Annotated in this window: 190 protein-coding genes, 1 tRNA gene and 2 pseudogenes (1 of these 193 cut by a window edge); 73 read left to right on the top strand and 120 right to left on the bottom strand. The window is 40.1% G+C overall.

Annotation, left to right across the window (positions count from 1 at the left end; all coding sequences use genetic code 11):
• From FTT88_RS00315 to FTT88_RS00480, 35 genes are all read right to left on the bottom strand, one after another.
• Positions 1-71, bottom strand: the 5' end (the start) of a protein-coding gene (locus FTT88_RS00315) for a hypothetical protein (RefSeq protein WP_180113475.1). It extends 145 nt beyond the left edge of the window; only the first 71 of its 216 coding nucleotides appear in the window; the start codon lies at positions 69-71; the stop codon falls past the left edge of the window.
• Between the two features lie 2 nt (positions 72-73).
• Positions 74-1,174, bottom strand: a complete 1,101-nt coding sequence (locus FTT88_RS00320) for a phage BR0599 family protein (RefSeq protein ID WP_180173569.1) — start codon at positions 1,172-1,174, stop codon at positions 74-76.
• Entirely contained in the window at positions 1,171-2,313 is a 1,143-nt protein-coding gene (locus FTT88_RS00325; RefSeq protein ID WP_180173570.1) for a hypothetical protein, read from the bottom strand. The genes FTT88_RS00320 and FTT88_RS00325 overlap by 4 nt, the downstream gene beginning before the upstream one ends.
• Before the next feature lie 64 nt (positions 2,314-2,377).
• Positions 2,378-2,803: a hypothetical protein gene (locus tag FTT88_RS00330; RefSeq protein ID WP_180004830.1), complete on the bottom strand. Its 426-nt coding sequence runs from the start codon at positions 2,801-2,803 to the stop codon at positions 2,378-2,380.
• Positions 2,804-2,812: 9 nt separating this feature from the next.
• Positions 2,813-3,208, bottom strand: coding sequence for a hypothetical protein (locus FTT88_RS00335; RefSeq protein ID WP_180004831.1), 396 nt, complete (start codon positions 3,206-3,208; stop codon positions 2,813-2,815).
• A gap of 121 nt (positions 3,209-3,329) precedes the next feature.
• The gene (locus tag FTT88_RS00340) at positions 3,330-6,827 is read right to left on the bottom strand and encodes a tape measure protein (protein ID WP_180173571.1); all 3,498 of its coding nucleotides are present in this window, start codon (positions 6,825-6,827) and stop codon (positions 3,330-3,332) included.
• 61 nt (positions 6,828-6,888) lie between these two features.
• Positions 6,889-7,404, bottom strand: a complete 516-nt coding sequence (locus FTT88_RS00345; RefSeq protein WP_180173572.1) for a hypothetical protein — start codon at positions 7,402-7,404, stop codon at positions 6,889-6,891.
• Position 7,405: 1 nt separating this feature from the next.
• A complete protein-coding gene (locus FTT88_RS00350; protein ID WP_180173573.1) occupies positions 7,406-7,819 on the bottom strand; it encodes a hypothetical protein in 414 nt (137 codons plus the stop codon).
• A gap of 80 nt (positions 7,820-7,899) precedes the next feature.
• The gene (locus FTT88_RS00355) at positions 7,900-8,565 is read right to left on the bottom strand and encodes a hypothetical protein (RefSeq protein WP_180173574.1); all 666 of its coding nucleotides are present in this window, start codon (positions 8,563-8,565) and stop codon (positions 7,900-7,902) included.
• A gap of 92 nt (positions 8,566-8,657) precedes the next feature.
• Positions 8,658-9,125: a DUF2335 domain-containing protein gene (locus FTT88_RS00360; RefSeq protein ID WP_180004836.1), complete on the bottom strand. Its 468-nt coding sequence runs from the start codon at positions 9,123-9,125 to the stop codon at positions 8,658-8,660.
• A 14-nt stretch (positions 9,126-9,139) separates the two neighbouring features.
• Complete coding sequence (locus FTT88_RS00365; protein WP_180004837.1) at positions 9,140-9,361, bottom strand: hypothetical protein; 222 nt, start codon at positions 9,359-9,361, stop codon at positions 9,140-9,142.
• 500 nt (positions 9,362-9,861) lie between these two features.
• Positions 9,862-10,332 (bottom strand): hypothetical protein, encoded by a 471-nt coding sequence (locus FTT88_RS00370; protein ID WP_180173575.1) that lies wholly within the window; start codon positions 10,330-10,332, stop codon positions 9,862-9,864.
• A gap of 39 nt (positions 10,333-10,371) precedes the next feature.
• A complete protein-coding gene (locus tag FTT88_RS00375; RefSeq protein WP_180173576.1) occupies positions 10,372-11,307 on the bottom strand; it encodes a phage tail tube protein in 936 nt (311 codons plus the stop codon).
• A 65-nt stretch (positions 11,308-11,372) separates the two neighbouring features.
• The gene (locus FTT88_RS00380) at positions 11,373-11,786 is read right to left on the bottom strand and encodes a phage tail terminator-like protein (RefSeq protein ID WP_180173577.1); all 414 of its coding nucleotides are present in this window, start codon (positions 11,784-11,786) and stop codon (positions 11,373-11,375) included.
• Complete coding sequence (locus FTT88_RS00385; protein WP_180173578.1) at positions 11,783-12,157, bottom strand: hypothetical protein; 375 nt, start codon at positions 12,155-12,157, stop codon at positions 11,783-11,785. Before FTT88_RS00385 ends, FTT88_RS00380 begins: the two co-directional genes overlap by 4 nt.
• 38 nt (positions 12,158-12,195) lie before the next feature.
• On the bottom strand, positions 12,196-12,963 hold the full coding sequence (locus FTT88_RS00390) for a hypothetical protein (protein WP_180173579.1): 768 nt from the start codon (positions 12,961-12,963) through the stop codon (positions 12,196-12,198).
• Between the two features lie 73 nt (positions 12,964-13,036).
• A complete protein-coding gene (locus tag FTT88_RS00395) occupies positions 13,037-13,420 on the bottom strand; it encodes a hypothetical protein (protein ID WP_180173580.1) in 384 nt (127 codons plus the stop codon).
• Positions 13,421-13,464: 44 nt separating this feature from the next.
• Positions 13,465-13,857, bottom strand: coding sequence for a glutamate 5-kinase (locus tag FTT88_RS00400; protein WP_218955718.1), 393 nt, complete (start codon positions 13,855-13,857; stop codon positions 13,465-13,467).
• Positions 13,832-14,230 (bottom strand): hypothetical protein, encoded by a 399-nt coding sequence (locus FTT88_RS00405; RefSeq protein ID WP_180118494.1) that lies wholly within the window; start codon positions 14,228-14,230, stop codon positions 13,832-13,834. Before FTT88_RS00405 ends, FTT88_RS00400 begins: the two co-directional genes overlap by 26 nt.
• Complete coding sequence (locus tag FTT88_RS00410; RefSeq protein WP_180118496.1) at positions 14,227-14,601, bottom strand: hypothetical protein; 375 nt, start codon at positions 14,599-14,601, stop codon at positions 14,227-14,229. The genes FTT88_RS00405 and FTT88_RS00410 overlap by 4 nt, the downstream gene beginning before the upstream one ends.
• Before the next feature lie 3 nt (positions 14,602-14,604).
• Positions 14,605-15,081 (bottom strand): hypothetical protein, encoded by a 477-nt coding sequence (locus tag FTT88_RS17210; RefSeq protein ID WP_180118490.1) that lies wholly within the window; start codon positions 15,079-15,081, stop codon positions 14,605-14,607.
• A 50-nt stretch (positions 15,082-15,131) separates the two neighbouring features.
• A complete protein-coding gene (locus FTT88_RS00420) occupies positions 15,132-16,088 on the bottom strand; it encodes a major capsid protein (protein ID WP_180173581.1) in 957 nt (318 codons plus the stop codon).
• Between the two features lie 20 nt (positions 16,089-16,108).
• On the bottom strand, positions 16,109-16,861 hold the full coding sequence (locus FTT88_RS00425) for a DUF6651 domain-containing protein (RefSeq protein WP_180173582.1): 753 nt from the start codon (positions 16,859-16,861) through the stop codon (positions 16,109-16,111).
• 240 nt (positions 16,862-17,101) lie between these two features.
• Positions 17,102-17,476 carry a hypothetical protein gene (locus tag FTT88_RS00430; protein ID WP_078191933.1) on the bottom strand — a complete coding sequence of 125 codons (375 nt, stop codon included), beginning with the start codon at positions 17,474-17,476 and terminating at the stop codon, positions 17,102-17,104.
• 41 nt (positions 17,477-17,517) lie between these two features.
• Positions 17,518-18,642: a minor capsid protein gene (locus FTT88_RS00435; RefSeq protein WP_180173583.1), complete on the bottom strand. Its 1,125-nt coding sequence runs from the start codon at positions 18,640-18,642 to the stop codon at positions 17,518-17,520.
• Between the two features lie 2 nt (positions 18,643-18,644).
• Positions 18,645-20,078 (bottom strand): DUF4055 domain-containing protein, encoded by a 1,434-nt coding sequence (locus FTT88_RS00440; RefSeq protein WP_180173584.1) that lies wholly within the window; start codon positions 20,076-20,078, stop codon positions 18,645-18,647.
• Position 20,079: 1 nt separating this feature from the next.
• Positions 20,080-21,396 carry a terminase gene (locus tag FTT88_RS00445; RefSeq protein ID WP_180173585.1) on the bottom strand — a complete coding sequence of 439 codons (1,317 nt, stop codon included), beginning with the start codon at positions 21,394-21,396 and terminating at the stop codon, positions 20,080-20,082.
• Entirely contained in the window at positions 21,380-21,907 is a 528-nt protein-coding gene (locus FTT88_RS00450) for a DUF2280 domain-containing protein (RefSeq protein ID WP_180173586.1), read from the bottom strand. The genes FTT88_RS00445 and FTT88_RS00450 overlap by 17 nt, the downstream gene beginning before the upstream one ends.
• Positions 21,908-21,950: 43 nt before the next feature.
• The gene (locus FTT88_RS00455; protein WP_180173587.1) at positions 21,951-22,610 is read right to left on the bottom strand and encodes a putative metallopeptidase; all 660 of its coding nucleotides are present in this window, start codon (positions 22,608-22,610) and stop codon (positions 21,951-21,953) included.
• A gap of 43 nt (positions 22,611-22,653) precedes the next feature.
• The gene (locus FTT88_RS00460; protein ID WP_180173588.1) at positions 22,654-22,920 is read right to left on the bottom strand and encodes a hypothetical protein; all 267 of its coding nucleotides are present in this window, start codon (positions 22,918-22,920) and stop codon (positions 22,654-22,656) included.
• Positions 22,910-23,140, bottom strand: coding sequence for a YodC family protein (locus tag FTT88_RS00465; protein WP_180173589.1), 231 nt, complete (start codon positions 23,138-23,140; stop codon positions 22,910-22,912). Before FTT88_RS00465 ends, FTT88_RS00460 begins: the two co-directional genes overlap by 11 nt.
• Before the next feature lie 61 nt (positions 23,141-23,201).
• Positions 23,202-23,690, bottom strand: coding sequence for a recombination protein NinB (locus FTT88_RS00470; RefSeq protein WP_180173590.1), 489 nt, complete (start codon positions 23,688-23,690; stop codon positions 23,202-23,204).
• A gap of 12 nt (positions 23,691-23,702) precedes the next feature.
• Positions 23,703-23,930, bottom strand: coding sequence for a hypothetical protein (locus FTT88_RS00475; RefSeq protein WP_180173591.1), 228 nt, complete (start codon positions 23,928-23,930; stop codon positions 23,703-23,705).
• A complete protein-coding gene (locus tag FTT88_RS17215) occupies positions 23,930-24,202 on the bottom strand; it encodes a hypothetical protein (protein ID WP_257232997.1) in 273 nt (90 codons plus the stop codon). Before FTT88_RS17215 ends, FTT88_RS00475 begins: the two co-directional genes overlap by 1 nt.
• Positions 24,195-24,368 (bottom strand): hypothetical protein, encoded by a 174-nt coding sequence (locus FTT88_RS00480; RefSeq protein ID WP_171406580.1) that lies wholly within the window; start codon positions 24,366-24,368, stop codon positions 24,195-24,197. The genes FTT88_RS17215 and FTT88_RS00480 overlap by 8 nt, the downstream gene beginning before the upstream one ends.
• A gap of 260 nt (positions 24,369-24,628) precedes the next feature.
• Between FTT88_RS00480 and FTT88_RS00485 the strand changes: the two genes are divergently transcribed.
• The gene (locus FTT88_RS00485; RefSeq protein WP_180173592.1) at positions 24,629-24,880 is read left to right on the top strand and encodes a hypothetical protein; all 252 of its coding nucleotides are present in this window, start codon (positions 24,629-24,631) and stop codon (positions 24,878-24,880) included.
• A 27-nt stretch (positions 24,881-24,907) separates the two neighbouring features.
• Complete coding sequence (locus FTT88_RS00490) at positions 24,908-25,069, top strand: hypothetical protein (protein ID WP_180173593.1); 162 nt, start codon at positions 24,908-24,910, stop codon at positions 25,067-25,069.
• A gap of 365 nt (positions 25,070-25,434) precedes the next feature.
• Here the strand turns inward: FTT88_RS00490 and FTT88_RS00495 are convergent, their stop codons facing one another.
• From FTT88_RS00495 to FTT88_RS00535, 9 genes are all read right to left on the bottom strand, one after another.
• Positions 25,435-25,860, bottom strand: a complete 426-nt coding sequence (locus FTT88_RS00495) for an antitermination protein (RefSeq protein ID WP_180173594.1) — start codon at positions 25,858-25,860, stop codon at positions 25,435-25,437.
• 9 nt (positions 25,861-25,869) lie between these two features.
• A complete protein-coding gene (locus FTT88_RS00500; RefSeq protein WP_180173595.1) occupies positions 25,870-26,274 on the bottom strand; it encodes a DUF1064 domain-containing protein in 405 nt (134 codons plus the stop codon).
• Positions 26,252-26,509 (bottom strand): hypothetical protein, encoded by a 258-nt coding sequence (locus FTT88_RS00505; protein WP_180004861.1) that lies wholly within the window; start codon positions 26,507-26,509, stop codon positions 26,252-26,254. The genes FTT88_RS00500 and FTT88_RS00505 overlap by 23 nt, the downstream gene beginning before the upstream one ends.
• 229 nt (positions 26,510-26,738) lie before the next feature.
• On the bottom strand, positions 26,739-27,089 hold the full coding sequence (locus tag FTT88_RS00510) for a hypothetical protein (RefSeq protein WP_180005152.1): 351 nt from the start codon (positions 27,087-27,089) through the stop codon (positions 26,739-26,741).
• Positions 27,086-27,355, bottom strand: coding sequence for a winged helix-turn-helix domain-containing protein (locus FTT88_RS00515; protein ID WP_180173596.1), 270 nt, complete (start codon positions 27,353-27,355; stop codon positions 27,086-27,088). Before FTT88_RS00515 ends, FTT88_RS00510 begins: the two co-directional genes overlap by 4 nt.
• Positions 27,352-28,095, bottom strand: a complete 744-nt coding sequence (locus FTT88_RS00520) for an ATP-binding protein (protein ID WP_180173597.1) — start codon at positions 28,093-28,095, stop codon at positions 27,352-27,354. The genes FTT88_RS00515 and FTT88_RS00520 overlap by 4 nt, the downstream gene beginning before the upstream one ends.
• Entirely contained in the window at positions 28,092-28,985 is an 894-nt protein-coding gene (locus FTT88_RS00525) for a hypothetical protein (RefSeq protein ID WP_180173598.1), read from the bottom strand. The genes FTT88_RS00520 and FTT88_RS00525 overlap by 4 nt, the downstream gene beginning before the upstream one ends.
• 161 nt (positions 28,986-29,146) lie before the next feature.
• The gene (locus FTT88_RS00530; protein ID WP_180173599.1) at positions 29,147-29,422 is read right to left on the bottom strand and encodes a hypothetical protein; all 276 of its coding nucleotides are present in this window, start codon (positions 29,420-29,422) and stop codon (positions 29,147-29,149) included.
• Positions 29,419-29,607: a Cro/CI family transcriptional regulator gene (locus FTT88_RS00535; protein WP_180004867.1), complete on the bottom strand. Its 189-nt coding sequence runs from the start codon at positions 29,605-29,607 to the stop codon at positions 29,419-29,421. The genes FTT88_RS00530 and FTT88_RS00535 overlap by 4 nt, the downstream gene beginning before the upstream one ends.
• A gap of 77 nt (positions 29,608-29,684) precedes the next feature.
• Here FTT88_RS00535 and FTT88_RS00540 point away from each other — a divergent pair, with 77 nt between their 5' ends.
• The 5 genes from FTT88_RS00540 to FTT88_RS00560 all read left to right on the top strand — a co-directional run bounded on the left by FTT88_RS00540 (position 29,685) and on the right by FTT88_RS00560 (position 32,500).
• Positions 29,685-30,353, top strand: coding sequence for a LexA family transcriptional regulator (locus tag FTT88_RS00540; protein ID WP_180113329.1), 669 nt, complete (start codon positions 29,685-29,687; stop codon positions 30,351-30,353).
• Positions 30,354-30,440: 87 nt separating this feature from the next.
• Positions 30,441-30,656, top strand: coding sequence for a KTSC domain-containing protein (locus FTT88_RS00545; RefSeq protein ID WP_180113328.1), 216 nt, complete (start codon positions 30,441-30,443; stop codon positions 30,654-30,656).
• Between the two features lie 53 nt (positions 30,657-30,709).
• Entirely contained in the window at positions 30,710-31,066 is a 357-nt protein-coding gene (locus FTT88_RS00550; protein ID WP_180113327.1) for a DUF1304 domain-containing protein, read from the top strand.
• Positions 31,067-31,122: 56 nt separating this feature from the next.
• Positions 31,123-32,070 (top strand): hypothetical protein, encoded by a 948-nt coding sequence (locus FTT88_RS00555; protein ID WP_180173600.1) that lies wholly within the window; start codon positions 31,123-31,125, stop codon positions 32,068-32,070.
• On the top strand, positions 32,045-32,500 hold the full coding sequence (locus FTT88_RS00560) for a hypothetical protein (protein WP_180173601.1): 456 nt from the start codon (positions 32,045-32,047) through the stop codon (positions 32,498-32,500). The genes FTT88_RS00555 and FTT88_RS00560 overlap by 26 nt, the downstream gene beginning before the upstream one ends.
• A gap of 61 nt (positions 32,501-32,561) precedes the next feature.
• Here the strand turns inward: FTT88_RS00560 and FTT88_RS00565 are convergent, their stop codons facing one another.
• Positions 32,562-33,263 carry a hypothetical protein gene (locus FTT88_RS00565; protein WP_257232999.1) on the bottom strand — a complete coding sequence of 234 codons (702 nt, stop codon included), beginning with the start codon at positions 33,261-33,263 and terminating at the stop codon, positions 32,562-32,564.
• A 174-nt stretch (positions 33,264-33,437) separates the two neighbouring features.
• Here FTT88_RS00565 and FTT88_RS00570 point away from each other — a divergent pair, with 174 nt between their 5' ends.
• The 13 genes from FTT88_RS00570 to FTT88_RS00630 all read left to right on the top strand — a co-directional run bounded on the left by FTT88_RS00570 (position 33,438) and on the right by FTT88_RS00630 (position 40,363).
• Positions 33,438-33,773, top strand: a complete 336-nt coding sequence (locus tag FTT88_RS00570) for a hypothetical protein (protein WP_180173602.1) — start codon at positions 33,438-33,440, stop codon at positions 33,771-33,773.
• A 298-nt stretch (positions 33,774-34,071) separates the two neighbouring features.
• Positions 34,072-35,022: a sensor domain-containing diguanylate cyclase gene (locus tag FTT88_RS00575; protein ID WP_180173603.1), complete on the top strand. Its 951-nt coding sequence runs from the start codon at positions 34,072-34,074 to the stop codon at positions 35,020-35,022.
• Between the two features lie 43 nt (positions 35,023-35,065).
• Positions 35,066-35,305 (top strand): hypothetical protein, encoded by a 240-nt coding sequence (locus tag FTT88_RS00580; protein WP_034171176.1) that lies wholly within the window; start codon positions 35,066-35,068, stop codon positions 35,303-35,305.
• A 346-nt stretch (positions 35,306-35,651) separates the two neighbouring features.
• Positions 35,652-35,900: a hypothetical protein gene (locus tag FTT88_RS00585; protein WP_180122901.1), complete on the top strand. Its 249-nt coding sequence runs from the start codon at positions 35,652-35,654 to the stop codon at positions 35,898-35,900.
• The gene (locus FTT88_RS00590; RefSeq protein ID WP_180173604.1) at positions 35,900-36,463 is read left to right on the top strand and encodes an Nmad5 family putative nucleotide modification protein; all 564 of its coding nucleotides are present in this window, start codon (positions 35,900-35,902) and stop codon (positions 36,461-36,463) included. Before FTT88_RS00585 ends, FTT88_RS00590 begins: the two co-directional genes overlap by 1 nt.
• Entirely contained in the window at positions 36,460-36,771 is a 312-nt protein-coding gene (locus FTT88_RS00595) for a hypothetical protein (protein ID WP_180173605.1), read from the top strand. The genes FTT88_RS00590 and FTT88_RS00595 overlap by 4 nt, the downstream gene beginning before the upstream one ends.
• A 1-nt stretch (position 36,772) precedes the next feature.
• Positions 36,773-37,753, top strand: coding sequence for a YqaJ viral recombinase family protein (locus tag FTT88_RS00600; protein WP_180173606.1), 981 nt, complete (start codon positions 36,773-36,775; stop codon positions 37,751-37,753).
• Positions 37,754-37,771: 18 nt separating this feature from the next.
• A complete protein-coding gene (locus FTT88_RS00605; RefSeq protein ID WP_180173607.1) occupies positions 37,772-38,764 on the top strand; it encodes a recombinase RecT in 993 nt (330 codons plus the stop codon).
• Positions 38,765-38,812: 48 nt separating this feature from the next.
• Complete coding sequence (locus tag FTT88_RS00610; RefSeq protein WP_257233000.1) at positions 38,813-39,109, top strand: hypothetical protein; 297 nt, start codon at positions 38,813-38,815, stop codon at positions 39,107-39,109.
• Complete coding sequence (locus FTT88_RS00615; protein WP_180173608.1) at positions 39,109-39,474, top strand: hypothetical protein; 366 nt, start codon at positions 39,109-39,111, stop codon at positions 39,472-39,474. Before FTT88_RS00610 ends, FTT88_RS00615 begins: the two co-directional genes overlap by 1 nt.
• Complete coding sequence (locus FTT88_RS00620; RefSeq protein ID WP_180173609.1) at positions 39,467-39,787, top strand: hypothetical protein; 321 nt, start codon at positions 39,467-39,469, stop codon at positions 39,785-39,787. The genes FTT88_RS00615 and FTT88_RS00620 overlap by 8 nt, the downstream gene beginning before the upstream one ends.
• Entirely contained in the window at positions 39,784-40,083 is a 300-nt protein-coding gene (locus tag FTT88_RS00625) for a hypothetical protein (RefSeq protein ID WP_180173610.1), read from the top strand. Before FTT88_RS00620 ends, FTT88_RS00625 begins: the two co-directional genes overlap by 4 nt.
• On the top strand, positions 40,067-40,363 hold the full coding sequence (locus FTT88_RS00630) for a hypothetical protein (protein WP_228129707.1): 297 nt from the start codon (positions 40,067-40,069) through the stop codon (positions 40,361-40,363). Before FTT88_RS00625 ends, FTT88_RS00630 begins: the two co-directional genes overlap by 17 nt.
• Here FTT88_RS00630 and FTT88_RS00635 read toward each other — a convergent pair.
• Together FTT88_RS00635 and FTT88_RS00640 are read right to left on the bottom strand one after the other, a co-directional pair.
• Entirely contained in the window at positions 40,356-41,375 is a 1,020-nt protein-coding gene (locus FTT88_RS00635) for a site-specific integrase (protein ID WP_180173611.1), read from the bottom strand. The genes FTT88_RS00630 and FTT88_RS00635 overlap by 8 nt on opposite strands.
• A gap of 296 nt (positions 41,376-41,671) precedes the next feature.
• Positions 41,672-42,625, bottom strand: a complete 954-nt coding sequence (locus tag FTT88_RS00640) for a GlxA family transcriptional regulator (protein ID WP_180173612.1) — start codon at positions 42,623-42,625, stop codon at positions 41,672-41,674.
• Positions 42,626-42,735: 110 nt separating this feature from the next.
• Here FTT88_RS00640 and FTT88_RS00645 point away from each other — a divergent pair, with 110 nt between their 5' ends.
• Complete coding sequence (locus tag FTT88_RS00645; protein WP_180173613.1) at positions 42,736-43,113, top strand: PaaI family thioesterase; 378 nt, start codon at positions 42,736-42,738, stop codon at positions 43,111-43,113.
• A gap of 23 nt (positions 43,114-43,136) precedes the next feature.
• On the opposite strand, the gene FTT88_RS00650 is transcribed toward FTT88_RS00645, so the two are convergent.
• The 8 genes from FTT88_RS00650 to FTT88_RS00685 all read right to left on the bottom strand — a co-directional run bounded on the left by FTT88_RS00650 (position 43,137) and on the right by FTT88_RS00685 (position 51,355).
• Complete coding sequence (locus tag FTT88_RS00650; RefSeq protein WP_180173614.1) at positions 43,137-44,003, bottom strand: tetratricopeptide repeat protein; 867 nt, start codon at positions 44,001-44,003, stop codon at positions 43,137-43,139.
• A 92-nt stretch (positions 44,004-44,095) separates the two neighbouring features.
• Positions 44,096-45,319: a sodium/glutamate symporter gene (gene gltS / locus FTT88_RS00655; protein WP_180173615.1), complete on the bottom strand. Its 1,224-nt coding sequence runs from the start codon at positions 45,317-45,319 to the stop codon at positions 44,096-44,098.
• A gap of 206 nt (positions 45,320-45,525) precedes the next feature.
• Positions 45,526-45,741, bottom strand: coding sequence for a hypothetical protein (locus FTT88_RS00660; RefSeq protein ID WP_180040400.1), 216 nt, complete (start codon positions 45,739-45,741; stop codon positions 45,526-45,528).
• A gap of 106 nt (positions 45,742-45,847) precedes the next feature.
• Positions 45,848-46,858, bottom strand: coding sequence for a hypothetical protein (locus FTT88_RS00665; RefSeq protein ID WP_180173616.1), 1,011 nt, complete (start codon positions 46,856-46,858; stop codon positions 45,848-45,850).
• A 99-nt stretch (positions 46,859-46,957) separates the two neighbouring features.
• Positions 46,958-49,597, bottom strand: a complete 2,640-nt coding sequence (locus FTT88_RS00670; RefSeq protein WP_180173617.1) for a bifunctional aconitate hydratase 2/2-methylisocitrate dehydratase — start codon at positions 49,595-49,597, stop codon at positions 46,958-46,960.
• Between the two features lie 296 nt (positions 49,598-49,893).
• Positions 49,894-50,163: a hypothetical protein gene (locus tag FTT88_RS00675; protein WP_078189189.1), complete on the bottom strand. Its 270-nt coding sequence runs from the start codon at positions 50,161-50,163 to the stop codon at positions 49,894-49,896.
• A 285-nt stretch (positions 50,164-50,448) separates the two neighbouring features.
• The gene (locus tag FTT88_RS00680; protein ID WP_078188547.1) at positions 50,449-50,808 is read right to left on the bottom strand and encodes a hypothetical protein; all 360 of its coding nucleotides are present in this window, start codon (positions 50,806-50,808) and stop codon (positions 50,449-50,451) included.
• 112 nt (positions 50,809-50,920) lie between these two features.
• Complete coding sequence (locus FTT88_RS00685) at positions 50,921-51,355, bottom strand: I78 family peptidase inhibitor (RefSeq protein ID WP_373886697.1); 435 nt, start codon at positions 51,353-51,355, stop codon at positions 50,921-50,923.
• A gap of 299 nt (positions 51,356-51,654) precedes the next feature.
• On the opposite strand from FTT88_RS00685, the gene FTT88_RS00690 reads away from it, so the two are divergent.
• The 4 genes from FTT88_RS00690 to xseB all read left to right on the top strand — a co-directional run bounded on the left by FTT88_RS00690 (position 51,655) and on the right by xseB (position 55,201).
• Complete coding sequence (locus FTT88_RS00690) at positions 51,655-52,302, top strand: LexA family transcriptional regulator (protein ID WP_180105534.1); 648 nt, start codon at positions 51,655-51,657, stop codon at positions 52,300-52,302.
• 15 nt (positions 52,303-52,317) lie between these two features.
• On the top strand, positions 52,318-53,613 hold the full coding sequence (locus tag FTT88_RS00695; RefSeq protein ID WP_180173619.1) for a Y-family DNA polymerase: 1,296 nt from the start codon (positions 52,318-52,320) through the stop codon (positions 53,611-53,613).
• A 123-nt stretch (positions 53,614-53,736) separates the two neighbouring features.
• Positions 53,737-55,017, top strand: a complete 1,281-nt coding sequence (gene xseA / locus FTT88_RS00700) for an exodeoxyribonuclease VII large subunit (RefSeq protein WP_180173620.1) — start codon at positions 53,737-53,739, stop codon at positions 55,015-55,017.
• On the top strand, positions 55,007-55,201 hold the full coding sequence (xseB, locus tag FTT88_RS00705) for an exodeoxyribonuclease VII small subunit (protein WP_180173621.1): 195 nt from the start codon (positions 55,007-55,009) through the stop codon (positions 55,199-55,201). Before xseA ends, xseB begins: the two co-directional genes overlap by 11 nt.
• 71 nt (positions 55,202-55,272) lie before the next feature.
• On the opposite strand, the gene FTT88_RS00710 is transcribed toward xseB, so the two are convergent.
• Together FTT88_RS00710 and FTT88_RS00715 are read right to left on the bottom strand one after the other, a co-directional pair.
• Positions 55,273-59,793: a translocation/assembly module TamB domain-containing protein gene (locus tag FTT88_RS00710; protein WP_180173622.1), complete on the bottom strand. Its 4,521-nt coding sequence runs from the start codon at positions 59,791-59,793 to the stop codon at positions 55,273-55,275.
• Between the two features lie 21 nt (positions 59,794-59,814).
• Complete coding sequence (locus FTT88_RS00715) at positions 59,815-62,556, bottom strand: autotransporter assembly complex family protein (protein WP_180173623.1); 2,742 nt, start codon at positions 62,554-62,556, stop codon at positions 59,815-59,817.
• A gap of 177 nt (positions 62,557-62,733) precedes the next feature.
• Between FTT88_RS00715 and FTT88_RS00720 the strand changes: the two genes are divergently transcribed.
• Positions 62,734-64,053, top strand: a complete 1,320-nt coding sequence (locus FTT88_RS00720; RefSeq protein WP_168377719.1) for an MFS transporter — start codon at positions 62,734-62,736, stop codon at positions 64,051-64,053.
• Between the two features lie 3 nt (positions 64,054-64,056).
• On the top strand, positions 64,057-64,692 hold the full coding sequence (gene coq7 / locus FTT88_RS00725; protein WP_168377720.1) for a 2-polyprenyl-3-methyl-6-methoxy-1,4-benzoquinone monooxygenase: 636 nt from the start codon (positions 64,057-64,059) through the stop codon (positions 64,690-64,692).
• Between the two features lie 69 nt (positions 64,693-64,761).
• Here the strand turns inward: coq7 and FTT88_RS00730 are convergent, their stop codons facing one another.
• The 7 genes from FTT88_RS00730 to FTT88_RS00760 all read right to left on the bottom strand — a co-directional run bounded on the left by FTT88_RS00730 (position 64,762) and on the right by FTT88_RS00760 (position 69,974).
• A complete protein-coding gene (locus FTT88_RS00730) occupies positions 64,762-65,442 on the bottom strand; it encodes a hypothetical protein (protein WP_180173624.1) in 681 nt (226 codons plus the stop codon).
• 77 nt (positions 65,443-65,519) lie between these two features.
• On the bottom strand, positions 65,520-66,098 hold the full coding sequence (locus FTT88_RS00735) for a DedA family protein (protein ID WP_257233001.1): 579 nt from the start codon (positions 66,096-66,098) through the stop codon (positions 65,520-65,522).
• A gap of 162 nt (positions 66,099-66,260) precedes the next feature.
• Complete coding sequence (locus FTT88_RS00740) at positions 66,261-66,710, bottom strand: 2-amino-4-hydroxy-6-hydroxymethyldihydropteridine diphosphokinase (protein WP_078193947.1); 450 nt, start codon at positions 66,708-66,710, stop codon at positions 66,261-66,263.
• Entirely contained in the window at positions 66,667-67,047 is a 381-nt protein-coding gene (gene folB, locus FTT88_RS00745) for a dihydroneopterin aldolase (protein ID WP_168377722.1), read from the bottom strand. The genes FTT88_RS00740 and folB overlap by 44 nt, the downstream gene beginning before the upstream one ends.
• An 83-nt stretch (positions 67,048-67,130) precedes the next feature.
• Positions 67,131-68,429, bottom strand: coding sequence for an AarF/ABC1/UbiB kinase family protein (locus FTT88_RS00750; RefSeq protein WP_078193949.1), 1,299 nt, complete (start codon positions 68,427-68,429; stop codon positions 67,131-67,133).
• A 58-nt stretch (positions 68,430-68,487) separates the two neighbouring features.
• Complete coding sequence (locus FTT88_RS00755) at positions 68,488-69,267, bottom strand: HesA/MoeB/ThiF family protein (RefSeq protein ID WP_180173625.1); 780 nt, start codon at positions 69,265-69,267, stop codon at positions 68,488-68,490.
• Positions 69,268-69,371: 104 nt separating this feature from the next.
• Entirely contained in the window at positions 69,372-69,974 is a 603-nt protein-coding gene (locus tag FTT88_RS00760; protein WP_180022024.1) for a TetR/AcrR family transcriptional regulator, read from the bottom strand.
• A 71-nt stretch (positions 69,975-70,045) separates the two neighbouring features.
• Here FTT88_RS00760 and FTT88_RS00765 point away from each other — a divergent pair, with 71 nt between their 5' ends.
• A complete protein-coding gene (locus FTT88_RS00765; protein ID WP_257220683.1) occupies positions 70,046-71,245 on the top strand; it encodes a multidrug effflux MFS transporter in 1,200 nt (399 codons plus the stop codon).
• 98 nt (positions 71,246-71,343) lie between these two features.
• Here FTT88_RS00765 and FTT88_RS00770 read toward each other — a convergent pair whose 3' ends face one another.
• The 3 genes from FTT88_RS00770 to FTT88_RS00780 form a co-directional block, all read right to left on the bottom strand.
• The gene (locus tag FTT88_RS00770) at positions 71,344-72,987 is read right to left on the bottom strand and encodes an AMP-binding protein (protein WP_180123638.1); all 1,644 of its coding nucleotides are present in this window, start codon (positions 72,985-72,987) and stop codon (positions 71,344-71,346) included.
• Between the two features lie 297 nt (positions 72,988-73,284).
• Positions 73,285-74,421, bottom strand: a complete 1,137-nt coding sequence (locus FTT88_RS00775) for an acyl-CoA dehydrogenase family protein (RefSeq protein WP_180173626.1) — start codon at positions 74,419-74,421, stop codon at positions 73,285-73,287.
• A 318-nt stretch (positions 74,422-74,739) separates the two neighbouring features.
• A complete protein-coding gene (locus tag FTT88_RS00780) occupies positions 74,740-75,510 on the bottom strand; it encodes a 3-hydroxyacyl-CoA dehydrogenase (protein ID WP_180173627.1) in 771 nt (256 codons plus the stop codon).
• Positions 75,511-75,650: 140 nt separating this feature from the next.
• Here FTT88_RS00780 and FTT88_RS00785 point away from each other — a divergent pair, with 140 nt between their 5' ends.
• On the top strand, positions 75,651-76,685 hold the full coding sequence (locus FTT88_RS00785; protein ID WP_180040374.1) for an AraC family transcriptional regulator: 1,035 nt from the start codon (positions 75,651-75,653) through the stop codon (positions 76,683-76,685).
• A gap of 200 nt (positions 76,686-76,885) precedes the next feature.
• On the top strand, positions 76,886-77,239 hold the full coding sequence (locus FTT88_RS00790) for a hypothetical protein (protein WP_078188566.1): 354 nt from the start codon (positions 76,886-76,888) through the stop codon (positions 77,237-77,239).
• Positions 77,240-77,315: 76 nt separating this feature from the next.
• Here FTT88_RS00790 and prmC read toward each other — a convergent pair whose 3' ends face one another.
• A complete protein-coding gene (gene prmC / locus FTT88_RS00795; RefSeq protein ID WP_180173628.1) occupies positions 77,316-78,134 on the bottom strand; it encodes a peptide chain release factor N(5)-glutamine methyltransferase in 819 nt (272 codons plus the stop codon).
• A complete protein-coding gene (gene prfA / locus FTT88_RS00800) occupies positions 78,134-79,222 on the bottom strand; it encodes a peptide chain release factor 1 (protein ID WP_078188570.1) in 1,089 nt (362 codons plus the stop codon). Before prfA ends, prmC begins: the two co-directional genes overlap by 1 nt.
• A 368-nt stretch (positions 79,223-79,590) precedes the next feature.
• On the opposite strand from prfA, the gene FTT88_RS00805 reads away from it, so the two are divergent.
• The 5 genes from FTT88_RS00805 (at position 79,591) to FTT88_RS00825 (ending at position 83,564) form a co-directional block, all read left to right on the top strand.
• Positions 79,591-80,019 (top strand): glycine zipper domain-containing protein, encoded by a 429-nt coding sequence (locus tag FTT88_RS00805; RefSeq protein WP_078193959.1) that lies wholly within the window; start codon positions 79,591-79,593, stop codon positions 80,017-80,019.
• A 289-nt stretch (positions 80,020-80,308) separates the two neighbouring features.
• Complete coding sequence (locus tag FTT88_RS00810; protein ID WP_168377731.1) at positions 80,309-80,836, top strand: hypothetical protein; 528 nt, start codon at positions 80,309-80,311, stop codon at positions 80,834-80,836.
• A 179-nt stretch (positions 80,837-81,015) separates the two neighbouring features.
• A complete protein-coding gene (locus FTT88_RS00815) occupies positions 81,016-82,023 on the top strand; it encodes an LLM class flavin-dependent oxidoreductase (RefSeq protein ID WP_180173629.1) in 1,008 nt (335 codons plus the stop codon).
• A gap of 233 nt (positions 82,024-82,256) precedes the next feature.
• Positions 82,257-82,733 (top strand): inner membrane protein YiaA, encoded by a 477-nt coding sequence (gene yiaA / locus FTT88_RS00820; protein ID WP_180173630.1) that lies wholly within the window; start codon positions 82,257-82,259, stop codon positions 82,731-82,733.
• A 264-nt stretch (positions 82,734-82,997) separates the two neighbouring features.
• Positions 82,998-83,564 carry a flavoprotein gene (locus FTT88_RS00825; protein WP_180173631.1) on the top strand — a complete coding sequence of 189 codons (567 nt, stop codon included), beginning with the start codon at positions 82,998-83,000 and terminating at the stop codon, positions 83,562-83,564.
• A 1,006-nt stretch (positions 83,565-84,570) separates the two neighbouring features.
• On the opposite strand, the gene FTT88_RS00830 is transcribed toward FTT88_RS00825, so the two are convergent.
• The gene (locus FTT88_RS00830; protein WP_078193964.1) at positions 84,571-85,407 is read right to left on the bottom strand and encodes a pyruvate, water dikinase regulatory protein; all 837 of its coding nucleotides are present in this window, start codon (positions 85,405-85,407) and stop codon (positions 84,571-84,573) included.
• Positions 85,408-85,560: 153 nt separating this feature from the next.
• On the opposite strand from FTT88_RS00830, the pseudogene ppsA reads away from it, so the two are divergent.
• The 14 genes and pseudogenes from ppsA to alr all read left to right on the top strand — a co-directional run bounded on the left by ppsA (position 85,561) and on the right by alr (position 101,058).
• Positions 85,561-87,939 (top strand): annotated as a pseudogene (gene ppsA, locus FTT88_RS00835) (phosphoenolpyruvate synthase).
• An 82-nt stretch (positions 87,940-88,021) separates the two neighbouring features.
• Positions 88,022-88,804 (top strand): RDD family protein, encoded by a 783-nt coding sequence (locus FTT88_RS00840; RefSeq protein ID WP_180173632.1) that lies wholly within the window; start codon positions 88,022-88,024, stop codon positions 88,802-88,804.
• 302 nt (positions 88,805-89,106) lie between these two features.
• Positions 89,107-90,174, top strand: a complete 1,068-nt coding sequence (gene cyoA / locus FTT88_RS00845) for a ubiquinol oxidase subunit II (protein WP_078193967.1) — start codon at positions 89,107-89,109, stop codon at positions 90,172-90,174.
• A gap of 3 nt (positions 90,175-90,177) precedes the next feature.
• Positions 90,178-92,166 (top strand): cytochrome o ubiquinol oxidase subunit I, encoded by a 1,989-nt coding sequence (cyoB, locus tag FTT88_RS00850; protein ID WP_067767311.1) that lies wholly within the window; start codon positions 90,178-90,180, stop codon positions 92,164-92,166.
• 4 nt (positions 92,167-92,170) lie between these two features.
• Positions 92,171-92,791: a cytochrome o ubiquinol oxidase subunit III gene (gene cyoC, locus FTT88_RS00855; protein ID WP_078188581.1), complete on the top strand. Its 621-nt coding sequence runs from the start codon at positions 92,171-92,173 to the stop codon at positions 92,789-92,791.
• Positions 92,791-93,117 carry a cytochrome o ubiquinol oxidase subunit IV gene (locus FTT88_RS00860; protein WP_078188582.1) on the top strand — a complete coding sequence of 109 codons (327 nt, stop codon included), beginning with the start codon at positions 92,791-92,793 and terminating at the stop codon, positions 93,115-93,117. Before cyoC ends, FTT88_RS00860 begins: the two co-directional genes overlap by 1 nt.
• Before the next feature lie 10 nt (positions 93,118-93,127).
• Entirely contained in the window at positions 93,128-94,006 is an 879-nt protein-coding gene (gene cyoE / locus FTT88_RS00865; protein WP_180173633.1) for a heme o synthase, read from the top strand.
• A 100-nt stretch (positions 94,007-94,106) separates the two neighbouring features.
• A complete protein-coding gene (locus FTT88_RS00870) occupies positions 94,107-96,224 on the top strand; it encodes a hypothetical protein (protein ID WP_180173634.1) in 2,118 nt (705 codons plus the stop codon).
• Between the two features lie 6 nt (positions 96,225-96,230).
• Positions 96,231-97,019: a DUF3142 domain-containing protein gene (locus FTT88_RS00875; protein ID WP_168377858.1), complete on the top strand. Its 789-nt coding sequence runs from the start codon at positions 96,231-96,233 to the stop codon at positions 97,017-97,019.
• A gap of 157 nt (positions 97,020-97,176) precedes the next feature.
• A complete protein-coding gene (rpsF, locus tag FTT88_RS00880) occupies positions 97,177-97,563 on the top strand; it encodes a 30S ribosomal protein S6 (RefSeq protein ID WP_004696436.1) in 387 nt (128 codons plus the stop codon).
• 12 nt (positions 97,564-97,575) lie between these two features.
• On the top strand, positions 97,576-97,803 hold the full coding sequence (gene rpsR / locus FTT88_RS00885) for a 30S ribosomal protein S18 (protein ID WP_004278792.1): 228 nt from the start codon (positions 97,576-97,578) through the stop codon (positions 97,801-97,803).
• 9 nt (positions 97,804-97,812) lie between these two features.
• Positions 97,813-98,259 (top strand): 50S ribosomal protein L9, encoded by a 447-nt coding sequence (gene rplI, locus FTT88_RS00890; RefSeq protein WP_078188585.1) that lies wholly within the window; start codon positions 97,813-97,815, stop codon positions 98,257-98,259.
• Positions 98,260-98,496: 237 nt separating this feature from the next.
• The gene (gene dnaB / locus FTT88_RS00895) at positions 98,497-99,936 is read left to right on the top strand and encodes a replicative DNA helicase (RefSeq protein ID WP_078188586.1); all 1,440 of its coding nucleotides are present in this window, start codon (positions 98,497-98,499) and stop codon (positions 99,934-99,936) included.
• A 48-nt stretch (positions 99,937-99,984) separates the two neighbouring features.
• A complete protein-coding gene (alr, locus tag FTT88_RS00900) occupies positions 99,985-101,058 on the top strand; it encodes an alanine racemase (RefSeq protein WP_180007907.1) in 1,074 nt (357 codons plus the stop codon).
• Between the two features lie 96 nt (positions 101,059-101,154).
• Here the strand turns inward: alr and FTT88_RS00905 are convergent, their stop codons facing one another.
• The 4 genes from FTT88_RS00905 to FTT88_RS00920 are packed head-to-tail and all read right to left on the bottom strand — an operon-like array spanning position 101,155 to position 104,855.
• On the bottom strand, positions 101,155-101,889 hold the full coding sequence (locus tag FTT88_RS00905; protein ID WP_180010367.1) for a proteasome-type protease: 735 nt from the start codon (positions 101,887-101,889) through the stop codon (positions 101,155-101,157).
• A 17-nt stretch (positions 101,890-101,906) separates the two neighbouring features.
• On the bottom strand, positions 101,907-102,686 hold the full coding sequence (locus FTT88_RS00910; RefSeq protein WP_168377742.1) for a transglutaminase family protein: 780 nt from the start codon (positions 102,684-102,686) through the stop codon (positions 101,907-101,909).
• Positions 102,683-103,285 carry an alpha-E domain-containing protein gene (locus FTT88_RS00915; protein WP_168377743.1) on the bottom strand — a complete coding sequence of 201 codons (603 nt, stop codon included), beginning with the start codon at positions 103,283-103,285 and terminating at the stop codon, positions 102,683-102,685. The genes FTT88_RS00910 and FTT88_RS00915 overlap by 4 nt, the downstream gene beginning before the upstream one ends.
• A gap of 22 nt (positions 103,286-103,307) precedes the next feature.
• Positions 103,308-104,855 carry a circularly permuted type 2 ATP-grasp protein gene (locus FTT88_RS00920; protein WP_180022011.1) on the bottom strand — a complete coding sequence of 516 codons (1,548 nt, stop codon included), beginning with the start codon at positions 104,853-104,855 and terminating at the stop codon, positions 103,308-103,310.
• A gap of 260 nt (positions 104,856-105,115) precedes the next feature.
• Here FTT88_RS00920 and FTT88_RS00925 point away from each other — a divergent pair, with 260 nt between their 5' ends.
• A complete protein-coding gene (locus tag FTT88_RS00925) occupies positions 105,116-106,114 on the top strand; it encodes a YafY family protein (RefSeq protein WP_168377745.1) in 999 nt (332 codons plus the stop codon).
• Positions 106,115-106,954: 840 nt separating this feature from the next.
• The gene (locus tag FTT88_RS00930) at positions 106,955-108,625 is read left to right on the top strand and encodes an FMN-binding glutamate synthase family protein (protein ID WP_078188593.1); all 1,671 of its coding nucleotides are present in this window, start codon (positions 106,955-106,957) and stop codon (positions 108,623-108,625) included.
• A gap of 444 nt (positions 108,626-109,069) precedes the next feature.
• Here FTT88_RS00930 and FTT88_RS00935 read toward each other — a convergent pair whose 3' ends face one another.
• Genes FTT88_RS00935 through FTT88_RS00950 form a run of 4 tightly spaced genes read right to left on the bottom strand, consistent with a single transcriptional unit; the run spans position 109,070 to position 112,834 of the window.
• Positions 109,070-110,113, bottom strand: a complete 1,044-nt coding sequence (locus tag FTT88_RS00935; protein WP_168377747.1) for an alpha/beta hydrolase — start codon at positions 110,111-110,113, stop codon at positions 109,070-109,072.
• On the bottom strand, positions 110,113-111,252 hold the full coding sequence (locus FTT88_RS00940) for a YdcF family protein (RefSeq protein ID WP_180050617.1): 1,140 nt from the start codon (positions 111,250-111,252) through the stop codon (positions 110,113-110,115). Before FTT88_RS00940 ends, FTT88_RS00935 begins: the two co-directional genes overlap by 1 nt.
• A 22-nt stretch (positions 111,253-111,274) precedes the next feature.
• The gene (murB, locus tag FTT88_RS00945; protein ID WP_180005226.1) at positions 111,275-112,309 is read right to left on the bottom strand and encodes a UDP-N-acetylmuramate dehydrogenase; all 1,035 of its coding nucleotides are present in this window, start codon (positions 112,307-112,309) and stop codon (positions 111,275-111,277) included.
• Positions 112,310-112,318: 9 nt separating this feature from the next.
• Complete coding sequence (locus FTT88_RS00950) at positions 112,319-112,834, bottom strand: low molecular weight protein-tyrosine-phosphatase (protein WP_180005225.1); 516 nt, start codon at positions 112,832-112,834, stop codon at positions 112,319-112,321.
• 118 nt (positions 112,835-112,952) lie between these two features.
• Here FTT88_RS00950 and FTT88_RS00955 point away from each other — a divergent pair, with 118 nt between their 5' ends.
• Together FTT88_RS00955 and FTT88_RS00960 are read left to right on the top strand one after the other, a co-directional pair.
• Positions 112,953-114,113 carry an iron-containing alcohol dehydrogenase gene (locus FTT88_RS00955; RefSeq protein WP_168377751.1) on the top strand — a complete coding sequence of 387 codons (1,161 nt, stop codon included), beginning with the start codon at positions 112,953-112,955 and terminating at the stop codon, positions 114,111-114,113.
• 36 nt (positions 114,114-114,149) lie between these two features.
• Complete coding sequence (locus tag FTT88_RS00960; protein ID WP_180022006.1) at positions 114,150-114,581, top strand: thioesterase family protein; 432 nt, start codon at positions 114,150-114,152, stop codon at positions 114,579-114,581.
• 21 nt (positions 114,582-114,602) lie between these two features.
• Here the strand turns inward: FTT88_RS00960 and dnaX are convergent, their stop codons facing one another.
• From dnaX to FTT88_RS00990, 6 genes are all read right to left on the bottom strand, one after another.
• The gene (gene dnaX, locus FTT88_RS00965; protein WP_180173635.1) at positions 114,603-116,822 is read right to left on the bottom strand and encodes a DNA polymerase III subunit gamma/tau; all 2,220 of its coding nucleotides are present in this window, start codon (positions 116,820-116,822) and stop codon (positions 114,603-114,605) included.
• A gap of 60 nt (positions 116,823-116,882) precedes the next feature.
• Positions 116,883-117,614, bottom strand: coding sequence for a hypothetical protein (locus FTT88_RS00970; protein ID WP_180010374.1), 732 nt, complete (start codon positions 117,612-117,614; stop codon positions 116,883-116,885).
• 79 nt (positions 117,615-117,693) lie between these two features.
• The gene (locus FTT88_RS00975; protein WP_180123652.1) at positions 117,694-118,146 is read right to left on the bottom strand and encodes a copper resistance protein NlpE N-terminal domain-containing protein; all 453 of its coding nucleotides are present in this window, start codon (positions 118,144-118,146) and stop codon (positions 117,694-117,696) included.
• 84 nt (positions 118,147-118,230) lie between these two features.
• Positions 118,231-119,517 (bottom strand): serine hydrolase, encoded by a 1,287-nt coding sequence (locus tag FTT88_RS00980; RefSeq protein ID WP_180173636.1) that lies wholly within the window; start codon positions 119,515-119,517, stop codon positions 118,231-118,233.
• A 75-nt stretch (positions 119,518-119,592) separates the two neighbouring features.
• Complete coding sequence (locus tag FTT88_RS00985; RefSeq protein ID WP_180173637.1) at positions 119,593-120,447, bottom strand: MaoC/PaaZ C-terminal domain-containing protein; 855 nt, start codon at positions 120,445-120,447, stop codon at positions 119,593-119,595.
• Between the two features lie 133 nt (positions 120,448-120,580).
• On the bottom strand, positions 120,581-121,972 hold the full coding sequence (locus FTT88_RS00990; RefSeq protein ID WP_180041156.1) for a 3-oxoacyl-ACP reductase: 1,392 nt from the start codon (positions 121,970-121,972) through the stop codon (positions 120,581-120,583).
• Between the two features lie 241 nt (positions 121,973-122,213).
• Here FTT88_RS00990 and FTT88_RS00995 point away from each other — a divergent pair, with 241 nt between their 5' ends.
• Positions 122,214-123,734, top strand: coding sequence for an acetyl-CoA C-acetyltransferase (locus FTT88_RS00995; protein ID WP_180173638.1), 1,521 nt, complete (start codon positions 122,214-122,216; stop codon positions 123,732-123,734).
• Positions 123,735-123,803: 69 nt separating this feature from the next.
• Here FTT88_RS00995 and FTT88_RS01000 read toward each other — a convergent pair.
• Both FTT88_RS01000 and aceI read right to left on the bottom strand, forming a co-directional pair.
• Positions 123,804-124,908 (bottom strand): annotated as a pseudogene (locus tag FTT88_RS01000) (OmpW family protein).
• A gap of 204 nt (positions 124,909-125,112) precedes the next feature.
• Entirely contained in the window at positions 125,113-125,538 is a 426-nt protein-coding gene (gene aceI / locus FTT88_RS01005) for a chlorhexidine efflux PACE transporter AceI (RefSeq protein ID WP_168377760.1), read from the bottom strand.
• A 116-nt stretch (positions 125,539-125,654) separates the two neighbouring features.
• On the opposite strand from aceI, the gene FTT88_RS01010 reads away from it, so the two are divergent.
• The 4 genes from FTT88_RS01010 (at position 125,655) to FTT88_RS01025 (ending at position 129,772) form a co-directional block, all read left to right on the top strand.
• Positions 125,655-126,545 (top strand): LysR family transcriptional regulator, encoded by an 891-nt coding sequence (locus tag FTT88_RS01010; RefSeq protein WP_180165873.1) that lies wholly within the window; start codon positions 125,655-125,657, stop codon positions 126,543-126,545.
• An 89-nt stretch (positions 126,546-126,634) separates the two neighbouring features.
• The gene (tal, locus tag FTT88_RS01015) at positions 126,635-127,624 is read left to right on the top strand and encodes a transaldolase (protein ID WP_180173639.1); all 990 of its coding nucleotides are present in this window, start codon (positions 126,635-126,637) and stop codon (positions 127,622-127,624) included.
• A gap of 73 nt (positions 127,625-127,697) precedes the next feature.
• The gene (gene leuE / locus FTT88_RS01020) at positions 127,698-128,348 is read left to right on the top strand and encodes a leucine efflux protein LeuE (protein ID WP_180145376.1); all 651 of its coding nucleotides are present in this window, start codon (positions 127,698-127,700) and stop codon (positions 128,346-128,348) included.
• A gap of 254 nt (positions 128,349-128,602) precedes the next feature.
• The gene (locus tag FTT88_RS01025) at positions 128,603-129,772 is read left to right on the top strand and encodes a benzoate/H(+) symporter BenE family transporter (RefSeq protein WP_180055162.1); all 1,170 of its coding nucleotides are present in this window, start codon (positions 128,603-128,605) and stop codon (positions 129,770-129,772) included.
• Positions 129,773-130,118: 346 nt separating this feature from the next.
• Here the strand turns inward: FTT88_RS01025 and FTT88_RS01030 are convergent, their stop codons facing one another.
• The 3 genes from FTT88_RS01030 to FTT88_RS01040 form a co-directional block, all read right to left on the bottom strand.
• Positions 130,119-130,679 (bottom strand): TetR/AcrR family transcriptional regulator, encoded by a 561-nt coding sequence (locus FTT88_RS01030; protein ID WP_180041148.1) that lies wholly within the window; start codon positions 130,677-130,679, stop codon positions 130,119-130,121.
• 1 nt (position 130,680) lies between these two features.
• On the bottom strand, positions 130,681-131,025 hold the full coding sequence (locus FTT88_RS01035; RefSeq protein ID WP_078188613.1) for an SMR family transporter: 345 nt from the start codon (positions 131,023-131,025) through the stop codon (positions 130,681-130,683).
• An 81-nt stretch (positions 131,026-131,106) separates the two neighbouring features.
• Complete coding sequence (locus FTT88_RS01040; protein WP_180055158.1) at positions 131,107-132,114, bottom strand: alpha/beta hydrolase; 1,008 nt, start codon at positions 132,112-132,114, stop codon at positions 131,107-131,109.
• A gap of 311 nt (positions 132,115-132,425) precedes the next feature.
• Between FTT88_RS01040 and FTT88_RS01045 the strand changes: the two genes are divergently transcribed.
• Both FTT88_RS01045 and FTT88_RS01050 read left to right on the top strand, forming a co-directional pair.
• Complete coding sequence (locus FTT88_RS01045; RefSeq protein ID WP_078191806.1) at positions 132,426-132,869, top strand: universal stress protein; 444 nt, start codon at positions 132,426-132,428, stop codon at positions 132,867-132,869.
• Positions 132,870-133,010: 141 nt separating this feature from the next.
• Positions 133,011-133,457 (top strand): universal stress protein, encoded by a 447-nt coding sequence (locus FTT88_RS01050; protein ID WP_078188616.1) that lies wholly within the window; start codon positions 133,011-133,013, stop codon positions 133,455-133,457.
• Between the two features lie 49 nt (positions 133,458-133,506).
• On the opposite strand, the gene FTT88_RS01055 is transcribed toward FTT88_RS01050, so the two are convergent.
• From FTT88_RS01055 to FTT88_RS01075, 5 genes are all read right to left on the bottom strand, one after another.
• The gene (locus FTT88_RS01055) at positions 133,507-134,535 is read right to left on the bottom strand and encodes a DUF1311 domain-containing protein (RefSeq protein WP_180173640.1); all 1,029 of its coding nucleotides are present in this window, start codon (positions 134,533-134,535) and stop codon (positions 133,507-133,509) included.
• Positions 134,536-134,656: 121 nt separating this feature from the next.
• Positions 134,657-136,132: an OmpA family protein gene (locus FTT88_RS01060; protein WP_180173641.1), complete on the bottom strand. Its 1,476-nt coding sequence runs from the start codon at positions 136,130-136,132 to the stop codon at positions 134,657-134,659.
• 209 nt (positions 136,133-136,341) lie between these two features.
• Positions 136,342-137,577, bottom strand: coding sequence for a dihydroorotase (locus FTT88_RS01065; protein ID WP_180124589.1), 1,236 nt, complete (start codon positions 137,575-137,577; stop codon positions 136,342-136,344).
• Between the two features lie 9 nt (positions 137,578-137,586).
• The gene (locus FTT88_RS01070; RefSeq protein WP_078188620.1) at positions 137,587-138,603 is read right to left on the bottom strand and encodes an aspartate carbamoyltransferase catalytic subunit; all 1,017 of its coding nucleotides are present in this window, start codon (positions 138,601-138,603) and stop codon (positions 137,587-137,589) included.
• A gap of 369 nt (positions 138,604-138,972) precedes the next feature.
• A complete protein-coding gene (locus FTT88_RS01075; protein ID WP_180026441.1) occupies positions 138,973-139,329 on the bottom strand; it encodes a hypothetical protein in 357 nt (118 codons plus the stop codon).
• 221 nt (positions 139,330-139,550) lie between these two features.
• Here FTT88_RS01075 and rlmKL point away from each other — a divergent pair, with 221 nt between their 5' ends.
• Positions 139,551-141,755 (top strand): bifunctional 23S rRNA (guanine(2069)-N(7))-methyltransferase RlmK/23S rRNA (guanine(2445)-N(2))-methyltransferase RlmL, encoded by a 2,205-nt coding sequence (rlmKL, locus tag FTT88_RS01080; RefSeq protein WP_111884254.1) that lies wholly within the window; start codon positions 139,551-139,553, stop codon positions 141,753-141,755.
• Between the two features lie 41 nt (positions 141,756-141,796).
• Here rlmKL and FTT88_RS01085 read toward each other — a convergent pair whose 3' ends face one another.
• The 9 genes from FTT88_RS01085 to crp all read right to left on the bottom strand — a co-directional run bounded on the left by FTT88_RS01085 (position 141,797) and on the right by crp (position 152,553).
• Complete coding sequence (locus FTT88_RS01085; RefSeq protein WP_162689727.1) at positions 141,797-141,955, bottom strand: hypothetical protein; 159 nt, start codon at positions 141,953-141,955, stop codon at positions 141,797-141,799.
• 123 nt (positions 141,956-142,078) lie between these two features.
• Positions 142,079-142,264 (bottom strand): hypothetical protein, encoded by a 186-nt coding sequence (locus tag FTT88_RS01090; RefSeq protein ID WP_180055150.1) that lies wholly within the window; start codon positions 142,262-142,264, stop codon positions 142,079-142,081.
• A gap of 189 nt (positions 142,265-142,453) precedes the next feature.
• Positions 142,454-143,755, bottom strand: coding sequence for a DUF945 family protein (locus tag FTT88_RS01095; RefSeq protein WP_180063520.1), 1,302 nt, complete (start codon positions 143,753-143,755; stop codon positions 142,454-142,456).
• A gap of 128 nt (positions 143,756-143,883) precedes the next feature.
• Entirely contained in the window at positions 143,884-145,050 is a 1,167-nt protein-coding gene (locus FTT88_RS01100; protein ID WP_180060057.1) for a GNAT family N-acetyltransferase, read from the bottom strand.
• 1 nt (position 145,051) lies between these two features.
• The gene (locus FTT88_RS01105) at positions 145,052-146,602 is read right to left on the bottom strand and encodes a GH3 auxin-responsive promoter family protein (protein ID WP_180173642.1); all 1,551 of its coding nucleotides are present in this window, start codon (positions 146,600-146,602) and stop codon (positions 145,052-145,054) included.
• Positions 146,602-147,438, bottom strand: a complete 837-nt coding sequence (locus FTT88_RS01110; RefSeq protein ID WP_306669391.1) for a hypothetical protein — start codon at positions 147,436-147,438, stop codon at positions 146,602-146,604. The genes FTT88_RS01105 and FTT88_RS01110 overlap by 1 nt, the downstream gene beginning before the upstream one ends.
• 225 nt (positions 147,439-147,663) lie before the next feature.
• On the bottom strand, positions 147,664-150,243 hold the full coding sequence (clpB, locus tag FTT88_RS01115; protein ID WP_180173643.1) for an ATP-dependent chaperone ClpB: 2,580 nt from the start codon (positions 150,241-150,243) through the stop codon (positions 147,664-147,666).
• Between the two features lie 347 nt (positions 150,244-150,590).
• The gene (locus FTT88_RS01120; protein WP_180173644.1) at positions 150,591-151,640 is read right to left on the bottom strand and encodes an NADP(H)-dependent aldo-keto reductase; all 1,050 of its coding nucleotides are present in this window, start codon (positions 151,638-151,640) and stop codon (positions 150,591-150,593) included.
• A 202-nt stretch (positions 151,641-151,842) separates the two neighbouring features.
• On the bottom strand, positions 151,843-152,553 hold the full coding sequence (gene crp, locus FTT88_RS01125) for a cAMP-activated global transcriptional regulator CRP (RefSeq protein ID WP_078188629.1): 711 nt from the start codon (positions 152,551-152,553) through the stop codon (positions 151,843-151,845).
• A gap of 148 nt (positions 152,554-152,701) precedes the next feature.
• Between crp and FTT88_RS01130 the strand changes: the two genes are divergently transcribed.
• Together FTT88_RS01130 and FTT88_RS01135 are read left to right on the top strand one after the other, a co-directional pair.
• Positions 152,702-153,130, top strand: coding sequence for an OsmC family protein (locus FTT88_RS01130; RefSeq protein WP_078188630.1), 429 nt, complete (start codon positions 152,702-152,704; stop codon positions 153,128-153,130).
• 403 nt (positions 153,131-153,533) lie between these two features.
• Positions 153,534-154,280, top strand: a complete 747-nt coding sequence (locus FTT88_RS01135; RefSeq protein WP_168377779.1) for an IS5 family transposase — start codon at positions 153,534-153,536, stop codon at positions 154,278-154,280.
• A gap of 86 nt (positions 154,281-154,366) precedes the next feature.
• On the opposite strand, the gene FTT88_RS01140 is transcribed toward FTT88_RS01135, so the two are convergent.
• The 7 genes from FTT88_RS01140 to efp all read right to left on the bottom strand — a co-directional run bounded on the left by FTT88_RS01140 (position 154,367) and on the right by efp (position 161,777).
• Positions 154,367-154,443 (bottom strand) — tRNA-Val (locus FTT88_RS01140).
• A gap of 32 nt (positions 154,444-154,475) precedes the next feature.
• Positions 154,476-156,488 (bottom strand): DUF3488 and transglutaminase-like domain-containing protein, encoded by a 2,013-nt coding sequence (locus FTT88_RS01145; protein ID WP_180173645.1) that lies wholly within the window; start codon positions 156,486-156,488, stop codon positions 154,476-154,478.
• 3 nt (positions 156,489-156,491) lie between these two features.
• A complete protein-coding gene (locus tag FTT88_RS01150) occupies positions 156,492-157,397 on the bottom strand; it encodes a DUF58 domain-containing protein (protein WP_373886695.1) in 906 nt (301 codons plus the stop codon).
• Positions 157,398-157,409: 12 nt separating this feature from the next.
• Entirely contained in the window at positions 157,410-158,366 is a 957-nt protein-coding gene (locus tag FTT88_RS01155) for a MoxR family ATPase (RefSeq protein ID WP_180009341.1), read from the bottom strand.
• 228 nt (positions 158,367-158,594) lie between these two features.
• Entirely contained in the window at positions 158,595-158,897 is a 303-nt protein-coding gene (locus tag FTT88_RS01160) for a YbdD/YjiX family protein (protein ID WP_078190160.1), read from the bottom strand.
• 13 nt (positions 158,898-158,910) lie between these two features.
• Positions 158,911-161,013, bottom strand: a complete 2,103-nt coding sequence (locus FTT88_RS01165) for a carbon starvation CstA family protein (protein ID WP_180009343.1) — start codon at positions 161,011-161,013, stop codon at positions 158,911-158,913.
• Between the two features lie 194 nt (positions 161,014-161,207).
• Positions 161,208-161,777 carry an elongation factor P gene (efp, locus tag FTT88_RS01170; protein ID WP_067762759.1) on the bottom strand — a complete coding sequence of 190 codons (570 nt, stop codon included), beginning with the start codon at positions 161,775-161,777 and terminating at the stop codon, positions 161,208-161,210.
• 388 nt (positions 161,778-162,165) lie between these two features.
• Here efp and epmB point away from each other — a divergent pair, with 388 nt between their 5' ends.
• Genes epmB through FTT88_RS01185 form a run of 3 tightly spaced genes read left to right on the top strand, consistent with a single transcriptional unit; the run spans position 162,166 to position 167,053 of the window.
• Positions 162,166-163,182, top strand: a complete 1,017-nt coding sequence (gene epmB / locus FTT88_RS01175) for an EF-P beta-lysylation protein EpmB (RefSeq protein WP_180004886.1) — start codon at positions 162,166-162,168, stop codon at positions 163,180-163,182.
• Between the two features lie 14 nt (positions 163,183-163,196).
• Complete coding sequence (locus FTT88_RS01180; RefSeq protein WP_180021984.1) at positions 163,197-164,942, top strand: GTPase; 1,746 nt, start codon at positions 163,197-163,199, stop codon at positions 164,940-164,942.
• Positions 164,924-167,053: an EAL domain-containing protein gene (locus tag FTT88_RS01185; protein ID WP_180173646.1), complete on the top strand. Its 2,130-nt coding sequence runs from the start codon at positions 164,924-164,926 to the stop codon at positions 167,051-167,053. Before FTT88_RS01180 ends, FTT88_RS01185 begins: the two co-directional genes overlap by 19 nt.
• Before the next feature lie 83 nt (positions 167,054-167,136).
• Here the strand turns inward: FTT88_RS01185 and rpmE are convergent, their stop codons facing one another.
• The 5 genes from rpmE to FTT88_RS01210 form a co-directional block, all read right to left on the bottom strand.
• The gene (rpmE, locus tag FTT88_RS01190) at positions 167,137-167,361 is read right to left on the bottom strand and encodes a 50S ribosomal protein L31 (RefSeq protein WP_078190165.1); all 225 of its coding nucleotides are present in this window, start codon (positions 167,359-167,361) and stop codon (positions 167,137-167,139) included.
• A gap of 217 nt (positions 167,362-167,578) precedes the next feature.
• On the bottom strand, positions 167,579-168,049 hold the full coding sequence (locus FTT88_RS01195; RefSeq protein ID WP_180173647.1) for a hypothetical protein: 471 nt from the start codon (positions 168,047-168,049) through the stop codon (positions 167,579-167,581).
• A gap of 56 nt (positions 168,050-168,105) precedes the next feature.
• On the bottom strand, positions 168,106-169,080 hold the full coding sequence (locus FTT88_RS01200; RefSeq protein ID WP_180173648.1) for a bile acid:sodium symporter family protein: 975 nt from the start codon (positions 169,078-169,080) through the stop codon (positions 168,106-168,108).
• Between the two features lie 225 nt (positions 169,081-169,305).
• Positions 169,306-169,707, bottom strand: coding sequence for a lactoylglutathione lyase (gene gloA, locus FTT88_RS01205; protein WP_180173649.1), 402 nt, complete (start codon positions 169,705-169,707; stop codon positions 169,306-169,308).
• Between the two features lie 192 nt (positions 169,708-169,899).
• Complete coding sequence (locus FTT88_RS01210) at positions 169,900-172,044, bottom strand: MFS transporter (protein ID WP_180173650.1); 2,145 nt, start codon at positions 172,042-172,044, stop codon at positions 169,900-169,902.
• 205 nt (positions 172,045-172,249) lie between these two features.
• Here FTT88_RS01210 and FTT88_RS01215 point away from each other — a divergent pair, with 205 nt between their 5' ends.
• Positions 172,250-174,883: a Lon protease family protein gene (locus tag FTT88_RS01215; RefSeq protein WP_373886698.1), complete on the top strand. Its 2,634-nt coding sequence runs from the start codon at positions 172,250-172,252 to the stop codon at positions 174,881-174,883.
• Positions 174,884-175,064: 181 nt separating this feature from the next.
• On the opposite strand, the gene grxD is transcribed toward FTT88_RS01215, so the two are convergent.
• Positions 175,065-175,406: a Grx4 family monothiol glutaredoxin gene (gene grxD, locus FTT88_RS01220; RefSeq protein WP_067762767.1), complete on the bottom strand. Its 342-nt coding sequence runs from the start codon at positions 175,404-175,406 to the stop codon at positions 175,065-175,067.
• A gap of 198 nt (positions 175,407-175,604) precedes the next feature.
• On the opposite strand from grxD, the gene FTT88_RS01225 reads away from it, so the two are divergent.
• Positions 175,605-176,816 (top strand): aspartate aminotransferase family protein, encoded by a 1,212-nt coding sequence (locus FTT88_RS01225; RefSeq protein ID WP_111884225.1) that lies wholly within the window; start codon positions 175,605-175,607, stop codon positions 176,814-176,816.
• 68 nt (positions 176,817-176,884) lie between these two features.
• Here the strand turns inward: FTT88_RS01225 and FTT88_RS01230 are convergent, their stop codons facing one another.
• The 3 genes from FTT88_RS01230 to surE all read right to left on the bottom strand — a co-directional run bounded on the left by FTT88_RS01230 (position 176,885) and on the right by surE (position 179,625).
• Complete coding sequence (locus FTT88_RS01230) at positions 176,885-177,814, bottom strand: LysR family transcriptional regulator (protein ID WP_078190171.1); 930 nt, start codon at positions 177,812-177,814, stop codon at positions 176,885-176,887.
• Positions 177,815-177,906: 92 nt separating this feature from the next.
• Complete coding sequence (locus tag FTT88_RS01235) at positions 177,907-178,737, bottom strand: peptidoglycan DD-metalloendopeptidase family protein (RefSeq protein WP_180040634.1); 831 nt, start codon at positions 178,735-178,737, stop codon at positions 177,907-177,909.
• 114 nt (positions 178,738-178,851) lie between these two features.
• Complete coding sequence (gene surE / locus FTT88_RS01240; RefSeq protein WP_078190173.1) at positions 178,852-179,625, bottom strand: 5'/3'-nucleotidase SurE; 774 nt, start codon at positions 179,623-179,625, stop codon at positions 178,852-178,854.
• 116 nt (positions 179,626-179,741) lie between these two features.
• Between surE and FTT88_RS01245 the strand changes: the two genes are divergently transcribed.
• From FTT88_RS01245 to FTT88_RS01265, 5 genes are all read left to right on the top strand, one after another.
• A complete protein-coding gene (locus tag FTT88_RS01245; RefSeq protein ID WP_168377836.1) occupies positions 179,742-180,116 on the top strand; it encodes an MCR_0457 family protein in 375 nt (124 codons plus the stop codon).
• Positions 180,117-180,342: 226 nt separating this feature from the next.
• Positions 180,343-180,729: an MCR_0457 family protein gene (locus FTT88_RS01250; protein WP_180173652.1), complete on the top strand. Its 387-nt coding sequence runs from the start codon at positions 180,343-180,345 to the stop codon at positions 180,727-180,729.
• 118 nt (positions 180,730-180,847) lie between these two features.
• The gene (gene dacC / locus FTT88_RS01255) at positions 180,848-181,996 is read left to right on the top strand and encodes a D-alanyl-D-alanine carboxypeptidase PBP5/6 (RefSeq protein WP_078191838.1); all 1,149 of its coding nucleotides are present in this window, start codon (positions 180,848-180,850) and stop codon (positions 181,994-181,996) included.
• A gap of 103 nt (positions 181,997-182,099) precedes the next feature.
• Positions 182,100-182,633, top strand: coding sequence for a gamma carbonic anhydrase family protein (locus tag FTT88_RS01260; protein ID WP_180173653.1), 534 nt, complete (start codon positions 182,100-182,102; stop codon positions 182,631-182,633).
• A 46-nt stretch (positions 182,634-182,679) separates the two neighbouring features.
• Positions 182,680-183,987 carry a PD-(D/E)XK nuclease family protein gene (locus tag FTT88_RS01265; RefSeq protein WP_180173654.1) on the top strand — a complete coding sequence of 436 codons (1,308 nt, stop codon included), beginning with the start codon at positions 182,680-182,682 and terminating at the stop codon, positions 183,985-183,987.
• Positions 183,988-184,072: 85 nt separating this feature from the next.
• Here the strand turns inward: FTT88_RS01265 and FTT88_RS01270 are convergent.
• On the bottom strand, positions 184,073-184,425 hold a 353-nt coding region (locus tag FTT88_RS01270; protein WP_180116717.1), incomplete at its 5' end, for a transposase family protein.

Below are 184,425 nucleotides of genomic sequence, written 5' to 3' on the forward strand. Positions count from 1 at the left end.
CCACGCATCATCGCAAAGCTGACAATCAGCGAAACAACCATGGCAACTGCTGCATAAATCAGTAAATTCATCGCTAGATCACCTGCCGCTCAAGTGGGTTGTCGGTCGGCACAAAAGGGAAGCCGCCATAATTTGGCATGTTTCCGTAGGCCTTGCAGGCTGTCGGTGTGCGCATGCAGCCGGGGTAGAGCGTTACATATGGAATTGCATCTTTTGTGGCTTGTAATTCGGTTTCAGTCACAGAAAGCGTTGCTGTTTTGTCTGAAACTACCGTTTCGGCTTGCAGTTTTTCAACTTGCGCCAGTGCTAGCGCATCTATCAAATCTTGATAATTTGGATCATCAGGACCAGCGTTATCAACTACGGTTTGTGCGTCAATTTCAGCTTGTGTTTTGATTACTAAGTCTTCTTGTGCGTTAATCAATTCAGTTTGAGCCGTATCAAAAGCCAATTGTTTTTCATCAATGGCTGCAAACAAAGCTGCAAGCTGAACATCTTCGATCACATATTTAGAGAAGCTGTCATAACGGCGCTTCAGAATCAGCGAATTCTGCTTGCTTTCATCAATAGTGATCAAGACACCGGTTGGATCTGCAATCATTCCAATCTTGAAGTAATTGTCTGCGTACGACTCAAGATCACGCAGCACAACACTCAACTTATCAATGCTTTTGATTGTAGTTTTTACTGCATAATCATCTTTATTCAGTTGACACTCATTACTGAATACGCGATACGGACACGGCCCCTGAATTTTACGCGTAACAGCATTGCGGCCCACTTTTGTATATTCAGTTTCAAACTGCAGCTTGATGCCGTCACTATTTGGCTTCACTTTGACCAAACGGCCTGACCAGAATTGATTGAATGTTGTGCCCTCATACGCAAACATTTCAACAGTCGTCAACTCTTCAAGTTCAGAGCGTGAGAGATTTTGTGCAAGCTCTGACTGTAAAGAAAATTCAATATCCATGACTTCTTTTTCAAGTGTTGTGCCTGATTTGTGCCGACCACGCTTGATGACATGCGGCTCAAATGAATAGCCCAGGTGTTCAATAAATGCATCACCATTGGTATAAGCACGAACCACAGCACCGGTTTTAAACAGATAAAGCTCACGTCGGGCAATCGTTTCGCGACCATTGCCCAGCACTCGCTTAAAAAATTGCATCATGGCTCTATCTCCAAAATTGAAACTGAAGATTCAGTGATATTTCCGCCCTTGTACTGAATATCAGTAGAATCGTTATTTAGGCGATGTAGGCCCAAATAACAGATCATTTGAATGCTTGCCGCAGGCTTATTCAGAGCTGGTGAAATGGTCAGTCTCGTATTAACACCATTTTTTACTGCAGCAGTGATTGTGTGTGCAGTCCAAATGTCATTTGCTTTAATCGCAATATGCTTGCGATGCGCAGCAAACTCCAAATACTGGTTAGATTCAACATCCAGTACAGCAGCTACATTGCCTATGCTTTTTACATAGAAATTACGCTCAAAAGTCGGAAGCCAGAATGATCTAAACATGCCGAGCCGTCTAAACAGAAACTGGCGGTATTCAAATAGTTCTTGTTGATTTTTCATCAATGAGCGCATCGGCTTGCCATATTTTGCATGCAGCCAATTTGTGTGCTGGTCAATCGGGCCAAGGCCAAAATCAACTACAGTTTGGTGCTGCAGCACAGTAACATTCAGTGAATCCCCCTCAAGCAGAAGGCGCTTAAAATATATATCTTGACCCAGAAACTGCACTGGCGCCGGAGCATTTTTATAAGGCGCATCCAGCACCTGAAATTGCAGTTTAGGCTGACTCCAAACCGCATTGATCGGTGCTGAAACGTCGCCCAACAAAAAGCCCACTCGAAGTGGGCATATTGTAAAATTTTGCAGATCTATCGATTGATACAGCTTGAGTCCATCGCTACGCACCTCTTGAATTTCAACAACAATACGCTCATTGCCTTTTTTGATTAATGCAAGCGAATCTGGTCGATAATCATAAATTCCAGTATTACAGGCAATAAAATCACCCGATGCGGCGGGTATGCGCTGCCATTCTATGTCCACTGGCACAGCCCACTTTAAGCGCAGGCCGCCATAAAGCATATTAAAATTCTGAGCCATGGCTTTTCTTAATGCCACATAATCGATATTGAGCAACTGGGCTGCAGTTTCACGCAATGCGGTGCGCTGCTCTGTGCCGTTGTGTGATTCAAACATATATGTACTGAATGCCAGTGATTCAGACGATCCGACCAGCGTGCATTCAGTGAGCAATATCAATTCGCCAAAAAGTGTTGTTTGGATTTTCATATTGATCTCAAAATTTAGGTATTAAAAAACCGCCCAAAAGGACGGTTTTTATCTACTTGACTGTTTAGCAATGCGAATGTCTTGCATTTAGTGTTTTTCTAGCCTCATGCACAACTTTATTCATGTAGGCACTGCGGCTACTTGTATTTTGCTGAAACAATGCTGGTTCAATTTGCTTCTGAATATTTTTGTCTAATGTTTCAAACACATGAACAAATACATCCTCCCCATCTACAACAACCATATTTTTTTTTGGATAAATTTCAAGAACATGTTCTTTTTTATCCGCACTAGTAATGTAACTAACAAACTCTTCATTTTTAAGTAATGATTCAATGTATAAAGCCTCAGCTTGCTTTCGGCTCTTATACATCCTTCTACTAGTTAAAATTGACACAATTGCGAGACCAATCATCACGCCTGTTAGGATAGACATAATAATGCCTAGCAGGTCAGTATTTTGAGCGATAGATAGTAGAATATTTTCCATAAATCCCCCTTACTTTTGACCTAAAATCTTAAACGGCTGCAAGTCAACAACATGTCTATTATATCTTTCAATAATATGCGGAATAACAATCACTGCTAAAGCAATTTTTGATATCAGCATTGTATCAACTTGGAACTGATAAGTATTTTGGATTAATGTTACGCCATAAAGCATTGAGAAAATAATCCCAATCACAATACAAATAATAGCAATAATTGAATTTGTTGAAGATGCACCTATAGTCATTGCATAGATAGCAATAGTGATAGTAAGAGAACTCTTGGTTAATATCCCTGTGATTAACCACTCAACCACCAATGGTAGCAACGGTAGTGACATATGCACAATCAAGCACAGCAAGAACGCTGTCCAAGCATCATTAATTCCAGGGAATCTCTTAGCCATTGAAAATAATATAAGCAAAATTCAGAGCGAATGATACATACATTTACTTATATTTTATACATTTAGCTAAAAATTATTTATCCTGAGCCGCCAATATAGGGAGAAGCCCACAAAAGCGGGCTTACGCAATACCCAGTGCTGCTTTAAAGTCAGACGGATTCGCTTTAATCAAATTGAGTACTGTTTGCCCTCCAACTGGACTGCGGATATACCCACCTACAAGGTCATCACGGTCAACCTGATTGATGATTGTGAGCTGCTGGGCCTGCTGATCTCCCGCACCAGCCCTTACATTCGCCTGAGCCTGCCTTTCTGCTTGCACGTTTGCGCCACGTTCAATCGCATCCACAGTACCCATGCCGACACGGTAAGTGTCTCTAGGGGTTACTAGGCCGCCGTCAGAATACCCTTTAGGTGGTTGTGATGTACGCATTGCCTCAACCACGTTCACACCACCCCAACGCTTGATATCTTCTTGCGACCAAACCACCTCGCCTTTATGTACAATGCCCGCTGGATCAAACTTGCCACCACTACCAGTGAAACCCCCAGTGGCAAAACTCCCCATTGAAACATTTTTAATACTTGCTGCTTGAGCAACCTGTAATGCAGCTGCTGCCGCACCGATTGCTGGAGCTATGTATGGACCAATATAAGGAGTGCCAACAACCGCATCATATGCTTTTGAGTATGCTTGCGGAATATTCAACATAGCTTGTGCTACAGCAAAAGCCTTCTGTGCTGCAAACAACACAGCATATGTTTTAGAGTTTTCATCCACCAGTTCAGCAAAACCACCAAACATCCCCTCCATATAACTTGCTGTGGACTTTGCTTGTAGTTGCAACTTGGCGTTCTGATACTCCTCTTCGTTAATTAAGTCATTTTCACGAGCTTTTTGAAGTACCTCGAATTGCTGGATTAAAGGATTTTCCTCAAAACCCATTACACCCATATAGTCGCGCATAAGTGATTTTGTTAAATCGCTTTCATCTTGTTTTTGATTAAACTGAGATGCAGATAACCTGCGGGCCTTTTCTCCATCAGAAATATTCGCAGTCTTGATGATTTCCTCTCGCTCCAGTTCATATCGCTTTCTAATAACATCCATTTCTGAATACATCGCCTGTTCAGCTTGGAAGATGCGCTGCTCTTTGGCAAGTTTGATGAGGCCGAGTTCGTGTTGGTATTGATCTTCTGCCGACTGAAGGGCTTGATTTTTAAAATCATCATTCATGTCGCTATCAAGCTGAATCATCAAGTTGTTAACTGTCTTTTTCAACTCCAACTTGCGCTCTTCTGATAGGTTCCATGCACTCACATTTTCGGTAAGTTGCGCAACATAAAGTTTCTTCTCTAGTTCAGCGCGATACTTGGCGTTTTCAATATAACCAGCTGTATCTTTAGGGCTGAAGTTTGCTTTTTGAATATCAGCAATTTCATTCTGCAAATCCTTCTCGATTTTTAAAATTCGATCAGCATTTTTGTAGTAAATACTTTCTCTGAGATTGAATTGCTCCTCAGCCAAACGCTCAGTCTCTTTAGCGCCATTTTTTTGCTGAGATAGAGTCGCTTTGGATGCTTTGGCTGACTCTCTTTTAGCATTAGCAATTGCATCCTCAGAGGCTTGTAGTTTTTTATTTGCAGCAATATTCATGTCAATAATCTGAATATCTTTTGCTGAAACCTTCCCTCCATTTTCAAAGGCTGCTTGTGATGCCATTTTTGCACGCTCAATATCCCAACCTTTAGCAATTAGCTTGTTGGTCATAATTGTTTGTGCGGCACCCTTTTGCAGGTTTGAAATATACTTAGACTGTGCATCTGCTGCTGCGTTCGCTGCATCAGCATTGTTATACATAGCATTGGTATTATCATTTACTTTACCAACGGCATTAGATGCAGCATTACCAGATAAAGTAACCTGCTGACCTAAAGTTTTTTGAGCATCTGCATTTTGCTGGGCTTTTACCCTAGCCTCCTCGTAACTCTTAATTAAATCCAAACCTTGGGATTTTTGCTCAGGTGTTAATAGTTTTAGTTTGTTCAATCTCTCGATAGCATCAGCTTGTGACATCAATCCTTTGTGCACCTGATCTGAGATTTCACGGACCTCTTTATTGCCAGCATTCGCGTTTTTAACTGTGCGAATAAATCCATTAAACGACAAGTTCAACTTATTCAATTTGTCGTTCTGGTCTTCAAATGATGCCGCCAAATCATCTTTAGCAACATCAAGCTGAACACCTTTTAGAGCCAAAAGTTCTTCCTTGGTCTTCTCAGCTACCTTGCCTTGTTCTTCAAGTTTTGCATTTGCTTCTGCTGTGCGTTTTTGAAGATACATGTAGCCTGCAGTTAATGCAGCCACACCGATTGTGATTGCACCAATTGGGCCGCCAACCAAACCAAGCAACATTGCTCCGCGTGAACGACTAGCATTTAGTGCATTTTCAGCAGCAGTTTGAGTTACTACGGCTGCTGTGCTCTGCTTAACGGCAATATTGTGTGCAATCTCAGCTTGAGTCAATCGCATGGTTGCCGCTGCACGTGCTTGGCGCGTTGTGGCACTATTAAGCTCCTGACGAGCTAGATTGATTTCAGTAAGTGCTAATGCTGCTACTTGACGAGTACGTTGCACCTCCACCGCAGCCAATTGAACTTGCGACTCTAGTGCTGCCAAATCTGCTGCTCTTCGAGCCATTGATGCGGTGACCGAACCATAAATCGCCACTGTCTGAGTAACAATAGTCTTGGTTAGCAAAGCCACACCGCCAACCACCGCAATGCCTGCAATAGCATCAAGATTGTTAGCTAGTATTTGAATGCCACTAGCTAAGGTCGTTGCAGCACCCGAAGCTTTACCAGCTTCACCTGTAAATTTAGTGACTTCATTGCTTAGCAGCTGAAGCGACTGACCTATTGTTACATCGGTTTTTGCAAATAATTCATCTACTGATTGCTTTGATTTTGTTAGTGCATCAACAAGGACTTCACCAGTAATTTTACCTTCAGCAGCCACAGAGCGGAGTTGCCCGACTGTAATACCCATACCCTGAGCAATTGCTTTGGCTAAAGCTGGCGTTTGTTCAAGAATCGAGTTGAGCTCTTCACCACGCAATGTACCAGAGGCCAACGCTTGACCAAATTGAGTTAATGCTGCTTCAGCTGCTTGAGTGCTTGCACCTGAAATTGCAACAGCTTTCGAAACTGTTTCTGTTAATTCGGCTGTTTTAGCCATATCAATTTTTAGTGTTTTCGCATTATCACTAAAGCGCTGATAAACCTGAATCACAGAATCCCATGATTGGTAGGACTTTTGAGCAATAACGAAAGTATCACTCATTGCTAGATTTAATTGCTCTTGCGAATCTGTAACTAGTTTCAACCTATTTTGCATGCCAGTATAGGCATCCATTTTTGCTACTGCCGCACCTACAGTTAGTAGTCCTGCCATGTGCCCAGCAAGTTGACGGGTAGCTACAGACACACTATCCATAGAGCGCGACGCGTGTGTACCGTTTCTATCAATATTTTCAAGCTCTCTACCAATGGCTTGTGCGTTGCGTAAAGCATTGCGGGAGTCAATCTCAATCACTAAACGGCTTAGTTGTGTGGTCATTTTGCGTTCCTGCAGGCAATAAAAAACCCCGCATAAAGCGAGGTTGGTTTGATTGTATTGACTAGAGCTTTTTGTACTCTTCTAGCATTTCATTGTATTTTTCAGTAAATCCAGTTAAGTCGGTTTCACCATCTTGATTATATTCATAAGGCCATTCTTTATATCGTGTGTAAGCAACTTTCCCTTTTTTCAATTGCTCAATAACTTTTTGCGGGGTGTTGCTCGATCCTTCATAGCCATAAATTGGAGCATTGTTATCAATTTTTATGGCACTTTGAGTGTGTGGAAAGTGATTTCGCCCAACATAAACACTATAGCGACCATCAAAAATACTAACCATTATATTGCTGTGAGATTTATTTAAAGAGCAACTCTTTTTGCCACTAAACTTATCTCTGGAACAACTATAGTTCCAGTCTAAGGGTGACCACTCTGGACGATATGTTTTATATTTTAATTCTATTAGCGCTTCTCTATCTGATGAGGCGTCATTATTGGCATCATTGGACACATATATTTTTTGTGCTTGCAAAGATGCACTTAAAAGAAATAAGACCAATAAAATGATTTTTTTCATACTATTTCACCAAATCCCTTATTGAAACGAAGTCCACTGATTGAGCTTTCTTTAGGTTGTTCGAGAATGCACTAAAAGTAGAATTAATGTCAGCCCTTTTGTGGTAGGTGGATAGCTTTTTCTCCAAGGTGGTTAGTGGGCGCTTTGCTTTAAAATTTGTCGCATAAGTATAAGAGATATGTTGTAGTGCCTCTAGATGCCTTCCCTCTAGCCTTAAAATATTTGCCATATCCTCATGTGGCGAAGAGTCTATAACTAGCGTATGTATTGCTGAGAACCGCTCCCTGTGAGCGTGCTTGAGGTATAATATTTTTTGATTACTCAAATGTCTCCAAGCATCATCAAACCTTTTTTCTTTTATTGCTATTTTGGCTGCTTTTTTTTCACTGGCAGCCTTACCCAAGTAGTCTTCCATACCCCACCCCAAATTTATAATTTAGAACAAGATACTAATTTACTGCACAAAAAGAAACCGCCACTTGGGCGGTTCTACTTTTAGAAGTTATATCGAATGCCGGCTTTGTAGGTAACGCCGTCAACATTTAAATCCGAGCTATTGCTTGAGATACACTGCCCAGCCACACAAGCTTCTGCGTCCTCATTAATAAGCCACTTGTAGCCCACATTCCCAAAAACATCTAGATTATTGTTAACTTTATGCCCCAATTCAAAGTGAATTGGTAGGGTTACATAAGTAAGATCTATTGATACATTGGCATCAAAGTCAGTATCGTAAGCGCTCTCATCTAGCCACGCATACCCAATGCCAGCACCAACCGCAGCATAGTTGTTTTGATTTTCTAAGACCTTATACTGCAACCCAGCCGAAATTTCGTGAAAATCCATTTCTGAAGCATCTTGGAATGCGTACTCCATATACAATGATGTTTTAGGCGCAATATATGTTCCAGCATTCAAAAAGAATCCATTAAAACGCTCATCCCCACCAAATTCGCTTGAGCCAATTTTCGATCCCGCATAACCACCTGCAAGTGACATCTGCCCATTAAATCCAACACCACTGGTGGTTGATTTGTTGTACGTGGTTTCTGCTTTTGAACCCATTGGTAATGGTTCGCCAGAATGCAGTATGATAGCTCTGTCAGCAGAAGCCAAAGATGAAATTAAAGATAAAGTACCGATTGCTAATAATTTTTTCATATTACCCCCTTAAAAGTAAGGTGATAAATTACTCAATTATTTGAAAAAAGTATATACAACTAAAAGAAAAACCACTCCGAAGAGTGGTTTGATTACTGGTTTTGAGGTGGTTTTGTACCCGAATCACTTGTGGATGGCATTTTTCGCAATACAAGGATCATTAAAATAATACCCAATGCAGAGAAAGCAGCTGTAGCTACCCATGGATAACCTCTATACAAAGCGTAGACTGCTACACAGAGAATCCCAAGACCAATGAGAACACCAAATACTAAACCAAGAAAAAATAACTTGGAGTTATTCTTCTGGTTCTCAATATTAGCTGTATTAATTCGGCTGTTTTCCACCATTTGATGGCGAGCCACTTCATGGCTAATCTTTTGCTCATTCTCGACAATTTGCATTAAACGACCAGCTAAACCCGGTTGAATTTCTTCGAAGGCTTTTACGAGTTCAGGGGGTGGATACGGAGAGTAACTCTCGGCCTCTTCGAGAGCTACCGAAACATCATTGCCATTTTTTGTTGCAACGCCACGCTTTGTTCTATTGTGTTGTGACATGAATTAAGAGACTTTTAGATTGAATTAAGTTCAGGGTGGGTGGTTTTGAGTTCACATGAAATCTGCTTGGTTCCGGATGTCATTCTTTTACCAACCACTTCCCAGTGTTTCGAAGCATTACCAACTGGTACATGCTCTTTGATCGAAACAGGCTCAACCGCCTTTACAGGAACACGAGGTGCTAATACAAAAGCAGCTATCATACCTTCTACAAAGTATTTCATACGCTTATTCATTTGATCGCCCTTTTCTTAGTTAATTGTCACAAAACTGTAATGAAAGTTCAGGTGACAAAAATACCCTAATATCTTTTGATATAAGGGCTTATTGGGGCATCTTATGCGATAACGCATAATGGGTCAATACGCTACAGATTACTCTTTGTCAATATTTGTGACCCAACAAGTGCGTTAAATGTTGTCGCGAAGCATCATCAAACTGGCTATTTATCAACAAAAGAAACCAACTCACGTTGATTTCTCCCTCACTCCATCCAAAAACAAATTATCCAAAGCAAAGACACACTCAACAAAGATATGTAGCTCACATGGTGCTTCATACAACTCAAGATACGCATTGATATGGCTACCATCTAGCGGCATAGTCACAGGATGATATGAACGCCCTCGTGCAATCACATTGAATGCACTCAAAATAGCGTGGGCTGTATAACTAAACTCAGGCGCATCATCTAGCTTGCGCCCTTGCTTTTCACGGATCTTCTTTTGAAACTCCGTTAGTCCACCGTCTCCTGCATGCCATTCGTAGAGCTTTGTGACTTTCCCAAAGTATCAGCTTTAACCGCATCCGCTTCCAATTGGATCTTTTCAGCATGCGCTTTTACAAAGACCCAAATTGCCACACCTATATCACCCATGTTTAATAATTTAGTGGCATTTTCAGGTGTATAAGGCTGTTCAGTTTCTTTGCCATTTTCACGGAAAGATACACCATCCCAGTCTTCAATAAGGTGGCAGGCAGCAGCTTCAAGTAATAATTCATGATAAAGCTTATCTTCACCACTGGCTGTTGATACGACGTAGCCTTTTGATGCAACTTGATTTTGTGCACGCTCTAATGCAACACGATATGGTTTATATGCCTCACCACGAATCTTGAAGCGAGCTAATACGTTACCTTCAGCACCTTTGTATTCTTTCCAAAGAGATGTTTCTTTGCTTTTTTCAATTTCCACAACTAAGGTCATTTTCTTTTTCCAAAATAGAAGCCCCTTACGGGGCCATTGTTATGCTGTTGTTCGTGTAATCGTTGGCGCTTCTTTCACATGACGGAATTCCATCGCCATAGTGTGATCATCATTTTTATTGGTATCTGAAAGCCCTTCGTTATCAAGCTCCAGCTTGGTAAAATTGAAGCCGTATGCATTACCTTTTGAATCTTCCATGCCAATTTCAGCTGTCATGGTTTCACGAGATTCAACAAATGGAATCCATTCTTTTGATGTGGTTGTAAGAGCTAGTGTTACATTCATGGTAATAGTGACATTACCTTCTGTGTAACGGTTTGGAATCAAGCTGCCGTTTCCTAGGCATGGCTTAGCAGTAAGATTGTTATTGATAGTAATTGTGAAGGACTCGGCACAAGCCGTTCCAACTGTGGACACACCACTAATTTTAAACTCATTCACGTTGATTGATGACATAAATGGAGTATCTGTGGCTGCAACAGGATTTACTACTGGTGTTGCTGTTGGATTGCTATAGCCGGTTGCACTAATTGAAGCTGTGCCTGTGATTTTCCCTTCTGTGTCGCCTTGAATGGTCAGCTCACCAATTCGACAACCCGTGAAAACTTGAATAAACCCGACTTTTTTGTCGTGCTTAACAATTGTGTATGTTGGTAGTGTGTCACCACCAATTTCCAAAGTAGAAACACTTGGTGTGCCTGAGTCAACAAATAAATTACCAGCAACACCTTCAAAAAACATATCTTGGCTTAAGGCTGATAATTCAAAGTCAATACTACCAGTTGCTTCAGCTGAACTTGCCACAGAACCTTGCTCAAAACGCGAATCTACAATCTCATCAGATTGTGTCATTGATACCGTCTTTTTGAGTGAGTCTGAATTTCGACGCAACGTATGCCACACTGGCACCGCAGGCAAAGTATTAGGTGTTTCTTCTTTCGCAATGTGGATTACCACATCAGTGCCCTTTGACATAGTTGTCTCCTGAATTTAGGCATAAAAAAACCGCCCTAAAAGGACGGCTAAATAAGAATTTGGGTTTAGTTCACTACGTACGAAATATTCACGTTGTACTGGTAATAAAGTTCACCATAAGTGCTTACATCAATAATAGAAGCTTCACGCAACTCCAACTCATCCTTTTTATGGAACTGCATATGTTCAGCCCACTTGTCAGCCATCTGAGATATCAAATCTGTGCCTGTATTTAACGGTGCAAACAATTGGATATAAACAATACCGGTAGTGCGTGTACTTGGTTTAGATCCGATCTCTGAAATAAAACTGCCCGCATTTTTAACGGTGACCTTGGCCCATATCTCATTTGCAGGCGGCTCAAAAGGTTTACCATCAACAAGCGGATTATTTGCTAATTGGATGTTTGGTTTAGGCATTCCAGTGAATGTACCCACACGTGCCAAGATTGCCCGCAAGGCTTGAGTATTTGTCATCATTTGTATTTCTCACAAACATACTGAAATGAAAGTGCATAAACACCATTAGGAGCCTGTTGAGAGTGACCGTTTTCTAGAGCTAGGCCATGCGGACTATTACTTTGGATATAGACCAGGCCACCAAACTTAGCTGAAGCTGCTACTTTAAGACCATGTTTTAATGTTTCTGAGCCTGATTCGTCATAATTTTTTTGGTATGAGTTATCTGGGGAATCGAGAGTGACTTTGTGCGATGCGCGGAACTCACCATCCATTACAGGGGAACGCACAATGACTTGCTGAAGTGTTTCACCCACGATATTTTTTACATGTTGGTCAGCATTCTTGAGCATGTGTGCAGTAAAATCACTCGGTTTGTTTTTCCATGTCATATTTCACCCATTAAATGTAAAACCACCACCTAATTCATTTACCTTATTTTGATCTTTCCGCGCTCGGTTAATTGCTTACCTTTAACTAGGGATTGCATCAAGGAAGGAATTTCAGAAAAATCCACATATGGTGAAATATATCCGCACGTCTCATTATTTAAAAACCCTCTTTGTTTTAATAGTGCGTGATTTGGCTTTTTGAAATATATTTCAACTAACCAGCCTTCAAACAACATTTCAAACACTATATTATTTGGCGTTTTATACATGTGGGGGGCGACAATAATTTGTTGCAATCCTTTTAAGTCAACCAACCCTTCATCATCTCTCACTACGCGCAAGCGAACATTAAAAATTTTCTCACTAACAGCTCTATCATTAAGAAATAACTCACGAAAATAACCGCTCACATCAGACCTTAATGAGATACCTGCATATGATGGATGTTCAGATTCTGCTGCTCTCCACATAATTGAAAGGAAATAAAGCTTAACCCTAAGGTTATCTAGATTACTGAGGAGAACTCCGTTTTTTAAAACAGATTTGGGGATAGTTTGATATTTCCCTCTTAAAGCATTAAGTGAATAATTTTCATATTTGTTATTAAATTTCTGTTCGCAATCACTACATAATTGATATGTATCCCACTGGTCACTTGAATATTTTATTTCATCCATCCTAGGGGACAACTGAAGCATTAAGTTGTTTGCAGCAGGCTTTAAAACTCGATTAAATACACTCCTTCCTATGGCGTGTGATTTTTGTAACTCTTTCCTGTGACCACAAAGTTTGCAAATATCTATCATAAATCCCCCTAAATTTCAGAGGGATGTTAGTGGAAATCATTAAAATTAACCACAAGCAAGGATCATTTTAAGTTTACTTATAGCAAAAATGAGTCACAGTCTTGTTGTCTTTAATACACTCCCAATCAGTAAGCCCAGGATTTTTTACAACAGCCAAAGTCTTACCAGACCTGTAGTAATTTGTTGCTTTAATTGCCTTGCCGTTATTCTTACTAATCCGATAAACCTCACTAGGCAACCCAGCGTCAAACCATTCTAAAACAAACTCGTTTTGATTAATGGAAAAGCTTCTTTCAATACCACCGGCACCACCTGCCGCTCCGATATGACAAGCCTGAATGCTTTGTGGTTTATTATTAACAACATAAAAACATTTAGTTTTACGTAGTGGCTCTTCATAAGCAAAAGCACTTGTAGCTAAACAAACCCCAACAAAACCTAATAATAATTTTTTCATTTTTAATTACTCACAATTGAGTAATTAAAATACCAAAAAAAACTTCAGTTTGACACTTTTCTTAACTGGCAAACCCAAATACTATCCGTTGGATCAGCTCCAATATTTACCACTTTAAAGCGGCCTTTTGATGTGACCCATACATCCCCAATCTGAGGCTTTTGCTTAACCTTATCTTTCAGCACTTCATTTTGAAGTATCGTAGCCTTACAGTCTGTCACCTGATAATCAATAGGCTTGACCATATCTTTCAAATAAGAACCAAATAGCACGCCACGACCAGAATAAGATTCATCACCAATGACTGGGTAAGTCTGCGTCTCGAAATCCATTTCACCAGAGTAAATTATCTTTTCACACGTGAATGAATCCACAGCATCAGCTAACTTTTTATTAAATGCCGCAGCCACTTTAGACTGAATTTTGTTTTTGATCATGACTTTCGCTCTCTTCGTACATAGCAAATAAGTCTTGAGCTATTCGTTGTATTGAATATGCTTCAAATTCAATGCTTGGCTCTTTTTCACCCATTAGGTGTTTTGTACGCTGCCAAATATGCACAGCTTCATGCAACAGTAAACCATGAACAATAATCAGTGATTTATCTTGCGTTTCCCCGAGCTGAACAATGCAGTGCCTGCCGTCATCGTAATAATCGACTTGCGCAGGACAGCCAAGAGATAGAAATTCATCCGAATCATTCATGTCATCAAATAGAAGATCCATATGCATCTGATTACGAGCAAGTGTGTACTTCGAATGCTCAAAAGGCGTGATATACCATTCAGGCACATAGTCGGTGTTAATCATGCTCGAAACACCTCAAACCCGAAGCCTTTAGGCTTTAAATCCAATGACGCAATGTAAGCCCGTGCAATTTGCTCGAACTCAGATACCTCAACACTACCCTCGGCAAAACTTTCGGTGACCTGCACTGTGTCTGCTTTTACGCTTTCACTGGTAGTTTGGCGAGCAATGCCCGCGTAAATCACACCAGCTTGAATGCCTTTAATAATTTCACATGCGGCATCAATCAGGATTGGCTCAATTGGATCAGGAACAAATCCGACTTCGTTTCGCATCCATGTGTTGGCTAATTTAATGAGGCGAGCTTTATCACCAGCTGGTGCAAAATCTGCCCCCATAATCTGCTCAGCCTGTTCTTGGGTAATAAAGCTCATGGGTTATTCCTTTGGTTGTTCTACTTTAGCCGCCTCTTCTGCGGCTTTAGCTGCTTTCAATTCCGCAGCAGTTGGCTTTTTGGTAGGTGGCTGTAATTCATCAATACGCGCCTGCATAGCAGCAACATCATTTTTGAATGCAATGAATTCACCTTGGGCTGTGGCTAGTTGTTCTTTCAACTCCACATTTTCAGCAATAACTTTTACACATTCGGCTTTTGCTTCATCAATCGTGGCTTGAAGTTCTGGTGTGATGCCAACTTTTGCTTCAATGGTGACAATATTGGAATTATTGCGCTTAATCAGATCTAGATAAGCCTTAGGAACATCACCAGCCACTTCTGAGCACGGTTCCAAAGTATCAGCTTCGTGATATGCACTAGCTTTGCGGAGGATATAACCTTCACCTTGAAGTTTTGCCACATTTTCGGGAGAGAAGTCATCCGTGAAATATAGGCGTTTATTAGATTCTTTTTTCATGTTTTCTATTTCCAATCAGGCAAAGAAAAACCCCTTTCGGGGCACTTCATTTAAGCAGACTTAATTAGGACGCCAGCTGTATCTTTCGCGCTTGATGCGATCAGATCCCAGTTAGTTGGAGTGCCAATTGCTGCATCAGTTGGAGATTTTCCACCGGTAGCGGTATCCCATGCGTAACCTTTCACACCTGCACCGAATGTCCACTCAGCTTGGTAGGTGTACTTGATATTCTCTCCACCAGTGCCCGGCACCAATTCAGCATTAAAGTCATTGTTGTCATTCACAACAACAGCACCTTCAACAAGGCCTAGCGAGTTGTAGAATGCAGTGCCAGCATTATCACCTACTAAGGCTGGCGCATCGGTCACCACAAACACACGACCAAACGGATCACGAACCACATTCACACCATCATAACGGAACAGGTTTTCTGAGTTGGCCAGAGCATTGTCAAACAGGTTGTGCATTGTTGTGGAGTGAACAATCCAAGCACGAATTGCGCTTGAGCGGTCACCGAGTTTTGCCGCACCTTTGTTTAGCAAGCGGAAAGATGCTGCATCAGTACCATCACCATGTACCGCATTGAGATTACCTGAAATCGCAGAAGATGCCCCCAAAATACCCGCATTCAGCATATCCGCAAGACGCGCCTTAGCCAGCTGCTCACCAATAGTTAGAGCTGCAAGTTCAGGGTTTTGAAGAATCCAAGAATACTGCTGTTTTTCATATTCAATGGGTGGTGTGCCTGCTGCGACTTTTACAGCTACATCAAGTAATTGTTCTAAACGTTTTGCAGTAACTGTGCCAGTACCATACGCATTACGACGACGCACAATACCAGCAATTGCCTTGAACGATGCTTCAATGTTGAAATCACCACCGAAAGGCTCATTGATCAATTGGATTGCGCCCTGTGATGCTTCGTTGAATTTATTAATGTCCTGTGCCACCGTTTCTGTCATTGCGGCATAGGTTTGCTTGTTAAATACCTGTAAATCAAAAGGCATATGCCTCTCCTTAAATTAATTTATGCTTTTTCGCCCACTTGCTTCATGTAAGCAATCTTTTCTTCTTTGGTTTTGCATTCAGCCAAAGATTTAGGGCCCGATTTGTTTCCATCACCACCCTGAAAACCCGCACCACCAGCTTGAGAACCTTTTAGAATTGAATCCTTGTGCTGGTATCCACCAACCAAGGTTTCTAGGGCTTCATCAAAGTCTGCGATTTCACCCGGGCGAGTGCGTGAATAGATTTTTTGACCATCAGCACCAACTGCCACGACCTTGCCATTTTCGATCTGGAAGTTTTTACCAAACGTGGCTTGAATCATGTCTACCGGTACAGCGATGTTGTCTTGAATGAACTTAGAACGAGCAAAACCACCTCCAATAAGTTCGTTATGCAGTTGGGTTTGGAAGGCATCACGCTCTTGAACAATTGGTGCATATTTATCTTCAACGGCTTTAATTGCTTCGAGTTTGATTTTTTCGACTTCACCAGCATCCACCAGTTTTTTATCGTCGAAGTTTTTCAAAGTTTCTAACGCTTTTTTAGCAGCTGCTGGATCTTCAATGCCTTCGAATGCTTTAAGCGTGGATTCAGCCTTTTCATAGCGTTCACGGTTTGTTTTAGCTTCACCATTCAAACGCGAAATGGTTGCTACGGTTTGGGCTGCATCATGTGCTACTTCTTTGCCATCGTCATGAACATAGATTGGTAAGCCCTGTTCATTCACTTCCGCATATGTCTTGTTATCCACGGTTACTGTTTTAAGTTTCATAAGTCATCCGACCCTATTTCTAAAATGAGCATCCGCTCGTTACGCTGTCCGCATCCGCTTTCAGCAGGCATAAAAAAAGCACCTCGGGAGGTGCTCTATTTGAATTTAGTTTTTGGGGTAATTGCAAAAAAGCAATAACCTTCGAATTTCTAAAGTTTGTTTTCTGCAAGTTAAACTTCTGTTACTGCTTTTGAGATGTCCTTATGACCTAAAGAAAGCCCTTTCGGGTCATGATTTGGATTATTTGCATTTGTTCTCTGGTTGGTTTAATTGCTCACGCAACCATTCAGACTCATCTTGCAGGCTTTCTTTGGTGTATCCCATTGCTCGGACACCTTCTGAAGCTCCCTCATACTCCTTAAATCTACTTAAGACAAAATCATAAAGTTCAATATTCTCTTTCCAACCTTTGCAATCTAGAGCTTTAAGTTTATTGGACCTAGCTAGATCCTCTTGCTCATTCTTTGCCTCTGTAGAAATCACTTGATTTCTGTCCGATTGTGTTTGAACGTATCGCTCCATTAACTTGTAATATTTAAGTTCAAAGTCTTTTTGAGTTGAAGCAAAAGAGGTGCTTGATACAATTACACAAAATAGAAATGCGAAAAGCTTCATTGTTGTTATCTGCCTAGTTAAAATAGTGATGACTATTATATTTAAACACCTAACAATTCAAAGGTTTTTTTATCTAAAACCTTCAACTCATCCAACGTATAACCACGCTTATTCAGCGGATCAGCAAACTTATCAATGCTGTACTCACCTTTTTTATAAAGCTCATACTTAGATTTACCCAGCCAAGTGCGCTGAAAGAACTCATCCGACTGCTCGAAAAACTCTTTAAATGATGTATTTGCATCAAGCTGGCCAATAAGATGTTTGCGCTCATCCTTGGGAATATCTTTGACTTTACGCTCATCCATAACAAAAGGCCGTAATCCACCAATCTCACCATCCTTATTGCAAGGCATATATGTTGTGCGGTTATTTGGATGCACTGGAAATCTTGGCCGCAATGGATCATCGATAGAAAATACGTCACCGTCGATTGATGCGCAGTACTTACAAGTGCGCCCATCCAAAGTGGCTACAACTTTTACATACTCATACCCAAGCGCCTTGTACGTATCGATATAAGTTGCAGTACTAATGTGACTGCGGGCTGTTCTTACTTGACGTTCAATTGATTCACGTGACGACTTAAGTAAGCCATCTTTATAATCTAAAGCCTTCCGCCCCTTGATTCGTTGCACAATCTGCTGATTGGTCTGCCCTTGTGAAATACCATCACGAATTGCACTTTCAACTTTCTTTCGTAGTGTTGCTGCAATATCTGCAAATAGATAATCAACCAAAGCACCACCTGAAAAAGGTGCTTTCTTAATGGTTTTATAAATCTTATCAGCATTAACAACTGCAGCAGTACCAGCAACTAACTTCGCAGAATATGAAGCCTCATAAACCGCCAACTGTAATGCTGATTTATCGAACTGCTCAAACAAGTCCACATCAATTGATTTGAACCACTCATTCAGAATGGTCTTAATATCTTCAATGTTTTTACTTGATTTAGCCTTACTCGAAAAGTTTAGGCTTTTAAGTGCATTTCGCTCTGAGTCTGACAGCTCGTTTAAGATATCTACTAAGCGGTTTAACTGGCTATTGGAAAGATTATTAAACTGAGCTGTAAGTTCATTTACTGCTTGAGATGATGCGCGGTAGAGATAAGCTGAATGTTGGCTCAGCGCATCAACCAAGGCTTTCTGCGCTGAAATGTTCATGTTTAATCCTTATCATCTAGTGAATCAATTCCACCATCTTCACGCTTTTCAATTTTCTTAACGATGTCTTCCCATTTATCTTCTGGGAAAGTACCGGTCTGCTCGTAGTGATACCAGACATACATTGGTAATTCACCTGCAAGACAAGCTTCGTAAATCAATTTTGAGCGTGTTGGGTCATATTTTGGTTTATTGAAGTCCTGAGCAATCGTAAAGCTCAGCTCATCCACTTTTAGATCATGTTCAGGCATCACAAATTTGGCACACCAGCGCAGTGCATTGGTAAAGGCTTCAGATACATTCGCCACAACGAGTGACAAAACTGAATGTTGAACTGAGCTGTCATTGTCTGCCTGAGTCGCTGTTTTATTAGCGGATCCAACTTCAATTAATCGAGCGCCAAGCTCTTTCATTTGGTCCCATTTATCATTCATACGCTCATAAGCCAGTCCATTTTTTTCCGCTTGGACCATCTTTGCATCCGTAGGAATACCAGAGCGACTACCTACACTGGCTCCTGACTCCTTTACCATGGCGTACTGTTCTGGCGTAATATTCGGGAAGCATAAAGTAGGCTGACCAACAATAAATGCCGACTCTTCAACATCAGCAGTACTGGTGTAATAAGACAACTCCATTGTTGCCAACTCATACAGTGGTGCTGTACCAATTTCATCTGAGTTATCTACTGCACCGCAGAATGTGAAAGGAATATAATCCCAAGGCTGACCATGGTAATCAGTTGGAATGTACTTCTCTCCTTCTACCCATTCGCCTTTTTCATTTTTAGTGAAAATTTGAACTGTATAAACAAAGCCACTACCAACTTCTTCAAGCGCCAAAATTCGATACTGATCGCTGGATTCAACCTTAAATCCATTCCGGGTTTTTACCGTCTCAAGCAGCTTCACAAAACTTAGCTTTTTCTGGTTACCAATAATGATGTAATCCCAATCAATAATTGAACTAGCCTGAAGAATATGGATCATCGGAAAAGCACCTTTAGACTTTTCCTCTGCCTTACTGCGACTTGGCGCAACATTTGGAAAATCAACATAAACACCACAGCGGTAGTTTCGGTTAATTAAACGTGTTGCACGTTGGGCACTCTGATAAATAGATCGACCCGCACCATCAGCATTGCGCTCTAAATATTCCAATTCATCGGGTTTGTTGAATACTGGTGATTTGCCATAAGCCAAGCCAATATGGCTCGCCAAAGTACGGCTTGTCACACCAGGAAAGATTGCACGCATCAAATATTCGTTATAGCGATTTGAGCCATCTGGATCATTCTTTGAATTAAACAGAGATGGCTTAGGCAGGTACTTCTCTTTTGCTGCCTTAATAACTTCCTGACCACCACAAACATCATCCAACTTATTCCAAGTCGCAATGTGTTTATCATAGTCGGCATGTGTTGCAGTAATGCTCATATTAGAATCCAAACATTGGTATATCGATGCTCTTCACTTGCTCATTGATTGGGAACAAGTATGCAATCGGGTATGTTCCTGCATCGTTCATATGGTCAAAGCCTGATTTTTTATCCGGCTGTCCATTTTCATCATAGATTTGACGCTCTTGGCATTTAGCAAAGTGTGGACACTTAGAAGCATTCACAAATAACCGGCGCTCACTGAACGTATTGCAAAGCATTCCATTCATAGAGTTAATGCGATCTTTTACAGCTGGGTTTCTTGAATTAACAAATACTTTAAACCCTGCTTTTCGCAGTAGTGCTAAATCTGTATCACTTGCATTATTTGATTTGCGATTTTCCCCAGAAGCATCAGGATAAATCCCGATTTCATGTTTTGGATAACGCTCTTTGATCGCCTCAATCATTGCTGGCGTATCAAACAGATTCACAAATTCATCTACCGCATGCATGGTTTCACCACGACGTACATAAACCACAGCAGCCATTTTGGTGACGTTGAAGTCCATACCTATGTGAAGTGTGTCGTCATCCTGAACTGTTTCATTTGAGCTATTGAGCACCCGGTTAAAGCAGTAATAAATAACGCCCTGATAACTTTCAAAGCTGGCTTCATATTCCTGACTGAATGTCTTTGGATCCATCTTACGTTTAGCAACAATGATTTCCGATTCAGGAATATTCCCACCTTGTAATGAGGTATAGGAAAAGCTTCGGCAATCAGGCTCATGTCCAGGCTGACCATCCATGAAGGTGTCATAGCAATGGTTAAAGCCTTTAGGTGTACCAATCCTTAAGACATGACCACCGACACGCTGTTCACCATGCACAATATACTTACAGGTTGAAAGCATTGGGCGCAGTACTTCTTCCCATGCGGCCCACTTACAGTCTGCCCATTCGTCAATAATCAAAAAGAACAAACCAGATCCACGAAGGTCATCATAGTTATCCAGACCAACCACACGCATGACATGACCACTTTTTAGCGTGATCGTACATTCAGTTTCGTTTGGTTTTCCTGCTCGCCATGATGGTGGAATCGCTTGTTTTAATCGTTTCCAAAAGACACGCTTTGCCTGCTTGAATGTTGGTGCTGCATACCAGATCTCATCCTCGACCGACACATTCCACTTAGCAGCCAGTCGTGCAGCTCGTCGCATTTCAGCTTTTGCCAAAAAGGTTTTACCAAAACGTCGACCACATACAGCATCACGAAAGCGCGCTTCTTTCTGCCAGCCCCATAGGTAGATATTGGCCTGTTTCGGTGTAAGTTGTACTGCGCCCTCTGGGGGCTCAAAGAATTGGCTCATGTGGAATTTCCTCATCAGGGTTTAGGCTGATTTTGTAATCTTCCTCAGGAGGTCGTGATTCAGGAGGTCTTACTTCTTTTTGAAGTTTCTCAAGCTCTAAACGCTTCATTTCAATTTCAATTTGCTCTTTTTCAGATAAACCACTTGGACCAGCACTTTTACCTGACTGAAGCAGCCCTTGCGCCTGTTTAAGCACGTTCTGCCGCATGACCTTGTTCTTACCCCAATCGTCATACATTTTTTGGAGTTCTTTAAAATGGAAGGCTTTGTTGGCAATCGGAATGTCTTCGATATTTGCCTTAAAATCCTTTCGAGTTTTTTCAAAAAGGTCTTTTAATTTCTTACTTAGATTACGGCCAGAGTATTTTGTTGGATCATAGTTTTCACATTGCTGCCTTTCAATTTCGATGCCGAATCTTTGCTTGACAGCATCCGCTACCTGTTGAGGGGTTTCAAAGCAAGCAAGAGACTGAACTATAAAGATTTTTACAGGCTCTTTAAGTGCCGCCATACCTACCCCTGTGTCATGCTACGTCCTGCTAAAAGGTTAAAGATCAAGCCAGCTTCAATAAACACGTACCACATGCATGTGCAATATTTGCCTTGGAAATTGTTGGGCCATTGTTTGCAAGGTCTATCATTTTTTGAACTGACTCAGATGCACCGTAACGCTGGACGACTCCATGGAACTCTTCGACATCGTGACCACGTAAGAACAATCTAGGTTCACCCATTGAGTTGTATTCAAACATCTCAGCCTTGGCATTCCACTTATGCCCAATGTGATAAAGCTCATGCTCTACCAATGCGCAAAAATCCGTATCGCTCATGATCTGACATACACGCGCATCTAGCGTGATGATGTATTTAGGCACATCACCAAACCAGTCGATCAATTGAAGTTCTTGCCGGTCTTTACGCCAACCACCTACATTAATCATCACTCGCTCAGTCTGACCCAATACACGACGGTCTTTTGCTTCGCATTTCGTGTAGGCCCAAAGGAATGAGATTTCAGGAGGCTGAAAGCTTAATAGGTGCTCATGGTCTGGATTGTGGAGTTTCCCCCATGACTCAAGAAAGGTCTCTCTAATCCACGGCCATAAATCATTGTTTGCAGGCTCGAAGTGAAGTAGACCACCAGTTTCAATAAATTCGTCATCTTCAACATCTGTATTTTGATTATCTTGGATTGGCGGGTATGGTCTTTTCATAATCTTCAGCCATTAAAAAAGCCACCTGGCGGCAGCTCTATTTTTAACCCCTAGCCTCTCGACCAGGCTCATCCTCAGGAACTCTATAACGCCAATATCGATCAGGCTTAACCCACACAACATCGTCTTCAGTTTTCTTTTTAAATGCACTATTTACACTTAACTTTAAAACCAAATTACCGTCGGGATTCTCTTTCAGAAGATCCATCAAATCGTTTTTAACCAAGTAATCGACTACATCCTCCTGATAAAGACAACCATCCTTCTCAAGAGCATTAAGCATCCATTGAATCACTTGATCAAGGTTCACTTGAAGCACCCTGTTTACGCACTAAAACAAGACTATCCTCAGGAAAATCACCGTGATCTAATTTTTTACCTGCAAACCACTGGCAGCGGTAACCTCCACGAAAAACATTAGAGGATGGCAAATGCCCAGGATCGAGTTGCTTGACGGACATTTCTGGCCCGCCAGCATTCAATTTAACAATATCCCCGATTTGATATTTAGGTTTACGCTCTTCGCTCATATTTTTCTCTTAAAGTTTCATTTGAATTAGAACCTTAAGATGAAGAATATTTACACAAGAGTCAATCCTCATAACACCACTTCAAATCATCCGGCACAGTTAAATGCACATTCAACTGAGTCACAGCAAAGTCATGCACATAATTCAAATACTCGGTCATCTGCTTAACGCTTAATTTGGTTGTACTGCAAAGTCTTATCACCTGCTCTGCAATCACCCGGTATTCTTCACACTCATTCTGCTTAAGCATTGCAATCGCATTGCAGGTCTCAGAAAACTCTTGATCATCACGACGATAGATATAAATCAAGAACTTTTTCTTAAACTCGTAATGCAGTGAGTCTTTATCCTGACCAGTCTTTTTCTCTATATGGCCAAGCCACATCCAATACAAGCGATTCTGTGCAGTGGATCTGTCATCCTGTTTCTGATCAATCACCACCCTTAACGGCTTACCCTCATTAATCGCTTGAGTGTAATTGGTATGCATGAAGTTAATGGCTTTGGTGATGTCGGCATGTGACTGGATGGGAAACACGGCTTTTTGCATTTCCTACTCCTATTATCTTTTTGTCATTTTATCCAAATCACCAGACCAATATTCATGTTTACACTTCTTGCATACCCAAATACTGCGCGTCCAGCCCATTGCTATAATTTGATCACCATGAACTGTTTTGATTTTCTCGTACTCATGCTTGCAAGTTAAAAGCTGATAAATAACCACCACCATGCCAACTGGTAGCAACGGAATAATCAAGATGTTCGCAATTAATTTTCTTAAGTCCATCAAAACACCTCACCACCTTTTCGCATCATTAACTCGGTTTTAACCAACCACTTCTCAAACATGGCTTCACTTTCTGCCCGATTGCCTAATTCAAACCGATCAAACGCGGCATGGCATTTAAAACAAAGGGGAATTGTGAACTGGTCAGAACTTTTGATTGATCTACCCTTACCATGCTTCGCTGAATTACTGTGGGCCGCTTGTGAGTTTGGATTGCCACACCGCACACATGGCAGTTTTCTGATTTCAGCGAGTCGTTTTGGGCTACGCATATAAAGCTTCACGCAAATTCTTAATCCGCTCTTTCAGCTTAATCATGATTCCATCAATTGCCAGCATCTCATTTCGCGTCAAACCAGTGCGACTCAGATTCTGATATTTCGACAGCTCAGCACTGCAAAATTCTAAGTCGTGTTTTGCCTGTACTTTGTCTGTCATAGGTACCACCAAATAAGAAAAGAAAAACCCCATTAAATAATGGGGCTCCAGAACTAGTTGGTACGCTCAAAGGAAGACCGTCACAACGAAACATATCCACCTATTACGTGATATATGCAATATTATTTTACAAAGAAAATTTATATGTTCTTTTTTGCCATTAACTTTAAGTATCTAAAAATGCTTAAAATTAATACACCCCAATCATGATACTAATTTTCTAAATTTGGGATTTTCAAGAACTACCATAAGGATTAAATATGAAAAAATTACTTGCCATGTTAAGTTTTGCTGGCGTCACCGCTCTTGCCCATGCTGGCTTCACTACAGGACCAAATCCTAACCCATGGAGTGCATGGTATCTTTACCAATCAAATATTGGCAAATACCAAATTGAATGCGTTTATAAACGAGAGCGACTAGGCCCGAATGGGGGTTATAAAGACGTAGAAACTCAAAGACTTTGGACTGCCCGTTATCCATTTGGCAAGTGCCCTGATACTATTCAATAATAAAAAGGCGCTTAGGCGCCTTTTTTAATGGGTGACGGCATTCAATTTAAACCACTACGAATAAAAGGGCCGTCAATAGTTGCCTTGATATTTGCTTACACAAAAAACATTTCTCAGGGCATTAAAAAGGGTGTGGCAATTCGCCACGCCCTTGCCTTAGATTACGATATTGACCAGCTCGGCAACTGATCTACCGCTACTCACAATCACACACACCTAACATGCACGGTCTGCTTTACTTGCTTTCATTCTCTTTAAGGTCGGGTTGCCAAGCCCTAGTTCAATCCTCATTCGGGAAGTTTCTCGAAGGCATGTTCTATGAATTGGCTTTTCACAGGCAACAAAAAAGCCCATCAATTGATGAGCTCCAATGTGCAACGCTTCCTAAGTCGGGAGTGTCACAAGATAAACTTGCTAAACTGACCCGCAACGCTGGTTGCCAGCTTAGGTAAATTATAACAAATTTTTTGTACAAAAAAAGCCCACCGTTTGGTGAGCCTCTTTCAGATCAAGTGCTTAACTAACACTTCGACCACTTATAACACAAATTTAAACTAAGTGTGCTGCACTGTCAAGTCTGCCAATGCTTCTATTTTTCCATCCAAATAAGCAAGGCCTTTATCTATTGTTGATCTGACTGTTGCTTTGCTACAACTATGTGCCCCTGCAATACTTCCGTATGACCAATCCATTTCGTAATTTAATATTAAAAACCAAGCTCTTTCAGCTAAATACTCACGACTATCGTGATGCATCGCCGCTAGTAATTTACTTACCTCTACCGCTTCAAAATCTGAAATTTCACACGTTACAGATACCTTGCTTGACCGTGTTTTAGATTTATCATTTTTGTCAATTAGCACCGCCAATGGAGTGCTTATGTGATTTGGTTTTACTGAGCGTACCCACAATCCATACTGCTCAAGCCATTGGTGAGCTGAGCGTTTCGACCAATCCATTAAATTCACCATTGCATTCATCCCAATCCCTCAAACTTCTCTAATATCGATATCGTGTACTGTTTTCATCAAGTGTTTCTTATTGCGATAACTCGGTAAATTTCTCGTTCCCGGCGACTTCACATCCTCAACAATGAATTTCCCGTTTTCGATGTATGTGAAATCCGCGTAATACCTCAATTCAGGTTTTGCCCTTTTCTCGCCTTCCAATTTCACCTTAGGTGCCAAAACAAATTTGACCTGACACCGTAACTCTGAAATTTCACCCCTCTGCATTCGCGCTGTAAGCTCGATATAGCGCTTGTACTCTTTGACGCTATCAAACTTCATTCCATCCTTTTCAATGCGCTGTGAGTTAAATTTGCTGCGCACTGACTTGGGTTTAGTCTTGGGCGCATATTGTTTACGGTATTCAGCGAGTGAGATGCTGGTCACTGTTGCCTCGCTCTAAAACAATCTTGACAGCTTCAACAACTTGCTCGCACGTCCAACCATCTCTTGGAGACAATCCATTCACCCCATGAAGCATGCCTGAGATTTTTCGCATTGACTTTTCGAAGCGATCTTTACGCACCACTTCACCTGAAGCATCAAATTCAAGATCTTCAAGTTTTGCGTCTTTAAACTGCGGCAGGCGAATATCACGCTCTGTAACGTGGTTTTTACTCATATCTCAATCACCCTCGTCGTCGGCGCTATATGATTAGCAATGTCACTTACATAGTCCGTGCGGTCGTGGTCTGCGATGGCAGAACGTAGATCGGAAATTAAGTAACTTTGCTGCCCTGTCATGTTAGGAAAGCTCAGCATTGAAATGTGGTACTCGTTTCGAGTGATCCAAAAAACCGCCCACTCAGGCGCACCCGCCACAATTTCCCGCATTTGTTCGATTGTTAGGTTCACTGGCATGACTCCACGTCTGCGATGGCTTTACGAAACTTTCCAATATTTACTGTTTTGTCTCTTACACCTGAATTACCCAAAGTCCAAGAGTAAAAATGATCATCGCTTGGCGCATTAGCTACGATTTCTTTTGATTTTTCCAAACCATGAATGCCTACCAAATCACGACTTGCAATCAGATTTTCCAAGTCAACAATAGATATAAATTCACTGTGTGATGGGTATGATCTTTTAACCTCTAAATCCCTTAAATCCAGACATGCAAAGCACCAATTGAGTGGCGTTTCTTCAACAATTTTGGAGGTTTCATCCCAACCATGTTTTTTCACAAATTCGTTTGCTTTCATCCCATCACCTCAAATAGTTGCTTTGCCTTTTTGGTTAAAAAATATCGCGCATCGCTTCTGTGCCACCCAGCATCTAGCACCCGACTCACATATCCTGCACGCTCTAAGCCTTTTAAGTACCTTTGCGCGCTTCTCAGACTTAAATCAGGCAATACTTGTTCTCTTAGTTCAGAGGTTGATGCGACTGGCGTGGTTTGAATGGCTTGCAAAACCGCAATAACGCGCTCAAAAACTGCAATTTGATTTACTTCGGTTTTATCCTTCACACCCCACCTCCTACACGCTGATCCGCCCAATTGCATTCCACTGTGACCAGGCCATCATGCTGAAAACGAGACCATAAACGATCCCCCAAATCCTTTTGCAACTCAGCCATCGTCATGTTCGAAATCAACATCGTTGGCTTTGCTGTGTCATAACGCGCATACAAAACTTTGTGCACAAGCTGCAACCGATTTTCATGACGGTCATGCAAGCCATATTCATCAAGAATTAACAGGTCATATTCGGTGAATCGGTGAATTGCGTTTGATTCATTGTCATCTACTTTTTTCCACGCATTCGCAATCTCATTACCCATATCTTCCGAAGTGATGTAACGCGCATATTTGCGTGATTCCAAGATGTTCCGAGCTACAGCGCATGCCAAATGTGTTTTGCCTGTGCCCGTACGACCCACCATAATCAAATTGCGGTTAACGCCTTGCTTAAAATCTTTTGTGAATGCAGTGCAGTGTTGCTTTGCGCTTTGCTGACCAATGTTTTTTACGATGTAATCTTTGAAGCCGCTATTCGCATGACGAGCTGGTAACTTAGCCCCTTCAAAATGCTTTTCACGAACCATGCGATTTACTTCAACCTCGTGATCCTTGTGAGCTTTGTTTAAAATCTCTGAAGCGCATTGCTTGCAAATTGCTGTTTGTCCAACTCGAACTTTTTGAACCTTGTGAGCTTCACAAAACTCAGTGCTCATATGAATTTTTGTATTCAGGATTGATGCGTTCATACCAAATCCTCCAATTCAACGTTGTCACTGGCAGGTGCGTACTGCTGAACTTCACCCCATGCATCGTTTACGTTTCGTGAATTTTGTTTTGCAGAAATACGGCCTGTAGATTTTTTAACTTCACGCTCGGCCTTAGCCAGTTGTTTTTCAAATTCCTGAAAAATCCACTGTGCAAACTTCCGAAGTTTTTGGTTATCAGTGAGCTGGTGATTGTTTTCATGGTGAGTATTAAAATTCCCAAGATGGAATTGAAAATCTTCCATGCTTAAGATTTCAGAAACTCGTTGAGAATATTTTGTGGTTCTCAAGGCAATCGCCAGTTGTTCAAGATCTGGTTTCCAATGATCGCTTCCTGAAAAATCTGCTTGCGCGTTTGTGTGTGTATTCTCTTGTTCCTGCTCCTGTTCCTGCTCTTGGCTTGCAAGGGGCTTCGAAGGGGCTTCGTTTTTAACTACTTTTTTAACTGTATTTTGACGTTTTTCAGTCATGCAAAAAGCTTGACTGTATTTATCGTAAAAGCTTGCTAGATAAGGGTTTGAAGGTAAAGAGTTGTATTCGTTTTGAACACCAACACTACGCTTATCAGTACTCTTTAATTTGTCAGCAATTTGGAAGCGAGCCATTTCATGCACCCACACCATTTCGGAAGCGTGGTCATAACTGCAAAAACCTGCTTCACAAGCCCATTGAAGCCCCTTCGAAGCCCCTTCCATGCCTAAGCCTGTTTCATGAGCTACATATAAAAGTGGCATGTAGTAAAGCCCCAACATATTGGCGTGAGGGCTAGTCATTAGATACATAGACACCACTAAAGACTCGGGACATTGTCTCAACTGTTTACCAGTCGATCCTGTCCAAAAGTGTGGTGATACTTTTCCGTATTCGCGCATAGCTTCTAAGCTCCTTCGAAGGGGCTTGTAAGGGTTAAACCACTGATGAAATGAATATTTTTAGGGCTTAGACATTTGCCCCATTGGGGCTGTTGTGCTAAATTAGATTTCATATTCAATGACTCCTGTTATTTGAATTACCAAAAGCCTGATCTAGACCATCAGGCTTTTTCTTTGCCTAAATCCTTGCAAATCCCTTCCGATCCCTCTAGAAATTCAACCTCTGTACTTAAATCCCGCAACAAAGCTGATACTCCCAAGCGCTCGAATGATTTTGCTTGTAAATTAAGTACATGCCACTCACCTGCTATTTCTTTTTCAAGTAAATAAGCAAGGTACTGTGCAAGATCTTTTCCTTTGATATTTGAGAGAACCTTTGCACGTTCATGGTTCTCAGGAGACAAGCGAACATGTGTAGATTTTTTATCAAGACTCATAAGCACACCTCTGTTTGGCGCTTAAGTGGAACTTTTCCGCTTGCTAAGTCGCGAATCTGATATTCACGTGCAAGTGGTATTTTATTTTCTGGCCATTGGTAAACAGCTGGCGGCTTGATTCCAAGCATTTCAGCCAACTCAACACCATTAACGCCAAGTAGCTCAAAAGCTTCTTGTCTGGTCATTTCGCACACCTTAAAAATAAGATTTCTTAGTATTTAATCAAAGAAAACTTATAAAAGCAATATGTAAGATAACTTATATGGAAAATCAAACTATTGGTCAGCGTATACGTGCGCTTAGACGCTCAAAAAAATTAACTCAAGCGCAATTAGCTAAGATTGCAGGTGTAAGTTCGCCTGCTGTCACGGAATGGGAAAAGGATAGTTATTTACCTAAAGCAGCTTCTCTTGATGCAATAGCAAATGAATTAGGTGTTTCTACTGAGTACATTCTTACCGGTAAAGGCGAGCCTTGTAGCACTTTTGGAAATGTAACACCTGTTGTGTCAAAGATGGCCCCAGTACTTTCATGGGTTCAGGCTGGCGTATTCACCAGTGTTCAAGCTGTCGATATGTCTCAAGTAGAGGAATGGCTTCCACTTCCTGAAGAATGCACCAACTGTTTTTACTTAAAGGTTCAAGGCATTAGTAACAATCCTGATTTCCTTGAGGGTGACTATATTCTTGTTGATCCTGATGTTTATTACAGTGACATGCAGTCTGGTGACATGATTGTTGTAAGAAGACTTGAAGACGCTACATTTAAAAAATTGGTAATTGAGACTGATGGATCTAGATACCTTCAAGCACTAAATCCAAACTTCCAACCTAATATCATTCCTTTAGATGAGGATTGCCATTTTGTTGGTCAGGTTGTTGACTGTATTCGCTATACATATCGCGCTAAGCGTAGAACAAGAATGAATTAAGACGTATTACCCAAGCATGAATGTGCTTGGGTTATTGGGTTGTTTAATCAAAATAACTGACTCATATCCACTATAGGGAAACATGATATGCAAACAATTGAGATCAATTCCCACAAGATTAGCCGCGTGTCTTATCAGTGGCATCTATTAACAGTGGAAATGAAGACTGGCGAGAGGTTTATTTATAAGCTCCTTGAAGCCAGCACGTTTCAAGATTTTGTTAATTCAAAAGATAAAGATAAATTTTATAAAAGCCATATTGAGGCGAATAAGAAATTTAAGCGGATTCAGCTTTTTGGATAAAAAACTCATTTTGGTTAATTTCATAACCAAAATTACAAAATGGATGTGAAATTATGATTTCGAAAATACTAATTCTTTTGATTGCACTACTACATGTATACATTTTGATTTTAGAAATGTTTTTATGGCAGACACCCAAAGGGATGAAAGCCTTTGGTAATACACCAGAAAAGGCCCAAATAACTAAACCACTTGCTCAAAATATGGGGCTTTATAATGGTTTTTTAGCTGCTGGCTTATTGTGGGCGGCTATTGCTCCAGCAGAACTTCAACAAAGTTTAGCCTTCTTTTTTCTTGGCTGCGTTTTGGTTGCCGGTGTCTACGGCTCAATTACAGCAAGTCGGAAAATTTTATTCATACAGGCCATACCTGCGCTAGTAGCAATAATATCGGTGATTATAGGTTTCTAAAACTGCGAACCCGACGCAGGGCTTTGATCGGGGGTTAGATATTTAGGGGATTTAAAATGGCTATCGCAAAATTACGTGCATTTGAAATAATTAATTCAGACGTTAATAAAAAACAATCGGATCTTGGGGAAAAATTAAGAGTCAAGCTACAAACATCTATAGAGGTTAATGAAAGGCGTATGCTTCTCAATGCAGAAGATCCGCAAAAAGAGGAAGATTTAATATCTGATTTTGCAAAAAATAGCTCTACTGGAGATCCTATTTTCTGCACTATGCTCAGAGTAGCTTTGGGAAATAATGTTCAGCATATTGATGGCACATTGTTTTCTAAGAAACATTTCACAATTGCTGATTTAAATAGCAGTGTCGTGAATGCTGAGGCAATCTATAAAAACCATTATTATTTTTCAGTAAATAATAATTTTCTCATAACAAATATGCCAGGCAATTTAACAATTACCCGCTTACAAACTTATTTAAATTGGTTGTTAAATGATTTGTATGAGGTAAATCCTTTAGTGGCTGAGGATGCGATGCCTGAACTATCAAACATTAAGGATATTACTGTTAGAGATCCAGTTACAGGAGGAGATATTACCCCAAATGCAGCCAAACCCACATTTGGCAAAACATTCAATATTGGGAAAGTTGCATTAGATTTAGTTAAAGGAGCCCTAAACGACACTAAGGACATATCTGACCATCAGCTTGAACAGATGATCTCCGCAAAACTGGTCATTGAGTTTAAAAAGCCCAAAAAAGATGATGATGAGCAAATTAGAAGAGCGTTTGGTGCGCTATTGAAACCTGTAGCTGACTTGGATAACTTTGAATTTCTAACAAGAAATAATAAAAAAATTATCAAAGGTAAAAAAATATTGAGAACAAAAGAGGTTACTATAGAAACTACAGATACAAACCTATTCAACGAGGCTCAGCTATCACAAGAGATGAATAGATTTATTAGAGAATTGGAAAATGAACGTAAAAAAGCTACTGCTTAATGTTTCAATTTTTTTGGCGATTTCAGTTGCTGTAGGCTCTCTTGCGTCAAAATCCCCTGATTCCTCTCTTTTAAATACTATTTATACGGTTGCTGGAATCATGTTTTCAATCGGCATGGGTATCTTATGCACACTCAATCCAGATAGGGTAAAAAATGATGCTTATTACAAAGCAATTAAGTCTAATTTATTAGATGTTAGAAACTCATATCTGGTGTACTTTTTTATAATATCTGGCATGTATTTGACATACCAAATTTTTCCAACTGCTAGCTTTGTTGTGGAAATAAGAAACTTAGAAATAATTTTTAATCTAGCTTTTGCTGCTATGTTGTTAAATATTCTTGGGATTTTATATTTTATTGCCAACTTTATAGCAATACAAAAACTAGGATTGAACATTTCTGATCAAACAAGGGGTCTGGATTAAAACTTCCTGACTAAACTCCTTCCAACCCACCCTGCGGTGGGTTTTTTGCCATTTTTCAAATTTAATCTAAAAATGAATATGCTTGTTCTAATCCATTTTGATCACCGTGATCACGCATATATTCTATATTGTTTTCTTCAATACCATCAGGGTTACCTCTCACATAACCACCTACTTCCGTTCCATCACTGCGCGTATATCCTTCTACTGAATGGTAACCAGAATTTGAGGAAGAATAGTTATATGACTCATCAGAGTAAGACTCATCATCCTCATATTCAACAACTTCGTCATAGTCTTCTTCATAATAGTCATCCTCTACATATTCAATCTGTTCCTTCTTCTCAGTAATATCAACTTTGATATCATTTGCTTGTAAATTTTTATCCTCTTTTAATTCTTTCAACTTGTCTTCTATCCATACAATTAATGGCTTTTTAAAATTATCAACACTTACATCTGACCATTTATTGTTTTTATTGTATAGAAATGAGAAGAAAAATAAAAAATAGAATAAATATATTGATAAAAAAATAATAAGTAAAAAAATCTTTAACCAATATATTTTATTATATCTAAATGCTAAGAAGTAATAACAGATAAGACATGATGCCAGCAAAATTGCACTAAAAAAATTAAATAAGCTCAGTGTAAGACCATCCAAAAATACAAAAAATGGTAGAAAAATAAGAGTAACTAAAATATAGAAATCGTTATTATATGTACTACTATTTCCGTCAGAGAGCATAAGTTCTTCTAGCATTATCAAGGACAACACAAGATATTGTTTTTAAAAAATTTAATCAATGCTATTGGATGATTTATTATCGTGTTTGACGATAAATTTTCACAACCTAGCCACCCCACTCCAAGTGGTGATTTTTCTTTTATCAATTTCCGCTTATAATTCACTCACCAATAACAACAAAACCAAACCATGAAAACAAAGATATTCACTACCCTACTCTTATCTTTGACTTTTACCGGCTGCCAGAAGCAACCAGATGAAGGTGTAGATCCAATTGCCACCGCTACAGCTTTTGAGAACTCAGACAATATTCTTAGCAAATATCTGGAAAAGTTAGATTCAGAGTTCACCACTCAAGATGTGCGGATTAAAATTTTATGCAGGGATTACCCGCGCGAGTATCAAAAAAACTATATGCCTAACTTGTTGAAGCTCTCACCAGGTGAATACTCTGAAGCTGTGCTTTTGGCTGATATGGATTTGGTTTTGGATCACTACAAAGAGAAAGATGCTATTCAGTGCTAAAGCTTTCTTACTTCTGAAATATTAAATCTTTATATTGGACTTAAGACCTCTCATGACCAGGTCTGTAATAACTAAGTAAAGCATCACTAACCCGGCTCTATGTCGGGTTTCCTTTTGTGTTGTAGTTTTTTTAAAAACTCCTCTCTAACTTATGGAATATTCAGCAATTTGGGTTAAAGTGAATTAAATTTTCGAATAATTGGTAAGCGAATCAGCTTCAAATTACAATGAATAATTTTGTAATTTAGAAATTATGGTTTTGTTGCTCCTCTCTTTGTACAAACAGCGAGTTCACTTAATGGATAATATTAGCTTTAAGAACTTTGAAGAAGCAGGTCAAGCTATTTTAAAATTCTTATCTCAACGCTTTGGCTTCAAGTTATGGATGATTACGCGTACGGAGGGTGATGACTGGATCGTGCTACTAAGTGAAGATAATGGCTATAACGTTAAGCCAGGGCAAGTGTTTCATTGGGCAGACTCCTTCTGCTGGCACATGGTGCAAAATAATGCACCTCGCATTGCCCCTTACTCGCCCGACGTTCCGGTTTATACAGATGCGCCAATAAATAAACTTGTCACTATTAAAGCCTATATCGGCCAACCTCTTTTAAAAGAAGATGGCTCCTTGTTCGGCACTCTCTGTGCAATTGACCCTGAACCTCAGTCTAAAGTCCTTGTTGAGGATGCTCCATTATTTGACCTTATAGGAAAGGTGCTCAGTTACACGATTCAAGCTGAATTAAGAGTAACTGAACATATACGTAAAGCTGAACGTTTTGAAATGGAAGCATTGTCTGATCCAATGACTGGACTTTATAACCGTCGTGCTTGGGATCGATTAGTTGAGTTAGAAGAAGAACGGTGTAAACGATATGGTCACCCTACTGCTGTGCTTATGATTGACCTAAATGATCTAAAGATCACCAATGACAATCTAGGACATGCTGCTGGTGATGAGCTAATCAAAAGAATGGCTGTAGCTTTAAAAGGCATAGTACGTAGCAATGATATTGTTGCTCGCTTGGGTGGTGATGAATTTGCTGTACTTAGTATCGAAACTAATCTTCAGAATGCCGAGAAGCTTGTAACAAGAATTCAAAATGCTTTTGCGAAAGCTGAAGTTAGTGCGGCAATTGGTCTTGCAATGCGAAATCCAACATACGGCCTATCAGCAGCTGTCATAGAGGCAGATGAAAAGATGTATCAGGATAAAATCCTAATTAAAGCTAATAATAATAATCAATAAAAATCCGCATACCCGAGCGGCTCTTGGATCGGGTGGAGAACTTATGCTTGAATTAATTGTTATTGATATATCTGAAACTAAACCAAAATCACTCTATGCTAGACAATTCAAAACCCATCCTCGCGTAGGTGAATGGATTGAAATAGATGAAAATGACGAAGGGGTTTTATATGAAGTTGTTAAGGTTGCTCACTCGACAAATGGTGGTGATTCAGATTTATACGTAAAGCCTCTAGGACTAACTTATGAAGTTGTTGGGAATCTTTGTGGTAAAAGTGATTAGCGATATTTAAATGGTTTTCGCTTAAATCATTAGGATTAGTAATTAAAACACCGATAAGTTTCACCCCGGTTAGTGGAGATGAATCCATTACCTCTATTAACTGACCTTCTTTTGTAATACCAATCATTCTAATGACTCCATCCAACCCATCGCTGTGATGGGTTTTCTTTTGTCTATTAAAACACAAAAAATAAGTTTTCAAAGAATTAAAATAAGATTTCTTATAAATACTATTGACTATAAAACTAAGTTTTCTTATATTTATCTCACAGACAACAAAAAGCCCCAGCGTTGCGCAAACAACCTGAGGCGTGACCCACAACCTAACCTCGTGAGTGATTCAATTATGGAACAACAATTTTCACATAGCAATACACCAGAGTTTACTTCTAACAAAAGCCAAACATCTGCGCGTCTTTACCAACACCCTACAGCTGAAGAAATGAAGCCCTCTAAAGCTAAAAAACGTATTGGTGATTTCTTCGCTATCGCCCTGCTCATTTCAATCTTCTTTGGATTGGTGCTAATGGCTTTCTATAAGCACGCAGAACAAATGGATCGTCAGGCTGTTGTGGCAATTAAGGGAGGTGTGTGATGAGTCGTTTAACAAATCAAATTCGTCAGTCAATGCTTAACACTGTTTTAGACCATGCATTTACAGCAAAACAGCAAGCGGCGGATAAGAACAAAATTGCAGCAGGCGAAAAGGTCTACACTGATATTTACGGCCCTTATTTGATCGCTATGGAGAGCCTGCCAAAAGAATTTCTCCCTAAAGCATCTAGCTTCTACATCGCTATTGGTGGTCAAAAGCACAAGGTTGATCTTAGTGAGAGTCGATTGATCGGCAAAGGACATTATGATCGCTATAACAGCGGTGCAAAGCTCTATGTTGGTGATGAGCAAGTTGCTCAGGAGTTTATGAAGGCTGTTGAGGTTGTTGGTGATATTAAATCTCAGCGAGATCAGATGCACAGAGAAGTGAATGCTGTTCTAGAAAGTGTTCACACTTTTAAAAAGCTATGGGAAGTTTGGCCTGAATCAAAATCATTGCTTGAAAAGTTTGAACAAAAACCAGCAATAGCAATTCTTCCTGCTGTTCAAGTTAATCGCTTGAATGCAGCCTTGGGGTTGCCTGTAGATGAGGTGCCAGCATGAACATCAAAGCAAATTTTAACTCTTTTTGTGTCGCTGCTGTTTCTTCAGACGTGAATGTACCTCTCAAACCTGAGCTCTTAGCAACACACCATATTTTGCAAGATGGGCAGATTTGTCTCTTTCGTAATGACACAAAGCCAAATCAAAAGCTAGTTAATGGTGTTTGGGTTGATATGTATGAAGATGCAAATGTAGCAAGTTGGGCTTCTCGAATTAATCAAAAACCAGTGGTTAGAAACACTGTAAAAGTTCAAGCCTCGCCCATTCACCCAATTAAAAACGTGCCTGGCGCGTACCAAGGGGATTGATATGAACACACAAGTTAATGTGAAGGAAATTGAAAACGCTCGTCAAGAATGGCTTGCTTCTCGTCGCCTTGGTGTTGGTGGGTCTGATGTTGCTGCAATCCTAGGTTTAAGCAAATACAAGTCTCCATATCAGTTGTGGTTGGATAAGACCAATCGTGCTGACTTGAATGACTCTGAAAGTGAGCCTGCCTACTGGGGTAACCAGCTTGAAGATATTGTTGCTAAAGAATACGCAAAGCGAAATGGTGTGAAGATCCAACGCGTGAATGCCACGATTAAAAATCCTGAACACGACTGGATGATTGCCAATATTGACCGCGCCATCATTAACCCTGAAATCTCCGGCAACGTCCGCATTAAAGACGGCAAGCTTACAACTGATCGTATTCTTGAGTGTAAGACTGCAAACCAATATTTGGCAAAGCTTTGGGGCGATGAGCAATCGGAACAGGTGCCAGATTACTACCTCACCCAATGTCAGTGGTATATGGGAAATACAGGTGCATCTATGTGTGGACTTGGTGTGCTGATTGGTGGGCAGAAGTTCCGTAGCTATCAAATTGCTTTTGATGCTGAGCTATTCGCAATGCTTCAAGAGGAATGCTCAAAGTTTTGGTTTGAGCATGTGCAAGCAGACATGCCGCCTGCTCCCACGACTTTTGATGATGTTTTACATCGTTGGTCACATCACAACGCTGACCAAGCCTTAACTGCTGATGATGATCTAGTAGAAACCATTGCTGAATATAAAGACCTAAACGCCACGATCAAAGAAGCCAGTGGTGAGTTAGATACCCTCAAGCTACAAATCTGCACCCGCATGGAAGATGCGGAGATGATTATTGCTGAGGAAAAGCGTCTAGCAACATTCAAATACCAAGAACGCAACACCCTGGATAGTAAAGCACTGAAAGCCGCTCACCCGGATATTTACGAACAATTTATGAAGACTTCAAGCACTCGCGTGCTGCGCATTAATTAAGATTTAAGGTAGAAGAATATGAACTCAATTGTTAAAACAGGCCAAAACGCTGCCGTTAATTTCTTAACTCCGAACAACCTTCAAGAAGCAATGCAAATTGCAGAGCTTTTGGCTGGCTCCGACATCGTGCCGAAGGACTACCAGCGCAAGCCTGGCAACATCCTTGTCGCTATGCAGTGGGGTGCTGAAATTGGCTTACAGCCATTACAAGCTATGCAAAACATTGCCGTGATTAATGGTCGCCCTTCTATCTGGGGTGATGCAATGCTTGCCCTAGTTCGTGGATCCGGTCTGCTCGATTTCATCCGCGAGGAAATTTCCGAAGATGGTCAAAAAGCCACTGTAACTGTGAAGCGGAAAAATGAAGAACCAGTTGCTTCAGTATTCACAATGGAGGATGCGAAAAAGGCAGGTCTATCAGGTAAACAGGGGCCTTGGACGCAGTATCCAAAACGCATGTTAAAGCTACGTGCGCGTTCCTATGCCCTGCGTGACGTGTTCCCGGATGTGCTCAAGGGCATGGCAATTGCTGAGGAGGAAAAAGATAAGGAAATTGATATTACTCCCACTGCACCAGAAACCAGTACAACGAAGGCAAATAGCGGATCGTCATCGCTGAAAGCGCGCATGGCCAAAAAGAAAGATGCTGTCGAGTCGGTTGCTACAGAAATTGACCTGACCCCGTACTACCAGCGTATTGATAACGCCACCTCCCTAGATGAGCTTAATCAGATTGGTGCTGATATTGCTGCCCTGAATCTTGGTGAGCCTGCCAAGTCTGAGATTGGGAATGTGTTTAAAGCCAAGCGCGAAGAACTTAAAGCTAGTCAAGCATTCCCTGCTGAATCCATTCAGGCTGTTATTGGTGAGATTAACGACGCTGCTGATTTGGAATCGCTTAACGCAATTATGGCTTCACGATTTGAACCCTTCACGGCTCAGATGACTGAAGGGCAGATCAGTCAGATCAATTCTGCGTATGAAGCTCAAGAAGCAGCTTTGACACCTTGAGCATGGACGATTGCACCCTTCGGGGTGCTATTTAGGAGTGAAAGCAGCATGAAAATTAAAGAAGGTGGCGTGATGGAAAATCAAAAATTATGGGCAGTCAATATTCCCGAAGAACCTGATTCAGAAGAAATTTTATACCCTGTTCCATCAAAAGAATTGGGTGAGCAAGTTGTTCAACGTTTGCGTAGAGAGGCTATTGAAGCATTTGAAACAGTTGGTGAGTGCATTGCTGAAGCGGTCACTCTTGAGGAATGGAATCTTTCCGCTGATGAACATTCTAAATATTTGGAAGAAAACCCTAATTGGTGGAATGAAACTACCTTTTTAGATGATGAGGTGGCGTGATGGATATTAAAGAATCAAAAGAGCTGTCATTTGATACACAGGATTTTCCAAAAGAGGTTTGGGTGTTTGATGCTGACAACCTGGATCAAGGTACTGAAATCAGTCATTTGATGATGTCGCATGCTGAACAGTATACCAAAGATGAGCTTCTGGAAATCTGTCGCCAGGCTTCAATGGTGATTGATCAACTTCGAGCAGAATTAGCCAAAGCCCAAGCGGTGCCGGAAGGTTATCAACTGGTAAAAAAAGAATTAAACGCTGAATTAATGTATGCGGTAGCTGGGACTGATGATATCAATGAGCATCTGTGGGTTGAGCAGATTTATAAAGGTCTATTGAAAGCACAGGAGCCTGCCAATGACTGAAATCCAACAAACAAACATTCAGGTGGCCAACTTCATCATTGATCAGCTGTATAAAGAGAAGCCTTTCAATTTGGTTTTGAATGCAGGTCAGACCGGCTCATTATTCAATATTGCAGCTGCTACCGATCTTAGTCGTGGAATGGGTGGTTTTATTGATAGCTTAGTGATGGCACTGCATAAGCGTGTGAGCAATGGTACTGGTGTGATTCTTAAAGTTGGTGAAGATGCTGATCTGTATTACCACATGCTGTCGTCATATATCGCGAAGTTTGATCAGTATGGCGTGGTGAAGGCGTTGGGAGAGGTTTCATGAATGCAAAAGAATTTATTCAAAAGTTTGGATGGAATGATGCGAGAGTCTGCATTCTAAACTGTGCATGCCCAGAGGATCGATGGTTTATGCGGCGTGGTGACTTGGTTTCAGATCAGGATTTTGATGACCTAAAACACTTAGTCGAGTCCTATGAGTTGGTTGAACAATTTGGCGGGCTAGAGAAAGCAATGGATGCAGTAATCAATCAAGAGGCGAATAGTCGCCCTATGAGTCAATTGGCTCAAGCCATCGCAGATGTAGAAAGTTGTATGGAGGTGAATGATGGGAGCACTTAAGTACACCATTACTGTTGAAGCTGATGTTGAGCCTCAGCTTTATCTTGGACAGAGCATCTTTGGTGGGAAAATTGTTCAACTTAAGATGGAGGATTTGCCCGCTTTGGTTCCAGTGTCGTGGTTGGTTGAGAAATATGGATTAACCAAAACCACAATCATCAAAAAGCTTGAAGGCTATAACCAAGGAACTGAAGGTAAGCATCTTTATGAAACCAAGGTGGCCATGATGATCCTATCAAAGCCACAAAGAAATAAACGCGGATCAAAACGGGTCAATTAGACCCGTTCAGCATCTCACTGATTTCGCTTGCTGTGGGATTATAATAAGTATTAATCAAGATACCGGCAGTCTTGTGACCGGTAATTTTCATTAGAATCTCAATTGGCACCTTTCTCAATTTAACTAATCTAGTAATTCCTTCATGTCGAGTATCATGGAAATGTAGTTCCTTTATATTTGCCTTTTTCACCCTTTTGCTAAACGTATTTTGAAAAGTGCTGCTACTTATCTCAATTAGCTTGTCGGATCCATTGTCTGGAATTAATTTTAATAACTCTTTCGCACTATCCATTAATGGCACATCACGCGAGTGGCCATTCTTGGTGTCAGGCAGATGGATATAGTCTTTATGGATATTCGACCTTTTAATAGATAGTATCTCCCCTTGCCGCATAGTTGTTTCAATAGCGAAAAGAAAAGCCCAGGCAATAAAATGCTGTATCTCGGTTGGGATCTGCCCTCTCGCATAATTATGAGCTTCTAGCACCAAATCAATTTCAGCATTGCTTATGCGTCGATTTCTTGATTTTGGCTGAGATGGTTTGCTAACCATGGAGAACGGATTGCTTTCAATAAGGAAGAGTTCTTTCTGTGCATAGGTAAAGATGGCAGAAAATAAAGATATATCACGAAGCACAGTACCAACACTCACATTTTTTAGTCTTGAGTTGCGCCAGTCGGTCAGAATTTGTGGGGTAATGTCGTGCACTGACATTTCCGAGATAACAGGATAGGTATCAAGAAACTGCTTGATTGAGATTCTAATGGTTCGGCTAGATTTCTTATGCCTTCCAATTTCCTCATAGTACTTATGCATTAATGCGGAAAATGGATAATGTTGTTTGACTTCGCTTTGATTTTTATTTTGCTCAGTTTTCAATTCTAGAATTTTGAGCATGGCCCATTTCTCACACTCCTTTTCAGTATCTCGCGTAGCACTAATGCGCTTACCATTAAACATCAGTTCAATGCGGTATGACTCTCCACGTTTCCTTGCTTTTGGTAGTTTCATTTCTGGCGTAATCTTGGCGTAAATAGTCTTTCATCTTAACTTATTTTTTGTCCAAAGCGTCCAATATGTTCAATTAGAATGGATTTAAGAAGAAGTTTTTAAGGTGGATCATGTTATTCATTTTTATTTAATTTGTTGTTTTATATAGTCTTATTAAAAAACCCTATAGAATATTATTATAATTCAGCTATCTGGGATAGCACTTAACCATGGGGCTTTTTAATGTCCGCATTTTAGGGTTTTCAAGTTTTTGCATCTTTGAAGCTGTGTCACGCTATGCAAATAAAACCCTGTATTCACTGCGCCTTTCGCCATGCTGCTGGCGTCGTTCCATATGCTTTTTTAAACAACCGTATAAAAAAATTCGCATTTTCATAGCCGATTTGGATTGAAATCTGCTGTATGCTCAGTCTTGTTTGCAGCAACAGTACTTTGGCTTTTTTGAGTCGAACCTGCTGTAAATATTCATTAATACTGAGCTGTGTCGCTTGATGAAAGCGGCGTGTCAACGTCCGCTCATTTATACCGACACTGTCTGCCAATTCAGCCAAAGAGATGGTTTGTGCATAATCACGTTCCAATTTTTGCTGCACCTGTTTCACTGCAAGGTCATGGTGATGATGGTGCTGAGGCAACGAAGGCGGAATATACTGCTCTAAATGCACCAATAAATACGATGCGCAGTATTGGGCAAAATTTTCACTATGATGCTGAGCGATCCAATGCAATAGCGCATAAAAGCACCCTTTCAAACTGCTGGCTGTCATGACCCGATCATCACTCAAGTAATCATGCTGCGCTGTAAGTTTTGCCTGTGGGAACTGCCGCTGCAGCCGATTTAAAAACGCCCAATGCATCGTGAGTAGCTGATCATTACACTGCAAATTTTGCGCGAAGAAGTACGCCGCCGTGCTCAAGGCAATAACGGTTGTTTTGTGAATAACCTGATCATTCAGCCATGTACAAATATGTTGAATATCAGAGCTATCTTCAGTCAAATATTGCCCTTCTATACCCGGAATGACCAATACATCAAAGTCTGTGCATTCAGCAATACTTTGGGCTGCTTCAAATTTTAAACCGGTGGCTGAGCTCACTTGCCCCCGATGCAATGCAATACATTCTGTTTGGTAAAAAGGCGGTTCAGACTCCTGCTTTAATAGCGAATTGACGATATGAAAAAAGTCTTGAACCAAACATACATGCATTGCCCAGCAATGCTCTGTCAGTAAAATCGCTACCCGCTGCATATCTTTATCTACTTTAAATTTTGTCTGATTAGAGTGTTATTTTGTCTGTAATAGTAGATTTTAAAGTGTGATTTCTCAATCAAAATGACGACTCATTTAAGGGAAAGCTTATGTCAGAACAATATTTAGATCCTTTTGCCCAGTTTTTAGGGATCGACATTACATTTAAAAGTTTTGAAAAATCAATTGCGGAGTTAAGCATTCAGCCGCAGCATTTAAATGTACTGGGCACAGTGCATGGGGCAGTTATTTTTGCCATCGCAGATGCAAGTTACGCGCGTGCGTGCAATGCAGGCGAAGATTTATTTATCGGCATGCAAACTGAAATCCGCTATATGGGTCAGGTCAAAGGCAAACGGTTCATTGCCACTGCAAAGTTAATTGGCGGCTCAAAAAAGCTAGCGCATTATCAAGTTGAAATATCCGATGAGCTCGGCAGCAATGTGGCTTTTTTCACTGCAACGGCGTTTAAATTAGAAAAGCGGTAATTTAAGAATGATTTTGCCCCATGCTATGGGGCAATTTTTGATTTACGTGATGTACAGCTTGACGTCGAATTATTTAATTCACGATGTGCAAAATTCAACAATTCACAGGTATATACTGGGTCTTGTGCATAAGCCTCATTAAACCAATGCACTGCTTTTTCAAAATCTCGCTGTACGCCTAGCCCACCCAAATAAAAACTTGCTACGCTAATTTTTCCGTTCAAATCATTTGCTTCCGCAGCCTTTAAAAACCACGGATAAGCCTTTTTATAATCAGGCTTTGCATCAATACCTTGATAATAAATCATACCCAAACGGGACTGATATTGAGCCAAGCCTTGTTCAGCCAACAACATCGTTGGCTTTTCAGCAAGCTGCATATTTTGCTTCGTATAGTAATAATAGTCGGCCAATTGTTCGATATCTTCTTGCTTGCCTTTATTTGCAAATTCAATCAATAGACTTTCAAATTTTTTATCATTCCTTGGAATGAGTTCATATTTATTCATGATCAAAAGCATACGCTTTGAATCATCTAAGTTCCTTTCAGCACCGATCTCAAACCATTTTGCGGCTTCTGCATAATCTACTTTTACTCCTACACCTTTGTAATACATCAATCCCAAATTTTGATTTGCTGAGCGATGCCCTAAGGCAGAAGCACGCTTATACAGCGCTATGGCTTCAGGCAGATTAATCTCCACACCTTCTAGCCCCATATGTTTCAGTACAGCCAAATCATAAAGCGCCTGTTTATCGTTATTTTTTGCTTGAACGATGGTCTTTCGGACATCAATTTCGGCTGAAAAGGTTATAGAAAATGGAAGTGCTGTTAATACAAATAGCATGAACAATTTGATGTAAGGTAAATGATATTTTAAAACTTTCATTGTTTATTATTCTTGATCAATAAGATGGTGAAAAATGAAATGCTAAAGCACTCTATCTAGATGCTTTAGCATTTTTAAAGCTATATATAGTATTAACCAAAGAAGCCTATCGTTGCCTGAATGACCACAGCATTGACAATATCTACAAAGAATGCCCCTGTCAAAGGAATAATCAAAAAGGCTTTATGTGATGGCCCATAGGTATTGGTCACTGCCTGAATATTGGCAATCGCTGTCGGTGTTGCACCCAAATTTACACCACATTGCCCTGCACAAAGTACGGCTGCGTCATAGCTTTTTCCCATGATCCTAAAAGTTACAAAGTATAGATACAGTGCTAAAACTAGGGTTTGTACCAGTAAAATAATCACCAGCGGGCCTGCAAGATCTGCCAATAACCAGAGCTGCAATGACATCAGCGCCATGGATAAAAATAATGCCAAGGATGCGTTACCAAATACATCGATACAGCGATCAAACATTTCAATTTTAAAGCCAAGTTCAAGGGTGTTTCTTAAAAATACACCACACGTTAAAGCCCAAACGAAGGTAGGTAATTCAAACCACTGTCCACGAGCAAACTCTGTCATGAAATAAGCAAAGCTGATACAGATGGCAAACATCCCCATCGTTTTGACGGCATCATCTGCGGTAATTAAACGAGTTTTTTCAGGATATTCGAATGGTGCCGTTTCAGATGCAGGCGGTGCTTCATTACGCCCTGATGTCGGTACAAGTTCTTCTGCCAACTGAAAACGGCGGATGAGGAATTTCGCCACTGGCCCGCCCATCATGCCGCCAATCACCAAGCCGAAGGTTGCACTTGCCATACCGAGTACGACTGCACCTTGTATACCATGATCTTGTTCAAAGACTGTACCCCATGCGCCTGCTGTACCGTGACCACCTGTAAGTGTTACGGAACCTGTAATTAAGCCGATGAGTGGATTTAATCCCAAAACTTTGGCCAAACTGATGCCAACGATATTTTGCAGCATGACAAATACAATCACACAGCCTAAAAACAGTACCAGTGCTTTTCCGCCTTCTTTGAGTTTTCCAAGACTTGCGCTCAAGCCTACCGATGTAAAGAACATCAGCATGAATATTTGCTGAATTTTGGCATCAAAATTTACGGTGATATTAAAGTTTTTAAATAATATAAATGTGATAATCGCAGCGACCAAACCGCCTGCTACAGGTTCAGGAATGTTGTATTTTTTCAGGATTGAAATTTTGTGTACGAAGAAATAACCGATAAATAAAACCAAAACCGCCACGACAATTGTCAAAAAAGCATCTAGCTCATAATTCATAATTTAATCTTAAGTGCTCAATTTTATTTACCTTTTTACATAATCATTGGAGTTTTTTCAGCTAGAAAAATGTAAATAAGCTATTTACCCCCCTTCTTCTACTACACATTTTTGAAGTCTAATAAGTGAAATAAATAAAAATGCTCAGCGTATGTGATGTGCTAAGCATTGGTCGTTTATGACTGAAAAACAGGAATTTTGAGACATTATTTGATATCGAATACCCAGTTATGCGCCTCTTTATCACTGGTGGTTTCACAGACATAGTAATCTTGATCCCAAGCATCTTGGTTAAAGATTTCTTTTTTGTGGTAAGTCACCTGTTTGCCATTTTCGACGCAGACAAAGCTTTCACCTTGGTCTTTGACTTGGGTTCCGTTGAGGAAGCCACCAATACAGAGGAATCGGGATTGTTTGGGCACTGATCTATGCTACTGTAAAATAATATTAGTTGTGATTAAACGTTGTATTCTTAGAACTGTAAATAACATTTATAAATAAAAGCCTCCAATTAAGAGGCGATTATTTCTATTTTTGACAGTTATTCAAACTATTTTCTATATAGCTTTTTTCTAATTGTCCTTGTTTAAAGGATTTTAATAACCGTTCCAACCTCACTCTATTCCCAGGATAAGAGCAATACAATTTTTGCACATCATTTATTTTACTCAAAGAAGTAAGTTTACTTAAAGAATCTACGGCACCTTGCTCAACCCTAGCCCAATTTACATTTAGTTTTTTCAAATCATACTTATTGTTATGTACTGTATATAGAATATGATAATAATGAAAATCTTTTTCTGCAGGATTCATTTCCTGTATATCATTAATAATCATTTGAATAGCATCATAATTTTCTCCAAACCACTTTGGCTCAAAACTTTCCATAAATGTATTATAAATAACTCTCTGTTTTGGATATTTTACAATTCCATCTTGATAAGCTCTTAGATAATTTTCTTCAAAACCTAAATCACGTAGCGTCATTAAAAGAATGTAGTAATAAAAAGGATCTTTTGATGCAACATCATAATTTTCCATTAGAAAATTTAAATTCTGCATTGATTTATCAGCAAAATATTGCATATTATTTTGCGATACCTGTGAACTATAACTTCCCCCTCTAACACTCCAAGCCTGTTGCCTAACCCACATTGCATAATAAATATAACCTAATGGTGATTCTGGTTCAGCTTTGATCCATTTCTGTCCTTGAGCAATATTCTCTTTGTAATAATTTGAAGATGTTACACGATGCTTATTTACGATTCTAAGAAAAGAATCTAAATAACTTGTGTGTTTAAATTTACCATCAAAATTATATTCTTCGCTATTTAAGAGTTGATTGGCGTTAGTTGAGATTTCTTTGAATTTTTTTGCTTGGATCAAATCTTCAATGTCAGATTGTACTTCTGAGTTTGTTCGATATGCATTTTCATCAACTAACTTAATATTTGCTAGCTTTGTAAAAGATACCTCGGCAAAAATATTTGATGAACAAAGTGTTAATAGTATAAGTGTAATGTTTTTTAGTTTCATATGTCTAATTTCTAAAATATTATTTTGCTATTTCTATTGCAATTTTATATAAAGAAAATCCCACATGACGTGGGATTTTCTTATTAACTACTTAATCAATTAAGACAATTGAGCAGCAGCAATTTTCTTAGTATCAACGTCTTTAGCAGCGTCAGTATAGTCGCCCATTTTGTCGAAGCTTAAGTATTGGTAGATGTCGGCAGACATGCTATCAATTTGAGCTGCGTATTCTTGGTACTCAGCTGGAGTTGGTAATTTACCAAGTACAGCAGCAACAGAAGCAAGCTCAGCAGAAGCTAAGTAAACGTTCGCACCTTGACCTAGACGGTTCGGGAAGTTACGAGTAGAAGTCGATACACAAGTAGTGTTCGGAGCTACACGTGCTTGGTTACCCATACATAATGAACAACCTGGCATTTCTGTACGAGCGCCAGCCTTACCATAAATGTTGTAGAAACCTTCTTCCATCAATTGACGTTCATCCATACGAGTTGGAGGAGCCAACCATAGACGAGTAGATAAAGAACCACCAGGAACTTTGTCTAGAAGTTTACCAGCTGCACGGAAGTGACCGATGTTAGTCATACATGAACCAACGAATACTTCGTCAATTTTCACGCCTTGAACGTCAGAAAGCAATTTAGCGTCATCTGGGTCATTCGGGCAGCAAAGAACTGGTTCAGTGATTGTAGAAAGGTCGATTTCGTACACTTTAGTGTATTCAGCGTCAGCATCAGCTTTAAGAAGTGATGGGTTAGCCAACCATTTTTCCATGTTCTCTACACGACGAGCCATAGTACGCGCATCGCCATAACCTTCAGAGATCATCCATTTCAACATAGTAATGTTTGATTTAAGGTATTCAGCAACTTTCTCTTCAGAAAGCGTGATAGAACAACCAGCAGCAGAACGTTCAGCAGATGCGTCAGAAAGTTCGAACGCTTGCTCAACAGTAAGGTCAGTTTCCATTTCTGTAAGGTCGATCTCAAGGATACGGCCAGAGAAGATGTTTTTCTTACCTTTTTTCTCTACAGTTAAGTCGCCTTGTTGGATCGCAACGTAAGGAATCGCATGTACTAGGTCACGTAGAGTGATACCAGGTTGCATTTTACCTTTGAACTTAACAAGTACAGACTCAGGCATGTCTAGTGGCATAACGCCAGTTGCAGCAGCAAACGCTACAAGACCAGAACCCGCTGGGAATGAAATACCAATTGGGAAACGAGTATGCGAGTCACCGCCAGTACCTACTGTATCTGGAAGAAGCATACGGTTTAACCAAGAGTGGATAATACCGTCACCTGGACGTAGTGATACACCACCACGGTTCATGATGAAATCAGGAAGCGAGTGTTGCATTTGAACGTCAACTGGTTTTGGATACGCAGCTGTATGACAGAAAGATTGCATAACTAGGTCAGCAGAGAAGCCTAGGCAAGCTAAGTCTTTCAATTCGTCACGAGTCATTGGACCTGTTGTATCTTGCGAACCAACAGTCGTCATCTTAGGTTCACAGTAAGTACCAGGAAGTACACCTTGACCTTCAGGAAGACCACAAGCGCGACCAACCATTTTTTGAGCTTGAGTGAAACCTTTACCAGTAGCTGCAGGTTGAACTGGAGTACGGAATAAAGTTGAAGGTGCAAGACCTAGCGCTTCACGAGCTTTAGTTGTTAAACCACGACCAACGATAAGGTTGATACGGCCACCAGCACGTACTTCGTCTAGAAGAACTGGAGTTTTAAGTTCAGATTCAGCGATTTGAGCGCCATCTTTGAACGCAGTTACTTTAGCAGCAGCGTGATCGATCTTAAGAACGATTTCGTCGCCCATGTTCATGTTTTGAACATCGATTTCTACTGGTAATGCACCAGCATCTTCCATTGTGTTGAAGAAAATCGGAGCAATTTTAGAACCTAAGCAGTAACCGCCGTCTTTTTTGTTCGGGATGTGAGCAATTTCGTCACCGAAGAACCAAAGTACAGAGTTAGTTGCTGACTTACGAGAAGAACCAGTACCAACAACGTCACCTACGTAAGCAACTTGGTTGCCTTTCGCGATAAGGTCTTTGATTTGGTTAAGAGGACCAACTTCACCAGGAACTTCTGGGTTGATACCGTCACGTACGTTTTTAAGCATTGCGTTAGCGTGTAACGGAATGTCTGGACGGCTCCACGCGTCTTGTGCAGGTGACAAGTCGTCTGTGTTAGTTTCGCCAGTTACTTTGAAAACTGTAAGTTTGATTTCTTCAGGAACGTCTTTACGGCTAGTGAACCATTCAGCGTCAGCCCAAGATTGCATAACTGCTTGTGCATTCGCATTGCCCGCTTTTGCTTTATCAGCAACGTCGTGGAACGCATCAAATACAAGAAGAGTTTTCTTAAGTGCGTCAGCAGCTAATTCAGCAAGCTCTGCATCATCAAGAAGTGCAACTAAAGGAGCAACGTTATAACCACCAAGCATAGTACCTAGTAGGTAAACCGCACGTTCTTTAGTTACTAGTGGAGAAGTCGCTTCGCCTTTTGCCAAAGCAGCTAAGAAAGCAGCTTTAACGTATGCAGCTTGGTCAACACCCGCTGGAACACGGTTTTCTAGTAAATCAACTAAAAATGCTTCTTCGCCAGCTGGTGGGTTTTTTAATAATTCAACTAATGCAGCTGTTTGAGCATCGTCAAGTGGCTTCGGTGGGACTCCGAGTGCGGCACGTTCTTCAACGTGTTGGCGGTAAGCTTCTAGCACGGTGTTATTCCTCTTTTTTAAAAAATTATTTACGCATTCCTGCTTTAAATAAAGCTACGCAAATAATATGGACTGCTAAATTTTACTAAAATTCCAGTTAAAAGTTAATGCACTACAAGTGTTTCTTCGTGATGCCCGTTATTTTATAAATAAATGATCCTCATATCGTTTATACATTAAGCAAAATCAATACTTAGAACACGCTTTTCTTGCGCATATTAACTTTTGACTAAAATTAACCATCAAAAAAAGGCAACTAAATGTTGCCTGTTTTTATCAGTATTGGATATTCCACCTTAGTGTACAGTGGTTGCAGTGATATATTGCTGAAGTTCTGCTCGATCGCCTGTAAATCTGAGGCACCATTCGTCCTGACATGTGGTTTGATGTTGATTACTTGCAAAGCTGATATCGACCAAATAGCGTTGAGAAAATTCATCTACTTTTTGGCGTAATGTGACTTTATCTCCAATGCTGAGCACGTAGTTCCCACCACCGATAATTGCTACGCCTTGTTCATCTTCTAGGAGTAGATCTGAGTGATGCATATAACCGATAACGTCCATATTCTACTCCTCTACTGTTTTTTTATTCTCCATTTCATTATTCATTAAAAAGATTTGCTTTTCTATATTTATGATTTAGCAAGTTGTCACAATTTGTATTTCGCTTTGGTTAGGCTATTTTAAATGTTTGAGTATCTCGTGTTTAAAATACCCCTAAGAGAAATAGGCATCGGCGAAATGCATGAACTCCATCATATGGTTAAAAGAATTGCTACCCTTGTAACTACTCGCTGATGAATACAACGGGGTTTGCTTTACGCGCTTTCTCGCATAAAAAACCGTTCCTTAGAACGGTTTATAATCTGGCATTTCAGTATGCGGTGTTGCGATACATTTTTCAGTAAACTCAGCACGAATTTTTTCACGTGCTTTTTCAACATCAGCATTAATCTCAGCTTGCGGCAAGGCATAAACTTCATCAATGATGTTCAGGATAAAGCCTTTGGTGGTTTCATCCTCAATCTTGCTGGCATGCTCAACTGCTTTGTCTTTTTCAATTGCATTTTGACGATCTAACATAATCGTACGTGCAGCATTACCTACACTGCGGCAGTAACCCTGCCACTGCTCTTCAGGGGTTAATGGTTTTTTCTCAGCACAGCCGACCAAAGCCACCATAACGGATAAAGCAAATAACTTTTTCATGAACTTCTCCTTACGAGGGGCAATATAAAAGATCGTAATGGATTTGTCATTTAAATTAGTCGCAGCCGAACAAACAAAAAAAGCCCTTTCGGGCCTTTTTTATGCGTTTGAATTAACCGCAAGTTGCTTGAATAATCTTTTGATTGATTGGATTTACGGTGACGGTGACGCGCTCTACACGATAATCCATTGTTATTGGCTGCCCAGGTTTTACTAAACGGACAATTTGAGCTTGGCTAATCGCCTTGATCTGATCTTCAGTCAATTTTGCTTGACCAATCAGCGTCTTAGCCTTATCAGCTACACATTCAGTTTGGCTACTACGGAATAATACCCACTCTTCAACCACTTGCCCGTTTGGCAGATGGCAATACCCTACCTGACCATTTGCTTCATCACGAATTTCAAGTTTACCTTTTTGCTCTACACAATATTGGCTGGCTGGATTTGCCATACCAATTTTTTCTGGTGTATTTTCAGTTTGCTGTGTTGTACTACAACCCGCCATAAATGCTGTCAGTGCAGCTAAAATCCATATATTTTTCATCATGTCTATTTCTGAATATAAAAATTTAACTTATCAAGTTTATGGCAACTAAACGAGTTGTTTATTGCAATTTTTAGCAATCCTTCTGCTTTCTGCGATTGGGCAGCAATGCAGCCTTTATTCAAAATACAGCACGCCATTTTCTGTGAGCCGATGATGATTTTTGCAATATTTAAAACGACTCAACTTGTCGTAGTTTTGATTTTAAAGGTTTTATTAATTTGAAATTTGACCTGCCCAACGCGTATCCTAAAAAAAGTAATTTTCTTCAAACACGCCACGTTGCGTAGGAGCAAAATATGTCAAAAAAACTGCCAATTTATTTTTCGGACCAAGCTTGGTCGTCTTTGCAACAGCTCATGGGCGAAGATGGTAAACCGAGTCCCACCATCAATGCCCTGCTTGAACAGCAATCTCAAGAACCTCCTAAAGATCCATTTTTGGATTCTTCGCTCAATGTTCAGCCTGTTCAAAAAAATACCCGTATTGAACTTCCCGTTGCCTTGGAACGTATTCCTGCTGGCCCAGCTTTCGCCAATAAAGATGTTTTTGAAAAAGTCTTAGACCTGAACGATTATTTGGTGATTAACCCGCTCGCTACATTTGTTGCGCATGTCGATAGCGAGTCTTTACTCAATGCTGGCTTTGAAATTAATGATACTTTTTTGGTGGATCGAAGCTTAGAAGCCAAACATGGCGATATCGTAGTCGCACTAATTGATAATCGTGAAATCACCTTAAAGCGTTTGATGATCACCGCGAAAATGTCAAAAGAAGAAATTGCCGACATTTTTGGTGACCCTAATAAAGTCTTACCCCAAATTTGGCTAAAAGCAGAAAATCCGGCCTATGCGCATATTATCCCTTCAGATAGCGAATCTATCGTTGTTCAGGGTGTTGTGACCTTTAATTTAAAGCAATTTTATAAGCGCTCATCACACACCTAAACACAAGAATTCGTCATGAAAGCTGCAAATAAAATATTTGCGTTAGTTGACCTTAACAACTGCTACGTCAGTTGTGAGCGTGTCTTTAACCCAAAGCTCAATAATGTCCCTGTCGTCGTGCTGTCCAATAACGATGGCTGTGTTGTATCTCGAAGTCAGGAAGCCAAAGACCTCGGGATTAAAATGGCTGTGCCGGTCTATCAAATTCAGGATTTAATCCAACAGCATCATGTTCAGGTGTTGTCGAGTAACTATGCTCTCTACACCGAAATGTCTAATCGATTTATGAATATTTTAGGCCTGTATGTCGGCCCCGAAGACCGTGAAGTTTACTCGATCGATGAGTGTTTTTTAGATTTCACTGCCTATCAAGAACTGTTTGATTTGAGCCTATATGCCAAAGAAATACGAGATACGATCCTAAAATGGCTAGGTTTAACCTGCTGTGTCGGGATTGGTCGCTCTAAAACGGAAGCCAAAATGGCCAACCATTTTGCCAAAAAAAATGCTTATTTGAACGGTGTGTGCAATTTAGTTGAAATGGACCCTTGTTCCTCAGAACAACTCCTTGCCCAGACACCAGTCAATGAAGTTTGGGGCGTCGGTCGCAATCATACAAAAGCCCTGAATCAGCTTGGCATTCATCATGTTCTAGATCTGATCAACGCACAGCCTAAAGATATTCGAAAAAAATTTAGTGTGGTGATGGAAAAAACCGTCTTGGAACTGCAAGGTCTATCTTGTCTGTCTATTGAAGAAGAAGCGCCGAGCAAACAGCAAATTTTCAGTAGTCGTTCCTATGGTCAGCCGGTCTACGAACTGGAAGATATTAAGGCCTCTATTCGTGTGTATATCGCGCGAGCCGTCGCACGTTTAAGAGCAGATCATTCTCTATGTCGTATGGTGGGAGTTTTTATTCAAACGAGTCGCTTTAATTCTACTGAAAAATACGCACCCTATCTGGCCATTACACTGAATGAGCATACCGATGACTTAATTAGCATCACCCAAGCAGCAACGCGTGCCGTCGAAAAAATCTTTAAAGCGGGATTTAAATATAAAAAAGCCGGTGTGGTGTTATTAGAAATCATTCCACAGCAAAATTTCACCCCAGATTTGTTTTGCGATATGACGCGAAGACAAAGCCGTTTGAAACTGTCCGACACCATCGACGATATTCAAAAAAAATTTGGGCATCATTTTGTCTCGATCGGCTTAACGCAGGACGATGCTGCAACATGGCGGATGAAAAAAAATCTGTGTTCCCCCGCTTACCTGAGTAATTGGAACGAACTGCTTCGTGTGAAATGAAACACTATGTTGTAGCGCCGCTTAGTCCTTCTATTGTTTTAACCGAAATGATCATTTGCAATTGCTGAATATTTATTTAGTATTTAAATGAATATTCATTTGTATCTTCTCCTATTTTAAATTATGTCTGATGTTCAATTAACGCTGAGCGAATACCTATCTGCGGTCAAAGAAGTCATTCAGTTGGCTTTTGATGATGCCGTTTGGGTCAAAGCCGAGATTCGAAATTTAAACATCAAAGGTGGACATTACTATTTAGAATTGGCTGAAAAAGAACAAGAAAGCGATAAAGTCATTGCCAGTTGTAAGGCCACGATTTGGAAATTTACTGCAAATAAAGTTGTCGGAAAATTTGAACGTGAAAGCGGTATTGAGCTCAGTCGTGACTTAAATGTCTTAGTTAAAGTGCGTGCCAAATTTGACCCGCAGTACGGCTTTTCAGTCAATATCGAAGAAATTGATTCGAGTTTTACCTTGGGTGATCTAGCTCGACGTTATCAACAAATTTTAGAAAAACTCACCAGCGAAGGTCTGATTCATAAAAATCGAAACTTGCCTGCGCCATTTGATATTCAGCATGTCTTGGTTATCGCACCTGAAAATGCAGCAGGCTTAGGTGACTTTAAAAAAGATGCAGATGCGTTACAACATGCTGGCGTGTGTGAATTTGTCTATCATGCTGCAACCTTTCAAGGGAATACCGCAGCACAAAGTATCCGAGATGCTTTAGCACTGGGTTTAAGACAATGGGCCAATGACTTTCAAACTGCGCCAGATTTGATCGTGATTATTCGTGGTGGCGGTGCTGTTAACGATCTTGCTTATCTGAATGATTATGATTTGGCTGCACTTTTATCTAAGCGTAGCGTGCCAATTTGGGTCGGTATCGGCCATGAAAAAGACCGCACGATCTTAGATGAAATTGCACATCGCTCTTTCGACACCCCGAGTAAAGTGATTGGGGGGATTCGTAATCATATAGTTGAGCGAACACAAGAAGTTTTAGAGGCCTTACAAAGCATTCAACTACGCTCACAACATCAAATTGCTCTATATCAAAGTCAAAATGATCAGTTACTACAAGTCATAAAGACCTTGGCACAGAGTCAAATCAATGACTCAACTCAGCTATTACAACAATACCAAGATAACACTGCTTATTTTGCTCAGTTACAACTTAAAACAGCTGCACAGAATATTGAAATACTCATGCGTGAGACTTTACTGCAAAACCCTGCTCATGTGCTTTCCAAAGGTTATGCCATCGTCCGGCAGCAAGGTCACGCCATTCGCGCAACGAAAAATCTTCAGCCTTCAACGCATTCACCGATTGAAATTGAAATGCAAGACGGCATCATCACGGCTGACATTCAACATATACAGGTAAAAAATCATGACGACTGATACTCTAAGTTTTAAAGAAGGCTATGAAGTTTTAAAACGTAATGCTGAATTACTCGAATCTCAGCAAGAACCCGATATTGATAATCTTATGAAAATCATTGAAGAGTCGATGCAAGCCTATAAAGCCTGTAAGTCTCGTGTTGAAGCGGTACAACAGGCACTGAATGATACGTTTAAAGATTGATTTCTCAGCTCATCATTTGTATAAAAAACGCAGCCTAAGCTGCGTTTTTTATACTCAAATTTTGACTTCTCTTAGAAGCGCCAATTATAGAACAAGTCGATTGCTCGTTCTAAAGACTGACTCGCTTCCAAGTACAAACGTTGATTCATTTGATAACGTAAGGTCAGTTTATTCACTGGTGTAAATACTCCGACGCCATAACGAATGAATAAGTCAGGTGTGATATAACCCGTCACAGAAACCTGAGTATCATCCCCTGTTCCTTGAGCATCCAATGCCAAACCACTCAAACCAAATGTACGACCAATTTGATTGGTCAATGCACGTGTACCACCCAAGCCCATACTAATACCGGCTGCAGCAATCGTATTGTTCACATCAGAACGGAAACCTTCCGCCTGACTTAAACCTGAACTTCCTTCATTGATACGACCTGTAATTAAGGCATTTAAGGCTTCTTGTTCAGACAGACCTGCATCGTTATACACCTGAATTGCAGGACTTGATGCTGTACCCGTCACACGAACACCAACGGTACTGCCTTGTACGGCTTTATTGGCATCAATATCTAAAGTTGGGTTCGCCAATGGTCCATTGAAACGGGCAATCGCACGGTTCAAGTCAAGACTTTGACCATAAGCTTCGATTTTCACACGCTGAGAAACACCGATTGCACCATTGGCACGCATTGCTGTTTCTAAACCACGTTGTGTCAAATTCAAACGACCAATCAACGGAATTCGGCTATCAAAACCTTGGAAAATCACTTGATTACCAATATTTACCTGTACGTCAGCGCGAATATCCCAAGGACGTGCCGATTTTAAGATCTCAAGTTGGTTATCACCTTCATGTACCACACGTACATCTGAAGATACCCCAACCACTGTTGCAGAAGATTCCGGCATCGAAATCAATGCACGCGGCACATCAATTTTACCTTTTAAGGTTAATTTCTTACTGAAAGGCAGCACATCTAAAGATAAATCAGGCGTTACAACAGCGGTGATCAATGGCGCTTGACGGACTAACATTTCATTACCCGTTAAATTCAACTGGATACGTGGATCATTTTTCCAGTCAATATTTCCGGTTAATTTGCCCACACCACGACCACTATTAAATGCACCATCAATCGTCGCGTGGTTTTGACGTACAGCAGAATACAACTGAATATTGGTCAAGTTCACAGGTAATGAAATCATGCTAATCGAGCCATTTTTCACTCGAATCTCACCATCCATTAAAGGCTGTGACAATGTTCCGCTAATTTTTGCCGCATAAGACACCGTACCGCCCATTGAACGGACATCTTGTATAAATGGTTTTAAGATTTTCAATTGAACTTGGTTAAAGGCCACTTCACCGCGGATCGGTTTATTGGCTTTATACGGATCAATAATAATATTGGCATAACCTGTACCAATATCAGGAGCTTTGGTATCGAGTCGAATTTGTAGCCCTTCAGTGACACTTTTCGCAATCAAACCTACTTCATCATATTTTAAAGTGGATGCTAAATACTGTGGATCTTCAGCCGCTAAACCGAGTAAACCGTCACGAGTCACTAAACGTGCATCAATTTTAGGTTTTGCACCTTTCGCCCAAGACGCTTTCGCATAACCATTCACTTTACCCGTGATCGCCAGGCCTTCAGGCATAAATGCTGCAAAATCATTTAAGTCTAGGTTCTTTGTCACAAAGGATACATTGCCGCGGTTTTTATTCACACGAATCGGCTGATCAAAACATAATTCACTTTGCTGGCTCATCCAACAATGTGCGCCAACAAATAAGTCAGACTGTGCAGTGTTGTAAATAATCGATGCATTTTGACGCTGCACAAGACGGGTACGTAAGGAGTCAAAATCGCCTTTTTGAATCTGACCAAGCCAATTATTTTGTGCATTAAAACCACCAGCTAACTGCACATAAAATTTTGATAATTTATTTTCAGCACTGACTTTTAATAAATGCGCATTACGTGTTCCTGCTAGTGAAATTTGACCTTTCACAATCTCACGGTTGTTACTGCGTAAATTATCCATCGTTGCCGTTAATAAACTTGGTGAAGTCGCAGAAGTTGGCAACTCGCCTTGCACCCGTATTTTTTTCACACTGAATAAATTATTAAAAGCAAAATCATCTATTGCGATATTGGCAGATGCTTGCAGTCGTGGTTGTGCTTGAACATTTAAGTAGCCATAAGCACGTCCACGTAGGCCTGCATAAATTTCATATAATGCCGGTGCATTAATTTTCAATTGTAAATTTTGTGCATTACCTGTGGCTTGAATTTGGTTATTGGCATAAGCCAACAGTAAATTATTCGCTTCAAACTGTTTTGGCATAAAACCAGATTGATTTGAATTAATCACCATCGCCAAGTTACCTTGACCACGGACAGGTTTGTTATTGATCATACCTGCCAAATTCAGACGTTCAATTTGAATACGTTTTAGCGTATCTGACCACACACCACTGGTTTTTAAATTTCCAGATAATTCACCCCGTACATTTGAGGCAAAGTAATGCGGCTTAAAATGCACCAGTGATGCATTGATATCCCAACCAATGGCTTTTTGTAGTAAAACTTGTCCATTGGCAGAAATTTTACCTGCCACGCCATCATGACGTAGCTCGGCTATTTTAATTAATTCAGGTGTACCCGATACTTTGAAAATCAAACTGCCTTTACTTGCGGCAACTTGGCTTGCATTGAGGCCACCATTATAATTCACAGCAAAAGCTTTAAAGCCTCCACCTTGTTTCTCATCATGGAAAGTCAGCGCAGCAGTAGATTTACCTGTTAAATGAACCGTTTCATTTTGCTGTGCTAGTCGGCCTAACAAATCAATATTATTCAGCTGAATAATCTGTTGATTTGGTTTTGCATAACCATTGGCTTTTAATGACCCTGTAATTTGATCGACAGGCGCAGCAGCTACGATGGTTTGCGGATTGAACTGCTGTGCTTGTACATTGGCTTGCCATTTCAGCATACGTTTTTGATCAGGCAACTCTACAACTGCATTACCTTTGAGCTGACCTTTGTCGGCCACATAACTAAAGGCAGGGACATTGAGATTGTTATTTTTCAGATTCAGTTTGGCTTGATATTGTCCAGCAGGCAGAGCACCTTTTTCATGTCTTGACACGGTGGTCGCCACGTTGATGTTCTGCTGACCTTCTGTAAGCGCCAATTGCACATTGCCCGAATCACTACTCAACCATCCAACATATGGCACTGCACGGTCTATATTTTTCCAAGACACATCCATCAGCATCGGCTGAGCTTTATTATTTTTGGCCGGCGCTTGATCGAGTTTTAAATTCCAAGTTTCATATTGGTCAAAATCCACCAACGCCGTCAGGTGCATGCCTTTTTCAAGGGTCCCTTTAGACGCAATCTTACTGTTTAAATTTACAGGTAGAAAATCTTGAACCACCTGCGGGATCAGCTTATGTTTTGGATTAATTTTATCTAAACGACCACTTACATCCCAAGTGACCTGATCTTTCCAACTCACCACGCCACCCAAGTTGACAGCGCCGCCCATTACTTGTCCATTTAGGTTAGTAATATCAAGTTGGTTGACCAAGTCCGTACTCATGAGCGCAGTATATTTACCTTCAGGGATATTGGCACCGCTCAGGTCCGTGTCTAAATCTAAATTAAGACGCTGAATATCCCCTTTGAATTTTGCCAGACCATTTTTAGCAAAAAGCTTTTGCTCCGTCAGTAAAGGTAAATGATAGTTTTTAAATTTGAGTGCACCAAACATTGGAACATGTGGACGCATTGGATGAACCACAGCCCAACCAGTTAAAAGATCTGGGGTATGAGTTGCCACACCAGCTTGAATCGTATCAAGAGATCCTTTAGCCACCACTTGAATATCATGAATGTTCAAGCTTTCACGTAGTGAAGGTAAGTTGACAATCCCCACAGCATTTAGCGGATACTTGCCTTCAAATTTCATATTCCCAGACGCTTGGCGCACAGATAAATAGCCCATATCCATACGGGTATCTTCAAATTTTAATTCCGTCCCTGACCAAAGCGCTTCATTTAATTCAATATCATAAAAATCCACACCTGAACTATGGGTTTTAATCAACATATGATCTAAATCTGCATGATCGACACGAAGTACGAACGGCAAACGGATTACACTAAATACAAAAGGTTTATCGCTAGGTGGGGTCTTGGTAATAATTTGCAGATTTTTAACATCTGCCTTATTTAAATGAATTTCTTTATTAATAATGGCGCGCCAACCGAGTGTAATATCGGCACGGTCAATTTTTACATCGACAGGTTTTAGCGTAACGAGGACATTTCGTAGAATAATGCCCCGCCACAGGTTACCACCTTCATATTCATAGTGAATGATTTGCTGACGTTCCAGAACACGGTCAAGTAAAAACTTACTGCCTTTGTCTGTAGAAAACATGACTGCTAATGCAGCCACCAAAAAGATAAGCACGAACACGAAGGTCAAAATGACACTTCGAAGAATACGACGCTTCTTCGGCAGTTGCTCTACCGGCGTTTCGTTTTCTGGTTCTTGCTGTTCTTGTTCAGTCATAAAAAACACATCACCTAAAAATTATAATTGTGAACCAATAAAGAAATGTAAACGAATTGGTTTGCTGTCGTCAGAAAGTCCGGTAGCGACATCTAAACGAATTGGGCCAATTGGAGAAGCCCAACGTATCCCCACACCTGCGCTATATGCAGTCGGTGTATTGAAGTCTTTATCGTACGCATTACCAAAGTCACTAAAGACCGCAGCACGCCAGCCTTCTTTAAATTGGTAGTTATATTCTAATGAACCCGTTGCCAAGACTTGACCACCAATTTTATAGCCATTTTTTTCGGCAGCTAAACTCTTATAGTCAAAGCCACGAATGGTTTGGTCACCACCGGTAAAGTAGCGTAAGTTATAAGGAACTTTATCAAAGTTCTCTGTCAGAATATAACCTACATCACTGCGCCCCACGAACTGGTGATTATCATTTTCACCCAATGAATAAATAAAGCGCCAGCCCGCATTCAAGATAGCCATATCAACATCCGAAAGTAAGCTTTCACTTCCGACTTCAACTTTATAGGTTTGCTTAATCCCTTTACTCGGATTCACACGTTTATCAGAGTCGGTTCGAGAAATTTCATAGCCAAACATCAAGGACTGTTGTTCATTGTTGGTATTCACCAAGAATGCATCTGGAATGTCATCACTAGGATTAAGTCCGTCATCAGTAACACGGTCTAAACGGTAACGTAAACCAAAAGTATGCTGCCAATTACCACGTGGGTTTTTAATAATCCGGTCAACCCCAGCTACAGCAGATTCAATCGAAAGATTAACGCCTTGACCGACATCGTCACGTTCTTCACGCTCATAACCACCGACTAAGCTGACATAGTCATTTAATGGATGGTTATATGGAATGTTATAGCGACCATCAATCGATTGACGGATTTTGGATACTTCCATGTTGGCGTCAAAAGAATGACCACGTTTGTTTACAATGGCACGACGATACTGGCCACGAACACGTGTACCGGTGTCGGTACCAAAACCAGCACCAATTTCTGCACTATTCAACTTATCTGCATTTAGTGTCACAATCACAGGGACTTTTTTATCTTCACGTGCTTGCGCTTTTAAACGTTCTTGTTCTGCTTGTTTAGCATCTTGCGTATCTTGCAAACTGCGTAATTTAGAGGATTGCTCTACATCATTCACCCCCGCAAATTGGTCTTCATTAACCACTTTTTGCGTCACTTCTTTATTCGACATCACTTCCGTTTTGTCTTTCACTACTTGTGAACTTTCTGACAACTGATTTTGATCGACCAAGGTTTGAATATCCGGGGGCAATTCAAGTGGCTTTTCAATCGGGTCTGGTCGAATTGAATCAACCAAGGTGTAGTTAAAATAGCGAGAGTTGGTCAAGTTATTAGCCAAACCATTCACACGCCAGAAAGTATAGTCAGCACCGTCTTTCCACGTCACCAAACTTTCTAAAATATCGCGATCCAATGGAAACTCTGCATTCGAATCGCTCATTCTAAATTCAACTGCGCCAAGCTTATAACGCTCGCCCGTCTCAAAGCGCAAATTAATATCGGCTGTATTTTGTGGTTGAGCCACTCTTACATCGTGCAAACGCCAGTACGAGTCGAAATAACCGTTATTAGTTGCTGCATCATTAATTCGGCCTTTCGTCGTTTCGTATTTACCATGATTAAGAATGTCACCTTCTTCCTGATCTGGTAATACACCAATCACCTGAAACTGAGCTTGGTTCGCCCCAGCCCCAGAAAATTCAACATTCTGTTTTTCAATTTGCACAGGCGTATTTGGTGTAACCAATACACGAACTTTACTATCAGACACTTTTTCAAATTTGAATTCAGATTGATAGAAACCCACGGCTTGCGCGGCTTGATTGGACAAGCTACGTAATTGAGGCAAAGCTGATGGAAAATCACTAAAGGATTCTTGAGTAAAACTTGAAAGCTTGCCTTTAATATTGGCTTTGAGATCTTCCAGTGCCGCACCGTAGGCTTTACTCGACGTTTGACTGGTATTATGTGCTGATGTAATTTCAACATCCGCACTAATTCGTGGCACTTTTGCCGTGTTCATCTGACGTGGCGGACGTACTTTATATAATAAGCGCTTGAAAATACCCGGCTCTGCATCATCCTCAACTGTTGGGTTATGCAGCTCTTGCAGAGTATTGGCATTTTCATTTCGTGTCGCGGTAATTTCATTATCCGAACGAATTTCACCCATGAGCTGATCAATATTGACTGGCGCTTGGTTAATTTCCGTTAACTCTTTTTGGGTAATATCTGCAACAGCAACTTCTGTTTGCTGTGTTGCACGGTACTCCTGCGCCTGACGTTTGGCTTCTTCAGCAACTTGGAAGATTTCATTCGCCATGTTTTGATCAACAGGTGTCACGGGTAAGTTTTCTAAATCTTCAAACTCAATGGGTTTAAATTCTTGTAGTTGAGTTCCTGCTTGCTGCTGTTCTTGCAGCATTTTCATGCTATCAACAGATTCTTCTGGTTCATTTATATTTTCAATTTTTTCAATTGCTTCAGGCGTCGATAGCCCTTGCTTTACAGCCTCATCCTTGATTTCAGCAACAATCTCTGCTTTTGTATCGGTAGATGTTGGAACCGTTTCTGCGGGAGTTTGGGCGAAACTATGCTGAGCACACAAGGTCAAAAAGATGCTCATATATAGACTTTTATTGCTATGATGCTGTCGTATGCAGTGAGCCATACTGTGATGAAGCATTGTTTTTTTAAACTTGATTTTTGCAGGCATAGCAAACTCTAACAAATTTCATTATGTAATGGACTTAATCAACCAGATGTAGAGCTAAAGATCTTATATCTATTGGTTTTTCGCCATCTCCAAACTCAAAAACATATTACATGATTTTTTTAGAGATTTTACCAATCACTCACATTTCTTAATAAAACTTAATGTAGCAAGACGCTTATGAATAACAACGAACATCTGCTAGGTACACGCCGTTTCCTGCCTATGTTTTTGACCCAATTTTTTGGGGCGCTCAATGACAATGTCTATAAACAGGCTTTATTGTTGGTCATCACCTATGGATTAATCCAACAACAGGCATTACCCATCAGCACGCTAAACAATCTGGCTGCATTATTGTTTATTTTACCCTACTTTATTTTTTCAGCGACAGCGGGACAGATCGCAGATAAGTTTGAACGTTCACAACTTGTCCGTGGCATCAAAATTTTAGAAATTATCATCATGATCATCGGCAGTATTGGCTTTCTGACCGGTCATTTATGGTTATTATTGCTGGCGTTATTTTTGATGGGGATCCATTCGACATTTTTTGGTCCAATCAAATATGCGATTTTGCCTGAAATTTTAAAGCCCAATGAGCTGATGTCAGGCAATGCGCTCTTCCAATCTGCAACATCTATGGCGATTTTATTCGGGATGATCTTGGGTGGTGCTGTGATTGCTTCATCACAAGGCAATTTAATGTGGATCAGCCTGACAGTGATGACCATCGCTATTTTAGGTTATATCACCAGTCGTTTTATTCTTAAGCAAAATGTCACAACACCGGATTTAAAAATCGATTGGAACTTTTTCCGTACCAGTTACCAAACGATGAAATATGCCAAAAGTTTACCGCTGATTTTTACCATTTTATTGGGGAACTCGTGGTATTGGTTTTATGGTGCAACCTACCTCACTCAAATTCCACAAATGACTCAGCAAAACCTACATGCTTCTGAAAATGTCGTTAGCTTGCTATTGACCTTTTTCTCTGTCGGTGTGGGCGTGGGTTCATTGCTTTGTCGTAAATTGGGCGGCACCCAAGTCAATATTAAGATGGTTCCAATCGGTGCTGTAGGTTTAACGGTATTTGCACTGTATTTAGCACTTAGTTTAACGCTTGTCCCGACTCAAACTGGCCCACTTATTACCCTTTCAGAAGTTTTTCATCAAGGTTGGGGCTATTACCATGTCATGATTGCCGTGACTTTATTGGGTATTAGTGGTGGTTTTTACATCGTTCCGCTCTATGCAATGATGCAAGCTTACTCTCCACGCTCACATCGTGCGCGAGTCGTTGCCGCAAACAACATTTTAAATGCGGTATTTATGGTATCTTCTGCTATATTTTCAATTATCATTCTGAGTGTTTTAAAGATTGATATTAAGATACTTTTTTGTATAACCGCAGTGCTCAGTGCAATCTTTTGTATTTGGCTGCTATTACGCATCAAACCTTTGCTTCAAACTACGCAAGTCTCTCTGGAGGATTAATCCATGCGTCAATTTACAGGTGTCGACAAACTTATTCACTCATTTGATCAGGCCTTACGTAGTTTAGTTCCCGGAGCAACGGCTGCACATCGTGAAAACCCGTCTGTTGCTGAAAAAACGCAACTTGCAGTCAGCGAAGCACGCCATGTGGCAGGTCTAATGCGGGTCAACCATAGTGGTGAAGTGTGTGCTCAAGCGCTTTATCATGGCCAAGCCCTCACCGCGAAACTTCCAAATGTACGCCGTGAAATGGAACAAGCTGCGATTGAAGAACAAGATCATTTGGCTTGGTGTGAAGACCGCTTAAAAGAATTAGACAGCCATACCAGTCTGCTCAACCCTGTTTGGTACGGCCTTTCTTTTGGGATGGGTGCATTGGCAGGTATTGCCGGTGATCAATACAGCCTAGGTTTTGTCGCTGAAACTGAGCGTCAAGTGAGCCTGCATTTAGAAGATCACATCCGCCAACTTCCTGAACAAGACGAACGTTCACGTAAAATCTTAGTGCAAATGAATGAAGATGAGCTGCATCACCGTGATACAGCACTCAATGCAGGTGGTGTAGACCTTCCTGTTCCAGTTCGTATTGCCATGACTGGTATTTCAAAGCTGATGACCAAAACCAGTTATTACATTTAATGATTTTCTAATGATTGTCGCTAAGTTTTATAAATAGTGAACAAAAAGCCTGCAAAGATGCAGGCTTTTTTATGAGAAATCTTTTGACTTTAATACAATAATTCCTTCGCCATCAAAACAGTTTATAGGCTGCCATCGACTTGGTGTAAACCAATCAAAATTCAAACTATAACGTTGCTCAGTGGACGGATAACCTGATCCACCTAACTCAAGCAGCCATCCTGCCGGACAAATTTCCTTTTGGTTATTAATCACAACAGTATGATCATGTGCCAATTCCAGCAATAAATGACGATCCAGCTCAAATGCAATAACATCAAATCCAGCTATTTGAATCGGCTGTGGAAAACGAGCCGATGTCAAACCTTGACGAATATCAGTCATCTGTTCCAGAGTATAGTCGGTTTCAAATGATCGGTTAATCCACGTGCCTTCAGGCAGTACAACCTCTCCAAAGTTTAAGGGTTCCTGCAACTGTATATGAATTTTCTTTTGATGCTGCCACTCTGCATAGTCAGAACTAAGATCTGAAATCACGAACAATCCCAGCGTTACTGCAACAAATAAAGGGAAAAACAATACGCCAGATAAACCAATTTTAAGTACCGCATTTACTTTATATGGTCGATTTTTTTGCTTTTTATACCAATTATTCCAACTCAACCAAATTGCAATGACGATAAATAGCACCAAAATCGCAAAGCAAATAATAAGGAAACCTCCCGCACCCGCACCATAACCTAAGCCCATATTGCTCTCACTAAATATCCCTTTAAATCTTTTAATTATGTTTTGACGACTTTATCAGATCAACCACTTTCACTTTATCAATGTTGATGATGCTTACGCCACCACTTCAACACCGTATAGAGCACACGTAAAAATACGATACATAATACAACGGCAATAACGATGTAAATATCTTGATGATAAGGCAGCATTTTCGCCCAAAATAGATGTAAATAATGACTGATTTGGAAGCCAATCGTTGCGACCAACATCGCCCAAATAAAACAGGCAACCAGATTAATCAGCACATATTTCCAAACAGGATAAGCACGCACACCTACAACAATAGGTAAAATGGTTCTAAAGCCCCAAGCAAAGCGCATAAATAAAATGGTCAAAATAGGATAACGTTCAATAAACTGGCTCGCACGATCGAATTTTTGTGCAAATTCTGCATTCGACTGGATAAGTTTTTGCCCATAGCGATCGCCCATTTGATAATAAAACTGATCGCCAATAAAACTGCCTAGCATCGCCACCGCAATCAACATTGGAAAATGAAGTATGTGTTGATGGACGGCATAGGCGCCAATCATCAGCACTGTTTCTCCTTCAAACAATGTGCCAATAAAAATCGCAATATAGCCATAGTGCTGAATCAGATCAGTCCAGTTCATATCATTATTTTGAAGCTAAAAAGATAATGTAATCCTGCGACAGCCTATACGCTAGCGCATACCATGACAGGATTTGAATATTTTTGTTATTGTTTATCTAGCGTATTTAAGGTCAGTTTGAAATATCACTCATGTGCATTGAAAACATTTCGTTTCATTCGCTCAATCCACTAAAACTTTTTGGCAACTCACCATAGGAAATTGATGTGCTGGATGTTCAAACATTTCATTTTTCCAAATGTCGAACATTGGTATTTTAACATCGAGTGCTAAAGGCAGTTTTTTCGGATTAAATTGCATGTGCGCTAAGCTTTCGCCCCACGCGATCAGATCCAGATCCAAAGCGATATTATGAGACGGACGAACACGACCTGAGTCTGCTTCCATTTTTTTCAGTAAGGTGCTGATTTCATCTACAGATAAACTGCTTTTCACCAAACAAGCTGCATTCCAATAATCCGCCCCAATGCCATCACGACAAGGAATCACATAAATTTTGGAAAATTCAACATGACCCAAAGCCTGAATTTGACGTAAAGCCTGTTGAAAATGCGGTTTGGGATTGAAATTACTCGCCAGAGCTAGGGCGAAAATCGTTTCGGTGGCGTTCAAGACGAATTCCTACAGAATTGGCTTGCGCGATAATGGCAGGCTTCCGGATGCTAATCATAATAGATTCAATGCTGTCATAGGTAGCAAAAAGTGCATCAATCACCAGTTTTGCTGCATGTTCGATCAATTTAGGTTGAGCAGTTTGAATGACTTTGGCTGATATTTCGCAAATTTCAGCATAATTCAAGGTATCTTCAAGCTCATCTGACTGAGCCGCCTGCGCTAAACTGGTTTGAATATTGAGGTCGAGCATCAAAGGCTGAATAATCTGACGCTCCCAATTGAAACAGCCGATGACGGTCTCAACTTTCAAACCTTCAATGATAATTGCGTCCATTCTTACACTCAAATTAAAATCTTAAACATCGATAAAATCCTCCTGTTAAAGAAGGAGGATTTTATTTATATCTTGCGGCTAAATTATTGCTTCAATAATAAATTAGGGTCCATAGTCTGCACCATTTGAATACGCTGGTCTGCATAAATATCAGTATATGGCGCAAGGATGCGCATAAAGCGGTCAAAGTACAACATTTGTTTGAATAATAAAGCGAAGTCACGTGGGAAGCGAATACCATGACGCTCTCCGACTTGTACCATATCCATCATGATGTCATTCAAATCGGCAGGATTTGAGGTTAATAATTCCTGTGGATCAGCCAAAAGCACACCGCTAAATAAACGCTCTAAATCGGCAGCTAAGACTTGTGTGTCAATTTTGACAGCCGTCATGCCCATTTTCAGCATGTTTTCAGCCATCAAGTTGTAGTCAGTTTTTTGTAGGGCATCCATAAACGCAATACATGCTGTCCACACTTCAGGTTTCAACTGACCCACGATACCAAAATCGATGAAGCCTACTCGACCATCTTCTAGCAGCATCAGGTTGCCTGCATGTAAGTCTGCATGGAAACTGTTACATAACATCAAGCTGCCAAACCATGTATTCATCGCTGTCACCAAAACTTGCGATGGATCTTTAGCGACTTTCTTGACCACGTCAAAATCGGTCAATGGCACGCCGTATAAACGTTCCATGGTTAAGACACGACGTGTTGAATATTGGTGATAAACCTTTGGTGCTGTTGCGGCTTTGTTTTGAGTTACGTTCAGATAATTCACAAAGTCGTCAAGATTTTGTGCTTCTTCAATAAAGTCCACTTCACGTACCATGCGAACTTTAATTTCTTCAACAATATCTGCAAGTGAAGCAAATTTGACTTTGGGTACAGCTTTTTCAACCAGTTTAGTAGCCCAATGTAAGACATTTAAATCTGTATAGAGAATCGTCTCGACACCCGGCTTTTGCACCTTGATAACAACATTTTCACCACTGACCAATTTAGCTGCGTGTACCTGTGCAATCGATGCAGAAGCCAAAGGCTTTTCATCAATTGAAGCAAATATTTCATCTAAATTACGGCCAGCAAATTCTGAAGCCAATACCTGCTGCACATAACTAAACGGCAATGACGGTGTCTGATCTAAACAACCTTGGAACTCTTCGACATATTCACGTGGAAATAAAGAAGGTGTACTGGCAATAAATTGACCTAATTTAATATAGGTTGAACCCAGTGATTCAAAAGTTTCACGCATTAATTTTGCGTTACTTGGTTTTTCAGTTGCATATTTAAAGCCGGCTTTCGCCGCAACGACTGCGGTCTCACCCATTCGGGCAACCGAGCGAATTCCATCTAACCAGATATTGTTTTTCATAATGTCTTAGAAAAAAATAATTAACGTGAGTGTAGCAAAAAAATAAGGGCTTGCTGCTTTATCTTGCCTGACAGATTGGACAATCGGGATCTTTTTCAAAAGCGAGAATTTTTTGCTTCATTGACCGACCATCCCACAACAAAAGCTTTTGTTTCAGTGCTGTCGTCCCTAAACCCAAATAAAGCAAAGCATGATGAGCTTGCAAACTTGCCATAACATTTGGTGTGGTTGCAAGCACACCCGAGTCTGCACAGCGCAAACTTTCATTGGCATGCTGTTCTTTTGGAAATAGACATTCATAACATGCCGCGTTTCCTTCGACCATAAACAGTTGCCCTTGGAAACCAATCGCTGAAGCACTAATCAGCGCCACATTATTTTCTACGCAGCTTGCATTGACCAAATAACGCGTGCTGAAATTATCACAACCGTCGAGAACCAAATCTTGCTGTGAAATCAATGCCTTTGCATTGCTTTCATCTAATTTTGAGGTATAGCTTTGCACACGGATATACGGGTTAATCGTTTGTAAACGTTTAGCCAAAATTTCAGCTTTATAAAAACCTACATCGTGTTCGATATACGCGATTTGTCGTTGCAAATTACTGATTTCAATGCGATCTGCATCGATCAAAGTGATTTGGCCAACGCCTGCACGTGCCAATAATTCGGCTGTAGTACAACCAATTCCACCACACCCTACGATGAGTACATTGGCAAGTTTTAGCTTCTCTTGCGCATCGATGTCCCAACCATCAAGCAATATTTGACGGCTGTATAGATGCATTTCATCATCACTTAATTCCATGTCTGAATCTAGATCGAGCTGTGCATCCATGTTCTGCTATCTCATTTAAAACATAAAACCGAGGCCATTATAACGAGCAATCCAAAGATAAGGACGAAAATAAATATTCAATTTTGCTATGAAAATTTAGGCATTCACATTTTAAACAAAGCCTGAATACTTTGTTCAATTGCCGTATTTACCTGCTGCATATCGATCTGCTGATTTAAAAATAGTAAATCGACGAAAGGCTTCGAAATGGTTGCACCAAATAACATATCCGCCATGATATCTGCATTTAAGTTCAATACAAATTGGGCACTTGGAATATGACTCACAGTATGAATCAAATGATCTCGGCTTTTGGCGATACCTTTTTCATAAAAAGTATCACTTATTCCATCAACACCAACACGCTCTGCGATCGCCAGTCGGCACAACTTAATATGCCGCTCGGACAGGACATGCTCAGCGATTTTCTTCAACTGATTCTGCAAGGCCAACACACGATCTAAACTATTGGCATCAAAAGCATCTTCAGTCCAGATATAGGACGACTCAACCAATGAAATAAGCAGTTCACGTTTATCAGAAAAATACACATATAGCGTTTTTTTAGACATACCTGCTGCGGTCGCAATTTCAGACATGGTGACATTTTCAAAGCCCTTCTCACCAAAGAGTTGTTCTGCAATAGAAAAAATTTCTGCACGCCGCTGTTCTGCCGACATGACCAAAGGACGGCCTAGTTTTGCCAATGCTGCTCTCTTTGACTTAGGAAACCGATAAGTTTCAGAATGCGCTGCTTTCCACAAGATCCAACCACATTATGACAGCATCAAATACACGTGCAATGCCCATACTCATTGCATTACTCGCAACCATCGGCCCGATAGGTATTGATATGTACCTACCAAGCATTCCCGTTATGGCAACATCTTTAGGGAGTAGCGAAGGTGCGATCCAACTGAGTTTGATGACATTTTTTGTGGGTTTAATGCTTGGCCAGCTGATGTATGGCCCACTATCGGATAAATTTGGCCGTAAGCCGCTTATTTACTTAGGTTTAGGGATTTATATTTTAGGCTCGATCGGCTGCACATTTGCACAAAGCGTTGAACAATTACAATGGATTCGCTTTATTCAAGGTTTAGGTGGTTCAATTGGGATGGTGATTGCCTTTGCGATTATCAAAGATCAGTTTCAAGGCCCGGCAATGGGCAAAATGATGTCAATGGTTTTGGCGATATTAGGCCTTTCACCGGTGGCTGCACCTCTAATTGGCGATGGCTTACAGGCTTTAGGTTCATGGCGAAATATTTTTATTTTTTTAGCCGTATATGCCGCGATTGTATTGGCAGCCGTTGCAATGCTACTCCCTGAAACACGTCAAGTGGAATTGCGTCAACAATTCAAGCTCTCACAAACCATCAAATTATATGGGCAAATTATCAGGGATCGTAAGTTCATCATTTACTCACTCACACTGTGTATTGCACAAGCTGGCTTCTTTGCCTATATCGCTGGTTCAGCCAGTGTATTTATCAGTGAGTATCAGTTGAGTTCTACCCAATTTAGCCTGCTCTTTGCATTCAATGCATTTGGTTTAATTGCTGCTGCAATCTTTAACCCCAAAGTGCATGAAAAATTTGGACCACTGAATGCCTATAAAATCATGAACAGCAGTTTCTTACTCATTATGGCTGTATTGCTCCTTGCACAATGCTCAGGCTATTCAAATCTAATATTCTTCTGTAGCGCACTATTTATCGCCGTTGCACTTTTAGGTTTCATTATGCCTACCGGAAGCCATTTGGCTCTTATGTTTCAGCATAAAAATGCTGGTACAGCATCTGCATTATTAGGTGCTTTACAATTTGGCTTTGGTGCGATCATTACAACTTTAACCGGTAAATTTAGTAATTTTGGCAGCTTAGGTTTAGTCACAATCATGTTTGCTTGTGCACTTATTTCTGCACAGCTTTGCCTCATTAGCTTTCCAAAACATTTACCGATGTCTCAGCATTAAAATTGCAAACTCAAAAATAATTATTATCCAACTTAAATAAGCAAATCAAAAAAGGCTGCATTTACGCAGCCTTTCCTTTAATCTATCTCAGCCTAAACTTAACTGACCTTTTGCATACATTGTGCTTTGGCCACTTCTTGTTGCTTCAACAGATTACGTTGGATTTTTCCACTCGATGTTTTAGGCAACCCATCAACAAATTCAATTTCTTTTGGATAAGCATGCTTGGATAAACGTGATCTTACATAGGCTTGTAGCTTATCCATGAGTTCAGAACTTGCTTGATATTGTGGTTTCAATACCACAAAAGCTTTGACCAATTCAGTGCGCTCAGGATCAGGCTTACCAACAACTGCCGACTCTAAAACCTCTTCGCACTCTAATAATGTGCTTTCCACATCGAAAGGTCCTACACGATAGCCTGACGTTGTAATGACATCGTCAGCACGACCCACAAAATCAATTCCACCTTCTTCATTTAAACGAACAGTATCACCAGTTAAATAGTAGTTACCTACAAAGGCTTTACGGTTATTGCCACCATAGCCTGTGAACCACATGAGTGGAGATTGCGACCAGTCTAATGCCAATGTTCCAATCCCACCACGTTCAATTTCTTGATAGTCTTTATTGAGCACCGCGAAACGATGACCCGGTATAGCAAAACCGGCTGAACCCACTTTTTTGTAGTGTTCTAAGGCATGATGATTTGCAATCACCATTCCAAGTTCCGTTTGTCCATATTGGTCATAAATATTGACGTTTAAGTCGTGATTAAACCATTGAATCACTTCAGGCGTTAGCGGCTCACCTGCGCTACTCACAACCCGTAAATGTGATTTTATGGATGCGTCAAATTTTTCTTTGAAGCCAAAGAACATACGAAAAGCCGTTGGAGAACCGGTCAAATTACTGACTTTATATTTTTTGATGACTTGAAGTGCATGATCAACACTAAAAGCACGTTCATCCATAATAATGCTGTGTCCTAAACTTAATGGCCCTGCAATTCCATAGTACAAACCATAAGCCCAACCCGGATCTGCCAAATTCCAAAATGAATCTTCATCACGCAAATCAACCGCATGTGTCATATACCCTTTAAATGCCAATAACGCTTTGTGTGGCACAGGTACAGACTTGGCTAAACCGGTCGTCCCTGAGGTAAACATCATTAAAAATTCATCGTCAAATGAACGGGGAACTGAGTTAAATGTGGCGTCATGCAATTGCAACTCTGACCAAAAGTCAGGATCTGTCTGAATTGCTTGATCGGCATGTACAGTTAAAATATGCGGTAAATCAATATGATTGAGTTTTGATCGTTGCTCAGTGTTGGTTACAATCAGCTTTGTTCCCGCAGTTTGCACTCGATGTTCAATCGCTTTGGACTCAAATGCAGTAAACAACGGTTGATAAATTGCCCCTATACGCCATGTTGCCAATACGGTGATCAACAACTCTGCTGTGCGAGGTAAAAGACCTGCAATGCAATCACCTGCTTTCAATCCAATGCGCTGATAATAATTTGCCAATTGTGCAGAAGCTAAATCTAATTGCTCAAAAGTCCATTGCTCAGATTCACCATTTTTACCTTCCCAGATCAGCGCAGTTCGATTTTGCCCAACATAGCGCCCACAACATTCATCATAAGCATTGATTGAACTTGGCGTACCGACCAATTGTTCTGTAACCATCTTTTCAAAATTAAAATCACGATATGCTTGTTCTAGTGTCTTCATGACGACAATTCCTATCCAGTTCTCTATGATTCAAAGTGCAAGACTTTGAGGTTTATTCATCTTGTTGTTGTACCGCTGCGTACTAGTGACGATTCCTTTGCCACATCCGCCTTTACTGCTATTCCATACACCGATTGCAATGTCGGTTTTTTAGTTTTGAAACTTATACTTTGTTAAACAATCTATTCTTAGACTGTGTATACCTAGATAACCATGTTTGGATGTCCCCTGCAATTTCCATAACCATCAACGCCATTGCAGGGTTTGAACATCGACCAAAGTCTATTTTTTAATCACCTATCCTTTGGTGACTTCACGTGCAATCACCAGACGTTGAATGTCCGATGCACCTTCATAGATTTGGCTGACACGTACATCACGATAAATGCGTTCAACTGGGAAATCAGATACATAACCGTAGCCTCCATGGATTTGAATGGCATCTGAACACACCCGTTCAGCCATCGTCGATGCAAAAAGTTTCGCCATCGAGGCTTCTTTTAAGCATGGAAAACCGGCATCTTTTAACGTCGCTGCATGGAAAATTAACTGGCGTGCTGCCTCAATTTGGGTGGCCATATCCGCGAGGCGAAATGCCACGGCCTGATGCTGTACAATCTCCACCCCAAATGCCTTTCGTTCATTGGCATATTCAACGGCTGCATCTAATGCTGCTCGTGCCATACCCACAGACTGCGCTGCAATGCCAATTCGACCTGACTCTAGGTTTGATAAGGCAATTTTATAGCCTTCACCCTCTTGGCCTAAAAGACTATCGGCAGGTATCCGACAGTCATCTAAAACTATAGTTGCTGTATCGGAACAATGCTGACCCATTTTGTCTTCTAATCGCGATACGATATAACCCGGCGCATCCGTTGGTACTAAAAAGCACGAAATCCCTTTTTTACCTGCAGATTTATCCGTTACCGCAAAAACCAAGGCTACTTGAGCATGTTTTCCTGTGGTAATAAATTGCTTGGTGCCATTTAACACCCACTCATCACCATCACGCTCCGCTTTACATTCCAATGCACTCGCATCTGAACCCACTTGTGGTTCTGTTAGGCAAAAACAACCTAACCATTCGCCAGTGGCTAATATTTTTAAGTATTTTTCTTTTTGTGCTTCAGTACCATAACGTTGCGTAATGCCACATGGCAGGGAGTTTTGTACGCTGACAATTGTGGAAATCGCACCATCACCTGCAGCAATTTCTTCTAAGGCAACAACCAAAGACACATAGTCTAAACCTGCACCTCCCCATTCGTCCGAAACCGTCATGCCTAAAGCACCCAGCTCACCAAGTTCCTTTAGCTCTTGTGCAGGAAATGCTGCCGTTTTGTCACGCTCAGCTGCCGTTGGTTTCAGTTTTTCTTGCGAATAGCTTCGCATCATGTCCTGAACCATTTTTTGTTCATCATTTAAAATCATGAGACTTCCTTTTCTAAATCTTTTATAGCGCGTATAGCTTTAAATTTTGGATAACTGCGGAATTAAAAATACTTTGGCTGTATAAAGCAAAGTTAGATACACGACGACGTCATTTGCAACTGTCTGAGGCAGGACGCCATTAATCTCTAATGTTTCTGTAATCTGTAAATCAATAAATACTTGATGACGAGTTTTACAAATGACTATGGTTTTGGTTACTTTTGCCGAAACAAAAGTAACGAGATAAGCTACTGTCAACGAAGTTATTCTCGATCAGACTCCGTCGTAGAAGCCTGAATAAGCAGTTTTAATAAATAACTATTTAGGCTGCATACGGATCGCGCCATCAAGACGTATCACTTCGCCATTGAGATAAGCATTTTCAAAAATATGCGTCACTAATTTTGCAAACTCTTGTGGTTTTGCTAAACGTGGTGGGAAAGGCACCATTTTCCCCAAAGCATCTTGTACATTTTGTGCTAAGCCTTTGAGCATCGGGGTTTCCATAATGCCCGGAGCAATAGTCATCACACGAATCGACTCACGTGCAAGCTCACGTGCAAGAGGTAATGTCATTGCAACCACTGCCCCTTTAGATGCTGCATAAGCCGACTGACCAATTTGACCATCAAAAGCAGCAACTGACGCCGTATTCACAATCACGCCACGCTCTTCTTCACCCGCTTTTAATTCATATTTAGCAATCAGTTGTGCCGCATAGCGCAGCATATTAAATGTACCTGAAACATTAATATTTAATACTTTTTGGAACATCGCCAAATCATGCAATCCGTCACGACCTAAAACTTTTGCAGAGGGTGCGATACCGGCACAGTTCACTAAACCATTGAGTTGACCAAATTCCGCTTCAACTTGTGTAAAGAAAGAGCCGACCGCTTGTTCATCGGTAACATCCAATTGAACAAATTTGGCATGATCACCCAGTTGACGTTGCATCGCTTCGCCATGCTCAAGATTCATATCCACAATAATCACTTTGGCACCCAAGCCAATCAGATGTGTTGCTGTCGCAGCGCCTAAGCCCGATGCACCACCTGTCACAACAAAAACTTTTCCTTTAATGTCCATAGCATTTCCCTATTTATGATGTTTGTTTTAAATTCGACTTAAGATGCAGAGTAAACAGAGAATTTATTCAGTACAATTTCCAAATGTTGCATCTTTTCTGATGTATTTGGACAATTCTGAACAAGGACCTATCCGCACATATGCCGAAGCATGGACTCGAATACAGCAAAGGGACGATTTCAATCGACTTGGTGCATGAAGCATTATACGATGCGCAAAAAAAGCAATTTGATATTTCTGCTATTTTACAAAAGGCGGGTATTCCCTCTGAGTTACTGCTATCGAGTAAAACCAGAGTTTCCGTTTCACAATATGCGGCTTTATGGACTCATCTTGCAGATGTGATGGATGATGAATTTTTTGGCATGGATCGGCATGCCATGCGACGTGGTAGTTTCAAACTGCTTTCAAAAATGGTCATGCATAACAGCACTTTGGGAGATGCACTCAAGCAAATTTTGCAGTTTTTAAATCTGGTTTTAGATGAATTGCATAGTGATTTAACCATTGAAGATCACTTTGCTTATATCGTGATCTATGACCAACAAGCGCCTAAACGCATGTTCAGCTATGCAACTTATTTAATGCTCATCCATACGCTACTGTGCTGGCTGAGTGGACAACGAATTTTGTTAAATCAAATCCAATTCAAATGTGATGCGCCGCTTGATGATCACGACTATAAAGTTCGCTTTTGTGAAAATATTCATTACCAAGCCAGTCAAAACTATATACAACTAGATGCCAGTTATTTAACCCTGCCAATCAAACAAGACACACGTTCATGGTATCAATTCCTACAACAAACGCCTGAAAACCTTTTGGTGCGCTTTAAAAACCCGTATGCGCTCAGTAGCCAAATTCGTAAACAACTGTTAGACGTTTCTCCTGCCGAATGGTTAGAGTTTTATGAGTTGGCGGTCAAAATGAATATGTCGGAAGCCACCATGCATCGCCGTCTTAAAAGTGAAGGTGTGAGTTATCAACAACTCAAAAATGATATCCGACGTGATACTGCCATCGATTTTTTAACCCATACCGATAAAAGTTTGCAAGATATCAGTGAAGAACTAAATTTTCATGATCCGAGTGCTTTTCATCGGGCATTTAAAAAATGGACAGGCGTCAGTCCCGGTGCGTATCGACAAAATAATGCGCCTGAATTCAAGGCCTAGAATTTGATATTCGCTATTTATAAATTGAATATTCATCTAATTAATAGAAAATCAATAACTTAAAAATATTCAATAAATAGACTGACCATTCATCCTTGAACGATTGCTACTTTAGTCTAATTAGGTTATTTTTCACTCAATTTAAAGCACTTTGCTTATTTATTTTTCAATTCTCCTGCATCTCCTTGAAAGGCTATCCTATGCTTAAGATGATTGATGTTCTTGAACAACAACTTGTTCAAAACTTTTCAGATTCTCTTTTCACTCAGATTGACGCAATTGATGAACTGTTTCATGAACAGCTTAAAACTGTCGCAGATATCGATTTGCAAAATTTGATCTCACAATTTTTTAGCACTGAAAATGCAGTTGAAGTTGCTCATGCACTGGATATCCAAGCGGATGACATTGAAGCAATTCAAGCAGGTGCAAATCTAAAAGATGAAAATTTAGTGAATGCAACTGCAAAAATTATTGCTTACTGTCTTGCAGTAGAAACAGCAGCTTTAGAACAAGTTGAAGTTTTCGATAGCTTACAAGACTACCCAATGTAAGTATTGATCGAATATCAAAAACAAAAAAATAAAGCGCATTCAATGCGCTTTATTTTTGACTATCTCTAACACCAAATCAGTGTTGCCACTGGCCTAAACTGACACGGTCATTGCCACCATAATCTTTTACAGTCCGAACATTTCGATACCCAGCTTGTAAGAACAAATGTCTGACCGCTTCACCTTGGTCATAACCATGTTCGAGCACCACCCAACCATTCACGGTTAAATGTTTTTTGGCTTGAAGAATGATTTGCTCAAGATCTGCAAGCCCATGATTGTCTGCAACCAAAGCACGTTCAGGCTCTGTCGCCAAATCCTTCATGTGTACATCATCAACATCGATATACGGCGGATTTGACACAATTACATCAAAGAAAGCACGTCCAAAAGGTTTCAACCAAGAACCTAAGACAAACTGCACATGTTCAAGATCATGCTTTTTGGCATTAAACTCAGCAACTTCCAAGGTAGGTTCGTAAATATCCGAAGCTACAATTGACCACTCTGGACGTTCACTGGCTAATGACAAGGCTACAGCGCCAGTTCCTGTTCCTAAATCCACCACACGAGCATCTTCAGGAAGTTCTAAACGGAGTACAGTTTCAACGAGTACTTCCGTATCAGGACGTGGAACCAAAGTATCTTTAGTCACTTTTAAATCTAGCGTCCAAAATGGCTGAGAACCTGTGACATAAGCCAAAGGCTCACCTGCTGCAATACGAGCAAGACTGTCGACATAGAGTTGTTCTTGTTCTGCCGTCAATTCTTGATCCTTTTTCATGATTAAATCAAAAGAATCAATCTTGGTGATGTGCTCTAACAACCACGCATTTTCCTGACGTTCATAACTTTCAGGTTCACCACGATAGGCCAAAGCCTGTGCAATATTCATCAGCCACCATTCTGCTGTGCTAATAACGCCAACTGATCGGCTTGATATTCACGATGCAAACTATCTAGCAATTCAGTCAAATCACCTTCCATCACTGCATCCAACTTATACAGCGTTAGGTTAATCCGATGATCAGTCATACGACCTTGTGGATAATTATAGGTACGAATACGCTCAGAACGGTCACCAGAACCTACTAAGTCACGACGCATTTCAGATGTCGCGGCATCTGCCGCCGCACGTTTGGCATTTTCTAAACGAGAAACCAACAGCGCCATCGCTTTGGCTTTGTTTTTATGTTGTGAACGTTCATCCTGACATTCTACAACTGTACCCGTTGGTATATGGGTAATACGCACCGCGGAGTCAGTTTTGTTAATGTGCTGACCACCTGCACCAGAGGCACGATAGGTATCAATACGTAATTCTGAAGGATTAATTTCAACACTTGTGTCTACATCAATTTCCGGCAAAATCGCAACAGTACATGCCGAAGTATGAACACGACCTTGTGACTCTGTTGCAGGAACACGCTGTACACGATGTGCACCACTTTCAAATTTCAAACGACCATATACGCCTTCACCATTGATGAGGCAAATCACTTCTTTATAACCGCCGTGTTCGCCGTCATTTTCAGACAACACTTCAATACGCCAACCTTGTGATTCAGCATATTTACTGTACATGCGATACAAGTCACCCGAGAAAATTGCAGCTTCGTCACCACCTGTTCCGGCACGGATTTCTAAATAAGCAGAGTTCGCATCATTCGGATCTTTTGGAATCATCAGAATGTTTAAGTCTGCTTCAAGCTGACCGATCAAAGCTTTATTTTCTTTGATTTCCTCAACGGCCATCTCTTTAAAATCTGGATCCGTCATCATTACTTCAGCAGTCTCAATATCTTCTTCAGCTTGACGGTATTTTTTCCAAACTTCAGTGATTTCAGATAAATCACTATGCTCACGTGACAACTGACGGAAACGTTTGTTGTCTGAAATGACTTCTACATCTGCGAGTAATGCATTTAATTCTTCGTGACGGTCAGAGAGCTGATCTAATCGTAAACGTAACGATTCTTTCATTTTTCAAAAAATCTCAATACACAGGCTCTACCGCTAAACTTTCACGGATATGCCAAAATTCAAAATAATGGCGCTAGTGTACCGATAATGGGTCTGAAATGACATATTTATTGTTTTTTGGCCTATCGATGACCCGAAATATTAAAGTGTGAAATTCATCACTCCTACCTTTCTCCACAAAGTCGTACAGATTTTCAGCATTCGACCATTTTTTTCACAATATTAATAAAACTTATACAAACTAGACACTCAAATCACTAAATAAAGTGAAAGCTCTCCATATTTATAGCGAATAGTTTTGTTACATTTACTGCCATCGAAATGATTATGAAAAAGTCCTCGCGTTTATGAAGGACATGGAGTGAACTATGAAACTGAATACTCTTTTAATGACAGCCACTCTAGCAACTGCTTCTATGTTCACTGTGTCTGCAAATGCAGATAGTACAACACGCGTTGCTGCAGCTAGTGCATTAGGTAGTGTTGCAGGTACTGCAATTGGTAAAAACATGGGCGGTAATACCGGCGCTACAATTGGTGCCGCTCTTGGTGGTGCTGGTGGTGCTGCGGTAGCAAGTAATAAACGCAACCGTACAGAATCTGCTATCGGCGGTGCTTTAGGTGGTGGTACAGGTTATACTGTTGGTAAAAGCATGGGCGGTACAAACGGTGGTTACATCGGCTCTGCACTAGGTGCTGCTGGTGGTGCTGCTCTAGGTAATAAAATCTCTAAAGACAAAGCTTACGACAAACACCAAGAACGTAAATACAAAAAACGTTACCGTCGTCGTCACTAATTCAAAAATTAGTGAGTCCTTATTGAATAGTGAAAATAGCACCTTCGGGTGCTTTTTTATGTATCGCCTTTTTTCAAATGATAAATACAACTTTATTTATTGCTCCTGATAAATATTTAGATTTGCCTTCCCTCCAACCAAGTCATCAATCATGTAGAAATAAAGTGCAAAATTTACATTGCAGCAACGGAACACGTATTTTATTTCACATCACGCTCCAAATATTCGCTATGTGTTTTCATATATTGATATCAACAGATAAACATCATGCTTCGTAAGGAGTTTAAAAATGAAAATTAATAAAATTCTATTCAGTGCAGCAATTGCCGCTTCAGCACTTACTATGACTGCAACACATGCAGGTAATAGCACCAATACTGCATTAACATCTGCTTTAGGTGGTGTTGTTGGTGCAGCAATCGGTAACCAAGTTGGCGGCCAAACTGGCGCAATGATTGGTTCAGCAATTGGTGGCGGTGCAGGTGCAGCAGCATCGGCAAACAAACGTGACCGTAATGGTGCCATCATCGGTGGTGCACTTGGTGGCGCAGGTGGTTATACCGTAGGTAAAAACATGGGCGGCACAAACGGTGGTTATATCGGTGCTGCACTTGGTTCAGCTGGTGGTTCTGCACTAGGTAAAAAAGTGTCTGAAGACCGTCGCTATGATGACCGCTATAATGGTCGTTATGATGATCGCTATGACCGTCGTTATAACAACCGTGGCTATCGTACCAATAATTATAGCTATAACGACCGAGGCTACCGTGGAGACAATGGTCGTCACTTAGGTTGGTACAAAAACGGTAAACGGTAATCGATATATTTCAATGGAAAAAAATCAGCACCTTCGGGTGCTTTTTTTGTATATAAAAAAAGTTTAGATATATCTAAAGTTGTCTTTTTACACCGCCCCACAACCATATCGAATTTATTCGATATACATTCAGCTTTTTATATCGTATTATTTCGATATAAAGATCTCTGAGAGAAAACATGCGTACTCTAGCCGATACAAAATTTTCAATACTTGAACTCGCACCTGTTCGAGATGATAAAACCATCGAATTTTCGCTCAAACATGCACTCCAGTTAGCACAGAAAGCAGAACAACTTGGCTATGACCGTCTATGGTTAGCCGAACACCACAATATAGACGGCATCGCAAGTTCTGCAACTGCGGTTTTACTCGGTTATCTCTTAGCAAATACACAATCCATCAAGCTCGGTTCAGGCGGGATTATGTTGCCCAACCATGCGCCTTTAGTTGTCGCTGAACAATTTGGCACACTTGAAACGTTATATCCTGGACGTATTGAACTCGGCTTAGGTCGCGCACCAGGTACTGACCAAACCACCATGCGCGCATTACGCCGTGGCCGTCAGGAAACCGAAGATCAATTTCCACAAGATGTTCTTGAGATTTTACAATACTTCAAAGCACCTGAACCTCACCAGCGCATCATTGCCACACCGGGACAAAATACACATGTTCCTGTATGGCTTCTAGGTTCAAGTCTGTTCAGTGCACAACTCGCTGCACGTTTAGGTCTACCCTATTCATTTGCTTCACATTTCGCACCACGCATGCTTGGACAAGCAATTCAGCTCTATCGTGAAAATTTCCAAGCATCCGAATATTTAGATCAACCTTATGTCTCTATGGGCGTACCAACGGTTGTTGCTGAAACAGATGAAGAAGCAGAATATCTGGCGACGAGTGCTTATCAACGCGTTTTAGGTTTAATGCGTGGTCAAAGTTTAAAACTCAAAGCTCCAGTCGACAGTATGCAAGGCTTATGGTCTGCTGCAGAAAAGATGTCTGTTGATAATTTCTACGCTATGGGACAAGTCGGTTCAAATGCAACCGTTCGAGCAGGTTTAGAAAACCTACTCACCAAATATGACGTTGATGAATTTATTTTCACCTGTGACATTTACGATACCGACAAGCGCATTGAAAACTTCGAACGTTTAATGCAAATCAAAAATGATCTCGCTTAAGACTCTAAGCTTAATAATCTAATCCAAGCGTTTAATCCGTCTAAAGGCAGAATTGTGACTACATGTTTTGTGGTTCTTTAGACGGATAGCAGTCAACAGATAATATGGTTTCGGCTAACAACGACCAAACCTGTACTTAAAAACCATCATTGCCTCAACGAAATAATTGCTTTACTCATTTTCATTCCTGTATAAATATTAAACACAAGCAAAACAATGAGAAAAATAAGCAGATGAGCCAATATATTAATAAACCCACACCCGCATTTATCGCAGCAAGTTGGTGTGCCCTCATTTTAGGCGCTGTAGTGTTTTGCATAGGTTTATTCAATGCAAATATGATGCTGAATGAAAAAGGCTTTTATCTCATTTTATTGCTCTATGGATTATTTTCATCGGTTTCACTACAAAAAATCATTCGTGACCGTTTAGAAGGAATGCATGTCACTGCAATCTACTTTGGACTGTGCTGGGCATCCGTCATTATTTGCCTTGTACTTCTTGCCATTGGCCTTTGGAATGCTGAACTAGCATTAAGTGAAAAAGGTTTTTACATGATGGCTTTCCTAATGAGTTTGTTTGGTGCAGTTGCTGTACAAAAAAATATTCGTGATATGAACTATTTACGTACACATACCGACCAACCCGAACTTAAGCATTCAACCCCGAGTCAACTTGACTATAGCTCACAAAATGATGAACCACTTTAAAATTCGCCACATCTATAGTTCTCAAAAGCTGTTCATGCAGGTCGCTTATTGTTTTTTTCGACCTGCTTGAGTGATTCATAAACTTCAATGCAGAAAAAAATTAGCTCACTCCTAGAAATCTATAAATGACAAGGGCCAAGCAAATCAATTCTAGACAAATTGCATGACTCATCAGACTGAAATAACGCTTTACCACAACTGGCACATCACAGAAGATATTCCTATCTAAGACTCAACTAAAAAAAGAAAAGACAAGGAATAAATATGGCCAACAAGCAGGATGCAACCCACCATATTTTTAATAATCATGTAGAAGATTTTGAACACTTTCGTGGAATGATCATAGGTTCAGAACAGATCAAAGATTATGATTTTAAGAATCAAAAAATCGCCATTATTGGGATAGATCAACATGTGGTCTCTGAACTACATCATCTATGTCAGGTTGCAGATAACATCATGGTCTATCAAATCAAACCGCAATTTGTCTTACCACGCACCGAACGTCTACTGAATAAATTAATCCAGCACCCACTGATTGCAAAAAATCGACGTTTATTTAGCAATCGTATTAAGAGTATTTTGGCGATTCGTTTTTTAGAAGACCAAGTGCCGAACCATTGGTTAAGACATTTACTCAGTCCAAATACCGCAATTCAAAACAAAACCTTCCTAAAATCTGATCATTATTATGCTGCATTACAGCAACCCAACTGCATCTTAAATACTTGGCCAATTGCAAAAATTCAGAGTAATTCAATCACGGCTTTAGATGAGCATACGTTTGAGTGTAATGTCATTGTTCGCAGCGAATCTAGCCCGCCCAAATAAAAGTAATTACATTGCAATTATTTTCACATGACAATTACTAGAATTTATCCAATTGATCAAAATTCACAACACTAAAAGCCATCTTTGGTGGCTTTTAGTAAATCCCCTACGTTATTGAATACTTTCATTCGATAAGGCTAAGGATTCTTAAAAATCCATAAATGAAAATAGCTTTAATCGTGCTACATGCTTTTTCATTTCTCAGACTTAAATCATGCCTCCGACCTACACCATCAGCTACAGCGAGTTTATAGACGTGCAATTTTGAATAGTTATGATCAATTCTTCATAAAAAATTTATATCAAACCAATAATTTTTCAGTCGCTTAATCTGGTCTTACACCACTCTTTTAATCCCTAACTATAAGTTGGAAAATTTATACCGATGCTCATATTCAGCCGACATTTACTTATGTTCTAATCTATATTCAATAGGGAAATAACTGCTAAAAATCCAATTTTAATATCACTTCATATCAGCTTTTAAAGCCTAAATAGTCTCAATTCGAGCACTTTTCACTCACATCAATTAAATAAATGATGCCATTTCTTGAGATTTAACACCTAAAAGCAACTGTTTGATTATTTTTTATTCTATTTTTTGCCTATTTTTTTTGCATTTAAACAAGCTATTTTTGAAAACTTGATCAAATATTAAACTGTATGTGCTAAATCAGGTATATACACCACTCTTATCAAGTAGATTATTCAGGCTTAATTCATAGCTAAAAATACAGCACAGCACGGATTATTTTAAAAGATTCAAGCTGTCAATTAGGCCATATTTTATAAATTTTCAGCCAAAAAAATTCATCAAATTGGTACACATTTGAATGCAGAAATTGCTTAAATTTTAAGTCTAAATATTGAGGAAAATTTTCATCAATATTTTAAATATTTATCATTCATTAAAAGTATGACAAGCCAGAAATTAATACTATTTTTATATAATTTATACAGAAATTCATTATCATCAAAAGAGCCACCGAAGTGGCTCAATTTACACTTAACCAATACGACGTTTCAGTCCAGTCATTTGTAAAACACGAGTTGAAATTTCTTCAATCGACATTTCCGACACGTTTAAGTATTTAATTCCTTCTGAAATATAAATACCTTCAATCGCACGTAATTCCATCTGGCACTGACTAAAACTAGCATAACGACTATTGGCCTTACGTTCTGAACGAATTGCTACAAGGCGCTCTGCATCAATCATCAAGCCAAATAACTTATGCTTATGTTCACGTAAAACTGCAGGTAAACGGTTGTCATCCAAGTCTTCTTCTGTCAAAGGATAGTTCGCTACACGAATACCAAATTGCAAAGAAAGGTAGATGGAAGTTGGTGTTTTACCCGAACGTGATACCCCGATTAAAATCAAATCAGCTTTATCATAATGACGAGTACGTGCCCCATCATCGTTATCTAAAGCAAAATGCACCGCATCAATACGTGCTTTATAAGACTCAGAATCTGTTACTGCATGGGTTTGACCGACTAAAGTCGTAGGCGCAGTACCTAACTCGTCAGACAGTTTACTAATAAGCCCTTCAAAAACATCAAGATTTATCGCATTTGCAGTATTAATAATGTCACGTACATACGGGTCTACAAGGGTATCAAACACCAAAGGCTTTTGACCGTCTTGCTGCGCTCTAAGATTGATCTCTGCAACCACATTTGTAGCAGCTTCTTCAGAGGTAATATATGGAATAATATGAATGTCAAAATCTACATGAGGGAACTGGGCTAACAGTGAATGACCAAGCGTTTCTGCGGTAATCGCTGTCCCATCCGAAACAAAGAAAACACTACGCTGAATCTGTTTACCTTCTGACATTAAAATTCTCCTCCAAAATTTGTCTTAGTGCTATATAATCTTTATAGTAAACCATCTTACATGACTGTCACTTAGTAAATTTAGAATGCTAAGTAATTTGTTATAATTTCATGCCAAGATAGTGATTAATACTGCAAAAGTGGAGTAACAACTTTGGAAGCGCGCGTAATTGGTCTAGAAAAATTAGGGAAACACGACGTAGAACTCGTGGGTGGTAAAAACTCATCATTAGGTGAAATGATCAGCCATCTAGCAAATGCTGGTGTATCTGTTCCTGGTGGTTTTGCTACTACAGCTCAAGCATATCGTGAATTCCTCGAGCAAAGTGGCCTAAACGCTAAAATTAACGCTGAACTTGCTGCACTCAATGTTGACGATGTAAATGCACTTGCTGAAACTGGTGCAAAAATCCGTCAATAGATTGTAGACACTCCGCTTACAGCTGAACTTGAAACAGAAATTCGTGAGGCTTTCACAGCTCTTTCAAACGGCAACCCTGATATCGCGGTTGCCGTTCGCTCATCTGCAACAGCAGAAGACTTACCAGATGCTTCATTTGCTGGCCAACAAGAAACTTTCTTGAACATCCGTGGTATCGACAACGTCCTTATTGCGATTAAAGAAGTATTTGCTTCACTTTATAACGACCGCGCAATTTCTTACCGTGTACACCAAAACTTCGCACATGACGTCGTTGCGTTATCTGCAGGTGTTCAACGCATGGTTCGCTCTGAAACAGGTGCAGCTGGTGTAATGTTTACACTAGATACAGAATCTGGTTTCCGCGACGCAGTTTTCATCACAGCTTCTTATGGCTTGGGTGAAATGGTTGTACAAGGTGCTGTAAACCCTGACGAATTCTATGTATCTAAACCACTTTTAAATGCAGGCAAACACGCTGTATTACGTCGTAACCTTGGTTCTAAACACCAAAAAATGATTTATGGTGAAGAAGGTGCTGCAGGTAAGTCAGTGGTTGTTGTAGACGTTGAAAAAGCAGATCGTCAACAATTCGCTTTAAATGACCACGAACTTCAAGAACTTGCTAAACAAGCATTGATCATTGAAAACCACTATGGTTCAGCAATGGACATCGAATGGGCGAAAGATGGCGATGATGGTCAAATCTATATCGTTCAAGCACGTCCTGAAACTGTGAAGAGCCGCCAAAACGTTGGCACCATGGAACGTTACCTACTTAAGCAAAAAGGTAATGTAGTTTGTGAAGGCCGTTCAATCGGTCAACGTATTGGTTCTGGTCGCGTTCGTATTGTGACTTCAATCAAAGAAATGGACAAAGTGCAAGACGGCGACGTACTTGTATCTGACATGACTGACCCAGACTGGGAACCAGTAATGAAACGTGCTGCTGCGATTGTCACTAACCGTGGTGGTCGTACTTGTCACGCTGCGATTATTGCACGTGAACTTGGTGTTCCTGCAATCGTAGGTTGTGGTAATGCAACTGAAGTATTAACTGATGGTCAAGAAGTGACTGTGTCTTGCGCTGAAGGTGACACAGGCTTTATTTACGAAGGTTCTTTGGACTTTGAAATCCAACGCAACTCTATCGAATCTATGCCTAAACTTCCGTTCAAAATCATGATGAACGTAGGTAACCCTGACCGCGCATTTGACTTTGCTCAAATTCCTAACGAAGGTGTTGGTCTTGCTCGTCTTGAGTTCATCATCAACCGTATGATCGGTGTACACCCTAAAGCATTGCTTAACATTGACAGCCTACCACGTGAAACTCGTGCTGCTGTAATGTCACGTACTGCGGGTTATGCATCCCCTATCGAATTCTATGTTGAAAAACTAGTTGAAGGTATTTCTACTCTTGCTGCAGCGTTTGCTGACAAACCAGTGATTGTTCGTATGTCTGACTTTAAGTCAAACGAATACGCAAACTTAATCGGTGGTAAGTTATACGAACCTGAAGAAGAAAACCCAATGCTTGGCTTCCGTGGTGCAAGCCGTTATGTGTCTGACAACTTCCGTGACTGCTTCGAACTTGAATGCCGCGCACTGAAAAAAGCACGTGATGAAATGGGCTTAACTAACATTCAAATCATGATTCCTTTCGTACGTACTGTTGCTGAAGCGAAACGAGTTATTGAATTGTTAGCGCTTAACGGTCTTAAACGTGGTGAAAATGGTCTTAAAGTGATCATGATGTGTGAACTTCCAACTAACGCATTGTTGGCTGAACAGTTCCTTGAACATTTCGACGGTTTCTCTATCGGTTCTAACGACTTAACTCAGTTAACACTCGGTCTAGACCGTGACTCTGGTATCGTTTCTCACCTATTTGATGAACGTGATCCAGCCGTTAAAGCACTTCTATCAATGGCAATCCATGCTTGTCGTAAAGCTGGCAAATACGTAGGTATTTGTGGTCAAGGTCCTTCAGATCACCCTGACCTAGCTAAATGGTTAATGGAACAAGGCATTGAGTCTGTTTCGCTTAACCCAGACTCAGTATTAGACACATGGTTCTTCCTTTCTGAAGAAAAAGCTCAACAAGCTTAATAAACTGTGTTAAAAAAAGACCCACATGTGGGTCTTTTTTTTTATTTATACTTTTACAGACGTTTTTTGAGATTTTAGTTTTATGCAGATTTACTTGGCACGAAATAACCAACAAGCTGGTCCCTACACCTTAGAACAACTTAACAAAATGCTCGCGAGCCAACAAGTGTTACTCACGGACTTGGTTTGGCACCAAGGTATGACCGAATGGAAAGCTTTGGGTGAACTCACTCAAGGTCAGTTGGTTTATATGCCTGCAGGATATACTGCACCAACAGCATTCGAATCAAATCAAACTGCAACTACGCCATCAAATACCTATGCACAGCCTCAAGCGGTACAAGAGCAAACTAGCCTAGCTAGTATTCCTAAACGTGTTTTGGCGAAAATCGTCGATTTACTGCTTTGGATACCAGCAACTTTTATCTTAACGGCATTTTTTAGTCCAAGTGAAAAGACACAATTTGCAAATCTGAATGAACAGTTTATGCAAGCTGTGATGACCCCAAATGCTGACCCCAATGTTTTACAAGCACTACAAACACAAATGGTTGAAATGTTTCCCAACCAAGCTTGGATTGCAATGTTTGCGTATCTCTTCATTATGCTTTTCATTCAAGCATATTTGATTGCTAAATCAGGTCAAAGCATTGGTAAAAAAATCACCAAGATTAAAATTGTAGATGCCGAAACCAGTCAACCTGTAAACCTCATGCGTGGCTTCACTTTACGCAGTGTTTTATTTATTTTCCTGAACTTTTTATCAATGCCATTAAGCGTAATCATTGATTCCGTTTTTATTTTCGGCAAGAAGCGTCAAACCTTGCATGACAAATTGGCAAAAACCAAGGTAATAAACCAATAATTTTCACTTTTATTCAGGGATGATTTTTTCATCCCTTTTTTGTGCATTATATTGAAATTAAAATAAAATTTAGATAAAAAAAATACAATCCCGACTAGCAAAATAGGGTTTTAATACAGTCATTTAAAGCATCTTTATGTATAGCTTAGTTTGCCGATATCAGGCATAATGCCCTACAACGTAGCGGTGTCGCATCATTGTGACTGTTTTTTCATGTCTGAAAAAATCACAATCATGCGACACTTTATTCGCTATCCCAAATTTTAAATTTAGGGAATGGGACTCTTCACCGAGGTTGTAAAATGAGACAAACAATTTTAGCTGTATTGTCTTTATCTGCGATCGCTGCACTCTTAACTGGGTGTGGTGGTGATATGGTACTTCTAAACTCAAAAGGTCCAGTTGCTGAAGGTCAGTCAAACCTCATGCTTACTGCGATCTACCTAATGTTGTTGGTAGTTATTCCATCAGCACTTATGGCTCTTTGGTTTGGTTGGAAATATCGCGCGTCAAATAAAGATGCAGACTATGCACCTACTTGGGCACACTCGACTGCAATTGAAGTTGTAGTTTGGGGTATTCCCGTAATTATTATCGCTATTTTAGCTTGGTTAACTTGGTGGGGTTCCCACAAGTATGACCCTTACCGTCCACTCGAGTCAGATAAAGCTCCTTTAACTGTTCAAGTTATTGCTGAACAATTTAAATGGATCTTCATCTACCCTGAACAAGGCATCGCGACTGTAAACGAGATCCGCTTCCCTGAGAAAACTCCTGTAAGCCTTCGTTTAACATCTAACTTCACAATGAACTCATTTTTCATTCCGGCGTTAGGTGGTCAGATTTATGCTATGGCAGGTATGCAAACTCACTTGAACTTATTAGCTGATGAAACTAGTCCTGCTGAAGGCTTCCGTGGTTTCTCTTCTAACTATTCAGGTTATGGCTTCTCACAAATGCGCTTCCGTGCACATGCTGTGACTGATGCTCAGTTTGCTGAATGGGTTTCTGCTGTTAAAGCTGGTAATGGTTCTTCAGTTAATCCTGAAGCGGTTCAAAAAACTGTTTTAGACCAAGCTGAATTTGCAACCTTACGTGACGGCAACCGTTCTAAACACCAGATCGAAGTTTTAGTTGCCAAAGCAACTACTCCTGAAGAGAAGGCTCTAGCTGAAGCAATGAAGCCTTACCCTACTAAGCCACACCCAGTGACTTACTATTCTTCAGTTGAACCTAAATTGTTCGAATCAGTGATTAACAAATACATGAGCAACTACCACGGTGCTGATCATACAGCTACTGTTGGACACGAAGCTGCTGCTTCTGAAGCTCATGCAGGCGTTGAACATGCGACTGTTGCAGGGGAATAAGACATGAGCTTATTAGGTAAGTTAGGACCAGATGCTATTCCACACGATCCAATCGTGTTGGTTACTGTTGCAATGATGATCCTTGGCGGTATCGCAGTTGTTGCTGGTATCACCTACTTTAAAAAATGGGGCTACTTGTGGAACGAATGGTTCACATCTGTAGACCATAAAAAAATTGGTATCATGTATATCCTCGTGTCAATTGTCATGCTTGTGCGTGGTTTTGCCGATGCGATTATGATGCGTCTTCAACTGTTCCTTGCAAAAGGTGGCGGTGAAGGTTACTTACACCCAGAACACTATGACCAGATCTTTACTGCCCACGGCGTAATCATGATCTTCTTCGTAGCAATGGGTCTAGTTGTTGGTTTAATGAACGTTGCTGTACCACTTCAAATTGGTGCGCGTGACGTAGCATTCCCATTATTAAACTCTCTAAGCTTCTGGTTATTTGCCGGCGCTGCGGGCTTAATGATGGCTTCTCTTGCAATTGGTGAATTCGCTGCAACAGGTTGGATGGCTTACCCTCCACTTTCTGGCATCGAATACTCTCCAGGTGTAGGTGTAGACTACTATATCTGGGCACTTCAAGTTTCTGGTCTAGGTACGCTTCTTACTGGTGTTAACTTCTTCGTTACCATCATCAAAATGCGTGCGCCTGGCATGAAACTTATGGACATGCCTATTTTCACTTGGACTGCATTAGTTACTGTAGTGCTTATCGTTGCAACTTTCCCAGTTTTGACTGCGACTATTGCAATGCTTTCACTTGACCGTTACTTCGGCTTCCACTTCTTTACAAATGACATGGGTGGTAGCCCAATGTTGTATGTAAACTTGATTTGGACTTGGGGTCACCCAGAAGTTTACATCTTGGTATTACCTGCTTTTGGTATTTACTCAGAAGTTACTGCTGTGTTCTCACGCAAAGCGTTGTTCGGCTACAAATCTATGGTGTACGCAACTGTAGCAATTGGTGTTCTTTCACTGGTTGTTTGGGTTCACCACTTCTTTACAATGGGTGCTGGTGCCAACGTTAACGCGTTCTTCGGTATCATGACCATGATCATTGCGATCCCAACTGGTGTGAAAATCTTCTCTTGGTTATTCACCATGTACAAGGGCCGCATCACCTATACAACTCCAATGCTTTGGACACTTGGCTTCCTTGTGACTTTCGGTATTGGTGGTTTAACAGGCGTATTAATGGCAGTTCCACCAGCGGACTTCTTAGTACACAACTCTTTATTCCTTATCGCTCACTTCCATAACGTAATTATTGGTGGTGTTGTGTTCGCGATGTTCGCGGGTATCATTTTCTACTGGCCAAAAATGTTTGGTTGGAAACTAAATGAAACTTGGGGTAAAGCAGCGTTCTGGTTCTGGTTCTTCGGTTTCTACTTTGCATTCATGCCACTTTATATCCTTGGTTTCATGGGTATGACTCGTCGTTTGAATACATATGACAACCCTGAATGGGATCCGTACTTAGCGATCGCTTTATTTGGTTCTGTATTGGTTGCTATCGGTATCTTCTGTTTTGTTATGCAAATCGTTGTTGGTTTCCTTCAACGCAAAGACAACATGGACGTTACTGGCGATATCTGGGATGGTCGTACTCTTGAGTGGGCTACTTCATCTCCTTCACCATTCTATAACTTTGCTTATCTTCCAAAGATCAATGGTATTGATACTTTCTGGACTGACAAAGAAAATGGTGTTGCTTACGCTAAGCCAACTACATACGAAGACATCCATATGCCTACAAACCGTGCGGCAGGTTTCGTAATTGCAATGTTTATTACAGTTATGGGCTTCGCATTAATCTGGCATATCTGGTGGTTAGTCGTTGTAACTTTCATTGCTTCAATTATCAGCTTCATCGTTTCTTCTTTCACTAAGAAAGTTGACTACTATGTTCCAGCTGCAGAAGTTGAACGTATTGAAAATGAACGCTACGCGCTTCTTGAAAAACATTTGAAGAAGGACTAAGACAATGGCTGAAGTACTTCATCACGACAACCACGGACATGACGAACATCATCATCACGATGATACTGACATCACTGTCTTTGGTTTCTGGACTTACTTGATGAGTGACTTGGTTCTTTTCGGGACACTCTTCATCGCGTTCGCTGTATTAAGTAGCCACGTTCCAGTGGGTACGCCAAGTGCACAAGAGCTGTTTGGTGAATCTTTAGGTTTCGTTTTAACTGAAACTTTCGCCCTTCTTATCTCTTCTGTAACTTTTGGTTTTGCTGTTCTTGCAGCATACAAGAAAAATGTTGGTCAAGTTTTAACTTGGTTAGCAGTTACTTGGGTATTTGGTGCAGCCTTCATTGGCATGGAACTTTATGAATTCAATCATTTAGTTCATGCTGGTCATGGCCCAAGCACAAGTGCGTTCTTATCTGCGTTCTTTACTTTAGTTGGTACGCACGGTATTCACGTAACTTCTGGTTTGGTATGGATGCTTGTGTTGATGTTCCAAATCAAGAAATATGGTTTGACACTTCCAAACACTCGTCGTCTTGCTTGCCTAAGCTTGTTCTGGCACTTCCTTGACATCGTTTGGATCTGCGTATTCAGCGTTGTTTACTTGATGGGAGTTATCTAATGAGTCACGATCATAACTCTGCTGGTGCAGCTCACGGTAACGTTAAACAATATACAATCGGTTTTATCCTTTCTGTTCTACTTACCGTAATTCCATTCGGTATGGTAATGGCAGGTGGTTTTAGCCGCGGTCTATTGGTTGCCGTAATCGCGATTACTGCGGTTGCTCAGGTTCTTATTCAGTTAGTGTACTTCCTGCATATGAACTCTTCTTCAGAGCAACGCTGGAACGTGATTGCATTTGTTTATACAATCCTCACAATTGCTATCCTTTTAGTAGGTTCTGTGTGGATTATGAACTACCTTCACTTCAACATGATGATCTAAACTGGTCGTCATGCTGAAAAAGTATTTATTCCTGACTAAACCAGGAATTCTCTTTGGTAACTTTGTTACCGCTTTGGGTGGCTACTTTGTAGCTGCCCAAGGTTCTGTAGATTTCCTTCTGTTGCTTCTTACCCTCTTAGGCACCCTCTTTGTGGTCGCTTCTGGATGTGTTGTCAATAACGTTATTGACCAAGACATCGACTCAAAAATGCAACGCACACAAAATCGTGCGATGGTTAAAAAATCAATCTCGATTCCTGTTGCTTTAGTTTTTGCTTTAGTTTTAGGTGTAATTGGTTTTAGCATTTTATGGTTCTGGGTAAATGCTTACGCTTTTCTTTTTGCTGTTATTGGTTTTGTCGTATACGTTGGTTTTTATAGCTTATGGACAAAACGAACAACAATCCATCAAACCATTATCGGCAGTCTTTCTGGCGCAGCGCCACCTGTAATCGGGTATACGGCTGTTGCAAACCAGTTTGATTTAGGTGCATTACTGATTTTTATTGGTTATGCATTTTGGCAAATGCCTCATTCTTGGGGAATTGCTGTTTACCGATTTGATGATTACAAAAATGCAGGTATTCCAATTTTACCTGTAGCTCGTTCAATTCACCGTACCAAAGTTGAGTCTTTGGTTTATGTGTTTTTGTTCTGCATGACCATGAATGGTTTATACTTTTATGGTTATGCCAATTGGATTTATATGATTATCCTGAATGCCTTAAGTCTGTATTGGATTTATTTAACCATTCAAGGATTCAAAGCTGAAGATGATCAAATTTGGGCAAAACAATATTTCATGTTTTCAGTCAAATTGATCACAGTGATTAGTTTAATTTTTAGTTTCACTTCCACTGCCCCTCTAAAGCCAATTGTATTTTTTTAAAAAGATAGAGTTTTACTCTATCTTTTTTATTTCTAGGCATCTTCAATCAACTTTCCCTACTTGATATCATTGCACCTACAATTATAAATAACTGTGCCTTATGTCTTCTCAACAAAAAATTCTTCGCTCTGCTCTTTTCACATCATTTATTCCTTTTGGCATTTTCTTTAGTGCACACAGTCATGCAGGTATGGATGTCTATTGTGAACCTTCGACAGAAATTCAGACCAATGCCTATACTGCATGCAATGAATTGCCTGCGCTCACGCCGGCAAATGACAATCAAACCAATATGCTGCTGTTGCTTAGCGATTTAGGTATTGCCAAATTTAATATTCAAGAAGAAAAATCCACTTTATGGACAACTAGCTATAGCAAAGTTCCTTTTGAAGTTTCCAGTCTTTTAGTGAATAGCCACAATAAATTGCCAAATGCGCGCAAACCGCTAAAAGCACCAGATTTAAGTTATAACGAACATTGCAATAGCCTGCAAAATGGTGCGCACGCGTTTATTCAACAAGTCAAAACGGACACTAAGCTTTCAAGCAGTGAAAAAGACATGTTGATCCATGAGCGTGAAAAAATTAATAATTGTGAAAACACATTAGCTTTACTGAGCGTGAATCCAAATTGGTCTGCCGCTGCACGTCAATATGTATCCTATCTAAATGCAACGATCTCTTTTTATAATGCTAACTTTTCCACAGCGACTAAGATATATTCAGTACTAACCAATGTTGATCAAGCGTGGTTAAAAGAAACTTCTCAATATATGCTGATTCGTAGCACCTTAAATGAAGCCTATCAAAGTGGTGTTGGTGAATATGGTGATTTAGTACATGACAAACTCAATCAAAACTTATTAACCACTTTTTTTAATAACATTACTCAGTACTTTAAGCTCTATCCGCAGGGTCAATATGCAGCAAGCGCACGCGGTTTATTAAGACGTGGTTTTTGGCTGAGTGGTAAACACGATTTACTGATCAATGAATATGTCTGGCAAATCAATCATCCAACATCTAGCGTCTATAATTTAGAATTGCCAAATCTACCTTATGAATTAGATCGACATGTTTTTCAAAGTAATAGACTCAATGTCAAAAATTTGAAAGATCCATTTTTTCTTAGCATTTATGACCTTATGCATATGCGCAAAAAAGAAACGGCAGATGATGTGGTCATTTCATGGGCTGAGTTAAACGCACAGAAAAATTATTTTAAAGATTCACCAGAACTGTTCCAGTATTTGCAGGCAAATCACTTATTTTATGTGCAAAACAAAGCACAAGAAGCACTCAAATATCTGCCACAACGAGCACCGAGCAGCATCAACAGTTATCTACAGTTGAGTCAGTTACTACTTAAAGGCCGTATTCTGGAAGCTAGTGGGCGAAATCAGGCCACTCAAAAATATTGGGAAAACCTACTTTCCATCAGCAAAACCGCCGAACAACGTGGATTGGCTGAACTTATGCTGTATCGTTACTATGCTCAACAGCAAAATACTGCACAATTTATTGGTTCTTTAGCCAAAATCAAGCAAGCTTATCTACAGCAACAATATTTAGTCGATGCAGCGAATGAACAAAGTTTAATGTCTGTGGTCAAAAATAACGTAGCCACACAAGATCAAAAAAATGTAGCGCTTTATACCCTACTAAATAAGTCATTGGCTTATCAAAACTTTGATTTATTTAACCAAGCGTACCGTGAATTACCAAGCAACGCGGCTCAATTTAATACTGAACAAAACACTGCGGAGAAGTTTCGCAATCAGCCATCATTTGCAAATTTCTTATGGAAAGGTGCAAGCGTGAGCAATTCGATTAAATGTCCTGACTTGGCAACTTTGACCCAACAATTGCAAGTCAACCCAAAAGACTTGAGCCTTAATTTATGCTTAGGTGAATATGCGCGTAGTTCACAAGCCTATACCATACTAAATCTCAACTACCTGCCTGATCATTCACTGCAAAGTTTCAAGGGGACTTATTTTGCCCGTGGCGATGTATATAAAAACATTATTAAAACAGGGACAAAATCTGAATTAACGGCTTATGCGCTGTACCGTGCCATTCAATGTTATGCGCCAAGTGGCAATAATGAATGCCAAGACAAAGATGTAAATAAGTCGGTTCGAAAACAATGGTTTGATCAAATCAAACGCGACTATCCAGAAACCAGCTGGGCTAAATCTCTAAAATATTATTGGTAATTGATGATGATTTTGCAGGTGATCAAGTGGTCAAGAACATTTCGACTTTTGCTTATCTTGAGTATAGGTTTGTGCTCTGCTTGCACACCTGCCCAATCTGGAAAAACACAACAGGCTCAAACCAAATTACAGCAACGTGTTGATGCAGCACATTATTCAAGTTTTTGGATTTGGGGCAATATTTCTAGTAGCCCCTACTTACAGCAAGCCACGGAGCTCTATATTTTACAAGGTGAATTGAATTGGAATAAACCTTTAAAACGATCCGAGTTTATCCCTCAAGGCATTCAAGTCCTCCATAAACCACAGCAGAAAATTTGGATTGTAATCCGTAGCCATCATTTACAATGGTCAAATAGCAATATTCAGCAAATTTTGCAGCGGCTAAAACATTGGGAAAATAACGGCAATCAGATCCAAGGCTTACAAATCGATTTTGACGCAAAAACTAAAAACATTCATCAATATGCCTTATTCCTTGAAAATATACGAAAGCAACTACCTCAAAAATATCGTTTAAGCATTACTGGTTTAATGGATTGGACAAATATTCAAGATCAGCAAACGCTCAGTGTTTTGCGACGCAATATTGATGAGATCGCTATTCAAACTTATCGTGGTAGTGTCACGATCGAGAATTACACGAGCTATTTGAATAAAGTCTCAAAATTGAAACTACCTTATAAAATAGGCCTTGTACAAAATGGCCTTTGGCAAGCACCCAAACATTTAATTCAAGATCCTTATTTCAAAGGTTATGTGGTGTTTTTATTGCGTACCGCTAATCGGCCTTAAACCATAAATAATTCATGCATTTTAAATCCATGCCTTGTATTTCAAACCTAAACGCTCTAGAATTCACGCTTCGCAATTATTGCGACACAACTTTGGTTGTGACTCCTTGCTTCAATCAATTAATGATTGGGGCTGCCTAAACCGTAAGGAGCTGACAATGCGTCACTACGAAATCGTACTATTGGTACATCCAGACCAAAGCGATCAAGTTGTGGGTATGGTAGAACGTTACCTAACTCACATCAAAGAAGCTGAAGGTCAAATCCACCGTCTTGAAGACTGGGGTCGTCGTCAATTGGCTTACCCAATCAACAAGATCCACAAAGCTCACTACATTCTTATGAATGTTGAGTGTGGTCAAACTACTCTTGATGAGCTAGAAGAATTGTTCCGTTACAACGATGCAATCATTCGTAGCCTTATCATCCGTCGTGAAAACGCTATCACTGAAGAGTCACTATTGGCTAAGAGTGCTGAAGAAAAACGTGCGCGTAAAGCTCAACGTGAAGAAGCACAACAAGCTCAAGACTCTGCTGAAGCATAAGGAGAACATAACATGGCACGTTTTTACCGTCGTCGCAAGTTCTGCCGCTTTACAGCTGAGAACGTTACGTACATCGACTACAAAGATATCGACACTTTAAAACAGTACATCACTGAAAACGGCAAGATTGTTCCTAGCCGTATTACAGGTACTAAAGCTCGTTACCAACGTCAATTAGCGCTTGCTATCAAACAAGCTCGCTACTTGTCTTTGATCCCTTACACTGACAATCATAAGTGAGGTTGAGCTGTGGATATTATCTTATTACAACGCATTAAAAACCTTGGTAAATTAGGCGATAAAGTTTCAGTTAAAGCTGGTTACGGCCGTAACTTCCTTATCCCTCAAGGTAAAGCAGTTGCTGCTACTGAAGCTAACACTGCTGCATTTGAAGCTCGTCGTGCTGAACTTGAGAAACAAGAAGCTGAAGTATTAGCTGCTGCTCAAGCACGTGCTGACCAATTGAACGAAGTTAACATCGTAATCACTGCTAAAGCTGGTGACGAAGGTAAACTATTCGGTTCTATCGGTACTCGTGACATCGCTGACGCGTTAACTAATGCTGGTCTTGTTGTAGACCGCGCAGAAGTTCGTTTACCAAATGGTGCGCTTCGCAACACTGGTGAATTCAACATTGCAATCCAATTGCATCATGATGTTGTTGCAGAAGTTCTAGTTACTATCGTAGCTGAGTAATTTCTTGCAAAGAAAAGAGCATGCTTACGCATGCTCTTTTTTTATCTGTAAAAAATAGTGCTCCACTTTTTTACATTTTCAACTCTTCATTCAATTCAATGTGTGACGAATTAATCGGAAATACTTGTTCGCATTTCTGTAGAAAACGCCTATCATTTCAGTTTAATGAAGAGTTGAAAAAACTGTAATTAGCACCCATTTCCATCACATTAAATGGTTTCAGCATCAGGGATTTTTATGTCACAGGCGAATGCCAGCAAGCCAAACTCTACGCCAACAGCAAAAACGACAGAACAAAGTTCGTTGAAAGAGTTTCGTACCCCACCCCATAACCTTGCGATTGAACAAGCTGTGCTTGCTGCACTGATGACCGTTGCAGAATCATTTGAGCAAGTGGGTGATGTACTGACTGAAGCTGATTTTTATGCGACCCGTCATAAATATATTTTCCGAGCAATCGATCAACTATCAAAAGATAGCTCACCTTATGATGCGGTCTTAGTCAATGACTGGCTAATTAAACAAAACTTGCTCGATGCTGCTGGTGGCGAAGAATACCTGATGCAACTGATGTCAGATTCACCTTCTAGTTTCTATAACCTTGAAACTTATGCTGCAAAAATTAAAGAGTTTTCAACTTTACGCAGCATGATTAAAGTCAGCTCGGAGATTTTACAAAATGCCTATGACACCAAAGGTCGTACGGTCAGTGAAATTTTAGATCTAGCAGAAACTAATATTTTCTCTATTGCCGAGCAACACAACAACAACGCCAAAGCTCAAGGCCCTAAAGCCATTAACTCTGTCGTTGCTAGTGTATTTGATAAGTTGAATGAACTTTCTCAAACTGAAGGCAGTATCACGGGTTTAACCACTGGATTTGTAGAACTTGATAATAAAACCTCAGGTATGCAAGCAGGCGATTTGATTATTGTGGCGGCCCGTCCATCGATGGGTAAAACTACTTTTGCCATGAACTTGGTTGAAAGTGTGCTGTTTAATAACAACCTGCCCGCTCTGGTTTATTCCATGGAGATGCCTGCAGACTCAATTGCCATGCGTTTGATATCCTCGTTCGGTCGTGTACACCAAGGGCATTTACGTGCAGGTAAAATGGATGCAGATGAATGGTCGAAAGTAACCAGTACCATTGTGCATCTCCAAGAAAAGAATTTGTATATCGATGACTCGTCTGCACTACCTCCAACGGAAGTACGTGCCCGCGCGCGCCGAATTGCCAAAATGCACGGCGGTAAACTTGGCTGCATCATGGTCGATTACTTGCAGCTTATGAAAGTACCCGGTATGGGCGATAACCGTGTTGGCGAGATCTCAGAAATTTCCCGAAGCTTAAAAGCACTGGCTAAAGAAATGCACTGCCCAGTAATTGCACTGTCACAGTTGAACCGATCACTGGAAAACCGTCCTAATAAACGCCCAGTGATGTCCGACTTACGTGAATCAGGTGCAATCGAGCAGGATGCCGATTTGATCATGTTTATTTACCGCGACGAGGTTTATAACAAAGAATCTAAAGAAGCGGGTACTGCAGAAATTATTATTGGTAAACAGCGTAACGGTCCAATTGGTACTGTGCGTCTTGCCTTTGAAGGTCAATACACCAAATTTAGTAACCTCTCCCCTGAGTTTTATGCTCAGTATGATGATGAAGAGTAAAGACTTTTTATCATCCATTAATTCATCGACCCTGTAGGAGTATTTAGGGTGCGCCAAGCTACAGTTTATATTGATCAACAAGCACTTCAATATAATTTAAACCGTGTCAAACAACTTGCCCCAACCGCTAAAATTGTAAGTATGGTGAAAGCCAATGCTTATGGACATGGAGTTAAAGACTGCTTAGCAGCCTTAAAAGACAGTGATGCCTTCGGTGTTGCCTGCCTAGAAGAAGCCTTAGAAATTCGTGAACTGGGTTATGAACAACCCATTACGTTGATTGAAGGCATTTTCTCAGATGATGAAATGCAAATTATCATCGATAAAAAAATTGAATGTGTGGTGCATCATCAGCAACAACTAGATTGGTTACGTGCGCATAAAGAGGCCTATATCGCTCAAGGTCTGAAAGTTTGGGTCAAACTCAACAGCGGTATGAACCGTTTAGGTTTTAAAGTGCCTGAAATTATTGATGTCATTAATGCTTTAAAGGCGGAAGGTTTTACTTGCGTACTGGCGATGCACTTTGCCAATGCAGACGCAGAAAATCATCCTTTAAATGACCAACAACGTGAACAATTCTTACACGTAAAAGAAGCTTGTGCGCCAATCATGGGTTCGTGCTGTAACTCGGCTGCGATTTTCAAATGGCCAGAACTGAATTTTGATTTTGTTCGCCCAGGCATCATGCTATATGGCGCGACACCTTTCTCAGACCGTTCTGTAGAAGCATTAGATCTTAAACCGGTGATGACCTTTACCGCTGAAGTGATTGCTTTAAATACCATTCAAGCTGGTGAATCTGTGGGTTATGGATCGACTTTCGTTGCAGAACAAGAAATGAATCTTGCGATTGTGTCGATTGGTTATGGTGACGGTTATCCACGTGCCTTCCCTAAACAAAACTATGTATCCATCCATGGACAGAAAACGCGTGTGATTGGCCGTGTTGCCATGGATATGATTGCGATTGATATCACCGGTATGCATGCACCGATAGGCACTGAAGTTGAGCTTTGGGGCAAAGATCGTCTGGTTGATGACGTTGCAGAAGCGAACGGAACCATTGGCTATGAATTATTATGCCGTATGAGCGCGCGCCCTGTACGTAAATTAGCTTAATTACGCCAAATCAAAAAGCCCAGATCAAATCTGGGCTTTTTTTTATCTCGCTTTTTTTATTCACTTTTTAAATTGATCGATTTGTTGATCAAATGGTTATTGAAAATAGTCAGCTGTTGGTTTTGCCAATTCAATCAAACCCTGACGCAATGCTTCTGACCAGCCTTTACTGATCATGGTGAAATATGGGTCCTCTTCATAAATGCGCTTACCATTTGGTATTTCTAAACTGTCCTTTTTATAAACCAAAGCATCTAAAGGCATACCTACAGATACATTTGAGCGTATCGTTGAATCAAAAGAAATTAAGCTACAACGCATTGCTTCATCGAGTGGCATATCGTAACGCAAAGTTCGGTCGAGTATCGGCTTGCCATATTTGCTTTCGCCAATTTGAAAATATGGGGTATCAGGTGTTGCACAAATAAAGTTGCCTTGTGGATAGATGTTATATAACTGCATATCCGCACTGCCAATTTGACCGCCTACCAATAAACTACAGTAATAATTACTTTGTTCTAAAGTATCTGATGTGACATCTGAGATGACTTTTTTTAAGGTATGCCCGACCAATTCAGCCACTTCGAACATCGTATTTACACTATATAAATTCGGCTCTTGTTTGACCTCTAGCTGATTTTGTAAATGCCCAATGACCGCTTGTGTTGTGGCTAAATTTCCAGAGGTTTGGATGGTAATAAATCGCTCACCCACAATACCAAAGGAATAAAGTTTGCGAAAAACTGAAATATGGTCAACACCTGCATTTGTCCGTGTATCACTGATAAATACCATGCCATCTTTTAACCGTAATGCACAACAATAGGTCATTTTTATCCCTCAAATGATTAACAACTCAGCACTTGTACAATTGAGCTCATAGACTCAATACCACCTTTATCACGAACGCCTCGAACTGGAGCTACATCCCAGTAGTCCCGCCCAATCGCAACATAAATATGTGATTGTGGTGTAAATAGCTGATTACTGACATCAAAACAATACCATTTATTTTCGATATAGACTTCTACCCAAGCGTGACTGGCAAGGTGGCTACTATTCGGCACAAATAAATACCCAGAAATATAACGTGCAGGAATACCCAAATAGCGACACATTGCGATCATGACATGGCTATGATCCTGACATACCCCTTGCTTATGATGAAAAGCATCAATCGCTGAAGTATGTACCGATGTTTGATTCGATACATAGGGAATATGCGCCAATATCGCTTCAGCCAAACGAATCAGATTGGCACGATTGATACGAGGGACATAGCAATCGGCAAAACTTTTCATGTGAATATCGTACTGCGTACTCGGCGTTGGCTGTAAAAACAATTTCGGGTTTAAATCATCCGCATTTGAATCATTTGAACTCAAATTCATCTCTACGATGCCCTGCGCCATAATGGTCATTTGCAGATAAGGTTCGCGCTGCGTTGTGGTCAACCACACATTACCAAAAGTATCCAATTGCATATCACGCTGCCCCGGCACACTCACATCCCAATTTTGCACCTGTTGGTGTGCATTGGTGGACGGGGTCATTTTGATATATTGAATGCTTCTGTTTACCACATCAGTGTAAACATAATGGGTCTGATGGTTGATCATGAGCCTCATACAGCCACCTCAAACATATTTTGGATATGATCACTGAAATGGTAGAAGTTTTGGCTATTCGGCTGCTGTTTAAGTGCCAACCATGCCTCTTGCACGCTTTCCCATCCAAACTGAACCAAAGCCATGACAATATGTTCAATCTTCGCTAGGGTGTGTTGAATGTCCTGCTGCATGCGTAACTGGCGATCAAGCTGCTCTATGGCTTGTCCTAAACTAAAAAATAAAAATACATCTTCAGATTCGGACTCTAAAACATCTTGGCAATCTGTTACCACGTCACAGATATAACCTGGGTTATCACTCGCATTACGAATTAAACGGCTGAGTTCTGCATAACTTTTTGCTGAAAGTACACCCCTTAAGTCCTGAATATTACTTTGCGCATATTGAAATTGGCTGGAAAATGACGCCGGCTGCTCCGCATTTAAAACTAACTCATTCATTGAGTCGGCATCAAATGCTGGCAAACAAAAAGCATGTGCATAGTTCAATGCCGTATCAACATCTTGAAAAGGGAAAATACTGCATAAATATTGAGTACGTGCTAAATAACGCCCCAACCAAAAAATATGTTCTGCATTACTGTTTAATAAAATCATGTTTTGCTCCTTCACTGGAGTGCTATGAGCGTAAATCGTCTACTACCCACGTATCTTTAATGCCGCCGCCTTGAGAAGAATTCACTACCAATGAACCTGCTTGCATCGCGACACGAGTTAAGCCACCCGGTACAATTTCAGTTCGATATGGTGAACTCAGTACAAATGGGCGTAAATCGATATGGCGTTCCGAAACACCCGCCTCACTTAGGGTTGGGCTGACAGATAAATTTAAAGTCGGCTGTGCAATATATAAATGTGGTGCTGCGGCCACTTTATCTTTAAAGCTATTTAATTCTTGTAAAGAAGCTTGTGGACCGATCAGCATGCCGTATCCACCTGAACCCTGTGCTTCTTTGACCACCAATTTTTCGATATTCGACAGCACATAATCCAAGTCGTTCTGCTCACGACATTGATAGGTCGGCACATTTTTCAGGATCGCTTGTTCGCCTAAATAGAAATGAATCATTTTATCCACATATGGATAAATCGATTTATCATCTGCTACGCCTGTTCCCGGTGCATTTGCAATGACCACATTATGCTGCATATACGCTGACATGAGCCCCGCTACGCCCAAAGTACTGTCAGGTTTGAAACATAATGGATCGAGGAAAGCATCATCCACACGACGATAAATTACATCAACCTGTTGTCGACCTTTGATGGTTTTCACATAAACCTTATCGTTTTCTACATAAAGGTCACGCGATGTCACTAAGGGTACATCCATCTCCCTTGCCAAAAAGGCATGTTCATAATACGCACTGTTAAAACGCCCTGGGGTTAAAACCACGATAAACGGGTTATCGACGTAGGCATTTTCTGCAAGAATTTCACGTAAAAGCTGCGGATACTGCTCAATCCCCATGATGTTGCTTTGCTGGCAAAGTTCAGGCATCAGTTTTTGACTGATCTTACGGCTTTCTAGCATATACGACACACCAGACGGTGTTCTAAGATTATCCTCAAGGACGTAAAATTCGCCTGATTGATCTCGGATGATATCAATGCCACTGATTTGGCTATAAATTTTACCTTTTAGCCCATGCATATACATTTGTGGCAAATAGGCTTCATGGGTTAAGACTTGCAGTTCAGGAATAATTCCTGCTTTTAAAATATCTTGTTGATGATAGACATCATGTAAAAACAGATTGAGTGCTTTCACGCGCTGTGCGCAACCTAGAGATAAATTATTCCATTCCTTTCGTGCAATCACACGCGGAATAAGATCATAAGGTATGGTGCGTTCAATGCCCTCATCTTCGCCATACACTGTAAAAGTAATGCCTTCATAGAGAAAATGTTGTTTTGCAACCTGATTTAGTTGCTTCAATTCATCAAGCGTATGCTGTGATAACCACTGCTCTATCCGTTGGCATGATTCTTTAGCTACCGTTTTGCTGTCGCGCATTTCATTAAAAAAATCCGAATTGAATTGATTAAACAGCGCATATCCTCGAGCAAGTGGTAAAGTTTTTAATGTAGAGACAGAAGTATTAACCAACTTTGCCTCATAACCCTCAATTCCATTTGAAGTTGTATTACGATTTTCTTTCAGCATAGCAACTCCATGTTTTTGTCATGTTTTGTAAATCAGATAAAGCAATATATATGCCATCAATACATATGCTGCTTCTCTTTGATTATTTACGCATCATTTTTGCAAAGTGGTACAGCATGTAACTGCTCAAGTTGTGTCAAATTGCGTTATTAAAATCATCTTAGTTTTTTTAGATGAAGACTTGCTTAACGCAGGAAGATTTCTTATTGTGTCCCACAGCATCATTTTATTCATTTAAGTCCAAGTTCAAGCACTAGATTATGTCTTCACAAGAAAAAGAAACGTCGAACAGCCTCTATCGTCAGTGGCAAATTCTTTCACGACTGTCCACAGGTAAGTGGATGGGTACCCGTGAATTACAAGAAATACTGAACCGTGAAGGCATTGATATCAGCCTACGCACCATTCAGCGTGACTTAAATCAAATTTCTCTACGTTTCCCAATTGAGAGCAGTAAAACAACGCCGCAAGGCTGGCGTTGGCGTTCTGATGCACCGATTCAAAGCCTGCCTCATATGACCAGCTCACAAGCGGTCACCTTTATGATGGTTGAGGAGCATCTAAAGCATTTGCTTCCGCCAAGCTTAATTGAAGAAATGAATCCTTGGTTTGACCTCGCACGTCGAAGTCTGTCGTCGCAAAATAATGTCCGTCAGTGGATTAACCGCGTGCGGATCGTGCCAGCTACTCAGCCATTGATTCCTCCTGTGGTTGAAAAAGTCGCACAGCAATCGATTTATGAAGGCTTACTACAAGACAAACAACTGGAATGTCTATATCAAGGTCGTGGACAACAAAGCGAAGAAAAGACCTATATTTTAAATCCACTGGCGTTGGTCCAAAAAGGTGCAATTATTTATTTGGTGTGCACACGTCATGACAAAACAGACATCCAAACCTTTGCTTTACATCGTTTTAAATCAGCTACAGTCTTAAATTCACGTGCATTACACCCTGTCGATTTTGATATTGATGCCTATATTGACTCTGGAGCGCTTGGCTTCCGTGTGGACTTCAATAAGCCGACTGAAATGATTCAGCTCAAATTAACCATGTCGGAATCAGAAGCAGTTTATTTTGAAGAAAGTCAGCTAAGTAAAGATCAAGTGATTCAAAAAACCGAAGATGGCTGGGTTGAAGTTAGTGCAACAGTACCATTTACCTCTCAGTTAACATGGTGGCTGCGTAGTTTTGGGAAAAAGATTCAGAAAATTGAACCTGAAGAAGTCGCTATAGTTGTACAACAACGCAATGATTAAACCGATCTAAGGTTTTCTACTATCTTAAATACTAACTAATGTTACGCACATAAAAGTAATTTCGCATTTTAAAAATGATTTTTAAGTCTATTCGACGGAGTCTTACATCTAGGGTTTAAATAAAGGAATTAGCCTTCGGCTGGAGGTACTTTTGTTTCGGCAAAAGTACCCAAAACCATTGTCATCCGCAAAACTCGTTCACTAACGTCTACTTATTCAAAGTATCGCAAAAACATTTTTAAATAAATGTAGTCCTGTCTCAAACACTTGCGGATGACCTTACCGCGTATCATTCTTTTATTTGAGGTGACAACTTCTAACGCATAATGAATATCTAGTACATTATTTATGCTTAGATTTTCCCTTAAAATATCAACACATAAAAAAGTCCCAACGCTAGGACTGGATAATTTCTTAGAATATTTTTGTAATTTTAGTCGTTTAGGTCAAAGGAACTACAGCATAAGTATCTGCTGAATACCTTATGCCGTAGCGCTAATTTCTCATGGCTATAATCAATTACTGACATAGGCAGGCTAGGTCGGCATTATTATAACGAATAGATTTCATAGTCATATTCAGCACCTCGTGTTTAGAAAGTAAAATCACTTTAACCTCCATTTTGTACACTGTGAAATAACAAGAACCGCGCTACTTTTCATAAATTTTCTTAAAGAACATTCCTGCTTTTCTTATCTGATTTGGATTTAAATGAAAAATTCATCCAACTTCAGTGCTGCTTTTTATAAATGCTACACTGAATCAACAAATTAAAGCTTGAGCATTGTGCATAAACTCGGCAAATTATGAGCAAATGAGCTGAATAAGATTTTTCAAAATATGGCCAGTCCAGCGCAAACTATTCGCCACAAGCTACTAAATACTTTTTTTTCTCGGCATTCCATTTGGTTTGCTTGTATTTTTATCTTCCTACTCATTTCGAGTTTTCATTTAGGTTATTCCCCTCGTTATATTCAATATTTTATTCCACAAACCTTATTGAATAGTATCTGGGTCATTACTGGGCTTTTGAGTTTATTGGGTTTGTATGACGTCATACAAAACAAACATTCGATCTTAAAAAATTACCCCATCATGGGGCACTTTCGTTTTCTATTTGAAGAATTTCGACCTGAAATTCGCCAATATTTTATTGAATCTGATCAAGATGCACTGCCCTTTTCTCGTATGCAACGTAGCTTGGTCTATCAACGTGCAAAAAACCAAAATGCAGATAAACCATTTGGTTCAATTGTTGATGTTTACCAAAATGATTACCGCTTTATCAATCACTCCTTGTCACCTTGCATTCCTGCCATTCCTGAAACATTCCGTATTAACATCGGTAATGAACAATGTAAGCAACCGTATAGCGCATCGATATTAAACATTTCTGCGATGAGCTTTGGTAGCTTAAGTGCCAATGCCATTCGTGCCTTAAACTTAGGCGCAAAAATGGGCAATTTCTACCATGACACCGGTGAAGGTAGTATCAGTCCGTATCACTTAGAAAATGGTGGCGACATTGTCTGGGAACTCGGTAGTGGTTACTTTGGCTGTCGTACGATTGATGGTCAATTCGACCCTGTACGTTTTGCTGAACAAGCCAAGCACCCTCAAGTCAAAATGATTGAGATCAAATTATCTCAAGGTGCAAAACCAGGCCATGGTGGCATTTTACCTAAAGACAAAATTTCCGAAGAGATTGCTCAAATCCGTGGTGTCAGCCGTGAACATGACTGTATCTCTCCATCTAGCCATCCTGCCTTTAGCACCCCTATTGAAATGATGCAATTTATTCAGCAATTGCGCGAGCTTTCCGAAGGTAAACCTGTAGGCTTTAAACTGTGTATCGGGCAACCATGGCAGTTTATGAGTATCGTAAAAGCTATGTTACATACGGGGATTACACCTGATTTTATCGTGGTAGATGGTTCTGAAGGTGGGACTGGCGCAGCACCGATAGAACTGATTGATAATATGGGGACACCCCTGCGTGAAGGCCTACTCTTTGTCAATAACACCCTAATTGGTGCAGGCTTACGTTCAAAAATTAAAGTCGGTGCCAGTGGAAAAATTATTAGTGCCTTTGATATTGCCAGTACCATGGCAATTGGTGCAGATTGGGTGAACTCAGCTCGTGGCTTTATGTTTGCAGTCGGCTGTATTCAAGCTCAAAGCTGTCATACCAACCAATGTCCTGTTGGCGTTGCAACGCAGGACAAAGACCGTCAAAAAGCTATCCATGTTCCGACCAAAGCAGAACGTGTTTTTAATTTCCACAAAAATACCTTGCATGGCTTATCTGAACTTATTGCCTCAGCAGGTTTACAACATCCATCAGATATCCGTGCGCACCATCTAGCGCAGCGCATTAATAACCGTGAAATTAAAAACTATGCACAGCTACATTTTTGGTTAAAAGATGGGGAGCTACTCAGCTGTGAAAATAAAGATGAGGAAAACTTCTATTTCCGTATGTGGAATATGGCCCATCTAGAAAAGTTCTAATCCTTACCGCATAAAAAAGAGGCGACTACGCCTCTTTTTTTTCGTCTAGATCAATAACACTGATTCATTTATAAACGTCCTGATTAGTAACTAATGTTACGCAGTAACACCAGAAGCGCAATTTGATTCAAATAAAAGAACGATACGCGGCAACGTCATCCGCAAGTGTTTGAGACAGGACGACATCTAATCAAAAAAGTTTTTGCGATAGTTTGAATAAGTAGATGCTAGTGAACGAGTTTTGTCAGTGAGGTGCATTGCACCGCAAGATGGTTTCCTTGCGAAGCTTTGCTTCTCATTTTGCCTAATGAGAAACAATGTTTCGTAAGAGTACCTCCAGCCGAAGGCTAATCCTTTTATTTAATCTCTAGATGTAAGACTCCGTCGAATAAAATTAAAAATCATTTTAAAAATGCGTAATTACTTTTACGTGCGTAACATCAGTTAGTAATAAGACTTACTGTTGGATTGAGCATGCAAGAATGCCGGGATCAAACCTGTTAATGCAGCACGAATATCGGCACGTTCATTAATCAGCTGATGTGAACCTTCTTCAAGCATGAGAAGCGTCTGTAAACGGAATTTACGACGTATAAACTCAATGTTATAACGCCAATCCACCGTTTGATCCTGTGCGCCTTGAGCTAACCACACTGGAATACGACACGCAGGTCGTTCTTCCATTTCCTGCATCCATTTTGACATGGCCAAAATCCAATCCATCCCCATCATTCGAGGTTGTAGAGGATCCTTTAAACGTACAAAACGTAAAAACTCAGGGTTGTGATTATTCCGTCTAAAATGACGTGGCACTTCACGTTTAATACGACGAATAATGCCTAATCCAACCGAGTTATGCCACCATGCCGTTTTTGCAGGACGAATCAGCGGAGATAATAATAAAACCCGTTCGACATAAGGGTTTTTGCGATGTTCAGCAAAATCTAACAGATGATGCAGCCAAATCGCACCACCCGTACTCTGCCCAATCCCTAACCACGGTGTCGGTAATTGAGCTGCATGTTTCACATAACGATATACCGCTTCCAAAACTTGTTGGTAATGGTCAAAGTTTTGAATACTGGCTGGCGAGCCATTGCTTAGACCATGCCCCGGTAAATCATAGGTCAAAACACTAAAACCTTGATCTAAGAGCTCACGAATAATCGGCTGATATATTCCACTATGCTCTAAATAACCATGTAATAAAAATACAGTGCCTTTAATGACATCTGTTTCAGCCTTTAGTTTCGGTTGAAACACTTGTACATGTAGTTTGAACAAAGGCATTTCTACATAGCCTTGCCAATGTTCGCAGTTCAAGGCATCTAAGCCGTAGAGTCGTCGATAAGATTGTATTTCGACACTAGGCTCAAACGGCCGATTTAAATTTAGCGGTTCTAATAATTGTGGGGTTAATTCTCGACTTGGAACAGGAAGATCTAATTGTTTAAGGATCGAAGGATTAAGAAATGGGATATCTGACATTATGGGACCTCCCGACAGTCACTTGAGCCAAACCAAACGTCACGTAAGGTAGCTAATAATTCATAATTGGCACGACGACTATGGTCATAATTTTTTTCACTTGGTCGCCATGTGGTTAATGTCGTTGGCATAGGTGCAACAACAGGAATGGTTTCGATACCATTTAATGCAAATAAACGCCGTGTTCGAGGCATATGATATTGGTCGGTGATTAAAATAACCGTCGGTGCGCCGCCTTTTTTCTGTAAAAGTAACGAACTAAAGCGTGAATTTTCGCAAGTATTCATACTCCGGTTTTCAAGCAATTTCGCATCGACATCATATTGCTTTAACCAAGCTTGCATATACGGTGCTTCCACACCACTCAGTACAATCGGTAGCTTATGTGTGCGTTCGACATCGAGTGTTTTTTCCAGTCGAAGTCGTGTGTAGTCATTCACCACGATATCTTTATCATTTTTATCTAAAGTTAAGCCACCACCTAACACCACGATCGCATACGGATCTGCGGTTGGCTGCTTCAGGGTTTTATCTTTCATTTTGGCTAGATCAAGATAGGTTTCATCATCGATCGGTTCCGCTTCTGAAGCAGCTTGTTCAATTTCATGAGTTTTTAAGAACTCTGTATATTGCGTCATGAGTCCTTTATTTTCCGCACTATTGAGTTCGAGCAGCTCTTTCATTTTTTGAGCAGGATTTTCCGCCATTGCTTCAGAGGATGCCGCCTCGGATGCAGAAGGATTCAGCAAAGGAACTTTCGGTATGTCCTTTTGATTATCACTTATTTCTTTTTCATGTTCTTCTTCAATGAGCTGCTGTAAAGCCTTATAACGCGCTTGTATAAGGGTCAAGTCTTGAGGCTCATCAGACTGTATGGCTTGCTCCATGAGTTTTAAATACGCTTGGCGCGCGATCCATAAGTCAGAACCCGGCTCATAATTATCATCATCACTCAAAGCACCGAGTTTTTGACTTTGCGCTGCGAGCTGATTGACTTCTACAGGAACGAAATAATTTAAACTTTTAACGATCAATTTAGAATAAAACGGCGTATAGATAAAAATCATCAGACAGCCCAAAAGTACAAATAGCACTGCGGCAATTTGTACTAAGCGAACCATCCAATGTGTTTTATGCATAAATCTAAAACCTATGTTTTTATTAATCTGCGTGAGATCGAATCAAGCCATTTGTATCAAATAATACAGGCTCTGGATGTAGTTCAATATTAAATTTTTCAAAAACATCATGTTGTACAGCTTTGTAAGTTGTACGCACATCTTGCAGCGTGGCGTCTTGGTAATTGACCAATACCAAAGCTTGCTTATGAAACATTCCCACTGAACCCACAGATTTCCCTTTCCAACCCGCTTGGTCAATCAACCAGCCCGCTGCCAGTTTTACCGCATTATTCGGTTGTGGGTAATGGGGTAAATTTGGAAATTGCAGCGCAATTTGGTCAAAGGCTTGCTGGCTAATCACAGGATTTTTAAAGAAACTTCCGACATTTGGAAATTCTTTGGGATCTGGAAGTTTAGTTTGGCGGATATGAATGACTTGCTGTTGTAGGTTTTCTGCACTTAAGTCTTCGCTTACAGCCTGCTTTAAATCACCATAATTTAATTTTAAATCGGCGTGTTTTAAAAGTTTAAAAGTGACATGCGTAATAATAAAACGCTCTGGCTCATCTTTAAAAATACTATGGCGATATGAAAAATGACAATCGGCAGCGCTAATACTACTTTGCTGTTTTTTTACACGATCATAGACCTGTACAGATTCAATAAATTCACCCGCTTCAACACCATAAGCCCCGATATTTTGGACAGGTGAAGCCCCTACTAAACCGGGTATCAATGCTAGATTTTGTAAGCCATAAAACTGGTGTGCCGTCGTCCAAAGTACAAAGTCATGCCACACTTGCCCTGCACCCACTTTTAAAGTTTGGGTTGCGGCATCGTCTTGTACATATTCAATACCTTGAATATCCATATGCATCACTAAAGCATGTATTTGCTCAGGCAACAGCATATTACTGCCTCCTGAAAGTACCAATACATTTAATTGCTCAGCTTTGGCAAAGTCGAGCGCTGCTTGGATATCTTCTACCGATTGAACACGTACATAATGAGATGCTACAGCATCGAGACTTAATGTATTAAATGGCTTAAGCTGAACCTGTGTTTGAATTTGCATTCTTAAACCTTAATTTTTTTGCTGTGCTTGTAACTGAGTTTTTAAATAATTGACCCAAGCCTGACTGCTAGATTCGCATTGATCTAATACATGTTCAAACCCTGCATCACCACCATAGTACGGATCTGGTACTTCTTGTTGCGGATATTGGTGATCATGTTGACTCATCAAAGACACTTGGGCACGTAGCTGACCCAATTGTTGCTGCGCTTTTTGCATGAGGTTTTGAATATTGTCTAAATTTTCGTAGTCCATGGCCAAGATCAAATCAAATTTAATAAAATCATGAACCGTTAACTGACGTGCGCGTAATGCAGATAAGTTATAGCCACGTAATTTTGCATGCTGTTGACTACGAAGATCAGGCGCTTTACCCGGATGATAATTGCTCGTACCCGCAGAATCGACGTGAATATTGAGTTGCGCTTCATCACAAAAATGTCTAAAAACCACTTCAGCCGTAGGTGAACGGCAAATATTTCCTAAACAAACACACAACACCTTATATGGCGTGCTGGATGACATAACAACCTCAAGACTACTTTTATTTCAAGCGTCTTATGTTAAGTTATTTACAGGATGAATCCTATATCAACACTCAAGAATAATGTTTATTTGGATATAAAAAATTAGGGATAAGCCAATGAGTCAATTTCAGTTTCAAACCGTCAGCAATATTATTTCAGGCTTAGGCTCTATTTCCCAACTGAGAGAGGTCCTAGACGACTTTCAAGCCAAACGTGTCATGCTTGTGACCGACCCCGGTATGTTGCAACAACAATTACATTTACCCATTTTGGATATTTTAGAAAGTATCCATCAAGATTATGTGATTTATTCCAGTATTCAAGCTGACCCTGCAGAACATATAGTTTTAGATGCAGTTCAATTTGCCAAGAATGAAAAAGTGGATTTGATTATTGGTTTTGGCGGTGGCAGTTCAATGGATGTAGCTAAAATTATTGCGATCTTGGCTCATCCTAAGCAAACACAGCAGATCAGTGATTTATATGGTGTAGCTAATGCAAAACGACCACGCTTACCGCTCATTTTGATTCCGACAACGGCAGGGACCGGCTCTGAAGTCACACCAATCTCTATCGTCACTACAGGTGAAACCACCAAAACAGGTATCGTCTCCCCTGTACTGTATGCCGATGTCTGTATCCTCGATGCGAACTTTACATTAAATCTTCCCGCACATATTACCGCAGCGACAGGTATCGATGCCATGGTGCATGCCATTGAAGCCTATACGTCAAAAATTAAAAAAAATCCGTATGCGGATATGCTCGCCAAACAAGCTTTGCGTTTATTAAATAAAAACTTAGCACTGGTTTTACAAGATGGACATAACCTCGAAGCGCGTCAGCACATGCTAGTCGGTTCAATGCTTGCAGGTCAGGCCTTTGCTAATGCACCAGTTGCAGCGGTGCATGCACTCGCCTATCCACTCGGTGGACACTTTCATCTCTCGCATGGTCATACCAATGCACTGGTTCTCGCTGAAGTGTTAAAGTTTAATGCACCTCAGGCCAAGCAGCATTATGCAGAACTTATGAGTTGGCTAGACCCATACAGTACGGGCTGTACCGATGGTTTATGTGATTTATTTATTGATCATATGCAAAATCATTTAGATCAGAGCGGTTTGGTGCTTAAACTCAGTCAACTCAATGTGCCTGAAAATATGCTCGATCGTTTAGCAGAAGATGCGCTATTACAAACACGACTATTACAAAATAATCCGCGAGAACTGCAGTTTGAAGACGCTCGCCAGATTTACCAATCAATTTATGCCTAAAGTTCACTCATTTTTGAAATAAAGAAAATACCAACGATGAAACCTGAAACTAAACACCGCCAAAACTATCGTTTTTTATTTCCAATCCAAACGCGTTGGGCAGACAACGATATGTATGGCCATGTCAATAATGTCACTTATTACAGCTATTTTGATACCGCTGCAAATGCGCTATTGATTCAACATGCCGGTTTTGATTTGCGAAATACCCCGATCATTGGTTTAGTGGTCGATTCAGCCTGCAGCTTTTTACAAGAACTGTCCTATCCAGAAATCATTGAAGTTGGAGTTGCGATTGAAAAAATTGGTAATTCTTCACTGCGCTATGACTTAGCCATTTTTAAACAAGGACAAAATGAGGCTGCAGCTCAAGGACATTTCGTGCATGTATTTGTTGACCGCCAAACACGAAAAAGCACCTCGATACCCGAAGATATGCGAGATGCTTTAACTCAATTTTTACTTTAATTTTTATATCCAGCTTGAAACTTATTTGAGCTGGATATTTTGCAACTCACCATCAAAGCTTTTGAGTAAGTCTTTCACAACAGGCTCAGCATGTAATAACTCATTTGCACGTGCAAAGGCTTTTTCCTTGCGGACATGTTGTAAAGCAAACGGTGTGGTTTCTTCGACATCTTCAAAGCTGATATGGAAACGACATTTTGACCATTGTGCATGAATGGCTTGTTCCAATACATGCTGCAATTGAGTCACTAAAGCTTCGTATCGCTTTGGAATATGGAAAGTCGATTCACCGTCAATCGTACCGCGCATGATGCCATGCTGAGCCAACTCTTGTACCGCAGGTGAAAGTTGACTATTTCGGAACCAATACTCCCACTTTTCGACCGTCCACTCACCTTCAAGGGTTTGAGGCTGTAAAGTCAAAATATCTTGTGGCATCAAGGTAGAAGATGAACCCGTTTGAACAGCATCCGAAGAAACGGAACTTTGCGTAACTTGTGCTGATGCTAGATCAAAACCATTGTCACCTTGAGCACCCGAAACTGATTCATTCACCACATGTTGTGGTTCAATGGCATTGATCAAATGTGGCTGAGCTGTTTCAGGCTCTACACTTTTTGACTCTAAAGCTGTTGGTTCTAAAGGTGCAATATCTTCAAAATTTATAGCGCTCACATCAACTTCTTCAGTTTCAGTACTCGGCGTCGGATCTAAATCAAATAATGTGTCTTCTGCCACGGCATCCATAACAAGCGTGTCATTTTGCTGTGTCGATACAGACTCAACCGGTGCAACCTCTTGCGTATCTAGAGTGCCATTTGCTGTAGATGCTGTAGAAGTTTGGCTTATTGCGTCTTCTTCAGGATCATCTAAAAAATCATCAGATGAAGGTTCATCGACTGCAGGTGCAGAAACATAGCCATCATCGTCATCATAATGTGAATCATCAAAATCATCGAAAGCTGGCGATGTGTCTACAGCGGGTACAGCTTCAGGCTGCTCAACAGTGGCAACCTGTGCAGCAGACTCAACAACGGTATTGGGTTTCTGCAAAGACTGTGTTTGAGTCGGCTGAACTGTTTCGGCCTGATTTTGAGCAAGCTGTGGCTGTGCGGCTGACTCTTGCTGTACGGCAGAGACCAACATTTCGTTTGGCTGTAATGGTCGGAATGCTAATAGACGTAGCACACACATCTCAAAACCTTGCTCTTGCGTGACTGCCAACTGCAAGTCTGCCCGACCTTTGCATGTGACTTGATAATACAACTGCAAATCTTGAGCTGAAATCAACTGCGACAATTGCATAATTTTTTGATTGATCTCAGCGCTATATTTCAACGCTAAGTCTGGCAAGTATTGTAATAATGCCAGTTCATGTAACGTTGAAATCAACTGATCTAATACCAGCGAAACATCCAGCGCTTGTTGACGGAATTGCATGAGTAAAGCACTCACGCGTTCACGCTGATTTTGATGAATGGCTAAAATCAAATCATAAATGATCGTACGGTCAATTAGGCCCAACATGTCTTTAACATCTTGGTGCTGAATTGAACCTTGACCATAGGCAATGGCCTGATCGGTCAGTGACAAAGCATCACGCAGTGAGCCTTGTGCCGACTCAGCAATTTGCCAAATCGCATCTTGCTCTGCTTGAATTTGTTCTTTTTGTAAGATATCTGTCAAATGCGATGTGATTTCATCCACGGCTAAAGGACGCAAAGTAAATTGCAAGCAACGTGAAATGACAGTAATCGGTAATTTTTGTGGATCTGTGGTTGCAAATAAGAACTTCACATGCTCTGGCGGTTCTTCGAGAGTCTTTAATAACGCATTAAATGAATGCGTAGAGAGCATATGTACTTCATCGATTAGATAAACCTTGAAGCGACCTTGCGTTGGTGCATAAGGAACGTTGTCGAGAAGTTCTCGGGTATCTTCAACTTTGGTCCGTGATGCCGCATCGATTTCAATTAAATCAATAAAACGACCTTCATTTACTGCTTTACACGTTGGGCAGACTTCACAAGGCGTTGAGGTTACACCTGTTTCACAGTTCAGACATTTTGCCAAAATACGGGCAATGGTGGTTTTACCCACGCCACGAGTACCTGTAAATAAATACGCATGATGTAACCGACCACGTTCTAAGGCACTGGTAAGTGCGCGTGACACATGGTTTTGCCCCACGAGTTCAATGAAATTTCGTGGACGGTATTTTCGTGCAAGTACTTGATACATGTATGCTCCTTTTTACAGGTGTAAGCATACTGTTTTTTTGTCTAAGAGTGAATGAAGTTCTTAGTCAGTGGAACTAATTCGATCAATATCTTCGAATTTAACGACTTTAATATTTGATTTATTTTCTGAATCATTAAACAAGATTACATTACCTTGAAAACTGTCCAGAACATACCATTTATTTACGTCTTTGATTTTCAATGTAGCTACAGGCGACTTCTTTATATCATTTAATTTTAACTGTGCAGAAAAACAGGTAGCAAATATGGCAAGAATGGTTAACACCAAAAATTTAAGTGGTTTATCTCTGCGCACTTCATCATCGGTAAAAATATTGAGAGTTATACCAATTAGAACAGCACCCCATAGCATTGAAGTTTGACCAATAAAGTTATTTACATAGAGCGTAATTAGCCCACTAACACATACAATAATGACAAATATAGCTTGTAGCAGCTTATGCTTTTTTAAAAACTGTTCGATTTTTTCTTTCAGCTCTGCTTCCGTAATATGATTAGAAACTAAAATTTTCTTTTTAGGCTTACTTTTGCAATATTGTTTAAATAAAAATTTATAGAAATCTAATAGAACACCAACTACGGCTATGACTGAACAACTTAAGACTAATACCTTAATAATTTCAAAAATATAAAATGATGGAGATAAAACAGACATTATCCATATAGCATCTAAAGAGTAATAGAAAAATGCATTCGAAATAACAGAAATTGTGAGGGCTGCTATGGATAAAATTCCAAATAACTCCGTAATTGATAATTCTTTTTTTATCATTATTTATAAAAATTAGACTATAAAGTGGTTTTTTATCATGACTGACAAACTACGTAAAGAAAGAACGATTTAATTATAATTAAGTCTCTGCCCGCTTAAGCAAAAAATCACTCTGCATTTGATAGCGTTTCGCCGTCTGGTCTTCCCGAATTTCAAGTAATTGCTGATCCAAATCTACATACAAAAGATTACGCGTTTGTACATTCATGAGTTCCAGTTGCTGCTTTGATTCATCTTTAAAACGAATTACACCTTTCAGGACTTCAACGTCGTTATGACCACTTAGACTTTCTCGAGTAAGTGTATAGGTTTGGTCTTCATGTAGCTCAAGTGCCACAGCCATACCGGGACAATCTTCACAACGAGAAAGACAGCCCATACACGGCGTTGTACCTTTAAAATCACCCACCCATGCAGCTTGCTGTTTTTCGGCAGTAATCGCTTCTATCTCTTTTGCTTTCGTTTGAGTTGAATCCTGACAACCCAACATTGCCGACGTTGCTACTAAGGGAATCAAAACAACTTTTTTCATAGGGATATCACAGCAGTCTAAAACTGCGAGGGAAAATAGCATATTTTTCACATTTCCCCAATTTCTGTTCTATCCCGAAGTATCTTAAAGCCAGCCCTTACGTCCTTTAAGTGCTTTGTCTGCACAGCGTAGCGTTTCTTGAGTTAAGCCCCATAAGCGATAATCGCCGGTGATTGAACCCGTCGCAAAGTTATGTGTATAAGCAAAACTTAAATCACGCTGCGGATCACACCAAGCCCCAGAACCATTAAACCCAATATGTCCAAAACCTTGACTAGATTTGCCTAAGGTTAAAATTCGATGATATCCCAAACGCCAATTCATTGGTAAAGGCATAATACGATCACGTTTTTTAAATTGAATTTTACTTAAAGATTCAAAAATTTGTGGCGTGATTAAGGTCTGTCCCTGCCACCGCCCTTGATTGGCTAGCATGGCATAGATTTTCGCTAAACTATTGGCACTAAATACGCCTGTTGCTGCAGGAATGATGGCTTGTAAACCCTCATCACTAAAAAATGAAAACTTGCGCATTCCTTTTGGAATCATACCATCTTGAAAGTCTTGCAAATTTTGTCCCGAAAGTTGTAGGAGCTGATCAAAGATTGATGGTTTTCGTGTATCAGTCTTTTTTTTCGTTGTCTGCGCTTGGGTATTTTCTTGTGCAGATGTATCTACAGCACGTTCTACTTGTTTCTTTTTCGGAATCAAGCGAGCAACCTCACTAAGTTGATGCTCTGGTACGCCAAAAAATGCATGATCCAATGCCAAAGGCTCAACCAAATAGTGTTGCATTAGTTCAGCAAGCGGTCGACCTGTGGCCTTTTCAAGTACACCACCGACTTGCCAACCGAAGGTTAACGGTTGATATGCTGCATCAGTTGATGGCTCAAAACGTGGCTTAGCTTGTTCAATCACGTTGAGCATATGTGGCCAATCTGCCATTTCAGATGCCGTTTCAATGATATTACGGATATCGTATAAACCACTTTGGTGACTCAGCATGTGCCTTAATGTGATATCCGACTTGCCATTTTGAGCAAACTCCGGCCAATATGCTGCAACGGGAGTATCGTAATCTAGAAAGCCTTCACTCACTAAAATATGTGCTAGCGTTGCAAGTACGCCTTTACCCGTGGAATAACAGACCGAGGGGGTATTGGACTTCCAAGCTTCTTCGGCTGATTTTTTACCGGTCCAAATATCCACAACTTTTTGACCTTTAAAATACACCACTAAGGCAGCTCCGCCTAAGTGGGTTCGAGCATCCTGCATCCGGCTAAATTGCGCCGCCAAATCTTGAAACGCCTCGTCAACCGTACCTTGAAAATTATTCTTCTGTGCAAATAGATATTCTTTGAGCGCCTGCATCATCATTCCTTTGAATATGAATCGCTTGAGATTAAAACAAAAAAGCCTAAACCGATATCGATTTAGGCTTAAGTCTTAAAGTGCCTTTACACTTCCCGCTACATGCGGCTTTTTGTTCTTACTATTTCGAATAGCAAACTCTGTATCTTTACCCGTTTGTGCAGTAAGGAACTCAACTTGAGAAGGCAAATACATCGGTAATTTAAACCAGACATCCGCTTCATAGGCATCTGGCAAAGTTAAGCTCGACAAGGCTTTGGCTTTACTCCACATACCATGTGCAATGGCTTGTTTAAAACCAAACGCTTTAGCGGTTACAGCATGAATATGAATCAAGTTAAAGTCACCAGAAGTCAACGCATAACGGCGACCGGTATTTTCAGAAACATTCCATTCAGCTTGAACTTGCAACTCAGCTGACTTTGTTTCGGTAGATTTTGCCGCAGCTTTGTTCTCTGTTTTTTGACGTGCTAAATACGTGGTTAATGATTCTACAACCACTTCATCGCCCACTTTTGCAGTGGTAATAAAGTCAAATTGCACGCCTTTATCATGTGGCTGTAATTCACCAAATTTGCATGACAATGACAGTGTTTCATTCACACCAACTTTGCGATATTGCTTCACTTGGTTACGAATATGTACCAAACCTAAGATCGCAAATGGAAAAGCTTCCGTAGTCATCACATGCATTTGCAAACTTTGAGAAAGCACAGCCAAATAAATCGCTGGGATATAACCATTGTTTTTAAAGCTACACACTTCGTTATAAGCTTTTAAATGTTTTTGATCGACCTTAAATGAATCCACCACATATTCAACTTGCGGCAGCACTTTTTCAGCTTTAGGCTTTTTAAAAATCAAGCCTTGAATCACTTTTGGATAGGCTAAATAAGGTTTTGGAAGTTGACTAAAATGGCGAGTATTCATACTAAACCTTTGGAAGTTTTATCTTTATAAAGTTCCCTTCCTTTTAAAGAAGGATATTTTAAATCCCCCTCATCCCCCTTTGATAAAGGGGGACTTCTCCTCTCTTTTTCAAAGGGAGGTCGGGAGGGATTAATTAAGCCCCTAACAAGCTTTGACCACACACACGTACCACGTTACCGTTCAAGCCAGTCGACGCAGTTGAAGCAAACATCGCAATCGTTTCAGCAACATCCACAGGTAAACCACCTTGACTCATCGAGTTCATACGACGACCTGCTTCACGGATTGCAAATGGAATCGCAGCAGTCATTTGCGTTTCAATGAAGCCCGGAGCAACAGCGTTAATTGTTACGCCATTTTTCAATAATGGAGCAGTAAATTTAACCACACCAATTACACCTGCTTTAGAAGCAGCATAGTTGGTTTGACCTAAGTTACCTGCGATACCTGAAATAGAAGATACGCACACAATACGACCATTTGCATTGAAGCCATCATTTTCAAGAAGGTATTCATTTACACGCTCAATCGCAGACAAGTTAATGTTAATCACCAAGTCCCAAAGCTCAGGCTTCATATTGGCCAAAGTTTTGTCACGGGTAATCCCTGCATTGTGCACGATGATATCCAAACCACCTTGAGCAGCTGCCGCCGCTTTGATTTTTTCACCGGCATCGCTTGCAGTAATATCAATCGCGAGCGTAGAACCGCCAATTTCACCTGCAACACGGTCAAGGTCTGCTTGCTGCTGTGGAACGTCTAAACAAATCACATGCGCGCCATCACGTGACAATACATGTGCGATTGCTTCACCAATACCACGGCTTGCACCTGTTACAACAGCTGTTTTGCCTGCAAGCGGCTTATTCCAATCAACATCCACAACATCTGCTTTAGATACACGAATCACCTGACCCGATACATAAGCTGAACGTGGTGAAATTACAAAACGTAATGCAGATTCTAAGTTTGCTTCAGCACCTTCGTCCACATAGACTAACTGTGCAGCAATCCCTTTCTTAAACTCTTTACCGACTGATTTTACAAAACCTTCTAATGCACGTTGTGCAATGGCTTGTTTCACAGTTTTCGCAGTTTCTGGTGTTGTACCAACAACGACAACGCGACCAGACGCCTGAATTTGACGCGCGATTGGGTTAAAAAATGCATATAAGGCATGCAGTTGTTCTGAGTTTTGAATACCTGAAGCATCAAATACCACAACTTTAAACTTAGACTCTTTATCGCCTTCGTTAAATGCGCTTAAGTTCAGACCTGATTTTGCCGCAGCTTGTTGTAATTCAGCATTATTACCTGCATAGCTATTGGCATGAATATTTGCCAAGACTTGTGCAATTGCACCAGACAATGTTGAAGCAGGCGCTGCACCGAATAAAACCGCACCTTTAACTACAGGTGTTGCAGACTCAAAACGCTCTAAAAAAGTCGGTGATGGTAAACCTAAATTTTTGATGACAAATTTACCAATAGGAGATTTTGCAAATGTTTGGTATTGATCAGTCATGTTTATTATCTCTCATACAGATTAATTTTTGATGGATCTGAAGATATCCCTTTAACTTCAAGATGATGTCAGATACTTATATTTCAATAGTTCCATCAGTTTCCATGGAATCATACTTGAGTTAAACCACGGATGGCTTGACCTGAATGCTTTAGCGAATGTCATTTTAGTCAATTTACCCCTTTGGTGAATATGCTAATGTAGCCGTCAAGAAGATCATCAACATGCTTGGAAAAGCCTTATGAGCAAAACAACTCAAGAAAATCCAGCAGTCGAAAGTCCGACTACGGAAACTGTGTCAAATACATCAAAGAGTACGCCACGTACCGCTAAAAGTACGGGCACAGCAACCAAGTCTACAAGTGATGCCGCTAAAACGAGCCGTCCTCGTCGTGCATCTACGCGTAATAAGACACCCGCTTCAACCCCTAAAACAGCTTCAAAATCAACAACTCAAACGTCTGTTCAACAGGATAATACCATGAGTCAAAACACAGTTCGCCGCGTTGCTATTATCGGTGGTAATCGTATTCCTTTCGCTCGTTCTAACGGCGCTTACTTCACTGCATCGAACAGCGATATGTTCACAGCTGCATTAAATGGTCTTGTTGAACGCTTCAACCTTCAAGGTCAACGCCTTGGTGAAGTTGTTGCTGGCGCTGTGTTAAAACATAGTCGTGACTTTAACATGACCCGTGAGTGTGTACTCAATACCGAACTTGCTCCTGAAACACCTGCTTACGATATTCAACAAGCATGTGGTACAGGTTTACAAGCAGCTTTCTTGGTTGCTAACAAAATCGCATTGGGTCAAATCGAAGTGGGTGTTGCTGGTGGTGTAGATACAACCTCTGATGCACCGATCGCTTTTGGTGATGGCTTACGTAAAGCTTTACTTGAATTGAATATTGCTAAAACAGGTAAAGACCGCCTAAAAGCATTAACTAAAATTAATGTTAAAGATTTGATGGATGCACCAAAGAACGGTGAACCACGTACAGGTCTTTCTATGGGTGATCATCAAGCGATTACGACGCTTGAATGGGGTATCTCTCGTGAAGCGCAAGATGAACTTGCTGCATCTTCACATCAAAAAATGGCGGCAGCATATGAAGAAGGTTTCTTCGATGACCTGATTACGCCATTCCTTGGTTTAGAGCGTGACAACAACTTACGTGCAGACTCATCAGTAGAAAAACTTGCGAAGTTAAAACCAGCGTTTGGTAAAGGCGATGCGCGTACGATGACTGCGGGTAACTCGACTCCACTAACTGATGGTGCATCATGTGTCCTTCTTGCCTCTGAAGAATGGGCAAAAGCAAACGGTCACGAAGTTCTTGCTTATTTAACTTTCCAAGAAACAGCGGCGGTTGACTTTGTCGAGAAAAAAGAAGGCTTATTGATGGCGCCTGCGTATGCAGTGCCTCGTATGCTTGAACGTGCAGGTATTACGCTACAAGATTTCGATTACTATGAAATTCATGAAGCGTTTGCATCTCAAGTATTGTCTACACTGAAAGCATGGGAAGATCCAAAATTCTGTAAAGAACGTTTAGGCTTAGATGCGCCATTGGGTTCAATTGATCGTTCTAAATTGAACGTGAAAGGCTCATCTCTTGCTGCAGGTCACCCATTTGCTGCAACTGGCGGTCGTATTATCGCAACTGCTGCAAAACTATTGAACCAAAAAGGTTCAGGCCGTGTACTTGTATCGATCTGTGCTGCGGGTGGTCAAGGCGTAACAGCAATTATTGAAAAATAATCCTTTATGCTTTAAAGCAAAAAGACCGCTCTTATGAGCGGTTTTTTATTTCAGAGCTTCCATAAAACTTTAGAAACGATAACCAACACCTAAATAAGTAATGATGGGATCAATATCGACCTTGGTCGTTGCATGAATTAATTGTTCACCCGTCGTTTGGTTAATCACATCAATCTTGGTTTTGTTATTTAACTTCGCATAAGACACCGAAGCAACTGTAAACCAACTTGGGGTGAAGTCATAGGTAAATCCGAGTGTGACAATTGGAGCAATCGCATCATCCGCATCGACATCGACCACCATTTTTCCAGATGATTCTTTACCATCGAGTGCTGCACCTGCATTATTATCTTTAATGTTTTGAATCATATGCCCTGCAGCAATTAAGTCAGATTCAATGCCTTTATTGAGTTCAATATCATTAAAATAAGCATACATGATCCCTGCGCCCACATAAGGTCTAAACTTATTTACACCCGACTGACCAAATTGGTACTGTGCCTGAAATACCGGCGTCCAAGCTCTCGCACTCGCCGCTTTACCATAAGATGATAAATCCGTAATGGGTACTGCGTAATCTAGTGGCAAACCATCAGGGAATAATAAACCGCCTAGACCACCTGGCTCTGCTAGACCAGATAATGGCGCGGTAATCATCCCCTTTCCCTTGAATATCCACTTTGGGAGGAATACCGCCAATCATCTGTAAGGATACGTTGTCATTGATATAATAATTGACCATCAAACCTAAAGTATCAACATCCTCTGCTTCTAGACCAGTGCCTCCTGCTGACCAATTTTCCAATCCATATAATGTCGATGTCCCTGCAATATCTGGTTTGATATTGCCTTTGCCATCTGTCATGAGTCCATTAATAAAACTATCTTCTAATAATGTTCCTAAAGTCTCCTTTAAATTTACTGTGTTATCACCGTCTTGAATCGTTGCATTTGGGTCAATTGCTTGTAAAAAACCCTCTTCACTAATGCTTCCAACTTTGGCCTGTGTCCCATTTGCCACAGAAGTATTAATGTTAAAAGGATTCGCCTTTCCTTGCGGCATCACGTGTAACCAACCTGCAGATACAGAAAAGCGCTTAAAGTTACCATCTGCAAATGTAAATTGTGTAAGCCCAAGTAAAACAACAGGTGTGACAATTTTTATCAATTTCATATGCTAACTCCTTGTTTTGCATATTTTTTTAATTAATTTATAAAAACATTCTTTGTTCTTATATTTAAAAGTTATGTAATTATTCTAACTTTTTATAGTTAGTTTATGTTTTTATATATTATTATTTGTTAAATATTGCACTATTTTGATGCAAAAAAGGCCTGTATTTATCAGTACAGGCCAATGTGATTTTCTTATTGAAATTTAACGATATTGTGGTTGGTAGCCCAAGTGCGCCTCGATCTGGTCATAGCACCATTGGAAAATAAATGTGTAGACTAAAATGCACATGGTCATACTAAAATCGAGCAAAATCGCCTGCCATAAGGTCATATGCATGGCATAAGCCACCATTGGGATGGTTGCAAGCATTAAGCCGCCTTCAAATCCAATCGCATGTAAAACACGTACACCAAAGGTTCTTTTTAACTTTCTTTTTGCTTCAAATTTTTCAAAATAATGATTAAAAATCATGTTCCAAATCACAGAAGTCACCGCCATCGCAATACCTAGCGTACCTGTCACCTCCATCGGAACTTTAAAAATAAAACTTAACGCAATAGCAATGATCACCAATAGGATGATCTCATAGCTTAGCGCATGAATAATCCTTCTCTTGGAAATCGTCATTTTGAAACACTCTATCATTTGTAAAAAACTTATTTTATTTTTATATTATTGATTAATCGAGTTAGTTTCTTTCAATATTATTGAAAGGTTGTATTCCTTTATTTTTCTGTATGCTCATGAATATTAATCAAGAACAACTGATGATTTTTAAAACAGTCATGGAAACAGGATCATTTTCCGCAGCTGCCAGACAACTCGGCAAAGTGCCTTCAGCGGTCAGCATGTCCATTGCCAATTTCGAAATTGATCTCAACCTTAAACTGTTTGAGCGCGTTGGTCGTGAACCTGTGCCCACAGCTCAAGCGCTTAACCTGTATGAAAAAACTGAACAATTATTGATAGAAATCAATCAGTGGAAACAGCATGCAATTGCGCTGAGTCATGGTTTAGAGTCATCACTGAATATCGTGGTGGTATCAGAACTGCTTCATACGCAGTGGACCGACTATATCTCTTTGCTAGAAGCTCATTTTCCATCTTTGCAAATCAATATTTTTTCTGCGCCTCAAGAAGATGCCCAAAAGATGTTATTACTAGGTCAAGCACAGCTTGCTCTAATGTTTGAACGTGAACAGCTTGAGAGTTATGAACAATTTGTCGAATTGAAACGTGAAGCATTGGTTCCTGTTGCTGCGACAAAACATGGCCTGTCGAAATTTAAGCAAGTCAGTTTTGAGCAAATTTTGCAAAGTCGGCAAATCGTGGTTGCAAGTCGTGATAAAAGTATCAAACCAGAGTTGTTATTTTCCAAACACAGTTGGCGTACAGATAACCACCACTCTGCTTGTTCGATGATTATTCAAGGTCTGGGTTGGGGTGTGCTTCCATTAGAGATGTTTAATGAAAATCCGACGCTCAAAGATCAACTCAAAATCTTAAGCTTTCAAGATTTCACACCCAAATTTGAATATTTCGTCGACTTGGTCTGGAACCGTGAAAAACCACTCGGCTCGGCTGCTCATTTTTTGATTAATCACATCCGAAATTCACGAAAAACTACGATTTAGACCGCCTAATTGGGCGGTTTTTGGTTGGGTTCTAAACAGATTGTGTTATAAAAGTATGTACACCAAGAACATTAAGAACTAGATTTCAAATGACTCAAAATGCGTTAAACCAATTAAAAAGCCTAACAACGATTGTTGCTGACAGCAGTGATTTAGCTGCGATTAATACATTCCGTCCATTGGATGCGACCACAAATCCATCTTTAATTACAGCAGCGGCAAATCAACCTGAAAATATAGAACTGATTGAAAGTGCTTTTGAACAAGCGCGTAAAGAAGGTTATCAAAATGATGAGCTGGTTGAGCGCACCATCGATATTCTTACGGTCAAATTTGGTGTAGAAATTTTAAAATTGATCGAAGGACGTGTATCTACAGAAGTCGATGCAGCCTTGTCTTATGATACTGATGCCACCATTGCAAAAGCCAAAGAGTTACTGGCTTTATATGCACAGTATGGTATCGATCAAAACCGCATCTTAATTAAAATTGCCTCAACGTGGGAAGGCATTCAAGCCGCTAAAGCCCTTGAAGCCGAAGGCATTCACTGCAATCTAACGCTATTGTTTGGCTTACATCAAGCTCAAGCCTGTGCAGATGCTCAAGTCACGCTGATTTCGCCATTTGTCGGCCGTATTTTAGATTGGTACAAAAAAGCTGAAAATGTGGATAGCTACCCGATTGAGAAAGATCCAGGCGTGTTATCAGTTAAGCAGATTTACCACTACTACAAACAACATGACATCAAAACTGAAATTATGGGTGCTAGTTTCCGTAGTATCGATCAAGTGCTTGGTTTAGCAGGTTGTGATTTATTGACGGTTTCACCGAATTTATTGGCAGAATTGGAAAAAGATCAGCGTACCGTTGAAGTGCAATTGTCTAATCATCATGCGCATGCACACTGTCAACACGACATACAAGTGCTCGACAAGCAAACTTTCAAAGCTGAAGTTGAAAAAGACTTAATGTCTTTCCAACTATTACAAGGCGGTATTGATGGTTTTATTAAAGCTCGTGAGCAATTAAGTCGCTTACTGCGTCAAACTTTTGGCTTAGATGCTGAAATAAAAGCTTAAATTAGAAATTTTCAGTTTCCTCTAGAACCGAAGTTGTATACTACAGCTTCGGTTTTTTATTTGAGTGTCTTCAGTGTTTGGAATCACAGACTTAACGACCTTTATTATTGGTACGATATTAATTGTGATTTTACCCGGGCCAAATTCACTTTATGTCATGTCTGTTGCTTCTCGCTATGGCATTAAGGTCGGCTATTTAGGTGCTTTTGGCGTTTATACTGGCGATTTGATCTTAATCTTACTCACTGCTCTCGGCGCTGCATCCTTACTTCATGCCTTCCCTTGGTTATTCTTATTATTAAAAATTGTGGGTGCGCTGTATTTAAGTTATTTAGGTATCAAACTTTTCAAGGCTGCCTACCAAACTTGGAATGCCGTTCAAACGCCAGAACAACTCGACACCAAACAACTGAGTTTGAGCGAACTGAAACCGTTTAAGACTGCATTAACCATCAGTATTTTAAACCCTAAAGCCATTCTTTTTTACTTATCGTTCTTTGTACAATTCGTCGATCCTGCATATCCATATCCTGCGATTACATTTACCGCACTCGCGATCGTGCTGCAAATTATCAGTATGAGCTATTTAACGATTTTGATCTTTTCGGGTGCAAAACTGGCTACCTATTTTAGCCATCGTTATAAATTTACGGCATGCTGCGTGACAGCGGTTGGTCTTCTATTTTGTGGATTCGGTCTAAAGCTTGCGACATCTACCATGTAACTGACATGGGCAAAGTAGTACTGTTTTTTCTTAGGAAATTCCATATCCCTTTAAAGTTTTGAATGGATAAAACATCCTCAATGTGGGTTGTCGATTCGTTCTATTAAAGTGCCTTTTGTTAAAGTGTCGTTTGTGAATAAATAAAGTATTTCCATAATATCTCGATGAGCACTTTTACTGTACAGGACTTGAGCGTATCATCCTGAAAAATGTCATCTTAAATCTGCGCCAACAATACTCATAGCTCGATCATTATGCAAAAACTACTCCAAGACTTTTCCATTCCAGCCGCTTTTGCAGGTTTTATTACATTCTTAGTCGGGATCAGTGTCTCGGCTGTTTTGGTGATCCAATCCGCACAATTGCTCGGTGCCAACACTGCAGAAATCACCTCTTGGTTTTGGGCTCTAGGTTTGGGTATCGGCTTAAGCGGGCTGATTCTGTCTTGGAAATTTAAATATCCCGTTGCGACTTCATGGTCCACTGCAGGACTGGCACTGATTTTAGCGACTGCAAATGGTTACAGCATGAATGCCGCCCTAGGTGCTTTCTTGGTCTGTGGCCTATTGACAGCAGTACTCGGATTTTTAGGCATTTTTGAAAAAATACTGCGCTATATCCCGCAAAGTCTCACCAGTGCAATGTTGGCGGGCGTACTTCTAAAATTTGGCATTGAGCTATTTGTCAGTTTACAAAATGAATGGGCATTCGTTCTTGGTTTACTGGCGGCTTATGTCCTCAGTAAACGATTATTACCGCGTTATAGCATTGTCATCACAGTGATTATTGGCATCATGCTTTGTCCATTATTACTTGGCTTTCAATTACCGGCGCTTAATTTAGAACTCGCACAGCCGGTTTGGGTTACACCTGAATTTTCGATCTCAGCAATACTGGGTTTAGCGCTACCACTCTTTGTAATCAATATGGCCTCTCAGTATTTACCGGGTTTAGCCATGATTAAAAGTTATGGCTATCAACCCCACGTTAATCAACTGATCGGTTGGACTGGGACAGCCCAAACGCTACTCGCGCCATTTGGATGTTTTAGTGTCAATATTGCTGCGATTAGTGCGGCCATCAGTCTAGATGACCAAGCCCACCCCGATGAGAAAAAACGTTATATCGCAGGTATGACCTGTGGCTTTTTTTATATTTTGATGGGCCTGTTTGCAGCCACTTTGGTGAGTTTCTTAACCGCTTTTCCACTGGTGTTTATTACCGCTTTAGCAGGGATTGCCCTACTTGGCACCATTGGACACAACATCGTCATTGCTTTCCAAGAAGCTAGCGAACGTGAAGCCGCTCTACTCACCTTCTTGTTTAGTGCATCGGGCGTACAGTTTTTTGGTATTGGCTCTGCATTTTGGGGTTTGGTCTTTGGTTTAGTCGTGCATGCTATTTTCAAATATAAAAGAAATTAAGTCCTCAGTTAAATAATTTGCTTCAAATAAAAGAATGATACACGGTAACGTCATCCGCAAGTGTTTGAGATAGGACTACTTCTAATCAAAAATATTTTTGCGATATTTTGAATAATTAGACACTAGTGAACGAGTTTTGCGGTGGGGAGCAATGCTCCGCAAGATGGTTTCCTTACGAAGCGCGCTTCTCATTTTGCCGAATGAGAAACAACGTTTCGTAAGAGTACCTCCAGCCGAAGGCTAATCCATCTATTCAATCCCTAGATGTAAGACTCCGTCGAATAGACTTAAAAATCATTTTAAAAATGCGTAATTACTTTTACGTTTATAACATCAGTTATTTAATCTATTTCGCTCGATACGTTCGGGCGATCAGTTCTTGTTTTAATAATTGGGTTTCACTTTCGTCTTCCACTTCTGTAAAAGCGGTGAGCCAAATACCATCAGCTGCATAACGAACAATTTTGAGTTTTATATCCGAATCGGTCTGATGATGTCGTTCTAAACGTGAGTTCATCCATTCAATCCAATATTCATTAAAAGTTTTATCAGTCAGCATGGTCATCGAAATCGCAGACCATGACTGTTGCAAACCCATGATTTGTTTTTCTAAAGTAATTTCAATATAGGCTCGGGTAAAACGACCGTATGGCTCAGGGTCTTCGTCAATTAATCGGTCAACGACCTCGTCTAATTGAGCCAAAAGCATCACAATCATGGACTCTAAGAGCTTTTGCTTATTTGAAAAATGATGAAATACACCACCTTTTGTAACCCCAACTAAATCCGCAACGGCTTGAATCGACACCCCGTTGACACCTTTATCTGCAGCAAGACGGATTGCATGCTGCAAAATACTTTGGCGTATCAGTTGAGGCTCTTTCTTGCGCTGATGCGGATTATCCATATTAATGTCCAGCTGAAGTTGAAAACAGGTTGATCACGACCACACCTGAAACAATCAGGCCTATCCCTAACATGGCTGGGAGGTCTAAACTTTGACGAAAGATAAAGTAGCCAATTAGTGCGGTTAAAACAATACCAACGCCTGCCCAAATGGCATAAGCAATACCAAGTGGTATGACTTTAATCACCTGAGACAATAAATAAAATGCCAAACAGAATAAAACTGCGACAGCCAATGAAGGCGCAAGTTTGGTAAAGCCTTCTGACTTCACCAAAAATGTCGAACCAATTACTTCTGAGATAATCGCCAATGACAGTAAGCCATACGCCAATGTTACCGAATTCATTATTCATTCCAAAACAAACATACCAACTGGTAGGTATGTTATTAAGTTAAAGATTATTCTGCAAGCATTTTAAGCCTATTTTTAATTTTTAACGGACTGTACGTGTTGTTGCAAAAATTCTAAAGTGCGATCAAAGGTCTGCTGGCTAGCCTTTTTACTCATCATAAATTGATATTCATGTACCAAATATTCTTTCGAATCTGGATAAAATACCGCCGTCACAGGTACATTATTTGCCTTCAATTTTTCTACAAAAGGCTCAGATTGCGTTTTGGTTAAAAAATCTTTATTGCCACCGCTGATAAGTACAGGCGGATAATTTGCATTAATATTTGAGGCTGTTGAAATATGCGTTAAAAACTCGACATCATCTTTTTTGTCTCCGGTATACGCCTGAACTAAGTTATAGACGCCCCACTCGATCAGTCCAATCTCTGCGGGTGCAGTATTTACAAAGCTGTTTAAATCATAAATACCACAATGCAAAATCAGCCCTTTAAGCTGTGAAGGCTTTAATAGAGGTTGAATCTTTGACGCTTGCGCAAAATCTGGATTCGTAACCAAGGCGGCATAATGACTGGCCATATTTGCACCTGCAGAATCCCCTGCCATATACATATTTTGCGAATCAATGCCATATTGTGCCGCATGTAGATTTAAAAACGTCAATGCAGCATCAATTTGGTTGAGCTGTACGGGATAAATGGCTTCAGGTGCAAACTGATATTGAACCGAAACCACATTATAACCTTGGGCTGCGAGCCGTTTAAAATATCCACCTGCATGCTCTTTTGAACCTGAGACCCAACCGCCACCGTGGATCCAAATAATCGTTGGTCTGGGTGCAATAACCGTACTTGTTTCAGGTTGATAGATATCCAAGCTTAAATTTGGATTTTGTAGATATTGAATATTTGACTGCACAATAACATTGTCAGGTGCATGTAGGTTGATAAAGGTCTTTTGGACTTGTGTCGATAAGTTAAATGCACCTGCAATCACTTTGGTACTGCTTTGCGTGTTTTGACAACCAGACAAATGCAACACTGAACACATGCTGAGTACAACCAACCCTACTTTATATGACATATCTAACTATCCAATCGCATCAATTCTGTTATAAATCTAAGATTTAAAACTGTATATAGTTTAGGCTTATTTTTATAAAGTTCATATTGATCTTTTAGGCTCAAAATCCGAGAAAATTAGTCGATTTTATTTTAATATTTTTTGAGCAAAGTCCGAGTTTTTCGCTCAGATTTATTTGACGACTTATCGACATTAATTTATGTAATTTTATGAATTTACAATATTTTTTAGATTAATAAATTGAACCATTCACGACAATGTGTTATCAATAATCTATAGGGTTTAAAAGCAAAATTACAGGAGATTGTTCCATGTCATATCAAAACATTTTAGTACCTGTCGATGGTTCAGAAATCTCGTTTTCTGCAGTTAAAAAAGCTGCAATTATTGCCAAGGCGTTTAACAGCCAACTCACTTTAATCAGCCTTGTTGCTGAAGACCCATTTACCGATGCAGACTTCTATTATTCTTCATCAATCATGAAAGAATATTTCGTACAAGCTTATGCAAATGCAGAATCCGCATTAAAAGAAGCTGTGCAAATTACAACTGAAGTGGGTGTAGAAGCACAAAGTAAGATTATTAAAGGCCAAGTTTCTGCTGAAGGTGTCGTAGAAGCAGCCAATGAAGTCAAAGCCGATTTGATTGTGATGGGTTCACATGGTCGTAAAGGCTTTAAGAAAATGCTACTCGGCAGCTTCGCACAAGATGTACTCAGTAATACTGAATTACCTGTGTTGGTTGTAAAAGCTTAAGATGACTAAGCCCACATCATGTGGGCTTTTTTCTATTCAGCACACCCTTCACCAAAAAGCTTACCCTTTTGTCTAATTCATACAATATCGTGAATAGAGCAAGATTAGATTGATAACATTTAAAATATTAAGGAAGCAGATATGAGTCAATATCAACAAATTTTAGTCCCTGTGGATGAATCTCCAATTTCATATTCTGCTGTTGAACATGCGCTCAGCTTGGCTAAAAGTCAAAATGCACAAGTGACCATTGTTAGTGTTGTTGCTGTTGATCCATTCGTTGGTGTCGATTTCTATGCTGTTGCACCTGCAATCACTGAATATTTTATGCAGGCTGAAAAAAGTGCTCAGCTGCGTTTAGAAGATATCAAACAAACCTTTGTACGTGATGGTATCGAAGTTAAAACTCGTTTGATTCATGGTGTATCGCCAACTGAAGGGATTTTACAAGTGGCTGATGAAATCTCTGCGGATTTAATCATCATGGGTTCACATGGACGCACAGGTTTGAAAAAAGCCATGCTAGGCAGCGTGGCACAAAATATTTTAACGCAGTGCCCAATTCCTGTTTTGATCATCAAGCAATAAACTAAGATTCAAAGAAAAGCCCTCAATTGAGGGCTTTTCTTCTTTTAGATCAATTAAACACGTTATTTAAATACACAATTCGTTCTGTAGTTTTCTGATTAAAACATTTGGTATATTGCAACTCTTGATTTTGCGTATTCATCGCATCATCCCAGTATTGCGAATGCTTTTGATAAGTCTCTTTTTCACTTTCATTTAATGAATAAACACTTTTTTGTGCAAGCACTTTACAGTCGATATCACGCTTTTCAAACCAGTCTGCTTGATCTTGCTGTAACTGCGCCTTTTGTTCATCACTAAAACGATCCCAAGTCTGATTGAGACGATCCACCACTTTGGCATTATCCTGATCTAGCTCTTTTTTTCGAATATCCATTGCCTTTTGTGCAAGGCTCATTTGTTGAGATTGACTCTCCATCCCTTGCTGATAGGATTCTTCGTTTCGCTTATTTTGAGCACTATATGCCGCATATAGCACCGCATGACGTGTCACTGTTACAACGCTATCAATTACGTCATTTTGACTTGGGACACTTAAACTTAAACCATCTTTGTCCGTTTTAGTGATGCTATAGCTAAAGTTCCCTTTAAGCTGATCATTGTCCATGCTTAAGCCTGACTCACCATCTTCGAGTGAATCATTCAAAGTATAATTACCACGTTCTTCACAGCCTTCGTCACATGGTCGTTCAGCAAAGGCGTTTTCAGCACGCTTTTGTAATCCTTTCGGGAAAACCACCAACAGTTGACTGCTACATTCCAATGTTTTGGCTTTATTAGGATCTTCAGTTAAAGTCGTGACATTTTGAATGTTAAATTTTAGATTTTTTACAATCAGATCCATGAGTTGCTGATCGGCTTCATAATCGGACTGACGTATTTCTTTGTTTAATTCTTTGAGATATTCGTTTTTTAAGTGATCTTGCAATTGGTCGATATTGGCTTGTGCAGTACAACTCCAATCTTCCAAAGCAGGCGCTTCCGTTTTGGCTTCAGCATCTTTTTTATTTTTAAAATTATCACAGCCGGATATTAATGCCGCAGACAACATGAGGCTCGTGATGACTATTTTTTTCATTGTATAAGTACCATTATGATTTTATTCTTCGGGCGTATTTTACTCAAAATTACAGCGCTTTGACGAGAAAAATCCCCGCATGTGCAGGGATTTTTTATATATCATCTCATTTAGTACGGTTTTAATTGGCCTTTTCAGTCACGCCTTCATTGGTAACATCTCGTACTTTGCCATTCTCGGTATTTAAAACTTCAAACTCAATACGACGGTTTTTGAATTGACCTTCTTTGGTGCTGTTTTCTGCTACCGGTTTTTCTTGACCATAACCCACCGCTTGAAGCTGTGCAGGATCAACGCCTTTCGACACCAAGTAATCCACCACAGCTTGTGCACGCTCTTGCGATAAAGCTTTATTCGCTTCCGCATTACCCACAGCATCGGTATGACCTTGTACAGTCAGATGTACTTCTGTAGCGCGCTGCATTAACGCTGCCGCTTGATCCAAAATCGATTTATTCACGTCAGGAATATCAGATGAACCTGTCGCAAAATTAATAATTTGTAAGTTCAGCGCAGTCGCAACATCTAGAGCACGAACTTGTTCAGGGTTAATACTCGCTAATGCTTTTTGTGCATCAGTAATACTGTTATCTACTGCAGTTTGTTCACTCACACCTTCTTGAACCAATACCGTCATATTTTTTGCTAAAGGCTTAATTTGATTGGCAAGGTTTTGAGCATCCGCAGGATTTTGCGACAAAATTGATAACTGATTTTCTGTCCAGGTTAAAGTGGTATTTGGCACACCTTTAAGTTTTTGCAGAACCGTTGGAATGGTATCTTGATCAATAAATTGCGTATGGTAACTGGCATCAGATGAAGCACCACAGCCCGTATTAAAGTTAAAGATCTGTTTGACTTGTTGCTGCAAAATTTCAAGATAATTTGAATCACCAGTTTGAATTTGACAGTTGGTTAACTGCCCATCTGTACCGGTGCTAAATTGCAAATGTGCTGGCTGAGATGCAGCAGGCTGTGCAACCGTTGTTGCAGAGGTGGTTGGTTCTTCTTTATTAGTACAAGACTTAAACCAAAATGCGATCAGACCCAATAATATAAGCAGCGCAATAATTGGTAATAACCAATTCGAGCGTTTTTCTTCAACGATAACAGGTGTTGGTTCAACAACAGGCGCTTGGTGTAATGTACGGCCAGCTGCAGTGTTTACCCCTAAACCTGCGAGTAAAGGCACTGCCCATTGTGGTAGTGCCGCCAAAATGCTATCTACATGATTATCAAGTAAATGCGTGATTGCGACAGGATCAGATGAACCCGCTTCATTTTCAAGCACCCCTATGGTTGGGGCGATCGAATGATTCAAGGTCTGCTCTATTTCTGACGCTGGAGCAGCACCGCCACCAAGATGTTGCAGAAATTGATCTTTTAATGTGGGATTCGCCGAGAAAATATCACTAATTCGTGGATTTAACTGTTTTTGAAAGGCATCAATAAATTCAGGTTTGGATCGAAAAATATTTAACAGGAATGGAATAAACTGGCTAATGGCTGAATTTTTTTCAGTTAAATATTGTGTATCACCGTCCAGCACAATCGAGGAGACGTGCTGCTTAATCAGCGCTAATAAATCTATACTCATATTTGTACTCCATGCAGTTGTCATTATTTTCATATGTACTTCAGTTTATATGCTTATTTTTTGATCAAATGTAATAATTTGTTCGGACTTGTCAACGCTTTAATTTCTTCTTTTATTTTCAATCTTCACTAAAAAAGCCAGCCGAAGCTGACTTTTTAATGTCTAATCAAAATTCTGAGAATCAACAAATTTCCATGTTGAGCGTGCGCTTAAACGGCATAAAAAGCGTGAACTACTTTACCTTTTACCGTTTGCTGAATTAATGGTGTGTTCTTACCATTTGATACAATCGTGTCTTTATTAATAGTCCACTCAAGCTCTGGATCGACCAGTACCCAACCCGCTTCATCTGCCCAACGCTGTTGCATATTGGCCACTTTTGCCGGTGCGAGTGTAACTTTCTCAACCCATTCCAGTGGGCTTAATAGGCCTTCTTGAATCAGTTGAATACCAAAAGGTACATAGGTATCAAATGCGGTAAAACCAGGTTGTGTTTCAGCAAAAGGCGCCATTTTCGCAGAGCTGCTCAGCGGCTCATGATGCGTACAGATCGCATCAATCACACCGTCTTTCACTGCTTGGCGGAGCAAGTCTTTATCTTGCTCAGAACGCAGCGGCGGACGAACATGCGCAAGTGAATTAAAGCCGTCAATCAACTGATCCGTTAAATGCAATTGGTGCATGGCTACATCGCAAGTGACCGGCAAACCTTTCGCTTTGCCCTGTTTAATCAATTCAACGGATGCGCCTGATGACAACAGACCAAAGTGCGCACGCACTTTAGTAGCTTCAATCATCAATAAGTATTTTGCAATGGCTACGGTTTCCGCCAATGCAGGAATCATCGGCAAACCTTGACGAGATGCGACAAAACCTTCATGCACACAGCCATCTTTGGCAATCTGCGGCTCTTCGGCATAGAACACAACGGTCATGTTCAGACCCGCAGCATATTCCAAGGTGCGAATCACTACATCATCGTCCATAAATGGCGCATTGGCATTCGATACCGCAGTACAGCCACCTTTTTTCAAACCTGCCATATTCGCCGGCTGCTTGCCTAACAAACCTTGAGTTTGCGCGCCAATCACCTGCAGATAAATGCCGCCGTCCAGCATGGCTTTTTCCACCAGGCCATGAATCAATGCGCCATTGTCCTGCACAATCGGTTTAGAGTCTGGCGGGGTAAACACATGCAAAATACCATTCGCACGCGCAGCCTTACCTTCTGACTTTAAAGTGCCATGCTGCTGCTGACCCGGCTCACGCAAACGCGCACAGAGATCAACCATACTTGGCATCAGCCATTTGCCTTGACCATCAATGGTTTCAGCGGCATTGCTATCGGCAACCAATCGGCCATTTTCAATATAAACCGTCTGTACGCTGTCAGTTTGATTAATTGGATCTAAGACACGTACATTTTCAACTTTAACAATACTCATGACTATCCCTTAAACCGCAATCGCTTCAATTAAACCTTTTTCTTGCAACTGACCTTGCATTGCCAAAGCCAGTACCGCCATACGCACCGCAATACCGTTGGTCACCTGATGTAAAATCACCGACTGAGCACCATCGGCAATACTCGAGTCAATTTCAACACCACGGTTCATTGGTCCCGGATGCATCACGATGCAGTCAGGTTTTGCCAAAGCCAAACGCTCTTTATTCAAACCGTACATTTTGTAGAATTCGGCTTGAGATGACAGCGCAGGAGAATCAATACGTTCATTTTGAATACGTAAAGTAATAATCACGTCGCAGTCTTGAATGCCGGCTTCCATATTGTTGAACAGACGAATGCCTTCGCCATAATCATCAAAACCGTAAGGCAGCAAAGTATTTGGCGCAATGACACGAATGTCTTTACAGCCCAACGTTTGCAATGCAGCGACATCTGAGCGGGCAACACGTGAATGCTTAATATCGCCAATAATGGCAATGGAAATATCTTCAAAATTCTTTTTGGTTTCACGGCGAATCGTCAACATATCCAGCATGGCTTGCGTAGGATGCGCATGACGGCCATCGCCTGCATTGATGATTGCCACATGCGGACAAACATCTTTGGCAATAAAGTGCGGCGCGCCTGACGATGAATGACGAACCACAAAAATGTCGGTCGCCATCGCTTCTAAATTCCACAAGGTATCACGCAGTGTCTCGCCTTTTGATGTACTTGAACGTGCAATATCAATGTTCAATACGTTTGCAGACAGACGTTTTGCTGCCGCTTCAAAAGTGGTTCGGGTACGTGTTGAATTTTCAAAAAACAGGTTCATCACCGTACGACCTTCTAAAAGGTTATTGGTAATCAGCTGATTTTGGTCATTAAAAAAGGACTGTGCAGTGTCCAATATTTTTGTGAGAGTTTCTTTAGAAAGGCCTTCGATGGTGAGGAAATGTTTTAAGTTACCATCTTGGTTGAGTTGAATCTGGCTCGGTGTATGCAATGCCGCCAAGTGCATGAGAGATTCCTTATCGTTAAGTTAACGCATTATACAGAGAATCTTGGCAAATGGCAGTTGAAGTTTTCAACGTTCAATGCAAACTCATGATGTTATTCAAAATGAATTTTCAAATTCCTATCTATCATTTCAATTAGATAAATTAAACGTTTTAATTTAAACTTCACCTTTCCCCTTTCAAAAAGCCTTCAAACAGGACTTCTATCTGTCCTTATTTTTGATTGAATTGAATACTTTCAAACAGATAAAGTTCAGCTATGAACAACCGCCTTCTGCACAGTTCAACAGCTCTTGAAACATGGAAAGATGGTTGATACTTCAGGCGGTGTGCAGCAGGAAATTTATGCTGCTGCTCACAGCGGGATTGAATTAACGCAATGCGCCAATATAACGATGTGCAACCTGTGCTTTACAGATGTCTTCCGCAGTCGGTTCGCTCATTAATATTTCTGCCGTTTCAGGCTGTACTGAACTGTCCGTCAGTTCCTCTGCTTCAGAAACGGCAGCTTCATGCAAATTCAACTCGCTGTAAAGCCGCGCAACCAAACGAGATAATTCAGGATCGGCCGTTTCCAAAGCCAAGTTAGAAACAAAGCGTGCGTATTCGACATTCTCAACCACATATAATGCGTCAATAACCCGACCTGACACACGACGTAAGCGCGCATAGATTAAAGTTGCAATTGAAAATGCGTTTGATTGACTATTGATTGCCAGCCCTGTCATAAATACCCCTAATGATATCAATATTATAAAGATCGAATTTTGATCAGGGTTATAGCAATTTTTGTACCATTAAGTGATATTTCTCACAATGTACGCAGAATAAATTTGGTAAAGTCATTCAAATCTACCGATATTTCTCCCGTTTCAGCGCAATATCGTCCGCCCAAATCCACGAAAATACGTTAAAATATGCGATTGCTTTTTTGCCTTTGGAAATTTACATGAATTCGAAACCGCGTCTTTCTACATATTGGGTTACCTGTGCAGATGGACTGGAAACCTTACTCCGCGAGGAAATTGAAGGTTTAGGTGTTCAAAATATTGAACAGTTCCCGGGTCGTCTTGTATTCAAAGGCACACTTGAAGATGCATACCGTATTTGCATGTGGTCACGTTTGGCTTCTCGTGTACTCACTCCAATTCATACACATGAATTAGAGTTCACGCATGATGCACGTGATGTAGCGGAAGAGCTCTATGAAGGTGCAATAAACTTTGACTGGTCACTTATTTTTGCACCACAAAGTACATTTGCCGTTCGTTTACACATCGAACGTGACATTAAAGTCAATTCTCAGTTCGCAACTTTACGTGTCAAAGATGGTGTGGTCGATTCCTTTATGGAAGCTGTGGGCAAACGTCCTAGCATTGACATTAAGCAACCTGAAATTACGTTGTATGTATTAGCTGGCAAAACTGAACATACTTATTGCTTAGATTTATCAGGTGACTCTCTGCATAAACGCGGCTACCGTCGCTACATGACAGATGCACCGATTAAAGAAAACTTAGCGGCTGCTATCTTACAGAAAGCAAAACTTAAACAACATCAACCCGATATTATCTTGGACCCAATGTGTGGTTCAGGGACCTTTATCATTGAATCTTTAATGATTTTGACTGACCGCGCACCAGGCCTTGTTCGTCGTTTTGGTTTTAATGGTTGGAATGGTCATGACCATGAACTTTGGATGTCAATTAAAGGCGAAGCGGCTGAGCGTCATAAAGCTGCACTTGAAAATCCTCTCCCACAATTCTATGCATTTGATGCAGACTGGGAAGCGGTAAAAGCGACCAAACAAAATATTATTGCTGCAGGTTTCGAATCTGTACTTGATCAAATTAAAATTGAAGAACGTACACTTGCAGACTGGCCAGAATTCCAAGCAACAGGTAAGAAAAGCTTTGTTGTCACTAATCCTCCATACGGCGAGCGTTTAGGTGATAAAGCCTCTAACCGCGCACTGTATTTAGGTCTATCGGCATTATTACAAAAGAACTTCCCAAATCAGCCTGCTGCGATTATTGCAGCACAAGTTGAACAGGCCGATGTCCTTGCCTTTAATGATCCGCAAATTTTGCGTTTGATGAATGGTAAGCTCCCAATTTACGTCCGTTTTGGTACAGTCAAACCTGCAGCAGTTCAAAAGCCTTTCCTCGAGCATTGGGAACCTCAACAATTTGAAAAAATTGAAGGTGCAGAAGACTTTACTAACCGTCTGCAAAAAAACATGCAGAATCTTAAAAAATGGGCAGTTAAAGAAAATATTTTCTGCTTACGTTTATATGATGCCGATTTACCAGACTTTAATGTCGCAGTAGATTTGTATGGTGATCGTTTACACGTACAAGAATACGCACCACCGAAAAAAATTGACCCTGAGAAAGCCAAAAAACGCTTTAACTTAGCACTGCAAGCGATTCGTGCAGTGACAGGCTTAGGTCGTGATGCGATTTTCATTAAAACACGTGCCCGCCAAGAAGGTAAAAATCAGTACACCAAACAAAGTACTGCGTCTAAACGTTTTATCGTTCAAGAAGGCAAAGCAAAGATTTTGGTGAACCTAACAGACTACCTCGATACAGGTTTGTTCCTTGACCATCGTCAAATGCGTCTACGTATTGCCAAAGAAGCCAAAGGTAAACACTTCCTGAACTTATATAGCTATACCTCTACAGCGAGCTTACATGCAGCGCTTGGCGGTGCAGCAAGTACGACCAGTGTCGATTTGTCAAATACCTACCTAAACTGGTCTAAAGAGAACTTTGTACTGAATGGTTTGACAGTAGATCATGCAGATGAACAACATCAGTTCTTCTCTAGCGACTGTTTTGAATGGTTGAAAGAAGGTCACGAGCAATATGACCTGATCTTTATTGACCCACCAACATTCTCTAACTCTAAAAAGTTCTATGGTACGTTTGATGTCCAACGCGACCATATGTCTTTGCTTAAACGTGCCATGAACCGTTTAACCACTGACGGAACGCTTTACTTCTCAAACAACTACCGTGGTTTTGAGATGGACGATGTGATCATGGCAATGTTTGACGTTGAAGAAATCAGCAATGAAACCATTGGCCTAGACTTTAAACGTAATACCAAAATTCACCGTGCATGGAAAATCACTCATCCACAAATCTAAGGTTTGACTTTAGAAATTCCTGATCTATGAAATGAAGCACGTCAGTGCTTCATTTCAACCACGACTCCATCTGGATACGTTACTCGAATATTTTCATGTCGCTCTTGCAGCACAATACGGTTAATCGGTGCAACTTCAGGAGATTGTATTAACCCGACCTGATCCGCTGCCCTTTTCTTTTGAAGCAAATAATCACTCATGGTTGAGCCTTCAAGCTGGGTCTCCTGAATGATCTTATTATTACGATTAGATTTATGATTTGAATTGTTCTGCTGCTCTTCTTTGGGTTTAGCTGCTTCACTCTCAATAATATCTAAGGTTTCTTAACTAAATTGTTTTTTACCTTGCGTTTCATTCGACAAACGTTGATCTGAAATTGAAGTACCCGCAAAAACTGTAGACTGAACAGCGATCAGAAAAATGCTACTAATAAGACTGTGTTTTACCCAAGAACATTTAGGCATGGATGAATGAACAAGTTTCCGTCTAAAAAAATAATCGTGTGACATGGTGTCTTTCCTATTGTTGTTTTCATTGGCTAGTTGCCCATTGACGCTAGCAACTTTTCAACTGTTCAACAATGGCTAGGCCGCTGTGTTCCGATAAACTGAAAATCATAATTCTGTAGCCAAAAATACAAAACCGCCAATCTATGACGGTTTTATATTTTTTAAACTTAACTACTCACTACTGGTTGCTTATTTCTTTTGTATGGCTTGACCAAAAAGCTTTTGACCGAACTTATATTGCATACTCATGACCATGTTATCGCCATCGCGCTTGCCTTGCCCTGATGTTTCAAAACCAGCAAACATGGCTTCAGCTTCCTGTCCTGACAAACTTTTGCCCTGTAATTGCAAAAAGTTATTCATGATTGCAGTCATCATATTTTTATCAAAACTTAAGTCTGCTTGAAAATCCAGTAAGCTCGGCACCATTTTAATAAAAGACTCCATTGAGGCATGGTGACCCGGCATGACTTTCCCCACGACATTTGCAGAGGCTTTACCTCCACCAATACTGATCGAGTTATCTTTAGACTCAAAATCAAAACCTTGGCTTGCGATAGCTAAGAAAGCTTGAGTCATTTCTTCACTTGATTCACTCACTGCATCGCATGAATTTTCCACCTGATGCAAAAGTTCACTAAATGCACGAACTTTATCTAGATTGACTTTATGTAATGCCAAATTTAGTGCGAAATCTTTGGTGACTGGTGAACCTGGGAAATCCATCTCATCAGCTTTTAAGTAGCCTTCAAAGTCCACATCATGTTTATTTAGTTCGGTCTCCCAACGCAGTTGCATACCACGCATGCCGCCTGAGAACTTTTGATCTAAACGTTTGATAGAACCCGCTTGGATTTCAACAAAGCCATTTTCAAGATTTTTCTGATTTAGACCTTGATTGGTCTTCATCGAAAAATTTTGCACCATGGTTTGCATTGGACCTTCACTCAACCGAACCACAGGTAAATGGATTGAAAGCTCAGATACCTTAGTGACTTGCCCCGGTAAACTACTGATCCGAATTTGCAATTGGCTTGCATCAGCTTGTACTGTTGCACCTTGTGCAGTCGTTTTAAATGCAGGAATCTGTAAATCTGTTTTACTTTGACCAATCCAATTGACCAACGTTTTTGCCGTTAAGTCCGTGCCAAAAAGCTTGGCATATTCGGACGTACTTTGTTGTTGAACAATCTTAAAATTCGAGTTGATATTATAGCCTTTCAACCCACGTTGAATCTGATCTGTACCCTTCAACACGATCACTTCTTTCGGTTTACACGGGTCTGTTTTCAGGGTTAATACCCAATCGACTGTTCCACCCATCAAGCCCATTTGATAATTGCTGTACTTTACATCAACATCTTGTACAGCTGCGGACCAATTATTCTGTGTATAAAATTGGGCAAGAGATTTATCTGCATATAAATTCCCTCCCACCACTGCTGCTGAAAGCACCGCTAAACTGCCAATTCCCCACATCAACTTCGACATGTCTTTCTCATTCTGATTATTCTTTGCGCAGTATACTGAAGAACTCAGTTACATAAGTACACAATTAGAATGATTTTAAATGATTGATTTGGCAGTTTTAATTGATTTTTTGATCGTTATCACTTCCTCTATATACGCCCAACTTCAAAATAACTAATACGTTTACGATCAAAAGCAGCGTATGGATTGGCTTTAAAACTATGAAAATAGTGCTTGGCTTTTAACACATGTGAGGTCGTATTTTTCATCCACTCAATACGTGGGTCCTTCTCTGCCAAAGTAATACAATAGGTTTCTTTACCACGTTGCTTTGTCTGCTGTTTTGCATGAAAAATCAAACTTGCAAATACGTCCAGATGTTCAGGATGACATAGCGGACTATGCAACATTAAATAATCAAAGGTTCCATGAATTTTTGGCAGTGATAAAACACCACGCACACTGGCATAGGCATTATAAAACGGCTTCATCAACTTTAATGAACGCGAATAGTCGATTACGCGGGTTTGTTTAAAACTCTTTTGATTCCATAAGCCATAGAGTCCAACCAACTGATTGTGCTGATCATAAATCAAATAAAAATCGTCCAGATTTAAGCCTGCCCAAAATGGATTTTGACCATCAACCAACGCATTAAAATCATAGCTAGGTAAAAAATTATAATGGTCTTTCATTTTTAAAATGAAATCATTTGCTTCATCTACACGTTCAGCAGTCAGCGTTTTAAATTGATATTGATTGAAAGTTTTTGGTTTCACTGCCTGTGAAACGGTAAAGGTTCGAATTTCATCATAAAAATATGGCAGCGGAAATCCAGATCTTTCATGATGTAAAATACTGGCAGCGACAATATTGTCGTTTAAAACCACACTTTCAAAAATCGTGTCTTGTGGTATTTCATCATGGAGATAGTCCATCAATAAGCGCATGACTTTAGCACCACGATACGCTGGATTCATTCTTAAATCGGCGACATAACGCATCAGGTCAGGCTGACCATTGATATAACAATAACGCCATCCCAAATTCATCATCGCAATCACGATAGATGGATCTTCCACAGGGACAACCACTTTTAAATCTGGACGATTATACTGTGCGTGGCTGGCATCAAAATAACTGGGGTGACGCGCATAAGATAATGTGATGCCATTGCTTGGCATAGTCTCTGCACTAATTTTCATTAGTTGCTCATCATCTTCGACAGTCGCATTTCGAACCGCAAACTTAGTCTCATTCTTTGAATGATATAACGCCGTTTCGTCGAACGGTGCATCTAACACATCGATATCCATCTCAATACTCAATTATTTTTGTTTTCATTTTCTTAAGCGGCTCAGGCTTAATATTCCCTTCAATCATGCCATTGTTCATGGCTAGTGTTTTGTAGTAGTCCCAAGCATCTTGTACATGTACCACTTCAGGTTCATCCAACTGCCCTAGATCGCGTGCCAATTCATAATGAAAATTATGTTTAAGCAAACGGTCTAGTGCTTGAGCGGATGGTTGTTTATCTACATTGCCTTCACTGAGTAAAATATAGTGTGGTTTTTTAACCGAACATTGTTCAATACCCAAGATACTAATCGGCAAATAATCCGCTTGTTTAAACTCTGCAAGGACTTTAACTGCTGCATTGTGGTCGAGCTTTTCTCCGACCAAATCAACCGTCATTTTTCGACCTAAAAATTTAAAACATGGCACTTGCTGATAAAAGTCGGTGACTTCTAATTCATCATCAATCACATAACGAATTAATCCTGAACCTGTAGTAATCACAGGACTAACGATATCGCCTATTTTCAGTTGCCAAGATGGCACCACTTTTTGGCTGTCTTGCAAAATAAATTCATAAAAATGTGACTGATAACTTAAGGTAAAACGGTTTGCAAATGGAATCGTCACTACGCCTTCAGTTGCCCATAAACCTTTACCCTCAAATGCCACCCCTGCAATTCGTTGCTGTAGCTGTACTGCCCATTGCTCTGCGCTCGCTGTATCCCAACTCGAAACCAGACTGAGTTTAGGCCACAGTTTTTTCCACGCCGTTGCTTGGGTTAAATCCAAGTCTTGTAAGCGATAGCATTGTTGACAAGATTTCGGAACTTGCAGAAAACTCAAACCATCACGTTGCCATTGTCCAGTTTTTAAGACCTGTACAATTTCAGCTTGATGTTCTTGAATAATATCCAGCAATTGCAATGCAAATGTAGGACTCCATACCGAAATCATGCCTAAATGCTTATCTGCAACGAGATACACCGCGGTTGCAAACATGGCATCTTCGGCTGAATTTGCCATCGCAATTTCAGTCGGTACCGATTGAGTAATTTTACTCAACACTCGCTTCGACAGATTAAGCAGCGCACTGTCATCATTTAAATTACTATTTTCTAAAAGCTTTCGCTGGCTTTCAGGCAACCATGAAACCGACCAATAATGCGTTGAATTTTTAAGTTGTGGGTGTGCCCGATATAAATTAGTCAGCCATAAACCAATAGCCTCATCCAGTTCATCTAAAAAAGCCTGAGTATAGGGAATGAATTTAATTGCTTCACTCGACCCACTGGTCGGTTGAAACCGTACAATTTTTTCAGGCCCCAAACTATTTTTGCCACTTTGTCTGGATTGTTCAATTTGGCTTTTCCAATTGCTATAACGAGAAAGCGGATATTTTTTGGCAAATTGCTCATAGCTTAAATTTTGCGAAATGTGCTGCTTTAAAAAATGACTTAATTTTTTACGTTGCACATTTTCCAGCTGATTTGCCTGCTGTGTATAGCGCTGAAATGCTTTACGGCAGGCAATATTCAAAAATTGATGTGCTATAGTGAGAAGCAATCCCATTAGGCCACCTTCGAGTCTGAACCTGTCGCAATATGCAATGTACGTGACTTATAACGTAACTTGCTGTCATGTTTACTCACACTGGTGGTCTTGGTTAAGAATCGATTTACATAACGGTATAAATCGCTCCAGCGTAATTCACCAATGCACGGAAGTTCTGTTCCATCGACCCAAGTTGGGTTCTTATCTTCAAAGAAAGCTATCTTGGTATTATTTTCGCGCATTTCATGGGTGATGGGCGCAACATCTGCTTTGAGTGGTTGATAGTCTTCGCCAAAATTCAGCAGACCCGTTTCGTGGTTATAATATTCTGAGAAGTATTCTTTACAGTACGATTCAACAAAGTCTTTGAGATGAGCATTTTTCTCACCATAGTGTGGATAGTAGCTGTAGTAGTTATTGGCTAAGAGCAGATAAGTTTTAAAGCCTTTAGAGATTAAAATCCAATATATAGGTGTTCTTGGATGACGAAATTTAAAACTAATAATATAACGGAACATTGCTCTAGTTAATGCACGATTTCCCCAATACTCTTTCTCAATAATGGTATCTCCACTGAAAAAAGCATGTCGGGCTTTACCATCAACAACAAAGTCACGTTCCATAACCGTCGAAAATCCGACAATTTGATTATTTTTCGGTTCAATAATAAAAAAAACACCGGTTTTTTCTAAGAAGTCGCGTTCAAAAATTTCATAACGGGTATTGGCATAATACTTTTGATAAATACCATACATGCGTTTGAGTTCTTGAACAGTGATGTCACCAGTATGTTTATATAAACTATAAGGTTCTTTTTTGATCTGCCTAAGCAGTTTAAATTCCATCATAATCATAATTTCCTGTTGCCATTCATTCTTGATGAACGCGCGATATTGTTTTTGTTTTACAGAACACAGCCATCTCGTTGGATGCGTGCGGGCGTCATATTAGTGGGTGAAAATGATGAAATGCAATCAACTTTACGTATTTAAACGAAAATCACGAAAAGCGTAAAATAAAAAAACCCGGCCTAAACCGGGTTTCTGTTTTTACAACTGAACGTGGCTAATTTGTACCTTTTAATTGAGTTTCATCTTGTCAAAACTTAGGTGATCTCCTTCCGCTTGAACAACAATCGTATCGCCCGGTTGGAACGCGCCTGACAAGATTTTCTGTGCCAGTGTATTTTCAACTTGTTGTTGGATGGCACGTTTTAGAGGACGTGCACCATATACAGGGTCAAAACCAGCATCGATAAGTAACTCAAAGGCACTATCTTCAACTGCCAAACTCATGTCTTTGTCAGCCAAACGTGAACGTAAACGATCCAACTGAATATCTGCAATGCCACGAATTTGCGCTTTTTGTAAAGAATGGAAAACCACCAGCTCATCAATACGGTTCACAAATTCAGGACGGAAATGTTCAGATACAGCAGCCATGACCACAGCACGAACTTCGTCTTTCGACGGGTTTTCACCTAATTCACGAACATCGGTTGAACCTAAGTTCGAGGTCATCACGATTACGGTGTTTTTGAAATCAATCACACGACCTTGTGAGTCAGTTAATCGACCATCATCTAACACTTGAAGCAAGATGTTAAAGACGTCTGGATGGGCTTTTTCAACCTCATCAAACAACACCACACTATAAGGTTTACGACGTACAGCCTCAGTTAATACACCGCCTTCTTCATAGCCCACATAGCCCGGAGGAGCACCCACTAAACGGCTCACCGAATGCTTTTCCATAAACTCTGACATGTCGATACGAATAATCGCATCATCACTGTCAAATAAGAAGTTACCTAGAGCTTTGGTTAACTCAGTTTTACCTACACCTGTTGGCCCAAGGAATAAGAATGAACCACTTGGGCGGTTTGGATCGGATAATCCTGCACGAGAACGACGCACCGCATTTGATACTGCTACGACCGCTTCATCTTGACCGACTACACGGTTATGTAAGAACTCTTCCATGTGTAAGAGTTTTTCACGTTCACCTTGTAGCATTTTTGCAACAGGAATACCTGTAGCCGCACTTACCACTTCAGCGATTTCATTTTCAGTGACTTTGGTACGAATCAGTTTCGGTTCTTCATTCACCTCGGCAACTTCTTCTTCATTCAAGCGTTTTTGCAACTCAGGAATAACACCATATTGCAAACGGCTAGCTTCTGCTAAATCACCTTCACGTTGTGCTTTTTCAAAGGCAGTACGTGCTTTATCTAGCTCAATTTGAGCCTGATTCGTGCCGTCAACCAAACGTTTTTCCGCAATCCACACTTCTTCCAAATCACTATATTCTTTTTGAACTTCAGCAATTTGTTTCTCTAGGTGCTCAACTTCAGCTTTTGAGACTGAATCTGCATCTTTTTTCACGGCTTCAAGTTGCATTTTCAATTGAATTAGGCGACGATCTAAACGGTCTAATGGCTCAGGTTTTGAGTCAATTTCCATTTTAATTCGTGATGCTGCTTCATCAATCAAATCAATGGCTTTGTCTGGTAACTGACGATCTGTGATGTAACGGTGCGACATTTTTGCCGCAGCAATAATCGCTGAGTCTAAAATTTGCACACCATGATGGGTTGCATATTTGTCTTTTAGACCACGTAAAATCGCAATGGTATCTTCCACACTCGGTTCATCAACGATCACTTTTTGGAAACGACGTTCTAGAGCCGCATCTTTTTCGATATATTGACGATATTCATCAAGTGTCGTCGCACCTACACAGCGTAGCTCACCACGCGCTAATGCAGGTTTAAGCATGTTACCAGCATCCATTGCACCATCGCCTTTACCTGCGCCAACAAGCGTATGTAATTCGTCAATGAAAAGAATAATTTCGCCATCATATTTGGCTAAATCTTTTAGAACTGCTTTAAGACGTTCTTCAAATTCACCGCGGTATTTTGCACCTGCAAGCAATGAACCTAAGTCAAGTGAAAGTACACGTTTACCTTTCAGACTTTCAGGAACTTCGCCATTGACGATACGCTGTGCTAAGCCCTCAACGATTGCAGTTTTACCCACACCCGGCTCACCAATCAGTACGGGGTTGTTTTTACTACGGCGTGATAAAACCTGAATGGTACGGCGAATCTCTTCGTCACGACCAATGACCGGATCTAGCTTACCTTCTAATGCACGTGCATTGAGGTCTAAGGTATATTTGTTGAGTGAATCACGTTGATCTTCGTGGTTATTACTCATGACTTGTTCACCGCCTCGTATTTGTTCAATTGCATTGCGTAATTTATCTGTCGTTACGCCTACACTATTTAATAAGGTTTTGGTTTTACCCGTTTCAGCTAAACCTAGAATCACCCAATCTGTAGATAGAAACTCATCTCCAGCTTTTTGAGCAAAACTGTCAGCTAAATTCAGCGCCTTGACTGCTTCAGGATTTAGGTTGATGTCCCCTGTAGGCGTCGCAATGGTGGCGGTATCCTGTAGGGCTTGCTGAAGTTTGGTTTTTAACTCAGGAAGATTAGCACCTGCCTGTTGTAACAAGTTTTGGTTCGAAGGCTCTTCAAGCAATGTCGAAAGAATATGGATTCCTTCAATGGCTGTATGGTCTTTCCCCATTGCTAAAGATTGGGCATCGGATAATGCTTGCTGCAAACGGTTTGTGAATTTTTCGAATCGCATTCTTGTTATTCCTCACAACAAATTCTGTACTTGAAGCATATATGGGAGTCATATTTAAAATTTCAAATACATTTTTTAAATATTTTTCAATGAGTTAATTTTAAGATAAAGATAAATCTCAATTATAATATTGGTATAAATAGAATACTTTTCAAGTCATTTATTGAAGAATTTAGTACTTTATTATATTGTTTAAATACATATGTATTTTTAGGCAATTTTCTTGTCAACTCAACTGACTTTCTGACAATAAAATTCAATGATTTTCCACTAGCTTATATCACGTAAATGTCAAAAAAGCCCACATTTACATGCAGGCTTTTGCTTAATCCACTAAAAAGTTCAGCTTAAGGTGCAGGATTTGGCTGCTGGCGATGAATATCTTCAATCCCTTTTAAAATGTCTTCTGATAAATTCACCTCAAAAGCATCAATATTTTCTTTCAACTGATCTAGATTTGTCGCACCAATAATTGTACTGGTGACAAAAAATTGCTGCTTAATAAATGCTAGTGCTAACTGTGTCAACGTTAAACCATGCTGTTCAGCCAATTGTGCATATTGTTCTGTTGCCCATTCACTCTCCGCATTTGAATAGCGGCTGAAGCGTGAAAATAGTGTCACTCGAGCATTGGCAGGACGTGCACCATGACGGAATTTACCTGTTAGATAACCAAATGCTAAAGGTGAATATGCCAATAAGCCCACGCCTTCGTAGTGTGCAATTTCAGATAAACCGATTTCATAAGTACGATTCAACAAACTATATGGATTTTGCACACTGACAATTTTTTCTAAACCATGCTTTTCTGCAAGTTGTAGGAATTTTAACGTTCCCCATGGCGTTTCATTAGATAGTCCAATTGAGCGAATTCGACCTTTTTTCACCTCATGACTTAAAGCAACTAATGTTTCTTCTAAATTGGTAATAGTTTGCGTACTGTTTGCTTCGGCATTGCCATAACCCAATTTACCGAAAAAGTTGGTTGGACGTTGCGGCCAATGCAACTGGTATAAGTCAAGATAATCTGTTTGTAAGCGCTGAAGAGAATGATCCAGTGCAGACTCAATTTCCGAAGCAATAAATTTAGTTTGCCCGTCACGAATATGACTACCGCCTTGTGACGGCCCTGCAATTTTTGAAGCTAAGATTAATTTATCACGTCCACCGCGAGCTGCAATCCAGTTACCAATAATAGTTTCAGTTGAACCTTGGGTTTCAGGTTTCGGTGGGACAGGATACATTTCTGCAGTATCCCAAAAGTTAAGACCACGCTCTAAAGCATAATCCAGTTGCTCGAAAGCTTCTGCTTGGGTGTTTTGTTCACCAAACGTCATAGTGCCTAAACAAATTTCTGGAACTAAAATTCCGCTATGTGCCAATGGTTTAAATTGCATGCCACAAATTCCCTCTTTATTTTAAATATCAATATATAAGTCACGAAGTAGCTTACCTAAGATATCGGCTTTGTTTAAATCATAATTTTCTGTTTATTTGTCAAAAAATGTGCGAAAGGTTGCTTCCGCTATAATAGTGAGAAATGAATAGACATAAAAAAAGCAAACCCCTGAGTTTGCTTTTTTAGATTCGGAAGACTGATTATTCTTCGTCGTCGAAATCATCTGAAGCCAATTGGCTTTTCTCTTCAAGCGATGCATCAAAAATTAGAATCGCTTTACCATCAGTTTCAATCATGCCTTGCTCTTCAAGTGTTTTTAGAACACGACCAACCATTTCACGGGAACAACCCACAATACGACCAATCTCTTGACGAGTAATACGAATCTGACGACCATTCGGCAAAATCATTGCTTCTGGTTGTGAAGATAAATCAATTAAGCAACGTGCAATACGACCTGACACGTCAATAAACGCAAGGTCAGTGACTTTCCGTGTCGTATTTTTAAGACGACGTACAAGCTGTGCAAATACCGCATAACTTAAGTCTGGGTATTGTTTGCTTAATTCATGAAAGTTTTCATAGGTAATCTCAGCAATTTCACATACATCACGCGTACGCACTTCTGCAGTACGCTGTGCATTTGCTTCGAATAGACCCATTTCCCCAAAAAAGTCACCCGCATTTAAGTACGCAACCACAATTTCACGCTCATCATCTTCGCGTAAAATGATAGATACTGAACCCTTAAGAATTAAATACAAAGATTTAGATTCTGAGCCCGCATCAACGATTGTTGTACGTTTTGGGTAACGATTGATATATGCACGTTTTAATAATGCCTTCACCGACTCAGGTAACTGCCCCGGAGATAGCGCATCTGTGCTAAGTTGTGAAAAGTTTGAAGTCATGCTAACAGTTTCCGAATATGGATAATTTATAGATCGCACAAGACCTAAAGTGAACTTGTCACACGTAAGAGTTGAAATTCCTTATCAACTCAATTTATGTTAGTGTACAGGTACTGCGTAAATTTATAGCTTTTTTTAGGGACTTGCAATGCAAACTAGTGTTCATTGGCTAGAGAATGTTGCTTTTGAAGCAAAAACTCAAAGTGGTCACACTGTTATGATGGATGGATCACAAGAATATGGCGGTGAAAACCGTGGTCCGCGCCCAATGGAACTGATTTTAACAGGACTTGGTGGTTGTGCATCTTTCGATATTGTGACGATTTTAAAGAAAGCACGCCAAGACATTACTGATGTTCGTTGTGAATTAAATGCAGAACGTGCCGACACTATTCCTGCTGTATTCACTAAAATTCATTTGCACTTTGTAGTCACTGGTCATGGCGTGAAGGAAAAGCAAGTTGCAAAAGCGGTTGAACTTTCTGCTGAAAAATACTGTTCTGCTAGTAAAATGCTGATGGATGGTGGTGTAGAAATTACCCATGACTTTGAAATTTTAGAAGCTGAAGCGGCATAATATATTTGCTCAATTAAAAGCCGCATAGAATGCGGCTCTTTTGTTTCAAACAATCCGCTAAAGCACACATTGTATAAAGCACTGCTATATAGTCATAAACGCAGAAATATGAGCCAAAGAAGTTTGGCTTAATCACTTAAACAATCAATATCCAAATTGATGTATTTGCACATAGATGCATTTACACCCAATTCCATCTCATGATGATTTTACGACTCAATCCATATGAATCTATTCAAGCCAAATACGATTGAAAACGATTGCGAAGAACACCTTACATATAAGTAGATTTGATTTAACTATAGTCTTAATAACACTTTAATTAGGGTGTGTTGACACTTTTAGCTTAAAAAAATAGCGAAGTAGTAAAATCAAATCACCAAACCCAATTTTACTATTCGCTATGCCTCGTACCATGCTGACAGATCAACACTGGCAAAAGTTGAAAGTTATTCTGCGTAATTTATCCATTCACCACAACTCAAATTTACGCAATTTTATTGAAGCTATTCTCTATAGAATTAGAACAGGCTGTCCGTGGCGAGATATTCCTTCTTGTTTTGGTCATTCAAACTCTATTTTCAAACGTTTTAATCGTTGGTCAAGCAGCGGTAAGTTACTTAGATTATTCAAATTACTAGCCTCATGCCCCGATATGGAGTGGATTTTTATTGATGGCTCTCATGTACGTGCTCATCAACATTCTGCCGGCATAGCGAATCAATCTATTTCTAAAAGTGTAGGAGGAAACTCCTCAAAAATACATTTGATTGTTGATGCACATGGCAATCCTATTGATTTCATGATTACCGATGGAACCACACATGATGTTAAAGTTGCACATGATTTAATATCAACATTAGATTTAAAAGAGACAAAAGTGGTATGCGCAGATAAAGGCTATGATTCAGAATCACTGCGTGAACAGATCAGGAAAACAAGGACTAAAGCGAATATACCAAGGAAAACGAATAGCCAATCGAACAATGACCATATGGACTGGTATTTATATAAAATCAGGCATTTAGTTGAAAATATGTTTTGCAGATTAAAGGAATTTAGAGGAATAGCTACTCGATATGACAAGCTCAAAAGGAATTATCAAAGTTCTGTTGCTTTAGCCTGTATATTTTTATGGCTACCTTTATAGGGTTAATTATGAACAGTAAATGTCAACAGACCCTAATAATTTCAGATAAAAAAAAGCAGAATAATTTTGATTCTGCTTTTTGAATTTGGTAGGTTTAACCAGATTCGAACTGGTGACCTCTACGATGTCAACGTAGCGCTCTAACCAACTGAGCTATAAACCTAGAATGCGTAGAATCATATTCATTTTTATTTTTTATGACAAGCCCTTTTCTGAGTTTTTTAAACTTTGCGTACAAGTTTTAAGCAAAGCCTTAAAATATTGAATATCATGAGAACTTAGCGCGGTACCTACATAAATTTCCTGCTCAAATAACGTAATAACTTGTTCAAATGCCGCCCTTTCCTGTTCAGGTATATTTTCAGCCAAACGTTGTAACCAATGCCTAAAACTTTCTGAAGCCACTTTTTGCTGGCTCAAGGGTAAATTCTTTGCGAAATTGGTAATTTCTCTTTCAAGCGGGCTTAAACTTTTTCTTTTTTTCCGCAAAATCCATATAAAATATAATGCTACAATGCCACCAATACTCAAAATAAGAAGTAACCCACCTGCATAAGCAGAATTTACCCCGAGCTTTTTAAACCATTGTTGCTGTGATTCAGCATTATAACCCACCACTTTGCTTTGCCATTGGTAACTCGCATAATCACTCCATACACGGACTTTTTTCAACATCGAAAATTGTTGATAGGCCCAAGTCGACTGCTGGCTCCCAAAAATTGTCCGATCTTGTTCCATATAATCCTGCATCCCCCCATCGATACGCTGCGGTGCGATCATGGCCGTCGGATCAATACGACGCCAATGTTGATTGATATAAACCTCTGTCCACGCATGTGCATCAAGTTGACGAACTTCCCAACTTTTTCCATCTGGTGCTAATTGACCACCTTGATATCCCACGACAATACGCGATGGAACACCAACATAGCGCATCAACATTGCAAAGCTCGAAGCAAAATGTTCGCAAAAGCCCTGTCTTGATCCGAATAAAAAATCATCTATCCGATTTTGCCCCAATACACCTGGGCTTAAGGTATATGCAAAGCGATTTTGTTTATACCATTGCAAAACTTCGGCAATATAACGCTCGGGATTTTGATGACTTCGCTGCCATAATGTTTGGGCCAATTGTTGTGATTGAACATCCAAGTGTTCAACATAACGAGTATTTAATTTTTCAAGCAAAGCCACATTTTTTATTTGTGGCGGCTCTGCACGTCCTAACCATTTCAGTTGAATCGGCTCCGTGCGTGCTGTTAATCGGTAGGGTGTAATTCGACCATCTTGACCTAATGCAAAACGTGCTTCATTGGGAACGGATTGCTCCAACGACATAATCCACATCACACTTGGGTCGGCAGCCAAATATTGATAATTCAATGTCCGCTTGGGTTTTAACTCGGCTGGATTCAGCTGTATAACGTTCTGGTTAAAAAAATGACTGGTCCATTTAGAACCATCATATTCATCTAATGCCATCGCCCGCCAATACAGCTCTGTACGTGGTGGCAAGGCTTGAATATCTCCAATTATACGAAAAGCCAAACTACTCGACTGTGATAACTCAGCAATATCGCCCGGAGACATGCTATCACTTATCCCTGTTGTGGCTTTATTTTCAGGAATAGGAATGTGCCATAGCGGTGGCAGGCGTGGAAAAAAGAGAAACAGTAAAATAAAAAATGGAACAGCTAAGCCAATAAATTTTCCCACATGCCCAATATCTTGTTTAATCGCCTGTATTTCACCGCTTGAGTCTTGGCTAAAACCAACGGTCTGTAAACGGTACAACCCAATAAAACAGCTCAACAACGCCAATAAAATAACCAATGCCATGGCAAAAGACTGGCTAAACAAAAAACTACTGGCAATCACAAACATCGCAAAGTTATATAAAATAATTACATCACGACGTGTTTTTGTTTCTAAAGATTTAGCAAATAAAAATGTACTGAGTACTGCAACCCCTGCATCAACACCAATAAAGGTTTTATGGCTTATATAAATGCTAAATAATGCTGTCAATGTCAGCACATAAGTTAAAATTTTAGAAAATGGTTTTTTACTGGCGCGGGTATTGAGTAATAAAATAAGCCAAATGACTAAAAATACTAATGATGTCGCCACAGGGATATAAAGCATTTGTGCAATGAGCACCAAGGCTAAAGTGAGTAATATTGAGCGGCGTATGGTATTTTCAATCATCTCTTAAGCCTGCGCCAATAACCGTTTTGCTTCGGAAAAATGCAGTGCTCCAGTGCCTGATGCTAACTCAGCATTAGGTAAATACAGTGCATATTGATCGTGATTTTGCTCAGCCTGCTCGACCAAACCCATCATAAGGCTAAGTTTTTCTTCATGACTTTGAGCTGGCATATGGTGATAATGAATCTCCAATTTCTTTAGATCTTCATATTGTTCAAAGACTTTCACATATAAGCCTTGTCCTCGTGCTGCTTGTTTCCAAGACACCGCATGAAGTGAATCCCCCGTCTGAAAACTCCGTAATTCGCGAAATTCATCAAGATCAGGTTCAAAGTTTTGCTGTTGTTGCTTATTTTCAACGGAATGCCAACTGGCTTGAGGTGCAACCCACGCTGGTTGCTGTACGTACAAATACGTCCAGGCCCGAACCAAACCAAAGGGATAAACACTATAAATTTGTATGGGTGGAATCTGAAAAAAACCGCGTTGGCTGGTTGTAAAATTTAATTGAAAGCCATGCTGTTGCGTATTGAACAATAATTTATGTAGCTGATTTTCAGTTTTAATCCACAAATATCGCGCCTGTTCAGCATCTTGCTTAAAGTAAATTTCGACCGAGAGTAATTCACCTGCTTGCGGTGTATCAACAACATTTATTTGAATCTGCAACGCATGAAGCTGCTTAAAAGTAATATAGAAACTAATACTCAATACGGCGCTAATTAAAAAGCAAAAGCCTAAAATCAAATTATTGGCATAATTCACACCTGCAATAAAAGTGATGAAAATTAATACCAAATACAAGTAGCCTTGCTGATAGATAAAGATCAAGACATCTTTTTGAGTCAGCTGCTTGTGCTGATCGATTTTAAATCGATGTTCAATCCATTGCTGCCACATTGAAGCCAAGGTTCAACTCCTTTATTGAATCGAAACTTGTTCTAAAAGCTTAAAGGCTTCAAGATCTGACAACCCAATTCGATGAGATACCACAGCTGTAAAAACGGCTTGTACATCGTCAGGATTCACATAATTTCGCTGCTCAATCAGCGCATAGGCTTGCGCAGCTTTCTTTAAGGATAAAACACCACGCGTAGAAAGACCATGTCTCCCTTTACGTGTTTCAGCAGCAAGATCCAAAATGTAATCCATCAAACGATCACTCAGATGTATCTGCTCGACAAAGCCTTGTAGTTGTAAAATTTCTGATTCATTAAAGATATGTGCTAATGCCGCAATCAGATCATGGCGTGAAGTTTGTTGGAGCAATAATTTCTCTGCCTGACGCGATGGATAACCTAAAGACAAACGCATTAAAAACCGGTCCAACTGGGACTCAGGTAAGGCATAAGTACCACTTTGAAATAAAGGGTTTTGTGTCGCAATCACCCAAAATGGTTGAGGCAAAGCATAGCGCACACCATCAACCGTCACATACCCCTCTTCCATCGCTTCCAATAAAGCACTTTGGGTCTTTGGACTACAACGGTTGATTTCATCTGCCAATAAAATTTGGGTAAAAATCGGCCCAGATTTAAACTCAAAATGATGTTCTTTTTGATTAAACATATTTACCCCAATCACATCGCTGGCCAGCATGTCATTGGTAAATTGAATCCGTTGAAACTTTAATCCCGCTAAATGTGACAAGGCGCTAGATAATGTCGTTTTTCCTAAACCAGGTAAGTCTTCAAATAGCACATGCCCACCAGCCAATAGACAAGCTAAAGCCAATTTGGTTTGCTGGTTTTTATCCAAAATAATTTGGTTAATTTGTTCGAGGAATGTATTTATTTTCGGGTAAAAAGGCGCAAGGCTCTGCTCACTTAAAAGCGTTGATGTATTATTTTGTTGGCTTTTCTCTGATCCCCAAAACACCTTTTATTCCCCAATAAAAAAGTTAAATGAATGACTAACATACAGGGTTTTATTTAAAAATACAGTGTTTATCTCCAAGCCATACCCAGTTCAATACTTTAAATACATACGCTTGATATTTATTGAGTATACAAAAACGTTGTTTTCGCTTCGACTGATCAAAATTTTGCAATAAAAAAGCGTCCCGAAGAACGCTTTTTTATTGGATTTTTAGCACAAGTCAAAGCATTAGCAAGGACACTTCTTCATGTCACCACCAGCTGATGGATAACGTGCATCTACACAGTGACGATAAAATGTTTTTGCATCCATCGCTTCCAAATCAGGATGATGTTTTGCCATATGTTCCAAATAGTTTTGGTAATCTGGCACACCCACCATCAGGCGGAAGCTTTGCTGTAAACGTTGCCACAACGTCGCAATACGTGACCAATTTTTCGGGTTCAGAATTAGATCCTTCTGCGACATAATGGTCATTTTAATGATTTTATAAATCACCGTTTTTCCACTTTTTGCAAACTTCAGGTTCATTCATATTCCCCTATTAATGTGCTGAATTCGACGGATTAATTTCAGCTGGGTCACGGTAAATCGCTTCTGCTTCATTCACCGATGGATTTGGATTTGCCAAAGCACGACGCACCACACCAATCGCTGCAAATAACATCACAAATGCCACAATCATAAAGAATGCACAAAGACCGGCATTGATTTGATTCGACAATGCAACCGTATGCATTTCAGCCATGGTTTTCGCAGGTGCCAACAATTCATTCTTCGCAATGGCTGCGTTAAAACGATCTGCTTGAGCCAAGAAACCAATCTTTGGATTTTCGTGGAAAATCTTCTGCCAACCAGCGGTCATAGAAGTGATAAACAAGAATACTGTTGGGATAATCGTTACCCAAACATACTTTTGTTTTTTCATCTTGAATAAAATCACTGTACCCAAGATCAATGCCATCGCAGCAAGAATTTGGTTACCAATACCAAATAGCGGCCATAAGCTATTAATACCACCAAGTGGGTCAACCACACCTTGGTAAACGAAGAAGCCCCAACCTGCGACAGCCACCGCTGTACCCAACAGATTTCCGAAGAAATTATGAGAGTTTTTAACCGCAGGAACCACGATACCCACTGTATCTTGCACCATGAAACGACATGCGCGAGTACCTGCATCCACAGCTGTTAAAATGAAAAGTGCTTCAAATAAAATCGCGAAGTGATACCAGAACGCCATCATTGAACGGTTATTGAAAATTTCCGTAATAATGTGAGCCATACCAATCGCAAATGTCGGCGCACCACCTGTACGAGACAAAATCGAATTTTCACCCACTTCTTGTGCAAGTAAGGTCAATGCTTCAGGTGTTACCACGAAGCCTAATGTACGAACTGCTTCCGCAGCGGACTCAACCGTTGTACCAATCACAGCTGCTGGCGCATTAATCGCAAAATATACACCAGGCTCAAGAATCGTTGCACAGACCAAAGCCATAATCGCAACAAAAGATTCCATCAACATGCCGCCATAACCGATCATGCGAATATCTTTTTCATTATTCACAAGCTTCGGTGTCGTTCCTGAAGAAACGAGCGCATGGAAACCTGAAATTGCACCACAGGCAATGGTAATAAACAAGAATGGGAACATTGAGCCTGCAAATACAGGACCTGTACCATCAATAAAATGCGTCACCGCTGGCATTTTCATTTCAGGCAATGCAAACATGATCCCGATTGCCAAACCTGCAATAACACCAATTTTCAAGAAGGTCGATAGGTAATCACGTGGTGCAAGCAGTAACCAAACAGGTAATACTGATGCCACGAAACCATAACCAATCAACCACCAAGTTAGTTCAGTACCTGAAAGTGTAAAGAATGGCCCCCAGTACGGATGCTGTGCAATGTCGCCACCATAGATAATCCCAGCCATCATCAGTACAAAACCAATGATCGACACTTCTGCAATTTTACCCGGACGGATAAATCGCATGTAGATACCCATGAAAATCGCAATCGGTACAGTGGCAGCGATACTGAAGACACCCCACGGACTATTGGTCAACGCTTTTACAACTACCAAAGCCAGCACTGCTAGAATGATGATCATCACGCCAAGTGCACCAAGCATCACGATGATTCCGGCAAAAGAACCCAGTTCTTGTTTTGCCATTTCACCGAGTGAACGACCATCACGACGCGTTGAGATGAATAAGACTAAAAAGTCTTGAACCGCACCGGCGAGAACAACACCCACCAAGAGCCAAATTGTTCCCGGCAAATAACCCATTTGCGCAGCAAGGATCGGTCCGACTAAAGGACCTGCACCTGCAATCGCAGCAAAGTGGTGACCAAATAGAACGCTTTTATTGGTCGGCACATAATCCAAACCGTCAGCTAAGCGATGGGCAGGCGTTAAACGTCGCTCATTCAGTTCAAAGACTTTATTGGCAATAAATAAACTATAAAAACGATATGCAATGCTATACACACAGATTGCTGCAAGGATCAGCCAAACTGCATTGACATGCTCGCCTCGACTGAGTGCTAGTATGCCGAATGAAACGGCACCTAGAATGGCTACAAACAGCCAGATAATCTTCGAAGCCATTCCTGACTTCGGTTGAATGTTTTCCATCTCAATCCCTCATAAATGTTGAAATAAATCAGCTTGATTTTTCTTGTTCGAGGTACTGCTGTTTCTTCCCTTGAAACTCTACTCCTGTTATAAGTTTTTTCATCTAATACTTTGGAATAAAAATTTAAACCAATAGGTATAAAAAAAGGGATGAATCACTTCATCCCTTTCGATAATAGTCTATTTTTAAACCATTATGCACGTTCTAAATAGTCACCAGTACGGGTGTCTACACGAACGCTTTCTTCTTGCTGTACGAATAATGGAACACGTACAACTGCACCAGTTTCAAGCTTAGCAGGTTTACCGCCACCGCCTGAAGTATCACCACGTACACCTGGATCAGTTTCAACGATTTTTAATACAACGAAGTTTGGCGCGCTCACAGTTAAAGGAACACCGTTCCAAAGCATGATTGTGCAAAGTTCATTTGAGTCATCTTTCAACCATTTAGCCGCGTCGCCCATAGCAACTTTATCAGCAGCGATTTGTTCGAAAGATTCTGGGTCCATGAAGTTCCACATTTCACCGTCGTTATACAAGTAGTTCATTTCAACTTCTTGGATGTCAGCAGCTTCTAGTGAATCACCAGATTTGAAAGTTTTTTCTAAAACTTTACCAGTTTTAAGGTTACGTAATTTTACGCGGTTAAAAGCTTGGCCTTTACCTGGTTTTACGTATTCGTTTTCCATGATTGAACATGGGTTACCGTCAAGCATGACCTTAAGGCCTGACTTGAAATCATTCGTAGAATAATAGGCCATGACTGGCTCACTCCAAACTTACTAACTTTAATCTATAGATGCTATGGGCTGTAACATGTCATTTAGCAAGTACTGACTGTAACATTGGCTGCCACATGCACATTAATGTGATATTGCGTATTCTAAATGACCAATGCACCATGTCGCAACGAAAAAATCCCCATTAAAGGGGTCAAGCTGCTTAACTTACACTCAGACATTAAAGAACTTTGTTTATACAATGCCCACAAACAGGTAAAATTGCTGTTTACTGAAACTTAATAAATGTTTCGTAGGCTTCATCCGTTGTGAGCTTTATCGGAATTATTTCAGCTTACACTTAAAAGTTCGACGCATTAATTTCAGCAATATTCCCTACTCACCTTTCTGCATTTTTTAAACAATCGGCATGATAAACTATTTATTTCAAGAGCAAAACTGGCAAACCCAATTGAGTGATTTGATTACAAATCCTCAAGAATTACTCGATGTATTAGAACTTTCGCATGATCAGTTATTATCTGGTGCTCAGTTCGCAGCAGATGAGTTTCGCCTACGTGTGCCGCGCGCTTTTGTCGAAAAAATGCAAAAAGGTAATCCGCTTGATCCGCTTTTACTCCAAGTCCTACCGCATCATTTGGAACTTGAAGAACACGCCGGTTTTGTCACCGACCCTTTAGGTGAAGAGCAGGCTAACCAACAGCCAGGGGTATTACATAAGTACAAGTCTCGTTTTTTACTGACTTTAACCGGTGCCTGCGCGGTCCATTGCCGTTATTGTTTCCGCCGGCATTTTCCCTACCAAGAAAACCTGCCTAAAAATGACGATTGGGCAAACATTAAACAATATATTGAACAACAACCCGATATTAATGAAGTGATTTTAAGTGGTGGAGACCCGCTCACACTATCAAATCGTAAACTTCAAGTGTGGATTGAACGTTTATCGACTTTGCCACAAATTAAATTTTTGAGAATTCATTCACGAGTTCCTATCGTAATCCCCAACCGTGTCGACGAAGAGCTGGTTTCTATTTTAAAAAACAGTAGGCTACGCATTATTCTAGTGGTACACTCAAATCATCCATCAGAGCTAGATGACTTCACGTGCAGCCAGCTTCAACAGCTTGTCAAACAAGGAATCACCGTGCTGAATCAAGCAGTCTTATTAAAAGGGGTTAATGATTCTGCAGAAGTATTAGTCGATTTAAGTTACCGCTTATTCGACGCAGGTGTAATGCCATATTATTTGCATGTTCTGGATAAAGTAAAAGGTGCTCATCATTTTGATACACCAGCTCAGGATATTGATTTAATTTATAAAAAAGTTTTAGAGAACCTACCTGGTTATTTGGTTCCTAAACTTGTACGGGAAATAGCGGGCGAAAAAAACAAGACACCGCTTTTTGGGGCTTCAACTTTTTGAGTTAAATAATAAAGATGACCACGCATACTTCAGATACGTTTTACAATCCGACTGAATTAAAGCTGGATAAATTAAGCTTTTGTCCGACCAATGCTAAAGGTCTGCAAGAGTGGTTAAACGGTATTTCAATTTTACAATTGGGTACCTCATCTAAAGCTTTATTCAATGCCTTACTTGAAATCTCCGAGCTGAAATGCCAAGAGATGTTACGTTTTGATTTGGTTCAAATTTTACATCCGACTATGGAAAGTGTGCTCACAAGCTTAGAAAAACACTTTACCAATCAAAGCCTCATTACCACGGATCGTAATGACCAAATCATTGAATTGGCGATGCTTTTACGCAGTCACTTTGCCAAAATCTATATTGATATTGCCAAACGATGTAATCAGCAGCTTAATCAACAAAAGTTTTCGATTTTTTCATTCGGCCATAAAAAAAGCTTACAAACCGCTCGAATTGCGTCGATTTACTATGCACTGCAACAACTGACACTATTGTTGTATCAACAACATATGTTGTATGCCACCCCGACTGCAGGTCAATGGATTGCGGCACATCAACTGATTGAATGTGCCATTGAACACAATTTCTATCAAAGTAATGTCAATCAGTTACTGGGTACTCAACATCAAATTGCAAATATTGCTCAAGCTTATGCACAATTAATCTTATTAGATATTTTCAATAATCATCAGATTCGCCCTGCTGAAATCCAAGGTTTGTATTTATGTAGCTTTGACTGGGCAAAATTGGTTCAAATCCTACCGAAAGAAACCACGCTTTCACGCTATGTTGTAGACACGAAAAAAGATCACCCACCGATTTATAACTCAAAACAAGATCGGTCTTATCAAGCCAATGTATACATTTCAACGCAAAACTTGCTCGATCATTTGACCGAAACGCAAACTAGAAATGCCAATTATTTATCTAAAAATGAAAAGTTATTTTTAACTCCAGCGCTATATTTCCATATTCATAATATTTTGACCAACAACACTGAACGCCGTCATGAACGTTATGAATATTCTGCGCAAATTAATATTTGCTTTAGCTTAATGGTGGCGCATTTCTATCTCTCTAAAGGTAAAAACTTCCACGAAACTTTAGATTTGGAAGGCAATTATCAATTCCACAATGAAGCCTCTTTTGTCAATTCGCATGATTCAAATATGCCAACAGGCATGACTAATGCGAAAGCGCTAGATCGTGAAGCAAAACAGATTCATACTGCTGACGTATTAGATATTAGTGTGAATGGTTATCGCATTAAATGGACTGGCCCTACCCCAGCCAATTTAAAAACCGGCGAATTTATTTTGATCCAAGAAAATGCTCAAAGCCAATGGCGTGGCGGTGTTGTTCGTTGGATCAAACAATCGACTGAAAAAAGTTTGGAATTGGGTCTCGAAGTACTGGCTCAAGATTTGTATCCATGTTCAGCCCATATTCGTACCGACCGCAATACAACAAATCATCAACCTGCTTTATTGGTACAGACCACACAACTTGATCAAGTGTCTACGACCTTAATTTTACCTGGGGCAAATCTCTTCCGAGAGAAACAAACGATCCACCTTCGCTTAGGCAAAGAAGACATCAAAGTCTATCTCACCAAAGCGCAGTTGGTGACACAAAGCTTTATTCGCTTTGAATATGAATTATTGAATGAAGAGCAAGAAAATGTCGTTAAAGACTATATTGCGAAACAGAGCAATGAGATCAAAAATAACGACTTATGGGAAGCATTAAAGTGAGAAATCCATTACTATCCAAAAAACTAAAACGTACGGAAACTCGATTACTCATTATTGATGATAATCAAATACGTTTTAACCAGATACGTGATTTATTGACAGACAGCGAACATCAAGTTCATGCCATATTACTTGATGATTTACAAAATTTCGAAAAACAGCTGAATCTCAATTGGGACTTGATCATTTTTGGACGTGCTTATGATTTAAAATATGAACAAGCTTTAAGTTTAGTTCAACTATCGAGCCAACCGAATTTACCGATTATTTTACTTAAACCCGAAGACTATCAAGCAGAACAATATGCAAGTTTAGTCAAAAAAGGGATTTATGACATTGTCGATATTGCTGAACCTGAGAGTTTCTATTTTGGTTTAATCCGTGCTTTATCCTTTAGTCGCCTACAACAATCTCAACAACATTTAATGGAAGAGCTCGAAACAGCTCAAATCCAAACTCAGTCTTTAGTTGAAGATAGTCGTAAAGCGGTTGCAGTGATTCAAGAAGGTATTCATATTCAAGCCAATGCTGAATATCTCACTTTATTTGGTCTAAAAAATGAAGATGATGTAATTGGTCTGCCCCTGCTCGATCTATTACAACCTTCTGACCTCAATGACTTTAAACAACGCTTTAAAAAAATCAGTCAAGGACAGCTCGACTTAGGACGTTTTGATCTTGTTTCGCAAAATATCGCAGTGGCTGGGCAAAACCCACTAAAACTCGAATTTATTGCCGCGGCTGAAGAAGATGCTTTACAGCTCGCAATTGAAATTGGCAGTCAAAGCAGCAATGCTGTAAGCAACGCTCCAGTTGAAGCTAGCCCACAAAAACCAAAAGCATTTCAACAACTCAACCGCACCATTGGCCAGCAACCTGCTAATGTAAATGCATTGGTTCTATTTACATTGGCTTCTTGTTCTGATGCGATTTTTCAAAAAGATTGGAATACTTATAAGAGCTATTTCACCAATATTAAAGACTTCTTGAAAGATCAGACTCATGCTCCATTATTTAGTTTAGATAATGGTGCAATCGTTGCCTTATTCCAAGCGGATAATCAGCTCAAACTTGAGTCTAAGTTGATTGGTCTTAACACCCTGAGCAAACCTCAATTACTCAGTGTAAACAATGAAACTTATCCATTAAATTTACGCATAGGATACAGTGTTTTAGACAGCAATATTCGTGATGAAGCACATTTTGATACCTTTATTGCGAAAGCCTTTAATACTGCGCTACCAACCAACCAACAAGCACCTGAAATCGATTTAACTATTCCATTAGAAATTGATATACCAAGTTTGGATTTTGGTACACCAGAAGCACAAATTGCGCCGATTGTCGTTAGTGATGAAGCTCCTGTTATTAAGGCCCTTCGCAACTGCTTAGAACGCGGTGAAATTCATCTTAAATATCAACAACTGTATGATAAAGAAGATTCTCATCTTTATACTTATGAAGTAACCAGCGGCTTTATTTTTGAAAATAAATGGAAAGATATCGCTCAACTACGTGAATTGGCTGAAGACTCAGAGCTATCCATTAAATTGGATCGTTGGATCTTGGTTGAATCGTGTAAACAGCTACACAACTTCATCACTCAGTTCCCTGAAGCTAAATTAATTGTTAACCTGAACAAGGAAGTGCTATATAACGACCGCACCTTCCCTGAGTTTATTTCAAAACTCATTACGATTATTCGTAGTAAATTGAAGAATCCACTGATTTTACAATTTGCAGAAGAAGACATTCAGCTCAATATTGATGCCGCTCAAAAAGCATTTGTTGAACTTCGTAAAAATGGTGCCGAACTGGCTTTACGTAATTTTGGTCATTCGATGTTTAGTGAATCATTATTACGTCAAATGGATGTTCACTGCTTAACACTAGATTCAAGCTTGACCCAAATGCTTGCAAACGACAAGTCATGCCAAGAGCTGCAAGAAAAAATTACCACTTATCATGAAATCAAAACTGTTGAAATCATGCTACGTGAATTAAATGACATGACCCTGTTTGCCAATGCTTGGAATGTTGAGGCTCGCTTTATTCAAGGCGATTATTTCCAGAAGAAACTCGACCATCTCATCGATGTTCAGGACCAATAAAGTTCTGAACATTACCGATTTAAGGTTTATCTTTTTATCGGCACAAAAAAACGGGCATAAAGCCCGTTTTTTCGTTTTGGATATTAACGTTTGATAGAACGTGACATACCAGCAAAACGTTGTTTGAATTTGTCGATACGACCGCCAGTGTCAACGCTTTTCTGTTTACCAGTGTAGAATGGGTGGCAAGCAGAACATACGTCTAGGTAAATAGTTTCTTTACCAAGAGCTGAACGAGTTTCAATTACGTTACCGCATGAACATGTAGCAACTAAAGTTTCATATTTTGGGTGAATATCGGCGCGCATCGTCGATTACTCCTAAGATTTAAGAAGGTTTAGCTGTCATCGCAATTGATCACTCTTGCATCACTACAAGGAAGGCTTAAAAAAGCAGACCAACACCATAACAGACCATTCTTTTGGCCCACCGAGACGGATACCGTCAGAGCTAAGCACAACAAGTTGGGGCAAATTATAGCTGATTTTTTATTGTTAATAAATAGACATTCAAGGCTGAATCGCTCTACTCTTTAGGTTGAGCTTGTTCTAAATATTTTTGATATTGTAATTCGACTATACGCTGAAATTGGGCTTGATCAAAATGATTTAATCTTTCAATAAATGCAGAACAAAACGTCGTAGCATTTACTGACTGTAATGATCTGCTCATGCCCTCTAACATGCTTTCAAGCTGCTGTTTAAATTGTGCATCGACTGACAGATCAATATCTTTTGCCTTTAATGGCTCTACACCCTTAAAACGGATAGCCTGAACTGCAGCAATTAATTTAAGTTTTGCAGTTTGATAAGCCTGATCTAATTCCGTATTCATCTGTGGTTGTCGATCACGACAAAAATCTAGCATGGGCTGTAGGCTGATGAGCGGCATTTTTTCAATGACATCACGGTTACTATTTAAAGATAAATCCTCTTGAGCATGAACGACTGTGTTCAGCCCCAAGAATAAAATGAAAAAGCCTTTTTTAATTTTCATAATTATTTTCTTTTCATCTATATAAGGTATTTTAAAAGAACGTATTCATCTCGCCCTTATTCTTGCCCACGGCTTTGTTTTGCCCAAAGGTTGGCAATCACACCACAGACCATCAACTGAATTTGGTGAAAGATCATAATCGGTAAAACTATCATCCCCATCGGCTGCCCAATAAATAAAATTTGTGCCATGGGCACGCCACTCGCCAAGGTTTTTTTAGAGCCACAAAAGAAAATCGTCTTTTGATCAGCTCGGCTAAAGCCCAACCAACGTGGCACATATAACGCCAATAACATAATAATCGTTAATAGAACTGAGCACGCCACAATCAATAGGAATAAGGTCATACCACTCACTTGATGCCATAGCCCTGCCACCACTGCACTACTGAATGCACCATAGACCACCATCAAAATTGAGCCCTGATCAAATACCTTCACGATTTTTGGCATTTTCTTCATATAAGGAAACACCCAAGGACGGAGGAGCTGCCCTAAAATGAAGGGAATCAGTAATAACAGCGTAATTTGAATAATAGATGCTGTCGGATCGTAGTTATGTTGTGACTGACCAAGAATAAAATAGGCCACCATCACTGGGCTAATAAACATCCCAATAATATTTGAAAATGATGCACTACAGACTGCGCCAGCAACATTACCCTGTGCTACCGAAGTAAATGCAATAGAAGACTGTACTGTCGAAGGTAAAAAACACATAAACAAAAAGCCCCAATACAACTCTTGCCCTAACATCGGCACGAGGATTGGTTTCGCCATTAAACCCAATAATGGAAATAATGCAAAGGTAAAAGCAAAAACTAAAGCATGTAACTTCCAATGCATTATGCCTTCAACCACAGCCTCACGAGATAACTTTGCACCATGGAGAAAAAATAAAATGGCAATTGCAGCCGTGGTAATATAGCCAAAGATTTCTGCAGCTTGACCACTAACAGGCAAAAAAGTCGCAAGTATGACCATTACAAAAAGTAGAATGGTAAAACGATCCAAAGCCAACATTTTCAGCATAACAACATCCTGTACAAATTTCCCTTTAAAGCTCATCGGCAAAAAAAAATGCCCAATAAGCTAAATTTACCATTGAGTAAATTTCATCTTACTGGGCCATGTAAATAAAGCCAGCTTTTCTCCGATATATTCATTATTTTAAACGTTGATAGTGAGCTCAACGCAAAAAAAATTATAAATAAGAATACTCAGCATTACATATGACTTTAAATGAATAATTGCAGATTAATTATTTCGTGCATTTGAGTCTTGTTGGATCAACTCAATTTTATAGCCATCGGGATCTTCAACAAAGGCAATGACGGTCACACCACCTTTCATTGGTCCTGCTTCACGTACCACGTTTCCGCCACGTACTTTAATTTCTTCACAAGCCTTGTATGCGTTATCTACAGCAATAGCGATATGGCCATAAGCATTACCCAATTCATAACTATCTGTATCCCAGTTATGCGTTAACTCAAGTACGGTATGATTTTCTTCATCACCATAGCCCACAAATGCCAAAGTAAAACGACCTTCTTCATAATCACGCTTACGAAGCAAAGTCATACCGAGTACTTCAGTATAGAACGCCAATGAACGCTCTAAATTGCCTACACGTAACATGGTATGCAGCATGCGCATAATCGAGTTTCCTAAATCTATCATTATGTCTGAATACTATAGGGATTTAACAAGCAAAGTTCAATTTAAGTCTAGAACGCATATACCTGCTTATTTCAAATATCCTTGTCCAAAACCGCAGATATGCTTAGGCTATTTATAAGCTTAGAATAAAAAAGCCCGTCCAGATTGAATGGGCTTTTTTAATTTAAATTATGAATTGGATTTTTGTTCATGTTCTTTCAATAGCTTGGCGACCCAAACCACTAAAATCAAAATCGGAATACCAATTAAAGTCGTCATCAAGAAAAAGTTTGGATAACCGATATTGGTCACAATCGTACCTGAGTAACCACCTAAAATTTTAGGGGTTAAAGTCATTAATGAACTAAAGATGGCATATTGAACAGCTGTGAAAGAAACACTGGTTAAGCTCGATAAAAATGCAATAAATGCCGCGCCTGCAAGACCAGATGCCAAGTTATCAACAATAATCGCGAAATATAACCAAAGCGAACTATAAGGCTTAATGACCTTACCTTTGACATCCACTTCCTGTTCAGCACTTGCCAAATTAATCGGTTGAATATCAACACCAAGTACACCTAACATATTGGCCGATGTATTCACTTGATAAGTTAAATCGACACTTTTTTTCACTACATCATTTTCTAGCAGTTGAGCCGTTAATGTTTTTTGCTTTGCTGTTTCAAGCGCTTGCCCTGGAATCGCAGCACTAAAAACACCGGTTTTATCAAGCTTCGCGTCGAATGGTTTAGCATCCAAAATAATTTGAATTTTTTGATTTTCTTTTAACTCGCCTGCCAAGTATTGTCCACGGACCACGATACTATTTGCAGTCTCTTGAGCTGAAATCGTGTTATCTGAAGTCACTGGCAACAACATCATTGCTGAGTTTGCAAAAGCATTATTCAGATACGGCAAACTCACCTGTATTGGATGTTGATTCTTAGACTGATAATCCGCACTGACTTTAATATTTTGATCTGCAGCCAAGACTGCTTTTGGAATTTGAACTGCCCAAGCACCCGTATCATCCGGCGTCGCTGTATATTGCTGCCCTGCTACATTGACAGTGACATCACTCAATGGCTGACCTGATTTGACCAGACCGATAAAAATCAAGTTTGTTGAACTTGCTAAAATCGCACCAACAAACATCAATTTCATAATGTTCATGCGCTGCGCTAGCAAACCGCCAAGGAAGCCACCAACCAAGCTAAATATCACACCATAGACTTTTACAGCTTCGGCAATCTGCTCTTTGGTGAAGTTTAAATCTTGATAAAACACATTAGAAATGACGCCGGCGATAATATCGGAAATACGGTAAAAACCAATAAGTAACAACAACACTAAAGCCAGTTTTAGACCATAACGCTTAAAGAAATCTGCAACTGGATTAACCCAAGTTTCAAATGCCATCTGCTTATTTACAGCACCCGATTTCACTAAAACAGAACCGACACCAAAAGCAACCACAGCTGAACCAATAAAGCGTACAGCCTCTAAACAGAACAAGGCGAATGAGTCTGAAATTTGCCACTGCTCTTTCAAGCTTTCAACCGCTACACCTGAATAGATATAACTCAAGACAAAGGCAACCACCGCAGCAAAGAATACAGCGACTAAACGATAATAGTCGGTCCGTTTATAATGCTTTTGTACACGGTCAACTTGCGGCTCACGTATCGATAAAGTTGTGATAATACCGATAACCATCACAGCAGCCATTGCAAGGTAAGTATATTTCCAAGCTTCATAAATATAGTTACCTTTGGCCGTGCCTAAATATGCAGCCAAAAATAACGCCCCTGCACCTGCCACGATCATGCCGATACGATAACCTGCATTATAGGTCGAAGCTAAAACGGTCTGCATTTCAGTTTCTGCCAACTCAATACGATAAGCATCAATCACAATGTCTTGCGTTGCGGCAGAAAAACCAAGTAATACGGCTCCAGCAGCCATTTGGTAAATATAGCTTTGCCCTAAAGCTGGGTCTGAAAATGCCATGATACAAATTGCACAGATAATGAGAACCTGAGCGATCAACAACCATGCACGGCGACGTCCGAGTTGTTTGGTTAAAAATGGTACAGGCAACTCATCAATTAAGGGTGCCCAAACAAACTTAAACGAATAGCCAAGTGCAGCCCAACTAAAAAAAGTTACTGCACTTTTATCAATTCCTGCTTCACCTAACCAAAGCGATAAACTGGAAAAGATCAGTAAAATTGGAATACCGGCCGAAAAGCCAAGAAAAAGCATAATCAGCGCACGTCGGTCTAAAAATGCAGTAAAAGCAGATTTCCATCCTGAAGCTTGTGTTGTCATGACTCAGTTATTTTTGTCAAAATCGAATGTTGCTATTCAAGCGCTTAATGACAACGGTTTCAACAACATTTATGAAATCATTGTTTTATTTTATCGATATTTCGCATGCTGTTGCTTGATCTTTGGCATTAAACCTGTATACCTTAATTACATATCTCTATTCTTTAGTTTTTTGGATTCAACAGTGACCCAGCGACTTGAACAAATTCACTCTTCTTTATCAACCACCATTAATGAAACCAACACAAAAAACTTAGCAGAAACAGTAACGACACTAAAGAGCGCTTTTGATCAACCCGAAATACAGAATACTTTAACTAAAACCCAGTTGCAGCCGCTTCAGCTGACGCATACACCTGAACTCAAAAAAATACCGACGTCTACCAAGCGGATCAAACCACTTAATGACTTTTTAGGACAAGATCGTGCCCGAGCTTCGGTCGAGGCTGGCATTGCATTACCCTATTCAGGCTATAACATTTTTGCTGTAGGTACCGCAGGCTTAGGTAAGCGCACCATGATTAAGCGCTTATTACAACAACACGCTAAAAATATGCCAACGCCTTCAGACTGGGTCTATGTCAATAATTTTAAATTTCCGCGCGAACCGATTGCGCTGAAACTTCCCTCTGGTCAAGCGACAAAGTTCCAAGCGTTATTACATCAAAGTTGGCAAACCATATTAAAACAGCTTGAACGTCGCTTCACCGCAGAAACCTATCACAATCGTATTGAAATGATTCGCCAACATGCTGGTGATGAACAACATCTTGCTTTAGTTGAATTAACCCGAGAAGGTGAAGAGCTCGATCTTAAACTGATTTCTCAGGATGATGATCATTGTTTCGTTCCGATGCACTTAGTAGATAACAAATACCAAGAAATGTCGAAAGAAGACATCAATGCTTTAAGCAGCAAACAACGTGCTGAAATTGCGTCAAACGTCCGTTATATGGATAAAAAACTTGAACGTCTTGGTCTACATCTTGGTGATCTTGAAGATGACGCACGCGATAAAGTTCAGGTTTTAAACCGTGAAATTGCTAAACAAGTCGTCATGCCGCGTATTGATGTAATTCAAAATAAATTCAGCATGGTTGAAGGCTTGGAAGATTATCTGAAGCAATATGCAGATGACATCATTCAAAATGTTGAGTTTGTGCTTGAGCAAGAAGAAGATGACTTTACACCTGGCCTATTTAACCGCGTGCCATCTCGCTACCAAGCTAACATTATCGCCTCACACAAACCAAATGCTGGTGCGCCAGTTATTTTTGAAGATTTCCCAACCCATTACAATTTGCTAGGTCATGTCGAACAACTGACCCAAAATGGCACCATCACCACAGACTTTACGTTAATCCGTCCCGGTGCATTACATAAGGCCAATGGTGGATTCCTCATCTTGGAAGCTGAACAACTTTTAGAACAGCCTTATGCATGGCAAGGTCTAAAACGTGCATTAAAATCAGGACATTTAAAGCTGTCTTCACTTGAACACATGCTCACGCTAACAGGCAGTATTTCGATTGAGCCAGAAGCCATTGATTTAAATATCAAAGTGATCCTGCTTGCTGAACCTGATATTTATTACGATATTTTAGAACTCGAACCTGAACTTGGCAGTGTCTTTAAAATTCGTGCCGATTTTACCGATACATTACAACGTAATGACATTAATGAGCAGGCATATATGCAGCTGATTGCTGACTATGTGCAAACAGATAAACTTCTGCCGTTTGACCGTACGGCTCTCGCAGCACTGTTAACTGATTCAAGTCGTCAAGCTGAAGATCAAAGCTCTTTGTCATTACATGCCCTCACCTTAGGTGATTTGATTCGTGAAGCACATCATCATGCAGCCCTCGCTGGCGATAAAATGGTGACAGAAACACATATCAACACCGCTCTTGATCATCGTAAATACCGTCTAGGCTACTTACGTGAATTGTATTGGCAAGATCTCAGTCGCGGTACACAGTTAATCGAAACCAAAGGTCATCGATTCGGGCAGATCAACGCCCTCTCTGTGATTCAATATGCAGATGTTGAATTTGGTTTACCGTCACGCTTAACGGCTTCGGTTTATCAAGGCGGCGGCGATATTTTAGATATCGAGCGTAGTGTAGAACTTGGTGGTTCTTTACATGCCAAAGGCGTCCTGCTGATGTCGAGTTTCTTAAAGGCACACTTTGGTCGTGAACAAATTTTACATTTTTCTGCTGCCCTTGCCTTTGAGCAAAGCTATGGCCAAGTAGATGGCGACAGCGCAACTGTTGCAGAGCTTTCAGCTCTTATTTCCGCTATTAGCCAATTACCGATCGATCAATCATGGGCAATCACTGGCTCAATGAACCAATTGGGTCAAGTTCAACCGATTGGGGGTGTAAATGCCAAGATTGAAGGCTTCTATGATGCATGTAAATTACAAGGGTTAACAGGCAAGCAAGGTGTGATTATTCCACGCCAAAATATGCAGCACTTGATGTTACGCAAAGATGTGATTGAAGCTGTGCAACAAGGTCAATTCCATATTCACGCCATAGATACCATTGACCAAGCTCTAGAAATTTTGATGGCGCGTCCAGTAGGCACTCTTGATAAAAAAGGTCGTTATAGCAAAGGCTCAATCTACGCTGCTGTCATGGAGCAACTTGAATACTGGCAAGCGATTGAAGACGGTGCTGAGTTTGAGGAAGAAGAGCCAAAGAAAAAGAAAAAAAAGAAGAAGTCTAAAAAGGACAAAGATAAAAAGGCAAAGAAGTCTGAAGCTCAAGACAGTACTGCTGAAAATGAGCAAGTCATTGAGGAAAGTCCGACTGAAGACAATCCGTCATAAATCTTCGATGAGTTTATTCATTTGTTGATTTTTCCACCACTCATTGTGCTTTAAATGCCTTTGAAATGGTGGAAAAACGCATAACCCCAGACTTTTTAGATAATTAAGTCATAAAAAAAGCGCCTTAAAGGCGCTATTTTTATCTGTATCCAATGATTAAAATCATCAAATACACATCCAATTAAGCTTCAGGAGCTGGGCTATATTGTTCAACTAAAGGTTGTAATTCACCTTTTTGGAACATATCAAGCATAATGTCGCTACCACCGATCAACTCACCATTGATCCATAATTGTGGGAAAGTCGGCCAGTTTGCAATTTGTGGAAGAGTTGCGCGAATATCTTGATTTTCAAGAATATTTACATAAGCAAACGGACGACCAATTTGACTGAGCGCTTCTACTGCACGCGCAGAGAAACCACACTGTGGAAACTGTGGAGTGCCTTTCATATAAAGTAGAACTGCGTGTTTAGCAATTTGGTCACGAATTAACGCTTCTGTATCGCGTGCTTGTTCAGTCATTGATATATCCTCAATAAATCTGCTTCGCATTATACCCAAAACTGAGTAAAACAATATGACTAAAGCAATATTTCACGTTTTATTTACATTTCAGCTTTTCAATTGAGCCATATTTTGCTTATATAGACCTCTTGATGCTCATATATATATGGCGTCTCCTCTATATTATTTCAATCACCTGACAAATTAGAGTTAGTCATGAATAACATTACCCTTGCCCCAGTACAAACTGATCAACCATCGCACTTGATGCCAGTATTTGGCCGCCAACCGATCAGCTTTGTCCGAGGTCAAGGTGCTCACCTGTATACCGCAGATGGCACAGAATACTTAGATGCACTGACAGGGATCGCTGTTTGTGGTTTAGGTCACTCACATCCTGCAATTACAGCTGCAATTGCTGAACAGGCAGCGACCCTCATTCATACCAGTAACTTATTTGAAGTGCCTTGGCAAACGGCTGCTGCGCAAAAATTAGCTGAAGTTGCGGGTATGGAAGAAGTTTTCTTCTCAAATAGTGGTGCAGAATCAAATGAAGGTGCAATCAAAATTGCACGTAAATTTGGTCATATGCAAGGTGTTGCAAGCCCTAAAATTATTGTTGCTGATCATTCATTCCATGGTCGTACCATGGCGACATTATCTGCAACAGGTAACAAAAAAGTTCAGGAAGGTTTTGGCCCACTGGTTGAAGGTTTCATTCGTGTGCCTTTCGGTGATATCGAAGCAATTGAAGAAGCTGCAATTCACCACCCAGACATCGTAGCGATTTTGGTTGAGCCGATCCAAGGCGAAGGTGGCGTCAACACTGCTCCTCAAGGTTTTAGCTATTTAGAAGATATTCGTCGTATCTGTAACCAACACAACTGGTTAATGATGCTTGATGAAGTGCAAACAGGTAACGGCCGTACTGGTAAATACTTTGCATATCAACACACCAATATTATTCCTGACGTGCTAACTACAGCAAAAGGTCTAGGTAATGGCTTCCCTATCGGCGCAGTCATGACTCAAGGTCGTGGTGTTGGCGTTTTAACAGCGGGTAACCACGGTTCAACTTATAGCGGTACAGCATTAGGTTCACGTGTGGTTTATACCGTGATTGATACCATTCAAAAAGAAAACCTTGTTGAAAATGCTGCAAATATGGGTGCGTACCTTGTTGAGCAATTCACAGAGCAACTTGCCGATCAAAACGTAACTGTTCGTGGTTTTGGTTTAATGGTCGGCATTGAATTACCAAAAGCATGTGGCGAACTTGTGAATATTGCACGTGATGAGCATCACTTGATTATTAACGTAACAGCAGGCTCTGTGATTCGTTTATTACCTACGCTAAACATCAATAAAGAACAAGCGGATATCTTAATTGAACGCATTGTTAAAATGGTGAAAAACTTTCTAGCCTAATTTATGCCGAAAGAAAAAAAGCCGCTAATTGCGGCTTTTTTTTATAACTTTTTCAAGCTTTATTGTTTTTATGAGGCTTCTTGGTATACACGTCCGCCTGGTAATTGACTGAAATACAATTTTAATGCATCTAGGCAACGATGAATCTTGGTAGGCTGTTGATCACGTTTAGACATCACAGCATATAGAGTGAATGATGGTAAGCGCCATTCTGGTAAAACTTCAACAAGAGAACCGTTTAATAAGTCTTTTTGCGTATCTAGATATAATATTCTTGCAATGCCATGTCCTTGTTGGCACATTGCTTTTGCAGCAAATACATTATTTGTTGTAAATCGGGAATGCACATCCAATGCAACCTGCTCTTTCGTCACTGCATTTTCAAATGCAAAATGCTGAAAGTTTTTAACCAAATTTATTTGAACCATATCATGATTTTGTAAATCTTCTGGTCGTGTAATTAAACTGGTTTGGTTGATATAGCTTGGTGCAGCAACGAGAACTTGTTCAACATGTGCCAATGGCACCACATGAAACTGTTGATCATCAATTTTTGAACTCATTCGTAGCGCAATATCAATGCGTCCATCAATTAAGTCGATATATTGATTATCTGCTTCTAGATGAACGGATAAACCACGATGTGCCGACATCCAATGTGACAATGCAGGAATCACATGATTCGCACAAAGTTCTGGTGTTGATGCAATACGTAATTCACCGACTAAGTCGTCACGAAGTTCATTGATACGAATTTTGCCGCGCTCTGCGGCAGATAGCATCTCTTGGCAACTATGAAAAAAAGCTTGTCCAGCTTCTGTCAAACTTAACTTACGTGTAGAACGATGTAAAAGAATGACTTCCATATCCTGCTCTAGTGAGCGGATTTGCTGACTCACGGCACTCGTGGTAATACCTAACTCACGAGCAGCACCGCTAAACGAATTTTTTTCCACAACGCAAGCAAAGACACCCATTGCTCGAAGTTGATCTAACATAAATTTCCCTCATAAACTTATGAGAAGCTTCATCTTTCGATAAAAGCAACTCATTGTATTATACGGGGATATTTTGCTTTTGCATTATATATTTAATTATTTGGTAAAACTGCAGTTGGATTGATTGGTTTACCATCTAAACGCACCTGAAACTCAAGCATCGTACGGTTTGTACCCGATGAACCCATCTCACCAATTTGCTGCCCTGCTTTCACAGTATCACCACTTTTGACATTCATTTTACTGTTATGTGCATATGCGGTGATATAGCCATTAATGTGCTTCACCAAAATTAAATTGCCGTACTCTTTAAGACCATCGGCTGCATAGACCACTTGACCATCAGCTGCTGCAAAAATAGCGTCACCCGTATTGCCTGCGTAACGTGTTCCTTTCACATTCGATGCTAAGTTATAACCTTGTAATACCGTAGGACGTGATACTGGACTCACCCATCGTAAACTAGATGAACTGACCACAGGAGTTGGTACAGTAGTTCGCGTCACTGTCGACGGTGTGGTTGAAGCTTGTGTCACGGGTGCTGTTTGCGTTGGCATTGCAATCGTTTGGCGTTGAATTGGTGCCGCTTGAGTCATGGCTTGCGTAGACGTTGTACGACGTGAGCCGCCATTTTTAAGGCGAATGGATTGTCCAACATAGATGCGATAAGGCTGCGCAATATCGTTCATTTCTGCAATGCTGACATAGCTCAAACCATAGCGAGCGGCAATGCCACTTAAAGTATCTCCCGAACGAACTGTATAATAATCCGGAGCAGTCGCATAACGGGTCGCATTATTAATTTGTGGTTTTGACGCACAGCCAGTCATGACCAAAGTCGTAACAACCGCAGCAGATAAAACAAGGGTCTTAAATAATGCTGCAGGAGCGGCAATAACGCGATATTGTGACACCAGGGACATCATCTTCCTCACTAATAATTCAAGTATAGTCATTATGAATGGGCTAAGATTAGCAAAAATCCACTCTAAAAAAGTTGCGGCATAACCATTTTCACAAAGTTATAACATTAATACTTAAGATTTAGATAACTCTGAGTGCAAGTTATTCAAAATCTCATAGTTTGTAGCATCCATTTGTATAGGCGTTACACTGACATAACCATTTGCAACTGCAAAGAAGTCTGATTCGATATGCGTTAAGCCTTTCTTAGGCTCTGCCACTGCCTCGCCTGCCAATCCAATCCAATAGACTTGACGACCACGCGGGTCTACATGACTGGTAATCGGTTTGGACTGTAAACGTCGCCCTTGATAGGTCACTTTAGTGCCTTGAAGTTCAGCGACATCTGGAATATTGATATTAAAAATATGTCGTGCAGGTAGCGCAGGTAAGCCATTGGCAATAAAGTCATGCACCCATTGTGCAGCTACGGCATAATCTTCAGGGTTGTTATAACTACGCACATTCGGCCCAGCCAAAGACACGGCTAGCGCAGGTTGTTTCATTAGACGACCTTCAAATGCGGCACCGACCGTCCCTGAATACAGCACATCATCACCCAGATTTGCGCCGCTATTGATCCCACTCACCACCAAATCAAATTCAAAATCGAACAGACCATTCATTGATAAATACACACAGTCCGCAGGTGTGCCATTTACCGCCCACATATTTGGTGCAATTTCGACAGGTCGTAATGGTCGATCTAAAGTCAGTGCACTTGAAAAACCACTGCGTTCACTTTCAGGTGCAACAATCACCACACGACCGAGAGGACGCAATGCATGTGCTAAAGCTTGGATACCGGGAGCAAAAACGCCATCATCATTGGCAATTAATATATTCACAACTAAATTTCCATTACTAAAAAATTAAAAATGACTCGCAAGAACATTTTATTGAAATATATGAATAATTATATATATTTACATTTCAACATCCAGCATTAATGTGTGTGTACAAAATGAATAAAACCGTAGCACTTCGTGGTTTATTGGGCTTTGCTCTAGCAGCTTGCATGACTCAAACTGTGGTCGCAGACAATGACTTCACTCAAGAAGAAGCCAATACCATCGTAAAAGAAGATATTGCATCTGCACAAGTCATGTTAGAAGTATGCCCTGCGATTATTGGTCAAAATGCAAAATTTGATGCCAACATTCAAGCACTCACTAAAACATATCTTGCTGATTATTCTGATAAATCAATGACTTTAGAAAAACTACAGTCTGACAGCGAATATAAATCAGTTCTTGAAGAAGCACGTCAAGCTGCTAAAGAAACTGATAAAGCTGAACAAAAATCAGTTTGTGATGACGTTTTAAATTATGAAGGTTAATTGATCATTCAGATTTGGACGCCCTCTCAATAGGTTAGTCCTAATTGCATCAAACCTGCCAAAAAAGGATGACGCTTATAGCCTCATCCTTTTTTCTTTCACAATGTATTGATTTCTAAACAGCTTCAATACAATTTTCTACTGATCTCTACCCAAAATATGATTAAGCTTGGCTAATAAATTTTAGCTATTTGATATCTTTTAGGTTATTTAACAGGTTATTTAAATGAAAAACTTTTTTGTAAAATCTCTTTGTGCCCTTAGCCTTTCTGCTTTTGCGTTCACCACCATGTCTGCACATGCCGCAGATGAAAAAATTGAAGTGACTCCTACACCTCAAGTGACCAGTCAAGAACTTGCAGCTATTTATGTACTTTCTGAAGTTTGTCCAAAACTGGTGAATGACAAAGATCAGCCGAAGTTTGAAGCGGGTTATGCAAAATTAGCCAAAGAATATATGCCGAATGAAAAGAACCCTGTAAATGCCTTACAACAGCTCAGCAAACAAAAAAGTTTTAAAGACGCTTTAAAAGAAGCGCAGTCTGATGCGAAGAAAGCTGGTGACAAAAAAAATGGTATGATTTGCAAAGAATTGACTGCTTACAGCAAATAATACCAATTGGTTACAATACTTTTAAAATAAGCGCTTGCACCCCATAGCAGTCCGCCTAGCTTTGTCCTAAAATGCTAGGCTCTTTGTGCTTATACCTAAGTTATTGGAACCACCCAGAATGACCCGAAAAACCGCCCTTGCCGCATTACTACTTGCACCTAGTTTTTCATTCGCGGCAACTGTCCTTTCTGCACCACCTGAATTAAATAATAAATCTTATGTGCTGATGGACTATGAGACAGGGCAAATCCTTGCTTCTAAAAATGAAAACGAAAAATTAGCTCCTGCTTCAATGACAAAAATGATGACCAGTTACATCATTGAGCAAAAGTTATTAAGCGGTGAACTAACTGAAAATGAAAAAGTACGTATGAATGAGTCGGCTTGGTGTCGCGGCAGCAGCACTGAGTCATGTATGTACGTTCCGCTCAACGGTACTGCAACTGCATTAGAAATGTTACGTGGCATTATCATTCAGTCGGGTAACGATGCTTCTAAAGCTATGGCAGAACATATTGCTGGCAATGAAGGCACCTTTGCCCACATGATGAACCAAGAAGCGAAACGTATTGGCATGGTGAATACTCAATTCATCAATGCGACAGGTATGCCAGCTGAAGGACATTTCTCGACTGCCAAAGATATGGCGACTCTTGCGCAACATATCATTCATGACAGTTCAAAATACTATCCGATCTACTCTGAAAAAGAATTTACGTTCAATGGCATTAAGCAAGGCAACCGTAATGCCCTGCTTTATACTGACCCAAGTGTAGATGGTTTAAAAACTGGTCATACTGAAGAAGCTGGCTACTGCTTAACGACTTCAGCTAAACGTGGTCCTTTACGTTTAATTTCAGTGATCTTTGGTGCGCCAAGCATGAACGAGCGTGCATCACAAACACGTGAAATTTTAGCTTGGGGTTATGCAAACTTTGAAACTGTTAAAGTTCAACCTGCTAAACAAGTACTTGCAAAAGCAAAAGTTTGGTACGGTAAAGACAATGAAGTTCAAGTTGGCCTAGCTGAAAACTTTAACGTGACAATGCCTAAAGGCGAAGCGAACGCCATTAAAACTCAATTGGTTGTTCAACCTAAATTGACTGCTCCTTTAAAACAAGGTCAAGTGGTTGGTAAATACGTTGCAACGCTTAATGGCAAAGTCATTGCTGAAAAACCACTTGTCGCTCTACAAAATGTCGAAGAAGCTGGTTTCTTTGCAAAAATGATTGATCACATCAAACAATTCTTTAGCAACTTATTCTAAATTTGATGAAAACTTGATATTAAGACTAAAGTGAAGGCATCTAGATTTCGGTCTAGGTGCTTTTTTATTTTATACTGCCTAAAAACCTGTAGATGACTTACCTATGAGCCAAAACATCCGCCCTTATTTAGACACATCCCCACGTATTCATGACACTTGTTATATTGATGAAATGTCCATGGTGATTGGCGATGTTGTATTGGCTGAAAATGTTTCGGTATGGCCATTTGCGGTGATTCGTGGTGATGTAAACCATATTCGTATTGGTAAAAACTCTAATGTGCAAGATCACTCAATGTTGCATGTGAGTCATAAAAAAGCCGATAAACCTGAAGGTTCTCCACTGATTATTGGTGAAGATGTGACGATTGGTCATCATGTGAAATTACATGGTTGTACCATTGGTAATCGTGTTTTAGTCGGTATAGGTACGATTATTTTAGATGATGTAATTGTTGAAGATGATGTGATGATAGGCGCGGGTTCGCTTGTTCCACCCAATAAAGTTCTTGAAAGTGGTTATTTATATGTCGGTAGTCCTGTTAAGAAAGTTCGACCTTTAACAGATAAAGAAAAAGCGTTCTTGCCTTATTCAGCGCAGAATTATGTGAAGGTGTCGGGGAATTACCTATTTTAATTTTTAATTTCACAAATTTAGGTAAAAAAAAATTTAAGCAGGATTTATGTCACATACAACTTTAAACATCAATTACGATGATTTTGAAAAACTATTAGTAAACAATAGCTCGCTAGACCAAATTCAAGCCTACTTAAACCGTTTCAACCCCATTGAAGTTATGAGAATGTCTAACCAAGAAATTAGACATTCTAATATCTTAGCATGGTTATTAGATCCTTCAGAAACACATGGTCTAGGAGACCGTTTTTTAAAATCTTTCCTTGCAAAAGCATTACAAGGGGAATATGTCAAAGGTGGATTATCCTCAATAGATATTATCCAAGCTGAGTTACGCGATATTGAAATAAAGCGAGAATGGAATAATATTGATATTTTAATACTTTCTACAAAAAATAATTTTGCTATAGTCCTTGAAAATAAATTCAAATCAAAACAACATAATGGACAATTAAAAAAATATATAGATAAAATTGAATATATTTATAGAGATGACTTCCCCAATATCAAAATTAAAGGTATATTTTTAACATTATATGATGAACAACCTGAAGATCTTTCTTATGCCACTATTGGTTACGATAGTATATGCGAAATTTTACCAAGAATTATAGATATTGAGAATTCATCAATATCATATCAAGTTAAAATTTTTATTGAACACTATATTGAAACTATAAAAGAAGCAGCGGGTATGAGCGAAAAAGCTAAAGAAATGGAAAAACTAGCTAAATCGATTTATAGACAACATCATAAAATTTTTGATTTTATTTGGCAACATGGAACATCTAATGAATTCAATCTAGCATTAGATGAATTAATGGGTGAAAATTGGGAAGATAAAAATCATCTTACAATTAAGAATAAAATAAAAATTTCAAAATTTTGGAGCAATAGCAGTCTTTTTTGTTTTTTACCCACAGAATGGTTTAATGCTTTAGGTGCGGAAAAGTATAATTGGCGAGGTTGTGAAAAATGGTGGTTAACTTATCCAGTTACATGTTGGATTGAAATCAATCATGATGAAAACACGTCAGGAAAACTTCGTTTATTTGCGGAAGTAGGCCCTTTAAGTAATTACAAAGATAGATTAAATCTAATTAATTTAATAAAACATGTTGCAGAAAATGAAAAACTTCATCAAATTTCATTTCAAAAAAATGCTACTGATGTTGGTAAAAAATACTCCAAGTTTTTAAAAGGTAACACTATTAAAATTGATGACGTTCAAGACATTGATGAAATTTCAAACAAGATGTTAAAACTTTTTGAAAATTTTGATAATTGTTTTAAAAAATTAACTTCTGCTTTGCTAGATTTTAATGAAAATAACTCTTCATCATTATTAAAATAGTTATTTTTATATAATAATTTTCATTGGCATTAAAGCTTAAAATAAATTGCGGGAATATGAATTTAGAATAGATTTCTTTCATAAGTCATTTTTCACTCAGCTCCAAGTTATAAATTCCAGCAATTAGATTGAATCTCAATGCTAGTCTTTTGCCTCGATTGCGATATCGCTCAGCAAGAATTTTGAAGGTTTTCAAACTGCCAAATACATGCTCAATTCCAATTCTTCTTTTATTGATTTCCTGATTATAGATTTTTAGTTCGGAATCCAGTTTACAGTGCTTCTTTGCTTTTAATGGCAACAAGCTATTCGGATACACTGTATAAATTCCCTGATAACCCTTATCCGCAAGGATAAATGCACCTGCAGGAATCTGATTCAAGTTACGTTTGAAGAGTTCGAAATCATGTACGGCACCACGACTCGTACATAAACTCA

Source organism: Acinetobacter sp. YH01024, from assembly GCF_013420195.1.
In the GTDB taxonomy this organism is placed as follows: domain Bacteria; phylum Pseudomonadota; class Gammaproteobacteria; order Pseudomonadales; family Moraxellaceae; genus Acinetobacter; species Acinetobacter amyesii.

What these genes read in the sequence shown, in the direction of transcription:
- aceI (WP_168377760.1), bottom strand. Translation starts at nt 125,538, where the DNA reads ATGACGATTTCCAAGAGAAGGATTATTCATGCGCTAAGCTATGAGATC.
- FTT88_RS00910 (WP_168377742.1), bottom strand. Translation starts at nt 102,686, where the DNA reads ATGAGGCTCATGATCAACCATCAGACCCATTATGTTTACACTGATGTG.
- FTT88_RS01105 (WP_180173642.1), bottom strand. Translation starts at nt 146,602, where the DNA reads ATGGGATTGCTTCTCACTATAGCACATCAATTTTTGAATATTGCCTGC.
- cyoA (WP_078193967.1), top strand. Translation starts at nt 89,107, where the DNA reads ATGAGACAAACAATTTTAGCTGTATTGTCTTTATCTGCGATCGCTGCA.
- FTT88_RS01035 (WP_078188613.1), bottom strand. Translation starts at nt 131,025, where the DNA reads ATGAATTCGGTAACATTGGCGTATGGCTTACTGTCATTGGCGATTATC.
- FTT88_RS00520 (WP_180173597.1), bottom strand. Translation starts at nt 28,095, where the DNA reads ATGAACGCATCAATCCTGAATACAAAAATTCATATGAGCACTGAGTTT.
- FTT88_RS01100 (WP_180060057.1), bottom strand. Translation starts at nt 145,050, where the DNA reads ATGGATATCGATGTGTTAGATGCACCGTTCGACGAAACGGCGTTATAT.
- FTT88_RS00565 (WP_257232999.1), bottom strand. Translation starts at nt 33,263, where the DNA reads ATGCTAGAAGAACTTATGCTCTCTGACGGAAATAGTAGTACATATAAT.
- FTT88_RS00440 (WP_180173584.1), bottom strand. Translation starts at nt 20,078, where the DNA reads ATGAGCATTACTGCAACACATGCCGACTATGATAAACACATTGCGACT.
- clpB (WP_180173643.1), bottom strand. Translation starts at nt 150,243, where the DNA reads ATGCGATTCGAAAAATTCACAAACCGTTTGCAGCAAGCATTATCCGAT.
- FTT88_RS00360 (WP_180004836.1), bottom strand. Translation starts at nt 9,125, where the DNA reads ATGTCACAACACAATAGAACAAAGCGTGGCGTTGCAACAAAAAATGGC.
- rpsF (WP_004696436.1), top strand. Translation starts at nt 97,177, where the DNA reads ATGCGTCACTACGAAATCGTACTATTGGTACATCCAGACCAAAGCGAT.
- FTT88_RS00730 (WP_180173624.1), bottom strand. Translation starts at nt 65,442, where the DNA reads ATGGGCTTAGGTTATGGTGCGGGTGCGGGAGGTTTCCTTATTATTTGC.
- FTT88_RS00620 (WP_180173609.1), top strand. Translation starts at nt 39,467, where the DNA reads ATGACTGAAATCCAACAAACAAACATTCAGGTGGCCAACTTCATCATT.
- FTT88_RS00605 (WP_180173607.1), top strand. Translation starts at nt 37,772, where the DNA reads ATGAACTCAATTGTTAAAACAGGCCAAAACGCTGCCGTTAATTTCTTA.
- gltS (WP_180173615.1), bottom strand. Translation starts at nt 45,319, where the DNA reads ATGAATTATGAGCTAGATGCTTTTTTGACAATTGTCGTGGCGGTTTTG.
- FTT88_RS00505 (WP_180004861.1), bottom strand. Translation starts at nt 26,509, where the DNA reads ATGAGTAAAAACCACGTTACAGAGCGTGATATTCGCCTGCCGCAGTTT.
- FTT88_RS00560 (WP_180173601.1), top strand. Translation starts at nt 32,045, where the DNA reads ATGAACGTAAAAAAGCTACTGCTTAATGTTTCAATTTTTTTGGCGATT.
- FTT88_RS00685 (WP_373886697.1), bottom strand. Translation starts at nt 51,355, where the DNA reads ATGAAAAATATATGGATTTTAGCTGCACTGACAGCATTTATGGCGGGT.
- FTT88_RS00935 (WP_168377747.1), bottom strand. Translation starts at nt 110,113, where the DNA reads ATGTCAGATATCCCATTTCTTAATCCTTCGATCCTTAAACAATTAGAT.
- folB (WP_168377722.1), bottom strand. Translation starts at nt 67,047, where the DNA reads ATGGACGCAATTATCATTGAAGGTTTGAAAGTTGAGACCGTCATCGGC.
- FTT88_RS00615 (WP_180173608.1), top strand. Translation starts at nt 39,109, where the DNA reads ATGGATATTAAAGAATCAAAAGAGCTGTCATTTGATACACAGGATTTT.
- FTT88_RS00870 (WP_180173634.1), top strand. Translation starts at nt 94,107, where the DNA reads ATGTCTTCTCAACAAAAAATTCTTCGCTCTGCTCTTTTCACATCATTT.
- coq7 (WP_168377720.1), top strand. Translation starts at nt 64,057, where the DNA reads ATGCGTCAATTTACAGGTGTCGACAAACTTATTCACTCATTTGATCAG.
- FTT88_RS00715 (WP_180173623.1), bottom strand. Translation starts at nt 62,556, where the DNA reads ATGCCTGCAAAAATCAAGTTTAAAAAAACAATGCTTCATCACAGTATG.
- FTT88_RS00955 (WP_168377751.1), top strand. Translation starts at nt 112,953, where the DNA reads ATGAGTCAATTTCAGTTTCAAACCGTCAGCAATATTATTTCAGGCTTA.
- rpmE (WP_078190165.1), bottom strand. Translation starts at nt 167,361, where the DNA reads ATGCGCGCCGATATTCACCCAAAATATGAAACTTTAGTTGCTACATGT.
- FTT88_RS01185 (WP_180173646.1), top strand. Translation starts at nt 164,924, where the DNA reads ATGGGAAGCATTAAAGTGAGAAATCCATTACTATCCAAAAAACTAAAA.
- FTT88_RS01180 (WP_180021984.1), top strand. Translation starts at nt 163,197, where the DNA reads ATGACCACGCATACTTCAGATACGTTTTACAATCCGACTGAATTAAAG.
- tal (WP_180173639.1), top strand. Translation starts at nt 126,635, where the DNA reads ATGACTCAAAATGCGTTAAACCAATTAAAAAGCCTAACAACGATTGTT.
- FTT88_RS00485 (WP_180173592.1), top strand. Translation starts at nt 24,629, where the DNA reads ATGAAAAAATTACTTGCCATGTTAAGTTTTGCTGGCGTCACCGCTCTT.
- FTT88_RS00420 (WP_180173581.1), bottom strand. Translation starts at nt 16,088, where the DNA reads ATGCCTTTTGATTTACAGGTATTTAACAAGCAAACCTATGCCGCAATG.
- FTT88_RS00380 (WP_180173577.1), bottom strand. Translation starts at nt 11,786, where the DNA reads ATGATGACAAATACTCAAGCCTTGCGGGCAATCTTGGCACGTGTGGGT.
- FTT88_RS00915 (WP_168377743.1), bottom strand. Translation starts at nt 103,285, where the DNA reads ATGATTTTATTAAACAGTAATGCAGAACATATTTTTTGGTTGGGGCGT.
- FTT88_RS00585 (WP_180122901.1), top strand. Translation starts at nt 35,652, where the DNA reads ATGGAACAACAATTTTCACATAGCAATACACCAGAGTTTACTTCTAAC.
- FTT88_RS00635 (WP_180173611.1), bottom strand. Translation starts at nt 41,375, where the DNA reads ATGAAACTACCAAAAGCAAGGAAACGTGGAGAGTCATACCGCATTGAA.
- FTT88_RS00630 (WP_228129707.1), top strand. Translation starts at nt 40,067, where the DNA reads ATGATGGGAGCACTTAAGTACACCATTACTGTTGAAGCTGATGTTGAG.
- FTT88_RS00695 (WP_180173619.1), top strand. Translation starts at nt 52,318, where the DNA reads ATGAAAGCTGCAAATAAAATATTTGCGTTAGTTGACCTTAACAACTGC.
- FTT88_RS00425 (WP_180173582.1), bottom strand. Translation starts at nt 16,861, where the DNA reads ATGAAACTTAAAACAGTAACCGTGGATAACAAGACATATGCGGAAGTG.
- FTT88_RS00335 (WP_180004831.1), bottom strand. Translation starts at nt 3,208, where the DNA reads ATGGCTAAGAGATTCCCTGGAATTAATGATGCTTGGACAGCGTTCTTG.
- FTT88_RS00320 (WP_180173569.1), bottom strand. Translation starts at nt 1,174, where the DNA reads ATGATGCAATTTTTTAAGCGAGTGCTGGGCAATGGTCGCGAAACGATT.
- FTT88_RS00920 (WP_180022011.1), bottom strand. Translation starts at nt 104,855, where the DNA reads ATGCTGAAAGAAAATCGTAATACAACTTCAAATGGAATTGAGGGTTAT.
- FTT88_RS00590 (WP_180173604.1), top strand. Translation starts at nt 35,900, where the DNA reads ATGAGTCGTTTAACAAATCAAATTCGTCAGTCAATGCTTAACACTGTT.
- FTT88_RS00575 (WP_180173603.1), top strand. Translation starts at nt 34,072, where the DNA reads ATGGATAATATTAGCTTTAAGAACTTTGAAGAAGCAGGTCAAGCTATT.
- FTT88_RS00710 (WP_180173622.1), bottom strand. Translation starts at nt 59,793, where the DNA reads ATGACTGAACAAGAACAGCAAGAACCAGAAAACGAAACGCCGGTAGAG.
- FTT88_RS00975 (WP_180123652.1), bottom strand. Translation starts at nt 118,146, where the DNA reads ATGAAAAAAGTTGTTTTGATTCCCTTAGTAGCAACGTCGGCAATGTTG.
- FTT88_RS00475 (WP_180173591.1), bottom strand. Translation starts at nt 23,930, where the DNA reads ATGGACTTAAGAAAATTAATTGCGAACATCTTGATTATTCCGTTGCTA.
- FTT88_RS00810 (WP_168377731.1), top strand. Translation starts at nt 80,309, where the DNA reads ATGAAAATTAATAAAATTCTATTCAGTGCAGCAATTGCCGCTTCAGCA.
- FTT88_RS00355 (WP_180173574.1), bottom strand. Translation starts at nt 8,565, where the DNA reads ATGAAAAAATTATTAGCAATCGGTACTTTATCTTTAATTTCATCTTTG.
- FTT88_RS00875 (WP_168377858.1), top strand. Translation starts at nt 96,231, where the DNA reads ATGATTTTGCAGGTGATCAAGTGGTCAAGAACATTTCGACTTTTGCTT.
- FTT88_RS00720 (WP_168377719.1), top strand. Translation starts at nt 62,734, where the DNA reads ATGAATAACAACGAACATCTGCTAGGTACACGCCGTTTCCTGCCTATG.
- FTT88_RS01210 (WP_180173650.1), bottom strand. Translation starts at nt 172,044, where the DNA reads ATGACAACACAAGCTTCAGGATGGAAATCTGCTTTTACTGCATTTTTA.
- FTT88_RS00350 (WP_180173573.1), bottom strand. Translation starts at nt 7,819, where the DNA reads ATGGAAGACTACTTGGGTAAGGCTGCCAGTGAAAAAAAAGCAGCCAAA.
- FTT88_RS01250 (WP_180173652.1), top strand. Translation starts at nt 180,343, where the DNA reads ATGAAAAACTTTTTTGTAAAATCTCTTTGTGCCCTTAGCCTTTCTGCT.
- FTT88_RS17215 (WP_257232997.1), bottom strand. Translation starts at nt 24,202, where the DNA reads ATGCGTAGCCCAAAACGACTCGCTGAAATCAGAAAACTGCCATGTGTG.
- rlmKL (WP_111884254.1), top strand. Translation starts at nt 139,551, where the DNA reads ATGAATTCGAAACCGCGTCTTTCTACATATTGGGTTACCTGTGCAGAT.
- FTT88_RS01130 (WP_078188630.1), top strand. Translation starts at nt 152,702, where the DNA reads ATGCAAACTAGTGTTCATTGGCTAGAGAATGTTGCTTTTGAAGCAAAA.
- FTT88_RS00480 (WP_171406580.1), bottom strand. Translation starts at nt 24,368, where the DNA reads ATGACAGACAAAGTACAGGCAAAACACGACTTAGAATTTTGCAGTGCT.
- FTT88_RS00430 (WP_078191933.1), bottom strand. Translation starts at nt 17,476, where the DNA reads ATGAAGCTTTTCGCATTTCTATTTTGTGTAATTGTATCAAGCACCTCT.
- FTT88_RS00600 (WP_180173606.1), top strand. Translation starts at nt 36,773, where the DNA reads ATGAACACACAAGTTAATGTGAAGGAAATTGAAAACGCTCGTCAAGAA.
- FTT88_RS00490 (WP_180173593.1), top strand. Translation starts at nt 24,908, where the DNA reads ATGGGTGACGGCATTCAATTTAAACCACTACGAATAAAAGGGCCGTCA.
- FTT88_RS00400 (WP_218955718.1), bottom strand. Translation starts at nt 13,857, where the DNA reads ATGATCAAAAACAAAATTCAGTCTAAAGTGGCTGCGGCATTTAATAAA.
- rpsR (WP_004278792.1), top strand. Translation starts at nt 97,576, where the DNA reads ATGGCACGTTTTTACCGTCGTCGCAAGTTCTGCCGCTTTACAGCTGAG.
- dnaX (WP_180173635.1), bottom strand. Translation starts at nt 116,822, where the DNA reads ATGTATCAAGTACTTGCACGAAAATACCGTCCACGAAATTTCATTGAA.
- FTT88_RS00395 (WP_180173580.1), bottom strand. Translation starts at nt 13,420, where the DNA reads ATGAAAAAATTATTATTAGGTTTTGTTGGGGTTTGTTTAGCTACAAGT.
- FTT88_RS00435 (WP_180173583.1), bottom strand. Translation starts at nt 18,642, where the DNA reads ATGAACATTTCAGCGCAGAAAGCCTTGGTTGATGCGCTGAGCCAACAT.
- FTT88_RS00465 (WP_180173589.1), bottom strand. Translation starts at nt 23,140, where the DNA reads ATGAGCGAAGAGCGTAAACCTAAATATCAAATCGGGGATATTGTTAAA.
- FTT88_RS01030 (WP_180041148.1), bottom strand. Translation starts at nt 130,679, where the DNA reads ATGGATAATCCGCATCAGCGCAAGAAAGAGCCTCAACTGATACGCCAA.
- FTT88_RS00610 (WP_257233000.1), top strand. Translation starts at nt 38,813, where the DNA reads ATGAAAATTAAAGAAGGTGGCGTGATGGAAAATCAAAAATTATGGGCA.
- FTT88_RS17210 (WP_180118490.1), bottom strand. Translation starts at nt 15,081, where the DNA reads ATGAAAAAAGAATCTAATAAACGCCTATATTTCACGGATGACTTCTCT.
- FTT88_RS01040 (WP_180055158.1), bottom strand. Translation starts at nt 132,114, where the DNA reads ATGTCATATAAAGTAGGGTTGGTTGTACTCAGCATGTGTTCAGTGTTG.
- FTT88_RS01055 (WP_180173640.1), bottom strand. Translation starts at nt 134,535, where the DNA reads ATGAAAAAAATAGTCATCACGAGCCTCATGTTGTCTGCGGCATTAATA.
- FTT88_RS00540 (WP_180113329.1), top strand. Translation starts at nt 29,685, where the DNA reads ATGGAAAATCAAACTATTGGTCAGCGTATACGTGCGCTTAGACGCTCA.
- FTT88_RS00830 (WP_078193964.1), bottom strand. Translation starts at nt 85,407, where the DNA reads ATGTCAGAAGGTAAACAGATTCAGCGTAGTGTTTTCTTTGTTTCGGAT.
- gloA (WP_180173649.1), bottom strand. Translation starts at nt 169,707, where the DNA reads ATGCGCATGCTGCATACCATGTTACGTGTAGGCAATTTAGAGCGTTCA.
- FTT88_RS01010 (WP_180165873.1), top strand. Translation starts at nt 125,655, where the DNA reads ATGAATATTAATCAAGAACAACTGATGATTTTTAAAACAGTCATGGAA.
- FTT88_RS01165 (WP_180009343.1), bottom strand. Translation starts at nt 161,013, where the DNA reads ATGGAAAACATTCAACCGAAGTCAGGAATGGCTTCGAAGATTATCTGG.
- FTT88_RS00470 (WP_180173590.1), bottom strand. Translation starts at nt 23,690, where the DNA reads ATGCAAAAAGCCGTGTTTCCCATCCAGTCACATGCCGACATCACCAAA.
- FTT88_RS01265 (WP_180173654.1), top strand. Translation starts at nt 182,680, where the DNA reads ATGTCACATACAACTTTAAACATCAATTACGATGATTTTGAAAAACTA.
- FTT88_RS00995 (WP_180173638.1), top strand. Translation starts at nt 122,214, where the DNA reads ATGAGCAAAACAACTCAAGAAAATCCAGCAGTCGAAAGTCCGACTACG.
- FTT88_RS00950 (WP_180005225.1), bottom strand. Translation starts at nt 112,834, where the DNA reads ATGTCATCCAGCACGCCATATAAGGTGTTGTGTGTTTGTTTAGGAAAT.
- FTT88_RS00370 (WP_180173575.1), bottom strand. Translation starts at nt 10,332, where the DNA reads ATGACCTTAGTTGTGGAAATTGAAAAAAGCAAAGAAACATCTCTTTGG.
- cyoB (WP_067767311.1), top strand. Translation starts at nt 90,178, where the DNA reads ATGAGCTTATTAGGTAAGTTAGGACCAGATGCTATTCCACACGATCCA.
- FTT88_RS01225 (WP_111884225.1), top strand. Translation starts at nt 175,605, where the DNA reads ATGAATAACATTACCCTTGCCCCAGTACAAACTGATCAACCATCGCAC.
- xseB (WP_180173621.1), top strand. Translation starts at nt 55,007, where the DNA reads ATGACGACTGATACTCTAAGTTTTAAAGAAGGCTATGAAGTTTTAAAA.
- FTT88_RS00780 (WP_180173627.1), bottom strand. Translation starts at nt 75,510, where the DNA reads ATGGACATTAAAGGAAAAGTTTTTGTTGTGACAGGTGGTGCATCGGGC.
- FTT88_RS00665 (WP_180173616.1), bottom strand. Translation starts at nt 46,858, where the DNA reads ATGAAACTAAAAAACATTACACTTATACTATTAACACTTTGTTCATCA.
- FTT88_RS01260 (WP_180173653.1), top strand. Translation starts at nt 182,100, where the DNA reads ATGAGCCAAAACATCCGCCCTTATTTAGACACATCCCCACGTATTCAT.
- FTT88_RS00625 (WP_180173610.1), top strand. Translation starts at nt 39,784, where the DNA reads ATGAATGCAAAAGAATTTATTCAAAAGTTTGGATGGAATGATGCGAGA.
- FTT88_RS01135 (WP_168377779.1), top strand. Translation starts at nt 153,534, where the DNA reads ATGCCTCGTACCATGCTGACAGATCAACACTGGCAAAAGTTGAAAGTT.
- FTT88_RS01045 (WP_078191806.1), top strand. Translation starts at nt 132,426, where the DNA reads ATGTCATATCAAAACATTTTAGTACCTGTCGATGGTTCAGAAATCTCG.
- FTT88_RS00925 (WP_168377745.1), top strand. Translation starts at nt 105,116, where the DNA reads ATGTCTTCACAAGAAAAAGAAACGTCGAACAGCCTCTATCGTCAGTGG.
- dnaB (WP_078188586.1), top strand. Translation starts at nt 98,497, where the DNA reads ATGTCACAGGCGAATGCCAGCAAGCCAAACTCTACGCCAACAGCAAAA.
- cyoE (WP_180173633.1), top strand. Translation starts at nt 93,128, where the DNA reads ATGCTGAAAAAGTATTTATTCCTGACTAAACCAGGAATTCTCTTTGGT.
- FTT88_RS00570 (WP_180173602.1), top strand. Translation starts at nt 33,438, where the DNA reads ATGAAAACAAAGATATTCACTACCCTACTCTTATCTTTGACTTTTACC.
- FTT88_RS01065 (WP_180124589.1), bottom strand. Translation starts at nt 137,577, where the DNA reads ATGAGTATTGTTAAAGTTGAAAATGTACGTGTCTTAGATCCAATTAAT.
- FTT88_RS00805 (WP_078193959.1), top strand. Translation starts at nt 79,591, where the DNA reads ATGAAACTGAATACTCTTTTAATGACAGCCACTCTAGCAACTGCTTCT.
- FTT88_RS00580 (WP_034171176.1), top strand. Translation starts at nt 35,066, where the DNA reads ATGCTTGAATTAATTGTTATTGATATATCTGAAACTAAACCAAAATCA.
- FTT88_RS00675 (WP_078189189.1), bottom strand. Translation starts at nt 50,163, where the DNA reads ATGGACGTTATCGGTTATATGCATCACTCAGATCTACTCCTAGAAGAT.
- FTT88_RS01230 (WP_078190171.1), bottom strand. Translation starts at nt 177,814, where the DNA reads ATGTTAGATCAACTTCGAGCAATGGGTGTCTTTGCTTGCGTTGTGGAA.
- FTT88_RS01060 (WP_180173641.1), bottom strand. Translation starts at nt 136,132, where the DNA reads ATGAGTATAGATTTATTAGCGCTGATTAAGCAGCACGTCTCCTCGATT.
- FTT88_RS00455 (WP_180173587.1), bottom strand. Translation starts at nt 22,610, where the DNA reads ATGAAAAGACCATACCCGCCAATCCAAGATAATCAAAATACAGATGTT.
- FTT88_RS00755 (WP_180173625.1), bottom strand. Translation starts at nt 69,267, where the DNA reads ATGGATGCACAGCTCGATCTAGATTCAGACATGGAATTAAGTGATGAT.
- FTT88_RS00840 (WP_180173632.1), top strand. Translation starts at nt 88,022, where the DNA reads ATGCAGATTTACTTGGCACGAAATAACCAACAAGCTGGTCCCTACACC.
- FTT88_RS01070 (WP_078188620.1), bottom strand. Translation starts at nt 138,603, where the DNA reads ATGCACTTGGCGGCATTGCATACACCGAGCCAGATTCAACTCAACCAA.
- FTT88_RS00530 (WP_180173599.1), bottom strand. Translation starts at nt 29,422, where the DNA reads ATGAGTCTTGATAAAAAATCTACACATGTTCGCTTGTCTCCTGAGAAC.
- crp (WP_078188629.1), bottom strand. Translation starts at nt 152,553, where the DNA reads ATGACTTCAAACTTTTCACAACTTAGCACAGATGCGCTATCTCCGGGG.
- FTT88_RS00525 (WP_180173598.1), bottom strand. Translation starts at nt 28,985, where the DNA reads ATGCGCGAATACGGAAAAGTATCACCACACTTTTGGACAGGATCGACT.
- FTT88_RS01095 (WP_180063520.1), bottom strand. Translation starts at nt 143,755, where the DNA reads ATGTCGAAGTTGATGTGGGGAATTGGCAGTTTAGCGGTGCTTTCAGCA.
- FTT88_RS00345 (WP_180173572.1), bottom strand. Translation starts at nt 7,404, where the DNA reads ATGAAAAAAATCATTTTATTGGTCTTATTTCTTTTAAGTGCATCTTTG.
- FTT88_RS00815 (WP_180173629.1), top strand. Translation starts at nt 81,016, where the DNA reads ATGCGTACTCTAGCCGATACAAAATTTTCAATACTTGAACTCGCACCT.
- FTT88_RS00860 (WP_078188582.1), top strand. Translation starts at nt 92,791, where the DNA reads ATGAGTCACGATCATAACTCTGCTGGTGCAGCTCACGGTAACGTTAAA.
- FTT88_RS00385 (WP_180173578.1), bottom strand. Translation starts at nt 12,157, where the DNA reads ATGACATGGAAAAACAAACCGAGTGATTTTACTGCACACATGCTCAAG.
- FTT88_RS00970 (WP_180010374.1), bottom strand. Translation starts at nt 117,614, where the DNA reads ATGATAAAAAAAGAATTATCAATTACGGAGTTATTTGGAATTTTATCC.
- FTT88_RS01235 (WP_180040634.1), bottom strand. Translation starts at nt 178,737, where the DNA reads ATGTCCCTGGTGTCACAATATCGCGTTATTGCCGCTCCTGCAGCATTA.
- yiaA (WP_180173630.1), top strand. Translation starts at nt 82,257, where the DNA reads ATGAGCCAATATATTAATAAACCCACACCCGCATTTATCGCAGCAAGT.
- epmB (WP_180004886.1), top strand. Translation starts at nt 162,166, where the DNA reads ATGATAAACTATTTATTTCAAGAGCAAAACTGGCAAACCCAATTGAGT.
- FTT88_RS00325 (WP_180173570.1), bottom strand. Translation starts at nt 2,313, where the DNA reads ATGAAAATCCAAACAACACTTTTTGGCGAATTGATATTGCTCACTGAA.
- FTT88_RS00595 (WP_180173605.1), top strand. Translation starts at nt 36,460, where the DNA reads ATGAACATCAAAGCAAATTTTAACTCTTTTTGTGTCGCTGCTGTTTCT.
- FTT88_RS00985 (WP_180173637.1), bottom strand. Translation starts at nt 120,447, where the DNA reads ATGAATACTCGCCATTTTAGTCAACTTCCAAAACCTTATTTAGCCTAT.
- FTT88_RS00510 (WP_180005152.1), bottom strand. Translation starts at nt 27,089, where the DNA reads ATGAAAGCAAACGAATTTGTGAAAAAACATGGTTGGGATGAAACCTCC.
- FTT88_RS01120 (WP_180173644.1), bottom strand. Translation starts at nt 151,640, where the DNA reads ATGCAATTTAAACCATTGGCACATAGCGGAATTTTAGTTCCAGAAATT.
- FTT88_RS00410 (WP_180118496.1), bottom strand. Translation starts at nt 14,601, where the DNA reads ATGAGCTTTATTACCCAAGAACAGGCTGAGCAGATTATGGGGGCAGAT.
- FTT88_RS00365 (WP_180004837.1), bottom strand. Translation starts at nt 9,361, where the DNA reads ATGAATAAGCGTATGAAATACTTTGTAGAAGGTATGATAGCTGCTTTT.
- FTT88_RS00495 (WP_180173594.1), bottom strand. Translation starts at nt 25,860, where the DNA reads ATGAATGCAATGGTGAATTTAATGGATTGGTCGAAACGCTCAGCTCAC.
- FTT88_RS01090 (WP_180055150.1), bottom strand. Translation starts at nt 142,264, where the DNA reads ATGTCACACGATTATTTTTTTAGACGGAAACTTGTTCATTCATCCATG.
- prmC (WP_180173628.1), bottom strand. Translation starts at nt 78,134, where the DNA reads ATGAATATTGCACAGGCTTTGGCCTATCGTGGTGAACCTGAAAGTTAT.
- FTT88_RS01025 (WP_180055162.1), top strand. Translation starts at nt 128,603, where the DNA reads ATGCAAAAACTACTCCAAGACTTTTCCATTCCAGCCGCTTTTGCAGGT.
- FTT88_RS01075 (WP_180026441.1), bottom strand. Translation starts at nt 139,329, where the DNA reads ATGACAGGGCTGGCAATCAATAGTCAATCAAACGCATTTTCAATTGCA.
- FTT88_RS00445 (WP_180173585.1), bottom strand. Translation starts at nt 21,396, where the DNA reads ATGAGCCAATTCTTTGAGCCCCCAGAGGGCGCAGTACAACTTACACCG.
- FTT88_RS00930 (WP_078188593.1), top strand. Translation starts at nt 106,955, where the DNA reads ATGGCCAGTCCAGCGCAAACTATTCGCCACAAGCTACTAAATACTTTT.
- FTT88_RS01110 (WP_306669391.1), bottom strand. Translation starts at nt 147,438, where the DNA reads ATGATTATGATGGAATTTAAACTGCTTAGGCAGATCAAAAAAGAACCT.
- FTT88_RS00940 (WP_180050617.1), bottom strand. Translation starts at nt 111,252, where the DNA reads ATGCATAAAACACATTGGATGGTTCGCTTAGTACAAATTGCCGCAGTG.
- FTT88_RS00640 (WP_180173612.1), bottom strand. Translation starts at nt 42,625, where the DNA reads ATGCAGCGGGTAGCGATTTTACTGACAGAGCATTGCTGGGCAATGCAT.
- FTT88_RS00535 (WP_180004867.1), bottom strand. Translation starts at nt 29,607, where the DNA reads ATGACCAGACAAGAAGCTTTTGAGCTACTTGGCGTTAATGGTGTTGAG.
- grxD (WP_067762767.1), bottom strand. Translation starts at nt 175,406, where the DNA reads ATGACTGAACAAGCACGCGATACAGAAGCGTTAATTCGTGACCAAATT.
- FTT88_RS00980 (WP_180173636.1), bottom strand. Translation starts at nt 119,517, where the DNA reads ATGCAGGCGCTCAAAGAATATCTATTTGCACAGAAGAATAATTTTCAA.
- FTT88_RS00555 (WP_180173600.1), top strand. Translation starts at nt 31,123, where the DNA reads ATGGCTATCGCAAAATTACGTGCATTTGAAATAATTAATTCAGACGTT.
- murB (WP_180005226.1), bottom strand. Translation starts at nt 112,309, where the DNA reads ATGCAAATTCAAACACAGGTTCAGCTTAAGCCATTTAATACATTAAGT.
- FTT88_RS00690 (WP_180105534.1), top strand. Translation starts at nt 51,655, where the DNA reads ATGTCAAAAAAACTGCCAATTTATTTTTCGGACCAAGCTTGGTCGTCT.
- FTT88_RS00770 (WP_180123638.1), bottom strand. Translation starts at nt 72,987, where the DNA reads ATGAAGACACTAGAACAAGCATATCGTGATTTTAATTTTGAAAAGATG.
- dacC (WP_078191838.1), top strand. Translation starts at nt 180,848, where the DNA reads ATGACCCGAAAAACCGCCCTTGCCGCATTACTACTTGCACCTAGTTTT.
- FTT88_RS01160 (WP_078190160.1), bottom strand. Translation starts at nt 158,897, where the DNA reads ATGAACCTGAAGTTTGCAAAAAGTGGAAAAACGGTGATTTATAAAATC.
- cyoC (WP_078188581.1), top strand. Translation starts at nt 92,171, where the DNA reads ATGGCTGAAGTACTTCATCACGACAACCACGGACATGACGAACATCAT.
- FTT88_RS00790 (WP_078188566.1), top strand. Translation starts at nt 76,886, where the DNA reads ATGCTTAAGATGATTGATGTTCTTGAACAACAACTTGTTCAAAACTTT.
- FTT88_RS00545 (WP_180113328.1), top strand. Translation starts at nt 30,441, where the DNA reads ATGCAAACAATTGAGATCAATTCCCACAAGATTAGCCGCGTGTCTTAT.
- FTT88_RS00340 (WP_180173571.1), bottom strand. Translation starts at nt 6,827, where the DNA reads ATGACCACACAACTAAGCCGTTTAGTGATTGAGATTGACTCCCGCAAT.
- FTT88_RS00735 (WP_257233001.1), bottom strand. Translation starts at nt 66,098, where the DNA reads ATGAACTGGACTGATCTGATTCAGCACTATGGCTATATTGCGATTTTT.
- FTT88_RS00680 (WP_078188547.1), bottom strand. Translation starts at nt 50,808, where the DNA reads ATGAAAAAGTTATTTGCTTTATCCGTTATGGTGGCTTTGGTCGGCTGT.
- FTT88_RS00785 (WP_180040374.1), top strand. Translation starts at nt 75,651, where the DNA reads ATGCCGAAGCATGGACTCGAATACAGCAAAGGGACGATTTCAATCGAC.
- FTT88_RS00645 (WP_180173613.1), top strand. Translation starts at nt 42,736, where the DNA reads ATGTCAGAACAATATTTAGATCCTTTTGCCCAGTTTTTAGGGATCGAC.
- efp (WP_067762759.1), bottom strand. Translation starts at nt 161,777, where the DNA reads ATGGCCTATTATTCTACGAATGATTTCAAGTCAGGCCTTAAGGTCATG.
- FTT88_RS01085 (WP_162689727.1), bottom strand. Translation starts at nt 141,955, where the DNA reads ATGAGTGATTATTTGCTTCAAAAGAAAAGGGCAGCGGATCAGGTCGGG.
- FTT88_RS00750 (WP_078193949.1), bottom strand. Translation starts at nt 68,429, where the DNA reads ATGAAAAACAATATCTGGTTAGATGGAATTCGCTCGGTTGCCCGAATG.
- FTT88_RS00375 (WP_180173576.1), bottom strand. Translation starts at nt 11,307, where the DNA reads ATGTCAAAGGGCACTGATGTGGTAATCCACATTGCGAAAGAAGAAACA.
- FTT88_RS01195 (WP_180173647.1), bottom strand. Translation starts at nt 168,049, where the DNA reads ATGAAAATTAAAAAAGGCTTTTTCATTTTATTCTTGGGGCTGAACACA.
- FTT88_RS00550 (WP_180113327.1), top strand. Translation starts at nt 30,710, where the DNA reads ATGATTTCGAAAATACTAATTCTTTTGATTGCACTACTACATGTATAC.
- prfA (WP_078188570.1), bottom strand. Translation starts at nt 79,222, where the DNA reads ATGAAAGAATCGTTACGTTTACGATTAGATCAGCTCTCTGACCGTCAC.
- FTT88_RS00330 (WP_180004830.1), bottom strand. Translation starts at nt 2,803, where the DNA reads ATGGAAAATATTCTACTATCTATCGCTCAAAATACTGACCTGCTAGGC.
- FTT88_RS00390 (WP_180173579.1), bottom strand. Translation starts at nt 12,963, where the DNA reads ATGATAGATATTTGCAAACTTTGTGGTCACAGGAAAGAGTTACAAAAA.
- FTT88_RS00450 (WP_180173586.1), bottom strand. Translation starts at nt 21,907, where the DNA reads ATGGCGGCACTTAAAGAGCCTGTAAAAATCTTTATAGTTCAGTCTCTT.
- FTT88_RS00960 (WP_180022006.1), top strand. Translation starts at nt 114,150, where the DNA reads ATGAAACCTGAAACTAAACACCGCCAAAACTATCGTTTTTTATTTCCA.
- FTT88_RS00775 (WP_180173626.1), bottom strand. Translation starts at nt 74,421, where the DNA reads ATGATTTTAAATGATGAACAAAAAATGGTTCAGGACATGATGCGAAGC.
- FTT88_RS00765 (WP_257220683.1), top strand. Translation starts at nt 70,046, where the DNA reads ATGACAGCATCAAATACACGTGCAATGCCCATACTCATTGCATTACTC.
- FTT88_RS00825 (WP_180173631.1), top strand. Translation starts at nt 82,998, where the DNA reads ATGGCCAACAAGCAGGATGCAACCCACCATATTTTTAATAATCATGTA.
- FTT88_RS01200 (WP_180173648.1), bottom strand. Translation starts at nt 169,080, where the DNA reads ATGCTGAAAATGTTGGCTTTGGATCGTTTTACCATTCTACTTTTTGTA.
- FTT88_RS00650 (WP_180173614.1), bottom strand. Translation starts at nt 44,003, where the DNA reads ATGAAAGTTTTAAAATATCATTTACCTTACATCAAATTGTTCATGCTA.
- FTT88_RS01145 (WP_180173645.1), bottom strand. Translation starts at nt 156,488, where the DNA reads ATGATTGAAAATACCATACGCCGCTCAATATTACTCACTTTAGCCTTG.
- FTT88_RS00905 (WP_180010367.1), bottom strand. Translation starts at nt 101,889, where the DNA reads ATGACCTATTGTTGTGCATTACGGTTAAAAGATGGCATGGTATTTATC.
- xseA (WP_180173620.1), top strand. Translation starts at nt 53,737, where the DNA reads ATGTCTGATGTTCAATTAACGCTGAGCGAATACCTATCTGCGGTCAAA.
- FTT88_RS00990 (WP_180041156.1), bottom strand. Translation starts at nt 121,972, where the DNA reads ATGACTGATCAATACCAAACATTTGCAAAATCTCCTATTGGTAAATTT.
- FTT88_RS00405 (WP_180118494.1), bottom strand. Translation starts at nt 14,230, where the DNA reads ATGATTAACACCGACTATGTGCCTGAATGGTATATCACGCCTTTTGAG.
- FTT88_RS01245 (WP_168377836.1), top strand. Translation starts at nt 179,742, where the DNA reads ATGAATAAAACCGTAGCACTTCGTGGTTTATTGGGCTTTGCTCTAGCA.
- FTT88_RS01050 (WP_078188616.1), top strand. Translation starts at nt 133,011, where the DNA reads ATGAGTCAATATCAACAAATTTTAGTCCCTGTGGATGAATCTCCAATT.